The organism is Streptomyces sp. JN8, assembly GCF_055808075.1.
The window spans coordinates 5738200-5962415 of sequence record NZ_CM147852.1 but is presented as its reverse complement, the minus strand read 5'-3'; the positions used below and the strand labels follow the sequence as shown (position 1 = coordinate 5962415).

The window sequence follows — 224216 nt, the reverse complement described above, 5'->3', positions numbered from 1 at the left end:
GTTCGCGATCGCCGAGTTCTTCCTGCCGATGGCCGTGGTGATCCTCGTGCTGTCGCTGTTCGGCAACGCCAACCGGTCGCTGCAGAACATCTCGCTGCTGCTCTGGCTCGGTGTGATCATCCTGATCGTCATCGACTCCGTCGGCATCTGGATCCGGCTCAGGAAGCAGCTCAACGAGCGCTTCCCGAACGAGCCGAAGCGCGGCGCCGTCGCCTACGGTCTGATGCGTACGCTCCAGATGCGCCGACTGCGACTGCCGAAGCCGCAGGTCAAGCGCGGAGAGCGGCCCTGAGCGCCGATCGTTCGGAGACCGTCGAGCGGGCCTTCGGTGCCGCGACGTCGGAGTCGGGGGGGCCCGTCCTTCCCGTCGTCGTGCACTGGCCCGCCGGTTCCGGCGGGCTGCGCGACACCATCCGGCAGGAGATAGTCGCCCGCCAGCTCGACGAGCAGATAGCCGGCCGCTACCCCGTGGGGCAGCGGCTCCGGATCCTCGACGCCGGCATGGGCCAGGGCACCCAGGCCCTCCGGCTCGCCCGCGCCGGGCACACGGTGACCGGCCTCGAGGCCGATCCCGACCTTCTGAAGGCCGCCCGCGAGTCGCTGGCGACCGAACCCGCCGGCATCCGCGAACGGGTCCGGCTGATCGAGGGCGACGGGCGCGAGACCGGGGTGCACTTCCTCCCCGGCAGTTTCGACGTCGTCCTCTGCCACGGCGTCCTCATGTACGCGGACGAGCCCGACGCGCTGCTCGCGGGGCTCGCCCGGATGCTCGCCCCCGGGGGGCTGCTCTCGCTGGTCGTGCGGAACGCCGAGGCCCTCGCGATGCGCCCGGGACTCGCCGGTGACTGGTCCGGTGCGCTCGCCGGCTTCGACTCCGACGTCTACACCGACGACGACGGCGTGAAGGTGCGGGCCGACCGCCTCGACGCGCTGACCTCCACGCTCGCCGGGATCGCGGCGCCGCTGCACGCCTGGTACGGGGTGCGGGTCTTCACCGACGCCGTCCCCGCCGACGCGGGGCTGCCGCCCGCCGAGGAGCTCGACCGGCTGCTCTCCGCCGAGGACCGGGCGGGGCGGACCGAGCCGTACCGCCGGGTGGCGGCGCTGCTGCACCTCTGCGGGGTACGGGGCTGACTCCCGGGCCGCCCGTCCGCGGCGGGCGCGCCCGCGCGGACCCGCGCCGCAGGCCCGAACGCCGACGGGCGACGGTGCTCCGCTGATCGGATGCGCTCACCGGGCCCGGTCCCGGGGCGGCACGGATACTCCGGACATGGACGTCTCCCGTGCCCGCGCTCTCCGTCACCCGCGGTCTCCGCTCCCCCTCCGCTCCGGTCTCCCCCTTCTCCCTCGTGCCTCCCGCTCCCCCCTTCCGTCGCTGGCTGCCGTGGTCTGCGCCGTCGGGCTCCTCGGGGGCTGCTCGGCCGGCGGAGGCGCGCCCGCGCCGGAACGCTCCACGCAGGCGGCGGCGCCGCTCGCCGCGAACGACCTGGAGGACGACTACCGGGCCGTCATCAAGAACGTCCTGCCGTCGGTCGTGCAGATCGACGCGAGCGAGAGCCTCGGCTCCGGGGTCGTCTACGACGACAAGGGCCACATCGTCACCAACGCGCACGTGGTCGGCCAGGAGAAGACCTTCCGGGTCAGCGCCGCGACGGGCGGCCGGCCGGTGACCGCCCGGCTCGTCTCCTCGTACCCCGAGCAGGACCTCGCGGTGATCAAGCTGGACTCGCTGCCGCAGGGACTGAAGCCGGCCCGGTTCGGCGACTCCTCGGCCGTCGACATGGGCCAGATCGTGCTGGCGATGGGCTCCCCGCTGGGCCTGTCCGGCAGCGTCACCCAGGGCATCGTCTCCGCGACCGGGCGCACGGTCAGCGAGGGCCAGAACGGCGGGGGGACGGGCGCGACCATCGCGAACATGGTCCAGACGTCGGCGGCGATCAACCCCGGGAACAGCGGGGGCGCGCTGGTGAACCTGGACAGCGAGGTCGTGGGCATCCCGACGCTGGCGGCGGTCGACCCGGAGATCGGCGGCGGTTCGGCCGCGGGCATCGGGTTCGCGATCCCCGCCTCGACCGTGCGGACGATCGCCGACCAGATCGTCAAGGACGGCAAGGTCACCGACTCGGGCCGGGCGGCGCTGGACATCACGGGCCGCACGGTGCTGGACGACGCCTACGAGCCGACGGGCGTGGCGGTGGTCGAGGCGCCGGCGAACGGGGCGGCGGGGAAGGCGGGGCTGCGGCCGGGGGACGTGATCACGCGGCTCGGCGACACGGAGATCACGACGATCACGTCACTCGCCGAGGCGCTGGCCTCGCGCCGGCCGGGCGACGAGGTGGTGGTGACGTACGAGCGGGGGGAGGAGACGCGGACGGCGACGGTGACGCTGGGCGAGATGTAGGGGGACGGGGGCCGCTGCCGGGCGGGCTTCGCCCCGGCTGGACGGTGACCCGCGACGCCGGGCCCGGACCGCCGGGTGGGTTCCGCCCCCGGCCGGGCCGGGGGCGGTGGGTGGTCGGGCGGGGCCGGGGGTCAGGCCTCCGCGTTCAGGGGCATCGGGCCGTAGATCTTCGTCCCGTCCTCCGAGAGCGTCACCTGGTCCGCCCCGCCGCCCAGCAGGTCACGCCAGTTCTCGCCGATCCAGCTCTCCGCGTCGCCCTGGGTGGTGAACTCCTCGGGCGTCACCACCGGCTCGACCTCCGTGCCGTCGGACTTCTCGAACCGCCACGTCCATGCCATGTCCGCCTCCTGGTGCTCACCGGATGATCGGTTTCCTGCCCGCAGCGTAGCCGGGCGCGCACCGCTCGCGGTGGCGCGGGAGGATCTGAGGGTGGAACTGACTCTGCTCGGCACCGGTGCCCCGCTCGGCCTGCCCCGTCCCGACTGCTCCTGCGCCGTGTGCGCGCTCTCCCGCGGGCCGCGGGTGCGCGCCGCGACGGCGCTGCTCGTGGACGGGGCCCTGCTGCTCGATCTCACCCCGGGCGCCGCGCTGGCCGCCGCGCGGTCCGGGCATTCGCTGGTGGGGGTGCGGCAGGTGCTGCTGACCCATCCGCACGACGGGCCGGCGGTGGAGGTGCCCGCGGGGCTGCCCACCGCCGGGCGGGTGCCGGACGGACGGGAGTTGACGCTGATCTCCGGTCACCGGGTGCGGGCGGTGCCGATGGACTCCCCCGGGACCGGGTACGAGGTGACCTCGGCCGAGGGCGAGACGCTGCTGTACCTGCCGCCGGGCGGGTCGCCCGCCGGGCTGCCGGACGACCACCGGCGGCCGTACGACATGGTGGTGGCGGACGTGACGGGGCGGCCGGACGCGCTGGCCCGGCTGCGGGCGACCGGGGCCGTGGGCCCCGCGACCGACGTCGTGGCCGTGCACCTGGACCACGACGCGCCGACCGGTGCCGAGCTGGACCGGCGGCTGGCCGCGGCGGGCGCGCGGGCGGTGCCGGACGGGACGACGCTGTACGTGGGCGAGTACCACGAGGTGCCGGACGTGCCCCGGCGGACGCTGGTGACCGGCGGGGCACGGTCGGGGAAGTCGGTGGAGGCCGAGCGGCGCCTGGAGACCTTCCCCGACGTGCTGTACGTGGCGACCGGCGGGAGCCGGGACGGCGACCCGGAGTGGGCGGAGCGGGTGGGCCTGCACCGGGAGCGGCGGCCGGGTTCGTGGCGTACCGCCGAGACCTGCGAACTCGTACCGCTGCTCGACGGGGACGGGCCCGCGCTCCTCGTCGACTGCCTGTCGCTGTGGCTGACGGACGCCATGGACCGGGTGGGCGCCTGGGACGACGAGAGGTGGGCGGACGGCGGGCAGGCGGCGCTGCGCGAGCGGACCGCCGAGCTGGTGGCGGCGGTGCGGGCGACCCGTCGTACGGTCGTCGCCGTGACGAACGAGGTCGGTTCGGGCGTGGTGCCGGCGACGGCGGCGGGCCGGCGCTTCCGTGACGAGCTGGGCCGGCTGAACGCGGCCTTCGCGGACGAGTGCGAGGAGGTCCTCCTCGTGGTCGCCGGTCAGGCGCTCGTGCTGCGCGGGTAGGGTGCCAGCACCGATGGCCCTCGCTGATTGTCACAAGGCGGATACCCGTGAACCTGGACGACTTCTCCGATCTGATCGAGCGCCCCGACGGGGGGATCCGGCGCGACGCCGAGGAGCGCCGCGAGCGGCTGGCGGTGCCGCCGGGGTCGCTCGGCCGGCTCGACGAGCTCGGGGAGTGGCTGTCGGCCGCGCAGGCCTCGGTGAAGGTGCGGGCGATCGAGCAGCCGAAGGCGGTGCTCTTCGCGGGCGACCACGGGGTGGCCTCGCTCGACGTGTCGGGACGCCCGGCGGGCACCGCCCACGCGCTGGTGCGGGCGGTGCTGGACGGGGAGAGCCCGGTCGCGGTGCTGGCCCGGTCGACCGGCGTGCCGGTGCGGGTCGTGGACGCGGGACTGGACTGCGACCCGGAGCTGCTGCCGGCCGAGGTGGTGCGCCACCGGGTGCGGCGCGGCAGCGGCCGGATCGACGTCGAGGACGCGCTGACGGTCGAGGAGACCGAGGCGGCGGTCCGGCTCGGAATCTCGATCGCCGACGAGGAGGCGGACTCGGGCACCGATCTGGTGGTGCTGGGTGATCTGAGCGTGGGCGGGACGACGCCGGCCGCGACCCTGATCGCCGCCCTGTGCGGGACCGACGCCTCCGTGGTGACCGGCCGCGGCGGTGCCGGGATCGACGACCTGGCGTGGATGCGCAAGTGCGCGGCGATCCGTGACGCGCTGCGCCGGGCGCGGCCGGTCCTGGGCGACCAGCTGGAACTGCTCGCGGCGGTCGGCGGGGCGGACCTGGCGGCGATGACCGGCTTCCTGCTCCAGGCGTCGGTGCGGCGGATGCCGGTGATCCTGGACGGTGTGGTGGGCGCGGCGTGCGCGCTGGTGGCGCAGCGGGCGGCGTTCCGGGCGCCGGACTGGTGGCTGGCGGGTCAGGTGAGCGGGGAGCCGGCGCAGGCGAAGGCCCTGGACCGGATGGCGCTCAACCCTCTGCTGGACCACGGCGTCCATGTGGGTGAGGGAACCGGGGCGCTGCTCGCACTCCCCCTCGTCAAGGCCGCGGCGGCGTTCGCCGCGGAGCTGCCCGAGCGTCCGGATCCGACCACTCCGGACGACGGGGACACCGGCTCCGGGGTCTGACGCGGGGGAGCAGGGATTCGTCGGCTCCGGAGGCGGCCGCACGCGTGGCGCACGTCAGGTGCGCACGACGCGCGCGCGGCCGCCTCCGGCGTCGCCGCACGACAAACGACGCCCCATATGATCGCTTTTCATGGGAGAGGTCCGTTTGTCCGCCGAAGCAGCGCCCCGGGGCACCACGGCCCGTTCACGGCGCAGCGCCGCGTTCGCCGTCTGGTACCTGCGCGTCGTCACGTTCATCAATTTCCTGAGTGCCGTCTGGGTCTCCTTCGGGCAGGACCTGCGCCGGCACAACGAGGACAACTACTTCACTCCGTACCTGCTCACGGCCGGCTTCGCCTCGGGGGTCTTCACCCTCTTCCTGGCGATCACCATGCGGCGGCGGAAGCGGGCGGCGTGGATCCTCAACCTGGTGCTGAGCGGGCTGTTCCTGCTGCTCTTCGCGCTGGTGATGCTCTTCCCCGAGATCCGCCAGCACGCCCAGAACTGGATCTCGCTGGTCCTGACCGCCGCGTTCGTGCTCGCGCTGCTGCTCGGCCGCAAGGAGTTCTACGCGAAGGGGGACCGCTCCAACCCGTGGCTGGCGGCGGTGGTCGCGGTCGGCGGTCTGCTCGTCACCTCGCTGCTGGCGGCCGTCCTGGTCACCGTCACCAACACCTCCGGCGCCCCCTCCACCTTCCTGGAGCGCTGGCGGTACGGCGTGATGCGGTTGATCACCCTGGCCTCGGACGACTCGCGGTTCGCCGGGATCAGCACCCCCGGCTGGGTGGACGTGACCATCAACGTCCTGTCCACGCTGCTGCTGTTCGCGGTGCTCTTCGCCGCCTTCCGCTCCCGCCGGGCCACCGACCCGCTGACCGAGGAGGACGAGGAGCGGCTGCGGGCCCTGCTGGACAAGCAGGGCGACCGCGACTCGCTCGGCTACTTCGCGCTGCGCCGCGAGAAGAGCGTCGTGTGGTCGCCGAGCGAGAAGGCCGCCGTGACCTACCGGGTGGTCGGCGGGGTCTCGCTCGCCTCCGGCGACCCGATCGGCGACCCCGAGGCCTGGCCGGGCGCGATCGAGCCCTGGCTGGCCGAGGCGCGCGAGCACGGCTGGATCCCGGCGGTGATGGGGGCGAGCGAGGAGGCCGGGGTCATCTACGCCCGGCACGGTCTGGACGCCCTGGAGCTCGGCGACGAGGCGATCGTGGAGACCGACGAGTTCACCCTGGACGGCCGCGCGATGCGGACGGTCCGGCAGGCCTTCAACCGGGTCAAGAGGGCCGGGTACGAGGTCCGGATCCGGCGCCACGAGGACATCCCCGAGGAGGAGATGGCCGAGCTGCTGCGCAAGGCCGACGACTGGCGGGACGGGGCCACCGAGCGCGGCTTCTCGATGGCGCTGGGACGGCTCGGCGACCCGCGGGACGGCCGCTGCGTGATGCTGGAGTGCACCGACGAGCAGGGCGAGCTGCGGGCCGTGCTGTCGTTCGTGCCGTGGGGTCCGAAGGGGCTGTCGCTCGACCTGATGCGCCGGGACCGCGACTCCGAGAACGGCCTGATGGAGTTCATGGTCATCGAACTCCTCCAGCGGGCCAAGGAGATCGGGATCACTCAGGTCTCGCTGAACTTCGCGATGTTCCGGTCCGTCTTCGAACGTGGCTCGAAGCTCGGGGCGGGGCCCGTGCTGCGCATGTGGCGTTCCCTGCTCAGCTTCTTCTCCCGCTGGTGGCAGATCGAGTCGCTGTACCGCGCCAACGCCAAGTACCGACCGATCTGGGAGCCCCGATTCATGCTCTTCGAGAAGAGTGCGGACCTGCTGCGCATCGGCCTCGCGGCCGGTCGCGCCGAGGGGTTCCTGGAGGCCCCGGGGCTGCCGAAGTGGTTGCACCGCCGGCACCTGGAGAGCGGCCGTTGAGCCGCGCCCTCCGGGAGTTCGCCCGCCGCGAGTGGGGGCCGCTGTTCTTCACCGTGCGCGCGGCGCTCGTCACGAAGAGGTGGCGGGCGGCCCCGATGACGCTCGCCGCCGTCTGCCTCACCGCCCTCTTCCAGGTGGTGCAGAACCAGGAATGGGGCTACCAGCCGGTCCAGGACATCGGCTCGGTGCGGGCCGAGGACCCGTTCTGGCTGGCGCTGCTGCGGACCCCGCTGTCGCTGTTCGTCCCCGCGCTCGACCTGCCCGTGTGGGGGGCGCTCGCCCAGGTGCTGCTGGTCTTCGGGATCTCCGAGATCTGCCTCGGGCGGTGGCGGACGCTCGCCGTCGCCTATCTGGCCACGCTCTGCGGGACGCTGTACGCGCGCCTGGGCATCGCCCTCGGCCCGGACGGCCCGTTCGGGCTGCCCGCCACCGACGCGCAGGTCGTCGACACCGGGCCGTCGGCGGCCGTGGTCGGCCTCGCCGTCTACGTGTGCTGGCGGTACGGGGCCCGGTGGACGGGCGCGCTCGTGGTCGTGGCGATGGTGGTCGAGGTGATCGTGAAGCCGAACCTGGCGGGCAGGGAGCATCTGGCGGCCATCGCCGGGGTCCTCGTCCTGATGGGGGTCCAGGCCTGGCGCGGGCGGGGTCAGGAGGGCGTGGAGCCGCCCCGCCCGGGGACCCGCTCCTGGAAGCCGCCGATCAAGTCCTGAGCACGGCGCCGGATCCTGGTCCAGCGCTTGTCGTGGCGGTAGGTGCGGATCCTGGAGCGGGCCCGGGCCCGGTGGCGGCGCCCGTAGAACCGGCGGGCCCACCAGGAGCCGGGGCGGGCCAGCCGGACGGCGCCGACGATCGCCACGAACGGGATCAGGGTGCCGATCACCGCCATCCGGAACTTCCCCTTCACCAGGGTGATCAGGATGAGGAGGAAGTTCAGCGCGAGGGTCAGGATGAAGGTGAGCCGGTCCTGGCGTTCGTCGGCGGTCATGTCGTCGACGCCCAGGGGTGAGAAGCCGCTCAGGGTGAGTCCGACCAGGGCGGCGGTGAGCACGACCACCTCGACGCTCTTGCGGCCCTCGTCGGACCAGTACACGTCGTCGAGATGGAGGATCAGCGCGAACTCGTCCAGGACGAGCCCCGCGCCGACGCCGAAGACCACGGCGAAGAGGGCGGCGCCGAAACCGTGCCGGTCGCTGCCGACCGCGCCGAAGCCGCCGATGACGGTGAGGACCACGCCGGGCACGACGTGATGGATGTGGAGGCCGCCGGAGGAGACGTTCCCGAAGGGCCCCTTCCCCGCCCGGATGAGGCGGACGATGGTCCGCGTGACCAGGAACGTCACGATGAACGAGGTCAGCGCGAGGAGCATCGGGAGCTTGCCCGGCTCGACGATGTTGCGGGAGAACCAGTGACCCATGCCACCCCGTTCCGGAATACGCGGAATGCCCGGTATGCGCAATCTACCGTCCGGAGGCGGCGATTACCCTGCCCGGATGGACGGCCTGCGTTTCGCCTTCGGCACCCTCACGGTGTTCCCCGCCCGCATCACCCGCTGGGACCGGGACGCGGCGCGCGCCGGCATGCTCTGCGCCCCGCTGGCGGGCCTGGTCGTCGGGTTCTTCGCCGCCGGGCTGGGCGGCGCGTTCCTCGCCCTCGGCTCGGGGCCGCTGCTCGCCGCCGTGGTCTCCACCGCGGTGCCCGCCGTCCTCACCCGCGGCCTCCACCTCGACGGCCTCGCCGACACCGCCGACGGCCTCGGCAGCGCCAAGCCCGCCGAGGACGCGCTGCGCATCATGAAGCAGTCGGACGTCGGCCCCTTCGGCGTCATCGCGCTCCTCCTCGTCCTCCTCGGCCAGGTCGCCGCCCTCTTCGAGCTGTACGGGGAGGGCTGGGCGCACGGCGCGGTCGGCACCGCCCTGGCGGCCACCGTCGCCCGCCTCGCCCTCACCCACGCCTCCCGCCAGGGCGTCCCGGCGGCCCGGCCCGAGGGCCTCGGCGCGATCGTCGCCGCGACCGTCCCCGTCCGGTCCGCGACGTTCTCGACGGCGGGCGTCCTCGTCCTGCTCGCGGCGACGGGTCTGCTGTTCTCCCCGTACGACGCGGTCCGCAACGTCCTCGCGGCCGGCGCCGCCCTGGGCGCGGCGGCGGCCCTCCTGCGCCGGTGCGTGCGCCGGTTCGGCGGGGTGACGGGCGATGTGTTCGGAGCGGTGGAGGAGACGGCCGTGACGACGGCGCTGGTGGTCCTGGCCCTCGGCTGACCCCCCAGCCGCGGGCCGCCGGTTCAGCGGGCGGGCTCCGGGAGGTCCGGGAGGGTGCCCCAGGGGTGGGCCCCCGTACCGGGAACGGCGCAGTGCACCGGGGTGACCGGCCGGACGCCGGGCGGAGCCGCGTACACCAGGTGGCAGTAGTGGGGCGCGACCGGCAGGTCCAGGGTCCGGTACGCGTCCCAGGGTCCCTCGAACGTGACGAGCAGGTCGGCGAACTCCTCGTAGCCCGGGTCCGGATGGGCGCCGTGGTTGAGCACCAGGGTCGCGGCCCCCGCGGACCGGGCCGCGACCGCGAGCCGGCGGTAGTGGGCCAGGGCTCCGGGCGCGGTGGAGACCTGGTCGAGGAAGGCGCCGTCGGTGCCGTACCAGTCGCGGTGGCGGAGCAGGTCGGTGACGACCTCGGCGTGCGGGCGCCGCCCGTAGTCGGTGTCCGCGTAGCCCAGGAGCCGCACCCCGGCCGCCCGCAGCCGGTCGGCGGCCGCCGCGAACGCCGGGTCGGGGGCCTCGCCCGCGCCGCTGGCCGGGTTGACGACGACGCCGTACAGCGACGGCGCCGCGTCGACGAGGGCCGACCAGGCCTCGGGCCGGTCGGCCGGGTGCTCGTAGAACGGCACCAGGAGCAGGTGGTTCACGGGGTCCCTCGCAGGCGGTGGGCGGTCAGACCCGGTGGGCGGTCGGCCGGACCAGCAGGACGCAGGTGAGGACGGCGAGCACGGCCGCCGCTCCCCCGGCGGCCACCGGGCCCGCCGCGGGTTCCAGGGTCTGTGTCGCGGCCGCGAGCAGGCAGACGGCGGCCGCGCTGAGGACCGCGCCGAAGGCCTGGAGCAGCAGCCCCAGCCAGAGCACGGTCCCGACCAGGAGCAGCGCGACGAGCCGCGGGCCCGTCGGCCAGGGCGCCCCGGGCCAGGCCAGGGTCACGGCGAGGGTGAGCGCGACGAGGACGGCGAGGTACCCGCCCAGGCAGAGGACGAGGGTGCCGGTGACCGCGCGGCGGAACTCGCGCGCGGTGGACTGGGTCCGCAGCCGGGTCAGGCTCTCGCCCCGGAAGCGGTGCAGCAGCCACTCGGCGGGCCCCATGGAGAGGGTCAGCGCGATGACGGCGCCCGCGCCGCTCACCGGTGTGTCGCCGGCACCCGCCTGGAGCACCAGCAGTCCGCTGCCCAGACCGAAGAGGCCGTACGGCAGGGAGGCCGCGCGCGGGGGTCCGCCGCGTCCCGCCGCGCGCCGCCGCGCGCCCGGTGCGAGGACGAGCCCCGCGAAGGCGACGCTCGCGGTGAGCGCGGTGAGGAGGAGGCCGGTGCGCAGGAGGTCGGGCAGGTCCCAGCGGAAGGCGGGGACGGCTCCGGCGAGCGGCGCCAGGGCGCAGAGCAGGGCGCGTTCGCGGCCGAGGACGAGGAGCACGGTCGCGGCGGCCAGGTAGAGCGCCTGCCCGGCGGCGAACAGGGCCGCCGGGGTCTCGCCGGGCGCGGCCGCCGCGAACGCGACGGCCGCGCCGGCGAGGGCGCCGGCCGGGGCCCCGAGGAGCAGGGTGCGGGCGGCCGCGGGCCGGTCGCCCAGGCCGAGCCAGGTGTACGCGCGATGGGCGAGTGCCTGATTCCAGACCCAGCCGGTGACGGCGCCGGCGAGCAGCGGAACCGTTCCGCCCGGAAGCCCGGACCGGCCGGCCTCCCCGGCGAGCAGGGGTGCGGCGAGGACGTACGCCAGCCCGGGGAGGGCGAAGACGAGCCCGCGCAGGAGGCAGCCGGCGAGCCCGGTGTGCCAGGCGCCGCCGGGCGGCGCCTCCGGGGCGGGGTGGCGCCGCTCCACGCGCGCGTAGAGGTCCTCGGCGAGCGCGAAGGAGTCGGCACGGCCGTAGGTGAGGCGGATGTGGTCGTCCGTCATGCCGTCGGACTCCAGGACGGCGGCGATCTCGTCGGGGTGCACGGCGACCGCGACGAGCCCCCGAGCCGCGCGGCGAGCTCGTCGAGCGGATCGTCGGCGAGGACGCCGGGCGGGCTCGGGGCCCCGGCCGGGTGCGGCGGATCCCCGACCGGGTGCGGCGCGCCTCCGGCGGACCTGGGCGGATGCCCGGCCGAGGTCGCGGTTCCCGCGGAGGCCGGCGGGTGGTCGACCGACGGGGTCGGGCCTCCGGCGGGGGCCGTCCGGTCGCCGTGGCCGGCCGACGGCCCGGGGGCCTTCGGCCGACCGGAGGCGGGCGCCGCGGTCGATGCCGCCGGGGTGGCCGGGCTCCGGCCGGGGGGCGCGGGCTGCGGCCCGGGGTGGGTCGGTCGTGGGCCGACCGGGGTGTGCGCGCGTCTCGGGCGCGGGATCGCCGGCAGCGGTGACTCGGTGCGCGGGGGCTTCAGCCACAGGGAGCCGCTCATACGGAGGTGCCTCCCGCCACGAGGGCCGGGGTGGTGATCCGGCGCGGGGCCGGGAGCCGGGCGGGCCAGGGCTTCGTACGGATCCGGGAACGGGCCGCCGGGCGCACCCGGTCACCGGCCAGTTCGCGGTAGATCTGGCGGAAGCCGTCCACCGAGCGGTGCAGGGTGAACCGGTCGACGACCCGCTGCCGGGCCCGCCGGCCGAGTTCGGCGCGGCGGGCGCCGTCGCGGAGGAGGGCGGTGACGGCGGCCGCCATCACGGCGGGTTCGCGGGGCGGCACGACGATCCCGGCGTCGCCGACGGCCTCCCGCACCCCGCCGACGTCGGTGGAGACGGTGGCGCGCCCGCAGGACATGGCCTCGATGAGGGAGAAGGGGAAGCCCTCGCTGATGGAGGAGAGCATCACCACGCTGCCGGCCGCGTAGGCGCTGGGCACGTCGGAGATCCGTCCCTCGAAGGTGACGCCGTCGGTGACGCCGAGTTCCGCGGCGAGCTTCTCCAACCGGGTGAGGTAGTCCTCGTTCCCGGCGGGCACCGGACCGAACAACCGCAGCCGCAGCGCCGGGAGTTCGGCCCGGCAGATGGCGTACGCCCTGATCAGGGTCTCCAGGTCCTTGATGGGGTCGACGCGGCCGCACCAGCTGAGCGTGGGGGTCTCGGGTTCGGGTCCGGCCTCGGGGAAGAGGGCCGGGTCGACGCCGTTGTAGACGGTGCGGATGCGGTCGGCGGGGGCGCCGCCGCGCTCCTCCCAGCGCCGGTTGTACTGGTTGCAGGGGGTGATGAGGTCGGCCTTGCGGTAGCCGAGGGTGTTCAGCTCCCGGTAGAAGCCGAGCATGAGGGCCTTCACGGGCCAGCGTTGCGCCTCGGTGCGGTAACCGAGGTAGCGCTCGCGGAGGTAGATGCCGTGTTCGGTGAGCAGGAAGGGCACTCCTTCGAAGTGCTGTGCGGCGAGCGCCGGGAGGGTGGCGAGGCCGCTGGAGACGGCGTGGGCGACGCCGTCGCCGGCTATCCGGGCGGCGAGCGGCCGCAGGGCGTGTTCGAGCAGGTCGGTGGCGGTGAGGGCGTCGTGGACGGTGGGCCGGGCCGCGAGGGTCGGCAGGTGCGGCATGGTCCAGATCCACATCAGGGAGCGCAGGGCCGCCTCGGAGCGCAGGGCCTGGGTCAGCCGTCCCTGCCGGGCGAGTTCGGCGAGTTCGTACAGGCCGGCGCCGAAGTCGCAGCCCGCCTCGGGGTCGAGGAGCGCCAGCAGCAGGCGCTCGTAGGCGTCGAGGAAGCGGCGGCGCGCCGGCCCCCGCAGGGGCCGCCGCGCGGCGGCCAGGAGGCCGGGCGCGGTCGGTCCCTGCGGGATGCCCCAGAGGGGGTAGGCGGTGTGCCGGGTGACGTTGGGCGGCAACTCCCAGGTGACGGGTTCGCGGCCGCTGCCGGTGAGGGCGAGGATCTCGAAGTCGACCTCGGGCATGCCGCGGACGAGCTGGTCGCACCAGGTGCTGACGCCGCCGTGGACATGCGGGTAGGTGCCTTCGGTGAGCATGGTGACGTGACGGCCACTGCTCGACATGTGCGGTTCCCCCCAGAACGTGCCGGTCAGGCGGTCGGCAGTGTGAGTGTGACGCTGGTCTGGAGCGATTCGGGTGCGGTCCAGGCGGACCGGGTCCCGGCGTACGGCGTGCCGAAGGCGGCGGTGCCGAGGACGAGGCGCTTGCGGGTGCCCTCGGGGGCGGTGACGGGCGCGCTGACGCCGGCGGGGGCCTTGACGGTGACCGCGGTGCCGATGCGGTAGGCGGTGACCTTCCCGGCGGCGAGGGCCTGGTCCCAGGCGGCGCGGCGGGTCAGTTCGGTGCCGACGTCCCGCTGGGCCGGGTTCACCAGGGGCGCGCTGGGGGCGAACAGGCCCCGGTAGTCGGCCAGTACCCGGTCGAGGACGGGGTAGAGGAGGCGTTCCTCGGCGAGGTTCGACTGGTGCACGTAGTGCGGCCGGGGGTCGTTGCCGAGGACGTGGGAGAGGGCGGTGCGGGCCTCCTGCGGCACGATGTGGTCGGCGTAGCCGGTGGCTGTGGGGAGCGGGGCGGGCAGGCAGGTGGAGGCCGGGTTGGACTCGCAGACGCCGCTGCCGCCGTCGGCGCGGGAGGTGTAGATCCAGTTGTACTCGTCGGCCATCTCGGCGGCGGTGCCCACGTTGTAGTACACGTTCATCGGATGGCGGGGCACGGTCTTCGCGGCGCCGGAGCCGGTGCCGACCGCGCGCTGCTGGGGTTCGCGGGAGTTGTCGCTGCCGGTCCACTTGACGCCGTTGTCGGCGAGGGCGCCGGCGAGGTTCGGGTTGTCGACGGGCTGCTGGGGCAGGGTCCGGAGGCCGGAGTGCTCGCCGGTGACGAGTTCGGAGCGGTCGACGGCGATGCCCTTGCGGACGGCCCAGTTGTGGTTGTCGCGGATCTGGGCGGAGAGTTCGGCGCGGCTGACCCAGAGGGTGTTGCCGCGGGTGTCCTTGGCGCACTGCCAGGGGACGACGGTGTTGTCCTGGACGCAGCCCAGGAAGGGATGGGTGTAGGTGTGGTTGATCCACCGGTACTGGGCCCGGTCGGCGACGAGCCGGTCGGTGAGCGGGTCGGAACCGCCGTGCTCGGTCTTCCACTGCTCGCCCTGGCCGCCGTTGTAGACCATGTCGAGGGTGAAGCCGGAGGACTTCTGCCAGGCGGCCGCGTACTGGGCGTCGGCGACGGTCATCCGGATGGGGTTCGCGCCCTCGCCGTCGTCGCCGACGCAGTCGAAGTCGCCGGGCGTGCAGTCGAGTCCGGTGTCCCAGCGGGCGTCGGGGGCGAAGACGTCGTCGACGTGCACGGAGAGGTAGTTGCGGCTCTGGCCGAGGTGGACGCCCTGGGTGAGCCATTCGACGATGCCCCGGGCGAGGGCCCGGAACTGCCGCTGGTACTGGTTGTAGGCGAAGGTGACGACCAGTTCACGGCGCCCGTCGGCGGTGTACTCGCCGACGATGCTCGCCCGGCCGCCGGCCGCTCCGCCGACGGGGACGTCCACGTAGCTGGTGTAGCCGGCCCGGGGGCGGCCCGCGTAGCCGTAGCTCTCGGCGATGGCGGGGTCGTTGTCCTCGAAGGTGAGGGACCCGGCCAGGTACTGGAAGGGACCCGCCGTGCCGGCGGCCGTGATGCCGGCGGTGGTCCCGTCGAGGACGCCGGACCAGCCGCCCTGGTCGGTGTAGTCGAGGCCGACGCCGGGGTGCGACCAGGTGTAGGCGTCGACCTGCGGGATCCCGAAGGTCCGCTCGTACGTCTGGAGGGCGGTGTGCTCGGCCGAGCCGGCGCCGAGGGCGCTCTCGTGGGGCAGGACCACGCCCTGGTACTTGGCGCGGGGGCGGCCGTCCACCGTGTCGCTGAGGAAGGACGTGCTGAGGACCGGCCGGTTCGGGTCGTTCAGGTCGATCGTGCGGTACGGGACGCCGGCGCCCTTCAGCTCGGCGGCGATCGCCCCGACGGCGCTGCCGCCGTCGTCCACGACGAGGACGGTCAGGTCGATCCGGGGCGCGGGGGCCGCGAGGGCCTGCGCGGACGGGACGACGGTGGCGAGCAGCGCGGCGGCGGCGAGGGCCGCGACGCGGGCGGTGCGGGGCGCGGTGCGGGTGCCGCCGCGGGTGCGGCGGGCGCTTCCGGGCATACGGATTCGGCCGGAGTCCATCAGGTGGTGTCCCCCCTCGGCAGGTCCCCGCGCACCGGGGGCCGGGGCGGCGAACCTGTGGAGATGATGCAGATGATGCGAAGACGAGCGGGTCGTCCTTGCGTGACTGAGGTGAGTGTGGAGGAGCGCTCCGGGCCGGAACGGTAAACATGAAAGAGACACCACGGATGAGTGAACCAACGCCGCCGTGAGCGAACCGGGTGAGCGAGCGTAGGCTCGTTCTCGGCGCTCTCCGGGCCGAAATACGATGCGGCGGGCACGGTCGGCCCATCCCTCGACCGCCACAGAACTCAATGGAAGCGAGATTTCACCACCGTGACTGCTCTCACTCTCAGCACTGCCGGCGCGGCGACGCTGCGCGCCGACGCCCTGGTCGTCGGCGTCGCGAAGTCCGGGAAGACGCTCGTCGTCGCCCCGGGCGCCGAGGCCGTCGACAAGGCCTTCGACGGCCGGCTCGCCGCCGTCCTGGAGACGCTGGGTGCCTCCGGTGCCGAGGGTGAGGCGACCAAGCTGCCCGCCCCCTCCGGCCTCAAGGCCCCCGTCGTCCTGGCCGTCGGCCTGGGCTCCGCCCCCGAGGACGGCGAGGCCTACGCCGCGGAGACCCTCCGCCGGGCCGCCGGCGTCGCCGCCCGCGTCCTGACCGGCGCGAAGAAGGCCGCGTTCGCGCTGCCGGTCGAGGACGCCGAGGACGCCGGCGCCATCGCCGAGGGCGCCCTGCTCGGCGCGTACGCCTTCACGCAGTACCAGGAGGCCGGGAAGGACGCGAAGAAGCCGCTGGGCGAGGTCGCCCTGCTCGGCGCCAAGCCGCGCGACAAGGCCCACAAGGCCGCCGCGGAGCGCGCCCTGGCCGTCGCCGAGGAGATCAACCGCGCCCGCGACCTGATCAACATGCCGCCGAACGACCTGACCCCGGCCGCCTTCGCGGCCGCCGCCCAGGCCGCCGGCAAGGAGCACGGGCTCAAGGTCCAGGTCCTCGACGAGAAGGCCCTCGCCAAGGGCGGCTACGGCGGCATCCTGGGCGTCGGCAAGGGCTCCGAGAACCCGCCGCGCCTGGTCCGGGTCGCCTACACCCACGCGAAGGCGGAGAAGACCCTCGCCCTGGTCGGCAAGGGCATCACCTACGACTCGGGCGGCATCTCCCTCAAGCCGGCCGGCCACAACGAGACGATGAAGTGCGACATGAGCGGCGCCGCCGCCGTGTTCTCCACCGTCGTCGCCGCGGCCCGCCTCGGCCTCCAGGTCAACGTCACGGGCTGGCTCGCCCTCGCCGAGAACATGCCGTCCGGCTCCGCCACCCGCCCGGGTGACGTCCTGCGCATGTACAGCGGCAAGACCGTCGAGGTCCTGAACACCGACGCCGAGGGCCGGCTCGTCCTCGCCGACGCGCTGACCCGCGCCTCGGAGGAGCACCCGGACGCGATCGTCGACGTGGCGACCCTGACCGGCGCGATGGTCCTCGCGCTGGGCAACCGCACCTTCGGCATCATGGCCAACGACGACGAGTTCCGCTCCTCGATCCACGAGATCGCGGAGGAGGTCGGCGAGGCGTCCTGGCCGATGCCGCTCCCCGCGGACCTGCGCAAGGGCATGGACTCCCCCACCGCCGACATCGCCAACATGGGCGAGCGGATGGGCGGCGGCCTGGTCGCCGGTCTCTTCCTCCAGGAGTTCGTGGGCGAGGGCATCCCGTGGGCCCACCTGGACATCGCGGGCCCGGCATTCCACGAGGGCGCGCCGTACGGCTACACCCCCAAGGGCGGCACCGGCTCCTCGGTCCGCACCCTGGTGAAGCTGGCCGAGCGCACGGCGGCCGGCGAGGTCTGAGCGGCTGTGTGACGGTGACGGCCCCGGGCTGCGTGCCCGGGGCCGTCACCGTTCGCCGTTCGCCGTTCGCCTGCGACGAAATCCGCAGGTTCGTACGCTCTGGTCCGGCCGCCGTACGGACGATCGGCCGTCTCAGAGCACGGCCCCGCGTCCCGCCATCCGTCAACAAGTGCGAAGATGGGTTCTCGGCAGGACAGGGCCCCCACCACAGGGCCGAAAAATAGCGGCCGAACACCAGCCGACCGACCGGTCCTCACCCGAAAGGGGAACGCGGGGACCGGCGACGAGCGCACATGCATGGAGGACGTGACGTGGCGAACGACGCCAGCACCGTTTTCGACCTAGTGATCCTCGGCGGCGGTAGCGGCGGTTACGCCGCGGCGCTGCGCGGAGCGCAGCTGGGCCTGGACGTCGCACTGATCGAGAAGAACAAGCTCGGCGGCACCTGCCTGCACAACGGCTGCATCCCGACGAAGGCCCTGCTCCACGCCGGCGAGGTCGCCGACCAGGCCCGCGAGGCGGAGCAGTTCGGTGTCAAGGCCTCTTTCGAGGGCATCGACATCAAGGCCGTGCACAAGTACAAGGACGACGTGATCTCGGGCCTGTACAAGGGCCTGCAGGGTCTCGTCGCCTCCCGCAAGGTGACCTACATCGAGGGCACCGGCCACCTGTCCTCCCCGACCTCCGTCGACGTCGACGGACGCCGGGTCGAGGGTCGCCACGTCCTCCTGGCCACCGGTTCCGTGCCGAAGTCCCTCCCCGGCCTGGAGATCGACGGCAACCGGATCATCTCCTCGGACCACGCGCTGACCCTGGACCGCGTCCCGGAGTCCGCGATCATCCTGGGCGGCGGCGTCATCGGCGTCGAGTTCGCCTCGGCGTGGAAGTCCTTCGGCACCGACGTCACGGTGATCGAGGGCCTGAAGCACCTGGTCCCGGTCGAGGACGAGAACAGCTCGAAGCTTCTTGAGCGCGCGTTCCGCAAGCGCGGCATCAAGTTCAACCTCGGCACCTTCTTCCAGTCCGCCGAGTACACCGACAACGGCGTCAAGGTCACCCTGGCCGACGGCAAGACGTTCGAGGCCGAGGTCCTGCTGGTCGCCATCGGCCGCGGCCCGGTCTCCGCCGGTCTCGGTTACGAGGAGCAGGGCGTCGCGATGGACCGCGGCTACGTCCTGGTCGACGAGTACATGCGCACCAACGTGCCGACGATCTCGGCCGTGGGCGACCTCGTCCCGACGCTCCAGCTCGCGCACGTCGGCTTCGCCGAGGGCATCCTCGTCGCGGAGCGCCTGGCCGGCCTGAAGGCCGTCCCGATCGACTACGACGGCGTGCCCCGGGTGACGTACTGCCACCCCGAGGTCGCCTCCGTCGGCATCACCGAGGCGAAGGCCAAGGAGATCTACGGCGCGGACAAGGTCGTCGCCCTCAAGTACAACCTGGCGGGCAACGGCAAGAGCAAGATCCTCAAGACCGCGGGCGAGATCAAGCTCGTCCAGGTCAAGGACGGTGCCGTGGTCGGCGTCCACATGGTCGGTGACCGCATGGGCGAGCAGGTCGGCGAAGCACAGCTGATCTACAACTGGGAGGCGCTGCCGGCCGAGGTCGCGCAGCTCATCCACGCCCACCCGACGCAGAACGAGGCGCTCGGCGAGGCCCACCTGGCCCTGGCCGGCAAGCCTCTGCACTCCCACGACTGACGCTCACGTCATCACAGGGCGCGACGACCACTTTCCGCAATTCGTTAGGAGCAACTGAAACCATGTCGGTTTCCGTAACCCTGCCGGCGCTCGGCGAGAGCGTCACCGAGGGCACCGTCACCCGCTGGCTCAAGGCCGAGGGTGAGCGTGTCGAGGCCGACGAGCCGCTGCTCGAGGTCTCGACCGACAAGGTCGACACCGAGATCCCCGCCCCCGCCTCGGGCATCCTGGCCTCCATCAAGGTCGCCGAGGACGAGACGGTCGAGGTCGGCGCCGAGCTGGCCATCATCGACGACGGCTCGGGCGCCCCGGCGGCCGAGGCCGCTCCGGCCGCCGAGGCCGCTCCGGCTCCGGCCGCCGAGCCCGCCGCCCCCGCGGCCGAGGAGGCCCCGCAGGCCGCCCCGTCCACCGAGGCCCAGGAGCCGGCTCCGGCCCCGACGGCCGAGGCGGCCGCCGGCGGCGGTTCCGCCGAGGGCACGGACGTCGTGCTGCCCGCGCTGGGCGAGTCCGTGACCGAGGGCACCGTGACCCGCTGGCTGAAGTCGGTCGGCGAGACCGTCGAGGCCGACGAGCCGCTGCTGGAGGTCTCGACCGACAAGGTCGACACCGAGATCCCCGCCCCGGCCTCCGGCGTTCTCCTGGAGATCGTCGTCGCCGAGGACGAGACCGCCGAGGTCGGCGCCAAGCTCGCCGTCATCGGTGCCGCGGGTGCGGCTCCGGCCGCCGCCCCGGCCCCCGCGGCTCCGGCCCCCGCCGCCGCTGCCCCGGCCCCCGCCGCGCCGGCTCCGGCCGCCGAGGCTCCGGCCCCGGCCGCCCCCGCCGCCCCGGCTCCGGCCCCCGCCCCCGCCGCCCCGGCCGCTCCGGTGGCCGCCCCGGCGCCGGTCGCCGCCGCGCCGTCGATCGCGCCCGCCGTCGTCACCCCGGTTCCGGCGACCCCCGCGGCCGCCCCCGCGGAGGACGGCGCCTACGTGACCCCGCTCGTCCGCAAGCTCGCCACCGAGAACGGTGTCGACCTCGCGGCCGTCAAGGGTTCGGGCGTCGGCGGCCGGATCCGCAAGCAGGACGTCCTCGCGGCCGCCGAGGCCAAGAAGGCCGCCGCCGCCCCGGCCGCGGCTGCTCCGGCCGCCAAGGCTCCGGCCCTGGAGGCCTCCCCGCTGCGCGGGCAGACCGTCAAGATGACCCGCATGCGCAAGGTCATCGGCGACAACATGATGAAGGCGCTGCACGGCCAGGCCCAGCTGACCTCGGTCGTCGAGGTCGACATCACCAAGCTGATGAAGCTGCGCGCCCGCGCCAAGGACGCGTTCGCGTCCCGCGAGGGCGTCAAGCTGTCCCCGATGCCGTTCTTCGTGAAGGCGGCGGCCCAGGCGCTGAAGGCCCACCCGGTCATCAACGCCCGGATCAACGAGGACGAGGGCACGATCACCTACTTCGACACCGAGAACATCGGTATCGCGGTGGACTCCGAGAAGGGTCTGATGACCCCGGTCATCAAGGGTGCGGGCGACCTCAACATCGCCGGCATCTCGAAGAAGACCGCGGAGCTGGCCGGCGCCGTGCGCGCCAGCAAGATCACCCCTGACGACCTGGCCGGTGCGACCTTCACCATCTCCAACACCGGTTCGCGCGGCGCGCTGTTCGACACGATCATCGTGCCCCCGAACCAGGTCGCCATCCTGGGCATCGGCGCCACCGTGCGCCGTCCGGTCGTCATCAACCACCCGGACCTGGGTGAGACGATCGCGATCCGCGACATGACGTACGTCGCGCTGTCCTACGACCACCGTCTGGTGGACGGCGCCGACGCCGCCCGCTACCTGACCTCGGTCAAGGCGATCCTCGAGGCCGGCGAGTTCGAGGTCGACCTCGGCCTGTAGGCGGTACGCCGAAAGGCATGCACCGGGGCAACGTAACGAGCCTCACCTGCGGCGCCCCCGTCCGGAAGTGTTTCCGGACGGGGGCGCCGCCGTATTGTCTTTAGAGTCAACACTCCCCGAGGAGCCGCTTCATGACCGTCCCCGTCGTCCACTCGCTGCGCGAGCAGATCCGCGAGCACATCGTGGAGGGGATCGTGAGCGGCCGCTGGAAGCCGGGAGAGCGGATCGTGGAGCGCCGGATCGCGACCGAGCTGGAGGTCAGCCAGACGCCGGTGCGCGAGGCGCTGCGCGAGCTGGAGTCGCTGCGGCTGATCGAGTCGGCGCCGAACAAGGGCGTCCGGGTCCGCAACCTGACCGCCGCCGACCTGGAGGAGAGCTACCCCGTCCGGGCCGGTCTGGAGCAGATCGCGGCCGAGCTGGCGGCCGGACGGCTCGCGGCGGACTGCTCGGCCCTGGAGCCGCACGTGGCGGCCCTCTACGAGGCGGACGCGACCTCCGACGGCACGGCCCAGGTGCGGCACACGGTGGCCTTCCACCGGGAGCTGGTGAAGGCCGCGGGGAACGCCGTCCTGCTGCACACCTGGGAGACGCTCGGCATCGAGGTCTTCACGGCCCTGTCGATCCGCTGGCTGGGCACGGTCCAGAAGTCGTACGCGGAGGAGCACCAGGAGCTGGTGGAGGCCTTCCGGCGGGGCGATCCGAACATCGGCGCGCTGGTGAAGGCGCACGTGCTGGGCTGCGCGCCGCGCGCCTGACCCCCTCCTCGTCGCGGACGGATGAGCGGGCCCACCCTTCGGTGGGCCCGCTCATCCGTGCGAGCACCTCCTCAGAAAGCGGCCCCCACCTGCGGAAACAAGGCACCGGGTGCCCTGTTTCGCGGCACCCTGTGCCGACTTTCTCGATCTGAAGAGGTTTTCCCCTTCAACCCTTTGATCGATCATCGATCGCCGGTTTACAGTCTTCGGCGGGCCGCTACCCGGCCCTTCGCCCTGTCCTGCCAGACAAGGCACCCCATCTCCACCCCCATCTGTCCGGAAGGCGGCGATCATGACCGATCCCGTAGGCAAGACTCCGAGCGAGCTCGACCAGCTCCCGGACCGTGACACCGAGGAGACCGCCGAGTGGGCGGCCTCCCTGGACGCCGTCACCAAGGCCGCCGGCCCCCACCGGGCCGCCTACCTGATGCGCCGCACCCTGCAGCACGCCGAAGGCGCGGGCCTGGCCCTGCCGAAGCTGCTGGAGACCGATTACGTCAACACCATCCCGACCTCCGCCGAGCCGACGGGCGCCGCCTTCGACGGCGACGAGGCCATGGAGCGCCGGATCACCGCCTGGAACCGCTGGAACGCGGCCGCGATGGTCACCCGCGGCTCGAAGTACGGCGTCGGCGGTCACATCGCCACGTTCGCGTCGGCCGCCTGGCTGTACGAGACCGGCTTCAACCACTTCTTCAAGGGCAAGGAAGCCGACGGTTCCGGCGACCAGCTCTACATCCAGGGTCACGCCGCCCCCGGCATCTACGCCCGCGCGTTCCTGGACGGGCGCCTGAACGAGGCCCACCTCGACAACTTCCGGCAGGAGTCCGGCGGCAACGGCCTGCCCTCCTACCCGCACCCCCGCCGCCTCCCCTGGCTGTGGGAGTTCCCCACCGTCTCCATGGGTCTGGGCCCGCTCTCCGCGATCTACCAGGCGCGCTTCAACCGCTACCTGACCAACCGCGGCATCAAGGACGTCTCCGCCTCGCACGTGTGGGCGTTCCTCGGCGACGGCGAGATGGACGAGCCCGAGTCGACCGCGGCCCTCGCCCTGGCCGCCCGCGAGGGTCTGGACAACCTGACCTTCGTCATCAACTGCAACCTGCAGCGCCTCGACGGCCCGGTCCGCGCCAACTTCAAGATCGTGCAGGAGCTGGAGGCCCAGTTCCGCGGCGCCGGCTGGAACGTCGTGAAGTCGCTGTGGGGCAACGCCTGGGACGAGCTCTTCGCGCTCGACACCACCGGCGCCCTCGTCCGCCGCCTCCGCGAGGTGCCGGACGCGCAGGTCCAGACGTACCAGACCCGCGACGCCGCCTACATCCGCGAGGACTTCTTCGGCAAGGACCCGGCGCTCGTCGCGATGGCGAAGCTGCTGTCCGACGACAAGATCCTGGAGTGCTTCCACCTCTCGCGCGGTGGCCACGAGCCGCGCAAGGTGTACGCCGCGTACAAGGCCGCCGTCGAGTTCAAGGGCGCGCCGACGGTCATCCTCGCGCAGACCGTCAAGGGCTTCACCCTCGGTGAGGGCTTCGCGTCGAAGAACGCGAACCACCAGATGAAGAAGCTCACGAACGACGAGTTCAAGAACATGCGTGACCTTCTCGAACTGCCGATCTCCGACGCGCAGTTCGAGGACGGCCAGGTGCCGTACGGCCACCCGGGCGCCGACTCCCCCGAGGTCCGCTACCTGCAGGAGCGCCGCGCGGTGCTCGGCGGTCCGGCCCCGGCCCGCCGCACCCACGCGATCGACCCGCTGCCGGCCCCGGCCGAGAAGGCCTTCACCGCCTTCGACAAGGGCTCCGGCACGCAGTCGATGGCGACCACGATGGCCTTCGTCCGCCTGGTCAAGGACCTGATCCGGGACAAGGAGACCGGCAAGCGCTGGGTCCCGATCGTCCCCGACGAGGCCCGTACCTTCGGTATGGAGTCGCTGTTCCCGTCGCTCGGCATCTACTCGCCGAAGGGCCAGACGTACGAGCCGGTCGACCGCGACCAGCTGATGTACTACAAGGAGGCCGTCAACGGCCAGATCCTCAACGAGGGGATCACCGAGGCCGGCTCGATGGCCGACTTCATCGCCGCTTCCACCGCGTACTCCACGCACGGCGAGGCGATGATCCCGTTCTACATCTTCTACTCGATGTTCGGCTGGCAGCGGACCGCCGACCAGATGTGGCAGCTCGGCGACCAGCTCGGCCGCGGCTTCCTCGTCGGCGCCACCGCGGGCCGTACGACCCTGACCGGTGAGGGCCTGCAGCACGCAGACGGCCACTCGCCGGTGATCGCGGCGACCAACCCGGCGGCGCTGACGTACGACCCGGCGTTCGCCTACGAGGTCGCGGCCATCGTCAAGGAGGGTCTGCGCCGGATGTACGGCGAGGCCGCCGAGGGCGAGGACCAGAACGTCTTCTACTACCTGACGGTCTACAACGAGCCCATGCCGCAGCCCGCCAAGCCGGCCGGCGTCGACGAGGGCATCGTCAAGGGCCTCTACCGCTTCAACACGGCGGAGTCCGCGGGCCTCGACCTCCCGGCGAACGCCTCGCGCATCCAGCTCCTCTCCTCCGGTACGGCCATCCACTGGGCCCTGGAGGCGCAGAAGCTGCTCGCCGCCGAGTGGGGCGTGGGCGCCGACGTGTGGTCCGCGACCTCCTGGACGGAGCTGCGGCGCGACGCGCTGGAGGCCGACGCGGCGCTGCTGCGCGGCGAGGAGCAGGTGCCGTACATCCGCCGGGCCCTGGAGGGCGTCGAGTCCCCGGTCCTCGCGGTCTCCGACTACATGCGCCAGGTCCCCGACCAGATCGCGCAGTGGGTCGAGCAGGACTGGTCCTCGCTCGGTGCGGACGGCTTCGGCCTGTCGGACACCCGTGACGCGGCCCGCCGCCACTTCGGCGTCGACGCCCAGTCGATCGTCGTCGCGGCCCTCGCGCAGCTCGCCCGCCGCGGCGAGGTCCCGGCCTCGGCCGTGAAGGAGGCGCGCGAGCGCTACGGCCTGTAGGACCCCGCACGTCCCCGAGGGGCCGCGTCCGTACTTCCGGTACGGACGCGGCCCCTCGGGCGTGGCAGGGTGGACGCCATGCGCGCCGCCCGGCTGATCAAGATGGTCCTGCTGCTCCAGTCCCGTCCCTCGATGACGGCGGCCGAACTCGCCGCCGAGCTGGAGGTGTCGGAGCGGACCGTCACCCGCGACGCCCTCGCCCTCTCGGAGGCGGGGGTCCCGGTGTACGCGGACCGGGGCAGGGCCGGCGGGTACCGGCTCGTCGGCGGCTACCGGACCCGTCTGACGGGGCTCGCGCGCGGCGAGGCCGAGGCGCTGTTCCTGTCCGGGCTGCCGGGGGCGCTGCGGGACATGGGGCTGGAGGACGCGGCGTCGGCGGCCCGGCTGAAGGTGTCGGCGGCGCTGCTGCCCTCGGTGCGGGACGCCCCGGACTCGGTGGCGCAGCGCTTCCTGCTCGACGCGCCGGGCTGGTACCAGGAGCCGGAGAGCCCGGAGATGCTGCCGCCGATCGCGGAGGCGGTCTGGGACGACCGGATGGTGTCGGCGCGCTACCGGCGCGCGGACCGCGAGGTGGAGCGCGAGCTCGCCCCGTACGGCCTCGTCCTCAAGGCGGGCGTCTGGTACCTGTGCGCGCGCTCCGGGACGGCCTTCCGGACCTACCGGGTGGACCGCTTCTCGGCCGTCGCGCTCTCCGCGGAGCACTTCGTGCGGGACGAGGAGTTCGCCCTGCCGGACTTCTGGGCCGCCCGCGCGGCGGAGTTCGCCCGGTCGATCCTGCGCGCCGAGGTCGTCCTGCGGCTCACGGAGGCGGGGGCCGGCCGGCTGCCGTACGTGACGGACCGCGCGGCGGCCGAGGAGGCGCTGGCGGCGGGGACGCGGGAGGCGGACGGGCGGGTGACGGCGACGCTTCCCGTGGAGAGCGAGGACGTCGCCTTCGCCCAGCTGCTCGGGCTCGGCGCGGAGGCCGAGGTGCTGGCCCCTGCCTCGCTGCGCGCCCGGTTCGCGTCGGCGTCCCGGTCCATGGCCTCGCTGTACGGGCGGGAGGCGCAGGACGGGGAGGACGGGGAGGCGTGCGGGTCGGCCGACGGCGGGGGGCCCGGCCGGTGATCGGCGCCGACCTGCGGTCGGCCGCCCCCCTGGGCCTAGCGGTAGTCGTCGACGGACGCCGCCTCGTCCGTCTCCTTCGCGATGATGAAGCCCCACGCGTCCGGTCGTGAGCCGTCCGCGTCGCTGAAGCCGTACTCCTTCGCCATCTGTCCGCTGGAGAGGGAGCGGCCGTTCCAGCGGGCCCGGTCGGGGTCGGAGGCGAGGGCGGCGACCGCGCGGCCGACGTAGACCGGGGACTCGGCCACGGCGAAGTCCGGGAGCTTCTCGGCCGCGTCGCGCCAATTCTCCTCGGTCACGCCGAAGTGGTCCAGCATCTGCTCGGAGCGGAGCCAGCCGGGGGTGAGGGCGACCGCGGTGCCGCCGGCCTCGGCCAGCTCCTTGCCGAGGCCGAAGGCCATGCGGATCGGAGCGTTCTTGGCGAGGTCGTAGAAGACGTTCTCGCGGTAGCGGGTGGCGTTGTACTCCTGTGTGCCGTCGGTGATCTCGATCAGGAGACCGCCGGGGTGGCGGAGGAGGAGCGGGACGGCCGCCGCGCTGGTGATCAGGTGGGTCTTCACGCCCAGCTCCAGCATCCGCAGGCCGTCGGCGAGCGCCACCTCCCAGATCTTCTTGCCGAAGCCCGCGACGACCAGGTGCTCGCCGCCCCACACGTCGTTCACCAGGACGTCGAGCCGCCCCCGCTCGCGGTCGATCCGGTCGACCAGCGCCCGCACCTGCGCGACCTCCAGGTGGTCGGTGGGGACCGCGATGCCCTCGCCGCCGGCGGCCGTCACCAGTTCGGCGGTCTCCTCGATGGTCTCGGTGGACCGGCCGACCTCGCTGGTCCGCTCCCGGGTGGTCCGCCCGGTGACGTACACCGTCGCCCCGGCCGCGCCGAGCTGGACGGCGATGCCCCGTCCGGCGCCCCGGGTCGCCCCGGCGACCAGGCAGATCCGTCCGCGCAGGCTCCGGGGACCGTTCGTCTCGTTCTTCTGCGTCGTCATGCACACCAGATTCGCAGGGAAAGGCGCCATCTTCTGTCCGGTTTCATTTCGGGCTTTCCGGGTGCGTCGCACCCCCCGAACCACGATGCTGGTCCCGTGATGGACGAGACGGAGTTCTGGGAGATCATCGACGCCAGCCGCGAGGACGCCGAGGGCGACCCCGAGGAACAGGCCGACCTGCTCGTGGAGCGGCTGACCCGGCTGGACCCGGACTCCGTGCTCGACTACGCGCGCCACTTCGAGGCCCGCTACAACCGGGCGTACCTGTGGGACCTGTGGGGTGCGGCCGCGGTGCTCTTCGACGGGGCGGGCGACGAGGTCTTCGACTCGTTCCGCTGCTGGCTCATCGGCCAGGGCCGGGAGGTGTACGAGGGCGCGGTGCACGATCCCGACGCGCTGGCGGAGCTGCTCGGCGACTTCGACGTGGAGATCGACGGGGACGGCGAGGAGATCGGCTTCGCGGCGGACGAGGCGTACGAGCAGCTGACCGGCGGCGAGACCCCGGACCTGGGGATCCCGATGCCGGGCGGGGAGCCGCTGGGGGCACCGTTCGACCTGGAGGACGACCAGGTCCTCGCGGCCCGCTTCCCCCGGCTGTGGGAGCGGTTCGGGACGGCGTAGCGCGGTCCGGGGAGGGCGAGGGGCGCGGTCCCGGCCCCGCCGCCCGGCCGCGGAGGCGGGCGGGCCCGGCGCGGGCCCGGAGGGAACCCCCGGGCCCGCGGACGGCGGTGGGCGAACCCCCGGGCCCGCGGACGGCGGTGGTGCGGCCGGGGACGGTCGCGCGGGCGTCCGTCAGAAGTGCGTGCCGCCGTCGATGCGGACCTCGGTGCCGGTGATGAACCGGCCGTCCTCCGACGCCAGCATCGCGACGACCCCGGCGACGGTCTCGGGGCCGGCGAAGCCCTGCCCGAGGGCGGGGGCGAGCTTGGTGAAGAGGGACCAGTCGGCGTCCTCGGGGATGCCGGGGCCGACGCTCTGGCGGCTGGCGCCGGTGCCGTCGGTCATGCCGGAGGAGATGGAGCCGGGCTGGACGGCGGTGAAGCGTATGCCCTGCTTGGCGTACTCGGCGGCGAGCGCGTGGGTCATGGACTGGATGCCGCCCTTGCTGGCCGCGTACGCCGCCATGTAGGGGTGCGCGAACATCGCGGAGGTCGAGGAGAAGTTCACGACGGCGGAGCCGTCGCCCTCCAGGAGGGCCGGGATCGACTCGCGGATCATCAGGAACGTGCCGGTGAGGTTGATCCGCACGACCTGCTCGAAGGAGTCGAGGCTCGTCTCGTGGGTGTGCGAGGAGCGCAGGATGCCGGCGGCGTTCACGAGGACGTCCAGGCCGCCGAGCGCCTCGACGGCGGCGGCGACGCCGGCGCGCACGGAGGCCTCGTCGGCGACGTTCACGACCACGGTGGTGAGGCGGCCGGCCGCGTCGCCCGCCTTGGCGACGGTGTCCTTCAGGCCGTCCTCGCTGATGTCGGCGGCGACGACCCGGCCGCCCTCGGCGAGCATGCGCAGGACGGTGGCCTGGCCGATGCCGGAGCCGCCGCCGGTGATGAGCGCGCGGCGTCCTTCGTAACGGGTCAGCTGGTTCATGGCGGCAACCTCTCGATGTCGAGCTTCCGGGAATCCCGGTTCCGGGACGTGGAGGGTCCCGGAGAGTGCCGCCACCGTACGCCCAAGTGGCACGGTTTGCCATATCTGCACGTTGTGCACCATCGGCGGGCGCGGGCGTACGCTTCGTACGGTGAGCACCAAGCCCGAGGGGTCCACGCCCCCCACCCGGACGCTGACGGAGCGCCGCAAGGCCGCCACCCAGCTGGACATCGCGCGCGCCGCCGCCGAGCTCTTCACCGAGAGCGGCCCCGACGGCACCACGGCGGAGGACATCGCCCTGCGGGCCGGGGTCGCGCTGCGCACCTTCTACCGGTACTTCCGGTCCAAGCAGGACGCCGTCGCCCCGCTGCTCGCCGGCGGCGGCGACCGCTGGCGCGAGCTCCTCGCCGCCACGGCCGCCACGGAACCGGGCGCGGGACTGCCCGCGGCCCTGGAGCGATCGATCGCCGCCTCCCTGACCCCCGCGGACCCGGCGACCGAGGAGGGGCTGCGCTGGACCCGCGGACTGCTGCGCGCGGCCGCGGAGGACCCGGCCCTGCGGGCCGTCTGGTACCGGGTCAACCAGGAGTCCGAGGAGCGGCTGCGCGAGGTCGTGGCCGGACTCGCGGGGCCGGCGGCGGACCCCCTGGAGGTGCGGCTCGCGGCCGCGGCGGCCACGGACGCCATCCGGATCGCCCTGGAGAGCTGGGCCGAGACCGACGCGCCGGCCCGGGGCGAGGGCGCCCCCGCGGAGCTCGCGGTCCGGTGCCTGCGCGAACTGATGGGCGGGATGCGGCTGCTCGGCCCCGCCCTCAGCGGAGGGCCGGCGACCGCCCCATGAGGACGTCGTGCCTCAGCGGAGGGCCGGCGACCGCCCCATGAGAACGTCGTGCCTCAGCGGAGGGCCAGCGACCGCCCCATGAGGACGTCGTCCACGTACTCCCCGGCGAGGAACAGCTCCCCCGGCAGCACGCCCTCGACCGCGAAGCCCTCGGCGGCGTAGAGCGCGCGGGCCGGGGCGTTGTGCCCGAGCACCCGCAGCGTCATGCGGACGGCTCCGTCCGCCCGCGCCCTGTCCATCGCGGCCCGCAGCAGCGCCCGCGCCACGCCGTGGCCCCGCGCGGCCTCGGCGACCACGAGGCCCTGGATCTGCCGCACGTGGGCGGTGGCGGCGAGCGGGGTCGGCGGCACCACCCGGATGTAGCCGACGAGGACGCCCGCCCGCTCGGCGAGGAGGTAGTCCGCGGGCAGGTGCCGGTCGTCGAAGAACGGCCCGTACGGCGGGACGGGGGCGGGCAGCACCGCGTGCAGGGTCGACCAGGCGGCCCGGTCGAGCGCCCCGAGGGCGGCGTCGTCCGCGCGTTCGGCGGTACGTATCAGCGTCTCCGGCACGATCATGGCGGCCACTGTGCCACGCGCCCGCCCGGAAGGGCAGGATGGTCCCCATGCAGCCTTCCGCCACTCGCAAGCGCGTCGCCGTCACCGGCGCATCCGGGCTCATCGGCTCCGCCCTCGTCCGCTCCCTGCGCGCCGACGGCCACGACGTCCTCCGGCTCGTCCGGCGGCCCGCCCGGACCGCCGACGAGGTCGAATGGGACCCGAAGCGGCTGTACGTGGACGCCGCCGGGCTCGTCGGCGTGGACTCCGTCGTGCACCTCGCCGGCGCCGGGGTCGGCGAACGCCGCTGGAACGAGGCGTACAAGCGGGAGATCCGCGACAGCCGCGTCCTCGGCACCACGGCGATCTCCCAGGCCCTCGCCTCCCTCGCGGAGCCGCCGGAGAGCCTGGTCTGCGGCACCGCGCTCGGCTGGTACGGCGACACCGGCAGCCGCGCGGTCGACGAGAGCGCCCCCGCGGGGACGGGCTTCCTGCCCGAGGTCTGCGTGGAGTGGGAGGCCGCCGCGGCCCCCGCCGAGGAGGCCGGCATCCGCGTGGCCTTCGCCCGCACCGGTCTGGTGGTGGCCCGCGAGGGCGGGGCGTGGGGGCGGCTCTTCCCGCTCTTCCGGGCCGGCCTCGGCGGCCGGATGGGCGACGGCCGCCAGTACTGGTCGTTCATCTCCCTCCACGACGAGGTGGCGGCCCTGCGCCACCTCGTCGACACCCCGGAGCTGACGGGCCCGGTGAACCTGACCGCCCCCGAGCCGGTCACCAACCGCGAGGTGACGGCGGCGATGGGCCGGGTCCTGCACCGGCCGACCCTCCTCACGGTTCCCGCGCCCGCGCTGAAGGCGGTGCTCGGAGACTTCGCACAGGACGTGCTGGGGAGTCAGCGGGTGCTGCCTGGGCGGCTGTTGGAGACCGGATTCGACTTCGCGTTCCCGACGATCGACGACTCGATCCGGGCGGCGGCCCGCTGAACCCCGCCCCGCCCCGACGCCTCTCGCCCTCCCCCGCTCCCCCTCCGTGCTCCCCCGTGCCGCACGCACCCCGGTGCGCGCGGCTGGCGCGCGTGGGAGCGCTGCCTAGGCTCGACGAGAACGGCGAACTCGGGCATTCCGGAGGCCGGTTGGGGGCATAGGCACCCCACCGGCCGCGCCGACCTGGGGAGGGGCACGTGCTCAACAGCGCAGACAGCGCAAGGACCGCACAGCGTACGGACGTCGACGGCGCGCAGAGCGTCGACGTCGTCATCGTGGGAGCCGGGGTCGCGGGACTCGCCGCGGCCGGCCGGCTCACCGACGCCGGGCTCTCCGTGGCCGTCCTGGAGGCGGAACCCCGCGTCGGGGGCCGGATGGCGACCGAGGCCGTCGACGGCTTCCGGCTCGACCGGGTCGGACCGCTGGTCACCCTGTCGTACGAGGAGCTCCGGACCCTTCCGGGACTCGACGGCCTGGTGCTGCGGCCGTTCGCCCCGGGGGTGCTCGTGCACAGCGACGGCCGGTACGCGCGGTGGGGCGCAGCGCACCCCCGCCGGACGGCCGTCGGACCCCGGAACGCGGGGCACCGGAGCGTGGGGGGAGCGTTCAGCGTGGCGCGCGCCCTCGCGAGCGCCCCCCGGCATCCGGCCGCGTCGCTCGACCAGGCGCGGCTCGGCGCGTCCCTCGTCCGGCTCGCGGCGACCCCGACGCAGCGGATCCTGGCCCGCCCCGAGCGGACCGCGCGCGAGGCGCTGGCCTCGCGGCTGCCCGCCAGGACCGTCCAGGGCGTGCTGCGGCCGCTGCTCGCGGCGCTCCTCGGCGATCCGGACCTCGGCATGTCGAGCCGGCGCGCGGACCTGGCGCTGCGCGCCTTCGCCCGGGGCCGCCTCGCGGTGCCCGAGGGCGGGGCGGCGGCGCTCCCGGAGCGGCTCGCGGCGGCGCTGCCGCCCGGCACGGTCCGGACCGGGGTCCGGGTCACGGACGCGTCGATCTCGCGGGTGACGACGGCGGAGCACGGGGTGTTCCGGTGCCGGTCGGTTGTCCTCGCGACGGGGGCGCGGACGGCGGCCGGGCTGCTGCCGGGGCTGCGGACGCCGGACTTCCACGCGGTGACGGTGCTGCACCACACCGCCCCCGCCGCGCCGACGGCGGACCCGACCCTGCTCCTGGAGGCCGACCCGGGAGGGCCGGTGGCCCACACGGCGGTGATGAGCGCGGTCGACCCGGAACGGGCGCCGGAGGGCCGGACGCTGGTCACCTCCACGATCCTCGGCACGCCGCCGGACGACACGGAACGGCGGGTCCGCAAGCACCTGGCCACGCTGTACGGCCAGTCGACGGACGAGTGGGAGCTGCTGGACATGCGCCACACGCCGGACGCGATACCGGCGATGCCGCCCCCGCACGACGCGCGGCGTTCGGTCCGCCTGCTGGCGGGCCTGTACGTCTGCGGCGACCACCGGGCGACGAGCACCCTCCAGGGCGCCCTGGTGTCGGGGCAGCGGGCGGCCCGCGCCCTCCTGCGCGACCTGGGCCTGGGAACGGGCGACGGGGAACGGGAGGAGGAGGCGGCGTAGCCCCCTCCGGGCTCGTTGCGGGCAACGCTCCGGCGGTGGCGGGCCGGGGTGGCACGGGCCCGGCGGGTGTCGGGCGAGGGCGCGGTCCACACGGCGGGGATGCGGCCGCGGCCCCGGCGCCGGGGTCGGGCCCGGCCCCCAGGGCGGGGCACGCCGCCGTGGGGGCCCGGGGGTCAGCCGATGGCTGCCACTCGGTCTCGGTACGTGCGGGCCGCCGCCGCGTCGCGGTACGGCTCCAGGCGCCGCTCGAAGTCCCGTACGTACTCGACCGCCCTCGCCGACCGCATCTCCGAGGCCTGCTGGGCTGCCTCCGCGCCGAGGGCGCACGCCTGGTCCAGTTCCCCCAGGGCCAGTCGCGAGGTGGCCAGGACCACCCGGCAGAAGAGGCGGCTGCGGGCGAAGCCGGGCGCGCGGAGCTGGAGGGCGCGTTCGGCGTGCTGGGCCGCCGGCCGGTACTGCTGGAGGTCGCGGTGGCAGTGTCCGAGCTCGTCGGCGAGCTGGGCCTCGTCGAACGTCCGGGCCCAGTACGGCACCTCGTCGCCGGGCCGGGCCGCCTCCAGGGCCCGCTCGGCGCGCACCAGCGAGGCGCTGCACACCCGCGCCTCGCCGAGCACCGCGTGCCCCCGCGCCTCGACCGCGTGCAGCATCGCCTGCACGACGGGAGGTGCGGCGGGCCCGACGCCCTGCTGGGCGACGCGGGCGAGCTGCACGGCCTCCCGCCCGTGGCCGAGGTAGACGGCCTGGCAGCTCATGGTGAGGAGCACGTACGAGCCGTACGCCCGGTCCCCGGCCGCCTGGGCCAGTCGCAGCGCCTGGACGAAGTAGCGCTGGGCGAGGCCGTGCGCGGCGATGTCGTAGGACGTCCAGCCGGCGAGCCGGGTGAGGTCGGCGGCCGCGGCGAAGAGGCGCCTGCCGACGGACTCGCCGTAGGTGCCGCGCAGCATCGGCTCCGCCTCGTGCTCCAGGTAGCGGACGAGGGCCTGGCGGGCGTGCCCGCCGCCGTAGGCGTGGTCGAGCGTGCGGAAGAGCTCGCCGACCGAGCGCAGGGCGGCGACGTCCCCGCTGGAGACCCGCTGGCCGGGTCCCCGGTCCGTGCCCCGCTGCCGGGGCACGGAGAAGCGCCCCTGGGCCGGCACCCGGGGGTCGTGGGCGAGGCGGGTGTCGTGGGCGGCTCGCGGGTCGTGTGCGAGCCGGGCCTCCGCCGTCGCCGCCGCGGCCGCCGCGGTCACCGGCGACGACGCGGTCCGCGGGCCCTGCGGCGCGTCGCCCCGGGCCACCCGGTCGTCCGCTCGGCCGATCAGCCAGTCGCGGCTGGGCACGACGAGGCCCGCCGGGGTGAAGGCGATCTTGCGGAGCTCGGCGTGGCTGCCGGAGTCCTTCCGCCAGAGGCCGCTGACGATGTCGACGGCCTCCTCGGGGGTCGCCGCGAACTCCAGCCCGGCGTAGACCGGGGCACAGGCGTCGAGGCCGAGGTCCTGGGCCGAGAGCCGGCGGCCGAGGCGACGGGTGAAGACCTCGGCGATCAGCGCGGGCGTGGTGCCGCGCGGCTGCTGGCCGCGGAGCCAGCGGGTCACCGAGGTCTTGTCGTACCGCAGGTCGAGACCGTGTTCCAGACCGAGCTGGTCCACCCGTCTCGCCAGGCCCGCGTGCGAGAACCCTGCTTCGGCGATGAGCGCGGCGAGCTGGCGGTTCGGGATGCGCTGCGGTGGTCGTTCCGTCATCAGCTGTGCGGTCTCCTGCCTTCCGGGCCCGGACGGCAGCCCCGTCGGACCCTCATGGAACGGCGCGAATTTAGCGGTCCTCACCGCCCTAACCGCCACCTTCGCCCCACATTCATCCGATCGTGTGAGGATTGATGGCATCGCTGACGTAGGCGCTCCCGGCCACCTGGCGGAGGGCACCCCCGTCCACCTGCGGGAGAGCCGCCCCCGTCCACCTGCCCGAGGCCCTTTCCCGGCACCGCCGTACAGTGGCATGGGCGCGAATGACGCATGGTGCCGCACCGGCCCGGGATGATCCCCGGATTCCGGTCCCCGGCACCCAGGAGGAGGCATGGCCGTGAGTGAGCTGCGATTCGTCCGCCTTGGGTTCGGCGGGGAAGCCGTCGACTACCGGGTGGCCTGGGACAAGCAGCGCGAGGTGCACGCCGCGCGGTTCGCCGACGAGATCGACGACACCTGTCTGCTTCTGGAGCACCCCCCGGTGTACACGGCGGGCCGGCGCACGACGGAGAGCGAGCGCCCGCTCGACGGGACGCCGGTGGTGGACGTGGACCGCGGCGGCAAGATCACCTGGCACGGCCCCGGTCAGCTCGTGGGCTACCCGATCCTGAAGCTGCCCCGCCCGGTGGACGTCGTCGCGCACGTGCGCCGGCTGGAGGAGGCGCTGATCCTCACCGCCGCCGAGTTCGGCGTGGAGACGAGCCGGGTCGAGGGCCGCAGCGGCGTCTGGGTGCTCGGCGACCCGGTCGAGCAGCGCCCGGCGCTCGGCGGGCTCTCCCTGGACTTCGACCCGCGGCTGAACGACGAGGAGTTCGACCCGCGCCTGAACGGCCCCGAGTACGCCCCGTCCAACGCCGGCCAGCGCCGCGAGGACCGGAAGCTCGCCGCGATCGGCATCCGGGTCGCCAAGGGCGTCACGATGCACGGCTTCGCCCTGAACGTGAATCCCGACAACGCCTGGTTCGACCGGATCATCCCGTGCGGCATCCGGGACGCGGGCGTCACCTCGCTCGCCAACGAGCTGGGCCGGGACGTGACCATCGAGGAGGTGCTGCCGGTGGCCGAGAAGCACCTGCGAGCCGTCCTGGAACACGCGGACCTGAGGCCGCGCGAGATCGAGCGCCCGGTCGAGCCGGCCTCGGCCTGAGGGGCGCCCGCAGGAATGCAGGGCGCTGGCCAGAGGTTGGCCAGACGTAGTAAGGCATGGGAAGCAACGGCGTACCCTGGTGTGCGCCGAAGAATCGAAGCTACAGGAGCCGATGTGTCCGCAGTCGCACCCGACGGACGCAAGATGCTGCGCCTGGAGGTCCGGAACGCCCAGACCCCCATCGAGCGCAAGCCCGAGTGGATCAAGACGCGGGCGAAGATGGGGCCCGAGTACACGAAGATGCAGGGCCTCGTGAAGAGCGAGGGCCTGCACACGGTCTGCCAGGAGGCGGGCTGCCCCAACATCTTCGAGTGCTGGGAGGACCGCGAGGCCACCTTCCTCATCGGCGGGGACCAGTGCACCCGGCGCTGCGACTTCTGCCAGATCGACACGGGCAAGCCCGAGGCGCTGGACCGGGACGAGCCGCGCCGCGTGGGCGAGTCCGTCGTCACGATGGACCTGAACTACGCCACGATCACCGGCGTCGCCCGCGACGACCTGGAGGACGGCGGCGCCTGGCTGTACGCCGAGACCGTGCGCCAGATCCACCAGCAGACCGCGGAGCGCGCCGACGGCCGCACCAAGGTCGAGCTGCTCGCGCCCGACTTCAACGCCGTGCCGGAGCTGCTCCGGCAGGTCTTCGACGCGCGCCCCGAGGTGTTCGCGCACAACGTGGAGACGGTCCCGCGGATCTTCAAGCGGATCCGTCCGGGATTCCGTTACGAGCGCTCGCTCGACGTCATCACGCAGGCCCGTGACTACGGTCTGGTCACGAAGTCGAACCTGATCCTCGGCATGGGCGAGACCCGCGAGGAGATCAGCGAGGCGCTCCAGCAGCTGCACGACGCCGGCTGCGAGCTGATCACGATCACGCAGTACCTGCGCCCCTCCGTCCGGCACCACCCGGTGGAGCGCTGGGTGAAGCCGCAGGAGTTCGTGGAGCTCAAGGAGGAGGCCGACGAGATCGGCTTCTCCGGCGTCATGTCGGGCCCGCTGGTCCGTTCGTCGTACCGGGCGGGTCGCCTCTTCCAGCAGGCGATGGAGAAGCGCAGCCGAGCCGGAGCGTAGGTTGCGGGTCCGCCCGAGGTACGAGGGCGGGCACGCGGCCGGAGCGGTGGCGAGGCGGAGCTCGACCGGCGGCACGGAGAAGCGCAGCCGAGCCGGAGCGTAGGTTGCGGGTCCGCCCGAGGTACGAGGGCGGGCACGCGGCCGGAGCGGTGGCGAGGCGGAGCTCGACCGGCGGCACGGAGAAGCGCGGCGCGGTGGACAACGCCACGCAGGCCGTGTGAATCGGAGCACAAGTGATTACCGGCCGGTAATGGCCGAATCGGACGCGGCCCGTACGGCCCCGCAGCTCAGCGGGGAGGTACGGGCCGCGCCGCCGTTTGCGGGGCCGCCACATGGCCGCATCAACGTTTCATCAGTGTTTGACCACCGGGTCACGCCCTGGTAACACCAGTCTGTGAGCCTGGATTCACTCAGCGCCACCCACCGCTCACCGCCCCGCTCGCACCCCCCGCCTCGTCTCACCCGCAATCGAGGGAGGACCCCGACATGCCGGCCGCATCGACGCACGTCCGCGTCACCGCGATCCCGTCCGTCACCGACGCCCTGAAGGCCGTGGAGGCACTGCTCCTCGGCGCCGGGCAGCGCACCGCCCGGCGCAACGCCTGGAACTCCGTCCTGGAGGACCGGCGCAACGCCAAGGACCGGGTCGAGGCCCAGCACGTGATGGAGGTCGCGTCGGGCCGCACGTCCCGGGCCACGTAAACTTCAGGACATGGCGAGGAAGGCAAACACGGGCAGCGCTGACGCTGCGAACCAGGGGCGGCTCAAGCAGATCGCCCTCACGTACAAGATGACCCGAAAGGCCGACCCTAAGGTCGGACTTGTCGTCGCAGGCGTGGGCATCGTCGTACTCGGTGTCCTCCTCGCGATCGGCTTCCTGATCGGCCACCCGGTCTACCTGGGCATCCTGGGCTTCGTCCTGGGGCTCCTGGCGGCGGCCATCGTCTTCGGGCGGCGCGCCGAGCGCGCGGCCTTCGGGCAGATGGAGGGCCAGCCCGGCGCGGCGGCGGCGGTGCTGCAGAACGTCGGACGCGGCTGGACGACGACCCCCGCGGTCGCGATGAACCGCAGCCAGGACGTCGTGCACCGGGCGGTCGGCCGGGCCGGCATCGTGCTGGTCGCCGAGGGCAACCCGAACCGGGTGAAGCCCCTGCTCGCGGCCGAGAAGAAGCGGATGAACCGCGTCGTGGTCGACGTGCCGGTCACCGACATCATCGTCGGCGACGGCGAGGGCCAGGTGCCGCTGAAGAAGATCCGCACGACCATGCTCAAGCTCCCGCGGGTGCTCAGCGGGCCGCAGGTGACCGCGGCCAACGACCGCCTCCGGGCGATGGGCGACCTGATGAGCAACATGCCGCTGCCGAAGGGTCCGATGCCCAAGGGCATGCGGATGCCGCGCGGCGGAAAGATGCGCTGACACACCGCACCGCCGGAACACCCGACCGCCGACGCATCCGACCGGGGACGCCCGTCCCCACCGATCGGCTCCGGGAGATCCACCGGCCGGACCGGCCGCACCGCTGTATGGAGAAGGCCCCGGACCGTCACACGGTCCGGGGCCTTCTCCATGGGCTCCCAGGGCTCCCTGAGCGCTCCGGGGCCCGTGGGGGCCTCCGGGAACACCAGGGGCGTCAGATGCGGACCTGTACGGCCCCCGAGAGGCGGTCGTGGAGGCCGCGGCCGTCGCGGTCCCAGATGAGGGCGGGGATCGCCAGGCAGACGAGCAGGGAGCGGAGCGCCACCCGCGGGAGGCCGAGGCGGCCGCCGTTCACGGAGACGACCCCGAGGCCGAAGAGCCGCTTGCCGGGGGTGGAGCCGATGGTGCCGACCGTCAGCACGCTCAGGACGAGCAGGATGACGAGGGCCCAGTTGCCGGTGGCCTGGTTGTAGCCGTCGGTGATGAGGCCGTATGCGATCAGCGTGCAGAGGGCCCAGTCGACGGCGAGGGCGCCGAGGCGCCGCCCGGGGCGGGCGATCGAACCGGGGCCCTCCTCGGGCAGCCCCAGCTGCTGACCGCGGTAACCGAAGTCGACGCCTGCGTCCTCGGCCGCCGCGCGGGGGCCGGAGAGCCAAGATCCGAGTGCTTGCCTGTTGTCCACGCGACCACGGTACTGCGCCCGTTTTCGATCACTTCGGTCCGGGTAGGCGAACCGCGCCGCCATGCAGACGGGCACCCAGCCCGGTTAACTTCGACGAAACAATTGGGTCATGCTTGAGAAATCCCGTCTGCCTATGGTCGGGCCCAGCGTGTGCCACCGCACTGGCCGCACGAACCAGCTGCAAACCCCGCCCCTCCCCGGGCCGGGAGTAGGAGGAGTGGGATGTCCGAGACGCACGGGTTCCAGAACGCCGACGAGGTCAAGAAGTACATCCGGGACAACGACGTCAAGATGGTCGACGTCCGTTTCTGCGACCTTCCGGGCGTGATGCAGCACTTCACGATCCCGGCGACGGCGTTCGACCCGTCGGAGGAGCTCGCCTTCGACGGCTCGTCGATCCGCGGCTTCCAGGCGATCCACGAGTCCGACATGTCGCTCCGCGCCGACCTGTCGACGGCCCGGGTGGACCCCTTCCGCCGCGACAAGACGCTGAACATCAACTTCTTCATCCACGACCCGATCACGGGTGAGCAGTACAGCCGCGACCCGCGGAACATCGCGAAGAAGGCCGAGGCCTACCTCGCCTCCACCGGCATCGCCGACACCGCGTACTTCGGCCCCGAGGCCGAGTTCTACGTGTTCGACTCGGTGCGCTTCGAGACCTCCGCGAACCAGGGCTTCTACCACATCGACTCCGAGGCCGGCGCCTGGAACACCGGTGCGGAGGAGAACAACCGCGGCTACAAGGTCCGCTACAAGGGCGGCTACTTCCCGGCCCCGCCGGTCGACCACTTCGCCGACCTGCGCTCGGAGATCTCCCTGGAGCTGGAGAACGTCGGCCTGCAGGTCGAGCGCCAGCACCACGAGGTCGGCACCGCCGGCCAGGCCGAGATCAACTACAAGTTCAACACGCTGCTGGCCGCGGCCGACGACCTGATGCTCTTCAAGTACATCGTGAAGAACGTCGCCTGGCGCAACGGCAAGACCGCGACCTTCATGCCGAAGCCGATCTTCGGCGACAACGGCTCGGGCATGCACGTCCACCAGTCGCTGTGGTCGAACGGCGACCCGCTGTTCTACGACGAGACCGGCTACGCGGGCCTCTCGGACACCGCCCGCTACTACATCGGCGGCATCCTCAAGCACGCCCCGTCGCTGCTCGCCTTCACCAACCCGACGGTGAACTCCTACCACCGCCTGGTGCCGGGCTTCGAGGCCCCGGTCAACATGGTGTACTCGCAGCGCAACCGCTCCGCCGCCATGCGCATCCCGATCACGGGCTCGAACCCGAAGGCCAAGCGCGTCGAGTTCCGCGCGCCGGACCCGTCCTCGAACCCGTACCTCGCCTTCTCCGCCCTGCTCCTCGCGGGCCTCGACGGCATCAAGAACAAGATCGAGCCGGCGGAGCCGATCGACAAGGACCTGTACGAGCTGGCTCCCGAGGAGCACGCCAACGTCCAGCAGGTCCCGACCAACCTGGAGGCCGTCCTCAACGCCCTCGAGGCCGACAACGAGTACCTCCAGGCCGGCGGCGTCTTCACCTCCGACCTGATCGAGACCTGGATCGACTACAAGCGGACCCACGAGATCGCCCCGATCCAGCTCCGCCCGCACCCGCACGAGTTCGAGCTGTACTTCGACCTCTAAGCCGCACCGCGCGAGCGAGGCTCTTCCGAGGCCCGCCACCCCCTTTCGAGGGGGTGGCGGGCCTCGCCGCTCTCCGCCGGCCCGGGGCCGGGCGGCGTCCCTCCGGGTCAGCGCCCGTAGCGGATCATGGCGCGGACCATGCGGCAGGTGGTGTCCGAGGGCGGGTGGATGCCGAGGTGGTCGGCCGCGGTGCGTATCGTCGCGTTCGTGGCCTTCGACGGGACGTAGACGCCGGCGTCGAGGAGGGCGATCGCGAGGCGCATGGCCTTCAGCCGGCGGTTGTGCGTCACGTACCACTCGCGGGGGCGGCCCGCGGGGAGCGGCTTCTTCCGGAGCGGCTTCCAGGGTTCGAGGGACGGTGTCCGGATCACGGCGAGAGCCATGGGCTACCTCCTGGCGAACGGCGGGGTGCGGGCCCTCCCCGGGACCCTCACCTTCACCCCCCATTTTAGGGCCCCCCACTGACAATCGCCCCTGGCCAGAGGGGGTTTGGGGGGTGGTGGCGAGGGCCCTGGGGGGTACCGTGGGGGCATGGAGATCTGGATCAATCCCGCCTGTTCCAAGTGTCGCAGCGCCCTCACCCTTCTCGACGCCGAGGGCGCCGACTACACCGTGCGCCGCTACCTGGAGGACGTGCCCTCGCCCGAGGAGATCCGCCGGGTGCTCGACCGGCTCGGGCTCGAACCCTGGGACATCACGCGGACGCAGGAGGCCGCCGCCAAGGAGCTCGGCGTGAAGGACTGGGCCCGCGACGCCGGAAGCCGCGAGCGGTGGATCGAGGCCCTCTCCGCGCATCCGAAGCTCATCCAGCGGCCGATCATCACCGCCGAGGACGGCACGGCCGTCGTCGGCCGCACGGAGGAGGCCGTGCGCGACGCGCTCTCCCGCTAGGGCCTGTCGTCAGACTCCCGTCCGCCCCGCGACGTCTGCACGACGAACCCCGGGGCCTGTCGGCCGGAGGGTCCCGCGCGGCGGGCGACGCCCGGGTCGGTCCCGCGCCTCCGTCGGGCGCTACCCTCGCCCGGCAGGACGCAGAAGGCCGCTGACGGCCTCGTGAGCGACGGTGAGGAGCACCCCGTGACCGCATCCGACGGCGGCGGGCCCGGTGTCGACCTGCACCTGGAGCTGAGCGCCGCCGGCGGCCGCCGGGCCGCGCTGGTCGCCGCCCTGCGCGAGGCCGTACGCGGCGGGCGACTGGCCCCCGGGACCCGGCTGCCGCCCTACCGTTCGCTCGCCGCCGACCTCGGGGTCGCCCGCAACACCGTCGCCGACGCCTACGCCGAACTCGTCGCCGAGGGCTGGCTCACCTCCCGCCAGGGCTCCGGGACCCGCGTCGCCGAGCGGGTCGCCGCACCCGCCCCGCGGTCCGTCCGCCCCACCGCCCCTCCCCCGCTCCCCCACGACCTCGTCCAGGGCAAGCCCGACCCCGCCGCCTTCCCCCGCACCGCCTGGGCGACCGCGGCGCGGCGGGCCCTGGCGGCCGCGCCCCACGAGGCCTTCGGGATCGGCGACCCGCACGGCCGGACCGAACTGCGCCACGCGCTCACCGAGTACCTCGCCCGCGTCCGGGGCGTCCGCACCGCACCGGACCGCATCGTGGTCTGCTCGGGCGCCGCGCACGCGCTGCGCCTCCTCGCGCGCGTCCTCGGCCCGGCGGACCCGTGGGCCGTCGAGGCCTACGGCCTGCCCTTCCACCGCGGCCTCCTCGCCGAGTCCGGGATCACGACCCTGCCGGTCGCGGTCGACGGGGACGGGGCCCGGGTCGCCGACATCCCCCGCCCGGCGCGCGCGGTCCTGCTGACCCCCGCCCACCAGTTCCCCACCGGCGGCCCCCTGCACCCCGAACGCCGGGCCGGCGCGCTGGAGTGGGCCCGGGAGTCCGGCGGACTGGTGATCGAGGACGACTACGACGGGGAGTTCCGCTACGACCGGCGGCCGGTGGGCGCCGTCCAGGGCCTCGACCCCGAACGGACCGTCCTCGTCGGCTCCGTCAGCAAGAGCCTCTCCCCCGCCCTGCGGATCGGATGGATGTGCCTGCCGTCCACCCTCGTGGGGCCGGTGGTCGCCGCGAAGGGCGAGCGGGAGCCGCACTCCTCCGCGACCGACCAGCTCACCCTCGCGGACCTCCTCGCCTCCGGCGCGTACGACCGGCACGTCCGGCGGATGCGCCGGCGGTACCGCCTCCGGCGCGACCGGCTGACCGCGCTGCTCGCCGAACGGGCCCCCGCCGTACGGGTCACGGGCATCGCCGCCGGGCTGCACGCCGTCCTGGAACTGCCCCCGGGCACGGAACGGGCGGCCCTCGCCGCGACGGCCCGGCGCGGGGTCGCCGTGGAGGGCCTGGACCTCTACCGCCATCCCGACGCCCCGCACCCCGGCGGCGCCGGGGACGGGCTCGTCGTCGGCTACGCCACCCCGCCGGAACGGCTCTACGAACCCGCCCTGGAAGCGCTGTGCGCCGGCCTCGCCGAGGTGCTCGGAGCCTGAGCGCCGCCCCACGCGGGCCGACGCCCGGGACGGCTCGCCGGGGGCGACTCGCCCGGGCCGGGCCTACCCCTGCGCCCGCTCCTCCGCCGACTCCTTCACGCGGGCCTCCGCCAGCGCCTCCGCCCTCGTCAGGATCTCCGTCAGCCGCAGGCCGAACCGGGCGTCGCAGGCGGCGGGTTCGCCCGTACGGGCCGCCTCGACCAGGGCGTCCACGGCCGCACCGAACGCCCCCACCGCCCCGTCCCAGCGCGGCAGCTCCACCCGGCCCCCGGAGCCGTACAGGGTGAGCGCCGCCTCCGCCGCCTCCGGCGGGGCGCTGAGCGTCAGCGTGGCCGTGCTGCTCGCACCCGAGGTGTGCCGGAGCACCAGGTGGTGGGTGTCCGCCGGGCCGCGCGCCGCGGTGATCTCCGTGACATCGCCCAGGACCGGCAGGTAGACCGACAGGACGTGCGGGCCCACGTCCCACAGCCCGCCCTTCTCCCGGCGCCAGGGAGAGGCCGCGTACGCGCTGCTCGACCCCGCCCCGTACAGCGAGCCCAACCAGTGCGCCTCCCCCAGGAACCAGCCCCCGGCCGCCGTCTGCTCCTCGATCCAGCGCGCCGTCGGCCCGGCGAACCGGAGCGTGCAGAAGACCACCGAGGCCGCCCCCGCGGCCTCCACCGCCCCGGCCACCTCCCGCGCCCCGGCGACCGTCGTCGCGACCGGCTTGTCGAGCAGCACGTGGCAGCCGGCCTCGGCGGCCCGGACCGCCAACGGGGCCTGCACGTCCGGCGGGAGCGCGAACGCCACGGCGTCACTGGCCTCGAACAGCGCGTCCAGGTCCTCGTACGCCCGCGTGCCCGACGCGGCGGCGAGCGCGGCCGCCGCCTCCGGGCGCCGGCCCCACACCCCGCTGAACTCGATCCCCCGGTGCGCCGCCAACGCGGGCGCGTGCGTGTGCCCCGCCCAGGGGCCGGTGCCGAGGAGTCCGATACGGGGTTTCGCGCCCAGCTGCTTCGCCATGCCCCCAGTCTGCCCGGTCGCACCGACGACGGGCTCCGGAAATCCCCTCGCGGCCCTCCCCCCACCCGGTGTTAGCGTTTCCGCGCCGGCCGCGGGACTCCGGTGCGACTTCCGGAACCTGCCTCTGAAGCAACGTCTTCGCTGTTCGCGCCCTCATTCCCCGGCCGGCGCCCCCGCGCCGCGCGAAGGAGGGAGAGCCGTGTCCGAGCTCGTCGCCGCCGAGGACGTGCTCCTCTTCGTCAACGCCGCCGTGACGGCCACCGGCCAGCGCGAGTTCCGCTCCTCCGCCGCCGAACAGCGCTTCTCGCTCCGCTTCGTCCACGCCTACGTCCGGGTCAACTACCGGCCCGTGTACGCGGCCGCCCTCGCCCTCGACATCAACCACCACAACGCCGCCCTCATCGTGGAGCAGCTGCTGCGCACCGCCGACGAGGCGGGCGGGCCCGAGGCGAGGCGGGCGGAGGGGCGGCTGATCGGGGCGCGGCTCGCGCTGCTGCCCCCGCAGCGGGTCTACCGGCTGTTCCGCGCGCTGCGCGCCGCCGGGGTCAACAACCGGCGCACCCGCGCGATCGTGCGCCAGTGGCTCGCGGCCCGCCCCGACCACGCCCTGGACGCGGTGAAGTACCGCAGCGGCCTCAAGGCCGCCCTCCGGCACGTCCACGGCACGCCGCCGTCCCCCGAGACCGGGGACTTCCTCTTCGCGCCGGGCCGTCGCGTCCGGTACGAGGACCCGACGCTCGACGCGTTCCGCCGCGCCCGCTACGAGCAGGGCGCGCTGTACGAGCTGCCGTTCACCGTCGCCGAGGGGTTCGCCGCCGCCCACGGCGTCCCGCGGGCGGTGTTCCTGGAGCGGATCGCACCCCGGATGACCCGGCTCGAACAGCTCAGGACCGAGCGGGCCGCCGACCTCTCCGTGATGCCGCTGACCCGGCTCGCCCTGTACGTCCTCTCGCTGCCGTTCGACGCGCGCACGGCGCGGCGGGCCGAGCTGACGGGGGCGCTGCGGGCCGCGGCCCGGCGCGCGGCCGGTCGGGACGCGGGGACCTGGGGCCGGGTCACGGCCGTGCTCGACGACAGCTTCTCCTCCTCGGGTTCGTCGGTGAAGCGGCGCCGCCCGCTGGCGGTGGCGCTCGGCTGCCACTTCCTCCTGGAGGCCCTCGCGGCGCCGGGGGCGTACACCCCGCTGTGGACCTCGGGCGGACGCGACCCGCTGCTCGTCCGGCCGTACGGGCCCACGCCGCTGGGCCTGCGGGTCCTGGACGGCCTGGAGACCGGTCCGGAGCGGCTCGTGATCGTCTCGGACGGCTGGGACAACGCCCCGCCGGGGCTCGCGGGCGAGGTGCTGCGGGTGTGGCGCGCACGGCTGGATCCGGAGCGCCGGACGAGCGTCGTGCACCTGAACCCCGTATACGACGCGGAGGGTTTCGACGTGCGGCGGCTGGCGCCGAGCGTGCCGACCGCGGGCATCCGGGACGCCGAGGACCTGGCGGCGCTGGTGGAGATCGCGCAGTTCGCCGAGGGCCGGACCGGGTTCACGGAGCTGAGCGCCTATCTCGACCGGCGGGTGGAGCGGTTCCTGGCGGGAGCGGGACGGCCGGGACGGAGCGGGCGCGGGGCGCGGGAAGCGGAAGAGGGAGCGGGAGCGGGAGAGGCGGGAGGGGTCGGGGGATGACGGGGATCGACCTGACCGGGCTCGACGTCCGGCCGGCGCAGGTGTGGGGCGGAGTGCGGCTGGTGCCGTTGGTCCGGGCCGCGCCGGTGCCCGGGCTGCGGCTGCACCGGGAGGTGTACGGGGGCCGGGGCGCGGTGGACCTGCCCGACCGCACCACCTACACCTCGTACATCCCGCACGGGTTCGTCGCCGACTGGACGGGGGCCGGAGCGGCGGCGGGGCCGGGCCGGGAGTCCGCCGCGTACGGGACCGTGCTCGGCGGCGGCGAGCGCGGCCGGGGCGGCCGGGCCGGGCCGCCGGACTGCGTGCCCGTGCGCCGGATCCACCGGATGGCCAAGCGGCGGCGGGACACGGAGGGGCGCGCCGTGGCGCGGCTCCGCTTCCTGCCGCTGCACCTCGCCCTGGAGGGCTACCTGGCGCTGCACTTCGGCGGGCCGTCAATCGTCTGGGACGAGTGGTCCCGCGAGGCGGTCCGGCACGGCCTCTCGCCGCGGGCCGAGGCCGCGTACGCCGGGTGGAGCGTGCCCGGGCTGACCGAGGCCCTGCGGGTCTTCGAGGTCCACCCGGGCCAGTGCGGGCTGCTGCTGTACGTGGCCGACGCGCTGGCCGCGGCCTTCGTGGTGCCGCACCCGGACGACTACCGCCTGCTGCACCCGACGCTGGTCGAGGACCTCTACGGGGAGCTGGTCCACCAGTACGCGCACTACGGCGCCCCGGTCGCCGGGTTCACGGCGCGGATCCGGGACGGGGCCGGCGGCGTCCGCACCCTCGCGGACCTGCGGGCGGCGGCGCTGCGGCAGGAGCGGGACTGGGCGGCGGCGCACGACGGGCTGATGGCGCGGGACCTGCTGGAGACGTCGTACGCCTTCGAGCGGGTGCAGCGGATGGGCCCGTTCGCCCTGCACCGGTTCCTGCCGCCGTTCGAGCGGGGCGGGACGGAGCAGCACATCGGGGAGCTGATCACCGACCACAAGGGCCGGGCGGTGTACCTGAAGACGTTCCGGCTCTCGGAGAACCAGATCCGGAAGGGGTACCTGCTGCGGCGGCTGGCGGACTGCGACTGGCACCTGGGGCGGACCGCGGAGGCCCTCGGCACCTCGTACGCCGAGGTCGTACGGCGTGTCCGGGGCGCGGGTCTCGACCCGCTCCTGAACGCCCATGTCGTCGCACAGCGGCTCCGCGAAGATCGGGAAAGCTGAGTAACACGGGGTTCACATTCGGGCAACCGACGGGAAATCCCGTGTTGCGAAGCTGCGACCGGACACAGACACCGCAGCTTCTCGCAGCGCCGCGAGCCGCCGCGACACCCGCAGCAGCACGCTCAAAGGATGAGGCCCGTGACCTTCAAGGCTGAGTACATCTGGATCGACGGCACCGAGCCGACCGCGAAGCTCCGCTCGAAGACGAAGATCCTCGCGGGCGAGGGTGCCGCGCTGGAGGAGCTGCCGATCTGGGGCTTCGACGGTTCCAGCACGAACCAGGCCAAGGGCCACGCCTCGGACCGCGTCCTCAAGCCGGTCTTCGTCTGCCCGGACCCGATCCGCGGCGGCGACGACATCCTGGTCATGTGCGAGGTCCTCAACACGGACATGACGCCGCACGAGTCCAACACCCGCGCCGCGCTCGCCGAGGTCTTCGCGAAGCACGCCGCGCAGGAGCCGATCTTCGGCATCGAGCAGGAGTACACCTTCTTCGAGGGCAGCCGTCCGCTCGGCTTCCCGGAGAACGGTTTCCCCGCCCCGCAGGGCGGCTACTACTGCGGTGTCGGCGCGGACGAGATCCACGGCCGCCCGATCGTCGAGGCGCACCTGGAGAACTGCCTCAAGGCCGGTCTCGGCATCTCCGGCATCAACGCCGAGGTCATGCCCGGCCAGTGGGAGTTCCAGGTCGGCCCGCTGGCGCCGCTGGAGGTCTCGGACCAGCTGTGGATCGCCCGCTGGCTGCTCTACCGCACCGCCGAGGACTTCAACGTCTCCGCGACGCTGGACCCGAAGCCGGTGAAGGGCGACTGGAACGGCGCGGGCGCGCACACCAACTTCTCGACGAAGGCGATGCGCGAGGGCTACGACGCGATCATCACCGCCGCCGAGTCCCTCGGCGAGGGCTCGAAGCCGCTCGACCACGTCAAGAACTACGGCGCCGGCATCGACGACCGCCTGACGGGCCTGCACGAGACCGCCCCGTGGGACCAGTACTCCTACGGCGTCTCGGACCGCGGCGCCTCGGTCCGCATCCCGTGGCAGGTCGAGCAGGACCAGAAGGGCTACATCGAGGACCGCCGCCCGAACGCGAACGTGGACCCGTACGTGGTGACCCGCCTCCTGGTGGACACCTGCTGCGAGGCCCTCGCGAAGGCCGGCCAGGTCTGATCCGCACCGTCGCGCGCCGAGGGGCGCCCACCGTTCCGGTGGGCGCCCCTCGGCGTGTCCGGGGAGGTCCGGTCTCCCGGCATGTGGGAAGGACGACACGGGGTTTGGCCGGCGAAGGGGTCGTCGGGGACATTCCCTTCTGGTTCAATAGGGATATGGCCATCACTCAGAACGACACCGCGACGGGTCGTCACGACCTCGAGCCGTTCTGGCCTTCCCGGCAGCACCACGACTTCGACCGGGTGTGTTGCCGCGCGAGGAACGCGTCGGCCCTCTAAAGCCCCGATCGGCACGGTCCGATCCACGGCCTTCGGCCGACGCGCACGACGTTCGACGTACGACTCCCGTCCGTTCGTTCCTCCGCGCGAAAGAGCTGACTTCCCATGGTCCAGACCGCTCACAGCACCCCTGCCGCCGTTCGTCCGAACCGTCATCGGCTGCGTGCCGTCGATCCCAACGAGGTCGTCGACTTCGCCCAGGTCGCCGACTTCCTGCCGCCCGGTGCCACCCTGCTGCCCGCGCCGCCGCACACGCTGCCCACGCTGCCGGGCCGGCCGCCGATGGTCGGGTACCTGGTGCTCGTGCCCGCCGACCAGCAGCCCCGCCAGCCCGTCGCCGCGGCCGTGCCCGCGTCCGTCGCCGCGGTGGAGGAGCAGGGGCCCGTCGCCATCGACGGCGTCCAGCGGATCGCCGTCGTGGACGGCCGGGCGCTCGACCTGACATATCTCGAGTTCGAGTTGCTCGCCCATCTGGTGGCGCACCCCCACCGGGTCCACACCCGCGACCAGTTGGTCACGACCGTGTGGGGGTACGGCCACGTCGGTGACGGGCGCACCGTCGACGTGCACGTGGCCCGGCTGCGGCGCAAGCTGGGCGCCGAGCACCGCCACACGATCCAGACCGTGCGGCGGGTCGGCTACAAGTACACGCCCTGACCGGTCAGCCCGTGCGGGTCCGGCTCCTCGCCCTGGACACCAGTCCCAGGGCGAGGTCCACCGTCAGGAACAGCACCAGGCTGATGCCGAGCAGCGGGACGAACCACGCCACGACGGCCGTGACCGCGAGGAGCGGGAGCAGCATCGTCACCGGGACGCGCCGCCAGGCGCCGCGGGCCGCGGGGCGGCCGGGGCGGCGGAGCCACCACATGCGGTAGCCCCAGAGGATGAGCAGGACGAGGGCGAGGGCCAGGGCCGCGAGGGCGAGCTGGTTGAACAGGCCCAGGAACACGCCGGTGTGGGCGTCGATGCCGATGCGGGTGAGCTTGGCGAGGAGCGGGTAGTCGGCGAAGGCGAGCCGGTCGACGACCGTGCCGTCCGCCGGGTTCAGCGCCACGGAGTCCAGCTGGAGGGGGAACTGGGTGTCCGTCTCCTTGATCACGTAGCCCTTGCCCTCGGCGGGCAGGACCAGGGAGATCCGCGGGCTGTCGATGCCGGCGGCGCGGGCGGCGTCGAGCGCGCCGTCGACGCCGATGTCCGGTCCCTGGGTGGTGGTGCCGCCGGTGTGGCCGCCGCCGTGGCCCTCGTGTGCGGACGAGTCCCCGGCCGTGCCGTCGACGGTGGCGGTGAGGGTGGGCGTCGCGCCGCCGAGGCCGTCCTGGACGGCGCCGATGTTCTCGCCCGCGTACCGCGACCAGGTGAGGCCGGTCGCGGACAGGAGGACGAGTCCGGTCACGGCCCACAGGCCGACGCTGCCGTGCCAGGAGAGGGTGCGGCGGCGCGAGGCGGGGCCGCCCTCGGGGACGAACAGGGCGCGGCGGTTCCTGCGGCGCCGGCCGAGCCACAGCAGCAGGCCGCCGAGGGCGACGACCCAGAGCCAGCTGGCCGCGAGCTCGCTGTAGTTGCGGCCCGTGTCGCCGAGGTGCAGGTCGCGGTGGAGGCCGTCGATCCAGGTGCGCAGCGGGAGGGCGCCGGAGCTGCCGTAGCTGGGCAGCGTGCCGCGGACGTCTCCGGTGTAGGGGTCGACGAAGACGGCGAGTGAGGTGTCCTCGGGGACGTCGGGGTCGGCCATCAGGACGCGGGTGGTGGCGCCGGGTTCGGCGCCGGGCCAGACCGCGGTGACGGTGCCGTCCGGGTTGGCTGCGCGGGCGATGTCGACCTGCCGGGAGAGGGGCAGGGTCTGCTCGCCGACGGGGACTTCGAGTTCGTGCGCGTACACGAACTTCTCGGCCTGGAAGGAGAGCGCGTAGAGCAGGCCGCTGGCGGCGGCCACGAGGAGGAACGGGGCGACGAGCACGCCCGCGTAGAAGTGGAGGCGGAGGACGAGGGGGCGGAGGGCGCTCCAGGTCCCCGCCTTCCGGCGGGGCGTGGCGGGGGTGTCCGCGGGGCCGGTGGTGTCCGCCGGGGCGGGGCCGGTGGTGTCCGCCGGGGCGGGGCCGGTGGTCCGGGTGGTGTCGGTGGTCCGGGTGGTGTCGGTGGTCCGGGCGGGTGCCGACGGTGGCGCCTCGGTGGTGTCCGGGCGTGCGGGATCGTCGATCGTCATCGCTGTGACTGTCCTTGGAGTCGTTGCAGACAGGGGGAAGGACCCCCGGGTCAGCCGTGTGCTCCGAGGGTCGTGGCGCGGGGTGCGGTGGGCCGGGGCGGGCCGCGCCGGGACAGGGTGTGGGCGAGGACGACGGTGTGGGGGCGGTGCGCGCTCCGCCGGTGGCGCCGGGCGGGGCGGCGCGTGGTGTCGGGGGCCTGCGGACGCGTGAGGAGCAGGCGCAGGGGGGTGAAGGCGTGGGCGAGGGCGGCGCGGGCGAGGGTGAGGAAGGCGGCTTCGCCGTGGGCCAGCCAGAGGCCGCAGAGGAGGGCGGCGAGGAGGTGGGCGGCGAGCATGCCGGAGGTCATGTCCATGGACATGGCCGTGTGCGGGGCGGGGATCGTGCCGTGCGCGCCGGTGTCCGTCATGGCATGCATGGCGTGCATGCCGGCCGTGGCGTCCATCCCGGTCATGTCGTGCGGGGTCGCCGGGTGTCCGGTGTCGCCCGCGTGGGCGCCCGCCAGGGAGAACAGCAGGTGCAGGGCGCCCTGGAGGACGAACAGCGCGCCGGCGATCGACGCGGCGCCCCGGCGCCGGCCCGCGGCGGCCCACGCGGCGGCGGCCGTCAGGGCGAAGGCGCCGAGGAGGGCGAGCGGGGGCAGCTGATGGGCGGACATGGAGGAGTGCCCCACCGCGGCCAGGGTCACGCACACCACCGCGAAGAGGGCGGCTCTCAGGGCGCGCAGGGGCGACCGGGCATCCGTCATCGCCCGTCATGGTGCCACCCCGCTCCCCGGCGGACGAGACCCCCCTCCCGAACCGGTGACGTTCCTCCCGGGCGGATGACCTTCCTCCCGTGGCGGAATCCTCCGGCAGCGAAAAGCCCTGGTCCCGGGCGGCGTCACCGGGCACGCTCCGATCATGAGACTGCTGATGCTCGGAGGTACGGAATTCGTCGGCCGCGCGGTCGTCGAGGCGGCGCTCGGCCGGGGCTGGGAGGTGACCGTCTTCCACCGCGGCCGGCACGCGGCGCCCACGGGGGCCGCCTCGCTGATCGGGGACCGGACGACCGGACCCCAGGGTCTCGCGGCGCTCGCCACCGGGTCCTGGGACGCCGTGGTGGACACCTGGTCGGCGGCGCCGTCCGCGGTGCGGGACGTGGCGCGGCTGCTCGCCGGACGGGTCGGGCGGTACGCGTACGTGTCGAGCCGATCGGTGTACGCGTGGCCGCCGGCGGCGGGGCTCGGCGAGGACGGTCCGCTGGTGGAGGGTTCGGCCGACGACGGGGACGTGCCGTACGCCGAGGCGAAGCGGGGCGGGGAGCTCGCGGCGACGGCCGCGTTCGGGGCGGACCGGACGCTGCTCGTCCGGGCGGGCCTCATCCTCGGGCCGTACGAGAACGTGGGCCGGCTCCCGTGGTGGCTGGGCCGCATCGCGAAGGGCGGTCCGGTGCTCGCTCCCGGGCCGGCGGACCAGTCGGTGCAGTACGTCGACGTGCGGGACCTCGCCGAGTGGACGCTGGACGCGGTGGCCGCGGGGCTGTCGGGGCCGTACAACCTCGTGTCGCCGCCGGGTCACGTGACGATGGGCGATCTGCTCGACGCGTGCGTGCGGGTCACCGGTTCGGACGCCGAACTGCGCTGGACCGCCCCGGAGGCGCTGGTGGAGGCGGGGGCCGAGCCGTGGTCGGAGCTGCCCGTGTGGCTGCCGCCGGGCGAGATGTACGACGCGATGCACACCGCCGACGTGTCCCGGGCGCTGGGGACGGGGCTGCGGTGCCGGTCGGCGGCGGAGACGGTCGCGGACACCTGGGCGTGGCTGGAGTCGGTCGGGGGGACGGCTCCCCAGCGGCCCGACCGGCCGCGGGTCGGCCTGTCCCCGGAGCGGGAGGCGGAGGTGCTGGCGGCGCTCGCGAAGGGCTGAGCCGGGGAGTGGGCGGAGCGCGGCACGGTGCGGTGGCGGGCGCGCCGGGTCCCGTGACGGGGCGCGGCGGGCGGGCCGCACTGCTCGGAGGGGGATGTTCCCTTACGGTCGACACGAGAGCGCTCGTACCGGAGGAGTCGACGTCATGCCCGCCATCCCCGCCGCCTCCGTCGCCAACCTCCGCGACCTGGGGGGTCTGCCGCTCGCCGCGGGTCGTTCGGTCCGTCCCGGGCTGGCGCTGCGCTCCGCCCATCTCGACCGGCTCGACCCGGCGGACCCCGCCGTGGCCGCGCTGGGCATCCGTACGGTCGTCGACCTCCGTACGGGGACGGAGCGCGCGGAGCGGCCGGACCGGCTGCCGCCCGGTGCGCGGGGCCTGGTCGCGGACGTGCTCGCCGACCATCTGGCGACCAGCGGGCTGCCTCCCGCGGCCCGGCTGAAGGAGCTGCTGTCCGATCCGGCGCTCGCCGAGGAGCACCTGGGCGCGGGCCAGGTCCGGGAGGCCTTCGCGCGGACGTACCGGACGTTCGTCTCCGGGGAGTCGGCCCGCGCCGCCTACCGCGTCCTGCTGACCGAGCTGGGTGCTCCGGACGCCGGGCCGCTGCTCTTCCACTGCACGGCGGGCAAGGACCGGACGGGGTGGGCGGCGACGGTGGTGCTGTCGCTGCTCGGTGCGGACGAGGGGACGGTGCGGGAGGAGTTCCTGTCGGTCAACACGGCGGTGCGGCAGGCGTTCGCGCCGATGATCGAGGGGTTCACGGCGCAGGGCGGCGACCCCGATCTGGCGCTCGACCTGATCGGGGTCCTGCCGCGGTACCTGGACGCGGCGTTCGACGAGGTGGCGGTGCGGCACGGGTCGATGGAGCGGTACGTGCGGGAGGGGCTCGGGGTCCCGGACGGGGTGACGGAGCGGATCCGCGAGCGGCTGACGGCGCCGGCGGGCTGAGGCGGCCGCGGCGGCCGAACCCGCGGTGTGGGGTGCGGGGTGCGGGGTGCGGGGTGCGGGGTCAGCGGCCACGGGGCCCGTGCGCCGCCGGGCCGCCGGGCCGCCGGGGTGACCATCGGAAGAATCGCTCGTTCTGCTGAACGTGAGCACCCAGGATCTCGTTCCCTCGCCCGTGGGCCCCGTCGACGTCGAGCAGGCCGAGGCCGCGCTCGTCGAGCGCTATCCGCGGCTCGTCCGCATCGCCTACCTCGTGCTTCCGCCGTCGCTGGGCCGCAACCGCCGGGTGCTGACCGCGCACGCCCTCGTCCAGCGCTCGCTGCCGCGCCGCCGGGTGACGGGCCCCGCGGTGCCGGGGCCCCGGCCGGCCGAGGACGCGGTCGATCCCGGGTACGCGTACGTACGGGGCGAGGTGCTGCGGCAGGCGCTCGTGGCGGGGCTGCCGCTCCGCCGCCTCGCGCTGCCGCGCCGGGCGCAGTTGCCGCCGCTGCTGCCGCACGTGTGGGGGCTGCGGTTGTTCCCCCGGGTCGGGGGCGCGGACGAACTCGCCCTGGACCAGCGGCTGTCCCGGCTCTCCGGTCCGGGCCGCGCCGCGTACGTCCTGCGGGGGCTGGAGCGCCAGGGCGACGCGGAGGTCCTCCGGGTGCTCGCGGCGGCGGGGGTGGCGGATCCGGGTGCGGCGCTGGCGGAGGCGGACGCGCTGGACGACCGGGAGGACGGGACGGCCGGTGCCGCCCCGGAGGGTCCGGACGACGGAGGGGACCGGTCGGGCGGCCCGGCCGGGGGCGAGGCCGGGAGTGGGGACGGGCCCGCGGGGACGGGCGGCGGGGAGCCGGGCAGCGGGTCCGGGGCCGGTCGCGCCGCCGGCCGCCGCAGCGGGGTCGCGCTCCTGGAGTCCGACGAGTTCGACCCGTGTGCGCTGCAGGCGCGGCCCACCGATCTCCTGCGGCGGCGGCAGCACGCCCGGGCCGGGGTCGTCGCCGTCGCGGCGCTGCTGGTGTGCGGGGCGCTGCTCGGGCTGCCCGGGGACGGGTGGGGCAGGAACGGCGCCGGGGCGCCCTCGTACGCCCGCAACCCCGCCGCGGAGGCCGCCCTCGACCCGGCGAGGCTCAAGCGCGTCGATCCGGCCGTCTGGCCCGGTTCGACCCGTCAGGACTTCTCCGTGTGGCCCGCGCGCGGGGCGCTCGTCGGGGACCGCGCGCTGCTGCGGCGGGCGCTGGCGGTGTGGGCGCGGCCGGGTGCGTCGGTGCGGTCCTCCGCCACGCCGGGGACGCCGGTCGGGCCGCCCATGGGGCCGCCCCAGCTGCTCTTCGCCGGGGTGGTCGACGGGGCCCGGGTGGTGCTCCTCCACGACGGGCTGCGGGCCGTGCGGTACGCGGAGCCCGTCGCGGGCACGGCCGGGGCGGCGCTCGACTTCGCGCGGACCGACGGGGCCGACGGCGTCGGCTCGGCCGCGCTCGTGCTGTCCCGCGCGGCCGGCAACGTCCGGTACCTGACGGCGCCCTGGGTGGCGGAGACCTCCGCGCGGAACCTGCTCGCGCCGGGCGAGGAGGCGCGGCCGCTGGGGCGGGACGCCGGCGGGGTGACCGAGCCGATGACCAGTCCCGCGTCGGCGCGCGACTGCACCCGCTGGAACACCCTTCAGGTGCGGGACGGTTCGGGGCTCCGGCTGCTCGCCGACCTGGGGGAGCTCGCGCCCGCCCGGCTCCTCTGGGGCCCGCCGGAGGCTCCGGCCGACGCCACGGGACCGGAGGCGCGGGCGGCCTGGGCGCGGACCGCGTGCCAGCTGACGGCGGTGCGGGCGCACGGCGTGCGGTCGGTGAACGCCTGGCGGTTCGCCCGGCAGCCGCTGCCCGAGGGGGCCGGGCTCGGCACCTGGCTGTGCACGCGGGCGGAGACCTGGCGGGGCACCGGGAGCCGGGTCCTGGCCCAGTTCCTCGTCCCGTCGCCCGCCGTGCCCGCCGCGCTCGCGGCCCGGTCCGAGGGGTCGCCCGCCTGCGGTGTGCGCGATCCCCGGGTGCTGGCGGGGGTGCTCTGGCAGGCCCCGGCCGGCGGCTGGTACGTCCTGGCCGCCGGGAGCCCGGACTTCGCCGCCCTGGAGACCTCGGGCGGGGTGAAGGGGCGGTCCGACGGCCCCCTGTTGGCCGTGAAGGCGGCGGCCGGGGCCCGTGCCGACCTCGGCGGCACCCTGCGGGACGGAACCCGGGCGCGCGCCCTGCGGTGACGGCGGATCCGCCCCGGGCCGGGGGTGGGCGTGGCGGGCAGAAAGAGCGTGCAGACCTCTGTTGTCATGCCGCTACCCCTCAGTACATTGACGCCATGTCTAATACGCAGCCTGCGCCGGTGGCGTCGGAGCACGTCGATCTCAAGGCCCGCAAGGTCTCCTTCGACTGGGAGGCGACCCCGCTCCACTGGGTGCCCGGCGATCCCTTCACCACGCACACCATCAACGTGCTGCACCTGCTGCTCCCGGCGGGCGAGCGCTGGTTCGTGCACGTCTACCAGCAGGCCCTGCCGTACATCACCGACGACCGGCTGCGTGCGGACGTCATCGGCTTCATCGGCCAGGAGGCCATCCACTCCCAGGCCCACGACGACGTGCTCCCCCACCTGCGGGAGCAGGGCCTCGACCCGACCCCCTACACCGCGCAGGTCGACTGGTTCTTCGAGAAGCTCCTCGGGGACCGGACCCTGCCGCCGGGGCGGCCGCGCCGCTGGTGGCTGATGGAACGGGTCGCGATGATCGCCGCGATCGAGCACTACACCGCCTTCCTGGGCAACTGGGTGCTCAACGCCGACCAGCTCGACCGGGTCGGCGCCGACCCCACCATGCTCGACCTGCTGCGCTGGCACGGGGCCGAGGAGGTCGAGCACCGCTCGGTCGCCTTCGAGCTGTTCATGCACCTCGACGGCGGCTACCGGCGCCGCGCCCGGACCTGGGCGCTCGCGTTCTCCGCCCTCGTCTTCCTCTGGCAGCGGGGCGTCCGCTTCTTCATGGAGAACGACCCCACCCTGCTCGACGGCAAGGCCTCCCTCGGCCAGTTCGTCCGCAAGGGCCGGCAGGGCGTCCTGCCCTCCACCCCCGACATGCTCCGCTCGATCCCCCGCTACCTGAGCCGCGCCTACCACCCCTCCCAGGAGGGGGACACCGCGCAGGCCCTGGCCTATCTGGCCGCCTCGCCCGGCGCCAACGGAGGCCGCTGATGCCCCGGTTCACCACCGTCGCCCTGGTCGCCGGGGCCGCGCTGCTCGTCCGCCGCGCCGTCCGCAGCCGGATGACCACCGCCCCGCTGTGGCCGATGCCCGCCCTCGACGAACCCGTGTCGGGATACGGCCGGGGCAGCACCGTCCCCCGCAAGGTCCGGGTGGCCGCCCGCACCACGCCGGCCGCGGGGGTCGTCGAACTGCGCCTGGAAGGACGCGGCCTGCCCGGCTGGCGGCCCGGCGCGCACATCGACCTCGTCCTGCCCTCCGGCCTGGTCCGGCAGTACTCGCTCTGCGGCGACCCGGCCGACCCCGCCGCGTACACGGTGGCGACCCGGCTCATCGAGGCCGGTCGGGGCGGCCGGGGCGGCTCGCACGAGGTCCACGAACAGCTCCGCGAAGGGGTGGAGATCGAGGTCCGCGGCCCGCGCAACCGCTTCCCGCTCGTCGACTCCCCCGCGTACGTCTTCGTCGCCGGCGGCATCGGCATCACCCCGGTCCTGCCGATGCTGCGCGCCGCGGAGGCCGCCGGGGCGGACTGGCGGCTCCTGTACTGCGGGCGCAGCCGCGCGAGCATGCCGTACCTGGCGGAGATCGAGGCGCTCGGCGCCGCAGGCGACCGGGTCACCGTCGTCGCGGAGGACGAGTCCGGCCACCCCGACCTCGGCTTCCTCGCCGACGTGCCCGCCGGGACCCCGGTCTACTGCTGCGGCCCCGACGGCCTCATGGCGGCCGTGGCGGCGGCGCTTCCCGCAGGCGTCACACCGCGTCTCGAACGCTTCTCGGCCGCCGCGACGACCGGCGGCACGGCCTTCGACGTCGAGCTGCGCCGCTCCGGCCGCACCGTGCGGGTGGCGGCCGACCGGTCCGTCCTGGCGGCGGTCCGCGAGGAGGTCCCCGGACTCATGTACTCCTGCGGTCAGGGCTTCTGCGGGACCTGCCGGCAGCGGGTCCTGGAGGGCGAGGTCGACCACCGGGACGAGCTGCTCACCGACGCCGAGCGGGGCGACTCGATGCTGATCTGCGTCTCGCGCTGCGCGGGAGAGCGGCTCGTCCTCGACCTCTAGAAGACGCCGCGAGGGGACGTCACGGCAGGACGAGCCAGTCGAGGGCGAGGGCGCCGAGGAGGCCGACCACCAGGAGCCAGGTGCCGAGCCGCGTACGGCCGTTGCGGGAGAGCTCGATCACGATGCCGCAGAGGATCATCGCCAGTCCGTACACACCGACGACCAGGACGGAGGTCCGGCTCGCGAGCCGGATCACCAGGACGACGGCCATCGCGACGAGCAGCACGGAGGCGGCGGCGACGCGCAGCCGCCGCGCCTGCTTGGGCGTGAGGCCCTCGCCGTCCGCGGGGTCGTCGCCCGCCTCGCCGTCGACGTCCTCGTCGTCCCCGTACTCGTCGTCCCCGTCCTCGTCGACGTCCTCGTCGTCCTCGCCCTCTTCCTCGGCGTGGTCGTCGGGATCGGCGGCTTCCGAAGGGTCGTCCCGCCCGGCACCGGGTCCGTCCGCGTCCCCGGACGCGGCCTTCCGGCGTACGGCGTCGGCCTCTTCGGCCTCGGGGGCCTCCGCGGGCTCGGGGGCCTTGACGGCCGGGGTGTCCTGGTCGGCAGCGCTCATGGGGCAGGAGCGTATCGGACGACGTTAGGCTGTTCGTATGACGACCGGGGTACGCCGCAGGATGGGCGTCGAGGAGCGCAAGCAGCAGCTGATCGGGGTGGCCCTCGAACTCTTCAGCCACCGCTCTCCCGACGAGGTGTCCATCGACGAGATCGCCGCCGCCGCGGGGATCTCGCGGCCGCTGGTCTACCACTACTTCCCCGGCAAGCAGAGCCTCTACGAGGCCGCTCTCCGGCGCGCGGCCGACGAGTTGGCGGCCAGGTTCGTGGAGCCCCCGCAGGGCCCCCTGGGGGCGCGGCTGCTGCGGGTCATGGGCCGGTTCTTCGACTTCGTCGACGACCACGGGCCGGGTTTCGCCGCACTGATGCGGGGCGGTCCGGCGGTCGGCTCCTCCACCACGAACGCGATGATCGACGAGGTGCGGAACGCCGCGTACGTGCAGATCCTCGCCCATCTCGGGGTCGAGAAGCCCTCGGCCAGGCTTGAGTTGGTCGTGCGTTCCTGGGTGTCGCTCGCCGAGTCGACGGCGCTGATCTGGCTGGACGGGCGCCGGATCCCCCGCGCCGAGCTGGAGTTGCAGCTGGTGCACGACTTCGCGGCGCTCGCCGCGGTGAGCGCCGCGTACGACCCGGACATGGCGGGGATCCTGGTCGGCATCCTCGCGGACGAGCCGGCGGACGGACCCTTCGGGGAGCTGGTGGGCCGACTCGTCGCGCTGGTCCCCGCGGCGTCGGCCGACGCGCCCTCCGTGCCCGACCAGCGCGCGCGGTAGGACGGTTCGGGGCCCGCGCGCCCCGGGGCCGGCCGGCCCCTGACCGGCGTCCCGGGGAGTCCCGGCGGCCGACCCGGCCGTACGGTGCTCACCATGACGGCACAGGTGAGCTTCCGGCCGGCGGACGGCGGCGACGCGGTCCTCCTCGCGGAGATGTACGACGGCGCGGCCCGGTGGATGCTGCGGAACGGGATCGACCAGTGGAAGCCCGGCGGGAAGCCCGTCGGGCACTTCCGCGAGCGGGTGGCGGCCGGCGAGGTGTGGCTGGCGTCCCACGGCGGGCGGGCCGTCGGGGCGTACGAGCTGTGGTGGGAGGACGAGCAGGCCTGGGGTCCGCAGCCGCCGGTGGCCGGATATGTGCACCGGCTGATGACGGACCGGGGGTCCGCGCCCACCGGGACCGGGCGGGTGCTGCTCGCGCACGCGGAGGGCCGCGTCGCGGCCGGCGGCCGGTCGGTCGCCCGGCTGGACTGCCTGTCGGACAACCCGCGGCTCCGCGCGTACTACGAGGCCGCGGGCTACCGTGCCGTCGGCGAGGAGCCGGGAAAGCTCGCCGCCGACGGCACGCGTTACGGGGTGACCCTGATGGAGCGGTCCCTGTCCGCCGCCCGGGTGGGCGGGGGCGTCACTTCGCCGTGAAGACCGCCACCGTCCGCGCCGGGACCGTGAAGGTGCCCGAATCCGCCTCGTAGGAGGCGGACTTCACGACCGCGTCGGCACCGGCCGCCTGGACCGGGTGCAGGGCGTACGGGGTCCCGGCCAGGCCGGCGACCCGCTGCGTCTGCTGCCGCGGGCTCGCGTTGAGGACCACGACCAGGTCGCCCAGGCGCATCGTGATCACGCCCGGTGTCTCCTCGGGGCCCGAGAGCGGGAAGGACAGGGCGTCCTGCACGCGCTTCGCGGTCGCGAGGGAGAAGGCCGGCTCGGTGGTGCGGATCTTCTGGAGGTCGCGGTAGGCGGCGGAGGCGCCGTCGATCTGCGCGCACCCGACGGTCAGGGCCGGGTTCACCAGGAGCGGCTTTCCGTAGCCCCACTTGGCCTTGTTGTCCGCGGCCGGCGGGAGGCCGCGGCCGAAGCCGTTGCCGTCGCGGCAGTCCCAGTGGATCGCGTTGAACCAGTCGCCGCTGTCGTACGAGTTGCGGTCGAGGGACTTGGAGCGCAGCAGGTCCGATCCGGCCTGGGAGAGCGCCGGGCCCTGCGAGAGGGTCGCGGTGGCCATCGCGAGGACCTGCATGCGGGCCCGGTCCGCCGCCGAGGTGCCCGCCGGGAGCTTGAAGGCGAGCGCGTCGTACAGGGTCTCGTTGTCGTGGGCGTCGGCGTAGGCGAGGGCCTCGCCGGGGGCGGCGGCGTATCCGGCCGGGGAGCCGTTGTAGTCGACCTGGCTGCCCTTGACCGTGCGGCCGGCGGTGTCGGTGAAGGAGTAGTCGGCGAGGTTGCCGGTCAGGCCGACCTTGATGAGGTCCTGGTAGTGGAGGAGCCGGGCTCGCTGCTGCTCGGGGGTGCCGTTGGCGGTGGAGGTGTTGGGGTCGGTGAAGAGGCCGGAGGCGAAGCCCTGGACGCCGGGGTCCTCGTCGAAGGGGCCGCCGCCGCGGACGGCGTCGCGGGCCCGGTCGGAGAAGGTCGCGACGCCGGTGCCGGCCATGTTCTTCTGGGTGGCCTGGACGAAGCGGGCGTCGTCGGCGATCTCGCCGAAGTTCCAGCCCTCGCCGTAGAGGATGATCGCCTTGCCGTCGACGCCGTCCTCGGCGACGGTCAGCCCGTCGAGGGCCTTGCGGACGGCGAGGATGTTGGCCTTCGGGTGGTGGCCCATGAGGTCGAAGCGGAAGCCGTCGACCTTGTACTCCCTGGCCCAGGTGACGAGGGAGTCGACGACGAGCTTGCCCATCATCGCGTTCTCGGGCGCGGTGTTGGCGCAGCAGGTGGAGGTGGCGACGGTGCCGTCGGCCTGGAGGCGCTGGTAGTAGCCGGGGACGATCCGGTCGAGGACGGACTTGTCGGACTGGCCGGCGGCGACGGTGTGGTTGTAGACGACGTCCATGACGGTGCGCAGGCCGTCGCGGTTGAGGGCCTGGACCATCTGCCGGAACTCGACCGTGCGGCGGGTGCCTTCGGGGTCGGTGCTGTAGGAGCCCTCGGGGACGGTGTAGTGCAGCGGGTCGTAGCCCCAGTTGTAGGCGTCCTCGGCCGCGGCGGCGGCCACGCAGGCCTGCTGCTCCTCGGAGTCGGGGGCGTAGACCTTGAGGTCGCAGGCGGGTTCGGTCCGGTCGGACTTCTTCTCGGGGATGGTGCCGATGTCGAAGGCCGGGAGGAGGTGGACGTAGGAGGTGCCGGAGGCGGCGAGCGCCTTCAGGTGCCGGGAGCCCTTGCTGTCCGCGTCGGTGAAGGCGAGGTAGGTGCCCCGGTGGTCCTTCTCGGCCGTGGTGTCCGCGACGGAGAAGTCACGGATGTGGAGTTCCTGGATCTGGGCGTCCCGCAGCGGGACGGCGGCGGGCTTCCTCAGGGAGTCCCAGCCCTTGGGGGCGAGCTTCGGGTCGGTGAGGTCGACGGCGAGGCTGCGGACGGAGTCGGTGCTGAGGGCGGTGGAGTAGGGGTCGGTGACCTTGTTGGTGACGACCTTCTGGACGGTGGGGGCCCAGACCTTCACCACGTAGCGGTACGGCTTGCCGGTCCAGGACTTCGGGCCGGTGGCGGTCCAGACGCCGGAGGCGTCGTCGCGGCGCATGGGCACGGTCCGGCCGTCGAGTTCGAGGGCGACGGACTGCGCGGTGGGGGCCCAGACGGACAGGTCGACGCGGCCGCCGCGGAAGACGGGGCCGAGGGCGGCGCCGGTGGCCTTCCGGGCGTACAGGTCGTCGAGGACGCCGGCGGTCTGGACGCCGGTGGCGGCGAGCAGGGCGCCGTTGGCGGCGCGCTGGGTGGCGATCAGCTGCCCGCGCAGGGAGTCGCGGACGCGGTCGGTGTCGCGGGGGTCGACGGTGAAGGCCGGGTACTCCGCGAGGTGCGGGTACTTCGCCTTCTGGGCGTCGGTGAGGGCGGTCCGGTCGAGCCGGAGCCACTGGCCCTCGGTGTTCAGGGCGCCGTCGGTGACGGTGATCCCGCCGTCCTCGGCGTACACGAGCTGCTGGCTGGTGGCCTCGGTGGCCTTGACCTTCCAGACGACGGTGTTCCGGTCGATCCACTGGGCCTCGGCCTTGCCGAGGTCGAGGTTCGGGGCGCCGCCGACGGTGGGGAGGAGGTACTTGGGCTGTCCGGCGAGGGCCCAGACCTCGTGGCCGAGGCTCGCCAGGTCGAGGGACTGGTCGGTGGGGAGGTCCTTCTCGTCGCCCTTGTGGAGGATGTACGAGAGGGAGGTGGCGCCCTCGGTGAGCGGGACCTCGTAGACGGCGCCGTAGGCGTCGACGCGGGTCGGCATGAGGGGCTTGGACCAGTCGGTGGGCTGGGCGGCGCCGGTCCAGGTGTGGAGGCCCCAGCCCTCGTAGTTCCCGTCGGGCCGCTGGTAGTGGATGACGGCCTTGGTCTTGTCCTGCGGGGCCGGGGACGGGTTCGTGTCGGACTGGCCGTCCTGGCCCCGGGTGATCCAGACCTCGCCGGTGCGGCCGAGGTCGACGGTGCGCTGCGGGCCGTCGGCGGTGCCGTTCTTCTCGACGGTGTACGCGACGGTGGACGCGCCTTCGGGGACCTTGACCCAGGCGAAGGCGCCGTGGGCGTCGCGGCCGGTGAACGCGGCCTCCTGGCCGGCGCCCTTGAGGGTCCAGCCGTCGTAGTCGCCGTCTTCGCGCTGGTAGTGGACGACGGCGTAGGCGCGTTCGACCGCGACCGGCTTCTCGGGAGCGGGGGCCTGTCCGGCGGTGCTCGCGGCGGTGGCGCTCGCGGTGCGGCCGGTGCTGTCGACGACGACGGCCTTGTAGCGCAGGGGGGTGCCGGCGGGAGCGGTGACGTGCTGGGTCACCTTGTAGGGGGCGTGGTCGGCGGTGCCGAGGGTCTGCCAGCGGCCGTTGCCGGCCTGGGCGGCGAAGACGACGCGGTTGAGTCCGCCGCCGCTGACGTCGGCGGTGAGCTCGACGGTGCCGGTGGCTCCGGCGGCGGGGGCCCGGAGGCTGACGGACGGCTTCACGGCGGGGGCCGGGAGGGGCTTGTCGGCCTTGAGGACCAGGGAGGAGAGGGCGGGGACGGTGACGGTGACCTTGCCGCTCGCGGCGGCCACGGCGCCCTGGCCTCCGTACAGGGCGCGGAAGTCCGCCGAACCGACGGGGACGGTGACCGTCTTCGCGGTGGTGGCGCTGTTGGTGGCGACGAGGTACTCGGTGCGGGTCTTCGGGTCCGTGCGGGAGAAGGCGTACACGGAGCCCTCGGCGTACCGTTCCTGCTGGACGCCGTCGCGGAGGGCCGGGTGCTCGCGGGTCAGCTTCGACAGGGCGGCGACGGACCGGTACACCGGGTGGGCGGGGTCGTAGGCGTCGGTGGCGTGGGTGCGGTCGGTGCCGAGCTGATCGTCGTCGAGGTAGTCGGCGGTCTTCGAGGCGAAGAGGGTCTGGCGGGCGTCCTTGTCGCCGCCGGGGCCGGTGAAGCCCTGCTCGTCGCCGTAGTAGACGACGGGGTTGCCGCGGGACAGGAACATCAGCTCGTTGGCCAGGGTGGCCCGGCGGACGAGTTCGGTGTCGGAGGCGTTCGGGTTGTCCTGCTTGAGGAAGGTCCCGATGCGGCCCATGTCGTGGTTGCCGAGGAAGGTGACCTGCTCGTAGGCGTTGGCCTTGTCGGTGGTGTACCGGTAGTCCTCGGCGAACACCTTGGCGAGCCGGTCGGCGCCGGCGCCCTGGGAGGCGAAGGCGCGGGCGGCGTCCTGGAAGGGGAAGTCGAGGGTGGCGTCGAGCCGGCCGCGGGTGACGTACGGGGAGGTCACGGCGGTGTCGGCGGAGTAGACCTCGCCGAACATGAAGAAGTCCTCGCGGCCCTGCTTCTTCGCGTAGGCGTCGAGGGCGGTGGCCCACTGGGTCCAGAAGTCGAGGTCGACGTGCTTGACGGTGTCGATGCGGAAGCCGTCGATCTTGAAGTCGCGGACCCACTTCTCGTAGATCCTCCGCATGCCGTCGACGACCTCGGGGCGCTCGGTCCACAGGTCGTCGAGGCCGACGAAGTCGCCGTACTCGGCGGACTCGCCGGCCCAGGTGGAGTCGCCCCGGTTGTGGTACATCGTGGGGTCGTTGAGCCAGGCGGGGACCTTGGTGTCCGCCTTCTCGGCGGAGGCCACGGGGGTGTACGGGAAGGAGTCCCGGTCGACCTTGCCGACGGCCTCGCGGTCGTCGAAGGGGCGGCCGTCCCTGTCGAGGTACGGGTAGGCGCCCTTGGGGCGGTAGCCGTACTTCTGCTCGGCGTAGTCGACGGTGTCGGCGGTGTGGTTGGTGATGACGTCGAAGAAGACCTTCATGCCCTTGCGGTGGGCGGCCGCGATCAGCCTCTCCAGGTCCGCGTTGGTCCCGAAGTGCGGGTCGACCTGGGTGAAGTCGGTGATCCAGTAGCCGTGGTAGCCGGCGGAGGCGTCCTTGCCCTCGCCCTGCACGGGCCGGTTCTTGAAGATCGGCGCCATCCAGATGGCGGTGGTGCCGAGGCCCTTGATGTAGTCGAGGCGCTCCGTGAGGCCCTTGAGGTCGCCGCCCTGATAGAAGCCCTTGTCGGTGGGGTCGAAGCCGGTCTGCGTCCGGCTGCCGGTGAGGCCGCCCTTGTCGTTGGAGGTGTCGCCGTTGGCGAAGCGGTCGGGAAGGACGAAGTAGAACTGCTCGCGGGTGAGGTCCTGGCGGGACGGTTCGGCGGCGAGCTGCCGGTCGGAGGGCGGGGCCGGGGGCCTGGGCGCGGCGGCCGCGGGGACGGCGGGCACGAGGGCCGCGCACAGGGCGGCGGCCAGTGCGACCGCCGTTCGCTTGCGTGTCACGGGGGTGCTCCCTGGAGGAGGGACGGGTGTACGGGTGCGTGCGGGTACGGGTGGGAGGGCCGCCCCGGGTGGGGCGGCCCTGGAGGGGGGGGAGGTCAGCTGCGGAAGGTGTCGTTCACGGCGACCTGGCCGGAGGCGGGGACGGTCGCGGTGCGGTTGGCGCCGGACTCCCAGGTGACGTTCCCGGCGGCGTCCTTGCGGAGGTACTTGTACTCGAAGGCCGTTCCGGCGGGCAGCGCGACCGTGCGCTTCCAGACGGGGTACGTCGCCGGGTCGAGCTTCAGGGCGGCGGCCGGGGACCAGTTGCCGAGTTCGGCGCGGTTGCCGGTGACGTAGATGTCCTGGCCGGGCACGGTGGTGGCGGTGGCGTTGAAGGCCGCGCCCGAGGTGGCGGGCGGGGTCGTCGGCGGCGTGGTCGTGCCGGAGCCGCAGTTCGTCGCGTTCACGTGCAGGGCCAGGGCGGTGTTGGCGCCGAGGGTGGCGGTGAACTGGCCGGACCCGTTCACCGTCACGGGGGTGTTCGACTGGACGTCGCAGTAGGTGCCGGCGGGCAGCGAGGTCTGGAAGGTACGGGTGAGCGCCGAGGACTCGTGGTTGATGGCCACGTACGCCTTGGTGCCGCGGCCGAACGCGATCGCGTTGCCGCCGTTGTCCCACCAGCCGGTGACGGACTGGCCGCGCGCGGTGTTGCGGAAGGCGACCATGGAGGAGATCTCGCGCCAGGCGTGCTGGCACTTCCAGCCGTCGCTGTAGCAGGCGTTCACCTGGCCGCCGTTGGGCGGTCCGGCGTCCTTGTCGGTCCACTCGTAGCCGGAGTGGACGTCCGGGGCGCCGTAGGGCCAGGCGAGCATGAAGACGGAGGCGAGGGTGTAGTTCGCGCCGTCCTTGTAGGAGAGGGTGTCGCCGCCGCGCTCGGTGTCGTGGTTGTCGACGAAGACGCCGGACTGGCCGGAGGCCATGTAGCCCCAGGCCTCGCCGAAGTTCTTGAGATAGGCGAGCTTCTCGTTGTTCAGGACGCGCTTGAGGTCGCGGGCGTAGCGGAACTCCTGGACGTCTCCGCTGCCGAGGTACTCGCTCGGGGAGACGGCCTCGCCGGCACCGTGGATGGCCTCCAGCTTCCAGTACACGCCGGGGTTGGTGAGCCGCGACTTGATGTCGGCGAGGTCGGCGGCCGGCATGTGCTTGGCGGCGTCGACGCGGAAGCCGTCGACGCCGAGGGAGAGCAGGTCGTTGAGGTAGCCGGCTATCTTCCCGCGGACGTACTCCTCGCCGGTGTCGAGGTCGGGGAGCTGGACCAGTTCGCAGTTCTGGACGTTGCCCCGGTCCTGGTAGTTGGAGATCGTCGCGCGGCAGTCGTCCATGTCGGAGCCGGAGTACAGGCCCGGGTAGTCGTACTTGGAGAACGGGGTCCCGCCCGTTCCCGTACCGGAGCCGTTCGCCATGTGGTTGATGACGGAGTCGGCGACGACCTTGACGCCGGCCGCGTGGCAGGTGTCGATCATGTTCTTGAAGGCGGTGCGGTCGCCGAGACGTCCGGCGATCTTGTAGCTGACGGGCTGGTACGAGGTCCACCACTGGCCGCCCTGGAGGTGTTCCTGGGGCGGGGAGACCTGGACGTATCCGTATCCGGCGGGGCCGAGGCGGTCGGTGCACTCCCGGGCGACCGAGGCGAAGTTCCACTCGAACATCACCGCGGTGACGTCCTTCTCGCCGGGCGGGGCGGCCTGCACGGGGGTGTTTCCCGTGACGGCCACAGCGGCTCCCGCCACGAGGGCGAGTGCAGCGGCCACGGTTCTGCTGGCCATGATTCCTCCTGCTGACTTCACTGTCGCAAGAAGTTGCCGAAAGGTTCAGCAACTGTTTTCAGCCGTGACCGTACGAGTGCCCCGACGCCCGGTCAACCCTCCGGACACCCCAACGCAAGTTGTTACGAAAGGACTTGCGGAACCCCGGCGGGGACCGGCGGCTGGGCCGTGGAGCCGCGGACCACCAGCTCCGGCTGGAAGACGAACTCGGTGCGCTGCACCGGATTCCCCTCGATCTCCTCCAGGAGCGCGCCGACGGCCGCCGTCGCCATGGCCTGGACGGGCTGGCGCACGGTGGACAGCGGGGGGCTGGTGAAGGCGATCAGCGGCGAGTCGTCGAAGCCGACGACGGAGACGTCCCCGGGCACGTCGAGGCCGCGGGCGCGGACGGCGCGGATCACGCCGAGCGCCATCAGGTCGGAGCCGCAGACGATGCCGGTGCAGCCCTCGCGGAGCAGGATGTCGGCGGCCGCGTGCCCGCCCTCGACGCCGAAGAGCGTGGGTCTGATGAACCGCTCCGCGTCCGCGCGTTCGACACCGAGGAGCTCGTACAGCTCGGCGGTGAACCCCTCCGCCTTGCGGCGCGAGGGCACGTAGCGGGTGGGGCCGATGGCGAGGCCGATGCGCTCGTGTCCGAGCTCGACCAGGTGCCGGACGGCCATCCGGGCCGCGGCCCGGTCGTCCGGGGACACGAAGTTGGCGTCGATGTGCTCGTTGTAGCCGTTGATGAGGACGTACGGCACACCGCGGGCGGACAGCCGGGCGTAGCGGGCCGGGTCGGCGGAGGCGTCCGCGTGCAGCCCGGAGAGGAAGACGATGCCGGCCACCCCGCGCTCCACGAGCTGCTCGACGAGCTCGTCCTCGGTGGCGCCGCCCGGCATCTGGGTGCAGAGCACCGGGGTGTAGCCGTGCCCGGCCAGAACCTGCTCGACGACCTGCGCGAACGCCGGGAAGATCGGGTTGGTCAGCTCGGGCACGACGAGTCCGACGAGGCCCGCGCTGCGGCGTTTGAGCCGGACGGGACGCTCGTAGCCGAGCACGTCGAGGGCCGCGAGCACCTTGTGCCGGGTCGCGCCGGCCACCCCCGCCTTGCCGTTGAGGACGCGGCTGACGGTGGCCTCGCTGACCCCGGACTGGGCCGCGATGTCCGCGAGCCGCGGGGCGCCGTTCCCGGCGCCCCGCGGCAGGGGGATCGTCACACCGCCCACCAGGCGGTCGTGTCGGCGGGCAGGACGACGGTGTCCTGCCCGCCGGCGGCGACGATCTCGATCTCCTCGTTCGCGAGAAGGAACCGGCCGGGCAGCGGGACGGAGATGGCCCGGCCGGTGGTGTTGGCGATGCAGGCGAAGCCGTCGCGGCGGAAGGAGAGCACACCCTCGGGTGCCTCCAGCCACTCGACGGCCTCGCCCGCACCGAGTCCGGGCTGCGCCCGCCGGACGGCGAGGGCGCTGCGGTACAGCTCCAGGGTGGAGCCGGGGTCGCCGGTCTGCGCCTCGACGCTCAGACCGCCCCAGCCGGCGGGCTGCGGGAGCCAGGAGCCGCCGGCGCCGAAGCCGTACGAGCCGCCCCCGACGGTCCACGGGATGGGCACCCGGCAGCCGTCGCGGAAGCCGTCCTGGCCGGAGGCCCGCCAGAACGAGGGGTCCTGGCGGACCTCGTCGGGCAGGTCGGTGACGTCGGGCAGGCCGAGCTCCTCGCCCTGGTAGACGTACGCCGATCCGGGCAGCGCCAGCATCAGCAGGGTCGCGGCGCGGGCCCGGCGCAGGCCGAGCTCCCGGTCGCCGGGCTCGCGGAGCTGGGTGCCGAGGCCGGCCGGGTTGGCGAAGCGGGTGGCGTGCCGGGTGACGTCGTGGTTGGAGAGCACCCAGGTGGTGGGCGCGCCGACCGGGCGCATCGCCTGGAGGGAGTCGTCGATGACTCGGCGGAGCTCGACGGCGTCCCAGTGGGTGCCCAGGTACTGGAAGTTGAAGGCCTGGTGCATCTCGTCGGGGCGCACGTAGTTCGCGGTGCGGTCGACGGTCGGGGTCCAGGCCTCGGCGACGAGGACGCGCTCCCCGTCATACTCGGAGAGCACCTTCCGCCAGGAGCGGTAGATCTCGTGGACGCCGTCCTGGTCGAAGAAGGGCATGACGTCGTTGCCGAGCAGCTTCAGCTGGTCGTGGGCGCCGAGGTCGGGCAGGCCCTCGGCCTTGACGAGGCCGTGGGCGACGTCGACGCGGAAGCCGTCGACGCCCATGTCGAGCCAGAAGCGCAGGATCGAGCGGAACTCGTCGCGGACGGCCGGGTGCTCCCAGTTGAAGTCGGGCTGCTCCGGGGCGAAGAGGTGGAGGTACCAGTCGCCGGGGGTGCCGTCCGGGTTCTCCGAGCGGGTCCAGGCGGGCCCGCCGAAGATGGACTCCCAGTCGTTGGGCGGGAGTTCGCCGTTCTCGCCCTTGCCGGGGCGGAAGTGGTAGCGCTCGCGCAGGACCGAGCCGGGGCCCTCGCGCAGGGCGCGCTGGAACCACTCGTGCTGGTCGGAGGAGTGGTTGGGGACCAGGTCGACGATGATGCGCAGGCCCAGCGCGTGGGCGTCGCGGATCACGGCGTCGGCGTCGAGGAGCGAGCCGAACATGGGGTCGATGGCCCGGTAGTCGGCGACGTCGTAGCCGGCGTCGGCCTGCGGCGAGGCATAGAACGGGGAGAGCCAGACGGCGTCGACGCCGAGCTCCTTGAGGTACGGCAGCCGGCTGCGGACGCCCTCCAGGTCGCCCATGCCGTCGCCGTTTCCGTCGGCGAAGCTGCGCGGGTAGACCTGGTAGATCACCGCGTCTCTCCACCAGCCCGTGTGCGTGCCGGTGGTCGGGGCGTCGGCCGGGGTGGCGAGATGCTGGGTCATGTCTTCCCTGGGAGGTAAGGAGGTGCGTTCAGAGGTGCGTACGGAGCGCGGGCTCAGGGCCGTCAGCCCTTGACGGCACCGGCGGACATGCCGGTGACGAGGTGCCGCTGGGCGAAGAGGAACACCAGGGCCGCGGGGATGGCGATGAGGACGGAGGCCGCCGCCATCGGGCCCCACTGGGCGCCGTACTGGTTGACGAACTTCTGCAGTCCGCCGGCGAGCGTGAGGTTCTCGTCGCCGACCATGAAGGCCGAGGCGTAGGCGACCTCGCCCCAGGCGGTGATGAACGAGTAGAACGCGGTGACCGCGATGCCCGGCTTGGCGAGCGGCAGGATGAGCCGCCAGAAGGTGCCGAAGGGGGTGAGCCCGTCGACGTAGCCGGACTCGTCGATCTCGCGCGGGATGGTGTCGAAGAAGCCCTTCATCATCCACGCGCAGAACGGGACGGCGATGGTCAGGTAGGTGATGACCAGGCCGACGGGCTGGTTGAGCAGGCCCATCGACGCCATGATGTTGTAGATCGGCACGATCAGGACGGCGACCGGGAACATCTGGGTGATGAGCAGCGTCCACATCAGGCCGCGCTTGCCGGGGAACCGGAAGCGGCTGACGGCGTAGCCCGTGGTGGCGGAGATGAAGACGCCGATGACCGTGGTGAGGCCGGCGACGAGCAGCGAGTTGCCGAACCAGGTGAGGAACGGGGTGTCGTTCAGCAGGTTCGTGTAGTTCTCGAGCGTCGTCTCCTTGAAGAAGTCCGTGGTGATCGCGTACTTCGCCGGCTTGAGCGAGGTCAGCAGGACCCACAGCACGGGGAAGACGGCGATCACGGACGCCGTGATCAGGGTGACGTGCAGGGCGACCGAGGCCAGCGGGGAACGGCGGCCGCGGATCGGCTCGTTGACGGCGGCCCGGGGGGTGGGGGTCGTGGTCGTCACCAGACTTCTCCCTGCTTGCGGAGGACTCGCCGGTAGACCGCGGCGAAGAGCATCAGGAGGACGAGGATGAGCACGCCCCAGGTGGAGGACTGGGCGAAGTCGCGCGGGCTGACCTCGAAGGAGAACTTGTAGGCCTGGGTGACGAGGATCTGGGTGGCCTCGCCGGGTCCGCCCCGGGTGAGCAGGAAGATCACCGGGAACATGTTGAAGGTCCAGATGGTGGAGAGCAGGACCACCGTCGTCGAGACCGAGCTCAGGCCGGGCATGGTGATGTGCCGGAAGCGCTGCCAGGCGTTGGCGCCGTCCATCTCGGCCGCCTCGTACAGCTCGCCGGGGATGGACTGGAGCCCGCCGAGGAGGGCGACCATCATGAACGGCACGCCGAGCCAGACGTTGACGAGGATGACGGAGAACTTGGCCCAGGTGGGGTCGTTCAGCCACGGGACGGCGTCGATGCCGCCGCCCGCGAGGATCTTGTTGAGGAGGCCGTTGTCCTGGTTGTAGAGGAAGCGCCAGGCGAAGACGGAGACGAAGCCGGGCACGGCCCAGGGCAGGATCAGCAGCAGCCGGTAGAAGGAGCGGCCGGCGATCCTGCGGTTGAGGACGTTGGCGAGGGTGAGGCCGAGCGCGAAGGTGACGGAGACGCAGGCGACCGTCCACAGCAGCGTCCAGCCCAGGGTGGAGAGGAACTGGCCGCCGGTGAGCGCGTCGGCGTAGTTGTCCAGGCCGACGAACTCGTAGGTGGCCGGGATCTCGTTGACGCCGATCGACCGTGCGACGTTCCGCTCGTTGGCGTCGGTCAGCGACAGGTAGATGCCGCGGACCAGCGGATAGCCGATGATCACCGCGATCACGATCGTCACCGGGGCGATCATCGCCCAGGCGTACCAGTGGGTGGCGAGGGAGCGCTTGCCGCCGCTCCCGCGCTTGCCAGTTCCGCGGCTCCGGCCGCGGGCGACGCTGTCGCCCGCGGCCTTCACCACCGACTGGCTGGGGGTGTCCACAGCCATCAGCCGGCCTGCCTTCCTGTTACTTCCAGTCCTTCAGGAGCTTGCGGTAGGCGTCGCCCGTCGCCTTGGCTCCCGCGTCCGGGGTGGTCTGGCCGGTGAGGACCTTGGTGTACTCGGTGACGAGGGGCGCGAAGAGGCTGCCGGTCTCCGGGATCCAGGGGCGCTCGACGGCCTTGTCGACGACCGGCTTGAAGAAGCCGATCATCTCGTTGGTGGCGACGTCCGGCTTGATGTAGACGGACTGGCGGGTCGGGAGCAGGCTGAGCTCCTTGGCGACCGTGGCCTGGGTCTCGACCGAGGTCATGTACTCGGCGAAGGCGTAGGAGGCGTCGAGGTTCTTGGAGCCCGCGTAGACGGCGAGGTTGTGGCCGCCCTGCGGGGCGCCCTGGCCGGCCGAGCCGGCGGGGACCGGGGCGATGCCCAGGTTCGCCTTGTCGGTGAACTCCTTGCCGGCGTAGGTGTCGGCGACGGCCCACGGGCCGTTGATCATCATGGCGACCTTGCCTTCCTTGAAGGCGGTCTGCATGTTGTTCCAGCCGTCGGTGGCGTCGGTCTTGGCGGCACCGGAGTCCACGAGGTCCTTGACGACCTTGAAGCCCTTCACACCGGCGGCGTTGTCGACGGTGATCTGCTTCTTCTCGGCGTCGACGAGGTCGCCGCCCTCGCCGTACAGGAAGGAGAGGAACCAGTAGGCGTCGTCGCCGCGCAGGTAGAGGCCGGGGTTGCCGGTCTTCTTCTTGATCTTGGCGGAGACGGTCTTGAGCTCGTCGATGGTCTTGGGGACCTCGACGCCGGCCTCCTTGAAGATCTTCTTGTTGTAGAAGATGCCCATGGAGTCGATGACCTGGGGAACGGCGTAGGTCTTGCCGTTGTACTTCGTGGAGGCCGCGGCCTGCTCCAGGAAGTCGTCCTGGTCCTTGAGGGCGGCCGTGCCGTCCAGCGGGGCCAGGTAGCCGAGGTCGGCGAACTCGGGGGTCCAGGCGACCTCGGAGCGGATGACGTCGGGGGCGCCGGAGCCGGACTGCGCGGCGTTCTTGAACTTGTTCTGCGCCTCACCGAACGGCACGTTCACGTACTTGACGGTGACCTTCGGGTGCTTCTTCTTGAAGTCCTCGGCGACCTTCTTGAAGACCTTGTCCTCGGAGCCGACCGTCGAGGTGTCCCACCAGGTGACGGTGCCGGAGAGCTCGCCCGAGCCCTTCGCGCCGCTGTCGCCCGAACCGCTGTCACTCCCGCACGCCGCCAGGGTCACGCCCAGGGCCGCGACCAGCGCGGTGGCCGCTATGCCACGCCGCATGTGAACTCCTTCAACTGATCCCGGGGGGACGAGGGGCTGGAACCTTCCTCATTGCGACCGCTCCCTCGCGGCGCTCCGGGTTGCCAGGAACGTAACAGGGATGAAAACGAGCCGAAAGAGCTTGCGGGAACTTTCTGCAAGGACCGGGGATCGTTACATCCGCGTGTCCCGAAGGTTGCCGTCGAATCGCTTGACAGCTGTCCTCGCACGCCTCTTGCACGCCCTGCGGGGCGGCGCGCACGCCCCGGGCGCACTCCTCGCGCCCTGCAAGAGCTGCAAGACCTTGCGGAGTGGCTTGCATCACGCGCATCCCAGCCGTGCGGTGGGCAATACGCCCCGTGACCGGTACAGTCCATCCTCATGACCGCGCGGCTCTCCGACATCGCAGCCCAGGCGGGGGTCAGTGAGGCCACAGTCAGCCGCGTGCTCAACGGCAAGCCCGGTGTGGCCGGGGCCACCCGCGAGTCCGTCCTTGCCGCGCTCGACGTGCTCGGCTACGAGCGGCCCGTACGGCTGCGGCAGCGCAGCGCGGGCCTCGTCGGCCTCATCACCCCCGAGCTGGACAACCCGATCTTCCCCGCGCTCGCGCAGGTCATCGGGCAGGCCCTGACCCGGCAGGGGTACACCCCGGTGCTCGCCACCCAGACCCCCGGCGGGTCCACCGAGGACGAGCTCACCGACATGCTCGTGGAGCGGGGCGTGGCCGGCATCATCTTCGTCTCCGGGCTGCACGCGGACACGACCGCCGACATGACGCGCTACGACCAGCTGCGCGGCAAGGGCGTCCCCTACGTCCTGCTCAACGGCTTCTCCCCCAAGGTGCAGGCGCCCTTCGTCTCCCCCGACGACCGGGCCGCGATGCGGCTCGCGGTGACGCACCTGGCGGCGCTGGGCCACACCCGTATCGGGCTCGCCGTCGGCCCGAAGCGGTTCGTGCCGGTGCTCCGCAAGATAGAGGGCTTCCAGCAGGGCATGGCCGAGCGGCTCGGCCTGGGCCCCGAGGAGTCGGAGGCCCTGATCCAGCACTCGCTGTACACGCTGGAGGGGGGCCAGGCCGCGGCCGGGGCCCTGATCTCCCGCGGCTGCACGGCGGTGGTCTGCGCGAGCGACATGATGGCGCTCGGCGCGATCCGGGCCGCGCGGCAGCAGGGTCTCGATGTCCCGCGGGACGTCTCCGTCGTCGGCTTCGACGACTCTCCCCTCATAGCGTTCACCGATCCGCCGCTGACCACCATCCGGCAGCCCGTGCAGGCGATGGGACAGGCGGCGGTCCGCGCGCTCCTGGAGGAGGTCGGGGGCACCCCCGCGCCGCACTCCGAGTTCGTCTTCATGCCCGAGCTGGTCGTCCGCGGGTCGACGGCCTCCGCCCCGCCCGCCGTCCGCGCCTGACCGCGCGCGACCCCGACGGCACCCGTACCGGCCCCGCCCGCCCCTGCCATCCGCCCTGCCCCGTACCCGTTCCCGACCCCTGAGGCACCCTCCCCGCGGCCTCGTTCCTGAGGGGGACCGGGTGCGCCCCGAACCCGTCGGAGGGATGATCGGTCGGGGGGAAGGGATCTGGCAGACTCTCTCCCTATGGGTGAAACGACCGTGAAGAGTTTGGACAACCGGACGACCCCGTCGTCACCCACCGTGGCAGACGGCAGGTTCGCGCGCCTCCGTGCGCGCGCGCCCCGGCGCCCCACGATCTGGTTCGAGATCCTGCTCATCGCGGTGAGCTACTGGACGTACTCGCTCATCCGCAACGCGGTGCCCGAGCAGAAGGCCCAGGCGCTCAAGAACGCCGACTGGATCTGGCAGGCGGAGGAGTCCCTCGGCCTGGCCTTCGAGCACGCCGTCAACCACGCCGTGAACTCGGTGACATGGCTGATCGTGTCGATGAACTACTACTACGCGACGCTGCACTTCGTCGTGACCATCGGTGTGCTCGTGTGGCTGTACCGATGGCACCCGGGCCGTTACGCGGCGTTCCGCACGGTCCTGTTCGCGACCACCGGTGTGGCCCTGGTCGGTTACTACCTGTACCCGCTCGCTCCGCCCCGGCTGATGAACGGCCAGGACTTCGTCGACACGGTCCTCGTCCACCACACCTGGGGCTCCATGGCCTCGGGCAACCTCAAGCACGTGTCCAACCAGTACGCGGCGATGCCGTCGATGCACATCGGCTGGTCCCTCTGGTGCGGGCTGACGATCTTCCTCCTGGCCAAGGCCCCGTGGGCGCGGATCCTGGGCCTGCTCTACCCGATGGCGACCCTGGTGGTCATCGTCGCCACCGCCAACCACTTCTGGCTGGACGCGGTCGGCGGCATGATCTGCCTCGCCTTCGGCTTCGCCGTCTCCTACTTCTGGTACGGGTCCCGTCCGCACCGCCTGCCCAAGCTGGTCGAGCCGATGTCCGGCGCGGTGGCGCGCGGCGGCCCGCCCCCGGAGGGGGAGGCCGGCCGCGCGGGTGCGCCCGACCCGGCCGGGAAGGCCGGGACGGAGCGCACGCTCAGCTCCGGCAGGTGACCGGCGCGGAGCGCGCGCCCGGATCCGGCGGCTGACGCCGGGCCGGGTGTCCGCTCAGCCGCGGTGGGTGATCCGGCCGCCGGCGACGGTGAGGCGGACCGGGGCGTCCGCGAGCTCGTCCGCCGCGGCCTCCACCGGATCCACCGCGAAGGCCGTGAGGTCGGCCCGGCAGCCCGGGGCGATCCGGCCCGCGATCCGCTCCTCCCCCGCCGCGAACGCCGCGTGGGTGGTCATGCCCTCCAGGGCCATCAGGCCTGTCAGCCCGTGCCGGGCCGAGGCCGCGCCGCGCGGGGCGCGGGCGGTGGCGAGGACCTGCCGGGCGTCGTGGTGCGCGATCGGCCAGTCGGAGCCGAGGGCGAGGTGCGCTCCGGTTTCCCGCAGGTCACGGCAGCGCCAGGCGCGGGCCGCCCGTTCCCCGCCGAGCCGCCTGGACCACTCGTCGGTGTGGTCGGCGCGGGTGTAGGCGGTGTGCGGGGGCTGCATCGAGGCGACGACGCCGAGCGCGGCGAACCGTCCCAGCTGGTCGTCGGGGACCGTCTCGATGTGCTCGATCCGGTGCCGGGGCCCTCCGGCGCCCAGGGCTTCCACGGTGTCGAGGACGTGACGGACGGCCGCGTCGCCGATGGCGTGGGTGGCGGTGCCGACCCCGGCCCGGTGGAGGTGGCGTACGGCGGCTGAGTACGCGGCGGGGTCCGGCCAGAAGGCGTCGGTGCCCCGGCCGTGGCAGTCGGCGTGCTCCAGCCAGGCGGTGCCGCCCTCGACGGTGCCGTCCATGAAGAACTTCACGCCGCCGACCGCCCAGAGGCGTCCGGCCCGCTCCTGGAGCCGTACGAGCCCGTCCAGCTCCTCCGCCGTGACGCCCGGCATGCACCAGGGGGCGAGCCGGAGGCGCAGGGGGAGGTCGCCGTCCTCCTCCAGGGCGGTGAGCAGCCCGGGCACGTCGGTTCCGCCGAGGTCCATGACGTGGGCGGCGGCGAGTCCGGTGGCGGCCATCTCGCGGAGCAGTCCGACGAGCCGGTCGCGGCGCTCGGCGTACGGGCGGGCGGGCAGGACCGGTGCCATCAGGTCCATGGCGGCGTGCTCGACCAGGTGCCCGGTGGGGCGGCCGTCGGCGTCGCAGACGATCTCGGAGAGCTGGGCGAAGGCGCGGGGGCCGTCGATGCCGGCGGCCCTGAGGGCGTTGCCGTCGGCGAGCGCCGAGTGCCCGTCGTAGAGGCGGAGGAACGCGGGGGCGCCGTCGAGGACGTCCTCGACGAGGTCCCGGTGGACGGGGCGGCCGCCGAAGGCGTTGTGGTCGAGGCCGAAGCCGATGACCCAGCCGTCGCGGCGTTCGGCGGCGCGGAGCGCGGCCCGCAGCCCGTCGAGGTCGGTGACGCCGGAGAGGTCGGTGCCGTCGGCCATCTCCAGACCCCAGACGGGGTGGCTGTGGGCGTCGGTGAGGCCCGGGGTGAGGGTGGCGCCCGCGAGGTCGACGACCTCGGTGCCGGGTCCGCGCCAGGCGCGGGCGTCGGCGTCGTCGCCGAGGGCGGTGATCAGTCCGTCGCGGACGGCGACGGTCGTGTGGCCGCTCGGCTCGGGGGTACGGACGCGGGCGTCGACGAGGAGGAGGTCGGGGGCTGCGGACACGAGGGGTCGGCTCCTTCGGCGTGCGGGTGCGGGGCGGGGGACGGCTGCGCGGGGTGGGGTGCGGCGGGGGGTTCCGCGGCGAAGCGGGCGTAGACCTCGGGGCGGGTGCGGCGCAGCCGGTGGGCGAGGAGGAGGCCGAGGCCGAGGACGGCGGGGACGACGGCGACGAGGACCGTGTTGACCGTCGGGGAGGCGCCGGTGAAGAGCGCGACCTTGGAGGCGACCAGCCAGATCGCCACGGCGAGGAGGACGGCGGCGGTGACGGGGGCGACGAGGGTGCGCAGGGCGCCCTCCTGGTGCGGGACGCGCCGGAAGTAGCGGACGACGGCGAGGGCGGCGAGCAGCATCAGGGCCATCAGCCCGAGCATGCCCGGGGTGTTCACCCAGAGCAGCAGCTGGGTGTACGGGTCGGCGCCGGCGGTCGCGAAGCCGAGGACGACGACCGCGCCGAGCGCGGTCTGGGCGAGGCCCGCGACGTACGGGGAGCGGTGGCGGGGGTGGATCCGGCCGAGGGCGGCGGGCAGGACGCCCTCCTCGGCGAGGGCGAGGGCGTAGCGGTTGATGGCGTTGTGGAAGGCGAGCAGCGAGGCGAGGATGCTGGTCACGATGAACACGTGCATCAGGTCGGCGGCCCAGGGGCCGACGTAGGTGGTGATGGCGGCGAAGAAGAGTCCGCCGGTGTCGCCGGCGGCGGCCGCGACGACCCGGTCGTCGCCGAAGGCCTGGATCACGGTCCAGACGACGAAGGCGTAGAAGAGCCCGAGGAAGCCGACCGCGATGTAGGTGGCGCGGGGGATGGTGCGGGCGGGGTCGCGGGCCTCGCGGCGGTAGATGACGGTGGACTCGAAGCCGGTGAACGCCGAGAAGGCGAAGGCCAGGACGGCCGCGGTGCCGGGGACGAGGACGTTGCCGGGGGCGAAGGAGGCGAGGGAGAGACCGTCGGCGCCGCCCTCGAGGAGCACGCCGCCGGCGAGGAGGAGGAGGATGCCGGTCTCGGCGACGAGGAGGACGCCGAGGACCTTGGCGCCGAAGTCGATCGAGCGGTAGCCGCCGTACCAGATGACCGCCAGGCCGGCGAGGGCGACGGGGAGCCAGGGCAGGTCCGCGCCCCCCAGGGCGCCGGCGGTGTCGGAGGTGGCGGAGCCGAGGAGTCCGTAGACGCCGATCTCCATGCCGTTGTAGCCGACCATGGCGACGAGGGCGGCGGCGATGCCGAGGGGGGTGCCGAGGCCCTGGGCGATGTACGCGTAGAAGGCGCCGCCGCTGCGGACGTGGCGGCTCATGGTGGTGAACCCGACGGCGAAGATCGCCAGGGTGATGCCGGCGAGGAGGTAGCCGGCCGGGGCTCCGATGCCGCCGAGGACGAGGGCGATGGGGGCGACGCCGGCCATCACGGTGAGCGGGGCGGCGGCGGAGACGACGAAGAAGGAGATGTCGGCGGTGCCGAGGGTGCCGGGACGCAGGCCGGGTGCCTTGTCGGAGGTGCCGGAGGAGGTGCTGGGGGAGGTGCTGGGGGAGGTGCCGGGTGACTCGCCGGCGGGCAGGCGGGAGGACATGCGGGAGAAGCCCTTCTCGTAAACCTAAAGGCTTTCGGTTGGCGCAATGTAGCCTCGTCCCCGACGATTCGGGAAGACCTGAACAGCTGGAGTACGTCCATGGGCCGGCCGCACAAGCCCCTGCTCGACCGGGTGCGCATCACCACCACCGCACTCGAACTCGTCGACGAACAGGGCGACTTCAGCGTCCCGCAGATCGCCCGGCGACTCGGCGTGCAGACGGCCTCGGTGTACCACCATGTGGACGGCCGGGACGGCATCGTGGAGCTGCTGCGCGAGCGGGTCTGCGAGGCCATCGACGGCGGAACGCTCGACGGACGCCCCTGGGACGCGGCCGTCGCCGCCTGGGCGCGGTCCTACCGGGCCGCCTTCGCCGCGCACCCCAAGGCGATCCCGCTGCTCACCACCTCGCCGGTGCGGGCCCCGCGGGTCCTGGAGCAGTACGAGAAGGCGGTCGCCCTCCTCCTCGACGCGGGCTTCGCCCTCCCGGACGTGATGCCGGTGATCATCGCCCTGGAGAACCTGGTCCTGGGCTCCGCCCTCGACATGGCGGCCCCGGAGGCGATGTGGGAGCTGGCCGACGACACGGCGACACCGCGCCTCGCGCGGGCGCTCGCCGCCTTCCCCGAGGGCGGCCGCACCGACACCGCCTTCGAACTCGCCCTGGCCGGCTACCTGGCGCACCTCCGCGGCATGCCGGACCGCGCGTAGCTACGCCCCGTAGAACAGCTCCTCGACGACCGCCCTGGCCCGGCGGGTGATCCGCCGGTAGTCGTCGACCATCTCGCCGACGTGACCGGCCTCGTACCCCAGGTACCGCCCCACCGCGGCGAGTTCGCGCGGGTCCGAGGGAAAGGTGTCGCCGGGCCGGCCGCGGACCAGCATCACCGCGTTGCGGACCCGGGTGGCGAGGACCCACGCCTCGTCCAGGGTCTGCGCCTCCTCCGTCGGGATGAGCCCGGCCGCGTGCGCCGCCCGCAGCGCCTCGCGGGTCCGGGTCGTCCGCAGCCCCGGCTCGGCCCAGCCGTGCCGCATCTGGAGCAGCTGGACCGTCCACTCGACGTCGCTGAGGCCGCCGCGCCCCAGCTTGGCGTGGAGCGTCGGATCCGCCCCGCGCGGCAGCCGCTCGGACTCCATGCGGGCCTTGAGCCGGCGGATCTCGCGGACGGCGTCCTCGCCGAGCCCCTCGGCCGGATAGCGCAGCGGATCGACGAGCTCGACGAACCGCTCCCCCAGCTCGCGATCGCCCGCGATGGGTTCGGCGCGCAGCAGCGCCTGGCTCTCCCAGACGAGCGACCAGCGGTGGTAGTAGGCGGCGTACGACTTCAGGGTGCGGACCAGGGGCCCGCTCTTGCCCTCCGGCCTGAGGTCGGCGTCGATGAGCAGCGGCGGGTCGGCGGTGGGCAGCTGGAGCAGTCTCCGCATCTCGGCCACCACCCGGTTCGCGGCCCGCGCCGCCTCCTGCTCGTCGACGCCCTCGCGCGGCTCGTGCACGAAGAGGACGTCGGCGTCGGAGCCGTACCCCAGCTCGTGGCCGCCGAAGCGGCCCATGCCGATGACGGCGAAGCGGGTGGGCAGTTCGTCGCCCCACTCGGCGCGGACGGCGGCCCGCAGGGCGCCCGCGATCGTCGCCGCGTTCAGGTCGGTGACGGCCTCCCCCACCCGGTCGACCAGCGCGCCGGGGTCGGGCTCGCGGGGGCTGTCCTCGGTGCCGTACGAGCCGATCAGGTCGGCCGCCGCGGTCCGGAACAGCTCCCTGCGGCGCACCCCGCGGGCCGCCGCGACGGCCTGCTCGGCGTCGGACGCCCGGCCCACCGCCGCCAGGACCTCCTGTTCCAGGTGGTCCCGGCCGCGCGGCCGGAGGCCCTCCGGGTCGCCGAGCAGCGCGACCGCCTCGGGGGCGCGCAGCAGCAGGTCGGGCGCGAGGCGTCCGGCGGAGAGGACCCGGGCGAGGTTCTCGGCGGCGGCGCCCTCGTCGCGGAGCAGCCGCAGGTACCAGGGCGTCTTGCCGAGGGCGTCGGACACCTTGCGGAAGCCGAGCAGACCGGCGTCCGGGTCGGCGGAGTCCGCGAACCAGCCGAGCAGGACCGGGAGCAGCGTCCGCTGGATCGCGGCCTTGCGGCTCACCCCGGCGGCCAGCGCCTCCAGGTGGCGCAGGGCGGCGGCGGGGTCCTCGTACCCCAGTGCTTCGAGGCGCTGTCCCGCGGCCTTCGTGCTGAGCCGGATCTCGCCCGGGGCGAGCTGGGCGAAGGCGTCGAGCAGCGGCCGGTAGAAGAGCTTCTCGTGCAGTCGGCGGACGACGGCGGCGTGCCGCTTCCACTCCTTGTTCAGATCGGCGACCGGGTCGGTGCGCAGGCCGAGGGAGCGGCCGAGGCGGCGCAGGTCGGCCTCGTCCTCGGGGACCAGGTGGGTGCGGCGCAGCCGGTACAGCTGGATGCGGTGCTCCATGGCCCGCAGGAAGCGGTAGGCCTCGTCGAGCTGCGCGGCGTCGGCCCGGCCGACGTAGCCGCCGGCGGCGAGGGCGGCGAGCGCGTCGAGGGTGGTGCCGCTGTGCAGTCCGGCGTCGCTGCGGCCGTGCACCAGCTGGAGGAGCTGGACGGCGAACTCGACGTCGCGGAGGCCGCCGGGGCCGAGCTTCAGCTCGCGGTCGATCTGGGCGGCGGGGATGTTGTCGACGACCCGGCGGCGCATCTTCTGCACGTCGGGGACGAAGTTCTCCCGCTCGGCGGCCTGCCAGACGAGGGGGGAGACGGCGTCGATGTACTGGGCGCCGAGCTCCGGGTCGCCGGCCACCGCGCGGGCCTTGAGCAGGGCCTGGAACTCCCAGGTCTTGGCCCAGCGCTGGTAGTACGCCAGGTGGGAGGAGAGCGTGCGGACGAGGGGCCCGTTGCGGCCCTCGGGCCGCAGGTTGGCGTCGACCGGCCAGATCGTGCCCTCGACGGTGGTCTCCGAGCAGATCCGCATGAGGTGCGAGGCGAGCCGGGTGGCGGCCTGCATCGCCTGGGGCTCGTCGGCACCTTCCGCGGGCTCCGCCACGAAGATCACGTCCACGTCCGAGACGTAGTTGAGCTCGTGGCCGCCGCACTTGCCCATCGCGATCACGGCGAGCCGGCAGAGGGCCGCGTCGGCCGGCGCGGCCGTCCGGGCGATGGCGAGGGCCGCGCGCAGCGTCGCCGTCGCCAGGTCGGCGAGTTCGGCGGCGGCGCCGGCGACGTCGATGGTGCCGCACACGTCACGGGCCGCGATGGCCAGCAGGCACCGGCGGTAGGCGACGCGCAGCGAGACCGCGTCCACGGCGTCGGCGAGGCCCCGCTCGAACTCGGCCACCCCCGGGTGCAGGTCGGCGGCCTCGTACGTGACGAGGGACTCCCAGTCCCTCGGGTGCCGGGCCAGGTGGTCGGCGAGCGCCTCGGAGGCGCCGAGCACCCCGAGGAGCCGGTCCCGGAACGGCTTGGCGGCGAGCAGGGTGGTCGTGAAGGTCTGCCGCTCGGCCTCGGGCTGCGCCTCGGCCAGGCGGACGAGCCCGGCCAGCGCGAGGTCGGGATCGGCGGTCGCGCCGAGGGCGTCGAGGAGGACGGAGTCGCCGCGCAGCGCCGACAGCTCGGGCGCGTCCAGGAGCCGCTCGGCCCCGGACGGGTCGGTGAATCCGTGCCGCAGCAGACGTGAGAACGTGCTGCTCCTGCGTCCCGGCACCGTCATTCCGCCGCTCCCTCCGAGCCGGTCCGCCCCGGGTCGGCCCCGGGGCTCACCCCCGGGTCGGAACCCGGGCGGATCGAGCCTATCCGGAGCGGGGGACGGGGGCGTTCAGGCCTGCGGTTCGCGGCGGATCACACGTGATGTCCCGCACATCGATGGCTTTTCGAGGGCGATGAACCGTATTCCTTGAAAGTCCGTCTTGCTGGGGGCGGACCACCCCCGCCTGCCCGAACCCGCCGAAGCGACCCTGACGCGGCTCCCGAGGCATGTGCGGGACGACCCCGCCTGCCCGAGCCCGATCAGGCGACCCCTGACCCCGCCCCGTACCCCCAGCGCGGGACCGCCCCGCCTGCCCGACCCGTTGAAAGCGCGCCGCCGACCATGTCCGAACGCCTCCGCCGCCGTCTCCCCCTGTCCCGCCGCAGGGCCGTCTCCACCGCGGTCACGACCGTCCTGGTGGGCGGCACCTTCGCCGGACTCCTGTCGGTGACCGGCACGCCGAAGCCGGCCGCGGCCCAGACGGCGACGCCGGGCGCGGCCGTGCCCGCGCCCCGGTCCCCGGCCACGCCCCGGGCCGTCGCCCCCTCCCCGGTGCCGATGGCCACCGGCCCGGACATGCGGGCCCACGCCCCGTCCGACCGGTCCCCCGCGGCACGGCCCGCGTCCGCGCCCTCCGTCCTGCAGATCGTGGCCCACCCGGACGACGACCTGTTCTTCATGAACCCGGACATATCCCAGACCATCCGCTCCGGCACCCCGCTGGCCGCGGTCTATCTGACGGCCGGCGAGTCGAACGGCGTCAACGCGCGCCCCCGCGACGCCGCCGCGGTCAGGGCCGACAAGGCGGGCTACGCAGAAGCCCGGCAGAACGGCATCCGCGCCGCGTACTCCGAGATGGCGACGGGCAGCCGGACCAGCCCCTGGGACCGGGTGGCGATCCCCACGGCCGGCGGCGGGCTGGCCGAGCTGGACACCCTGCGCGCCGACCCGAAGGTCAGGCTGGTGTGGCTGCAGATACGCGAGGCCGGTTCGACCGACCAGTACCGCCCGCACAGCCTGAACGGCCTCTGGCACGGACTGGTCGACACGCTGGAGTCGCAGCGCTCCTCGGGCACCCCGGTGGCCGCCGACTTCCGGTACACGAAGGACGAGGTCGTGGCGACGATCGCCGGACTGCTCGACCGCTTCCGCCCGACCTTCGTCCGCATGCAGGACCCGAGCCCCGGCACCGACCCGAAGACCGGGAGGATCCGCGACCACCAGGACCACCTGTACGGCGCGCGGTTCGCGCAGGCCGCGCTCGCCCGGTACGCGGAGCTGCCCGGGCATCCGCGGGTCGGCGTGCAGAACTACCTCGGCTACCCGACCAGCGTCCTGCCGCACACGCTCGACCCCGAGGCGGCGGGCGACAAGCTGAGGACCCTCAAGACCTACGCCTGGATGGACGGCGTCAACGACTGCGGGACGCCCGCCGGCTGCGGCGACCTGAAGGTGGCCGCGCGGCCCACCGGCCGCGGCTGGACCGCGACCGTGCGCTACGCCCGGGGCACCTCCACCTCCTGGGTGCAGCGGGACCGGGACGGCGGGCTGCACGCCTTCTCCGTCCTCGACGGGCAGCTCGCGGCCTGGCGGAAGCCCGCCGGCGGCGGCGCGTGGCAGGGCCCGACGCTGCTGCCCGGCGGCGGCATGGACAGCGGGGTCACCTCGGTCTCGCTGCCGGACGGCCGGATCGCCGTCTACGGCACCCGGACGCTCCTGGCGGGCGGCCCGGCCGGCTACCGCCGCGAGGTCGTGACCACGGAGCAGACGGCCCCCGGCGGGGCCTTCGGCCCGTGGCGCTCGCTGGGGACCCCCGAACGGAGCGACGCGGCCGGCACCTCCGACATCAGCGCACCCGCCGTGGCCGTGGGCGCCGACGGCCGCGCGACCCTGGTCCTGCGCGACAGCCTGCGGCGCCTGACGGCCCGCGAGCAGGGCGCGGACGGCGGCTGGGGCCCCTGGCGGGTGCTCGGCGGCACCGACGTCGTCGGCGACCCGGTCGCCGCGACGGACGGCAGGGGCCGGGAGTACGTCTTCGCGAGCACCGTGACGAGCGTGCTCGTCTGGGCCCGGCACGTGCCCGGCGGACCGCTCACGGGACCCGCGCCGACCGCGCTCCCGCCGACGACCGTGGCGCTCAGCGCGACTCCGGCCCCGAACGGCGACGGCGTACGGCTCTGGTTCCGCAAGCCGGCCTCCGGCGATCTGCGCAGCGCCGACTTCTCGGGCGCCGCGCCGGTCTCCCCGGTGACCGAGCTGCCCGGCGGCGTGGCGGGCTTCGGCCCGGTGAGCGGCGGCGAGGGGCTCCTCGCGGTCCGCTCCCGGACCGGCTTCCTGGCGACGGCGGCGCACGGCAGGACGGGGGCCGGACCGGCGTGGAAGCTGGAGCGGTTCCTCTTCGCGGGGGCGCCGGACGCGGGGGCGGACGGCGTGGCGGCGATCGGCCTGGACGGCCGCCTGCACTGGACCCCGGCGGTGCCGGCCGGGCGGGCGGTCGCGGCGGCCGAATGAGCCGCGGCGGACCGATGAGTTCGGCGGGCCGGACCGGTCGTCACCGGTGAGTGCGCGCGTGCCTGTGCGCACAGGTGACGACGGAGGGAACGCCGATGAACCCGCAGAACCCGCGGACGGACCTCGACCCCCGGTACAGCGACGCCACGGCGGACCCGGCCCCCTGGGCGGAGGCCGAGGCGCTGCTCGCGGCGGCCGAGGTCTTCTGGCTGACGACCGTGCGGCCCGACGGGCGCCCGCACGTGACGCCCCTGATCGCCGTCTGGTCGGAGGGCGCGCTGCACTTCTGCACGGGACCGGACGAGCGCAAGGCCCGCAACCTGGAGGGCAACGGCTCGGTGGTCCTCACGACCGGCACGCCCTCGCTGGGCGGAGGGCTCGACCTCGTGGTCGAGGGCGAGGCGGTCCGGGTGACGGACGACGACCGGCTCGCGGCCCTCGCCGGGGCCTGGGTCGAGAAGTACGGGGAGGAATGGCGTTTCGAGGTGCGCGACGGGGCGTTCCTCGGGGACGGTGGGACGGCCCTGGTGTTCGCGGTCGCGCCCCGCACGGCGTTCGGCTTCGCCAAGGGCGACCCCTTCGGACAGACCCGCTGGCGTTTCTGAGGAGATCCCCGTGAACTGGACACTGGAAGTCGTGCCGGTCCCCGTCACCGACATGGACCGGGCGAAGGAGTTCTACGCCGCCCGGTGCGGCTTCGCCGTCGACCTGGACACCGAGCCCGCGCCGGGGGTGCGGATCGTCCAGCTCACCCCGCCGGGCTCGCGCTGCTCCCTCGCGCTGCTGAGCGGAATGCCCCCGATGCCGGACACGAAGGCGATGGCCCCGGGCAGCCTCCAGGGCCTCCAGTTCTGCGTGACGGACATCGAGGCGGCCCACGCGGAGCTCGCCGGGCGCGGGGTCGACGTCTCGGAGGTCCGGCACCTGGGCGACCAGGGCTGGGCGGCCGGCCGGGGCGGCACCTGGAACTCCTTCATGACCTTCACGGACCCGGACGGCAACGGCTGGACGGTCCAGGAGGCGCCGTCGGACCTCTCGGAACGCTGACACCTGGGCCGGGGCCGGAACCTAGAAGCCCAGATAGAAGTGCCGGAGCTTCTCGTCCTCGGCCACGCGGCGCATCCCGGCGGCCTCCATCACCCGGTGGGAGGGCGGGTTGTCCAGGTCGGCGTCGCCCTTCACCCCGGAGGCGCCGGCCCGGCGGGCGGCCTCGACGAGCGCCCGGAGCGCCTCGGAGGCGTAGCCCTTGCCACGATGGGAGGGCACGAGTCCGTACCCGACGGTCACCACCCCGATCTCGTCGGGCGGTCCGTGGAACCCGATCCCGCCGATGGCGAGGTCCGGGCCCGGCAGCCGTATCTCGTAGGCCCCGAACACCCCCGGGTCCCCGTCCTCCGCCCAGCGCCGCACGGCCCGTCCCGCGACGGCGACGTCCGCGACCCCCGGATACCCCTCGGCCCAGGAGCAGCCGGGCCCGGGCTCCCCGGCGACGATGGCCCCGGCCACCTCGACGGTCAGCGGATGCAGCACGAGCCGCGCGGTGGCGACGGGTTCGATCTTCACGGCGCGAGTCTGGCCCACCCGCCGGACCCCGGGCAACGGAATACCGGGGGACGGTCCGCGGGCGGCCCGGCAGGGGGGAACGGCTCGGGGCCGGCGGTGCGCCACCGCCGGCCCCGAGGCCGTGTTCCGGGTGCTCCCGCTCCGGCCTGCCCCTACAGCACCGGCAGGTTCTTCCGGAGCTCGAAGGCGGTGACCTCGGAGCGGTATTCCTCCCACTCCTGCTTCTTGTTGCGGAGGAAGAAGTCGAAGACGTGCTCGCCGAGCGTCTCCGCCACCAGTTCGCTCTTCTCCATCAGGGCGATCGCCTCGCCCAGGTTCTGCGGGAGCGGCTCGATGCCCATCGCGCGGCGCTCCGCGTCGGAGAGGGCCCACACGTCGTCGTCGGCGCCCGCCGGGAGTTCGTAGCCCTCCTCGATGCCCTTGAGGCCGGCGGCGAGGAGCACCGCGTACGTCAGGTAGGGGTTGGCGCCCGAGTCGATGGAGCGGACCTCGACGCGCGAGGAACCCGTCTTGCCCGGCTTGTACATGGGGACGCGGATCAGGGCCGAACGGTTGTTGTGGCCCCAGCAGATGTACGAGGGGGCCTCGCCGCCCGAGCCCGCCGTGCGGGACGAGCCGCCCCAGATGCGCTTGTACGAGTTGACCCACTGGTTCGTCACGGCGGAGATCTCGCCCGCGTGCCGGAGCAGGCCCGCGATGAACGAGCGGCCGACCTTGGACAGCTGGTACTCGGCGCCCGACTCGTAGAAGGCGTTCCGGTCGCCCTCGAACAGCGACAGGTGGGTGTGCATGCCCGAGCCCGGGTACTCCGAGAACGGCTTCGGCATGAACGTGGCCTGCACGCCCTGCTCCAGCGCCACCTGCTTCATCACCAGACGGAACGTCATGATGTTGTCGGCCGTCGAGAGGGCGTCCGCGTACCGGAGGTCGATCTCCTGCTGGCCCGGCGCGCCCTCGTGGTGGCTGAACTCCACCGAGATGCCCATGGATTCGAGCATCGTGATCGCCTGGCGGCGGAAGTCCATGCCCACGTTCTGCGGGGTGTGGTCGAAGTAGCCCGAGTTGTCCGCCGGGGTGGGGCGGGTGCCGTCGAGCGGCTTGTCCTTGAGGAGGAAGAACTCGATCTCGGGGTGCGTGTAGAAGGTGAAGCCGAGGTCCGAGGTCTTGGCCAGGGCCCGCTTCAGGACGTACCGCGGGTCGGCGAAGGACGGCGAGCCGTCCGGCATCAGGATGTCGCAGAACATCCGCGCGGTCCCCGGCGCCTCGGCCCGCCACGGCAGGATCTGGAACGTCCCCGGATCCGGCTTGGCGATCATGTCCGACTCGTATACACGGGCGAATCCCTCGATCGCCGAGCCGTCGAAGCCGATGCCCTCGTCGAAGGCCTGCTCCAGCTCGGCGGGCGCCACGGCCACCGACTTCAGGAAGCCCAGCACGTCGGTGAACCACAGACGTACGAAGCGGATGTCGCGCTCCTCGAGCGTACGGAGCACGAATTCCTGCTGCTTGTCCATTTCCACACCCATCCTCGCTGGTCAGGCCGCCTGCTCCCACCGCCTCGAGCACATCGGGGGGCACCTGAGCATCCCACCACATGGTTTCGCGCACGTTGCACACCCATACTGCCTGCTCGGGTGTGACTCAGGTAACGGGGGAAGGGCGGCGTCCGGGTGTCGGTCCGGCCCCGCGCCGCCCGCCCGCCGGTACCGAGTGGTACCCCGTTCGGCCCACGGAGCCCCCGCGCCCACTACGATCTGCGCCCATGGGGGCCACACGGCTCGTACGCCCGTCCCGGCACGCGCGTCCCATGGCACTGGCGAGTGCCGTGGCGACGCTCCTCGCCGCGCTCTTCTTCTGTCTGGGCGCCGGTCCCGGGCCGGGCGACCACCACGCGGACGCCGTTCCGCGGGCGACCGCGGGCACCGGTGCGACCGGCACCCCGGCCGCCGCCACCCGCGCGGCCGGCGGGACGGCCGTCGAGTACGTCTGCCCGTACGACCGCGGCGGCTGCTCCCTGTTCCCCTCGCTCTCCCCCGCGGTGCTCAGCGCTCCCCCGCTCGATCCGCCGCTGCACGCGGCGGACGGGCCGCCGCGCTCCGAGCCGGCGTCCGGCGACGGTGCCGCGCGCCGCTCCGGCGTCCGGCCGCGCGCGCCGGATCTGCACGTCCTTCAAGTTCTCCGGACGTAGCGGCGGCGGGCTCCCGCCCTCCGCACGTCCAGCCCCGAACTCCACCCCCCTCCCTGAAGAAGGACGACACCACCATGGCCGCCAAGAGCTCCGCCAACGCCGACCGCCGCGCCCGAATAGAGGAGATGCGCCGCGCCGAGCAGGCCCGTGAGCGCCGCAACCGCCTCGTCACGATCGGCGTCTCGGGCGTCGTCGTCCTCGGCCTCGTCGGCTTCGGCACCTTCGTGCTGATGAAGAAGTCGGACGAGCAGGACCAGAAGGACGCGGCCGCGAAGGCCCCCATCACCGCCGAGAAGAGCTGGGACGCCGCGAAGCTCGGCCGCAACCACGTCGAGACGGCCGTGAAGTACGACATGAAGCCGCCGGTCGGCGGCGACCACCACCCGGTGTGGATGAACTGCGACGGCGTCGTCTACAAGAAGCCCATCGCCGAGGTGAACGCCGTGCACTCCCTCGAACACGGCGCCGTCTGGGTGACGTACAGCAAGAAGGCCTCCCCCGACGACGTGAAGAAGCTGGAGGAGAAGGTCGGCAAGACCAAGTACACGCTGATGAGCCCGGTCGACGACCAGTCCGGCGCCCTCATGCTGTCCGCGTGGGGCAAGCAGGTCACCGTGGACGACGCGAGCGACCCCCGCATCGACGCCTTCTTCACCAAGTACGTCCAGGGCCCGCAGACCCCCGAGCCGGGCGCCGCCTGCACCGGCGGGATCGGCCAGTGAGCCGGACCGGCGGGGACGACGGCGACCTCGCGCCGGCGTCCCCGCCCCGGCGCCGCGACCGGACGCAGTGGGCGGCGGTCACGGCCGTCGCCCTCGCCCTGCTGTTCGCCGGGGGCGCCGTCACCGTCGCCTCCGCCGAGCGGGAGGAGGCGCCCGCGACACCCGGCACGCTCTCCGCGGACGCCGGCTTCGCCCGGGACATGGCGGTCCACCACCAGCAGGCCGTCGAGATGTCGTTCATCGTCCGGGACCGCACCCGGAACGAGGAGGTGCGCCGGCTCGCGTACGACATCGCCAACACCCAGGCCAACCAGCGGGGCATGATGCTGGGCTGGCTCGACCTGTGGGGACTGCCCAAGATCGAGTCCGGCGTCGAGCCGATGACCTGGATGGGCATGGGCGGCTCCGGCGACACCGGTCCGCTCGACGGCGCCCTCATGCCGGGCATGGCGACCAACGCCCAGCTGGACCGGCTGCGGAGGGCGAGCGGCCGTGAGGCCGAGGTCCTGTACCTGAAGCTCATGACCGAGCACCACAGGGGCGGGGTCCACATGGCCGAGGGCTGCGTCCAGAAGTGCTCGGTGGACATCGAGCGCAACCTCGCCCAGGGCATGGTCGACGCCCAGAAGTCCGAGATGCTGCTGATGGCGGACATGCTCGCGAAGCGCGGCGCCTGACGGCCCGGACCGGCCCCCCGGTCCCCCCGGCCCCCGTGACCCCTGCGGTCGCGGGGGCCGTGGCGTACGCCGACAATGGAGGGGGCTCGGGGACGCACGTGTGACCACGTCCGAGGAAAGGTACCCACCCCATGACCACGGCGAAGGACATCATGCACCCCGGGGCCCAGTGGATCCCGGCACACGAGACGCTCGACCGCGCCGCGCAGATGATGCGCAACCTGAACGTGGGCGCGCTGCCCGTCGCCGACGAGAACGAACGGCTCTGCGGGATCGTCACGGACCGCGACATCGTGGTCGGCTGCGTGGCCATGGGTCACGACCCCTCGAAGATCACCTGCGGCGAGATGTCGAAGGGCACCCCCCGCTGGGTCGACTCGGACGCGGACGTCGGCGCCGTCCTGGAGGAGATGCAGGGCCACCAGATCCGGCGGCTCCCCGTCATCGAGGAGAAGCGGCTGATCGGCATGATCAGCGAGGCCGACCTGGCCCAGCACCTCTCGGACGAGCAGCTCAAGGGCTTCTGCGAGAGCGTCTACGCGCCTTCCTGACCGGAGCGCGACGGGCTCAGGACCGCCCGCGCGACCGCCTCCGGGCGGTCCTTCATGACCAGATGGCCCGACGGCACGGCCGCCTCGTAGTGGGCGCCGAGCCGCCGGGCCAGCTCGCGCTGGCGCCGTTCCCAGCGGGCCGAGCCCCCGGGGGCGGCGAGGACGGTGACGGGCAGGTCCGGCGGGAGGGGGTGCGCGGTGCGCAGGGCGAGGAGCCCGGCGGCGACGGCTCCGTAGTGGGCGTTCTCCAGGAGGACGCCGCGCAGGACGCGTGAGGTGCGGTAGACCCGGCGCACCAGGTCGGCGGGAGCCGGGTCGTGGGGCACGGCGGCACGGCGGGCCGCGGGGCCGAGCGCGGCGGGGAGTCCGGCGGCGCACAGGACCTCGCCGAGGACGCGGGAGACGGCCGCCGGGAACGCGCCCGCCCGGGGGTGCTCCTCCACCGACGCGTCCAGGAGCACGAGGGCGGCGGTCCGGTCCGGGTGGAGCCGGGCGAAGGCCTCGGCGTGGAACCCGGCGATCGAGTGGCCGACGACGGTGGCGGGGCCGGGGAGTCCCAGCGCGTCGAGCAGGGCGGCGATCCGGTGGGCCTCGCCGGCGGCGGTGGGCGGGGTCGCGGCGGGCTGGGAGAGGCCGTGCCCGGGACGGTCGAAGCGGACGACCGTGCGGTGCGGTGCGAGGAGCGGGACGACGGGGTCCCAGTCGAACCAGCTCATCGCGAGGCCCGCGCTCAGGACGCAGACGGGGCCCGAGCCCTCGACGACGACGTGGTGGGCGACGCCGTCGATCCGGACGAGGACCGGCCTGTCGGTCACCGCTCCTCCCCCGGCTCGGGGGCGGGCGGCGAGGTCGCGAGGGAGTACGCCAGGACCGCGAGCCAGACCGCGACCAGGAGCACCTGGAGCCGCTGTCCGGCGCCGAGCGCCCAGGTGCCGCGGCCCGCCTCGAAGGCGGCGACGGCGGCGAGGGTCCAGACGGTGGCGGCGAGCTCCAGGGCGACGACGACCAGGCCGGTGCGGGCGAGCGGCCGCCGGGGGCCGTACCGGCGGGTCGCCGCGGTCAGGGCCACGAGGGCGACGAGCGCGCCGGTCATGGCGAGACCGGAACTCACCGCGTGGGCCGTGTGGGTGGCGGGCACCAGCCCGGCGGCCTCGCGCGCGGCGCACGCGGGATCGACGGTGGCGGCGCAGCTGAGCGGGAGGCGGGAGTCGGCGACGGTGGCCGCCCCGAAGAGGGCGAGGGCGCCCCAGCCGAGGAGGGCCCAGGGCTCGCGGACCCGGCGTGCCCGGCCGGCCTCCGGGGTCGGCGTGCCACCGGTCCGGGGCGGCCGGGGGTGCCCCGGCGCGGGGGTGGCGGCGGGGCGGCGGGTCCGGGTCCCGGCCCGTCCCAGGACGGCGCCGACCAGGACCAGGGCGCCCGCCAGCAGGTCGGTGGCGCGGAAGAAGGTGCCGAAGGGCTGGTCGGAGGCCGCCAGTTCGGAGACGTACGTGCGGACCGGGTCGAGGCCGGTCCGCAGGAACGCTTCGAGGGCCCAGGCGGTGTACGCGAGCGCGCCGAGGGCCAGCAGGGCGGCCGAGGCGCGCGTCACGTTTCCGGGCATGGTGGGTCTGACGCTACGGCGTGCCGGAGGGTTGCCGTCGGCCGGGGTGGGCCGGGCCCTTCTGCCGGTCCGTCAGGGATCGCCATGCGGGCCATGATCGACCGGGCGGGGCCGGGGCGGGCGGCGGACGCGCCGAGCGGACGGACCCGGTGCGCACACCTGGCCGCGTACAGGCGGAGCGTGTCGGGGGCGGGCAGGTATCCGGGGCGCGGCCGACGCTTCCCGGAGCCGTTTCCCAGGACATCGCGTCGGTCTGACGATTACACTGGCCGGGTGCCTCAACTACGCCTCGCCCTGAATCAGATCGACTCGACCGTCGGAGACATCGCCGGGAACGCCGAGGCGATCGTGCACTGGACCCGGCACGCCGCCGGACAGGGCGCGCATCTCGTCGCGTTCCCCGAGATGGCGCTGACCGGATACCCCGTCGAGGACCTCGCGCTGCGCTCCTCGTTCGTCGAGGCGTCGCGGGCGGCCCTGCGCGGTCTCGCCCGCCGCCTCGCGGACGAGGGCTTCGGCGAGGTGGCGGTGGTCGTCGGCTACCTGGACCGCTCCGAGCGTGCGGAGCCGAAGCTCGGCCGGCCGGCCGGTTCGCCGGAGAACGCCGCCGCCGTGCTGCACCGGGGCGAGGTGGTGCTGCGCTTCGCCAAGCACCACCTGCCGAACTACGGCGTCTTCGACGAGTACCGCTACTTCGTCCAGGGCGACACGCTGCCGGTGGTCCGGGTGCACGGGATCGACGTGGCCCTGGCGATCTGCGAGGACCTGTGGCAGGACGGCGGCCGGGTGCCGGCGGCCCGGCACGCGGGGGCGGGGCTGCTGCTGTCGGTCAACGCCTCGCCGTACGAGCGGGACAAGGACGACACGCGCCTGGAACTGGTCGGCCGGCGGGCGCGGGAGGCCGGGTGCGTGACCGCGTACCTGGCGAGCACGGGCGGCCAGGACGAGCTGGTCTTCGACGGCGACTCGATCGTGGTGGACGCGGACGGCGAAGTGATCGCGCGGGCCCCGCAGTTCGTCGAGGGCAGCGTGCTCCTCGACCTGGAGCTGCCGGCCGCCGATCCCGACGCGCCGGAGGGGCTGGTGAACGACGGGCTGACGATCGACCGCGTGGTCCTCTCGGCGGAGCCGCTGCCGGCGTACGAGCCGGAGCTGACGGGCGGTTACGCGCACCGGCTGGACGACGACGAGGAGGTGTACTCGGCGCTGGTGATCGGCGTCCGGGCGTACGCCGCGAAGAACGGTTTCCGCTCGGTGCTCGTGGGCCTCTCCGGGGGCATCGACTCGGCGCTCGTCGCCGCCATCGCCTGCGACGCGCTCGGCGCGGAGAACGTCCACGGGGTGTCGATGCCCTCGAAGTACTCCTCCGACCACTCGCGGGGCGACGCCGCGGAGCTGGCCCGGCGCACCGGGCTGCACTTCCGGACCGTGTCGATCGAGCCGATGTTCGACGCGTACATGGGGGCGCTCGGGCTCACCGGCCTCGCCGAGGAGAACCTCCAGTCGCGGCTGCGGGGCACGACGCTGATGGCGCTCTCCAACCAGGAGGGCCACATCGTCCTGGCGCCGGGGAACAAGTCCGAGCTGGCGGTCGGCTACTCCACGCTGTACGGCGACTCCGTCGGCGCGTTCGGGCCCATCAAGGACGTCTACAAGTCGACCGTGTTCCGGCTGGCGCGCTGGCGCAACCGGGCCGCCGAGGAGCGCGGCCAGACCCCGCCGATCCCGGAGAGCTCGATCTCCAAGCCGCCGAGCGCGGAGCTGCGCCCGGGGCAGGTCGACACGGACTCGCTGCCGGACTACGACACCCTGGACGCGATCCTCTCCCTGTACGTGGACCAGGACCGGGGCCGGGACGAGATCGTGGCGGCCGGGTTCGACGGGGAACTGGTCACGAAGACGCTGCGGATGGTGGACACGGCGGAGTACAAGCGGCGCCAGTACCCGCCGGGCACCAAGATCTCGGCGAAGGGCTTCGGGAAGGACCGGCGGCTGCCGATCACGAACCGCTGGAGGGAGACGACGGGCTGATCCGCCGGTCCGCGGTGGCGAGGGGGCTCTGCGCGACGACGCGCGAGGTCCCCTCCCCCGTGCCCCGGTCGCGGTCGAGCAGGCCGGCGACCGCGGCGATCGCCAGGCCCACCACCGTGAGGCCGGCGCCGACGAGCGTCGGCGAGGTCCAGCCCCAGCCCGCGGCGACGGCGGTGCCGCCCGCCCAGGCGCCGCCGGCGTTGGCGAGGTTGAACGCGGAGTGGTTGGAGGCCGAGGCGAGCGTGGGGGCGTCCTTGGCCTTGTTCATGACCAGCATCTGGAGCGGGGTGGTGGTCATGAAGCCGACGGCGCCGAGCACTACGACCGTGACCAGGGCCAGCCAGGGCACGTGGACGGTGAAGCGGAAGGCGACCAGCGCGAGGACGAGGGTGGCGAGGGAGCCGTACAGGGTCGGCCGGAGCGCCCGGTCGGTCAGCGGGCCCGCGGCGAGCGCCCCGCCGGTCATGCCGAGGCCGAAGAGGGCGAGGACGACGGTGACGGTGGAGTCCCCGAAGCCCATCACCTCGGTGGTCATCGAGGCCAGGTACGAGTAGACGGCGAAGACGCCCGCGAAGCCGAAGACGGCGGTGAGCAGTCCGAGCAGCACCTGCGGGCGGCGGAGCGCGCGCACCTCGCGGCCGAGGCTCTGCCGCTCGTCCACCGGGACGTGGGGCACGAGGCGGGCGAGGGCGGCGACGGCGACCAGGCCGACGGCGGACACCACGAGGAAGGTGGCCCGCCAGCCGAGGTGCTGGCCGAGCAGGGTCGCGGCCGGTACGCCGAGGATGTTGGCGACGGTCAGGCCGAGGAACATGGTGGCCACCGCGCGGGCCTGCCGCCCCTCGCGCACCAGGCGGGCGGCGACCACGGCGCCGAGTCCGAAGAACGCGCCGTGCGGCAGGCCGGCGAGGACGCGGCCGGCGACCAGCCAGCCGAAGCCGGGGGCGAGCGCGGAGGCGAGGTTGCCGACCGTGAAGAGGGCCATGAGCAGGAGCAGCATCCGCTTGCGCGGGATGCGGGAGCCCAGGGCGGTGAGCAGCGGGGCGCCGACGACGACCCCGATGGCGTACGCCGAGACGAGGTGGCCCGCGGTGGGGACGGAGGTGCCGAGATCGTCGGCGACCTGCGGGAGCAGGCCCATCATCACGAACTCGGTGGTGCCGATGCCGAAGGCGGAGACGGCGAGCGCGAGCAGCGCCAGGGGCATGGGGAGGGCCTTTCCTGAAGATAGTTCTTCTACGGAACAAAGGCTCTCAGATGTTTTCTTCCCGGCGGCCTCCGGGGCGTGAAGGGAAGGTTTCGCCCCGGGATCCGGCCGTCCCCGCCCGTGGGCCCCGGGGGTCCGCGCCGGCTACAGCTTCACGCGGGCGGCGAGCGGGAGGTGGTCGCTCTGCGTCTTCGGGAGGGCCCAGGACGACATCGGCTCGACGCCCCTGACCAGGATCTGGTCGATGCGGGCCATCGGGAACGAGGCCGGCCAGCTGAAGCCGAAGCCGTCGCCCGCCGCGCCCTGGGTGGAGCGGAGCTGCGAGGAGATGCCGTTGAGCGCGCGGTCGTTCATGGTGCCGTTGAGGTCGCCGAGGAGGATGATCCGCTCGTGCCGGTCGTCGGAGATGGCCTCGCCGAGGGCGTTCGCGCTGACGTCGCGCTGGTTGGCGGTGAAGCCGGCGTTCAGCTTGACCCGGACGGACGGCAGGTGGGCGACGTAGACGGCGACCTCGCCCGCGGGGGTGACGACGTCGGCGCGCATGGCGCGGGTCCAGCCCATCCGGATGTCGACCGGCTGCGCGTCGCGCAGCGGCAGCTTGCTCCAGAGTCCGACGGTGCCCTCCACCGCGTGGTACGGGTAGGCGTCCGCCAGGTTCTTCTCGTATGCCGGGACCATGTCGCCCTTGAGTTCCTCCAGGGCGATGACGTCGGCGCCGGAGGCGGCGAGCTCGCGGGCGGTGCCCGCGGCGTCCGGGTTGTCGGCGTTCACGTTGTGGGTCGCGACGGTCAGGTCGCCGCCCGGCTCGGACTTGTCGGCGACGAGGCCGCCGAAGAGGTTCAGCCACACCACGGCGGGGAGCAGCAGGGCGATCAGCGCGGTGGCGGAGCGGCGCAGCAGGGCGAGGACGAGGAGGAGGGGGACGAAGAGGCCGAGCCAGGGCAGGAAGGTCTCGGTGAGGCTGCCGAGGTTGCCGATCCGGTTGGGGATGTCGGAGTGCAGGACCATCAGCAGGGTGAGGGCCACCGCGAAGAGCGCCAGCAGGATGCCGCGGCGCCAGATCCCGGGGTCGCGGCGGAGTCCGCCGAGGGCGGTCCGGAAGCGGGAGGAGGCCGGGTGCCCGTCCCCCGCGCCGCCCTGCTCGGTCTCCGTCATGTCCACCCGCGCCATCGCCCGTCCTCACTGCCTTGCTGCCGTGCCGTCTTGCTTCCGTGCTCCGTGGCCCACGTCGACACTAGGGGATGACGGGGCCCTCGTACGCCGGGTGGGACGACGGGCGGGGCGTGGCGGGTTCCTGCAGGTGGCGTCCCCGGGCGGGCTGTGACAGAACGCGCACATTCGGCCGGGTACGGTCCTGTGGTGCGGGCGATGGTCAGTCCCGGGGTCGCAGGCCGTCCATCACGGTATCGACGACCCGCTCCGCGAGGCCGGGCTCCAGGGAGGAGCCGGGGCGGATGACGGTGCGCAGCAGCAGCGGGCCCGTGAGGAGGTCGTTGACGAACTCGACGTCGAGGTCGTCGCGGATCTCGCCCAGTTCCATCCCGCGCCGGACGGTGTCCAGGCTGAGGCGGCGGCGCGGTTCGATGACGGTGTGGTGGTAGACCTCCCACAGCCGGGGGTAGAGCTGCATCTGCGCGAACGCGTTGTGGAGCAGGCTGGAGGTCCGCTTGGCGACGCCGCGTTCGCGCATCGACTCCAGGAGGACCACCAGGTCGCCCCGGACCGAGGTGCCGGACAGCACCGGGTCCGGCGGTTCCATGGTGCGGAGCAGGTCGACGAGGAGCTCTTCCTTGCCGGTCCAGCGGCGGTAGATGGTGGCCTTGCCCACGCCGGCGGTACGGGCGATCCGCTCGATGGACAGTTCGGCGAGCGGGACGCCGTCGTCGAGGAGCCCGACGACCGCGTCGAAGACGGCCTTCTCGACGCCCTCGCTGCGGGGCCGCCCGCGCCGGGCCCCGGCCGGGGCCCCCGCCGAACCGCCGGGCGATCCGCCGGTCGCGGCACCGTCGCTCTGGGTCTCCGGGATTCCGGGGGTCCCGCCGTCCTGCCGCGACACGTGCGCTCCACCTCTCGTTCGGGCCCTCGGGCACCACCGGCGCCTTCCGGCACAGCCACCGCCCTCGGGGACCACCGCCGCCCTCGGGGACCACCGGCGCCTCAGGCCTCGTGCCCTACCGTCGGGCCGATTCTCCCTCTTCGGAGGACGGGCCCGGCACCGAGCCCCGCCGGGCGTCGCCCGCCGGGCCGGTTCCGGGTGCCGCCTCGCCCGGTGCCGCCTCGCCCGGACCCGTTCCGTCCGGTCCCGGCCCGCCGGGTCCCGCGGCACCCGGTCCGGGTGCGCCCGCGGTGCCCGCCGGCGTACGGCCGGGGAGGAACATCGCGACCACCGCCGCGCCGACCAGGCCGATCAGCGCCGAGGCGAGCGCCGTGACGTGCATGGCGTCCAGGAAGGCGCCGTACGCCGGGGCCACCAGGTCCCGGCCCGCCGGGCCGAGCTTCTCGGCGACCGCGAGCGTGGCCTCGACGGACTCGCCCGCGGCGCCCCGCAGGGCCTCCGGGACGGTGCCGAGGTGCCCCTCGATCTCGCCCCGGTAGGTGGAGGAGAGCAGCGAGCCGAGGACGGCGACGCCCAGCGCCCCGCCGACCTGGCGGAAGGTGTTGTTGATCGCCGAGCCGGAGCCCGCCTTCTCCCGGGGCAGCGCCTGCATGATCGAGACCGTGACGGGAGGCATGATGTGCGCCATTCCCGCGCCCTGGACGAAGAAGACGACCTCCAGGACCCAGACCGGGGTCGAGGCGTCGAAGAGGGCGAAGGCACCGAGGCCCAGGGCGACGAGCAGCATGCCGGCCGTGCAGACGGCCTTGGCGCCGAAGCGTTCGACGACGAGCCGCGCGCGGGGCGCGAAGACCATCTGCGCGACGGCCAGCGGCAGGATGAGCAGCCCGGACTGCAGGGCGCTGTAGCCGCGGACGCTCTGCAGGTAGAACGCGGAGAAGAAGGTGACGCCCATGAGCGCGAAGAACACGAGCGCGATCGCGGCGACGGCCGCGGAGAACGCGGGCCGCTTGAAGTAGCTCATGTCGATGGCCGGGTGGTCGCTGCGCCGCTCGTGGAGGACGAAGAGGACCAGGACGGCGAGGCCTCCGAGGACCGGGGCGAGGACGCTGAGCGCGGTGAAGTCGGCCAGTTCGCCGCCGCGGATGATCCCGTAGACGAGGAGGACGAGTCCGACGACGGAGAGCAGCACGCCGGGGAGGTCGATCCGGCCGGGCCGGGGGTCGCGGGAGTCGGGAACCAGCCAGATCATCAGGGCGAGGGCGAGGAGCACGACGGGCACGTTGACGAGGAAGATCGATCCCCACCAGAAGTGTTCGAGCAGGATCCCGCCGGTGATCGGGCCGATCGCGATGGCGAGGCCGACGCCGCCGGCCCATATGCCGATGGCCTTGGGCTGCTCGTCGCGCTCGAAGACGTTCATGAGGACGGCGAGCGTCGCGGGCATGACGAAGGCGGCGCCGAGGCCCATGACGGCGCGGAAGGCGATGAGCTCGCCGGGGGAGCCCGAGAACGCGGCGAGAGCGGAGCCCAGGCCGAAGACGGTGATGCCGAAGAGCAGCACCTTCTTGCGGCCGAGGCGGTCGCCGAGCAGGCCGGAGGTGAAGAGGAGACCGGCGAAGACGAGCGTGTAGGAGTTGATCGCCCACTCCAGCTCGCTCTGCGTGGCGCCGATGCCGGTGGGCGCCGGGGAGGCGATCGTCTTGACGGCGACGTTCAGGATCGAGTTGTCGAGGACGACGATCAGCAGGCTGAGCATGAGGACGCCGAGGACGGCCCAGCGGCGCCTGTGGACGGCCTCGGGGACCCGGGGACCGGCGGGTCCCGGGGGTGCGGCGGGTGCGGGGGATGCGGAGGACGGCTGTGGCATGCCCACCACCCTAGAGCCATTTCGATACGAGACCGTCTCGTATCGAAACTTCTGACCGAGGCTTTACGTTGCGGGCCCGTGAACCGGGTTCACGGCCCGTGGCGCCCGTGTCGCGGCCCCGTGAACCCGTGTGGCGCCCCGTGAACCCCCTGTCACGGCCCCGTGAACGCCGCCCCGGCACGCCGGTGTGAAGAGCGCCACTCCGGCCCACTTCCCCGCCCGCCCGGCGAAGTGCCACCATGGATGTGGTCCGGGGACGCCGTCAGGGCGCCTCGAGATGACACAAGGAGCCGTGCACCATGACGCTTCAGGCTGCCCAGAAACCGCCCGCCGACAGCAGCAAGGCGCTGTACGGCGGCAAGGGAACGCGCCGCATCACCGTCCACGACATCGCCGCCGCCAAGACCCGCGGCGAGAAGTGGCCCATGCTCACCGCCTACGACGCGATGACCGCGTCCGTCTTCGACGAGGCCGGCATCCCGGTCATCCTCGTCGGGGACTCCATGGGCAACTGCCACCTCGGCTACGACACCACCGTGCCCGTCACGATGGACGAGATGACCCTGCTCTCCGCCGCCGTCGTGCGGGGCACGCGACGCGCCCTCGTCGTCGGCGACCTCCCCTTCGGCTCGTACCAGGAAGGGCCCGTCCAGGCCCTGCGCAACGCGACCCGGCTGGTCAAGGACGCGGGCGTCGGCGCGATCAAGCTGGAGGGCGGCGAGCGCTCCCTGCCGCAGACCGAGCTGCTCGTCCAGGCCGGCATCCCCGTCATGTCCCACCTGGGCCTGACCCCGCAGTCCGTGAACACCATGGGCTACCGGGTGCAGGGCCGCTCCGACGAGGCCGCGCACAAGCTGCTGCGCGACGCGAAGGCCGCGCAGGACGCGGGCGCGTTCGCGGTGGTCCTGGAGCTCGTACCGGCCGAGCTGGCCGCCGAGGTCACCCGCTCGCTGCACATCCCGACCATCGGGATCGGCGCGGGCGCCGGCACCGACGCCCAGGTGCTCGTCTGGACCGACATGGCCGGCCTCACCGGCGGCAAGGTCCCCCGCTTCACCAAGCAGTACGCCAACCTCCGCGAGACGCTCGGCGACGCCGCCCGCGCCTTCGCCGAGGACGTCCAGGGCGGGGCGTTCCCCGCCGAGGAGCACAGCTTCCACTAGTCCCGTCCGGGCCTGCTCGCGGCAGGCCCCCACCGGCCACCGCGGCACCACCCGACAGCCCGCCGACATCCCCCATCGGCGGGCTGTCGGTCGTCTGTCGGTGGCTTGTCGGTGGCTGCTGGTCTAGTAGGGGCCATGACGCGATCACACACCAACGCCGTCGAGGTCCGGGGCCTCGTGAAGCACTTCGGCGCCACCAGGGCCCTCGACGGGGTCGACCTGGACGTGCGGGAGGGCACCGTCCTCGGCGTGCTCGGCCCGAACGGCGCCGGGAAGACCACCCTCGTCCGCTGCCTCTCCACCCTGCTCGTCCCGGACGCCGGGACCGCCACCGTCGCCGGGTACGACGTGGTGAAGCACCCCCGCCAGCTGCGCCGCACCATAGGGCTCACCGGCCAGTACGCCTCGGTCGACGAGAAGCTGTCCGGCTGGGAGAACCTGTACATGATCGGGCGGCTGCTCGACCTCTCCCGCGCCGACGCCCGCCGCCGCGCCGACGAGATGCTGGAGCGCTTCTCGCTCACCGACGCCGCCAAGCGGCCCGCCATGAACTACTCGGGCGGCATGCGGCGGCGGCTCGACCTCGCCGCCTCGATGATCGGCCGGCCCGCCGTCCTCTACCTGGACGAGCCGACCACCGGCCTCGACCCCCGCACCCGCAACGAGGTGTGGGACGAGGTCCAGCGGATGGTCTCCGAGGGCGTCACCGTCCTCCTCACCACCCAGTACATGGAGGAGGCGGAGCAGCTCGCGAGCGAGCTGACCGTCATCGACCGGGGCAAGGTCATCGCCAGGGGCGGTGTCGACGAGCTCAAGGCCAAGGTCGGCGGCCGGACCCTGAAGATCCGCCCGGTCGACCCGGACCAGCTGCCCGCGATGGCGGCCGCGCTCCGCGAGACCGGTCTGGACGGCGTCGCCGGCGCGACCGTCGTGCCCGACGAGGGCGCCCTGTACGTGCCGATCCTCACCGACCAGCAGTTGACCGCGGTCGTGGCGCTGCTCGGCGCCCGCGGCTTCGGCATCGCGCACATCGGCACCCACCTGCCCAGCCTGGACGAGGTGTTCCTCGCCATCACCGGTCAGAAGACCACCGTTTCCGACGAGATCCCCGAGGAGGTCGCGGCATGAGCACGACCACGGTCACCAAGTCCCCCGTCGGAGCCCCGGGTCCGGCGGCCGTGCGACGGCCGCCCGTCGCCGAGGGCCGGATCGGCCTCCGCGCCAACCTGCGGCACATCGGCGCCCTCGCCCGTCGCAACGCGCTCCAGATCAAGCAGGACCCGGAGTCGATGTTCGACGCCGTCCTGATGCCGATCATCTTCATCCTGCTGTTCGTGTACGTCTTCGGCGGCGCGATCGCCGGCAAGGGCAACAACGACGTCTACGTGAACTACGTGACGCCCGGCCTGATGGCGATGATGGGCATGAACATCGCGATGGCCGTCGGCGTCGGCATCAACGACGACTTCAAGAAGGGGGTCATGGACCGGTTCCGGACGATGCCGATCGCCCGGTCCTCCGTCCTGATCGCGAAGATCGTCGTCGAGGTCGGCCGCATGCTGATCGCCACCGCGATCCTGCTCGGCATGGGCTTCCTGCTCGGCCTGGAGATCCACACCTCGGTGCTGCACCTCTTCGCCGCCATCGGCCTCTCGATGGTCTTCGGAGCGTCCCTCATGTGGATCTTCATCCTGCTCGGCCTCACCCTGAAGACCGCCCAGGCCGTCCAGGGCATGGCGATGCTGGTCCTGATGCCGCTGCAGTTCGGCTCGTCGATCTTCGCCCCGACGACCTCGATGCCGGGCTGGCTGGAGGCCTTCACCGACTACAACCCGCTGTCGAACCTCGCGGACGCCGCCCGGAACCTGATCAACGGCGGTCCGGTCGCCCACTCCGTGTGGATGACCCTCGGCTGGGCCCTCGTGATCACGGTCGTCACGGCGCCCCTGGCGGTGACCAAGTTCCGCAAGAAGACCTGAGTCCGTCCGGGCCCGTCCGGCCGGAACCGGACGGACGGGCGCCACGGGGGTTCAGGACTCGGCGCGCTCACTGATCGCGTCGGCGGCGCGACCGAGCAGGGCGGCGGCCTCTTCCATCGAGAGGCCGCCGCCTTCGGCGTGGGCCGCCGCGAACTCCGCGGCCCCCAGCGCGGCCCGGCACAGGTCCGAGGCCCGCGCCAGGTTCTCCCGCTCCATCGGCGGGGCCAGGTGCCCCGGCGGGACCAGGGCGTCCCTGGCCCCGAGCAGCACCGCCCCGGTACGCGCCCCCGGTCCGCCGAGCCCGGCCAGCGCCCAGGCCGCGACGACCAGATGGACCCCGGGCATCTGGGGGGCGACCATCATCGACAGCGCGCCGAGGGACCTCCGGTACGCCTCCGAGGCGAAGGCGAGAGCGGAGTCGTACCGTCCGTCGAGGTCGTCGAGCCAGCCCAGGCTGCCGAGCGTGAAGCCCTCGAAGATGGAGAGCGTCTCGGATCCGAACTCCCCCCGCAGCGCGTGCAGGTGCTCGCGGGCCTCGGCGGTACGACCGCTGCGGCCGAGCGCGAGGGAGAGGAAGATGCGGGCGCCGAGCAGGGGTTCATGACCCCAGAGGTGGCCGGCGTCCACGATCTCGCGCAGGATGGCCTCGCCCTCGTCGAGCCGCCCGGTCTCGACGAGCGTGCCGGCGTACCGGGCGCGCAGGAGCGCCGTCTGCGCCTGGGCGCCGATCCGTTCCGCGTGGCCGATGGCGGCCTCGAAGTCCGCCGCCGCGCCCTCGAACGAGAGCCGCCGCTCCTGGGCCTCCGCGCGGGAGGAGAGCGCCTCGGCGGCGCCCCAGGAGTCACCGAGGCGCTCGAAGACGGCCAGGCTCTCGTCGGCGTCGGCGATCGCCTCGACGGCCCGGTCGCCCCGGTTGGCGAGCATGTTGGCCCGCAGCTGGAGCGCGTTGGCGAGCTCCCAGTCGTAGCCGTAGAGGCGGCAGGCGTCGACGGTCGCGTCGAGCAGCTCGCGCAGCCGGCCCGCTTCGCCGATCATGAGGACCGCGAAGACGCCGAAGGAACCGGGCAGCCGGCAGGTCTGGGGCAGGCCGGGCGAGTAGACGCCGGTCATCTCGCGCAGCCGGCGGACGCCCTCGGGGGTGGTCCACCGCCCGGTGTCGTGGTCCATGTTGAGGAGCTCGACGAGCCGCACGCCGCGCCGGGCCTCCCAGCGCTGCTCCTCGGAGAGCGGCGGCGGGGCGGCCGTGCACGGCTCGTGCAGGGGGACGACGGGGGCGGCGGGCGGGGTGAACGGGTCGGGGCCGAGGGCCGCGACCGCCCGGGCCCAGGACAGGGCGTCGGTCCGCAGGTCGCGCATCTGCCAGTACCAGAGCAGGGAGTGGACGAGGACGAGGGCCTCGTCCTCGGCGCGGGCGTCGACGGCCCGGCGCAGGGCGGTGCGGAGGTTGCCGTACTCGCGCCCGAAGCGGGCGACGGCCTCGACCTGGGCGGAGCCGCGGAGCTCGGGATCGGTACGGCGGGCGAGCTCCCGGTAGTACGTCAGATGGCGCCGTTCGACCGCCGCCCGCTCCCCGGCCTCGTCGAGCCGCTCCCCCGCGTACTCCGCCACGGTCTCCAGGAGGTGGAAGCGCATCCCCTCGTCCCCCGGGGCCGCCACCACGAGCGACTTGTCGACGAGCGTCCCCAGCAGGTCCAGGACGTCGAGCGCCCCGTCCGTCCCGTCGTCCGTGCAGACCGCCTCGGCCGCCGCCAGATCACAGCCGCCCGTGAAGACCGCGAGCCGTCGCAGCACCGCGCGCTCGACCCCGTCGAGCAGGTCCCACGACCAGTCGACCACCGCCCGCAGCGTCTGCTGCCGCGGCAGCACCGTCCGCGCGCCCGACGTCAGCAGCCGGAACCGGTCGTCGAGCCGGTCCGCGATCTGCCGTGGCGTCAGCATCCGCAGCCGGGCCGCGGCCAGCTCGATCGCCAGCGGCAGGCCGTCGAGACGGCGGCAGATCTCCTCCGCCGCCCCGGGGTCCTCGCCCACGGTGAACCCCGGCCGCGCCGCCGCGCCCCGCTCGTCGAGCAGGCGCAGCGCCATGCCCGCGGGCAGCGGGCCCAGGGGCCGTACCAGCTCCCCCGGCACTCCCAGCGGCTCGCGGCTGGTCGCGAGGACCCGGAGTCCCGGGCAGCGGGCGAGCAGGGTCTCGGCCAGCGCGGCGGCGGCGGCCACCACGTGCTCGCAGTTGTCGAGGAGGATCAGGAGGCGGCGCCCCGAGCAGTGCTCGACGAGCCGGGAGAGCGGGTCGTCGCCGGCTCGGAGCTCCTCGGCTCCCGCGCCCCGCAGGACGGTCTCGCGGGCGCCGACGGCCGCGAGGACCGCCTCGGGGACGGCCTCGGGGTCCGTGACGGGCGCGAGTTCGGCGACCCAGACCCCGTCCGGCCACGCCTCGGCGGCGCGCTCGGCGGCCTCCTGCGAGAGCCGGGTCTTCCCGGCGCCGCCGGGCCCCAGCAGGGTGACGAGGCGGGCGGTGCGCAGGTCGTCGCGGAGGGCGGCGATCTCCTCGTCGCGGCCGACGAAGCTGGTGAGCCGGGCACGCAGGTTGCCCCGGGCGGAGGGCTCCTCGCGCCGCGCCGGGCGCTGCTCCTTCCGGGGCTCCGGGGCGGGTTCCGGCCTCCGCGGCCCCGCGAGCAGCTCCGCGTGGAGGGCGCGCAGCGCGGGCGACGGGTCGGTGCCGAGGCGGGTGGCGAGCGCGCGGCGGACCGTCTCGTACGCGGCGAGGGCCTCGGCCGCGCGTCCGGTGTCGCGCAGGGCCCGGATCCGCAGGGCCTGGAGGGTCTCGTCCAGGGGGTGGGCCGTGCAGAGGGCGGTGAGTTCGGGGAGGGCCGCGGCCGCCTCGCCCAGTCCGAGGGCGGCGTCGAGCGCGGCGCGGCGGGCGTCGAGGCGGCGGGCCTCCCAGCGGGGGGCCTCCGTCTCCCGGTCGGGCAGGTCGGCGAGGGCGGGCCCGCGCCAGAGCCCGAGGGCCTCGTCGAGGAGGCCGGCGGCCCGCGCCGGGTCCCCCGCGCCGAGTGCGGCCACGCCCTCGGCGGCCAGCCGCTCGAAGCGGCGGGCGTCCACGTCCTCGGGGCGGGCGTCGAGCCGGTAGCCGCCTTCGGCGGAGACGATCCGGTCGCGGCCGAGGGCCTTGCGGAGCCGTCCGACGAGGGCCTGGAGCGCGGCGACGGCGTCGGCGGGCGGCTGGTCGCCGTGCCACACCTCGTCGACGAGGTCCGGTACGGGCACCGTCCGGCCGGCCCGCAGGGCGAGGACGGTGAGCAGCGCACGGACCCGCGGGCCGCCGACGGCCACGTCGGTGCCGTCGGGGGTGCGGGCGAGGGTCGGGCCGAGGACGCAGTAGTGCACGGGCCCATTCTCCGCGAGTGGGGCCCCGTCTCCGGAACTCGGCCCGTCACCCGGTACGTTTCCCGCACGTCGGGCACCGAAGGGTGCCACCTCCGTCCCCTGGGAGCTCCCGCGATGACCACGGCCACCGACCGGCGCCACGAGCGGCGGATCAGCCCCGTCTTCCTGGCGATCCTCGCCGTCATGGCCGTGACCGGCTGGGCGGTGTGGACGGACTTCGCCGCCCTGCCCGGCCTGGCGGTCTTCCTCTTCGTGACCTCGGCGTGGGTGGTGTCGCTCTGCCTGCACGAGTACGCGCACGCCCGTACGGCGCTGCACGGCGGTGACATCACGGTCGGGGCGAAGGGCTATCTGACCCTGAACCCGCTGGCGTACACGCACGCCGTCCTCAGCATCGTCCTGCCGGTGCTGTTCGTGATCATGGGCGGGATCGGTCTGCCCGGCGGCGCCGTCTTCATCGAGCAGGGCCGGATCAACGGGCGCTGGAAGCACAGCCTGATCTCGGCGGCGGGCCCGCTGGCGAACGTGCTGTTCGCGCTGGTCTGCACGGCCCCGTTCTGGCTGGGGGCGCTCGACGGCGTCCCGACGGCCTTCCAGTACGCGCTGGCCTTCCTGGCGTTCCTCCAGGTGACCGCGGCGCTGCTGAACCTGCTGCCGGTGCCGGGCCTCGACGGGTACGGGATCGTGGAGCCCTGGCTGTCGTACAAGGTGAAGCGGCAGATCGCGCCGTACGCGCCGTACGGCTTCTTCATCGTGATCGCGCTGCTGTTCGTGCCGGCGGTCAACGACGGCTTCTTCGACGCGATCGACGCGCTGATGCGGTCGCTCGGTGTGCCGGAGCTGTCCCGCTACTGCGGTTCGCAGCTGTTCCGGTTCTGGCAGGAGACGCCGGAGTTCTGCCAGGTCTGACGCCGGGCCGCCGCGGCGGGGCCGGTCCGCGGGACCGGTCCCGGGGGGCCGGTCCGCGCGATCGACTACGCCTCGGCGGCGGCCTTCTCGACCTTGGCGCGGCGGACGTAGTACCAGGCCATGTTGGAGGAGAGGCCCGCGATGAGGACCCAGACGACGCCGAGGAAGCTGCCCTCGACGAAGGAGACGACGGCCGCGGCGACGGCCAGGGCGCAGACCACGAGGGCGTAGAGGGCGAGGCGGGGCATGGGGGTCGGCTCCTGTCCGGGTACGGCTGCTGTGCCCGTCCAGTGTCCCCCATGCCCGCCGTCCGGCCGGGACCGGCTCGGAGGTCGTGCCGGGAGACGGCTCACACGTCGGTGACGCGGAGCCCGGCGTGCGCCTTGTAGCGGCGGTTGACGGAGATCAGGTTGGCGACGAGCGACTCGACCTGGTGGGCGTTGCGCAGGCGGCCGGCGAAGACACCGCGCATGCCGGGGATGCGGCCGGCGAGGGCCTGGACGATCTCGACGTCGGCGCGCTCCTCGCCGAGGACCATCACGTCGGTGTCGATCTCGTCCAGGGAGGCGTCCTGGAGGAGGACCGCGGAGAGGTGGTGGAAGGCGGCGGCGACGCGGGAGTCCGGGAGGAGCGCGGCGGCCTGCTCGGCGGCGGAGCCCTCCTCGGGCTTGAGCGCGAAGGCGCCCTTCTTGTCGAAGCCGAGCGGGTTGACGCAGTCGACGACGAGCTTGCCCGCGAGCTCCTCGCGCAGCGACTCCAGGGTCTTGGCGTGTCCGTCCCACGGCACGGCGACGATCACGATGTCGCTGCGGCGGGCGCAGTCGGCGTTGTCGGCGCCCTCGACGCCGTGGCCGATCTCCTCGGCGGCCTGCCGGGCGCGGTCGGCGGCGCGGGAGCCGATGATCACCTGCTGTCCGGCCTTGGCGAGCCGGTACGCGAGGCCGCGGCCCTGGTCACCGGTGCCGCCGAGGACGCCGACGACGAGGCCGGAGACGTCGGGGAGGTCCCACGGGTCCTTGGGGGCGGCCTTGGCCGCGGGGGTGCTGGGGGTCGAGGAAGTCATGGGCCCGACCCTACCGAGCGGTCGGCGCCGCCGGGGCGGCTCCCGTACGGGTGAATCGGGCGCGACCGGCCCCGCGCGCGCCCCCGTCGGGTCCAGGATGCGGGGCATGGATGCCGTACGGGTCGCGTTGCTGCGGGAGGTCCTCGCCGGGACGGAGTGGCCGCGGGCGGCCCGGCGGTTCGCGGGCGCGCTCCGGTCCTCGGTCGTCCCGCACCGGGGCGGGCTGCTGCTGGTCGGCACGGAGGAGTACGAGCCCTGGCACCTGGCGGCCCATCTGGTCGACGAGTCGACCTGGTCGGGGATCCCGGAGCTGGCGCCGACGCTGGTCCGGCACCGGGTGCGGCCGGGGGATCCGGCGCACCTGGCCGTGGGGCTCGGCCGCCTGGAGGGCGCGGGGCGGGGGGCGACGCTGCTGATGGTGGCGCCGGACCGGCCGGACGCGGGGCTGCTCCAGCGGGTGCACGACGCCCGCCGGGCGGGGGCGACGGTGCTCTCGCTGGACGGGGGCGACGAGGAGGTGCGCGGGCTGGCCCACGAGACGCTCACGGTGGCGGCGGGGTCGGAGGTCGACCTGGACACGGTGCAGCACCTGGTGAGCGCGGCGGCCGGGGAGAACAGCCTGCCGTCGGCGCGTGGGAACCGCCGGTTCCGCGACCGGCTGTCGGGGCTCGCGGACCGGCTGACGGCGCCGCCGCCGGCCCGCTGGTAGGCGCCGGGGCGGGATTCGGGGCGCGGACGCCCGTCGGGGGGCCGCCCCCGGCGGGACCACCGTCGGGGGGCCGCCCCCGGCGGTGGGGGGCGTGCCAGGGCTGTCGGGGCGCCGTGGCGCCGGGGCGCCGGGGCGCCGGGGCGCCGGGGCGCCGGGGCGCCGGGGCGCCGGGGCGCCGGGGCGCCGGGGCGCCGGGGCGCCGGGGCGCCGGGGCGCCGGGGCGGGCAAATGAAGTTGCCTTCGGCACCCTATGGCCGGAGCATGACCCTTCGTGTCCTCTGTGCGTTCTGTGTTCTCCAAGGTCTCCAAGATCTCAGCCCTGCTGCCCGACACCGCCCCCTGGCGCGAGTCCCGCGACTTCCGCCTCCTCTGGGTCCAGGGGCTCGTGACCTTCTTCAGCAGTGCGATGGCGATGATCGCCCTGCCGCTGCAGATCAAGGAGCTGACGGGTTCGCCGCTCGCGGTCGGCGCGATGGGCGCGGTGGAACTGGCGCCGCTCATCGTGTTCGGCCTCTACGGCGGGGCGCTCGCCGACGCGGTCGACCGGCGGCGGGTCATCCTGTGGACCGAGGCGGGCCTCGGGCTGCTCGCGGGACTCCTGCTGGTCAACGCGCTGCTGCCGGAGCCGATGCTCTGGCCGCTGTACGTGGTCGCGGCCGGCGTCTCGGCGCTGGCGGGGCTCCAGCGTCCCGCGCTCGACTCGCTGTTCGCCCGGATCGTGCCGCACCGGCACCAGACCGCGGCCGCCGCGCTGAACTCCCTGCGGTGGCAGATCGGCGCGATCGCGGGCCCGTCGATCGCGGGCCTGGTCGTGGCGTACGCCGGTCACGCGCCCGCGTACGGGGTCACGATCGCCGGTTTCGCGGTCTCGGTCCTGATGTGCCGCCGGCTCTCCCCCGCCCCGCCGGCCCACGACGCGGAGAAGCCCTCGCTGCGGGGCATCGCGGAGGGCGCGCGGTACGCCTGGTCGCGGCCGGTGCTGCTCGGCACGTACGCGGTCGACCTCGCGGCGATGTTCTTCGCCTTCCCGAACACGATCTTCCCGTTCCTCGCGGACGAGCTGGACGCGGACTGGTCGCTGGGCCTGATGTACGCGGCGGGCTCGGTCGGCTCGCTGGTCCTCGGTCTGACCAGCGGCTGGACCGCGAAGGTGCGGCGGCACGGACTGCTCGTGGCGGGAGGTGCCGCGGGCTGGGGCCTGGCCATCGCGGCGGCCGGCTGGTTCGGGAACATCTGGCTGGTGCTGCTCTGCCTGGCCTTCGCCGGGGCCGGGGACATGCTGAGCGGGCTCGGGCGCTCGACCATCTGGAACCAGACGATCCCCGAGGAGCTGCGCGGCCGGCTGGCGGGCATCGAGGTGCTCTCGTACAGCGTCGGGCCGCAGCTCGGTCAGGTCAGGGCGGGCGCGATGGCGGGCTGGACCGGCACCCGGTCGGCGGTCTGGACGGGCGGCGTGGCCTGCGTCGCCTCGGTGGGCCTGCTCTGCCTCGCCCTGCCGAAGCTGCTCACGTACGACTCCGACACGGACGAGGACTCGCTGCGGCGCAAGGCGCAGCAGGAGGCCGCCCAGCGCGCGGCGGAGCGGCCGGAGGCGGCCGGGACCGTCTGAGCCGGTCCCGGCGCCCCCGCGCGGGGGTCTGCGCCCGGCGTCAGTCCTTCCCGCCCTCGGGCGTCCCGTCCTTCCCGGCGCCGTCGTGCCAGCGCGGGTCGGTCTCCCACTCCAGGTTCCGCTCACGGGCGGTCTCCATGGCGTGGGAGGCCTCCTCACGCGTGGCGTACGGGCCGAAGCGGTTCTTCGCCGGGCAATCGGGGCCCTCCTCGACCTTCTTGTGCTCCAGGCAGTAGTACCACTCGCCCGGTTTGCCCGCGGTGCGCTTCTTGAACAGGGCCATCGTCGTCGGCTCCTTCCCTTGGGACCATGCTGCCCCAAGACCCGGTCGTTAGACTCGCTGGCATGTCTGGCCAGTCGCTTCTCGTCCCGGGGGAGCTCTCCCCCCATCGTTCCGTTCCGGGCTCCATCCGCCGCCCCGAGTACGTCGGGAAGCCCGCCCCGGCCCCGTACACCGGGCCGGAGGTCCAGGACTCCGACACCATCGAGCGGATGCGGATCGCCGGCCGCATCGCCGCGCAGGCGATGGGGGAGGCCGCCAAGCACATCGCCCCGGGTGTCACCACCGACGAACTCGACCGGGTCGCGCACGCGTACATGTGCGACCACGGCGCCTACCCGTCCACGCTCGGCTACCGCGGCTTCCCCAAGTCGCTGTGCGCCTCGATCAACGAGGTCATCTGCCACGGCATCCCGGACTCCACCGTCCTGCGGGACGGCGACATCGTGAACCTCGACGTCACGGCGTACATCAACGGCGTCCACGGCGACAACAACGCCACCTACCTCTGCGGCGACGTCGACGAGGAGTCGCGCCTGCTCGTGGAGCGGACCCGGGAGGCCCTGAACCGGGCCGTCAAGGCCGTCAGGCCGGGCCGGCAGATCAACGTCATCGGGCGGGTCATCGAGTCCTACGCGAAGCGCTTCGGCTACGGCGTCGTGCGCGACTTCACCGGGCACGGCATCAACTCGTCGTTCCACTCCGGCCTGATCGTCCCGCACTACGACTCGCCCCACCACACCACCGAGATCAAGACGGGCATGACCTTCACCATCGAGCCGATGCTGACGCTCGGCACCCACGACTACGACATGTGGGACGACGGCTGGACGGTCGTGACCAAGGACCGCAAGCGGACCGCGCAGTTCGAGCACACGCTCGTCGTGACGGAGACCGGGGCGGAGATCCTCACCCTGCCCTGAACCGGCACAGACCCCCTCGAATCGGCGCGGACCCCGGACGGGTTCGCGCCGATTCGCGTGCGCTCCCCCTCCGGACGTTGCCCCCGACCCGCGATTGGGTACCGTTTTTACCGACAGGACGTCGGGAACCAGTTGACTTAGGTAAGCCTAACTCGGCAGGATCGTCACTGGTTCCCGTCCCATCGGTCCCGGAGGCACGCCTTGGACACGCCCTTCTCCACGCTCATCCGTACGGCCTCGCACGAGCAGCACACGGAGGCGGAGACGTCGTCCTTCATGGGCGACCTCCTGGGCGGCCGACTCGGCGTCGACGCCTACGCGCGCTACACCGAGCAGCTCTGGTTCGTGTACCGCGCCCTGGAGGACGGCGCGGAGGCCCTGCGCACGGACCCGGTCGCCGGACCGTTCATACAGCCCGAGCTGTTCCGCACGGCCGCCCTGGAGCAGGACCTCGCCCACCTGCGCGGCCCCGAGTGGCGCGCCGGGGTCTCCCCGCTGCCCGCCACCGTCGCGTACGCCGAGCGGGTCGCCGAGTGCGCCCGCGACTGGCCCGCGGGGTACGTGGCCCACCACTACACGCGCTACCTCGGCGACCTGTCGGGCGGGCAGATCATCCGCGACAAGGCCGAGCGGACGTGGGGCTTCGCGCGCAAGGGCGACGGCGTCCGCTTCTACGTGTTCGACACGATCGGCAACCCGGCCGCCTTCAAGCGGGCCTACCGGGAGCTGCTCGACGGGGTGAACGCCGACGACCTGGAGAAGCAGCGGATCGTCGACGAGTGCAAGCGCGCGTTCGCCTTCAACAGCGCGGTCTTCCAGCAGCTGGGCGGGGAGTTCTCGCTCAGCGCCTGAGCCGGCGGGGGCCCTCGGGCCCCGCACGGGACCGCGTCGGCGCGTCAGCGCGTCAGCGTGCCCTCCAGGCGGACCCGTCCGCCGAGTTCCACGATGCCGTCAGGGCCGGGGGCGGTGAGCAGCTGCGAACCCCGGCCCTGCGTGATGTTCAGGGCCCGTCCCAGCTCCGCCGTGAGCAGCAGCGCCGCCGCGCCGGTCGCCTCGTCCTCGTCGATGCCGTCGCCCCGGCCCGGGAACGCGCGCGCCCTGATCCGGCCCGCGGCCTCCTCCTCCCAGGCCCAGGCGTAGATCCCTCCCCAAGGACTCCGTCCAGGGGATGCCCCAGCGCCCGGCTCGGGCACGTCGAGTGCGTCCACCTCGGCGGCGGAGCCGTACCGGCGGAGGGTCCGCGGCGGCGCCCACTCGGCGCGCGCCTCGATCCAGGTGAACTCCCCGTCGCCGCGCACCCACACCTCGCCCGCGGGCGGCACGACGACCTCCAGGTCGAGCAGCCAGGCGGCGCCGACCAGCGGGTGTCCGGCGAAGGGCAGTCGCAGGCCGGGCGTGTAGATGTCGACGATCCCGCGCTCCGGATCGTCGACGAACACGGTCTCGCTGAAGCCGAGTTCCTTGGCGAGCGCCTGCCGGGAGGCCTCGTCGGGGTGGCTACGGGCGTCCCGCACGACCCCGAGGGCGTTGCCGTGCCGGCCGTCGGCCGCGCAGAAGACCCGCAGGACGTCGATGTCGGTGGCGGCGGTGGGCACGGTGTTCATGGCGGAAATTGAACCACCCGGGGGAAGGCGGCAGGGCCGCACCCGGAGATTCGGGGGCGGCCCTGCCTGGTGGGGGTGGTGGATCAGGAACCCGTCGCGCGCCGGCGCACCGCGACGACGACGCCCGCGCCGGCCGCCACGCGGACCGGCGTCCCGCTCGTCGTGCCCAAGCGGAGTCACCGGACGGGCGAAAGCGATGATCCACCCTCCTTGACCGGCCCTTGACCACTCCATGAGCAGCTCATGGAGCCCCTGTGATCCCTCCGTGTCCGGGGTGTCGGATCTGAGAGCCGAATCACTGGACGGCCGGGTATGGCTGAGGTAAGCCTCGGTTAAGTTAGGTCCGCCTCAGCCCCGTCCCCCGCGTTTCTGGAGTCCCCATGCGAGCCGTCCGCCTGTCCGTCGTCACCGCCGCCGCGACCGCGGCGGCCCTGGCCGCCGTCACCGGCTGCACCGAGAAGAGCGACGCGAAGGCGGACGACGGCACGATCACCGTGGTCGCCAAGGACGACTCCTGCGAGGTCTCGAAGAAGGAGTTCCCGGCCGGCCACCTGAAGCTCGCCGTCGAGAACCGCGGCTCCAAGGTCACCGAGGTCTACGTCCTCTACCCGGACGACCGGATCGTCACCGAGCGCGAGAACATCGGCCCCGGCACCAAGGCCACCATCACCGCCGAGATCAAGTCCGGCGACTACGCCATCGCCTGCAAGCCCGGCATGGTCGGCGACGGCATACGCCGGCAGGTCAAGGCCACCGGCGGCGCCGCGGGCGCCACCCGCTCCCCCGAGATGGACGCCGCCGTCGCCGCCTACCGCCAGTACGTCCAGGCACAGGCCGACGCCACCCTCCCCAAGGTCAAGGTCTTCACCGACGCCGTCCGCGCCGGCGACGTCGAGGCCGCCAAGAAGGCCTACGCCGCCTCCCGCATCGGCTGGGAGCGCACCGAGCCGGTCGCCGAGTCCTTCGGCGACATCGACCCCAAGGTCGACGTCCGCGAGGACGGCCTGGAGGAGGGCCAGGACCCGGCCACCGACTGGACCGGCTGGCACCGCCTGGAGAAGGCCCTCTGGCAGGACAAGAAGATCGGCGAGCGCGAGAAGCAGCTCGCCGGCCTCCTCGACAAGGACCTCGCGGACTGGGTCAAGCGCGTCGGCAAGGCCGAGATCACCCCCACCTCCATGGCCAACGGCGCCAAGGAGCTCCTCGACGAGGTCGCCAGCGGCAAGGTCACCGGTGAGGAGGAGCGCTACTCCCACACCGACCTCGTCGACTTCAAGGCGAACGTCGAGGGCGCCCAGAAGTCCTTCGACCTGCTCAAGCCGGTCGCCGCCAAGAACGACCCGAAGCTCGTCACCGACCTGGAGAAGCGGTTCGCCGCGCTGAACACGCTGCTCGACGAGTACCGCGCGGACAAGACCGGCTACGACTTCACCTCGTACGACAAGGTCGGCAAGCCCGAGCGCAAGGAGCTCTCCGACGGCGTCAACGCGCTCGCCGAGCCGCTCTCCAAGCTCGCCGCCGCCGTCGTCAAGTAGTCGTCGGACCGACAGGGACGGGGAGAGGGACATGTCCGAGGAGAGCCGGGAGCAGCAGGCGGCCGGGGCCGCCGCGCCCTCCCGCCGTACGGTCATCGGCTGGGGCGGTGCCGGGCTCGCGCTCGGCGCCGCCGCCGCGGGCGGTGCCGCCGCCCTGCTGACCGGGGACGGGGACTCCCCCGTCCCGGTCGCCGACAGCGGGGCGGCCGTGCCCTTCCACGGCACGCACCAGGCCGGCATCGCGACCGCCGTGCAGGACCGGCTGCACTTCGCGGCCTTCGACGTGACGACCACCGACCGCGCCGAACTGGTCCAGCTCCTCCAGGACTGGACGCGGGCGGCCGAGCGGATGACGGCCGGCGCCGAGGTCGGCGAGGGCGCCTACGGGGGCCTCCCGGAGGCGCCGCCGGACGACACCGGCGAGGCGCTCGGCCTCAAGCCCTCCCGCCTCACCCTCACGATCGGCTTCGGGCCCTCCCTCTTCGACGGGCGCTTCGGACTGAAGGACCGCCGGCCCGGGGCCCTGGTGGAGCTGCCCAGGTTCCCCGGCGACAACCTGGACCCGGCCCGCAGCGGCGGCGACCTCTGCGTCCAGGCCTGCGCCGACGACCCGCAGGTCGCGGTGCACGCCATCCGGAACCTGGCTCGGATCGCCTTCGGGAAGGCCGCGGTCCGCTGGTCGCAGCTGGGCTTCGGCAAGACGTCCTCGACGACCCCGGACGCCCAGACGCCCCGCAACCTCTTCGGTTTCAAGGACGGCACCCGCAACATCGCGGGCACCGAGACCGAGCGGCTGGCGCGGCACGTGTGGGTCTCCGGCAAGGACGCGGAGGGTCCCGCGGCGTGGATGGACGGCGGCTCGTACCTGGTCGCCCGCCGCATCCGGATGAACGTCGAGACCTGGGACCGCACACCGCTCGCCGAGCAGGAGGACATCTTCGGCCGCGACAAGCGCGAGGGCGCGCCCGTGGGCAAGGCCAAGGAGCACGACGAGCCGTTCCTGAAGGCGATGAAGCCGGACTCCCACGTCCGGCTCGCCCATCCCGACACCAACGCCGGGGCGACGATCCTGCGGCGCGGCTACTCCTTCACCGACGGCACGGACGGCCTCGGCCGCCTGGAGGCCGGGCTGTTCTTCCTCGCCTACCAGAAGGACGTGCGGACCGGCTTCGTCCCGGTGCAGACCTCCCTGTCGCGGGCCGACGCCCTCAACGAGTACATCCAGCACGTGGGTTCGGCGCTCTTCGCGATCCCGCCGGGCGTCCGGGACAAGGACGACTGGTGGGGCCGGGCGCTCTTCTCGTGACACACCACGCAACCCCGGGAGGGAACCGGCGTGTTCGGTAACTATCTGATCGGCCTGCGCGAGGGTCTCGAAGCCAGCCTCGTCGTCTGCATCCTCATCGCCTACCTGGTGAAGACCGGCCGGCGCGACGCGCTGAAGCCGGTCTGGGCCGGCATCGGCGTGGCCGTCGCCGTGGCCCTGGCCTTCGGCGCCGGCCTGGAGTTCGGCTCCCAGGAGCTGACCTTCGAGGCGCAGGAGCTGCTGGGCGGCTCGCTCTCGATCGTCGCGGTCGTCCTGGTGACCTGGATGGTCTTCTGGATGCGGCGCACGGCCCGGCACCTCAAGGCCGAGCTGCACGGCAGGCTCGACGCGGCCCTGCGGATGGGGACGGGCGCGCTGGTCGCCACCGCCTTCCTCGCGGTGGGCCGGGAGGGCCTGGAGACCGCGCTGTTCGTGTGGGCGTCGGTCCGGGCCTCCTCGGACGGCACCTTCGCGCCGCTGGCCGGGGTCCTCCTCGGGCTGCTCACGGCGGTGCTCCTCGGCTGGCTGTTCTACCGGGGCGCGCTGCGGATCAACCTGGCGAAGTTCTTCACGTGGACCGGCGGCATGCTGGTGGTCGTGGCGGCGGGCGTCCTCGCGTACGGCGTGCACGACCTCCAGGAGGCCCGCTTCCTGTCCGGCCTCGCCGACAAGGCCTTCGACATCTCGGCGACGATCCCGCCGGACAGCTGGTACGGCACCCTCCTCAAGGGCGTCTTCAACTTCCAGCCGAACCCGACGGTCCTTCAGGTCACGGTGTGGGCGCTGTATCTGGTCCCGACGCTCGCGCTGTTCCTCGCCCCGATAGGGTCGGGTCCGTCCACGCGGGTGAAGAAGCAGAAGGCGACCGATGAGAAGGCTGACGCTGAGGCGAGCGCCGGGACGACCGCTTGAGCGGTCGTCGGCAGGACGGTCCACCACACCCGCCGGGGCCCGGCGCCCCGCGCGGCCCGTACGCCTCCTCTCCGCGACGGCGGCCGCGACCGTCCTCGCGCTGACCGCGAGCGGCTGCGTCACCGTGCACGGCGAGCTGGCCCTGCTGCCGCCGGCCACCCGGGCCGAGGCGGCGCAGGCCCTCGCCGACTTCACGGCCGCCTACAACGCGGCCGACAAGGCCCACGATCCGGCGCTGGACGCGGGACGGGTCACCGGCCCGCTGGGCGAGATCAACCAGGCGGGTCTGCGCGCCCGGGCGGTCACCTCGCCCGGGACCAATCCGAACCACCGCCCCCTCGAACTCTCGGACGCGCGCTTCGTGCTGCCCCGGAAGGCGGGCTGGCCGCGCTGGTTCCTCGCGGACACCGACCCCAGTCTGGACACCGACGGGGGCTCGGGCGACCAGCGGTGGCTCCTCGTCTTCGTGCGCAACGGCCCCGAGCAGCTGTGGGAGGTCGCCCACCTGGTGATCCTCGGCCCGTCCCAGGTGCCCGAGTTCGCCGAGGAGGACGGGTACGCGGTGCCGGTCGCCCGGGACGGCGACGGCCTCGCGGTCGCTCCCGGGGACCTCGGCAAGGCGTACGTCGCCTTCCTGGAGAGCGGGCGGCGGGGGCCGTTCGCGGCGGGACCGCACACGACGCTGCTGCGGGAGCAGCGGGAGAAGGGCGCGAAGCGCCCGGGGCTCGCCACCCAGTACCTCGACCGGGTCGCGGACGGCGGCGACTTCGCCCCGCTGGGGCTGCGGACCAAGGAGGGCGGCGCGTTCGTGTTCTTCGCGACGCGGTTCTTCGAGCGGCAGACGGCGGCCGCGGGCTACCGTCCCAAGGTCGACCCCGACATCAAGGCGCTGCTGACCGGCGAGGTGCGGAACACGGTCACCAAAGAGTGGGTCTCCAACCAGGCGGTCCTGGTCAAGCCGGCCGGCGCCGAACGCGACGCGGTGACGTTCAAGGCCCGGCTCCAGGGCGTGGTGGGCGCGCAGGGCTCGTAGCGGCCCGCCGGCCGCGCACGGGTCCGCCCGCTCCGCCCACCGGGGGCGGCGGCCCGCGACGGACGCGGGTCAGCGGGGACGCGGGTCAGCGGGTCAGCGGCCAGGCGATCTCGTGGGCCGTGTGCTCCCCGTCGCCCTCCGCCTCGCGCGCGGCCGCGTGGCGGGCGCAGGCGTCCTGGAGGGTCTCCAGGAGGTTCAGCGGATCGGGCAGCGGATGCTCGGGGCCGCGCAGCCAGGCCACGACCGGATGGGCGCTCTCGTCACCGGGAAGCCGGGCCGGCGGGACGAGGACGTAGCTGCCGCGGCAGTGCCAGCGCAGCCCCGGGTGCTCGTCCATCGTCTCGGGGTGGCAGTCGAGCTCGCACGGCCACCACTCGTCCTCGTCCTCGGGGGTGCCGCGGGTGGCGGTGAAGAAGAGCATCCGGCCGCCGGCCGGGTCGGCGTCGGACGACTCGGCGACCGGCCCGACCTCGACACCCTCCGCCAGGAGGCGCTCCAGGGCGGCGCGGCCGGCGGCGAGCGGTACGTCGAGGACGTCGTGGACCATGCCGGTGGCGGTGATGAAGTTCGCCTCGGGCTCGTTGCGGGCCCAGCGCTCGATCTGGCCGCGGTCGGTGGTCGACTGCGTCTGCCAGGCGAAGGAGACGGGGTGCCGGGCGGGGGTGGGACAGCCGATCCGCTCACAGGAACAGCTGTAGCCGACGGGGTACGCGGCGGGGGCGAGGGGCAGCCCGGCGGCGGCGACGGCCAGGAGCAGCGTCTCGCGGTCGTTCTCGTCGTCGGCCGCGGTGCGTTTGGGACGCCTGCGCAGCCACTGCGCGAGTTTGCTCTCCGTGCCGCGGTAGCGGCCGATCCCGTCGCCCATCTATCCCCTCACACCTCATGCTCGCCCGTTCGGCTCTGCCCATGGTCCCACCATCCTGCGCCCTGGGTGACCGGAGTGCGGAACCGGGGGGTGGAACCGGTGTGCGACGGATGTCTCAGTCCCTCGGCGCGAGGCCGCGCAGGGCGAGGTCGACGAGGGTGTCGGCGTAGGCGTGGGTGAGCGGCAGGGTGCGGTGGAGCCAGCGGTGGTGGAGCGGTCCGACGAGGAGTTCGAGGGCGATGCGGGGGTCGACGCCGGGGTCGACGTCGCCGGCCGCCTGGGCCGCCGTGATCCGGCGGGCGTAGTACTGGAGCTGCGGTTCGAGGAGGGCCTCGGTGAAGCGGGCGCCGAGCTCCGGGTCGACGATGCTCTCGGCGGCGAGGGCGCGGCTGGGCGCGTCGAAGGCGGGGTCGTTCATCTCGTCGACGGTGGCGCGCAGGACGTACCGGAGGTCGGCGGCGAGGTCGCCGGTGTCGGGGATCCCGGCCTCCCCCTCCCCGCCGTGGGCGTCCTCATGCCGAACGGCCTCGTTGGCGCGGGCGGCGAGGTCGAGGAAGGCGTCGAGGAGGACGGCGGCCTTGGAGGGCCACCAGCGGTAGATGGTCTGCTTGCCCACTCCGGCGCGGGCGGCGATGCCCTCGATGGTGGTCTTCGCGTAGCCGGTCTCGGAGACGAGGGCGAGGGCGGCGTCGAAGATGGCGCGGCGCGAGCGCTCGCTGCGGCGGGAGGCGTCGGGGGCCTTGGCGTCGGACATGGGTCCAATCTAGCAGCCCACGAGACGCCACGTCTCGCGAGTCGGTGGCCGGAACCGAACCACCCGAACGGTCCACTGCGCACCGGGCCCGGAAGGCGGACCATGGGGTTCACCGATCCGGCGGAGACGCCCGCCGGGGACCACCCGTCCGTGAGGAGCCCTCATTGCGCACCACTCCGCGCACGTCCTCGCCCCGCCGTTATCTGATGTGCCCACCCGCGCACTTCACGGTGACGTACTCCATCAACCCCTGGATGGACCCCACGAAACCGGTCGACCTGCCGCTCGCCCTCACCCAGTGGGAGGACCTGCGCGACCGCTACCGCGCGCTCGGCCACACGGTCGAGCTCCTCACCCCCGACCCGGCGCTGCCGGACATGGTCTTCGCGGCGAACGGCGCCACCGTCGTCGACGGCCGGGTCCTCGGGGCGATGTTCGCCCACGCGGAGCGCACGGCCGAGGCCGCGGCGCACCTGGCCTGGTTCCGAGGAAACGGTTGGGCAGCCGAGGACGTACGGGCTCCGGAGCACATCAACGAGGGCGAGGGGGACTTCGCCGTCACCGCCTCCTGGATCCTGGCCGGGCGCGGCTTCCGCTCCAGCCCGCTCTCGCACGACGAGGCGCAGGAGTTCTTCGGCCGCCCGGTGATCGGCCTCGAACTGGTGGATCCGCGGTACTACCACCTGGACACCGCGCTCTGCGTCCTGGACGACGCGGCCGACGAGGTCATGTACTACCCGGACGCCTTCTCCCCCGGCAGCCGCGCGGTGCTCGCCCGGCTCTTCCCCGACGCCCTGATCGCGACGGCGGAGGACGCGGCGGCGCTCGGTCTGAACGCGGTCAGCGACGGCCGGAACGTCCTCCTGCCCCAGGCGGCGGTCGGCCTCTTCGACCCGCTGCGCCGCCGGGGCTTCGAACCGATCGGCATGGACCTGGGCGAGCTGCTCAAGGGCGGCGGCAGCGTGAAGTGCTGCACCCAGGAGCTGCGGCCCTAGGGGGTGTCTTGTGGATCAGGCCGGATCAGGGAGCGGGGTCTGGTGCGTGCGATCGCAAGGCGGAGGAGGGAGGCATGGCGGAGCCATGCCGACCGACGACAACGCGGCGAGCGTGCGTGCCAGACCCCGCGAGCCCGGCATGATCGGCAAGACACCCCCTAGGGCGCGGGACCGGTCGCGCGCCGTGTCCGCCGGCGGTCCGGCGGGCACGGCGCGGGGCCGCGGGCCGGGTGCGGGCCCTCAGCCCTCGTCCTCCGGCGGCCAGGCGTCGCCCCACTCCGCGTCGCGGGCCTGCCGGTACAGCGGGCCGTGCCGCTTGGTGACCGTGTCGCGGCCCAGCCCGTCCGGGCCGCACAGGTCGAGCAGCACCATGCCCTTGCGGATCTGCGGCCTGCGCGTGATGCGGGAGGCGGCCGGCGAGGGCGGGAGCCGGGTCGCCGCCACGTAGGCGTACTTCTCGTCCTCGTAGGGCAGCGAGCCGCCCTTGACCTGCCGGTGCAGCGAGGAGCGGCTGACCCGGGCCGCGAAGTGGCACCAGTCCGTGCCCGGCTCGATCGGGCAGGCCCCGCTGTGCGGGCAGGGCGCGGCGACCGTGAACCCGGCCTCGATCAGCAGGGTGCGGGCGGCGATGATCCGCTCGTAGCCGTCGGGGGTGCCGGGCTCGACGATCACGACCGTCTGCGCGGCCCGCGCGGTCTCGGTCACGAGCGCGGCCCGGTCGGCCGGGGTCAGCTCCTTGAGCACGTACGACACGGTGACCAGGTCCGTGTCCTCGAGCTTCAGCGCGCCGCCGATCCTGGCCGTGCGCCACTCGGCGTCCAAGGCACCGGCGGCCAGTTCGCGGCCCAGCGCGAGGGCCGGCTCGGCCCAGTCCAGGACCGTGCTGCGGGGCGGCCGCTCCTCCCAGGCCTCGGCGACGGCCCAGCTCGCCGCGCCCGTGCCGCCGCCGACGTCGGTGTGGGTGCGCGGCTCCCAGTCGGGCGCCGCCCCGCGCAGGGCGGCGAGGGCGCCCCGTACCGCCTCGAAGGTCGCCGGCATCCGGTACGCGGCGTACGCGGCGACGTCGGAGCGGTCGCGGAGCACGGGGGCGTCCGTCGGGGTGGTCCCCCGGTAGTTGGCGATCAGCCGGTCGACGGCCTGGGCGGCCTGCTTGGGCGGCAGCCCGCCGAGGAGCCCGGCGAGGGCGGCGCGCAGCGAGTCGGCGGAGGGAGCGGAGGCGTTCACCGACCCAGTCTAGGCGGCGGGCCCGGTGGTCCCGGGGGCCCGGACCGGCCGGCCCGCCTCGGCCGACCGCCACGGGCGGCACAGGCCCAGGAAGCAGGCCAGGGCCAGGACGGCGCAGCTCAGCTGGACGACCGCCATCGGCACGGCGGTGTGCTCGCCGGCGATGCCGACGAGCGGGGAGGCGACGGCGCCGACGAGGAACGACGTGGTGCCGAGGAGCGCGGAGGCGGAGCCGGCGGCGTGCGGGGTGCGCATCAGGGCCTGGGCGTTGGTGTTCGGCATCGCGAGGCCCATCGCGGACATCAGGACGAAGAGCCCGGCCGCGACCGGCGCGAGTCCGACCTTCCCGAAGACGCCGGCGGTCATGAGGAGCAGCGCGAGCGAGGCGACGAGGATCGTCCCGAGGCCCCAGCCCAGCGCCTTGTCGAGGCTGACGCGGCCGACGAGCAGCTTGCCGTTGATCTGGCCGACGGCGACCAGGCCGATCGAGTTGAGGCCGAAGAGCAGGCTGAAGGTCTGCGGCGAGGCCCCGTAGATCTCCTGGACGACGAACGGCGAGGCCGAGATGTACGCGAAGAGGGCGGCGAAGGCGAGGCCGCCGGTCAGCATGTACCCGGCGAAGACGCGGTCGCCGATCAGTCCCCTCATCGTGCGCAGGGCCTGCCCGACCCCGCCCTCGTGGCGGCGCTCGGGCGGCAGCGTCTCGGCGAGGAAGCGCCAGACGACCAGGGTGAGGAGGACGCCGATGACGGTGAGCACGTGGAAGACGCCCCGCCAGTCGGTGATCCGGAGGATCTGGCCGCCGATGAGGGGCGCGATGATCGGGGCGACGCCGGAGATCAGCATGAGGGTGGAGAAGAACCGGGCCATCTCCACGCCGTCGTACAGGTCGCGGACGACCGCGCGGGCGATGACGATGCCGGCGGCGCCGGCGAGTCCCTGGAGCAGCCGGAAGGCGATGAGCAGTTCGGCGGAGGGGGCGAGCGCGCAGACGGCGGTGGCCAGGACGTACACGATCATGCCGACGAGCAGGGGGCGGCGCCGGCCCCACTTGTCGCTCATGGGGCCGACGACGAGCTGGCCGAGGGCCATGCCGGCGAGGCAGGCGGTGAGGGTGAGCTGGACGGTGGCGGCGGGGGCGTTCAGCGCGCCGGTGACCTCGGGCAGGGCCGGGAGGTACATGTCCATGGAGAGCGGGGGCAGTGCGGTGAGCCCGCCGAGGACGAGGGTGACGAGCAGCCCGGTGCGCCGGGCGGCGGTGACGGACTCCGCCGGAGCGACCGGAGTGCTCTCGGTTATGTGTCCTTGTGTTGTTCTCTGACCGCTCTCCGGCATCGACTGCTCCATATCGTTGAATCCTTGCCTATGCTCTCAGCTCGATCGGCATGGTCGAGACCTCTGTGGGACGGGTGGGGTACATGAGTGACACGGTGCGCTGGGGAATCCTGGCGACGGGCGGCATGGCGGAGCGGTTCACCACGGACCTGCTCACCCTCGACGGCGCCGAGGTCGTCGCGGTGGCGTCCCGCACGGAGGCCTCCGCCCGGGCCTTCGCGGACCGGTTCGGCATCCCGCGGGCGTACGGCGGGTGGGACGGGCTCTTCGCCGACGAGGACGTCGACGTGGTCTACGTGGCGACCCCGCACCACGCCCACCGGGAGGCGGCCGGCCGCGCCCTGGAGGCGGGCAGGGCGGTGCTCTGCGAGAAGGCTCTCACGCTCAACGCCCGCGAGGCGGAGGAACTCGTCATCCTGTCGCGGGACCGCGGCCTCTTCCTCATGGAGGCCATGTGGATGTACTGCAACCCGCTGATTCGGCGGCTCGCGGAGCTGGTGCGCGACGGGGCGATCGGCGAGATCAGGACCGTGCAGGCCGACTTCGGGCTCGCGGGCCCGTTCCCGGCGGACCACCGGCTGCGGGACCCCGCGGTGGGCGGCGGAGCGCTGCTCGACCTGGGCGTGTACCCGGTGTCGCTGGCCCAGCTGCTCCTCGGCGAGCCGGACAGCGTCCACGCGCACGCGCTGCTCTCGCCGGAGGGCGTCGACCTGAACACCGGCATGCTGCTCGGCTGGTCGGACTCCGGGGCCTCGGCCCTGCTGTCCTGCTCGCTCGACGCGGACACCCCGCTGACGGCCTCGGTCACCGGCTCGCTGGGCCGGATCGACCTCCCCCGCGGCTTCTTCTTCCCGGAGCGCCTCACCCTCCACCGCGCCGGCCGGGAGCCCGAGGTGATCACCGCGCCGGAGGACCCGCACTCCCTGCGGCACGAGGCCGCCGAGGTCGTGCGCTGCCTGCGGTCCGGACTGACGGAGTCCCCGCTCGTCCCCCTCGACGGCTCGCTCGCGGTGATGCGGACGCTCGACGCGGTACGGGAACGCATCGGCGTCCGCTACCCCCAGGAGGCCGTGCCCGGGCCGCGCGGGGCCTCCGGCGGTCCGGGGCTCGCGCGGGCCTGAGCCGGCCGGGGCTCACGCGGGCCTGAGGCCCGGGTTCCCGGCCTCCGTGACGAAGGAGCCGGCCGTGGCGACGGGAGCGCCCGGGGCCGTGACGTACGGCACCGTCCGGAAGTCGGCCCGGGCGGCCTCCTCCCCGAGCGCGACCGTCACGTAGCCGCGCCGCCCGTTGAAGAACCTCAGGTGGGGGTTGGCCTGCAGGAGCCTGTCGTAGTTCGACGGGCGGTCGGCGCCGTCCTTGCCGCTGCTGATCGAGGTGGCGACGATCTCGGTGCCGACGGTCCGCGAGGACGGGTCGAGGAAGTCGGCCTTGAGGTCCAGGCCGTAGCCGACGTGGACGTCCCCGGTGAGCACCATCAGGTTCTCCACCCCCGCGGCCCCGGCACCGGCGAGAAGGCGCCGCCGGGAGGCCGGGTAGCCGTCCCAGGAGTCCATCGACAGCTTGAAGTCGGCGGTGGCGCGGTCGCGGCGTTCGGCCAGGACGACCTGCTGCGGCAGGACGTTCCAGCGGGACCGGGAGCCGCGCCAGCCGTCGAGCAGCCACCTCTCCTGCGCGGCACCGGTCATCGTCCGCGCCGGGTCCTCCGACTCCGGGCCCGGGACCTGCCAGCCGTCGCCGTACGCCTGGTCGGAGCGGTACTGGCGGGTGTCGAGGATGTCGAACTGGGCGAGCCGCCCGAAGCGCAGCCGCCGGTAGAGCCGCATGTCGGGGCCCTGGGGCCGCTGGGGCGCGCGGAGCGGCTGGTGCTCCCAGTAGGCGCGGTAGGCGGCGGCGCGGCGGAGCAGGAACTCCTCCGGCGGGACGTCGTTCTCGGGGGTGCCGCCCGCGTAGTTGTTCTCGGTCTCGTGGTCGTCCCAGGTGACGACGAAGGGATGGGCGGCGTGCGCGGCGCGCAGGTCGGGGTCCGACTTGTAGAGGCCGTACCGGAGCCGGTAGTCGTCCAGGGTGAGCGTCTCGCGGGCGAAGACCGCCGGGAGGGTCCGGTCGGTGTAGGCACGGGCGCCGCCGGTGGCGTTCACGGCGTACTCGTAGAGGTAGTCGCCCAGGTGGAAGACGACGTCCACGTCCTCCTGCGCGAGGTGGCGGTAGGCCGTGAAGTAGCCGTCGTGGTAGGCCTGGCAGGAGACGGCGGCGAGCTTCAGGGCGGTGGTGCGGGCCCAGGGGGCGGGTGCGGTGCGGGTGCGGCCGACGGGGCTGGTCCAGTCGCCGACGCGGAAGCGGTAGAAGAAGTCCCGGCCGGCGTCCAGGTGCTCGACCTCGACGTGCACCGTGTGCGAGAACTCCGGGTGCGCGGTGGCCAGGCCGCGGCGCACGGTCCGGGTGAAGCGCTCGTCGCGGGCGAGCTCCCAGCGGACCGGGACCCGGGCGGCGGGCAGCCCTCCGCCGGGCTCGAAGGGGCGGGGCGCGAGCCTGGTCCAGAGCAGGACGGAGCCGGGCAGGGGGTCGCCGGACGCCACGCCGAGGGTGAACGGGTCCTCGGTCAGCCGGCGCCCGTCGAGCTCGGCGGCGGCGGCCGAGCCCGCGAGCGGAAGCTGCGTGGCGAAGGCGAGCGCGGCGGCGGCGCCGGTGGCGGTGAGGAACCGACGGCGCGCCACGTGGCGTGCGGCGGCGCGGAGTTCGTCGGAGTGCTCGTGGACGTCGTGTACCCGGTTCATGTGCCCCTCCCCAGACGGATGCGGTCCGTCCGTCATTCGAGGGGGGCGGGACGACCTCGCGTTGTCGGGTACAGGACATCCACGTGTCGGGACGGTGAGTTCATGGGGCATGCGTCTCGCGTACGCTGCGCGCCCATGAGCATCGCAGTGGTGACGGGAGCGGGATCGGGCATCGGCCGGAGTGTGGCCCTCGCCCTGGCGGCGGCGGGCTGGTCGGTGGCCCTGGCGGGCCGCCGGGCGGGCGCCCTGGAGGAGACGGCGGCGGCGGCGCCCGGCGGGGACTTCCTGACCGTCCCCACGGACGTCACCTCGGCGGACGAGGTGGCCGCCCTCTTCGCGGCGGTCCGGGACCGCTACGGACGCGTCGACCTGCTCTTCAACAACGCGGGTACGTTCGCGGGCGGCGGCGTCCCCGTCGAGGACCTGGACCCGGACACCTGGCGCGCGGTCGTCGACGTCAACCTGACCGGCGCGTTCCTGTGCGCCCAGGCGGCGTTCCGGACCATGCGGGAACAGGACCCGCAGGGCGGCCGCATCATCAACAACGGCTCGATCTCGGCCCATGTGCCGCGCCCGCACTCGATCGCGTACACGGCGACGAAGCACGCGATGACGGGCCTGACGAAGTCGCTGTCGCTCGACGGGCGCCCGTACCGGATCGCCTGCGGCCAGCTCGACATCGGCAACGCGGCGACGGACATGACGGCCCGCATGCAGTCCGGCATCCTCCAGGCCAACGGCGAGACGGCCGTGGAGCCGGTCATGGACGCGGCGGACGTCGCGGCGACGGTGGTGCACATGGCGGCCCTGCCGCTGGAGGCCAACGTGCAGTTCGCCACCGTGATGGCGACGGCGATGCCGTACATCGGGCGGGGCTGACCCGCCCGGCACCCGGCCCGGTGCCGGGCGCGGACAGACCCTGAGCCCGTCCGCCGCGGGCGGACGGGCTCAGGAGGCGGACGAGGGGGCCGCGGGGGCCGTCAGGCCTGGCCGGTCTCGAAGCGCGCGACCTTGCCGCCCTCGACGACGAAGCGCCAACGGGTCTTCATCTCTCCCCAGGTGTCGTTCCGGAACCGGGCGACGAGGTCGAGGCCGCCGCCCTTCTCCGACTCGACCTCCATGTGCCCGCGCGAGGAGAAGATCTCCCGGTCGGTCCACTCCGAGAGGTCCCGGTCGGACCCGTCGTCGGACATGGTCGCACCGGGGGTCAGAGCCTCCCGGAAAGCCGTCTGGTCATGGGCGTTGATGGCCGCGACGAAGGCGCGCACGGCGGGGTCGGTGAGCCGCTCCACGGGAATGGTCATGCCCTAGCCGTACACCGCGCGGACCGGCCCGACCGGCGACCACGCCGTGCGCCTGCGGCGTGTCGGCGGACGCGCTGGGCCACCTGGGCGAGCGGCCCGCCGGGCGGGATCCCGCGGGCCCGCCCGGCCCGGGCCCCGCCGAACGGCGCACGCGGCCTGCCCCTCCCCGGCGACTTCCCGGCTCCACACGGCCCAGGACCCGCGTGTGCACCGGCACGGGGCCGCGCGGTGGGGCACCGTCCTGCGTAGCGCCGCACCCAGGCGGCCGATACGGACAACCGACCCGCGGAACGCAGGAGGAGCGATGGCGAACGCCGGCAAGGTCGTGAAGCTGTACGCGAAGGGGGCCCCGGTCGGGGTCGAGGAGGGAGCCGTCGTCGGCTTCCTCGCCGAGCCGGCCGGGGCCGGGGAGTGGTTGGTCACCCGGGAGCGCGAGGGCTTCCGCTTCACCGCGAAGGGGACGGAGGAGACGATCACCGCGGAGGGCACGGAGCGGGCGCCGGTCGTGGTCCGCCCCGACGACTCCCCGGCCTCCGTCTGGCGCCTCCAGCGCGTCGACGGCGGGGAGGGAGCGGGCGGGGCCGTCGCGCTCACCACGATCACCGCGCTCGCCGACCTCCGGGACGGCACGTACGTGATCGACCAGAACGGCCTGGCGCTGGGCCGCGACCTGTTCGAGGACCGCTCCCTGCTCCCCAAGCGGATCTTCGTCCGCACGGACGACCGGGACCCGCAGTGGCGGATCGAGGTCCTCGCCTAGGACGGCCGGGCGGCGGGCGGTACGGAGGGCCGGGGCGGAGGCGGTACGGACGGCAGGGACGGAGGGGTCGGGCGGAAGGCCGGCGACCAGGGGTCTGGCGGGGCGGGCGCGGCCGCCCGTACGGGCCCCCGCGTCCTGGCGGTGCGGGGCGGGCGCGGCCGCCCGTACGGGCCCCCGCGTCCTGGCGGTGCGGGGCGGGCGCGGCCACCCGTACGGGCCCCCGCGTCCTGCCGCCGTCCCCGGCCCAGGCCCGCGGCCACGGGCCGGGGCACGGCCACGGGCCCGGCCTGCCCGCCGTCCCTCAGTCCAGGCAGAACTCGTTGCCCTCCGGATCCGCCATCACGATCCACCCGTTGCTCATCGGCGGCTCCGGCTCGAAGCGGCGCAGCCGGGTTCCCCCCAGGGCCACCAGCCGCTCGCACTCGGCCTCCAGGGCCGCCATCCGCTCGTCTCCCTCCAGACCCGGCGCCACCCGCACGTCGAGGTGGACCCGGTTCTTCGCCTCCTTGCCCTCCGGCACCTGCTGGAAGAACACCCGGGGCCCCTCACCCTCCGGGTCCTCCACGGCCGATCGCGTGTTGCGCTGCTCCTCCGGCACCCCGAGGCCCGCGAGGAAGTCGTCCCACGCGGCCAGCGGGTCGGCCCCCTCCGGGAGCTCGACCCCGGGCGGGCCCGGGTGGACGTACCCGAGGACGTCCCGCCAGAAGGTGGACAGCGCTGCCGGGTCGTGCGCGTCGAACGTGACCTGGAATCGGCGGCTCATCGTGCTGCTCCGTTCGTCTCGTCGTACGGGCGGCGGGAGCGGCGGCGGTCCGCGTGTCGGCGCGGACCCGCACCCGTGGCCTCTGCGCCCACCCTGGCACCCGAGGCGGACAGGATCTGTCCGCCACCTCTGGCAGGCTGACCCGCATGGACGAACCGGGTACGACCGAGCGGGTGCTCACCCTCCTCGGCCTGTTGCAGCGGCGCCGCGCCTGGTCCGGCCCCGAGCTGGCCGAGCGGCTCGGCGTCACCCCCCGCACGGTGCGCCGCGACGTCGAGCGGCTCCGCACGCTCGGCTACCCCGTGCACGCCGGCCAGGGGGTCGGCGGCGGCTACCGGCTGGGCCGCGGGCAGGACCTGCCGCCGCTCCTCCTCGACGACGAGGAGGCCACCGCGACCGCGGTCTCCCTGCTGGCCGGGGCCACCGCCGGGACCGGCGATGCCGCGCTCCGGGCGCTGACCAAGCTGGACCAGGTGCTGCCGACCCGGCTGCGGCACGAGGTGCGCGCCCTGTCGGGCTCGGTCGAGTTCTTCGGCGCGGGCCGTGCCCCCGTCGAACCCGAGGTGCTCCTGACCCTGGCCGGCGCCTGCCGCGACGAGGTCGAGGCGGCCTTCGACTACCCCTCCGGCGGCACGCCGCGGCCCCGCCGGGTCGAACCCCACCGGCTGGTCGCCTCCGACCGGCGCTGGTACCTCCTGGCGTACGACCTCGACCGCGACGACTGGCGCACCTTCCGCGTCGACCGGATGACGGCGGTGACCGCGCGGACGTGGCGCTTCCGGCCCCGGCCCGCGCCGGACGCGGCGGAGTACGTGCAGGAGGGGGTGGCGAGCCGCGTCTACGCCCACCGGGCGCGCTTCCTCGTCCACGCGCCGGCGGAGACGGTCCGGGCGCAGGTCCCGTCCTCGGCGGCCGTCGTACGGGAGCGGGACGGGGACCGCTGCGAGGTGCTGAGCGGGGCCGCCGACCTCGACCGGGTCCTGCTGCACGTCCTTCTCCTCGGGCACGAGTTCGACGTCCTGGACCCTCCGGAACTCGGCGACCGCTGCCGGGCCCTGGCGGAGCGGCTGCTGTCGGCCGCCACGCCGCCGGCCGGCGACGAAGCGGCGGAGGCGTAGACCCCGGGCGTAGGGTCGCGGGCATGGCATGCCGCATCAGCGAACTGGTCGTCGACTGCGCCGATCCCGAGGCGCTGGCCGCGTTCTGGAGCGAGGTCCTGGGGTACGTCGAGCTCGGGCGGGAGGACGACGGAAGCATCGAGATCGGTCCGCCCGGGGTCGGCTTCGGCGGTCCGCAGCCCACGCTCGTCCTGAGTCCCAGCAGCGATCCGCGGCGGGGGAAGCTCCCGCTGCACATCGACGTCAATCCCACCGACCGCGACCAGGAGGCCGAGTGGGAGCGGCTGCTCGCGCTCGGCGCCCGGCCGGCGGACGTCGGGCAGAACGGCACCGAGAACTGGAAGGTGCTGGCCGACCCGGAGGGCAACGAGTTCTGCCTCCTGCACCGCAGGCTCCCGCCGCTCGCTTCCTAGCGATGTCGAGCGGGCCGGGACCGTCGCGTCCGAATCGCGCCAGCGGTGCGGGCGGCGAAGCGTGACGCTGGTGGCATGAGCAACGAGACCACCGCCACGACCGCCTACACCCCCCGCGCCCTGACCCCCTCCGCCCACGCCGAGCTGCGGGTCGCGGACGACGCCGGCCGTGCCTGCGTCCCGTACCCCGCCGTCGAGGGCGGCGATCCGCTCCGCTGCTGTCTGCGCCCGTCCCTGCCGGGCGAGCGGATCGCCCTCGTCTCGTACGCGCCGCTGCGGCGCTGGGCGGCCGGGATGGGCGCCGATCCCGGGGCCTACGACGAGCAGGGGCCGGTCTTCGTCCACGCCGAGGAGTGCGGCGGCCCGGCGCCGTCGACGGCGTATCCCTTCGCCCGCGCCGGGGCGCTCCGGACCCTCCGCCGGTACGACGCGGCGGGCCGGATCGTCGGGGGCCGGCTGCTGGAGATCCCGGAGGCGGCGTCGGAGGGCTTCGACCGGGCGTTCGCCGAGGCCTTCGCCGATCCGGCCGTGGCGCTGGTGCACGTCCGGGCGGTCGAGTACGGCTGCTTCCACTTCGAGGTCCGCCGGCCCTGAGCGGCGGGCCCCGGGGCCGTACGGCCGGCCCCGGGGCCCGTTGCTAGATGCGCGAGTTGCGCAGCGACTGCCACACGGCGCCGGCCAGGCCCCGGGTCGCCCGCGGCACGGACAGGCCCTCGTGGCGGCGGTACAGCTCCCAGTTGTACTGGACCAGGGACAGCTTGTTGGACGACAGGGAGCCGGCCTGGTGGGCGCGGTAGACCGCGAGCGGCTCGGCCAGACCGCGCGCGTCGGCGCCGTCGCGCATGATCGACAGCCAGAGGGCGTAGTCCTGGCGCTTCCGCATCTCCGGCATCAGCCGCGTGCCGAGGACGGAGCGGTCGTACATGGCGGTCAGCGCGCCGATGTAGTCACGGACCAGCATCGCGCGGTAGTCCACGTGCGCGCGGGCGCGGACCACGCGCCCGTTGGGCTCGAAGTCGGTGCTCTCGCCCGCGTAGTCGGCGTCCATCTTGTAGTACGAGGTGAACGTCAGGGGCGCGGAGCCCGCCGCGGCGAAGGCGACCTGCCGCTCGGTCTTCTCCGGGAGCCACATGTCGTCGCTGTCGAGGAAGGCGACGTAGTCCCCGCGGGCCCGCTCGATGGCGAGGTTCCGGGCCCGGCCGGCGCCGCCCTGCTCCGGCGCGGACGCCGGCTTGACGCGCTCGTCGCGCCGGGCGAACTCCATGAGCAGGTCCATCGAGTCGTCGGTGGACTTGTCGTCGGTGACCAGGAGCTCCAGGTCGGTGTGGGTCTGCGACAGCACCGACCGGACCGCCGCGCCGAGCGTCGCCGCGGAATTGTAGACGGGCATCACGACGGACACCAGGGGCACGGCGGTTCTCCTTGCTCGGGCGGGGACGACCGTCCCATTCAAACACTGGAATCGTAGGGGTCCGGCCGGGCCCCGGAGGACCCTCGCCGCGGCGGCCGGGGCGGTCGGCCCGTCCCTCGGGTGCCGCGCCCGGGGGTGCTCCCGCGGGCGGCGCCCGTACGGCAAGAGGCCCCCGACCAGGTGGAACACCCGGGCGGGGGCCCTTGCGGAACGGCCGGCAGACGAGTCGGGCTGTACGCCGGGTTCTGTCCCCCGGGACCTCGCGGTCGTCGGGGCGACGGCCATCCATCTAGGACCGGCGTTGCCGCCGGCCTCCTGCGGTCTACCCGCGGACTCGGGCGAGCAGCCCTCGAACATCCGCGCAGGGACACCGGGGTGTCCCCTCTTGACCTTGCTCCGAGTGGGGTTTACCTAGCCGCCTGAGTCGCCTCAGGCGCTGGTGGTCTCTTACACCACCGTTTCACCCTTACCGAGGACCGAGGTCCTTGGCGGTCTGTTTTCTGTGGCACTGTCCCGCGGGTCACCCCGGGTGGCCGTTAGCCACCACCCTGCTCTGTGGAGCCCGGACGTTCCTCGGGGAGATCCGGGGATCTCCACGCGGCCGCCCGCCCGGCTCGTCTGCCGTGCCGACCATGCTACCCGGCGATCAGGAGGTCGGCGGACTCCCCGGGAGGGACGCCGCCCCGGCCCGTCCGGCTGATCCGCTTCCACGCCGACGGCGCCCGCGCCCTGCACCGCGCGCTCGCCCCGGCCGTCACGCGGGCGCGAACAGCACCTTCGCCGTCCCCGGGTCCGCTTCCGCGAGCCTGACCCGCAGCCACTCCCCCAGCGGCAGGCGGGACGTGCCGCCCGCGATGCGGGCGACGACCGCCGGGTCGTCCAGGTGGACGGTGCCGACCGCCGGTTCGCGCTCCTTCACGTCGATCACGTAGGCGTCGAAGATCTCGCCGACCCGTTCCCGCAGCAGCGCCGCCTCGACGACGTCGACGCTCTCGCGTTCCACGGTGTTGGCGCGGCGCGAGCCGTCGCCCATCTCGTCGGGCAGGGCGGGCAGGGCGGCCCGTACCCACTCGGGCGGTTCGTCGCCCGCGACCGCCGCGACGCACAGTTCGCCCGCGTACCGGTCGACGAGGCGGCGGAGGGGCGCGGTGCAGTGGGTGTACTCGTCGGCGACGGCGGCGTGCACGGCCGGGGTGGGGACGCGGCCGTCGGTGAAGACGGTGTATCCGGCGCCCCTGAGCAGGGTGGTGCACTCCTGGAGGAAGGCGGCCTGGCGCGGGTCGGCGGGGTCCGCGGCACGGACGACGTCGGCGTACGAGACGTGGTGCGGCCAGTCGACGCCGAGGGCCTGCGCGGAGCGGCGCAGCCGGGCGACGGCGCCGTCGGGGGCGGTGGGGAGGGTGCGCAGGATGCCGGTGCCGGCGGCGGTCATGAGGTCGGCGGCGGCCATGCCGGTGAGGAGGGAGATCTGGGCGTTCCAGCCGTCGGCGGGGAGCGGCGCGCGGTAGGCCAGGGAGTAGGTGTGGTCCTGCTCGACGATCTCCTGCTCGGGCACGTCGAGGGAGATCCCGCCGCGCTCGGCCTCCAGGGCCTCGCGGAGGCGTCCGACGTCCCGCAGGAGGGCCACCGGCTCCTCGGCGGTCCCGGTGTCGATCTGCCGCTGGACGCCCGCGTAGTCGAGTTTGGCGCGGCTGCGGACGAGGGCGCGGCGGACGTCGGTGGCGACGCGGCGGCCCTCGGCGTCGAGGTCGATGCGCCAGAGGAGGGCGGGGCGGGGCTCGCCGGGGAGGAGGCTGGCGGCGCCCTCGGAGAGGACGGTGGGGTGGAGGGGGACCTTGCCGTCGGGGAAGTAGAGGGTGAGGACCCGCCGGTGGGCCTCGGCGTCGAGGGCGGATCCGGGGGCGACGAAGGCGGCGACGTCGGCGATGGCGTAGTGGACGCGGTAGCCGCCGTCGGCCCTGCGGGCCAGGTGCATGGCCTGGTCGAGGTCGGTGGAGGTCGGCGGGTCGACGGTGAAGAGGGGCAGGTCGGTGGCGTCGAGCGCCGGCAGCCGGGGGGCCTTCGCGGCGGCCTCGGCCTCGGCGAGGACGGCGGGCGGGAAGTCCTCGGGGACCGCGAGCTCGGTACGGAGTGCGCGCAGGGCGGCCCGCAGCGGAGCCTCGGCTGCGCCGGTCACGTGGATGTGGCGGCGGGGCATGGACCGAGCGTAGGGGGACGGGAGGGGCGCGGCACCTCGTACGGCGGGCGCGTCGCCCCGCGGGCGGGGTCGGATCCTCCCGCGCCGCCGCCGGGGGTGCCGCCTCGTCCGTGCGGGGCGGGGCTCGGCACCTCGTACGCTGGGTTCCCGGGGCCGCACCCCCATCCCCGTACGGACGAAGGAGAACCACCGTGCTCGTGCTGTTGCCGCCCTCCGAGGGCAAGGCCTCCTCGGGGCGCGGGGCGCCGCTCAAGCCGGAGTCGCTGTCCCTGCCGGGGCTCGCGGAGGCGCGGGCCGCGGTCCTGGACGAGCTGGTCGAGCTGTGCGCGGCCGACGAGGAGAAGGCGCGCGAGGTGCTGGGCCTGAGCGAGGGCCTGCGCGGCGAGGTCGCGAAGAACGTGGAGCTGCGGACGGCGGGCGCGCGGCCGGCCGGGGAGATCTACACGGGTGTGCTGTACGACGCGCTGGGTCTGGCGACCCTGGACGCGGCGGCCCGGCGGCGGGCGGGCCGCTCCCTGCTCGTCTTCTCCGGGCTGTGGGGCGCGGTGCGGGTGACCGACCGGATCCCGTCGTACCGCTGCTCGATGGGGGTCAAGCTGCCGGGGCTCGGCGCGCTGGGCGTGCACTGGCGGGGCGCGATGGCCTCCGTGCTGCCCGAGGAGGCGGGGGACGGGCTGGTCCTGGACCTGCGGTCCGCGGCGTACGCGTCGGCGTGGAAGCCCAAGGGCGAGGTGGCGGCGCGGACGGCGACGGTGCGGGTGCTGCACGCGCCGACGCGGAAGGTCGTCAGCCACTTCAACAAGGCGACGAAGGGCCGGATCGTCCGGAGCCTGCTGGAGGCGGGGGCCGCGCCGCGCTCGCCGACGGAGCTGGTGGTGGCGCTGCGGGACCTGAAGTACGTGGTGGAGGAGGGCGGGAAGCCGGGGGCGCTCGACGTCCTGGTCGACGAGATCCACTGAGGGGCCGCCGGGAGCACCGGTTCTCTCCGCGTCTCCCGGCACCCCGTACGCGTTGCACTATGCGCAACGCTCGTTGCGCGTAACGCTCGCCGTGGGCAGGATGGCGCCCATGACGAGCGTGTTCGACCTTGCCCCGGAAGTCCCCTCCGTCCCGGTCGTGCCGGTGGTCGTGATCGAGGACGCCTCCGACGCCGTGCCGCTGGCCAGGGCCCTCGTGGCCGGCGGGCTGCCGCTCGTCGAGGTCACCCTGCGCACGCCGGCCGCGCTCGACGCCGTGCGCGCCATCGCCGGCGAGGTGCCGGGGGCGGTCGTCGGCGCGGGGACGGTCGTCACGGCGGAGGGCGTCGCGGACGCGGTCGGCGCCGGGGCGCGGTTCCTGGTCAGCCCCGGGTGGACGCAGCGGCTGCTCGGCGCGATGCGCGACTCCGGGCTGCCCTTCCTGCCCGGTGTGTCGACCACCTCGGAGGTCGTGGCGCTGCTCGAACAGGGCGTGCAGGACATGAAGTTCTTCCCCGCCGAGGCCGCGGGCGGCGCCCCGTACCTGAAGTCGCTCGCGGGACCGCTCCCCCGGGCCCGGTTCTGCCCCACGGGCGGCGTCTCGCTCGCCTCCGCCCCCGCCTACCTGTCCCTGCCGAACGTGGGCTGCGTCGGCGGTACGTGGATGCTGCCGCCCGACGCCCTCGCCGCCCGCGACTGGGCGCGGGTGGAGACGCTGGCGCGCGAGGCGGCCGCGCTGCGGGGGCCGGTCAGCCCGCGGTCCCGCTGAACTCCACCCCCAGGTGGTCCGTCACCGGGCGGTAGCCGAGGCGCTGGTAGAGGGCGTTGCTGGTGGGGTTGGACAGGTCCGTGAAGAGCAGGATCCGGGTGGCGTCCCGTGCGGCCGCGACCCGGCCGACGGCGTCGGTGGCCCCCGCCGCGTAACCGTTGCCGCGTTCGGCGGGCGGGGTGTAGACGAGGTGGACGCGGGCCTGCCCCTCGATCGTCCGGGAGACGGCGGCCATCGAGACCGGGCGGCCGTCGGGCGCCTCCCAGAGGACGAGGCGGCCCTCCGAGATCCGCTCGGCGGCGAAGCCGGTGTAGTCCTCGGCGGGCTCCTCGCCGATGGCCACGGCGAACTCCCGCGTCCAGGCCGCGACGAGCGGGACGTCCCGCGCGGCGGCCGTGCGGTGCCGGCCGGCCGGGGCCGGGGCCGGCGGGACCGGCTCGCCGAGCCGGAAGAGCCGCATACGGACGACGGGCCGCCACGGGCGCCCGGAGGCCCGGGCGTACGCCTCCACCGCGGCCGTCTCGCCGCGGACCGAGACCGGCTCCTCCCCCGGCCGGGAGGCGAGCGCCCGGGCCGCCTCCTCCGTCGTGGCGCCCAGGTGCAGGGCCCCGGACCGGGACACCGCGAGGACCCCCGTGGTGCGGCCGTCGGACCCGGCCCACCAGCCGAGCCGGTCCGCCCCGTCCATGAGGGTCAGCACGGCGGTGTTCCGCGTGGCCTCGGCGGCGAGGTGCGCTCCTGCCGCGGCCCGGAAGGCGGCGGTGTCCTCGGTGAAGTGCCAGGTCATGACGGGATGGTGGTACGGGGCACGGTCATCGCGCCACTCCCTTTTCCGGCCTCCCGCGGCCGGCGCGGCCCTACCGGAGGTGGGAGGTGTCGTTGAGGAGCCGTACGGACGCGTTGCCGTCGGCGTAGTAGGCGACCGCCGAGATCGACGCGGCCGACAGCTCCATCCGGAACAGCGACTCCGGTGGGGCGCCGAGCGCCAGCCGGACCAGCGTCTTGATGGGCGTCACATGGGTGACGAGGAGGACCGTGCGTCCCGCGTGGGTGGCGGCGAGCCGGTCGCGGGTCGCCGCCACGCGCCGGGCGACGGTCGCGAAGCTCTCGCCTCCGCCGGTGGGCGCGGCCTTCGGCGAGGCCAGCCAGGCGTCGAGGTCCTCGGGGTGCCGTTCGCGCACCTCGCCGAACGTCAGTCCCTCCCAGGCTCCGAAGTCGGTCTCGCGCAGCCCCTGTTCGACGCGGACGTCAAGCCCGAGGCGGGCGGCGACGGCGGCGGCGGTCTGGCGGCAGCGGGTGAGCGGCGAGCTGACGACGTCCTGGATGGTGCCGCGCGCGGCGAGCGCCTCCGCGACGGCCTCGGCCTGCCGGAGTCCGGCCGCCGAGAGCTCGGGATCGGTCCCCCCGCTGCCGGAGAACCGCTTCTCGGGGGTGAGGGCGGTCTCGCCGTGCCGGAGGAGGACGAACGTGGCGGGGGCGCCCATGTCGGGAGCGGCGGACCAGCCCTGCCCGGGAGCGGCGGAGGCCGACGGAGCGGCCGGGGCGGGCGCGGAGGCCGACGAAACGGCCCGGGCGGGCGCGGAGGCCGACCGAGCGGCTGGAGCGGGCGCGGGGGCGGCGCCCGCCTCCGCCTCGAAGTCTCCCGAGGCCGGGGTCGTGAGGGTCTCCTCGGCGGCGAACAGGCCGTCGTCCCCGGCCGTGGGGCGGGCGGCGGTGCCGGGCCAGGCGCCCGTGCCCGTACGGCCGGGGCCGGCGGACGGGCCCGTGCCCGGCGCCGGCTCCTCGCCCGTGCCCGTCGCCAGGGCCGCGCGGGCCCGGGCGGCGCCCGCCGCCGCGTCGCCCGGCGGGCCCGAGGGCTCCGGGGGAAGGGACGCGGCGTTGCGGGCGGCCGCGGTGTCCAGCGCGGCCGTCGAGTCGGACGGCCGCCACGGGACGCCGCGCTTGCCCGCGTCCATCGCCTCGTTCGCGAGCCGGTCCGCGTGCTTGTTGCGCTCGCGCGGGATCCACTCGTAGCGGACCCGGCCCGCCGGGAAGACCCGGCCGGCCTCGGCCGCGAGCGGCTTCATGTCCGGGTGCTTGATCTTCCAGCGGCCGGACATCTGCTCGACGACCAGCTTGGAGTCCATCCGGACGTGGACGGTGGCGTCGGGGAACAGCGACCGCGCCGCCTTCAGACCCGCCACCAGGCCCTTGTACTCGGCGACGTTGTTCGTCGCCACGCCGATGTACTCGGCCGCCTCCGCGAGGGTCTCGCCCGTCACCGGGTCCAGGACCACGGCGCCGTACCCGGCGGGCCCCGGGTTGCCCCGGGAACCGCCGTCCGCCTCGACGATCACCTCACGCGAAGACGACGTCATTACAGGCCGGACTCCGAGGTGCGGACGAGGATCCGGCGGCAGTTCTCGCAGCGGACGACGGCGTCCTTGGCGGCGGCGCGGACCTCGTTCAGCTCGGTGATGTTGAGCTCGATGTGGCAGCCCTCGCACTTGCGCTGGTACAGCCGGGCCGCGCCGACGCCGCCCTGCTGCTCGCGGAGCTTCTCGTACAGCTTCATGAGGTCGGCCGGGACGGTGCCCGCGACGAGCTCGCGCTCCTTCGTGACGGACGCGGCCTCGGTGTCGAGCTCGCCCTGGGCGGCGTCGCGGCGGGCGCTCGCGTCGTCCGTCTTGGCCTGCACGGCGGCGACCCGCTCGGTCAGCTCGCCGAGGCGCTCCTGCACCGACTCGCGGCGCTCCATGACCTCCAGGACGATCTCCTCCAGGTCGCCCTGGCGCTTGGCGAGGGAGACGATCTCGCGCTGGAGGTTCTCCAGGTCCTTCGGGGAGGACACCGCGCCCGAGTCGAGGCGCTGCTGGTCGCGCGCGGCCCGCTGGCGGACCTGGTCGACGTCCTGCTCGGCCTTGGTCTGCTCGCGGCCGCAGTCGCTCTCCTCGGTCTGCGCGGCGACGAGCAGGTCGCGCAGCTGGGTGAGGTCCTTGGTCAGGGACTCGATCTCGGCGTGCTCGGGCAGCGAGCGGCGCTTGTGCGCGAGCTGCTGGAGACGGACGTCGAGGGCCTGGACGTCGAGGAGGCGGATCTGGTCGGCGGGCGCGGCGTTCAGTTGGGGGCTCCAGGAGAGGTGTGGTCGGAAGGGGCGCGCGAAGCGCTCTCTGGAAGGGCGGCGGCGGGGACGAGGTGGGCGGACCAGGGGTCGGTGACCGTCTTCGAGACGTGGACGCGGAGGTCCCAGCCGTGGCGGTCGGAGATCTCGTCGAGCTGGGCGGCCGCCTGCTCGCACCAGGGCCACTCGGTGGCCCAGTGGGCGGCGTCGACCAGGCCCAGCGGCGACTGCTGGGTCGCCTCGGAGACGGGGTGGTGGCGCAGGTCCGCGGTGAGGAAGGCGTCCACGCCGGCGGCGCGTACGGCGTCGAACAGGCTGTCGCCGGAGCCGCCGCTGACGGCGACGCGGCGCACGGTCATGCCGGGGTCGCCCGCGACGCGGACGCCCTGCGCGGTGGCGGGCAGCCGCTTCGCCGCGCGGGCGGCGAACTCGGCGAGCGTCTCGGGGTGGTCGAGCTCGCAGATCCGGCCGAGGTTGTTCTCGGGCACGAGGGGGCCGGTGACCCGGAGGTCGAGGGCGCCCGCGAGGGCGTCGGAGACGCCGGGGTCGGCGGTGTCGGCGTTGGTGTGCGCGACGTGGAGGGCGATGTCGTGCTTGATGAGGCCGTGCACGACGCGGCCCTTGAAGTGGCCGGCCGCGACCGTCGTCGTCCCGCGGAGGTAGAGCGGGTGGTGGGTGACGATCAGGTCGGCGCCGAGGGCGATCGCCTCGTCGGCGATCTCCTGGACCGGGTCGACGGCGAAGAGCACGCGGGTGATCTCGGCGTCGGGGTCACCGCAGACGGTGCCGACGGCGTCCCACGACTCGGCCCGCTCGGGTGGCCAGAGGGCGTCGAGCGCGGCGATGACTTCAGACAGACGGGGCACGGGGAAAGGCTACCTGGCTCGCCTTCGGGGCCGGTACCGCAGGCGCGGGGGCGCGGGAGCACTCCGTCCGGGCGGGCGGAGCCGCGCGTCCCGCGGGAAGGCGTTCGAGGTGCCCGCGACCTCCGGGCGCTCCGGGGCGAACCCGGGCGGAGCGGCACGTTCCGCACGAGGCGCCCGGGGGGCGCTCGGGGGACTCCGGGGCGGACCCTCGCCCTCCGTTTAGGGTCGCCTTACCTCTCCGATCACGGGCAACTCCAGCACACCGGCCCCCCGGCCCTCAGCCGAACCGCCGCACAGCCACCCTTCCGTGTGAAGTGACCCTGCTCGTGTTGTTCGGCTGGAAGTGCGAAAACTAGCTTCGTGGCCGGAGGTGACGAGTCGATGACAGCGTGTGCCATCGAGACCACGGCCGAGGACGACGACCGCGACGGGGAGCACCCGGCCCGCGGCGTACGGCCGGCGGCGTGCACGACGGGTCTCACGATCACGGCGAACGGCGCGTACGCGGCCAGGCTCGCGGGCGTCGGGGACGCCCTGTACGCGGAGCGGTGGACGCTCGACGGCCCGGAGCCGTACGCCGTCCCGCTCCCCCTCGACCAGCCGGAGGAGCCCGGCACCCAGCTGCTCCCGCTGGCCGACGGCCGGGTCCTGGTCGCCCGCCGGGTGGACGGGCGGCGGAACACGTTCTCGCTGCTCTACCCCACCGGCCCCGCCACCGGGGAGCTCCGGCTCGGCGCCGTGGAGGCCCCGGGCTCCGAGCACCTGGTGCTGCTGCCGCCGTCGCCCGACGGCATCTGCGCGTACGCCCTGTGCGTCGGACCCGAGACGAGCACGCTGTGGCTGGTCGCGGGCGGGGCCTTCGGCCCCGAGCAGGTCGCGGAGGTGCCGGGGCGGTGCTCGGGCGGGGTGTGGCTCGACCGCACGGGCCGGATGCTCGCGCTGGACCGGCGGCAGGCCGGCGGGCCGGTGAAGGCGGTCGCCGTCGACCTGGAGCGGGGCGGAGAGGTGACGCCGCTGCTCCAGATCACCGAGGACAGCGACGACCGGCTGCTCCTCGCCGACCCGGACAGCGGACTGCTCCTGATCCGCTCCGACGCGCCGTCACCGGGGCACGACCGGCTGGGCTGGGGCGTGCTCGGCAGCCTGCTGCCGGTGCGGTTCCCGGAGTGCCTGCGGCTCGACGACGCGGCCGTGACGCCCTTCGCCGTGCAGCCGGGACGGGTGCTCATGCCCGAGACCTGTGCGGTGGCGCTGCGGATCGACGCGGCGGGCGGCAGCTGGGTGGGGACGTGGCAGCCGGCGGCCCGCCGGATGGGCCAACTGGCGGCACCCGCGGGGTGGCTGGCGGGGGCGGGCCTCTGGACGCCGGAGGGGGTGCTCAGGCTGCCGTACGCGACGGCCGGGGCGCCCTGCGGTCTCGCGGACGTCGAGGCGCCTCCGGAGCCCTCCCCGGAGCCCGCCGCGGTGGCCGCCGCCGCGGCCTCGGCCGGGTCGGCCGCGGGCCCGGGCGGGGCCACCGGGGCGCCCCGGGTGTGCCGTCCGGTGCCGTTGCAGCAGGCTCCCCTGACGGACGGGAAACCCGCTGGCTAGACTCTCGGGCTGCACAGCACGACCGATGTCAACGGGGTGAGTTCGACCATGTCGGAAAACAGCACGGACGGGCAGGAGCCGAACGGCTCCGGCAAGCACCGCGGTGACGCCGCGCCGTCGGAGGACTCCGCGTCCTCCCCGCACGGCCGCCACCGTCGCGAGCCCGTCTCGAAGTAACGGGCGGTACCGGAACGGGCGAAGGGCCCCGGGGTTCTCCCCGGGGCCCTTCGTCCTCCCCACCGTCCCCCTCCCGGCCGGGCCGCACCCCGGCCGGCGGTTCCCGTCGGCCTCAGCCCTTCTTCAGGCCGAGGACCTCCGAGGCCGCGAAGGTCTCCCCCGCCGGGCGCGCCGCGTAGTGCGGGGTGAGGAGGCCGTCGAGCTCCTCGTACGTGAACGCCTCCTTGGCCGTGTCGAACGCGGCCGCCACCCGCGGGCGGTCCATGATCGCGACCATCCCGCCGTGGACGACGAGCAGTTGGCCGTTGACCCCGGCGGCGGCCGGCGACGCGAGGTAGCCGACGAGCGGTGCCACGTGCTCCGGCGACAGCGGGTCGAGTCCGCCTCCGTCCGCCGGTTCGGCTCCCCCCGTGGTCGCCGGGACGGCCGCGAAGACGTCCTCGGTCATCCGGGTGCGCGCCCGGGGGCAGATGGCGTTCGTCGTCACTCCGTAGCGGGCGAGCGCGAGCGCCGTCGAGGTCGTGAGGCCGACGATCCCGCCCTTGGCGGCCGCGTAGTTGGGCTGGCCGGCCGAGCCGGCGAGGAAGGCCTCCGACGAGGTGTTGACGATCCGGCCGTACACGCCGGACTCCCCCGCCTTGGCCCGGGTCCTCCAGTGCGCCGCCGCGAAGTGCGTGGTGTTGAAGTGGCCCTTGAGGTGGACCCGGATGACCGAGTCCCACTCCTCCTCGCTCATCGAGAAGACCATCCGGTCGCGCAGGATGCCCGCGTTGTTGACCAGGACGTCCAGCTTGCCGAACTCGGTCACGGCCAGGTCCACCAGGGCCCGGGCCGTCTCGAAGTCGGCGATGTCGCCGAGGTGCGCGACCGCGCTGCCGCCCGCCGCGCGGATCTCCGCGGCGACCTCCTCGGCGGGTGCGGCGGAGGCCGCGCCCGAGCCGTCGCGCCCCGGCTGGCCGTAGTCGTTGACGACGACGGCCGCGCCGAGCCGGGCCAGTTCCAGGGCCTCGGCGCGGCCGAGTCCCCGGCCGGCGCCGGTGACGATCGCGCTCAGCCCCTCAAGCGGGAGTGCCATGTGTCGCGGTCCTCTCAGATCTCGGTGCGGGTGACGGCCGGCTCCCCGTGGCGGGTGCGGGCCTGCTCCCTGTCGCGGGTGCGGGTCAGATCTCGATGCAGGTGCGGAGGGCGACCCCCGTCCGCATCTGCTCCAGGGCCTCGTTGACGCCCGCGAGCGGGACGCGGTGGGTGATGAGGGACTCCAGGTCGATGCGGCCGGCCCGCCAGAGGGCGATGGCCCGCTCGTAGGAGCGGAGCACGTCCCCGCCGCCGTACATCGAGGGCAGGATCCGCTTCTCGTCGAAGAACAGCTCGAACATGTTGAGCTGGAGGTTGTCGTCCATCGCGCCGGCGCCGACCACGCACAGGGTGCCGCCGCGCCGGGTGGTCTCGTAGGCGGTGCGGGCGGTGGCGGACTTGCCGACGACCTCGAAGACGTAGTCGAAGCCCTCGCCCGCGGTGATCCGCTGCCGGGCGTCGGCGAGCGCGTCCGGGGCGACCGCCTCGGTGGCGCCGAAGCGCAGGGCGGCCTCGCGGCGGGACTCCACGGGGTCGACGGCGACGATCTGGGCGGCGCCCTGGAGCTTGGCGCCCTGGATCGCGGAGATGCCGACGCCGCCGCAGCCGATCACGGCGACCGACGAACCGGCCTCCACCTTGGCCGTGTTGATCGCGGCCCCGAGGCCGGTGGTGACACCGCAGCCGATGAGGGCGGCGATGTCGAAGGGCACGTCGTCGGGGATCGGGACGGCACAGCCCGCGTCGACGACGACCTCCTCGGTGAAGGTGCCGGTACCGGCGAAGCCGAAGACGTCGCCGCCGGGGCGCTTGAAGTTGGGGATGCCGGCGTTCATGAACCCGGCCAGGCAGAGCTGGGTCTGGCCGCGCCTGCAGGCGGGACAGCTGCCGCAGGCGGGCAGCCAGCAGAGCAGGACCCGCTGGCCCTGGGCGAGTCCGGTGACGCCGTCGCCGACGTCGATGATCTCGCCCGCGCCCTCGTGGCCGGGGATGAAGGGCGCGGGCTGCGGGAGGACGCCGCTCATCGCGGAGACGTCGGAGTGGCAGAGGCCGGTGGCCCGGACCCGGATCCTCACCTTGCCGGGGCCGAAGCCCACCGCCTCGACGTCGTCGACGACTTCGAGCTTGTCCTGGCCGATCTCGTGCAGTACGGCTGCGCGCATGGTGCGGCTCCCTCGGGGATGGGTCTGCGAGTGCCGGGATGGGTCTGCGAGTGCCCGTCCGGACCTGCGAGTGCCGGTCCGGCCTAGGCGTGTTCGACGAGGGTGTCGGCGAGTACGGGTGCGTCGTCCCGCTCGACCGCCGTCACGGTCACCTGGACGCGGCCCTCGTCGGCCCACATCCGGATGCGCAGGGTCTCGCCGGGGAAGACGATCCCGGCGAAACGGGTGCGGTACGAGCGGACCCGGGTGACGTCGCCGCCGAGCACCGCGTCCACCACCGCCTTGAGGGTCATGCCGTACGTGCACAGGCCGTGCAGGATCGGCCGCTCGAAGCCGGCGAGCTTGGCGAACTCCGGGTCGGCGTGGAGCGGGTTCCAGTCGCCGGACAGCCGGTAGAGGAGGGCCTGCTCCTCGCGGACGGGCCGCTCGACGGTCCGGTCGGGCTCGCGCCCGGGGACGGCGAGGCGCTCGGAGGGGCCGCGGTCGCCGCCCCAGCCGCCCTCCCCGCGGACGAAGATCTGGGCGTCGCTGGTCCAGAGCGGCCCGTCGGCGTCGGAGGCCTCGGAGCGCAGGACGAGGACGGCGGCCTTGCCCTTGTCGTACACGGCGGCGACGCGGGAGGTGGAGACCGCGCGGCCGGCGGCGGGGACGGGGCGGTGGAGGGTCACCGTCTGGCCGCCGTGGAGGACGGCGGCCAGGTCGATGTCGATGCCGGGGGCGGAGAGCCCGCCGACGACGCCCATGCCGGCGCCCGCGACGGTCGCGAAGCTGGGCAGGACGTGGAGCCGGGATTCGAGGGTGTAGCGGAGCTCGTCGGGGTCGGTCGCCGGGATTCCTGCGCCCAGTCCCAGGTGGTAGAGCTGGACGTCCTTGTGGTCCCAGGAGATGTCGGCGCTGCGGGGTTCGGCGGCGACGGCCTTGGCGGGGTCGATGGGCATCGGGCTGCTGCTCCTCGTGGCGGTGAAGACCTCGGTGCGACCGTCCGCACCGTCGGCCGCACCGAGGCCGTGCGGGAACCGTCCCGTACGCGGCCGTTCTAGAACGCGTTCTAGGTCGGTGGTCCCCATGTATAGCCCAGCCGAGAGGAGTTGGGAACCCTTCCGGGCGTCCACACCTGACGGTACGTCAGGCGTACGGCTCGGCACGTGTCGGCGCCGACCCGGCGGAGGGCCCGGCGGGCGGACCGGCGGTCGCCGTACGGGCCGCCTGCGCGCGCGGGTCGCGGCGGCAGGCGGCACTCTTGACTCGGGACCGCTCCGCAGGAGCGGTCCCGGGTCGCCGAGGAGCTCCCCGCGGCGACCGCCGGTCCGCACGAGCGCGAGGGAGAGCCCACGCCATGATCCGTCTGCTGCTCGCGGAGGACGAGGGGATGCCGCGCGGGGCGCTGGCCGTGCTGCTCGGGATGGAGCCCGACATGGAGGTCGTCGCACAGGTCGGGCGGGGTGACGAGATCGTGGACGCGGCACTCCTCGCGCGGCCCGACGTGGCGCTGCTCGACATCGGACTGCCGGGCCGTTCGGGTCTGGACGCGGCGGCGGACCTGCGCACGCAGGCCCCGGACTGCCGGGTCCTGATCCTCACGGCCTTCGGCCGCCCCGGGTGTCTGCGCCGGGCCATGGAGGCCGGCGCGGCGGGCTTCCTGGTGAAGGACGGCCCGGTGGAGGAGCTGGCCGAGTCGATCCGCCGGGTCCTGCGGGGCGAGACGGTGATCGACCCGGCGTTCGAGGCCGCGGCACGCGGTGCGGGGCCCGACCCGGGCGACGGCGCGGGACCGCACCCCACGCCCGACCCGGGCGACGGCGCGGGACCGCACCCGACCGGGGGCCCGTGACCGGGGCCCCTGACGGCCGCGGTGGGCCCGGGGCCCGCCGCCCGGGGCGGCTCGCAGGGCCCCGGCCCCTCCCCGGACCCGCCGGTCGGGTCAGGACCTACAGCCCCGCGATCGCCGCCGCCCGCTGGGCCTCGAAGTTCTGGACGTACGCGTCGAAGACCGTCGCGTCCTCGTACTTGAGCAGCGCCTCGTCGTTGTACCGGAGTGCCGTCGTCGTGTAGGTGTGGCTGCCGGTGAAGACGATCTTCTTGTTGGGGCCGCCGTTGTACGTGCCCTCGATCAGCAGGTACTTGGTGTGGGAGTCGGAGCCGCCGCGCTTGTCGTTGTCGAGCTGGTGCAGGGTGATCCGGCCCTTGCCGGTGACCGGCCTGGTCAGCCAGTTGGCGACCTGGCCCATCGGCTTGTCGTCGGCGGTCCAGTTGTCGAGCGACCGGTAGACGATCTCGATGTCGCAGCCCGCGTTGGCGAGTTCCCACAGCTTCTTCGCCACGTCGGGACGGGTGGTGTGGCCCTGGGCGATGCGGATCCTCGTACGGCCGTCCGCCGTGCCGAAGCCCGCGGAGTTGCCCCCGCAGGAGTCCGGGGTGCCGACGGGCGCCACCGTCCCGAGGATGTTGACGACCGTGTCGGTGCCGGACCGGGGGAAGAAGTAGACCTTCGCCTTGCCCGCCTGGGTGTCGTGCGCGTACTCCGCGACCTGCGGGATCTGCCCGGCGGCGGCCGCGGCGAGGTCGTCGAAGTAGCCCCGGTACGCGGTGAACAGCTCCGCGTTGCCGACGACGGTCAGGGCGTCGTTCCACCAGTCGTCGGTGTCCTGGCTCGTGAGGTTCCCGGAGCCCTGCACGACCACGTCGTCGACGAACACGTCGCCCTTGCCCCTGGTGCGGGAGAAGAGGAAGAACTTGTTGTGGTTGACGTTGTCGTACGTGCCGTTCGGGTCCGCCGCCGTGGTGCCCGGGTCGAGCGCCAGGCAGGCCTCCTCCGGCTTGCAGGTCCGCACCCAGGAGCCGGCGGCGCCAGCCGGGTCCGCCAGCCGGGTCTTGAGGGTCTCCAGCCCGGTGGAGCGGCTGTCGGCGTCGACGACGACCTGGACGGTCACGCCCCGCTTGTGCGCGTCGCCCAGCTTGTTCGCCAGGTACACCGAGTGGAAGAGGTAGAGGGAGATCCGGATGGACGACCCGGCCTCCGCGCCGTCGACGAGCCCCGCGAGGTGGGAGAGGATCCGCCCCCGGGCAGAGGCGTCGGTGCTGTTGGGGTCGTTGAACACGGCGCCCGTGGTCACGGCCAGCACCGGTTCCGCCGACGCCGAGGGGGCGGCCAGCAGGGACGCGCCGACGGCCAGCGCGGTCACGGCCGTTCTGAACTTGTTCTTGATCGATATCACCCGGGCATTGTCACCCGCGGCGGGCCGCGGCCCGGGCCGGCCTCGGGAGCCACAGGAGCATCAGCGCGGCCGCCGCGACCAGGACGCCCGCCGCCACGCGGAAGGCCATCGCGTATCCCGGGACCAGGGACGACGGGTCCGGCGTGCCGGAGGTGACGGCGGGGGCGGCCGCCGCCGCGACCGTGGAGAGGATCGCGAGGCCCAGCGCGCCGCCCATCGTGCGGGAGGTGTTGACGAGGCCGGAGACGAGGCCCGCGTCGGACGGGGAGGCGCTGGACGTGGCGAGGGCGGCCAGCGGGGTGGTGGCCAGGCCTATCCCGGCCATCATCAGGATGCCCGGGCCGAGGATCGTCCCGAGGAACGTGCCGTCGGCCGTCAGGGTCGACTGCCAGGCGAAGCCCGCCGCCCCGACGAGGGCGCCCGCCACGGCCAGGTTCCGCGCTCCGGTGTACGGCATCAGGTACGGGGCCAGCTTGGAGCCGAGGACCACGCTGAGGGAGCTGGGGACCAGAGCGAGGCCCGCCTGGAGCGGGGTGTAGGCGAGGACGCTCTGCGCGTAGGTGGTCATGAAGAACCACATCCCGAAGGAGGCCGAACCGCACAGCAGGATCGCCGCGTTGGCCGCCGACACCGCGCGGTTGCGGAAGATCCCCAGCCGCATCAGCGGTTCCGCCGTACGGGCCTCCACCGCCACGAACACCCCGAGGAGCGCCAGGCCGCCGAGGAGGGTGAGCAGGGTCGCGGGCGCCGTCCAGCCCGCCTCCTCGGTCTCCACGATGCCGTACGCGAGAGTGGCGAGCCCCGCGGTGACGAGGACGGCTCCGGGCAGGTCGAGGCGCCGGCCGGCGCCGGTGCGGGACTCCCGGAGCCAGAGCAGCGCGCCCGCCAGCACGAGGACGCCCACGGGGACGTTGATGAGCAGGACCCAGCGCCAGGACAGCAGGTCGACGAGGAGGCCGCCGACGAAGCCGCCCGCCGCGCCGCCGGCCGCGCCGACCGCCGTCCAGGTGCCGATGGCCCGGGTGCGGGCGGCTCCGGCGGGGACGGCGGCGGTGACCAGGGTCAGCGTGGCGGGTGAGAGGACGGCCGCGCCGAGGCCCTGCACGGCGCGGGCGGCGACGAGCTGCCAGCCCTCCTGGGCGAGGCCGCCCGCGACCGACGCGCCGGTGAAGAGGCCGAGGCCGAGCAGGAACATCGCCTTCCGCCCGTAGAGGTCGGAGGCGCGCCCGCCGAGCAGCATGAAGCCGGCGAAGGCGATGGCGTAGGCGTTGAGGACCCATTGCAGACCGAGCGCCGAGAGACCGAGGTCGGTCCGCATCGACGGCAGCGCGACGTTCACGACGGACACGTCGAGGACGACGAGGAACTGGCCCGCGCAGGCGGTCAGGACGACCGCCCAGGCGCGGGGTGCGGGCGGGGCGGGGGTGGCGGGGGTCGTCCGTGCGGAGTCGGTCTGCGGCATGGATGTGATGGTCGCAGACCGCCTCCGCCCCGTACATGGGGAGAAGGTCCTACTCCTTGCGGAGCAGGGTGACCACGGCCGCGCCGCCCAGGCCGATGTTGTGCGCCAGTCCGACCCGCGCTCCGGCCACCTGGCGGGGACCCGCCTCGCCCCGCAGCTGCCAGACGATCTCGGCGGCCTGCGCCAGGCCCGTGGCGCCCAGCGGGTGCCCCTTGGAGATGAGGCCGCCCGAGGGGTTCACCACCCAGCGGCCGCCGTACGTCGTCGCACCGGACTCGACGAGTTTTCCGGAGGCGCCCTCCTCGCACAGGCCGAGCGCCTCGTACGTGAGGAGTTCGTTGACGGAGAAGCAGTCGTGCAGCTCGATCACGTCGACGTCCTCGATGCCGAGCCCGGACCGCTCGTACGCCTGCCGGGCGGCGGCCCGGGACATCGGGCGGCCGACGGCGTCGATGCAGGAGCCCGAGGCGAAGGACTCCCCGGTGTCGGTGGTCATCGCCTGTCCGGCGATCTCCACCGCCCGGTCCCGCAGCCCGTGCTCGTCGACGAAGCGCTCGGAGACGACGACGGCCGCGGCGGCGCCGTCCGAGGTGGGCGAGCACTGGAGCCTGGTGAGCGGCCGGTGGACGGTCTTGGCGGCGAGGACCTCCTCGACGGTGTAGACGTCCTGGAACTGGGCGTGGGGGTTGTCCGCCGAGTGCCGGTGGTTCTTGGCGCCGACGGCCGCGAGCTGCGCCTCGGTCGTCCCGTACCGCTCCATGTGCTCGCGGGCGGCGTTGCCGAAGAGCTGCGCGGTGGGCGGGCTCGCCTCGAAGCCGTGGGCGGCGGCCATGATCCCGTAGTGCCGGGCGACGGGCGAGGTCGTGAAGTCGCCTGCGCCCGATCCGCCGCCGAGCGCGCCGCGGGTCATCTTCTCGAAGCCGACGGCGAGGACGCAGTCGGCGATGCCGCCCTCGACGAACTGGCGGGCGGTCATGAGGGCGGTGGAGCCGGTCGCGCAGTTGTTGTTGAGGTTGTAGACGGGGATGCCGGAGAGCCCGAGTTCGTACACGGCGCGCTGTCCGGCGGTGGAGGCCTGGAAGCAGTAGCCGACGGCGGCCTGCTCCACGCGCGCGTAGGGGACTCCCGCGTCGGCGAGCGCGGCGGTTCCGGCCTCCTCGACCATGTCCCAGTACTGCCAGTCCCGGGTCTCGGGCTTCTCGAACCGGGTCATCCCGACGCCGACCACGTACACCTTGCCCATCTGCGGTTCCCCCTCAGTCTCTCGGCAGGCCGAGCAGCCGCTCGGCGACGACATTGAGCTGTACCTGTGTGGTGCCGCCCGCGATGGTGAGGCAGCGGGACATGAGCAGGCCGTGCACGGCCCGTTCGCCGGGGCCCTCGCGTACGGCGCCCCCGGGGCCGAGGAGTTCGAGGGTGAGTTCGGCGAGTCTCTGCTGGTGGAGGGTCTGGACGAGCTTGCGGACGCTGGCGCCCGCGCCCGGTTCGAGGCCGGACACCTGGAGCAGGGTGGTGCGCAGGCCGATGCACGCGAGCGCGTGCGCCTCGGCGAGCAGCGCGCCGATCCGCACCCGCACGGAGTCGTCGGTCCCGTCCGCCCTCGCGATGACGGCCTCCAGGCCGGTGTCGAAGGCGACCTGGTCGGCCATGTGGACGCGTTCGTTGCCGAGGGTGTTGCGGGCGACCCGCCAGCCGTCGTCGACCTCGCCGACGACGGCGTCGGCGGGGAGGATCGCGTCGTCGAACCAGACCTCGTTGAAGAGGGACTCCCCGGTGATCTCCTTGAGCGGGCGTACGTCGATCCCGGGGGTGTTCCGCATGTCGACGAGGAAGTAGGTGAGGCCCTTGTGCTTGGGGGCGGCCGGGTCGGTACGGGCGAGCAGAATGCCGTGGTGGGCCCACTGGGCGGCGCTCGTCCACACCTTCTGCCCGTTGATCCGCCAGCGTCCGTCCTCGGTGCGCTCGGCGCGGGTGCGGAGGGAGGCGAGGTCGGAGCCGGCGCCGGGCTCGGAGAAGAGCTGGCACCAGAGGCGCTCGCCGCGCAGGGTCGGACCGAGGTGCTCCGTCTGCTGGGCCGGCGTGCCGTGGGCGAGGAGCGAGGGGACCACCCAGGTGGCGATGCCGAGCCCGGAGACGGCGATCCCGGCCTCGTCGAGCTCGCGCTGGACGGCGAGCTGCTGGAGGGGGCCGGCGCCGAGTCCGTACGGCTCCGGGAGGTGCGGGGCGGCGTAGCCGGTGGGGGCGAGGGCGCGGCGGGCGGCGGCCGGGTCGAGCCCGGCGGCGGGGGTGACGGCCTCGCGGGCGGCCTCGCGGTACGGGTCGGCCTCGGGCGGCAGGTCGAGGCGGAGGCCGCGGCGGACGCCGGTGGCGGCGTGCCGGACGGCGTCGAGCCGGTGCCGGTCGCCGGTGCCGAGGATCTGGCGGGCGACGAGGGCGCGGCGGAGCAGCAGGTGGGCGTCGTGCTCCCAGGTGAAGCCGGTGCCGCCGAGGATCTGGATGCAGTCCTTGGCGCAGGTGAACGCGGTGTCGAGGGCTGTGGCGGCGGCGAGGGCGGCGGTGAGGGAGCGCGCCTCGTCGTCGCGGGCGCGGGCGGCGTCCCAGCTGAGGGCGCGGGCCTGTTCGAGCCGGACGAGCATGTCGGCGCAGAGGTGTTTGACGCCCTGGAACTGCCCGATGGGCCGCCCGAACTGCTCGCGGGTGCGGGCGTGGGCGGCGGCGGTCTCGACGGCGCGGGCGGCGGTGCCGCAGGCGTCGGCCGCGAAGAGGACGGCGGCGAGGTCGTGGACGAGGGCGGTGTCGAGGGGGAGGGCGCGGGCGGTGGGGACGTGGAGGGCACGGGCGGTGATCTCGGCGGTGGGCCGGGTGGGGTCGGCGCTCTCGTGGGGCCGGACGGCGAGCTCGTCGGTGTCGACGGCGAGCCAGACGGAGCCGTCGGCGGTGGCGGCGCGCAGCAGGACGAGGTCGGCCTGGGCGCCGCCGAGGACCGGGGGCGCGGTGCCGTCGAGGAGGTGGCCGCCGGTGGTGCGGACGGCGGTGAGGGTGCCGGTGCCGCCGAGGGCCACGGCCCCGATCCGCTCCCCGCGCGCGAGTGCGGCGGCGAGCCCGTTCGCGCCGGCCCCGAGGAGCAGTTCGGCGGCGAGTACGGAGGGCAGGTAGGGCCCGGGCAGGAGCGCCCTGGCCGCCTCCTCCACGACGACGGCGAGGTCGCCGAGGTCGCCGCCCCCGCCGCCGTGCTCCTCGGGGAGGTGGACTCCGAGGAGCCCCTGCTCGGCGGCGGCGTCCCAGTACGCGGGGCGGCCGGTGGCGGTGCCGGGGACGTCCAGGTGCTTGCGGACCTCCTCGGGCGGTACGGCGCGGGCGAGCCAGCCCCGGACGGCTCGGGCGAGCTCCCGCTGTTCGTGCGTGATGGCGATGCCCATGCGCGGCAGACTAGAACACGTTCCATTCTGACGGAAGGTCAGATGCGGAGGGGATGTGCGACGGCCTCGCGGACGACGGGCGGGTGCGGGCGGCGGGCGGCGGGGCGGGACGGCGGGCGCGGCCGGCGGGTGGGGCGCCGGGCGCGGACAGATGAGACGGACGGCGGGTGGGGACGGCAGGCGCGGACTCCGGGCACGGACGCGGGCAGGTGGCGCCGACGGCGGGCGCGGACGACGGGTGGGTGCGGGCGGCGGGTGCGGCCGTCGGGACGGGGGCCGGTATCGTGGGGATCTTCGGCCGGCGGGAGCCGTCCGGAGTCCCGATGAGGCCGCCGTGACACCGATGACCACCGCCGACACCCACGCCACCCCCGCGGGTCGCCGACTGGCCCGCGCCCTGGACGGCCTGGCCGTCACCTTCCGCGGCATGATCGCCCGGCAGGACGAAGTCCAGTGCGACTGCCACTGGGGCAGCGAGGAGGAGCTCGCCCTCCTGAAGGTCCCGGACGTGCCGCTCGACCCGGACCTGTTGCACCGCACCTGGACCGCCCCCGACTGGGCCGACCACGGCGCGGTGCTGCGGCGCATCCTGCCCGCCTTCGCCGCCGAGCTGGTCGAGGGCCGCACGACCACCCTGTTCGGCCTGCACGAGGTGGGCCTCTCCCTCGCCCGCGGCCGGTGGCGGCGGTGGCCCGCGCCCCAGGCCGAGGCGGTGCGGGAGTTCCTGCACGCCTGGTGGGCCCACGCCCTGGCCGACCCGGCCCCCGTCCACCCCGTCCACGAGCTGCTGGCCCTGTGCTCGGAGGCGTCCGACACCCTCGGCCCGTGGCTCGCGGTCTGGGAGGCACTCGACGACCCCGTCGCCGACCGGCACCTGGCCGAGGCCGCCGCACACTGGGACTACGACCTGCTCGGCGACGAACTCCCCTGGCCCGCCTGGGAGGAGGAGAACGCCGAGGCGTTCCGCCTCGAACTCGGCGCGTGGCTGGTCCGGCACGCGCCCGCCCGACTCGCCCCGCGGGACGGCCACGAGGACCTGCTCCACCGGATCCGCCTCATCGGCCTGACGGGCCCCGCCCGCTGGGAGGACCCGCACTGGCCGGGCTACCGCTACTGAGCGGGCCGCCCGCAGATCCCCATGACCAACCACCTCCACGCACTGGAGCGCGGTGAGGACGTCGCCGCGTCCCTGGAGAACCTGGAGGCGGCCAGGCAGGCTTATCGGGACAGCTACGCGGAGTCCCAGATGATCGTCCCGGACGTGGTGTCGCGCTCCACCAGCGCGGCGAAGAAGCGCTTGAACGGCGCCTACGGGAAGCTCCGGGCGTACGCGGCGGACCCCGTGACGTACGCGGTGGAACTGGCGACGATGGAGGCGGACCTCCACCAGGACGTCTGGCCCTACGTGGGGGCGATGAAGAAGGCCATGCGCGAGGATCTGGGCGTCGAGGCCTGAGCGGGCCGCCGCACCGACCGGGGTCCGGCCCCAGGAGCCGGGCTCCGGAGGGGCGTTGTCAGTGGTGCCTGCCACTCTGTCGGTACAGCGGAACGACCGCGCACGGAGAGAGCGAGCACGCCATGGGCACCTGGGACATCGGCCCCTTCGACAACGACACCGCCGCCGACTTCTCGTACCGGGTGGACGAGGCCCCGGCGGAGAAGAAGGCGGACGTCCTGCGCACGGCCTTCCGCGAGGTGATCGGGACCGGTGACGCCTACCTGGACGCGGACCTGGCGGACGAGGCGATCGCCTCGGCGGCCCTGCTGGCGGCCCAGTGCCCGGGCGGCGACCCCGTCACCACCTCGTACGCCCCGAAGGACCCCCTGCCGCCCCTCCCGGCCGAGCTCCGCCCGGAGGCCGTGACGGCCCTGGACCGCATCCTCACCGAACCCTCCGAACTCCTGGAGCTCTGGGAGGAGTCGGACGGGGAGGAGTGGAAGGCGGGCGTGCGGAAGCTGCGGGCGGTGCTGGCGGGGGCGTGACGCCGTGCGGGCGTGGCCCCATGGGGGACGAAGAAGCCCCGCCGGGCGGGCCGGCGGGGCTTCGGATTCAGCGCGGTGTCAGCGGGGTCTCAGCGGGGTGTCACTCCGAACGGTCCTCGTCCAGGGCGGTACGCAGAAAGGTGATCAGCCGATCGCCCGGAACCTCCGTCCACTCCGCACCGGGAACCCCGACGCGTACGACGGAGTAGCGCCCCTCGTCCGGCTCCTGCACCAGGACCTGACGGCTCGTGTAGTCCATCGGGTCCACCTGGAGACGGACGGCCCGGTGCGTCATGGTCGGGAAGGCGTTCCGCAGCACCTCGTCCGCGTGGAGGCGGCGCAGCAGGTTCCGCTGCGGCCGGTAGTACGCGGACGACAGGAGGCCCGTCCACTGCGAGGCGGTGGGCTCTCCGGACGCGAGCGCCCCGGTGAACGCGTCGAGGTCCAGGAAGTCGAACCTCGCCTTCAGCGCGTCCAGCGGTACGCCCTCCCGCCACGCGGCGATCGCGTCCACCAGCGTGCCCAGATCGCTCGTACCGCCGATGTCCCAGCCGAAGTCGGGGATGGACGTGCGGAGCCGGAACCGCCGCTCCCCGTCGGCCGTGTCGACCGACAGGTAGCCCCGTCGGGTCTCCATGCCGACGGCCTCGGTGGCGTGGGCCGGCAGGCCGATGTCACGGCCGCGCGCCTCCGCCTCCTGCCGCAGGGCCGCGACGAGGCCGCCCGCCGCGGTCACGTCCGGATACGGGTCCCGCTCGTGGGCTTCCATGTCCACCTCCTCGTCAGGTACGTCAGGTCCCCCGGGTTCGTCAGGATTTGCAATGGCAGTATCCGATGATCGACCCCTTCACCGGAGGCATCTCCCCCTTCAGCACCGACAGGTCCGGCATAGCCGTCGGGGGGACCAGCTCCATCGCCCCGTTCGGCCCCGTCGGCGTGTAGAACTTGATCGAGCTCCACGGCCGCTGGCCGTTGACGAGGGCTCTCGCGATCATGGACATCTCGTAGTCCGTGGCCCTGCCGAACTCGCCGGCGATCAGACCGCGCTGAGCGGCCTCCACGAACGTTCCGTGCTGGCTCAGCCCCGTCATGTTGATGTGCAGGACGACCTTCGGATCGGCGACGGCCTTCTCCACGATCTGGGCGAAGTCACTCGCCTTCGCGACGGAGAAGGTGGCGAACTTGTTCGCCCTGGCCCACTCGTCGAGCGCGCCGCCCCGCTGCCAGCCCAGGGCCACGTTGCAGTTGTGGACGAGGACCGGCGTGGCGCCCGCCAGCACGAAGAACGTGTGCAGGTCGTCGACGGTGAGGTCGTAGACCGTGCGCGGTGCCAGGCCGGAGCGGTCGCGCAGGGCGGTCACCGCGCGGACGGAACCGTCCGGGGTGCGCAGCCGGTCGCCGACGCGCAGGTCGGAGACCAGCGTCCAGCCGCGCTGCACCACGTAGAACTTGTGGCCCGCCGTGCTGGCCAGCCTCCCGCCGTCGGCCACCGTGATGTCCACGAGTCGCCGGGTGTCGTGCACGAAGGTGTCGGTGACCCGCCGGGCCTCCACCCGGCCTGAGTCCGGGTCGGTCGCCTTGACGAGGTCTCCCTCGCCGACCTCGCTGATGGGCCGCCGCGTGCCGTCGGCCATCAGCACCCGGGTGGTTCCGGGGAAGCTGTTCACCTTGCAGGCGGTGTAGAGGGCTTCCTCGGCGTTGACGAGGGCGTTGAGCTTGGCGATGGTCCCGGGGTCGAGGTCGAGGACCTGGAGGGCCTTGAAGGCGTCCCGGATGCCGACGCCAGTCTTCATCGCCGCGTCGAGCGCGCGGATTCCCTCGAAGACCTTGCCGAAGGCCTTGCCGGGGATGAAGTTGCTCGCCGCCCAGGCGCAGCCGCTGATGCTGCCGTGCCAGCAGTCGACGAAGTCCTGGACGAGGACGGCCTTGATGAGCTTGTAGGTGAGCGTCTCCTGGATGAGCTCCAGCTTGCTGAAGTACCGGGTGACGTCCTTCTTCAGACCCGGGATCCGCTTGCTCTCGATCAGCAGGGTGTCCGCCCGCGGGCAGCTGCCCGCTCCGGTGGTCATCTGGGGGTCGGTGCAGAGGAAGAAGTCGACCACCGCGCTGAAGGTGACCGTGAAGGTGGTCGTGCAGCCCTCGAAGCCGATGGTGATCACGCACGGCTCGTGCTGCTTGGCGTCGGTGATCTCGACGCTGTCCTCGTCGACGACGTACCACGTGCCGCCGACCCCGGTGCCCGCACCGGTCGAGACCTGCTGGTTCGCGGAGTTGCGCAGGGCCTCGTCGACGGCCTTCTGAGCTTCCTCGGCGAACTTGAGCGCGTCCTTGGCGGCCTCCTCGGCCTCGGTGGCGGCGGTGGCGGCGCGGTCGGCGGCGGCGCGGGCGTCCTTGGCGGATTCCTCGGCCGCCGCGGCTGCCTGGCGGGCGGCCTGGGCGTCGAGGGCCGCCTGGTCGGCGGAGTCCCGGGCCTGCGCGGCGTAGCCCTCGGCGCGTCCGGCGGCCTTGTCGGCGGCGGCGGCGTCCTCGGCGGCCTTGCGGTCGTACTCGACGGTGCGGGCCAGCGACTGGGTGGCCTTCGCGGCGGCCGCCGCGGCGTCTGCCGCGTAGCCGAGGGCCTCCTTGGAGTAGCCGCGGGCGGTCGCCGCGTGTCCGGCGGCGGTGGCCGCGTGCTGGTGGGCGATCTTCGCGTCGCCGACGGCCTGGTCGGCGATGCTCTTGGCGGCCACCGCCTCCGCCTGGGCGTTCTTGGCGTGGGCGTCCGCGACGGCCTTCTGCTGGTCGGCGATCGTCTTGGAGCCCTGGCCCGTCAGGACGACGAGCCCGGCGGCCGAGTCGGTGGCGGCGTAGGGCGAGCCGAGCTGGATCGCGTCGTTGGCCGGCTTGGCGACCTGGAGGGCGGCGTTGCCCGCGTCCACGGCGGCCTGGGCCGTGACGTACGCGAAGCCGGCGGCCTTCGCGGAGGCGGCGAGGGCTTTCGCGGCCTCCTTGCTCGCCGCGTCCGCCTCGGCCTTGGCGGCCTTGGCCGACTTCTCAGCCTCCTCCGCCAGCCTGACGGCCGTCGCCGCCTCCGCGGCCGCGTGCTCGGAGGCGTCGATGGCGTCGGCCGCCGCGCTGGTCGCGGTCTTCACCGCGGCGTCGGCCCTCAGCTTGGCGGCCTGCGCGGCGTCCGCGTGGGCACGGGACCGCTTGGCGGCCGCCTCGGCGCGGCTGGCCGCGGCGTCCGCCTCGGCCGCCGCCTCGCTCGCGGCGTTCGCGGCGGTACGGGCCCGGCCCGCGGCGGCCTCGGCGTTGTCCGCGTAGGTGTCGGCCGCGTCCGCCGCCGCCCTGGACTCCTGGGCGTTCTCGTCGGCGTCGTGGGCCTCGGCGAACGCCTTCTTGGCGTCCGCCTTGGCGCGGGCCGCGTCCGCCTTCTGCGCGGCGTCCCACGCGTCGGCGTTGAGGTCGCGGGCGTTGTCGCGGGCCTTGACCGCGTCGTTCTTGCGGGCGACCGCGGTGGCCTCGGCGGCTTCGGCGTTCTCCTTGGCCGTCTGGGCGTTGGCCGCTTCGTTCTGGGCGGTCTGCTTGTGCTGGGCCGCTTCGTTCTGCTTCGCGGCGGCCGTGTCCTTCTCCGCCTTCGCCGTGGCCTCCTCGGCCTCGGCCGCGAGCCGCTTGGCGTGTGCGTCGGCGGCGGCCGCCTTCGCGTCGCCCTCGGCCTTCAGCGCGAGGGCCAGCTTGGCCTCGGCGGTCTCCTTGTCCTTCTTCGCGTTGTCGCGGTGCAGCTTGGCGCCGTCGGACGCGGCCTTCGCCTGCTCCGAGGCGATGCGCGCGGCCTCCTTGCGGAACTCGGCGTTGACCTGCGCGGTCTGCGCGAGCGCGCGCTGCGTGATCGTCGCGCTGTCGCCCGCGGCGGCCCGGGTGGCGGCCTCGGCGGTCTCGCCGGCCTTCGCCATCGCCGTCAGCGCCGCGACGGCGCCCTTGGTGACCTGGGCCTTCTGCTGGCCGACCAGGAGACCGCGGCCGCGCGGGGCGCCGGCGGCGTCCGCGATGCCGTACGCGGCCTGCACGGCCGTGTCGGAGGCGGTCGCCGAGGTCTTGGCCTTCTCCAGCTGGGCCTTGACCGTCGCGAGGTGGGTCTTCGCCGCCGCGCGGGCGTCGGCGAGGCCCTTGGTCGCGGCGTCGAACTGCGCCTTGGCCGGGTACGGGGTGCTGCCCGCGCCCTTCTTCCCGTTGGGCTTGATCAGGTACTTCTGCGCGCTGGTGTCCTTGCAGTCGAACAGCCGGGCGTCGGTGCCGACGGTGAAGGCGCTCAGGTCCAGGCACTTGCCGGTGCTGACGCTGCGCAGGGTGGAGGGGGCGCGGACGTCCGCCTTCCACGACTGGCCCTTGGTGCTGTAGCAGTCCGTGATCTGGATCTTCGTACCGTTGGCCGAGGCGTTCCCCGCCACGTCGAGGCACTTGAACGAGCCGGTGTTGCGGAGGTGGAGGTCCTCCTCACCGCCTTCGAGCGACCACTCCTGCGAGGCGCTGCCGTTGCAGGTGTAGATCTGGACCGGTGTGCCGTTGGTCTTGCCGCCGCCCTGGACGTCCAGGCAGGTGCCCTTCGCCCCGGGGACCTCGATCACCGTGTAGCCGTTGCCGATCCAGCCGACGCCGCCGGGCGTCCAGTGGTCCTGCCAGCGGGTGTAGTAGTCGGCGAGCCAGGACTGGCCGACGAGCAGGCTGAGGGCGTACGCGCCGTCCTGCAGCGCCTTCGCGGCGTCCTTGCCGGCCGTCAGGATCTGCTGCCGCTGGGTGGTCTGACCGGCTATCTCCTGCTGCCACTCGGACGCGGCCTGGGCGACCTGCTTGCCGAGGACCCGGTTCGGGTCGATCGGATCGTGCCAGCCGCAGGCCCCGAAGCGGGCCTTGAGGTCCTCGACCGCGATGCGGAACTCCGGGGTGCCCGGCTCGGCGGCGGTACGGGGGAAGCCGCCGGAGCCGAGGAAGATCCGGGCGTCGTCGGCGAACACCCGGGGCACGAAGAGCTGGTTGGGCTCGACCTTCCCCGAGTTCTTCTTCCACAGCGCCCACGCCTCCCGCTCCTTCGGCGTCCCGCCGGAGGTGTAGAGCGGGTCGCCGATCGCCAGCGCGGCGGCCTTCGTCTTGTCGTCGGCCGTCGGGGAGGAGTCGTAGAAGGGGTTGAACAGGTTGAGCGGGTTGGAGAATCCCTGGTACAGCCAGGGGAGCAGCCCGGTCTGGTCGAAGATCTTGCCCGGGTCCTTCGGGGCGTTGGGGTACGAGTCGAGGCTGGCGGCGCTGTTCCAGGCATACCCCTGCTTCTGGACCTTGTCGAGCCACTGGTCGGTGAGCGCCTGGTCGGCGTTCCAGGCCGCGTGCAGCGGGGTCTTGTCGTCGTACATGTTCCGGACGAGCTTCGTGTGAAGCTGGTCGGGCGGCAGCGTGAGCGCGTTCTGCGCGAGGGCGTACAGGTTGGGTCCGCCCATGCGCAGGGCCTCGGTGCCCATGCACTGGTCCTCGCGCAGCCGCTCGGCCGCCTTGACGTCGTAGCCGTCGTAGGAGTCGGCGGTCGCGGCGGCGGTCTGCGCGTTCTGCAGGGCCGGTTCGGGCCGGACGGCCGTTCCCCCGAGAACGGCCAGGGCGACGGCGGACGTGACCGCCGTCGTGAGAGAGGTGGACAAGCGTGATCGAGAGGTGAACAACCCCGGTCTGAACCGCAAGGAAGGCGTCCTTCACAGCGAACGAGGGCAGGCAGGGGGTAGGCCCCGGGCGTTGTGCGACGACGAGTCGGCGTCGCGGCGATGGCGATGCCGCGTCTTCCCCCGTGGCGGTGGTGTCCCCCCGACCGCCGATGACGTGCGCGTGCCACGCCGGGATGGTCGGTCCCGGACACGCGCGGCGCTACTTAACCCCGGGTAAACAACGCTCGGCAAGCGCCGACCCGGGGCTCCGGAAGGCGGAGAGGGAAATCCGCTTGCCGGTTCTCCTCAGTCTCCACGCGAGCGATCGACGAGGTCAGGTGCGGTGCGGCCGGTGTGAGAGACCTGTGAAGAACGGGGCGAAAGGGCAGCTATTTACAGCCATTGAATGGCCGACTATCACTGCTCCCCTGACTCGCTGACGACGGGGACCCTCTCCGCGCCGATCTCCCGGATCCGCTCGCCGCCCCACTTCCCCAGCGGCGCCAGCGCGGCGTTGAGGGAGACGCCTCGTTCCGTCAGGGAGTACTCGACCTTCGGCGGCACCTCCGCGTACACCTCGCGGCGGACGAGGCCGTCCTCCTCCATCTGCCGCAGATGCTGGACCAGCATCTTCTCGCTGACGCCCGGCAGCCCCCGCCGGAGCTGGGCGAACCGCCGCACCCCGTGGTGGTGCAGCTCCCACAGGATCAGCACCTTCCACTTCCCGGACACCACGTCCATCGCCGCGTCGATGCCGCAGAAGTACGGGCCGCTCCGTGCCGATGCCGCCATCCGCCCCTCCTCGAACCGCGCACCGCCGAGGGGTGCTCACCCCCGGGTGCGTACCCCACTGTTTAGTCCGTACTGGTCAACCTCCGCGGCGGCGAAGAGCATTCCCTCACAGGTCACGAACACGAGGGAGAGCCCGAGAGATGACGACCGACGACAGCGTCCAGGTGAGCGTGCTGGGCCTGGGAGCGATGGGGAGCGCGCTGGCCGCCGCCCTGGTGAAGGCAGGACACCCGACCACCGTCTGGAACCGGACCCCGGGCCGGGCCGACGGCCTCCTCGCCCTCGGCGCCACCCCGGCCGGCACCGCCGCCGACGCCGTCCGCGCGAGCGGACTGGTGATCGCCTGCCTCCTCGACCACGCGTCCGTCCACGACGTGCTCGACCCGCTCGCCGGCGACCTCGCCGGACGCACCCTGATCAACCTCACCACCACCTCCCCCGCCCAGTCACGGGAGTCGGCCGCCTGGGCCGCCCGCGCCGGCGTCACGTACCTGGACGGCGGCATCATGGCCGTGCCGCACATGATCGGCCGGCCCGGGGCTTCGGTCCTCTACAGCGGGTCGGCCGAGGCCTTCGACCGGCACAAGCCGCTGCTGGACCTGTGGGGAACCAGCACCTACCACGGCGACGACGCCGGTCTCGCACCCCTGTACGACCTCGCGCTGCTCGCCGGCATGTACGTCATGTTCGCCGGCTTCGTCCACGGCGCCGCCATGGTCGCCCCGGCCGGCATCACCGCCCGCGAGTTCGCGGCCTCGGCGGCCCCGTGGCTGTCCGCCATGACCGGCGGCCTCGCGGGCTTCGCCGAGGTGATCGACGGCGGGGACTACACCGTCGCGGGCCAGCAGAGCCTCGAGTTCTCCCATCTCGGCGACCTCCAGGCCGCCAGTGCCGAGCAGGGCGTCAGCACCGAGGTGCTCGACGTGGTGCAGGGGCTCATCCAGCGTCAGATCGACGCGGGCCACGGAGCGGAGGGCTTCGCCCGCATCTTCGAGAGCCTCAGGCGCCCCGCCTGACGGCCGCCGCCCGCCGCGATCCCCGTACGGCGAGGACGACGCTCGCCACGGTCGCGGCGACGGCGGTGACCGCCAGGACGAGGAGCCCGGGATTCACCCACCACGGGACGACCTCGATGCCGTGGCACACCAGGCTCACGGGCAGCGCGCTGCTGGAGTCCGGGGAGTCCATGATCCCCACGCCGAACCAGCACGCGTCCTCCGGCTGGAGGAACGGCATGTACGAGAGGCCGTACAGGTGCACCGCGCCCCCCGCGAGGTAGGCGAGCCCCGCGACCCAGGCGGCCTTCCTCGCGGGCGTGCGCCGGGGCCGGGGCGGCCGGAGCGGCGGCGGTCCGTCACCACGGCGGGCCCGGACGAGCCCGACGTACGTGATCCCCGCCCAGGCGGGCAGCGCGACGGCGAGGATCACGATTCCTACGAGGGTCACCACGGCCGGCGCCCGCTCCCACGTCCCACGACGTCCCTCCCTCGCAGCCCGGTTGGACTCCGCCGCATCCTCCACGGAGTCGGAGGGCACCCGCAAGCGGGTCCGAGGTGCGACGTGCGGCGGGCGCGTAGGGCACGATGGGCGCCGTCAGTCGCGTACCCGCCAGTAGGAGTCACCATGTCCGAGCCCGCGCCCGAGATCCTTGCCGCCTTCGAGGCCGCGAAGGGCTTCATGCCCGTCGGGGAGGGGCTCGCCCTGTACGCGGCGGCCGCCGAGGCCGCGAAGCTCGGGCTGCCGCTGCTGGAGGTCGGCACGTACTGCGGGCGCTCCACGATCCTGCTGGCCGACGTGGCGCGGCGGGCGGGGACCGTCGCGGTGACCGTGGACCACCACCGGGGCAGCGAGGAGCAGCAGCCGGGGTGGGAGTACCACGACGAGACGGTGGTCGACCCCGAGGTGGGGCTCATGGACACCCTGCCGACGTTCCGGCGGACGCTGCGCAAGGCGGGTCTCGAGGAGCATGTGATCGCCGTCGTCGGGCGGTCGCCGCAGGTCGCGAAGGTGTGGGGCGGAGAGCTCGGGTTCGTGTTCGTCGACGGCGGGCACACCGACGAGCACGCCGTGAACGACTACGAGGGCTGGGCCCCGAAGGTCGTGCCCGGGGGTCTGCTCGTCATCCACGACGTCTTCCCGAACCCGGAGGACGGGGGCCAGGCCCCGTACCGGATCTACCTCCGGGCGCTGGAGTCGGGGGACTTCGAGGAGGTCTCGGTCACGGACTCGCTGCGGGTCCTGCGCCGCCGGGGCTGAGGACGGTCCGGCGGCCGTCCCCTGGGAGGGGACGGCCGCCGGTCGTGCCTCGCCGCGGTCCGGGCGCCGGGTCAGAAACCCGACGTCACGTACAGGCAGTTGGTGTAGCTGTAGCCCGGTTCGATCTTCGCCTTGCTCGACTTGGTGTCGCCGGCCGTGGACGTCCCGGTGGAGGCCCGCTTCTGGAGGAAGTGGTAGTCGCCGGCCGGCAGCAGCAGGGTCGCCTTCGGGTACTTCGAGGACGGTCCGGTGCAGGCCTTGATCTTCTTGGCCCCCGCGAAGATCGGGTTGGGGTACTTGGTGCAGGTGCCGCACGCCGTGAGGGTGATCCTGCCGGTCATCGGGCCGGTGTAGAGGAGCTCGACCTCGCCCGGACCGTCGTTGCTGACCACCATCACCATCCGCGCGCCGCCGGGCACGTCGCCCGAGGGCAGCCTGGCGCCCGCCGCGGGCTCCTCGTCGGCGATCTCGGCGGCGATGGCGACGGCGCGGGCCTGCGCGGCCTGCGGGCTGCTCGGGTACTCCTTCGCGTAGGCGGTCATCGTGTCGCGCGCGGCGTCGAAGTCCTTGTCCTTGAACTGGTCGGTGCCGCAGGCGAAGTCGCCCTTCTGGAGCGCCGCTCCGGCCTGGTCCGCGACGCCTTCGAGCGACGGGTCCGACATGCCGTCGAGGGAGGCGTCGATGACGCGCAGCTCCGCCGTGGTGTCACAGGGGTCGCCGCCCGCGAGGGCGTCCGTCCGGGTCTTGATCGAGGCCTCGAAGGCCGGCGCGACCTTGGGGGCGTACGCCGACTTCGGGAAGGTGTTGAGCAGTTCGTTGAAGCTCTCCCGGGGGTCCGGCTCGTAGGTCGCGTCGCCGATGCCCGCCGCCCCGCACTCGTAGAGGGAGTGGGCCAGCGGTTCGTCGGTCTTGGCGGGCCGGGTGCCCAGCAGGTCCTTGTCGACGGAGCCCTGGAGCCCCCGCAGATAGCCGAGGCGCGGGACGGCGTCGCAGTAGGACTTGGCGGCGTACGGGGCGGAGACCGTCGCGTAGAAGGTGTCGAGGCGCGCGGGGACGAGCTTCCCGGCCCGCGATCCGGCGTGCCGCGTGCCGAGGTCCTCGTACGTGTCGAGCGCCTTGCCGAGGGTGGGCTCGGCCTTGTCGAAGGCGAGGCCGTCGGCCGACTTCACGAGCGCGTCGGCGGCGGCGAGGCGGTCGAGGAGGGCCTGCTGCCTCGCCTCGTCGCGGGCCGCGCCGTAGGCGAGCGAGCCGCCCGCGGGCACGGCGAGCAGCACCAGGGCCAGCGGCAGGGCGAGCCGGCGGAAGGACGGGCCGACCCGGAGGGTCGCGCGCAGGCCGCGGCGGGCTCCGTCGGCGGCGGCCAGGAGGAGGAAGACGCCGTAGCCGACGAGGAGGCCGACGGGCACGCCGTCGACGTCGGCCGGGAGGGCGAGGAAGAGCAGGACCGCGGTGGCGATCCAGCAGACCGCGGCACCGATCCAGTGGCGCAGGAGGACGTAGCCGAGGCCCAGGCAGGAGAGGTTGAGCAGGCCGATCAGGGCGGCCTGGGCGCCGTTGGCCTCGCCGGGCGGCTGCGCGGGCGGCGGCGGACCGTACCCGGGCGGGCCGTACCCGGGCGGCGGCCCGTACCCGGGCGGGGCGGCGGGCGGCGGCGGGGGCGTCCCGGCACCGGCCCAGCCGGGGGCGGTGGCGGGACCGGCGGCGGGCGCGGGGCCTGATCCGGGCCCGGTACCGGAGGCCTCGGGGCCGGGGACCTGGCCGGGGCCGGCGGCCTCGGGGCCGGGCCGGGCCGCCGCGCTCGCGGGCGGCTCGGTCGGCGGCCCGAAGCCCGCGGGCCGCGCCTCCCACGGCGCGGGGGCCACGGGCGCGGGCCCGCCCGGCGCGGGGGCCGCAGGCGGTGCGGGCGGTGCGCCCGGGGCCGGGACAGGCCGGTCCGGGATGGTTCGGTCCGGGGCGGGCCGGTCCGCGGCCGCGGACCGCAGCATCCGCGTCGACGAGTCGAGCGTGCCGTCCTGCCCGGCGCCGCCCGGCGGACCGGCCGTCCCGGGCGGGTTCGCCCGGTCGGCGTGGTCCGCCCGGTTCGGTGCGCCCGGTGTGACGTCCCGCACAGGACGGTCGGACGGCTCGGGACGCGCGTCGTTCGGTTCTTCCCCCACCACGGTTCCCCTCGTGGTCCATGCGCGGTGACACCCCACCGCCGCCTCTTGCACTTACCCTTCACGGTCCGCTCACACGCGTCCACCGTTCCGTGAAGCGGTGACCAAGCTGCGACGTACCGCTGCGGGTTTCCGCCCCGCGCAGGGCCTAGAGTCGCCGGGTGCCGTACGACCACCGGAAGACCCCCCGCCGCATCCGCACCCTGCTGCGCGGCCCCGCGCTCGCCCTCGCGGCCGCGGGCTGCTGCGCCGCGCTCGCGGGCTGCGGGGCCTCGCAGGCCTCCCCCTCGGACGGGAGGTCCACGCGGGGCGCGGAGGCCGCCCCCACCACCGCCGCGCCGTCCGGCCGGCCGGACGGCGCGGGCGCCCCCTCGGCCTCCCCCGGCGCCGCCGGATCCTCCCTCGCCGGGCGGACCGTCGTCCTCGACCCGGGCCACAACCCGGGCAATTTCCAGCATTCCCAGGAGATCAACCAGAAGGTGAACATCGGGACGAACCGCAAGGAGTGCGACACCACCGGCACCTCCACGAACGCGGGATACACCGAGGCCGCCTTCACCCTCGACGTCACCCACCGGCTGCGGGACCTCCTCACGGCGCGCGGCGCCGAGGTGGTCCTCACCCATGACGCGGACCGCCCCTGGGGCCCGTGCGTCGACGAGCGGGCGCGGATCGGCAACGCGGCCCGCGCCGACGCCGTGGTCTCCGTCCACGCGGACGGCTCCGCCGTCGGCCACCGCGGCTTCCACGTCATCCTGCCCGCACGCGTACGCGAGGGGGCGGCCGACACCGCGAAGATCGTCGGCCCGTCCCGCGAGCTCGGCGAGCGGATCGCCGACCGCTTCGCCCGCGCCACCGGAACGGCCCCCGCCAACTACCTGGGTTCCGGTACGGGGTTGGACGTCCGCGACGATCTCGGCGGACTCAATCTCTCAACCGTCCCCAAGGTCTTCGTCGAATGCGGCAATATGCGTGATCCGAAGGACGCGGCGCTGCTCACGTCGGCGGCCTGGCGGCAGAAGGCCGCCCAGGGCATGGCCGACGGCATCGCCACCTACCTCCGGGGGTAGAACCCGCGGGCGATAGATTCGCTCCGTACGATGGGGCAGCTCCGTGCCATCCCCCGTGCCATGACCTGAGCGCCACCCCGACGCGACGACCCGACGAAGGACTTCTCACGTGAATATCCGCTCCCTCACCCGAGGCGATGGCGTGCTGATCGGTGCAGCGGTGGTGCTGTTCATCGCCTCGTTCCTCGACTACTTCTCCTACAAGGGCCTCACGATCGACGCCCCGAACGCCTGGGACTCCCTGGGCAACGCCATCGGCGTCTACATGGTGGGCGTCATCGGTGCGGCCCTGATCGTCCTGAACCGCGCGCTGCCCCAGCCCCGCAAGATCGCCGGACTGGACCTCGGCCAGTTCGGCGTCGCCGCGACGGTCGTCACCGCGTGGTCCCTCCTCTGGACCGTGCTCGACCTCGGTGAGGTCGAGGCGGGCGCGGGCCTGATCCTCGGCCTGATCGCCGCCCTGGTCCTGGCCGCCGCCGCCGTGGCCGCGCCCCTGGTCCCCGCCCTCAAGGCCCCGCTGATGAGCGCGCCGAGCCCGCAGACCCCGCAGCCGTACGGCATGCAGCCCGGCCAGCCCGGCCCGCAGGGCGTCCCCGGCGGCTACGGCTACCCGGGTGCGCAGCAGCCGCAGTACGGCGGTCCGCAGGACCCGTCGCAGGGTGCCGGACACCCGTTCGGCGCGCAGGCCGCCGCCCCGCAGCCGCAGGCCGCGCAGCAGCCGGAGCCGCAGGCCCCGCAGGCGCCGGCCGGGGGCTTCGACCCGTTCTGGTTCGCCGTCCCGGTCGCCCGTCCGCTGTACGCGGAGGACGGCTCGCAGGCCCCGATCGCGGAGCTGGCACCCGGCACCTGGTACCTGGCGGTCGAGCAGCGTGGCGCGGCCCTGGTGGCCCAGACGCAGGACGGCCGCCGCGGCGTCCTGCAGGACACCACGGGCATCCAGCGCGGCTGACCCGCGCAAGCACCACCACCGGCGGCCCCCCGCCCGGAATCCCTTCCGGGCGGGGGGCCGTTGGCGTACAGTCCCGACATCCAGCTGAACTGACACACCGTCAGAAAGGGTGTGGGGCATGCGACTCGGACTCGCCCTCGGCTACTGGGGCCGCGGCCCCTCCCCCGACCGCCTCGGCCTCGCGCGCGAGGCCGAGCGGCTGGGCTACGACTCGGTGTGGACGGCGGAGGCCTGGGGGTCCGACGCCTTCACCGCGCTGACCTGGATCGCCGCCCACACCAGCCGGATCAGGCTGGGCACCGCCGTCGCGCAGATGGCCGCCCGCGCCCCCACGACCACCGCGATGCACGCGCTCACCCTGGACCACCTCTCCGGCGGGCGGGTCATGCTCGGCCTCGGCCTGTCCGGACCGCAGGTCGTCGAGGGCTGGTACGGGCGCCCCTTCCCCCGCTCCCCGCTGACCGCGACCCGCGAGTACGTGGACGTGGTCCGCCAGGTCCTGCGCCGCGAGGCCCCGGTCCGGCTCGACGGGCGCCACCACTCCCACCCGTACACCGGCCCCGACGGCACCGGCCTCGGCAAGGCCCTCAAGCCGATCACCCACCCGCTCCGGCCCGACCTCCCGATCCTGCTGGGGGCCGAGGGCCCGAGGAACATCGCGCAGACGCTGACCATCGCCGACGGCTGGCTGCCCCTGTACTGGTCCCCCGAGCGCTGGGCCGAGGTGTACGCCCTGCCCGAGCGGCTCCCGGAAGGCTTCCTGGTCGCCCCCCTGGTCCGCGCCGCGCTCTGCGACGACGTGGCGGCCGGACTGCTTCCGGTCAAGGCGATGCTCGGCTTCTACATCGGCGGCATGGGACACGCGGCCCGCAACTTCCACGCCGACCTGATGGGGCGGATGGGGTACGAGAAGGAGGCGCGGCGCGTGCAGGAGCTGTTCGCCGCCGGGCGGCGCGAGGAGGCGGTCCTGGCCGTCCCGGACGCCTTCGCCGACGAGATCTCCCTGGTCGGGCCGCGGAAGCGGATCGCCGGGCGCCTGGAGGCATGGCGGCGGGGCCCGGTGACGGACCTCCTGGTCACCTCACCGGACCCCGCGACCCTGCGGCTCCTGGCCGAGCTCAACGCCTGAGCGGTGCGGCCGTCAGCCGCCGCTGAGCTGCGAGGCGCTGGGGACCTTGTCGACGACCTCGGCCCCGGCGCTCTTGCCCGCGTCCTTGACGCTGTTGATGATGTTCTCGAAGGCGCCGACGTCCGCGTCGCCCACCTCGCCCTTGCGGAGCTTCGTACCGAGCTCCTTGAGCGACTCGATGCCGGCCGTGAGCGGCGCGACCGCCTTGGACAGGAGCGGGTCGCCCTTGGCGTTGTTCGTCGCCGCCTTCAGCCGGTTGTACGTGAAGGCGCCCGCGAGGCCGGCCTTCACCAGGGCCAGGGTCCGGCCGTCCGCGCCCTTCTTGAACTTGCCCGCGCGGTACGGCTTCACGATCCACTGGTAGGTCGCTCCCGCGGCCAGACCCGCGTTGGCCACGAACCGCGTCTTGGCGAGCCTCTGCTGCTCGAAACCGGCCGAGGCCGTCGGGGTCGCCGCCCCGTTCGCGCTCGCGTCGTCGTCGCCGCAGGCGGCGGTCGTCAGGAGCAGGGTGCAGGACAGCATCAGGGCCACGACACCGCGGGACACGGACCGGGGTAGGGATCTGGGCACGGCAGGACCTCCCTGGGGGTTGTGGCGCCAGCCTCACCCGGGGACCCGGGTGCCGCCACACGGGCGGCTCCGAACGGGTCCGGACCGCCGCCCGCACCTCCCTGGCTCAGGGAGGTCCCGCGGGTCCCGGGCGGCGGCTCAGCAGCAGTCCGGTTCCAGGCCGGCCGGGAGGCGTTCGCCGCCGAAGACGGCCACGGTGGCCTCCTCGCCGCCGAGGGCGGCCACCGCCAGCAGCAGGGAGCCGGCGGTCCAGGCGGTCTGCTCCTCGGGCCAGACGGCCTTGTCGTCCTCCGTGTCGCCCTCGAAGACGTATCCCGTCCAGTACATGCCGTTCTCCGCGCGCAGGTGCCGGATGTCCTGGAGGACGGTCAGGGCGCGGTCCGACTCGCCCATCGCCCAGAGGGCGAGGGCGAGTTCGCAGCTCTCGCCGCCGGTCACCCAGGGGTTGGGGGTCACGCAGCGCACGCCGAGACCGGGCACGACGAAGGTGTCCCAGCCGGCGTCGATGCGGGCCTTGGCCTGGGGTCCGGTGAGCGCGCCGCCGAGGACCGGGTAGTACCAGTCCATCGAGTAGCGGGACTTGTCGAGGAAGCGCTCGGGGTGGCGGCGGATCGCGTGGCCGAGCGCACCGGCGGCCAGTTCCCAGTCGGGCTGGGGCTCCTCCCGGGTCTCCGCGATGGCGAGGGCGCACCGGAGCGCCTGATGGATCGACGAACTCCCGGTGAGGAGGGCGTCGTTCACCGGGGTGCCGTCCGCCTCGCGCTTCCAGCCGATCTGGCCGCCGGGCTGCTGGAGTCCGAGGACGAACTCGACGGCCGCGTAGACGGCGGGCCACATCCGGTCGAGGAAGGCGTCGTCGCCGGTGGAGAGGTAGTGGTGCCAGACGCCGACGGCTATGTAGGCGACGAAGTTGGACTCCCGGCTGCGGTCGGTGACCCGGCCGGGCTCGCCGTCGTGGTAGGCCGCGTACCAGGAGCCGTCGGCGTTCTGGTGCCGGGCGAGCCACGCGTAGGCGCGGCCGGCGGCGGCGTGCTCGCCGGCCGCGTCCAGGGCCATGGCGGCCTCGGTGTGGTCCCACGGGTCGAGGTGGTGGCCCCGGAACCAGGGCAGGGCGCCGTCCTCGCGCTGCACGGCGAGTATCCCGGCGACGGTCTGGGCGGCCTGCTCGGCGGTCAGCACCCCGGGCAGGACGAGGTGCTCCGCGATCCGCTCGGGGGAGGTCACTGGGAGTCGACCTCGGGCTGGTGGGGCTTGGTCGCGTAGGCCACGAAGCTCTTGCCGACCACCGGGTTGAGCAGCTGCTCGGCGACCCGGGTCAGGGCGGGCTTCTTCATGATGTCCCAGACCAGGAGCTTGTGGTACGCGCGGACCGGCAGCGCCTTGTCGTTGTCGACGCCGAAGGCGCACTTCAGCCACCAGTACGGCGAGTGCAGGGCGTGCGCGTGGTGGGTGCCGTACGGCCGGAGTCCGGCCTGGCGGATCTTGCCGAGGAGCTCGTCGGCCTTGTAGATGCGGATGTGGCCGCCCTCGACCTCGTGGTACGCGTCGGAGAGCGTCCAGCAGACCTTCTCGGGGCCGTAGCGCGGGACGGTGACGGCGATCCGGCCGCCGGGCTTGAGGACGCGGACCATCTCGGCGAGGACGCCCTTGTCGTCGGGGATGTGCTCCATGACCTCGGAGATGATGACGACGTCGAAGGACTCGTCGGGGAACGGCAGGTTGAGCGCGTCCCCCTCCATCGCGGTGGCCGTGGCGCCCGCGGGGGCCTCGCCGGCCTCCTTCATGGCCGCGAACCACTTGGCGACCTCGCGGATCTCCTCGGCGTTCTGGTCGAGGGCCACCACCCGGGCGCCGCGCCGGTAGCACTCGAAGGCGTGCCGGCCGGCCCCGCAGCCCAGATCGAGCACACGGTCGCCGGGGGCGAGCGGGAAGCGGGTGAAGTCGACGGTCAGCACGAGGGCCTGCTTTCGCGGTGGAGGGAAGGTTGTGGGCAGGCGTTCCGCGGGGCGGAACGGGTGGGCACAACCGCCCCACCGGGCCGCGTCCGGCGAACGGCACGAGGTGTCACCGGGCGCCCCCGGGCGCCCCGGCGCCGCGGCGGGCGATCGCCTCGCGGTACAGCTCCGCGGTGCCCTGCGCCGCGCGGGACCAGGTGAAGCGGTCGAGGACCCGGGAGCGTCCGGCGGCGCCGAGCCGGGCGCGCAGCTCCGGATCGCCGAGGACCCGGCCGAGTGCCGCGGCCAGGGCGCCCGCGTCACCCGGGGGCACCGCGAGGCAGGTCTCCCCGTCGGCTCCGGCGACCTCGGGGATGGCTCCGCCGGTGGTGGCGACGAGCGGGGTGCCGGTGGCCATGCCCTCGGCGGCGGGCAGCGAGAAGCCCTCGTAGAGGGAGGGGACGCAGGCGACCTGGGCGGAGCGGTAGAGGTCGACGAGCTCGGCGTCGCTGATGCCCTTGACGAACTCGACGGCCCCGGCGAGACCGTACCGCTCGATGGCGGCGGCGACCGGGCCGTCCTCGGCGCGCTTGCCGACGACGACGAGGTGGGCGTCCGGGTTCTCGGTGCGGAGCTTGGCGAGCGCCTCGACCAGGTGGACGAGGCCCTTGAGCGGGACGTCGGCGCTGGAGGTGGTGACGATCCGGCCGGGGACCTCGGCGACGGCCGGGTCGGGCGACCAGAGGTCGGTGTCGGCGCCGATGTGGACGACCCGGATGCGGTCCTCGCGCACCCCGAGGTGCTCGACGATCTCCTGCCGGGAGGTGCCGGAGACGGTGAGGACGGACGGCAGGCGGCGGGCGACGCGCTTCTGCATGCGGGTGAAGGCGTACCAGCGGCGGACGGAGGCGCGGCGCTTCCAGTCGGCGGCGGCGTCGAGTTCGAGCCGCCGGTCGACGGTGATGGGGTGGTGGATCGTGGTGACGAGCGGGGCGCCGATCGCACGCGGTCCGCCGAGGAGTCCGTATCCGAGGGTCTGGTTGTCGTGGACGACGTCGAAGTCGCCGCGGCGGGCGGCGAGCATGCGCCGGGCCCGGAGGGAGAAGGTCAGCGGCTCGGGGAAGCCGCCGGTCCACATGGTGGCGACCTCGAGGCCGTCGATCCAGTCGCGGTACTCGTCCCGCTTCGGGGTGCGGAACGGGTCCGGCGAGCGGTAGAGGTCGAGGCTGGCGAGCTCGGTGAGGGTGGGCCCGGCGGGGTCCGTGCCGTCGGCGACCGTGTCGAGGACGGGGTACGGCTGGGAGCCGATGACCTCGACGCGGTGGCCGAGGCGGGCGAGTTCGCGGGAGAGGTGGCGGACGTAGACGCCCTGGCCGCCGCAGAAGGGATTGCCCTTGTACGTGAGGAGAGCGATTCGCAACGGTCCGTCACCGGCTGCCGTGACGCCCTGCCGGGGGCTTGCCTCTATGGCCTCAGCGGTCATGCGCGACCCCCTTCGAGCGTGGTTTCGCCGGAGCGTAACCGCTCGCGCTAATCTAGAACAAGTTACAGACTTGATCGTTCTTGATCTTCTGGCCTGATCTTCTTGATCCTTCAAGGAGGACAGAATCTACCGGCAGGTAGCTCTGTGGTGAGAGCCGGAACAGGTGATTCGCGCCACGGCCCGCGCACCGCCATACTGTCGCTCCCCACCGCACGGAACGGGACCTCATGACCGCAGACATCAGAGCGGACCACAGACCCGCGGCGCCGCCCCTCACGGAGCGCCAGGAGGCACGCCGCCGCCGCATCCTGAACGCCAGCGCCCAGCTCGCGGCGCGGGGCGGCTTCGACGCCGTGCAGATGCGGGAGGTCGCGGAGGCGGCCGGGGTGGCGCTGGGGACGCTGTACCGCTACTTCCCCTCCAAGATCCACCTGCTGGTCGCCACGATGCAGGACCAGCTCCAGCACCTGCACACGACCCTGCGCAAGCGGCCCCCCGCGGCCTCCGATCCGGCGGAGCGGGTGGCGGAGACGCTGATGCGGGCCTTCCGCGCGCTCCAGCGCGAGCCGCAGCTCGCCGACGCCATGGTGCGGGCGCTGACCTTCGCGGACCGCGGGGTGAGCCCGGAGGTCGACACCGTCTCGCGGCTGACGACGGCGATCATCCTGGACGCGATGGGCACGGAGCACCCGACCCCGGAGCAGCTCTCGGTGGTCCGGGTGATCGAGCACACCTGGCACTCGGCGCTCATCACCTGGCTGTCGGGGCGCGCCTCGATCGCACAGGTGAAGATCGACATCGAGACGGTCTGCCGGCTGATCGACCTGACGGCCCCGGAGGCGGCGGCCCGCCGCTGACGGTCCCGCCCGCGCCCTGGCGACCGAGGTGCCGGGGCGCGGGCGGGACCGGTGGATCAGGACGAGGGCGTGGCCTTGTTGGCTCCCGCGATCGCCGCCGCGCACTGCGGGCTGCCGTCGACGGCCACGAACATCACCAGCTTGAGCGGGCCGGCGGAGTGGTTGCTGGCCTGGAGCTGCCAGCTGCTCTTCTTGAGGGACTTGATGACGGAGCCGCTCTGCTCGGTCTTCCGCTCCTCGTTCCAGCCGCCCTCGGCCAGCGCCGCGACCGTGTCCGCGTAGGACTTCGCCGGGTCCTTGGCCTTCTCGGCGTCGGCCGTCCAGCTGACCATGCAGTCCTTGGCCTCGGCCGGGATCTGCTCGCCCGAGGCGTCCTGGGTGAAGCCGGCCGCGGTCGCCGCGTCCGTGAGCTCCTTGGTGACGGCGTCGCCGGTGAGCCGCTCGCCGCCCGCACCGCCGGAGCCGCCCGACGAGGACGAGCCGGCCGACGAGCCGGCCGAGGCCGAACCGCCCTTGTCCGCACCGCCCTCACTTCCGCAGCCGGCGACCAGCAGCACCACACCGGTGGCCGCGGCCACCCACGTCAGCTTGCGCACAACACTCCCGAAATCCGCACGTACGACGGCCTCTTGCCCCCGTTTTTTCAGGCACAGTTTTGCACGTGGGAATGGAATGCGTACGCAAGAACGCCGCTCTTCAGCCCTGTTCGGCGTCCTCTTCCAAGGTCGAGGTCCGGCGGGCGCGGCCGGTCCCGCCGGGACGGGCCCGGCCCCGCCGGCCCGCTACTCCTCCGGGGGGAAGACCGGCTCCCCGCCGTCCGCCAGAGTGATCGTGATCGCCTCCACCGGGCACCCCTCGGCCGCCGCCAGCAGCCGTTCGCCCGCGTCCGCCTCCGGGTCGCGCGGGTGCGACTGGCGGGCGGTGTCGAGGCGGAAGCCGTCCGGGGCGTGGTTCACACACATGCCGGAGCCGATGCAGACGCTCCGGTCGACCTCGACGTGCCAGCGGTCCCCCATCACGCGCCGCCCTCGTACCCGGCCGGGAGGTGGATCATCTTGTGCTCCAGGTACTCCCCGAAGCCCTCGGGCCCGAACTCCCTCCCCAGTCCGGAGTTCTTGTATCCGCCGAACGGGCCGAGCATGTCGAGGCTGAAGGTGTTGACGTTGAAGGTGCCGGTGCGGACGCCGCGGGCGAAGTCGACGCCGCGCTCCACGTCCCCGGTCCAGACGCTGCCGCTGAGCCCGAAGTCGGAGTCGTTGGCGAGGCGCAGGGCCTCGGCCTCGTCCCCGTACGGCAGCAGGCAGATGACCGGGCCGAAGATCTCCTCGCGGGCGATCCGCATGGAGTTGTCGACACCGCCGAAGAGGGTCGGCTCGACGTACCAGCCCCGGTCGAGGCCGGCCGGGCGGCCGCCGCCCGCGAGGACCTTCGCGCCCTCCTCCTGGCCGATCCGGATGTAGTCGAGGGAGCGCTGCTGCTGCCGCCGGGCGACCAGCGGACCGACCTGGGTGGCCGGGTCGAGCGGGTCGCCGACGACCAGGGCGCCGGCCGCGGCGGCGAAGGCCTCGGCGGTCTCCTCGTACCGGGAGCGGGGAACGAGGATGCGGGTCTGGGCGACGCAGGCCTGGCCGTTGTTCATCCAGGCGGCCGGGACGATCCCGGCGACGGCGGTCGCGAGGTCGGCGTCGGGCAGGACCACGGCGGCGGACTTCCCGCCGAGTTCGAGGGTGACGCGGGTGAGGTTGCGGGAGGCCACCTCCATGACCCGCCGGCCGGCCGCGACCGAGCCGGTGAAGGAGACCTTGTCGACGCCGGGGTGGCCCACCAGGTACTCGCCGACCTCCCGGTCGGCCGGCAGGATGCTGAGCACGCCCTCGGGCAGCCCGGCCTCGGCGGCGATGTCGGCGAGGATGTACGAGTCGAGGGGCGACTCCGGCGAGGGCTTGAGGACCACCGCGCAGCCGGCCAGCAGCGCGGGCCCGAGCTTGGCCGCCGCGGTGAACTGCGGCACGTTCCAGGGGATCACGGCCGCGACCACGCCCACCGGCTCGCGGCGGACGAGCAGCGGGCCGAGGACGCCGCCGCGCCGCTCCTCGTACGTGAAGTCCCGGGCGACGGTGATCGCCGCGTCCCAGACCATCATCGCGCCGAGGGCCTGGGCGAGCACCGACCAGGAGTACGGGGAGCCGTTCTGGGCGCTGATGGAGCGGGCGATCTCCTCGTGGCGCACCGCGATCGCGTCCTTGATGCGGCTGACGACGGCGATCCGCTCCTCCAGCGTCGCCCGGGGCCAGGGTCCTTCGTCGAAGGCCTTGCGGGCGGCCGCCACGGCCCGGTCGACGTCGGCGGTGGAGGCGTGCGGGACGCGGCCGATGACCTCCTCGGTGTGCGGGGAGACGACCTCGATGACGTCCTCGCCGAGCGGGTCGGTCAACTCCCCGCCGATGAACAGCTTTCCGTGCTCCACAAGCTCGGTCATGACCGCCGCCTCCATGAGGGGATGGATTCCCTGACGTGCCTGACGTTCCCTGGCGTTCCCCGACGCACCTGACGATGCCTCAGATCAGAACTGATACCAGTTCTAGTTATCGGGAGCAATGCTCCGGACCGAGCCCGCCCCGCGCACTCCCCCGGCCCGCACCGACCCGGCCGCGTCCCCGCCCGTTCGGCCATGGCCGAAGCCCTGTCCCCGCGGAGGCCGGCTGACGTATCGTCAGTTTGCGTCCGGCCGAACTTCCGCCCCGCACCGCGGTGGAGAGACGAGGATCCATGCCCGCTCGACAGGGACCCGCCCCGCAGGCGACCGCGCACGGCGGAGGCGTCTGGTCGCTCCGGGTGCCCATCCCGGACAACCCGCTCGGCCACACCCTGGTCCACGTCCTCGACACCGACCGCGGCCCGGTGCTCGTCGACACCGGCTGGGACGACCCGGCCTCCTGGACCGAGCTCACCGCGGGACTCGCCGCGCTGCACATCGACGTCGCCGACATCCACGGCGTCGTCATCACCCACCACCACCCCGACCACCACGGCCTCTCCGGCAGGGTCCGCGAGGCCTCCGGCGCCTGGATCGCGATGCACGCCGCCGACACCGACGTCGTACGGCGCACCCGCGACGCCGAACCGGGCACCTGGCTCGACTACCTCGCCCGCAAGCTCGCCGCCGTCGGCGCCCCCGAGGACCACCTCGCCCCGCTGCGGGCCGCCCGCGCCTCCGGCCGGATGCGCACCCTGCCCGGCCTGGGCTCCGCCCTCCCCGACCGGGAGATCGTCCCCGGCGAGCTCCTCGACCTCGCCGGGCGGCGGCTGCGGGCCATCTGGACCCCCGGCCACACCCCCGGCCACGTCTGCCTCCACCTGGAGGAGGAGCACCCCTCCCGGCTCCCCGGCCACGGCCGGCTCTTCTCCGGCGACCACCTGCTGCCGGGGATCACCCCCCACATCGGGCTCTACGAGGACCCCGACGACGACGCCGCCACCGCCACCGACCCCCTGGGCGACTACCTCGCCTCCCTCGAACGCATCGGCCGCCTCGGCGTCGCCGAGGTCCTCCCCGCCCACCAGCACCCCTTCACCGACGCCGCCGGCCGGGTCCGCGAGCTCCTCGACCACCACGAGGAACGGCTCACCGGGCTCCTCGGCCTGCTCGCCACCCCGCTCACCCCGTGGCAGCTCGCCGAGCGGATGGAGTGGAACCGCCCCTGGGACCAGATCCCCTACGGCTCCCGCAACATCGCCGTCAGCGAGGCCGAGGCGCATCTGCGCCGCCTGGTGAAACTGGGGCGCGCCGAAGCGGTGCCGGGCTCGGAGCCGGTGCGCTACGTCGCGGTGTGAGGCGCCTCGCACCCGCCGGGCCGCGGGCCTACGGGCCGGTAGAGTGGCCCGGTCGTCATCATGCCCGTACGGGGGGAAGCCGGTGCGAATCCGGCGCTGACCCGCAACCGTGAACGGCCTCCCCAGGGTGGTCGTGAGTCGGAATGCCCCGTCCGGGACGTGACCGCCGGCACCGTCGAGGAATACGGAGCCGGAGCCTGGTGCCCCTGAGGCGTGCCGGTGCCCGGCCGCAGGAGAGGGCCCCATGAACACCGTCCGCCGCGGCGCCACCGCGCTCGCCGCCGCCACCGTCCTGCTCTGCACCGGAGCGGCCGGGGTGGCAGGAGCAGCCACCGCCGCACCCTCCCCCACCCCCTCTCCCGCCGCGGTCCCCGACGGTCTGTACGGCACGAAGGACCCGACGTACGACGGGGTGTGGCGGCAGTCGCTCGCCTTCCTCGCCCAGCGCGCCACCGGCTTCCAGCCCTCCGACGAGGCCGTGCAGTGGCTGCTCGGCCAGCAGTGCGCCGACGGCTCGTTCAGCTCCTTCCGCGCGGACGCCGCCGCGCCCTGCGACGCGAAGACCGTGCGGGACAGCAACGCGACCGCCCTCGCCGTGCAGGGCCTGCGCGCGGTCCGCAAGCAGTCCGGCTCCCCCGAGACCGTCGACGAGGCCGTCAAGGCGGGCTCCGACTGGCTGCGCACCGTGCAGAACAAGGACGGCGGCTGGGGCTACAGCCCCGGCGGCCCCAGTGACGCCAACTCCACCTCGGTCGTCGTCGGCGCGCTCGCCGCCACGGGCGTGCGGCCGGGCTCCTTCACCTCCGCCGAGGGCCGCACGCCCTACGACGCGCTGCTCACCTTCGCGCTGCCCTGCTCGGACAAGGAGGGCCCGGGCGCCTTCGCGTACCAGCCCGACAAGGCCGGGAAGCTGCTCGCGAACGCCGACGCCACCGCCGCGGCCACCCTCGCGGGGCTCGGCAAGAGCGTCGTCGCCACCAAGGCCTCGCCCGAGCAGCCGCCCGTCTGCAACGACCTGTCGAAGCCGACGGTCGAGCGCGCCGCGCTCAACGGCGCCTCCTACCTGGCCGGGGCCCTCCGGAAGACCGGCCACCTGAACCTGCCGCCGATGCCGGGCGCCGCCGACACCTCCGAGCAGCCGGACGTCGGCAACACCGCGGACGCCGTCGTCGCGCTCGCCGCCTCGGGCGCCTCGCAGGAGGCGAAGCCCGCCCTGGAGTGGCTGGAGAAGAACTCCGCCGCCTGGGCGAAGGAGGGCGGCCCCGCCGCGTACGCGCAGCTGATCCTGGCCGCGCGGGCCATGGAGACGGACCCGCGCGAGTTCGGTTCTGCGGACCTGGTGGAGCAGCTGAACGCCACCGGCCCGGCGCCGAAGACCCCCGACACCTCGGCCTCCTCCACCAGCGACGACGAGGGCGGCTTTGACATCTGGTGGATCATCGGCATCGGCACGGTCGTCGGCGTCGGCATCGGCTTCCTCGTGAGCGGCCGCAAGAAGTGACCGCGCAGCGAGGGGACGGCGCGCGAGGGTCCGCCGCGCGAGGCCGCGGAGGACGTGCGGCGGGAGCCGCCGCCGGGGCCCTGCTGACGCTCACCGCGGTCGTCGCCGCGGCGGCCCCTGCCCAGGCGGCCGGCTACCGCTACTGGTCGTTCTGGGAGAGCGGCGGCGGGACGTCCTGGTCGTACGCCACGCAGGGTCCGGCGACCGCCCGCCCCGCCGACGGCGACGCCGTCGGCTTCCGCTTCGCGATCAGCAGCGGCACCGACGACACCTCGCGGCCGTCCGCCGCCCCCGACTTCGCGAAGATCTGCGGGGACGTGGCGGAGAAGGACGGCACCAAGCGGGTCGCGGTGGTCGTCGACTTCGGCGGCCCGGCGGACGCCCCGCCCGGCGAGGCCCCGCCGGCGCAGCCGGTCGAGACCGGCTGCGCGCAGGTCCGGGCGGACGCGACGGCCGCGGAGGCGCTCGCCGTGGTGGCGAAGCCGCTGCGGTACGACGGAGCGGCCATGCTGTGCGGGATCGCCGGCTACCCGGCGCGGGGCTGCGGCGAACCGGTCGCGGAGAGCGGCGGCACCGACGGGACCGCGAAGACCCCGGCACCGGCCGCGCCGAGCGCCCCGGCGGCGGCCGACGGCGAGGGCGGCGGTCCGTCCTTCGGCGTGCTCGCCGGCGGGGCTGCCGTGCTGGTCCTGGGCGGCGCCGCGGTCTGGAAGGCCCGCCGGCGCGGATGAGCCGCGCCGCGAGCCCGGCCTGACCGCCGTGACGTCCCCCGCTCCCCGGACGAAGACGAGCCCCCGTATGAAGGTGAGTACCGCCCTCCGCGCCCCGGAGGCGACCCGGTCCAACGCCCTGCACGCCGGTGCGTGGTGGGTGTGGGCGCTCGGCCTGGCCGTCGCCGCCTCCCGCACGACGAACCCGCTGCTGCTCGGCATGCTCGTGGGCGTCGCGGGCTATGTGGTGGCGGCCCGGCGCACGGACGCGCCCTGGGCCCGCTCGTACGGCGCGTTCGTCAAGCTCGGCCTGTTCGTGGTGTTCCTGCGGGTCGTGTTCTCGCTGCTGCTCGGCTCCCCGATCCCGGGCACCCACCCGCTGTTCACCCTGCCCGAGGTGCCGCTGCCCGACTGGGCGCAGGGGGTGCGGATCGGGGGGCGGGTCACGGCCGAGCAGCTGGTGTTCGCGCTGTACGACGGCGCCAAGCTGGCGACCCTGCTGATCTGCGTCGGCGCGGCGAACTCGCTGGCCAACCCGGCGCGGCTGCTGAAGTCGCTGCCGGGCGCGCTGTACGAGGCCGGGGTCGCCGTGGTCGTGGCGATGACGTTCGCGCCGAACATGGTCGCGGACGTGGTCCGGCTGCGGACCGCCCGGCGGCTGCGCGGCCGTCCCACGGGCGGGGTGCGGGCGGTCCTGCAGATCGGCCTGCCGGTGCTGGAGGGGGCCCTGGAGCGGTCGATCGCGGTCGCGGCGTCGATGGACGCCCGCGGGTACGGGCGCACGGCCCGCGTCCCCGCCTCGGTGCGCCGGACCACGAACGCCCTGACGCTGGGCGGGCTGCTCGGGATCTGCGCCGGGTCGTACGGACTCCTCGCGGCGGAGGGCGCCGGGTACGGGCTGCCGCTGCTGGGGGTGGGGCTGCTCGCGGCCATGGCGGGGCTGCGGCTCGGCGGCCTGCGGACGGTCCGCACCCGGTACCGCCCGGACCGCTGGGGCGTACGGGCCTGGCTGGTCGCGGGCTCCGGGGTGGCGGTCGCAGTCCTGATGATCTGGGCGAACGCGTACGCGCCGGAGGCGCTGCACCCCGGAGTGGTGCCGCTGGAGGCGCCGGAGCTGCCGCTCTGGCCGGCGCTGTCGGTCCTGGTGGGTCTGCTGCCGGCGTTCACGGCCCCCGTACCCGCTCCCCTCCGGGGGCCCGCGGCCGATCCCGGTCCCGGGACGGCGTCCGCTGCGAAGGAGATGGCGTGATCCGCTTCGAGAACGTCTCGGTGACCTACGAGGGCGCCGAGCCGACCCTGCGGGATCTGAGCCTGACCGTCCCCGAGGGGGAGCTGGTCCTGCTCGTCGGCCCCTCGGGCGTCGGCAAGTCGACCCTCCTCGGCGCGGTCTCCGGCCTCGTCCCGCACTTCACGGGCGGCACGCTGACCGGCCGCGTCACGGTCGACGGCCGCGACACCCGGACCCACCCGCCGCGCGAGCTGGCGGACGTGGTGGGGACGGTCGGCCAGGACCCGTCGGCGCACTTCGTCACCGACACGGTCGAGGACGAGCTGGCCTACGGCATGGAGTCCCTGGGCCTCGCCCCCGGCGTCATGCGCCGCCGGGTCGAGGAGACCCTGGACCTGCTGGGCCTCGCGGAGCTCCGCGACCGCCCGATCGCCACGCTCTCCGGCGGGCAGCGCCAGCGGGTCGCGATCGGCTCGGTCCTGACCCCGCACCCGAAGGTGCTGGTCCTGGACGAGCCGACCTCGGCCCTCGACCCCTCGGCGGCCGAGGACGTCCTGGCGGTGCTCCAGCGGCTGGTGCACGACCTGGGCACCACCGTGCTGCTCGCGGAGCACCGGCTGGAGCGGGTGGTGCAGTACGCGGACCGGGTGCTGATGCTCCCGGAGGGCGTGCTGGGCTCCCCCGCCGAGATCATGGCCCTCTCGCCGGTGCACCCGCCGGTGGTGGGGCTGGGCCGGCTGGCCGGGTGGGAGCCGCTGCCGCTCTCGGTGCGGGACGCGCGACGGCGGGCCGGAGGCCTGAAGGAGCGGCTGGAGGGGCGGGTCCCCCAGGAGGTTCCCGCGGGGGGCGCGCCGCCGCCGGCTCTGGCGGGGGGCACGCCCGGCGCCGCCCGTGCCGCCTCCCCCGCCGTCGACGGCGGACTCCGCGCGGGGCCGTCCGGTCGCGGAAAGGAGCGGGGCGGCGGCCTGTCGTTCCTGCGGCGCCGCACCCGGCCCGCGACCCCCGCCACGGGCCCGGACGCGGCCCCGGCCGCGTCTCCCCTCGTACTGACCGAGCGGCTCGGCGTGCGGCGGGGCCGCGTGGAGGCCCTGCGCGCCGTGGACCTGCGGGTCCGGGCCGGCGAGACCATCGCCCTGATGGGGCGGAACGGCGCCGGGAAGTCCACGCTCCTGTCCACCCTCGTCGGCATGATCGCCCCGACCTCCGGCTCCGTCCTGGTCGGGGGCCGCACCCCGCACGGCACCAGCCCGCGCGAGCTGATCCGGCAGGTCGGTCTGGTGCCGCAGGAGCCGCGCGACCTGCTGTACGCGGACACGGTCGGCGCGGAGTGCGTGGCGGCCGACGGGGACGCGGGCGCTGCTCCCGGGACCTGCCGGGCCCTGGTGTCCGAGCTGCTGCCGGGCGTCGCGGACGGCACCCATCCGCGGGACCTGTCGGAGGGACAGCGGCTGGCCCTGGCGCTCGCCGTGGTCCTGACCGGCCGGCCCCCCCTGCTCCTCCTGGACGAGCCGACCCGCGGCCTGGACTACGCGGCCAAGGCCCGGCTGGTGACCCACCTCCGGGCGCTCGCCGCCGACGGTCACGCGATCGTCCTGGCGACGCACGACGTGGAGCTGGCGGCCGAGCTGGCGCACCGGGTGGTGATCATCGCCGACGGCGAGGTGGTGGCGGACGGGCCGACGGCCGAGGTGGTCGTCTCCTCCCCCGCGTTCTCCCCGCAGGTGGCGAAGATCCTGGCGCCGCAGCCGTGGCTCACGGTCGAGCAGGTGGAGGGGGCGCTGCTGTGAGCACCCGTGCCGACCGCCCGACCCGGCCCGCCCGCCCGGTCCGGCTGGGGCCCCGCTCCGTCACGGCGCTGGCCCTCGTCTCGCTCGTCGGGCTGTTCGCCTTCTGCTGGCCCCTCTTCGCGGACGCCGGTTCCGCCGTGACCTCGCACGCCGGGGACGCCCCGTGGCTGTTCGCGGCCCTGCTGCCGCTCCTGGTCGCGGTGGTCGTGGCGACGATCGCGGACTGCGGCATGGACGCGAAGGCGGTGGCGATGCTGGGCGTGCTGGCCGCCGTCGGCGCCGCCCTGCGGCCGCTGGGCGCGGGCACGGCCGGTCTGGAGCCGATGTTCTTCCTGATGGTGCTGAGCGGCCGGGTCCTCGGGCCGGGCTTCGGGTTCGTCCTCGGGGCGGTGACGATGTTCGCGTCGGCCCTGCTCACCGGGGGTGTGGGGCCGTGGATGCCGTTCCAGATGCTGTCGATGGGCTGGTTCACCATGGGCGCCGGGCTGCTCCCGGGGCCGTGGCTGCGGGGCCGGGGCGAGCTGCTGATGCTGTCCGCGTACGGGTTCGCTGCGGCCTTCGCGTACGGCACGATCATGAATCTGCAGGGCTGGGTGCTGCTCCAGGGCCTGAGCAGCGGGATCTCCTTCCAGCCGGGCGCGCCGCTGCACGAGAACATGGTCCGCTTCCTGGCCTACGTCACCGCGACCTCCCTGGGCTGGGACCTGGGGCGGGCCGTCCTCACCGTGGTCCTCACCCTCACCGTCGGCGGCACGCTCCTGAAGGCGCTCCGCCGGGCCACGCGGCGGGCGAACTTCGAGGCCCAGGTCACATTCGAGGTCCCCGGGAGGTCCTCCCCGGGTGAGCCGCCCCACAGGACCTACGTCACGTACGACGCGGAATAGTAGTCGGGCGGTATCGGAGCAAACCGCCCACTCCCGGGCATGACCTGCGGAAACATCCCGTACTCCCCCCTCGGGACCTCCTGCCCGGGTCCGAACCTTCCTCGTACAGGGGGTCGTTGCGTCGGCGTTCCGGCCCTGCTTGTCTGGTGGACGTCGCCAGGCAGCCGGTGCTCACCGCAGCGCCTCGGACGGCCGGTTCCCCCCAGTCCCCGGGTTCCCCGGGCTCTGGTTCCGGCTTGCCGAAATCGCCTGACGCCGTCCTGGTCCCCGAAGTTAGGTAGAGATCTTGATCCGCTCGATCACCACCCGTGTCGCCGCCCGCAAGAAGACCCTCGCCGCCTCCGCGGCCGTGCTGCTGAGCGCGTCGGGTGCGGTTCTCGGCACGACGGGCGCGGCCTCCGCCGCCAGCCCGCAGGACATCGCCCGGCAGATCGTCCCCGCCTCGCAGTACGCCTCCTTCAGCAAGATCGTCTCGCACGAGTCCGGCTGGAACCACAAGGCCACCAACTCCGCCAGCGGCGCCTACGGCCTCGTCCAGGCCCTCCCGGCCTCGAAGATGTCCTCGGCCGGCTCCGACTGGAAGACGAACCCCGCCACCCAGATCAAGTGGGGTCTCAACTACATGAACGAGCGCTACGGCTCCCCGAACGCCGCCTGGTCGTTCTGGCAGACCCACGGCTGGTACTGACCGTCACCCGCCGCACCGCGCCCACCGCAAGGCCCCGCCTCCCGTCAGGGAGGGCGGGGCCTGCGGCGTTTCCGGACGCTTCCGCGCTCTTCCGGGACGTCAGAGCCGCTGGATGATCGTCCCGGTCGCCACGGCACCGCCCGCGCACATCGTGACCAGGGCGAACTCCTTGTCGGTGCGTTCCAGCTCGTGCAGGGCCGTGGTGATCAGCCGGGCGCCGGTGGCCCCGACGGGGTGGCCGAGGGCGATGGCGCCGCCGTTGACGTTCACCTTCTCCAGATCCTGGTCGAAGACCTGGGCCCAGCTCAGGACGACCGACGCGAAGGCCTCGTTGATCTCGACGAGGTCGATGTCCCGGAGCGACATCCCGGCCTTCCCCAGGACGGCGCGGGTGGCGTCGACCGGTCCGTCGAGGTGGAAGTGCGGGTCCGCGCCGACCAGGGCCTGGGCGACGATCCGGGCGCGGGGCTTGAGCTTGAGGGCGCGGGCCATGCGCTTGGAGGCCCACAGGATCGCGGCGGCGCCGTCGGAGATCTGGGAGGAGTTCCCGGCGGTGTGGACGGCCGTCGGCATGACGGGCTTGAGGCGGGCGAGGCCCTCCATGGTGGTGTCCCGCAGGCCCTCGTCCCGGTCGACGAGCCGCCACATGCCCTGCCCGGCGGCCTGCTCCTCCTCCGTGGTGGGGACCTGGACGGCGAAGGTCTCGCGCTTGAAGCGCTCCTCGGACCAGGCCCGCGCGGCGCGCTCCTGGGAGAGCAGGCCGAGGGAGTCGACGCGCTCGCGGCCGAGGCCGCGGTGGCGGGCGATGCGCTCGGCGGCCTCGAACTGGTTGGGGAGGTCGACGTTCCACTCGTCGGGGAAGGGCTTGCCGGGTCCGTGCTTGGATCCGGAGCCGAGCGGAACGCGGGACATGGCCTCGACGCCGCAGCTGATCCCGATGTCGATGACGCCGGCCGCGACCATGTTGGCGACCATGTGGCTCGCCTGCTGCGAGGAGCCGCACTGGCAGTCGACCGTGGTCGCCGCCGTCTCGTAGGGGAGGCCCATGGTGAGCCAGGCCGTGCGGGCGGGGTTCATGGACTGCTCACCGGCGTGCGTGACGGTGCCGCCGACGATCTGCTCGACGCAGTCGGCGTGGATGCCGGTGCGCCCGAGGAGTTCCCGGTAGGTCTCGCCCAGGAGGTAGGCGGGATGGAGGTTGGCGAGCGCGCCTCCGCGCTTGCCGATGGGGGTGCGTACGGCTTCGACGATGACGGGTTCCGCGGCCATGAGCTCGTCCTCTCCTCGACCGGACGGGGCGTCCCGGCATCCCGTCGGTCGGCGTCACGGGGGAACTAGTACGCGTTCTAGTTCTGAGTGCAGTCTTATGACTGCTACCGCGGGTACGCAAGGGTCCGGGAGGCAACACTTCCCGTTCCAGGCCTTGCTACTTGTAGAACTCGTTACTAACTTTCCCGGCAACTTCTGATGGTCCATCAGATATGGAGAGTGTTGCCGATGGCCGCCTGCCCCCACCTCCCCGACGGGCGTCTTCCCGAGGGGTTCGACGCCACCGACCCCGACCTGCTCCGCGACCGCGTCCCGTTCCCGGAGTTCGCCCGGCTGCGGCGGACGGCGCCCGTCTGGTGGTGCGCCCAGCAGCCCGGCGTCACGGGCTTCGCGGACGGCGGGTACTGGGCCGTCACGCGCCACGCCGACGTCAAGTACGTCTCCACGCACCCCGAGCTGTTCTCCTCGAACGAGAACACGGCCGTCATCCGCTTCAACGAGCACATCTCCCGCGACCAGATCGAGGTCCAGAAGCTGATCATGCTCAACATGGACCCGCCCGAGCACACCCGGGTCCGCCAGATCGTCCAGCGCGGCTTCACGCCCCGGGCCGTCCGGAGCCTGGAGACCGCGCTGCGCGACCGGGCGCACGCCATCGTCGCCGAGGCCCGCAACGGCGCGGACCCCGACGGCACCTTCGACTTCGTCACCCGGGTCGCCGTCGAACTCCCCCTCCAGGCCATCGCCGAACTCATCGGCGTCCCCCAGGAGGACCGTTCCCGCATCTTCGACTGGTCGAACAAGATGGTCGCGTACGACGACCCGGAATACGCCATCACCGAGGAGATCGGCGCCGAGGCGGCGATGGAGCTCATCGGCTACGCCATGAACATGGCCGCCGCGCGCAAGAAGTGCCCGGCCGCCGACATCGTCAGCCGACTCGTCGCGGCCGAGGGCGAGGGCAACCTCTCCTCCGACGAGTTCGGCTTCTTCGTCCTGCTGCTCGCCGTCGCCGGCAACGAGACCACGCGCAACGCCATCAGCCACGGCATGCACGCCTTCCTCACCCACCCGGACCAGTGGGAACTCTTCAAACGGGAGCGGCCGGCCACCGCCGCCGAGGAGATCGTGCGCTGGGCGACCCCCGTCGTCTCCTTCCAGCGGACCGCGACCCAGGACACCGAACTCGGCGGCCAGAAGATCGCCAAGGGCGACCGCGTCGGCCTCTTCTACTCCTCCGCCAACAACGACCCCGAGGTGTTCACCGCACCCGAGCGCTTCGACATCACCCGCGACCCGAACCCCCACCTCGGCTTCGGCGGCGGCGGACCCCACTTCTGCCTGGGCAAGTCCCTCGCCATCAAGGAGATCGAGCTGATCTTCCACGCGATCGCGGACGCCCTGCCCGACCTGACCCTCGTCGGCGAACCGCGCCGGCTGCGGGCCGCCTGGCTGAACGGCGTGAAGGAACTCAGGGTCCGCGCCGGGGCCTGAACGAGCCGAGGGACGGGCCGGCCGCCGGGGAACCGGAACCTCCGCCGGCACGTCCCACCCCGCATGCGGGGGACACACAGAATCCTGACCACCATCGTCGCGCTGCTCGCGCTCCAGCTCGGCTCGCTCGTCGCACCGGCGTACGCCTGCGGCTGCGGCGCCATGATCCCCACCGCGGACCAGCGCATCGGCGTCGACCGCGAGGAGTCGGCGGTCCACTGGGACGGCCGCACCGAGACCGTCGTCATGCGCTTCAACGTCCACGGCAACGCCTCCCAGGCCGCCTGGATCATGCCCGTACCGCGGCGCGCCGACGTCACCCTCGGCGAACCGGAGCTCTTCGACGCGCTCGACCGGCTCGCCGCCCCCGAGCAGCGCGACCGCACGTACTTCTGGCCGCGCACCGGCGACTGGCCGTTCGACACCGGCCACGGCGACGGCTCCGCAGCCGGCGCCCCGCCCCCCGGCGCGAGCGGGGTCGGCGTCGTCGGACGCGAACGCCTCGGCCCCTTCGACGTCGCCCGGCTGACGGCGACCGACCCGAAGGCCCTCGGCACCTGGCTGCGCACCCACGGCTTCGCGCTCCCCGAGCGCCTGACCGACGCACTCCAGCCCTACGTGGAGCGGAGGTGGGAGTACGTCGCCGTCCGCCTCGCCCCCGAGGAGGAGAACACCGTCCTCCGGGGCGAGCTGACCCCGCTCCGCATCACCTTCGGCTCCGGCGAACTCGTCTACCCCATGCGGCTCTCGCGCCTCGCCAGGAACTCCCAGAGCCTCGGCCTCTCCATCCTCTCCGAGCACCGGATGGAACCCCGCTCCGCCATCGGCGGGGACGCCCCCGAGGTGACGTTCGCCGGCCGGATCGACCGACCCGACGGCGCCGTCGCCCGGCTGGCCGGGGACCGGCCGGTCCACCTCACCGTCCTGGAGCAGGACTTCCCGCACCCGGAGCGGATCGACGACGACCACCACCTGCGCGCCGTCGCCGACACCCCGTACCGGCGGGTCGAGTACACCGACCGGCTGCTCACCGTGCCCGGCGGAATCCCCGTGTGGCTGCTCACCGTCGGCGGCGGCCTGTTCCTCGCGGCGCTCCTGGCCGTACGGGTCGCACGGCGCCGCCAGGCACCCGGGACCGGTGTACGTTCGGCGGCATGACGAACCCTCAGTGGAACGCAGTCGACGCCTACTTCACCGAGACCATCGCCCCCGCCGACGAGGCGCTGACCGCCGCGCTCGACGCCTCCACGGCGGCCGGACTCCCCGAGATCGCCGTCGCCCCCAACCAGGGCAAGCTGCTCCAGCTGCTCGCCCGGATGCAGGGCGCCCGGAACATCCTGGAGATCGGCACCCTCGGCGGCTACAGCACGATCTGGCTGGCCCGCGCCCTGCCCGCCGACGGCCGGCTCGTCACCCTGGAGTACGACCCGGCGCACGCGGACGTCGCCCGCGCCAACATCGCCCACGCCGGCCTGGACAAGCTCGTCGAGGTCCGGACCGGCGCCGCCCTGGACAGCCTGCCGGCCCTGGAGGCGGAGGGCGCGGGCCCGTTCGACCTGGTCTTCATCGACGCCGACAAGGTCAACAACCCGCGCTACGTGGAGTGGGCCCTGCGGCTCTCCCGCCCGGGCACGGTGATCGTCGTCGACAACGTGGTGCGCGGCGGCAGGATCACGACGCCGGACCCGGACGACCCGGCGATCACCGGCACCCGCGCCCTCTTCGAACTCGTCGCCGCCGAACCCCGCCTGGACGCGACGGCCGTCCAGACCGTCGGCGCCAAGGGACACGACGGCCTGCTGCTCGCCCGCGTCGTGAGCTGACCGCCCCGCACGCCCGGACGTCTCCCCTCCCCAGGAGCGGGCGAGGGGAGGCGCCGGACGTCGTCAGACGAGGTCCGCCAGCAGCTCCGCGAAGAGCGCGGGACGGCTGAAGTAGCCGACGTGCGAGGCGTCCAGGGTCCGCACGTCGAAGGGGTGGTCCGGGGTCAGCCGGTCCGCCGTGCGGATCATGTGGTCCTGCACCGCGGGGGTGAGGGCCGCGTCACGCGAGAGCCGGACGTAGGTGTGCGGGACACGGCCCCAGCGCTCCGCCGTGACCACCGCCCCCGGCTCCAGCACCCCGTGGTTCTCGTCCGGGTCGAGGGTGTCGAGCAGGGCCCCGAACGCCCGGTCCGTGGAGTCCGCCATCATCGCGGCCTTCAGCTCGGCGAACACGGCCGGATCGGCGTGGGCGGCCCGCCAGTTCAGCCGGACCACCCCAGGATCAACGCCCGCGCCCGTGAGCGGGACGGCGATCCGCGCCACCGCCGCCTCCAGGAGGTTCGCGTCGGCCACGTCCCAGGCCTCGGTGAGCATCGCCGGATCGGCGAGGCAGAGCGCGGAGAGGTAGACCGTCCGGTCCACCAGGTCGGGCACGGCCTCGGTGACGGCGCCGACCGTCAGTCCGCCGAGGCTGTGGCCGACCAGCACGACCGGCCCCAGCGGGGCCAGCCGCCGCAGGACCTCCGTCACGTGCAGCACGTTGTCCCGGAGCGTGACGCCGCTCATCGGGGACGGGGCGGCCGCCAGCGCGACCGGGTCCTGCGGCTGCCGGTGGTAGGCGGCGGGCCCGTCGGCCCGGCTCGCCGTGCCCGGGCAGGTCGACGGCGTACGAACGGTGTCCGAGCAGCGCCAGCTCGTTCCGCAGCGGGCCCCAGGCCCGTGCGTTGCTGGAGCCGCCGTGGACGCATACGAAAGTGGGGCGCGAGGATGCGCGCATAGGAGGTTCCTCGTCATCGTCGTGCGCGGCACGAAGGGGCGCGGCACGAAAGGTCACAGGGCGAGAGAGCACGTGGCGCGAGGGCACGTGGCGGACGCGGGTCCGGGCGCCGGGCTCACCCCGGCACCGCGGTCAGCGGTCCGAACGGGTGCGGAGCGCCTGCCGGTTGTGGATGACGGAACACATGCGGACGACCCTAACAGGACGCGCCGTCTCGCGAGTGCGCGATCACCCAGGCGTCCGGGCGCCGTACCCCACCGCCCCCGCTGCGACCCCCGGGCCGGGAGTGCGGCGCGGCCGCTGCCCCGTCCTCACGTCGCCTTGACCGGCGGATGTACGAGACTGCACGTATGCGATCAAGGCTCGGCACAGCGCCCGGCCCGTGCTTCCCGAGAGGTGTCAAGTGCCCAGTGTGGTGAAGATCAACGTCCTGACCGTGCCGGCCGAGCAGCGTGAGGTCCTGGAGAAGCGGTTCGCCTCGCGGGCCGGGGCCGTCGAGGGGTCCGACGGATTCGAGTGGTTCGAGCTGCTGCGTCCGGTGGAGGGCACCGACCAGTACCTCGTGTACACGCGCTGGCGCAGCGAGGAGGACTTCCAGGCCTGGATGAACGGCTCCATGAAGGCCGCGCACGAGGGCGGCGCGGGCGGCTCCGAGGGCGGCGAGCGGCCGAGGCCCGCCGCCTCCGGCTCCACCCTCTGGTCCTTCGAGGTCGTCCAGCAGGCGTCCCCGCGGGGCTGACCCCCACCGCCCGGAAAACCGGGCGCGCCCCGGGCCGTGCGCGCCGCACAATGGCGCGCATGACCTGGACCTTCTCCCCCGAGCACGTCGACACCCCGGACGCCGCCGCGCTGCGCCGCGACTACCTGGACGACGTCGCGAGCCGCTACTGGAAGCGCCCCGTGACGCGGGAGGAGCTCGACGAGGGCCTCACCGGCGACGGCGCCGAGCTGCTGACCCCGCCGACCGGCCGGTTCCTGGTCGCGCGGTACGAGGGCGAGCCGGCCGGCTGCGGCGGCGTGCTCCTCCTCGACGGGGACCGCGCCGAACTGACCCGGGTCTTCCTGCGGCACGCCTTCCGCGGCCGGGGCGGCGCGGGCGCGCTCCTGGACCGCCTGGAGGACGAGGCGCGCGGGCTCGGCGCCCGCCGGATGGTGCTGAACACGCGCCTCGACCTGGTCGAGGCGCGCGCCCTGTACACCCGGCACGGGTACGGCGAGATCCCGGCGTACTGCACGGGCCCGTACATGGACATCTGGTACGGCAAGGACCTCTGAGGGCTCCCGTCCCGCGGGGCGCCCGGGGGTCAGGAGCGGGAACCGCCGGGCGGGTCCGGGTCGTGGGGGCGTTCGGCGTCCGATCCGCTGAGTTCCGCGGTCAGTTCCTCGACGAGTTTCACCAGGTCGGTGGGGCGGTCCGGTCCCCACCAGTCGCCGAGCAGCTCGGCGAGGGACTCCTCGCGGGCCGCGGCCAGCCGGGTCGCCGCCCCCACGCCCTCCTCGGTGAGGATCAGCTGGGTGCCCTCCCGGAGGACCAGGCTCCGCTCCTCCACCTGGCGGGAGGCCCGGCTGATCACCTCCAGGGGCACCGGCACGTGCTCGGCGAGCCGGGCGGGTTCGACGGTGCCGTGGCGGCGGATCCGGAGCAGCAGCCAGCTCGCCGCGGGCAGCAGGTCGAGCCCGGCGCGGGCGGTGATCTTCTCGTAGACCGCCTTGCGGCCCTCGCGGGAGCCGAGGACCGACAGGGCGCGGGCGCACTCCTCGTACGAGGAGCGCTCGACGGGGTTGGACGCGAGCGTCTGGCTGGTGTCGGGAGCGGTGACCGAGCCCCGCAGCTTGTCCTCCTTGAGGAACCAGGCCACGACGAAGGCGACCAGGACGACGGGCGCCGCGTACAGGAAGACGTCGGTGATGGACGTGGCGTACGCGTGGAGGACGGAGGGGCGCAGGTCGGCCGGGAGCCGGGCGACCGTGCGCGGGTCGGCGGCGACCTGCTCGGGGCCGATGCCGGGCGGCAGGGCCTGCCCCGCCGCGGTGGCGGCGGTGAACACCTCGTCGAGCTTGCCGGTGAGCCGGCTGGTGAAGATCGTGCCGAAGACGGCGACGCCGAACGACGCCCCGATGGAGCGGAAGAACGTGGCTCCGGAGGTGGCGACGCCGAGGTCCTCGTACGGGACGGAGTTCTGCACGACCAGGACGAGGACCTGCATCACCAGGCCGAGGCCGGCGCCGAAGACGAAGAAGCAGACGCTCATCTCCCAGGTGGAGCTGTTCTCCGTCAGCCCGTGGAGCAGGAGCAGCCCGACGCAGGTGACGGCGGTGCCGGCGATCGGGAAGACCTTCCAGCGGCCCGTGCGGGAGACGATCTGCCCGGAGCCCGTCGACATGATCAGCATGCCGGCCACCATCGGCAGCATGTGCACGCCCGACATGGTGGGCGTGACGCCCTGCACGACCTGGAGGAAGGTCGGCAGGTAGGTCATGGCTCCGAACATCGCGAAGCCGACGACGAAGCTGATCACCGCGACCAGGCTGAACGTCCGGATCCCGAAGAGCCTGAGCGGGATGACGGGCTCGACCGCCCGTCGCTCGACCCGCACGAAGCCGACGAGCAGGACCGCTCCGAGCACGGCGAGTCCGATGATCTGCGGCGAGTCCCAGGCCCAGGTGGTGCCGCCGAGCGAGGCCACGAGGACCAGGCAGGTGGCGACGGAGGCGATGAGGAAGGTGCCGAGGTAGTCGATGGTGTGCCGGGTGGAGCGGACCGGGATGTGGAGGACGGCGGCGATCACGAAGAGGGCGACGATGCCGATGGGCAGGTTGATGTAGAAGACCCAGCGCCAGGAGAGCTGCTCGGTGAAGACCCCGCCGAGCAGCGGACCGAGGACGCTGGTGGTGCCGAAGACGGCGCCGAAGAGGCCCTGGTACTTGCCGCGCTCCCGGGGCGACACCAGGTCGCCGACGATCGCCATCGACAGGACCATGAGGCCGCCGCCGCCGAGGCCCTGGATCGCGCGGAAGGCGATGAGCTGCGGCATGTTCTGGGCGATGCCGCACAGCGCCGAGCCGATGAGGAAGAGGACGATCGCCGCCTGGAACAGCTTCTTGCGCCCGTACTGGTCGCCGAGCTTGCCCCACAGCGGGGTGGCCGCCGTGGACGCGAGCATGTACGCGGTGACCACCCAGGACAGGTGCTCCATGCCGCCGAGCTCGCTGACGATGGTCGGCAGCGCGGTGGAGACGATGGTCTGGTCGAGGGCCGCCAGCAGCATGCCGAGGAGCAGCGCGCCGATCGCCACGAGGACGGTGCGGTGGCCCTGCCCCTGCCCGGGGCCCGGAGCGCCGCCGCCGACCTCGGAGGGGCTGACGTGCTGGGCCATGGGCGCCTCCTCGGGGCGTCGCGTCGGGCGTCCCGCCGGACGCGCCATGGGACGGCGTCTCCATCCTGGTCCGAATGTCCGGATACGGCCTGGCGGAGGGGGCAGCCGGGTGCAGTGCGCCGCCGGCCCGCCCGGCCCGCGGCGGCCCGTCGGCGACCGCCCGCCGACCGGTCGCCCGCCCTCTCACCGGCGTGTTCGTGCGCCGGTCCGCCGGGCTGTTCGGCCGCCTGTCCGTCGCCCCGCGGGAGACGGGCTGCATAATCGCCAGCAGTTGTCTCGGGGAGGGGACCCATCATGACCGGACTCATCTGTCCTGAATGCGGTGTACAGAGACCTGGCTGCGCCTGCGCCCAGGCGGAACTGGCTGCGGCCGAGGACTTCGATCCGCTCCGGATCAGGCCGTACGTGACGCTGGACGCGCCGGACGGCGGCACGGGGGCTGAGGACCCGCCGACGGCACGGCTCGCGGCGATCCGGCCGGACGGGGACGGGCCGGCCGGGGCGGGGACGGGGGCTCAGGACGGTGCCGGTGCCGGTACCGGGTCTGGTGCCGGTACCGGGTCTGGTGCCTGGGCCGGGGCCGGGGCGGGGGTCGGCGCTGAGGCCGGGACCGGGGCGGGAGCCGGCGGCTCGTACGGTGCCGGGCCGGGTGGCTCGTACGGTGGCGGTCCGGGTGCCCCCGGCCCGTACGGCGCAGGGGGCCTTCCGGCGGAGGGGGCGCACCCCGGGGGCGATCCCTCCGAGACCATGCCGCTCATGCTGCGCGGGGTCGGCGACGTACCCCCGCCGCCCGGCAGCGGGTACGGGTACGGGCAGGAGGACGACCGCGGCCGGGGGCGGGGACGTCGGCGCGGCGCCCTGGTCGCGGTGGTGGCCGCCGTCGCCGTGGCGGGCACCGCCGCCCTCGCGGCGGCCGTGCTCGGCGGCGGGGAGGACTCGGACGACCGCGCGGCCGTCCCCGACGTGACCACGAGCGCGTCCCTGAACCTCGGCGTGTCCGAGGCCCCCTCCCCCTCCGCGTCCTCGCGGACGGCGGAGCCGACGTCCTCGTCGCCCACCCCGCGGGAGACCACCGCGTCGGCGTCCCCGTCGCCCACGGCCCCTTCGGCGACCCCGACGACCGCGGCGCCGAGCGGTTCCGCGTCCGCGAGCGGCGCGCCGGCCCCCTCCGCCTCCTCGTCCGCCCCGACCACGGCGCCGACGACGGCCCCGCCGACCGCGACGCCGTCGGCCGGGTCGCCGGAGGAGGGCGGGGAGGACGTCACGACCCTCAGCCTGGGCTCCTCGGGCCACGAGGTGCGGGAGCTCCAGCGACGGCTGGCCGCGGTGTGGGTCTACTTCGGCCGCGTCAACGGGCGGTACGACGAGGAGGTCCGCGACGCGGTGGCCCGCTACCAGTCGTGGCGGTACATCCTGGGCGACCCGGAGGGCGTCTACGGCCCCGAGACGCGCCGGATGCTGGAGGAGAACACCCCCGACATCTGACCCGGCGGCGGTACGCGGCCGGGACCGCGGCGGTCTCCGAGGTCCCGGCATCCGGACCGGTTGGCCAAGTCGGCCCCCGGTTTTGTATCGTGGAAAAACAAAGTGGCCCCGCCCGCACTCCCTGACCGGTGGGCGGGACCGCTTCGTTCTCCGTACCACCCCCTCTGGAGACCCGATGCCTGCCACCACCCCGGCAACGCTGACCGCCCGCGCCCTCCTCCTCGACATGGACGGCACCCTCGTCAACTCGGACGCCGTCGTCGAACGCTGCTGGCGACGCTGGGCGGAGCGGCAGGGCCTCGACGGGGACGCCGTGCTCAAGGTGGTCCACGGGCGCCAGGGGTACGCGACCATGGCCGTCCTCCTCCCGGACCGCCCGATGGCCGAGAACCACGCCGACAACCGGATCATGCTCGCCGAGGAGACCGCCGACCTGGACGGGGTCGTACCCGTCCCCGGCGCCCCCGCCTTCATGGCCGCGCTCGCCGGGCTGCCGCACGCCCTGGTGACCTCGGCGGACGAAGCCCTCGCGCAGGCCCGGATGGGCGCCGCGGCGCTTCCGATGCCGACGACCCGGGTCACCGCCGAGCTCGTCGGGGCCAGCAAGCCGGACCCCGAGGGCTTCCTGAAGGGCGCGGCGGAGCTGGGCTTCGACCCGGCGGACTGCATCGTGTTCGAGGACTCGGAGGCCGGCATCCAGGCGGGCCGCGCGGCCGGCATGCGGATCGTGGGCGTCGGCCCGCGCGCGGGGGCCTTCGCACCGGACGTGCACGTCGCCGACCTCACCCGGCTGCGGGTCGAGCCCGCGGCCGACGGTTCGATCACGCTGACCGTGCTGCCGTAACCACCGGAACGGAACGAGACCCCGGGCCCGACGGGCCCGGGGTCTCGTCGTACCCGGCGCGCCCACCCGCCGCACCCGCCGCACCCGCCGCACCCGCCACACCCGCCACACCCGTCACACCCGCCACACCCGCGCATAACTGCTGAACCCGGGCGCGAGTGCCGTACCACCCCATACGTACGCGAGCGCGCCAAGACAGTCCAACCCCGCACCGCCGGGCGGAACCTGGCGCTCCATCAGACACGTCGCACCCCTTGATGTGACGTGCCCATGTCGCCACGCTGTTACCTGGCGCACCCCCCGACGAAACCTCGCGCCGCCACGATGACCGGGCCGCCGCCCGGCACACACGGGGACGGCACCCGCCAAGGTCCCCCCACATCAAGGGAGTTCCCATGCCCGTCGGCAATGTCTACGCGCGTCGACTCGCCGTGCTCGCCACCTCCGCCGCGCTCACCGTCACCGGTCTGCTCGCCACGGCCCCGGCCGCCCAGGCCGCCATGCCGACGCCGGTCAGCGCGTCCACCGCCCGCACCTACCTGGCGGCCCTCACGGTCAAGGCGGAAGGTTCCTCCTCCGGCTACAGCAGGGATCTCTTCCCGCACTGGATCACCCAGTCCGGCGCCTGCAACACCCGCGAGACCGTCCTCAAGCGCGACGGCGTGAACGTCGTGACGGACTCCAGCTGTGCCGCCACCAGCGGCAGTTGGTACTCGGAGTACGACGGCGCCACCTGGACCGCCGCCGCCGACCTGGACATCGACCACATGGTCCCGCTCGCCGAGGCGTGGCGCTCGGGCGCCAACGCGTGGACGACCTCGCAGCGCCAGTCCTTCGCGAACGACCTGACCCGTCCGCAGCTGATAGCCGTGACGGACAACGTCAACCAGTCCAAGGGCGACCAGGACCCCGCCGAGTGGATGCCCTCGCGGACCGCGTACCGCTGCACGTACGCCCGCGCATGGGTGCACGTGAAGTACCACTGGAACCTCAGCGTCGACTCCGCCGAGAAGAGCGCCCTCCAGTCCGTCCTCAACGGCTGCTGAGGACACTCTCGCTGACTCCACGTCGACAAGGGCCACCGGGAAGTGAACCTCACCACACACGTCCCGGTGGCCTGATGTTGAACTTGCAAGCACTAGTGAGGGGTGCCTAACCTGACGGCCTCATCGGTTTCCGTCCCCACTCCCCGTCCACCCCACGGACGGGGTCAGGCCGAAGGAGTCCCCCCATGAACACCCCGAACACCCCCGACGCCCCGCACGATCCGCGTCGCGCGACCGACACCGGCGACGCGAAGGGCACCGGCGCCCCGAGCGGCGCGGCCGGCCGGTACGCGAAGGCCACCGGCGGTACGAGCGGCCTCGCGGGCCGCCTCGACCAGTCCCAGCCGTACGCGCTGGGCCTCTTCCGCGTCGTCGTCGGCCTCCTCTTCGCCTGCCACGGCGCCGCCTCGCTCTTCGGCGTCCTCGGCGGCGCGATGGGCGGCGGCACGGTCCCGGCCGGCACCTGGCCCGGCTGGTACGCGGCCGTCATCCAGCTCGGCGCGGGCGGCCTGGTCCTCCTCGGCCTGGGCACCCGCAGTGCCGCGTTCCTCGCCTCGGGCTCGATGGCGTACGCGTACTTCAAGGTCCACCAGCCGGAGTCCCTCTTCCCGCTCCAGAACGGCGGCGAGACCGCGGCCCTGTTCGCCTGGGCGTTCGTGCTGCTGGTGTTCACCGGACCGGGTGCGCTGGCCCTCGACGGCCTGTTCCGCCGCCGGGTGGGCGCGGGCGCCACGGCGAGCCGGGCGGACGAGGAGCGCGAGGAGCAGGCGACCCCGGTCACGGCCTGACGTCGCGGCCGCCCCGGGGGCATCCGGTACCCGGGCCCCGGCCCGCGTTGCTCCCGGCGAGGCACGACTCCGCCCGTCACCCGGTGCGACCCGTCACCCCCGGTGCGAGCGGAGCCGTGCCTCGCGGGTGCGGACCGAGCCACGCCTCCCGGGGCGGGGCGAAGCCGGGCGGCCAGGAGCGAGCGGAGCCGTGGCCGCCCAGGTACGGACGAAGCCGGACCGCCTGCCCCACTGCGGGCGGAGCCGTGGCCGCCCAGGTACGGACGAAGCCGGCCCGACCGGCGGCGGCCGGAGCCGGGCCACCGAGTACGGGCGGAGCCGGACCGCCCGCTCGCGCCCGACTGCGGGCGGAGCCGGACCGCGTACCTCAAAGGTCTGGACCACGCAACGCGCGTTCCGGCCCTTCTCACCGCGTCCCTCACCCGGGACCGGCACACGGCTCCGGGCACGTTCCCGCAAAGTCGCACACGTTCGCGCGGGCCCGGCCACGCCCGGCACCCACCGGCCGGGCGGGCCCCGGCCCCGCGTAGGCTCTGCCCCTGTGAATCTGCTCGACAGCCTGGGCTCGCTGCGGTCGCTCACCGCCGGTCCGTGGATCTACCCGGTGGTGGCGACGTCGATCCTGCTCGACGTCTTCCTGCCCGTGCTGCCGAGCGGCTTCCTGGTGATCACCGCGGCCACGGCCGCGGCGTCGGCCACCGCCGCCGACCCCGACGTCCCCTCCGTCCTCCTGCTGCTCGTCTGCGCGGCCACGGCCTCGGTGCTCGGAGACTTCCTCGCCTACCGGCTGGCACTGCGGGGCGGGGCCCGGCTCGACCGGACGATCGCCCGGTCCCGGCGCCTGTCGATGGCGCAGGAACGTCTCGGCACCGCACTGGCCCGGGGCGGCGGACTGCTCGTGGTCCTCGCCCGCTTCGCTCCGGCCGGCCGCTCGGTGGTCTCCCTGGGCGCGGGCGCGGCGAAGCGGCGCGTGGAGGAGTTCCTGCCGTGGTCGGCCCTGGCGGGCGTGACCTGGGCCTCGTACAGCGTGGGGCTCGGCTGGCTGGGCGGCCAGTGGCTGGGCGCGACGTGGTTCAGCGCGGGAGTGTCGACCCTCGCGCTCTTCCTCGCGGGCGGGCTCGCCGCCTACCTCATACGGCGTCCGGCTGAGGCTCCCGCGCCTGCCTCCTGACGCCGGAGTGCCCACCGCGGACCTCCAGGTCGTCGAGGAGTCTCGCGGTCGCCTCGGCGATCTCGTCCACGGCCCGGTCGAAGACCTCGCGGTTGTGGGCGGCCGGGTGGTGGAAGCCCGAGACCTTCCGGACGTACTGCAGGGCGGCTGCGCGGATGTCGTCCTCGGTGGCCTCCTCGGGCAGCGCGGGAGGTCGGAGCGTCTTGATGCTGCGGCACATGCCTCCAGTGTGGCGCGCCCCACTGACAACCGCCCCGCACGAGGCGGCCGCGACCGGCCGCCGGGACACGGCCCGGCCTCAGGACAGTCCGCGCCGGCTCCGTGCGTTGATCTCGGCGGCACGGGCGCGCAGCTCGCGCAGCGGGGTGGCCGGCTGGACGTCGACGGGGTCGGCCTCCCACTCGGCGCCGCCGTGGACGGCCCGGATCAGCCAGCGCCCGGAGGCGCTCCCGGCATAGAAACCGACCCGCCCGGTGGCGGTGTCACGGACGAGGTCACCGACCTCGGGCAGTGGTTGCACGCAACCCCTCCGTCCCGATTCCTGAAGCTGGGGAGAACCAGAGAAGCCCTCCGCCCCCTCCCTGTCAACGTATCTCTAGAGATGTCCCCCGATGGATGGATCGACCGGGCGGGGCGGCGCACACGTGTGCACCCTGCCCTCGGGGTGCGCCGTAGGGTGTCCGCAGATGAAGGGAGTGGTCCACCCGTGACTGACCAGGACAGCGCTCGTCGGCCCAAGTACCAGCGCATCGCCGACGAGTTGAGAACCGCGATCCAGTCGGGCGACTTCGCGCCGGGTGACCGGCTCCCCGGTGAGAACGACCTCATGACGACGTACGCCGTGGCCCGGATGACGGCACGCCAGGCACTCTCCGTCCTGCGGACCGAGGGCCTGACCGAGGCCCGCAAGGGCGCGGGGGTCTTCGTCCGCGCCTTCCGCCCGCTGCGCCGGCGGGGCATCCCGCGGCTGGCCGGCGAGCAGTGGGGCAGCGGGCGTTCGGTCTGGTCGGCGGACGTGGAGGACCGGGACCTGGTGGTCGACCAGATCGAGGTGGGCGAGACGGAGGCGGGGGCGCGGGTGGCAGGGGCGCTGAACCTGGCGCCGGGTTCCCCGGTGTGCGTGCGCAGCCGCCGGTTCGTCCTCGACTCCCGACCGGTGCTGCTGTCGGTCTCGTACCTGTCGGCGGAGCTGGTGCGCGGGACGCCGATCGCGGAACCGGACACGGGTCCGGGTGGAACCTACGCCCGGCTGACGGAGCTGGGCCACCGGCCGGTGCGGTTCCGCGAGGAGATCCGCTGCCGGATGCCGACGGCGGACGAGTCGGACCGACTGGCACTGGACTTCGGCACGCCGGTGGTCCTGATCGGACGTACGGCGTTCACCGGGCCGGGGGTGGCGGTGGAGCTGAACGAGATGACGCTGGACTCGTCGTCGTACGTGCTGGAGTACGACTTCGAGGCGTGAGGGGCGGGGGGTACGGTCCGGACGAGGTGAGGCGTGGTGTCCGGCACGGGATCAGGCACGACGGCCCGTACGAGGTGAGGCGCGGCGGTCCGTACGAGGTCGGGCGGATCGGGTCGGACGGGACGGCTACGGCCGGGCAAGGCCGCCCCGGCCGCCTCACCGACTCACCGACTCACCAACTCACCAACTCACCAACTCACCAACTCACCAACTCACCAAAGCATCGCCCCACCGCCTCACCGCCTCACCGCCTCACCGCCCCACCGCCCCACCGCCTCACGGCCCCACCGCCTCACCGCACGTCCGACCACCCGCCGGGACAGGTCTCCGCCCGGAAGCCGGAATCGGCGCCCGACCCGGGCTCGGCCGGGGCGCCCGTCCGGGAACCCGGCAGGGAGTCGAAGAGGACGTCGGGCGCGGTGCCGGGGAGGGCGTCCGCCCACACGCCGGGCAGGACGTCGAAGCGCAGCCCCGGATCGGCGTGGGTGATGTCGCCCGCGAAGGTGAGCGCGGCCTCGGCGACGGCCCGGTCGACGGAGCGCACCACGGCAGCCCTCTCCCCCACCCGACCACCGCCCCCTCCGGGCGACGGCGGAGTCGCGGTCGGATTCGGCTTCGGATTCGGACTGGACCCGACATGGGTCAGGAGGAGCCGCCCGACCCCGGCCTCGGCCGCGACGCGACCGGCCTGGGCGGCGGAGTGGTGGCCGGGGCCCTCGCCGTCGGCCTCGCACAGGAACAGGTCGCAGTCGCGGGCGAGTTCGACGAGCGAGGGGCAGGGCTCGCAGTCGCCGGAGTAGACGAGCGAGGCCCCGTCCTGGTCCTCCACGCGCAACGCGAAGGCGGGAGGCCCGTGTTCGACGGCGCGGGAGGTCAGGGTCAGTCCTCCGATGCGGGCGACGTGCCCGTCACACAACTCCTCGATGCGGAAGGCCCTTTCGACGGGGCTGCGCTCGGGGCCGTGGGTGAGGAAGCCGGCGAGCCGGTCGGCGATCCCGGCGGGCCCGAGGAGGGGCACGGGCAGGTCCGGCGCGAGGCCCGCGTAGAGCAGGGCGTAGAAGTAGGTGAGCAGGTCGGCGGAGTGGTCGGCGTGGAGGTGGGAGATCCACACGGCGTCGATGTCGTTGACGGGCGCGTGCCGTTGGAGTTCGGCGAGGGTGCCGGTGCCGGCGTCGACCCAGACGCGTACGCCGCCGCCTTCGACGAGGTATCCCGAACAGGCGTTGCCGGGACGGGGATAGGGGGTGGCGGACCCCAGAACGGTGAGCCGAAGGGACCTGTCGCTCATGAGCCAAGATTAAAGGCCCGCGCGCCAACTGGCGGGAACTTGTGCGGAAGAGGTGAAGAACGTGCGTATCGTGTGTGATCGTCGGGGCCCATCGGCGGGCTCCCGGCAGAAACCGAGGGACATTCATGCTTCGCGCACGCACGTTCGCGGCCGTCACCGCGGCCGCCGCTTCCGGCGTCCTGCTGCTGCCCACGCAGGCACAGGCCGCCGGTTCGGTCCACCTGTACAAGATCTACTACGACAGCCCGGGCACGGACCGTCGCTCGAACACGAGCCTCAACGCCGAGTACGTGCAGATACGCAACACGACCAGCGCGGCGGTCAACCTGCGCGGCTGGACGCTGACGGACGCGGCGAACCACAAGTACACGTTCGGCAACTTCGTCCTGGGCAAGGGCAAGATCGTGACGGTCCGCACGGGCCGCGGCACGAACTCGGCCGCGAACGTCTACCAGAACCGCGGCGCGTACGTCTGGAACAACGACCGCGACACGGCGACGCTGAAGAAGTCGAACGGCGCGCGGGTCGACACCTGCTCGTACAACTCGACGCGGGTCGACTACACGTGGTGCTGACCCGCCACGCGGGCTGACGCCACGGTGGTGACCGTCCGGATCACCGGGTGACCACCGAGGGGTACGCTCCGCGCAGGACGAGGAACGGCGGCCCCGGGGCACGGACCCCGGGGCCGCACGCGTACGCGGCCGCCCTACTTCGCCCCCGCCTCGGGCTCCCGCGCGGCGGGGACCGCGCGCGGCTGGACGTCGGCGGTGACCTGCCCGCCGAGGGTCATGACGTTGAGGGTCGCGGAGTTCTCGCTGGCGATGGCCTTCTCGACCCGGGCGACGAGCGTCGAGAAGGCGTCCCGCTTCGGCAGGTTGTGGTACGGCCCGACCTTGGTCTCGAAGTAGACCCGCTCGTGGCCGAGGAGTTGCTCGGTGGACCGGTAGTTCTTCCACTGCTCGCGGTACCGGTAGACGCTCTCCAGCGACACGGCGGCGACGACCACGACGCTCAGCACGGTGGCGGTCACGCGGGCGAAGGCCAGATCGAGGTTCACGAACACGGGCACGAGCGCACCGCCGACGACGGACACGGTCCGCATCCGCAGATGCATCGCCTTCATCCGGGTCGCCTTGGCGTCGTACCAGTCCTGGTACTGCGAGAGCCGCGTCTCGATGTACCGCTGTGGCGTCATCTCGCCACCCTGCACCCCGGGTTCGGGTGCGTCCCCCACCTCAGCCATACGCCGAGTACACCGGCCCCACCAGGTCCCCGTCAATTCCCGCCGCACCCACGGCACGTGGTCCGAATGGGGGGCAGGGAGCGGATCGAGTGGAGGAACGGGTACCCGGACCCGGAGCATGCTGCCAGGACCGTGCGGCACGAGACAGGGCCTACCCTGCCGAGGTCGAGATCGCGCGGGTGCCGACGCCCAGGACTGCGAAGGACGAGACCGATGCCCCACCCCGACCCCGCACGCGAGACCGCGCGACGTCCCGCCGGCAAACGACGCCCGGCACCCCGCACAACGCCGAACCCTTCAAGGGTGCGACCGGCCCGCCCCACGACCGCGAGGACGCGACCGTGAGCGGGTGGACCTGGCTGGCGATCTGGCTGGCGACCCCGTTCGTCCTGGCGGCCCTGTGGATCACGACGATCGAAATCACCCGAGCGATCACGCGCCACCGCAACGGAAGACGCGGGTGACGACGCGATTCTTGGGAGAGTCCTCAGGGCACGGCCGACGGACGCCCCGGATCAGCCACCGCGCGTCGACCTCGCTCAGCACCCGCACGTACCGCACAGGGACCTCGGTCGCACCGCTCCGGCGCGACAGGCCGACCCACGCAGGGCAGGTGGCCCCGACCGACGGCGCTGCGGGCTTCGACCGGACGGCATCGGCGGGCTCCACCACCGTCCGTTCCCACCGGCACGCCGCCGGGGCTCGCAGCACTCGATCACGAGCACGTCGATCTCACGTACGGCTCGGAACGACAGGGCCTAGTCTTCACTCTCATGAGAGCTATCCGAGGGGAGCGGACAGCGCCCAGCGATCGAGAGCTGCGACTGTGGAAGGTCGGCCGAGCCCTGACGGTCACCTTCGCTGCGGCAGTCCTGGCAGCCGGCAGCGTCTTGTACAGCCTGGTGTATCTGCTGGACTTCCAGGAGATCGACACTGGTGCGAAGCTCGACGCGAAGACGCTCTTCGAGGTGGTGAAGCTCTCCTTCGGAGTGGTCGCCGGCGCTGGTGCCCTTGTCGCGCTGGTCGTCGCCTACCGCCGGCAACGCGTAGACGAGGCCGGCGCCTACCGTGAAGCCACTCGACTCCACACTGAACGGTTCTCCCAGGCCGTCGACAAACTGGGCTCTGATTCCCCGGCCGTCCGCCTTGGAGGCGTCCACGCCCTGGCGGGCCTTGCCGACGACGCTCCGACGCGGGGACTGCGCCAGACCTGTATCGATGTCTTGTGCGCCTACCTCCGCCTCCCTTACATCGCCGAGTCCGACCTGCTCCATGGGGACACCGGCGCCTGGCACGAGTACGTTGCCCTGCGGGAGATCCGGCACACGATCATTCGCCTCGTCCGCGACCGCCTCCGGCTCCCTGCGGACGCCCCACACTCCTGGCAGGGTCACGACTTCGACTTCACAGGTGTGGCCTTCGACGGCGGCGACCTGACCGGCGCTGTGTTCTCCAGCGGGAAGGTGTCCTTCTACGGCGCTGCGTTCCACGGAAGGGTCTTCCTCAACGGGACGCGTTTCTGCGGCGCGGTGGTCTCCTTCACCGACGCGGGGTTCCACGGTGGTGAGATCTCCTTCGCCGACGCGCAATTCATCGACGGCGAGGTGTCCTTTGCCGGGGCGGGCTGGCACGGCGGCAAGGTCTCGTTCGCTGCGGCGCGCTTCTCCGGGGGCATGGTCCCCTTCACCGGCGCGGGGTTCCACGACACAGAGGTGAACTTCACTGACGCGCAGTTCATCGACGGGGAGGTGTCCTTCGTCGGGTCGGGCTGGCACGGCGGCAAGGTCTCGTTCGCTGCCGCCCGGCTCTCCGGGGGCATGGTCTCCTTCACCGACGCGGGGTTCCACGACACAGAGATCGTCAGCGGAGGCGTCTCCCTCGACGGCGCGGAGTTCTTCGACGGAAGGGACGGGACGCGCCCGATCTAGGAGGCAGCTCCTGGCCGTCATCAACGGATGACATCACGGCTTTGGCGCTCATCATTGCCGATGACGTCAGATGTGGACGTCAAAGGCCCCCAGTCAAGATCGACTGAGGGCCTTTGCGCTGGTGGGCGCGGACGGTTTCGAACCGCCGACATCTGCTTTGTAAGCCTGGTAGCGACGTCCCAACCGTCGTCGCAGCTCAGCCGACCTGCGTGCTACGCCGGCTGTCGAGGGGCGTAACCACCACGGTAGCCCTCCAGTGACCGTGACTGACCACTCGATCTGGCACGCATCTGGCACACACGGTCAGAACTCGATGCGCTGTCTCATGACGTCGTCAACATCTCCGTACCGCAGAACGACGGCCGCCGAAGGCCAGTTCCTTGTGCAAGTACTGGGTGTCCAGGTGTCCGACGGTTGCTCACCAGAGTTGGTCTGGGCCGTCCTCAGGCTCCGGGTGGTATCGCAGAGTCAGGCCAGTAGCGCCCCAGGACGCTGAAGGTCAGCCGCCAGAAGCTTCGAGCATCAGCTACCGATGCAGCAGGCCCTCAGCGCGTTTAGCCCTGACGAGGGGCCAACCGTGGCAACGGCATGGGCCTGACTGACCATCGAGGACTGCCACCAGGGAAGCTGGGCTGCCGTAGCTGAGACCTTCGCTGGAGGAACTAACCACCCGTAGCCCTTCGTCGCTGAGCCCTGCAACACTAGACTGCTCTGCATGTCTGAGTCTCCCACTCTTGAGAATCTCGAAGAGCAGTTGCGCGGAGAGCGTGGACGGGTCGATGTGGCTGTACACAACTTCTCCGTACGCGAATTGGTGCGAATGATCTTCGATGAGGAGCTAAACGCATCTCCGAGCTACCAGCGAAAGTTTCGCTGGACAGAGGACGATGAGTCCCTCTTCATCGAATCAGTTTTCCTGGGGCTCCCGATCCCGCCGATCTTCGTCGCCACAAACGTCGGATTTCAATGGGAAGTAGTCGACGGGCTTCAGCGACTTTCGACGCTCGCACATTTCCTGGCACGCGACTCCGATGAATCCCGACTCACCGAACGGGACGAGCCCCTGCGCCTACGGGGACTGGAAAAGCTCACCGAGCTCAACAAGTGCACCTTCTCCGATCTCCCCAAAAACTTGCAAGTCTATTTCGGCAGGCAACCTCTGCAGGTCATCTCCCTAACAGACAAGAGTGACCTCCAGGCGCGTTTCGACGTCTTTGAGAGGCTGAACCGTGGAGGAATTCAACTCACAGCCCAAGAGGTTCGAGCATGCGTCTATCGAGGGCGCTTCAATGAGTTCATCGAAGAACTCTCGAAGGATTATCGCCTCAACGATATCCTGAAGCTGCAAAAAACGCGTCAAGATGACGGGACACGAACGGAGCAAGTCCTTAAATTCTTTGCCTACAAGAATTACAAGGATGAGTTCGATGGGAAGGTAGAAACCTTCCTCAATAAATACATGCAGAAAGCGAACAAAGAGTTCGACTACGCCGTCGAGCGCAACATCTTCGACCAAGCGCTGGCAGCCCTGCACAGGGCATGCGATGGCGAGGCGTTTCTCCGCAAGCAGACCCCTGTCACCCCCCTCGTCCAGTTCGAAGCGTGCTTCGTCGCCGCAGGAGAGATGGTGCAGGAAGGCATCGCCTTTTCCGAGGTTGCTCCGGATTGGCTAGAGGATCCCGAGTTGCGGGCTTCGACGGGAGCAGGTACGAATACCCGCTCGATGCTACGCCGGCGCCTGAAGCGAGCCAAGGAACTGCTCAGTGGCGCCGCATGAAACGCTCGTAGCAGAGATACATGATCGGGCCGATAGGTTCTTGCGGAGAGTTGACGACCTAAAAAACTTCCTGGCATTAGTTACAGGAAGGTCCGCAGCAGAGAATCTTCAATGGGCAAGCGAGAGCCGCGATGCGAGAGCACTCGCCATTGTTTGCTCAATGGCGGAGCTCGAGTCGTTCACAAAGTACTTGATCCAGGAGACCCATTCCGCTCTAAATGCATCCAGCATTCAGGTAGGAGACTTGCGAGCTACGCTGCGGCAGCTCGCCGCCCACACCACCTTCGAAAGCCTTCGCGAGCTCAACGACCACGGGAAACTATGGGAACGCCGAAGATACGCAACAACCTTGGACGCATGCGCCGAACCGGCAGAATTCCCCATCAATAGAAAGCAAGCTCAGCCTCCTCTCGACGGAAAAACACTGAAACCCGAGCATTTCAATCGACTCTGGGAGATATACGGCTTGCCTGGCGTTTCATTCCCCGTCGCATCTTGGGGGGCATCACTGCAAAAGATGGCGATGCTCAGAAACGACGTCGCCCACGGGAACATTGCCTACACTGAGATTTTTCAACAGGCAGGTGTCTCCATCCCTGATGTTGAGAGGTACGTCGACGATATCGTCGAATTCCTGATCCATCTAGTTGACTCCTGGAGTCAATACCTCAACGCGAGGGGATATCTGAAGTCGCCATAGGGTCAACGGTGGGGAGACGGACAACAAAGCGCGGCGATCAGCCCAGGCGACCTCACTGTCATCCTGTCTGCCGTCGACCCACCGCCCACCGGAACTGCCTCTGTGCACCGACGTTGACATCATCAGCGTATGTCAGATCACGGGTTCGGAATCTGCTCGTCAGCCGCCCTGCGTGGCCGTGTAATGACTTCCGCGGCACGTCTGTCAGCTGCATGCTTTTGTTCGATGGAGGCCCGCAGCTCCTCAGGGGTCGGCCATGGCGCACGCCGGTGGATCATGCGGTGACAGTTGGCACATATGAGGGCGAGATCGCTGAGCTTGGTCCGACCCTCGCCCGCTTCGTGCAACGGCACGACGTGATGGCACTCGATGTACCCAGCACCGCGGTCGCCGTAGACCTGCTCGAAGTCGAACCCACACGCTTCACACGCCAGCCGCCCACCGCGCTGAGTTACAGAAGCGATCTTCTTCTTCCGCAGGCTCTTGTTCCGCTCGCGGGCCTGGTGCCGACGCATGAGGAGCCGTCCCTCGGGAGCGCTGTAGTCGTCGAACTCCTCGTCCTCGGTCGGCGCAAGGCTCTGCAGCTCGCCGGTCACGATGCCCTGCCGAATGAGTCGAGCGGCCTCGGTCATCTCGTCGGGCCGGGCAAGGAAATCCATCAGCACCGCAACGTCGAGGGCGCCGCCGTTGGTGGGCTTGCCCTGGTACTCCGGGTGTCGCGTGGCGATGTCGAACGTCTTGCGCGCCACTCCGTTCGGGTTGCGGAACTTCTCGTTGCGCTCCGCCTCGGCGTGGATGGGAAGCAGTTGGAGCAGGCCTGACAGCTCGACCACCCTGGCGTCCTGAGCGTCCAGCCCCTTCCAGCCGTTCTCCATCACAAGCTGACAGGCAAGAATGATCTCGTCCCGGGCCCAGTCAGGATTCTTGACGGATTTGACCTGGAAGCCTGCCCGTTTCAGCCACGCCGCGGCGTGCTCCTTGCCTCCGCTGAACTCATCAGGTCTGAGAGCTCGCCCCTGATCCCACTGGTGCGCCACGCCGGCTATGGCTTTGGAGTCGTACTCCCGCCCCTCGTGCACCACAACGTACGAGCGAGCCTCGCCGAAGCCGTACTTCGCCAGGAACGCAGCCTGTCCCAACTCGTCGTACTCCGCGATGGCCTTGAGCACGGATCCCTGTGTGATCGCTCCTCTGTGCATGGCGGCAGCGTACGGCCCACCACTGACGGCCACCTGCCACCCGACGCAACCGATGCCGGACACCGTGCGCCTCGTCATGCGCCGTATGCCCTCTTGCGCGGCTCGCACCCAGCCTGCACGGTTTCGTTGAATGCTGCTCGGCACTCAGGTGCCACAAGGGGGAAGGGCGGTAGGCCATGGCAACCGTGACAGGGTGGGCCGAGAAGTCCTTCGGCGACGCCGCAGGACCCTTGGCCGACCTAATCCCCGCCAGCTTGGTTCGAGCCCATGCCCGAGCCCGTAACGGCCACGAGGGAGTACAGACCCAGACCCTGGAGGCATACGGACACGGCTTGTACGCCGCACAGTACGAGGAACTGGAAGTGGGCCTCGCCTCACTCCCCGCGGCCACGCCCGTGCGCTTACAGGGACGAACGCTCGTGATCCTTGGCGACCATGTGATCTATCCGCTCCGCTACGCGAAGAAAGACGTCCCCGTCACGGCGGCACGACTGCGACGCGCCACGGGCTTCCGAGCCGACCTGATACGCCGGCACGGCCCCGAGCCCATGCAACAAGCCTTCGACTTGGGCCTCGACGGGTTGGACGAGCAAGAGCCCCATCCCGACCTCACCCTGCTGTCAGAAGACGTCAAGCTCGTGCTCGTCGCCTACGCCTGCTCCATGACTCAGGGCGTCATGCGCATCGAGTGGGGCTCCGCCGAACTGCGCCGCGAGGACCGTTACCTCATCTGGCACCACCACGAGCCACTTCACCTACCGCCGTGACAAGAAACACCCCCTCTTGCCTGATCCCCCCGGAGGGGTGCTACGCCCTTGGCCAGCGCCTCAACTCGATGAACTATGTACCCCTCAAGCCTTAACCGACGCCACCATCAAGCCCAGACAGATATTGAAACAAAGCTTCGACTTCCGCGGTTTCCAGCACCCCCATTTCGATATACTCGCTGAAAATTGAAATCGTGAGATCGATAGGCTGCCCTTCTTCGTCCAGAAAGGCATGCTGATCCTGGATTCCGCAGACCTTAAACTCCTCTGCGCCCTGCGCGTTGAAGTTGCAAAGGGGGCAGTAGAAGAACTTATCGAAACTACCCGAGGGTGATCCCGCGCCAATGAAAGGCAGGTTACTTATCAAGTGCCCGGTGCATCTGCATGCCGGACACTCTGTAGGCGAGTGGAAGCTGTACTGGCCGCATTGCCAATGGATTCCATACCCACCGAGCCCTTCTTTTGCGGTCGCTGCATCACTGTAGATGATCGAGACCGCTTCTTCGGGGACATCTCGTAGCCTTTCCCTGAGCCGAAAACGGGCCCGTTCGATCCTCCTAGCCACTTCCCTTTCGGAAACTCCCAAGGCGCTACTTTCGGTGATCTCTACAATCCCGACCCATTCACCCCAGTACTCCTCCCGCTCCTTGCCGAGGTAAGACAATAGCGCATTGGTCGCTCTAGTCATGACAGCCAGGCCATCAAAAGAGCTGTCCACGCTGGCATCAAGGTGGGCTATTCCGTTGCGCAATTCTATAAGCTCATCCAGGTCGGGATCTTGCTGCGGTATAGCACCCATTGATCGGAGTCTAGCCAATGCTTGCGCGGCTCCAACCGTTCTAACTTTCGGAGTTTCTCGAACTCCGGCTAGGTGCAATAGAGTGTCATCCTTCCCCTTCATTTCCATGAGAAGGAATGGAGTCTTCTTGGAAAGAGTAGACTTGGCGAGCCTTTCGATGCTCACTCCGGCATGAAGGAGGAAGACATCTTGGTTATCGTTTGAATGGGCCTCCATGGCAGAATGGGCGAATTTGCGAGCACCCCAGTACAGGCTTTGGTGAGAAAGAAAGTCGCTCATGGGAGGGAATTTATCCTAGACTGCTCCTCCTGTGGAGCTATTTGCGCACCTCGAGCGGGGCGCGGCCTACGAAAACGCAACCACCCGCAACTCCCATCCCGTCTGCCGTCGACCCACACACCGTGGAGCAGGCGCGGTGCCGGGCGTCCAGGTGGAGCGCCCAACTGGACGAACGACCTGGACGCCCGGTGCCGTGTCTGCTCGGCTCTGCCTGGGTCGACGGCAGACGGGATGGGAGCCCCCACCGCCACAACCCACCGGCCGGCACCCGCCCACGGGCCCCTCCCATCCCGGAGCCCGAGCGCCCCCGCCGGAGGCATCGTCTTGACCCGCACCCGCGTACCGCCCCGGCCGCGTCGTGGGTTCGCCACCCATCAACCCAAGCTGTCAGGCGTGCGGACGGCGGCCGGGCTGGAGCGGGGCGCAGACAGGAGCGCAGGCCCGGGCGCCGGGCCGCGCGCGCCGCGCCGTGCGCGGCGGGTGCCTTGATGAAGTAGGGAAACTCTTACCGCGCTGGCCTCAGAGGGCGATCGGCCTGTAGGTCATGGCTCGGTCGACGACTTTCTCCGGGGTCGGGTGGGGGTCGGAGCTCCAGAAGACGTAGTCGCTGATGTGGGGGCAGGCCAGGCCCTGTTGCAGCGCGGTCAGGATCTCGGAGGACTGCTCCTCGGGTGTCTCCGGGTCCATCAGGCGCTCGACCAGGAGGATCGCTTCTTCGCGGGGCATCCGCCGCAGTGGCTGTGTGGTCACTGCGGCGTGATCAGGTGGCGGCCGTCGTGGCTGCGGACGTGGGGGCCCTTGTCGTCCAGGGCGTCGAGGAGGCGGATCGCGTAGACCTCGGTCATGCGGGCGGTGATCTCTTCCGGGGTGAGCCACTCGACCGCGGTCGACTCGGCGGAGGTTCGTTCCTCGCCGCCGGCGGGCTTGCAGCGGAAGACCAGGGCGACGACGCCTCGGGTGGTGTTCTTGTAGACGCCGGTCAGCTCTTCCACCTCTACCCGAATGCCTGTCTCCTCCCAGACCTCGCGGGTCACGCCGGCTTCGGGGGACTCCGTGAGTTCGAGGATGCCGCCCGGGAGTTCCCAGGTGCCGTTGTCGGCTCGGCGGATCGCCAGGAGGCGGCCGTCCTCGCGTACGACTGCGCCCGCGACGGACACGGAGTGCAGTGGCGTTGACGTCGTCTTCTGGGCGCTGTTACTCATGTACAGGAGCATAGGAGAGTGAAGAGGACTATGGGTACGACTGCAGGGGGTGGCAGGGCGGTACCCCGGTACGTCCAGATCGCCGACGAGATCGTGGAGCAGATCCGGGCCGGCGTTCTCAAGCCTGGGGACCTGGTGCCGAGCGAGTCCGAGCTTGTCGAGCGGTACGGCGTCGCCGGCGGGACCATTCGCAAGGCCATGGTCGAGGTGCGGGCCAGTGGGCTCGTGGAGACGCGGCACGGGAAGGGCTCGATCGTGAAGGACCGGCCGCCTGTGCGGCTGCGGTCGTCGGATCGGTTCCGGGCGTCCCATCGGCGGGGTGGGAAGGCTGCTTACCTGGCCGAGTCGGCTCAGTCCGGGGCCACGGCCAAGGTGAGCGTGCTGTTCATCGGGCCCATGGAGGCTTCCGAGGAGATCGCCGGGCGGCTCGGGGTCGAGCCCGGGGCTCAGGTGCTGGCCCGGCGGCGGTTGTACTTCCGGAACGGGACGCCCGTCGAGACCGCCTCGTCGTACCTGCCGTGGGATGTTGTTAAGGACATCCCTGAGCTGTTCTCCGAGAACCCTGGTCCCGGGGGGATCTACGCCCGGCTTGAGGGCGACGGGCACGTCTTCGAGGAGTTCGTGGAGACGCTCCAGGCCCGGCCGGCGTCGAAGGCCGAAGCGTCCGAGCTGGCGTTGAGTCCTGGTGCTCCTGTCGTTCACCTGTTGCGGAACGCCGTCACCAAGGCTGGGCGGGTGGTCGAGGTCTGCGACACCCTCATGGCCGCTGACCAGTTCGTCTTCGAGTACCGGATCCCCGCCGCGGACTGACGCGCGGTCAACTCCTCTCAACCCGCTCGGACTTCTTCGTCCAGGCGGGTTGACTCATGTATAGGAGTGATGCACTCTTCTTCATGTCACTCATATACATGAGTGGAGGAGTTCAGGACGTCTAGAGGAGTGATCTTCGTGCGTCAGATTCCCGTCGACACCTCCGCCGCCACCGTGATGGTGGCCCAGCCCCCGCAGCCCAAGGTGAAGGACCGCCGTACCGGCGAGCGCGCCATGGACGCCGAGACCGGGGCCGCGCTGTCGACCGTGGACGTCATGTTCGCGGCCAACGGCGAGGTGGAGATCCTGAGCGTGACCGTCCCGGAGACGGGCGTCTCGGCCGACCTGGTCATGGGGACCCCCGTGGCGATCACGGGGCTCATCGCCCGGCCGTGGGAGAGCGAGTTCAACGGGCAGCGGCGGCACGGCATCGCCTTCCGGGCCGTGGCCGTCACCTCGCTCGCCGCCGGCGCCTCGATGCCGAAGGCCGCCTGATCATGCGGTGGCTGATCGCCGCTGTGGTGCTGGTCGCCGTCCTCGCGGGTCTCCTGCGGTGGCGGCGGCCCGCCTGGTACTGGCTCTCCTTCGGCGTCACGTTCGCCACCTGCCGGGTCCTCGGCCGGTACCGGGCGGTCATGGATGCCTGCGGGCTCACCGTTCCGCCGCCCCGCTGGCGTCTCGCCATCGCCCGGATGGCGAACCGGCCCGTCACCGAACCGCGGGCGCCGCGCATCCTGCGGCTTCGGCCCACCCGTACCGGGCTCGTCTTACGGCTGGGGCTCCGGCCCGGACAGGACGCCTTCGACGTGGCGGCCTCGTGCGACCGGCTCCGGCACTCGTTCGGCATGTTCGGGGTCACCTCGCGGGAGATCCGCTCCGGCCTCGTCGAACTGCGGATGACCGGATACGACGTGCTCCGGCGGGTTCAGATGCCGGCGCGGGCCGAACGCTCGACCATGCGGGTACCGGTCGCCCTCCGAGAGGACGGGGACGTCCACTACCGCGACTACCGGACCACCCCGCACGCCCTCACCATCGGCGCCACCAAGTCGGGGAAGTCGGTGTACCAGCGGAATCTGGTGGCCGAACTCGCCTCTCAGGAAGTCGCCTTGGTGGGGATCGACTGCAAGCAGGGGGTGGAGCTGTTCCCTCTAGCCCGGCGGTTCTCCGCGCTGGCCGACAACCCCGACACCGCCGCCGACCTGCTCGATGCCCTCATCTCCCACATGGAGGACGTCTACCAACTCATCCGCGCCGAACAGCGCATCACCGCCGACACCCCGGACGCCGACATCGCCGCCGACATCTGGGACCTCCCCGACCACCTCCGCCCCGTTCCCATCGTCCTCCTCGTGGACGAGGTCGCCGAACTCGCGCTCTTCGCCACGAAGGACGAGGAGAAGCGGCGCGACCGGATCATCACCGCCCTCGCCCGGCTCGCCCAGCTCGGCCGCGCCGCCGGCATCTACCTGGAGATCTGCGGGCAGCGCTTCGGCTCCGAACTCGGCAAGGGCATCACCATGCTCCGCGCCCAGCTCAGCGTCCGTACCGCTCACCGCGTCAACGACGAGACCAGCGCCAACATGGCCTTCGGCGACATCGCGCCGGACGCCGTCCTCGCCACCGTCCAGATTCCTGTCTCCGCTCCCGGCCTCGCCATCACCGGCGACGCGTCGGGCGGCTGGTCCCGCATCCGGACGCCCCACACCTCGCTCCGCGCCGCGGTGGACGCCTGCAACAAGCACGCCCACCTGACCCCGGACCTGCCCGCGCTCGACGCGTTCCGGCCGGTCCTCGCCTCGCCCGCCGTGCCCGTGGCCATCCCGGCCCCGGCGGCCCCGGCTACTTCCTGAGGCTTCCCGCTCTCCTGGCCGGCGCGGCCTCCTCGCGCCACGTCCCTACCCCCGCCATGCCCGAAACGCCCACCAAGGAGGTGCCGTCATGACCAGCAAGCTCCGCGTCGACGCCGTGCTGGTCCAAGCCCTGATCGCAGGGGCGCTGTCCTTCGCCCACCTGCACGACCTGGCCGCCGCTGCCGGGCAGACCGGATGGAAGGCGTGGGCCTACCCCGTCTCCGTCGACCTCCTCCTGGTCGCCGCCTGGCGCCGGCTCCGCGCGGACGGCTCGTCCCGCCTCGCCTGGTGCTGGTTCCTGGTCTCGCTCTTCGCCTCGCTCGGCGCCAACGTCGCCACCGCCGGCTTCCTCGACCTCGCCGACCCGCCCGCCTGGCTGCGCTTCGGCGTCGCCGGATGGCCCGCGGTCGCCTTCCTCGGGGGAACGCTCCTCGCCCACTCCGCGCCTGCTCCGACCCCTGTCCCGGCCGTCAAGCCGGAGCCTACGGAGCCGGAGTACGTACCCGAGCCGGAGGACAGCGGGGACGCCGGGCCCATGGCTCAGCCGGACATCGAGCCGGTAGACGTGTCCGCCCTTCCCGCCCCGGCGCCCGAGCCTGCTCCCGCCGTCCCGGCCGCGCTCGTCGAGCACGCCCGCAAGGTCGCCGCCGACCACCACGCCCGTACCGGCGCCCCCATCGACACCGACACCCTCCGCGCCCGCCTCGGCGTTCCCGGACCCATGGCCAGCGCCATCGCCGCCCAACTCGCCTGAACCGGAAGGAGAACGGCATGTCCGCCCGCGACCACTTCCACTCCCTGATGCGCATCGGTCCCGTGCAGATCGGCACCCACCGCGACCGCCATGGACGCACCAAGTACGCGGCCGTCTGCACCGCCGACCGCTGCGGCTGGTCCGCCGACTACTCCAGCTCCTCGGCCGCCCAGCTCGCCGCCCGCACCCACCGCTGCCGCCCCACCGACTGATCGGAGATCGTCCGTGGACGTCCCGCTCTGGTTCACCCTCCTCGTCGTCGGCGCCCTCGGCATCAAGCTGATCCGCCCGCCCTGGTGGCTCGTCGCCGTGCTCCTCCTCGGCGGCTTCCTCCTCGCCGACAGCCTCTTGGCCCCCGTCATCGACGCCGCCGTCTCCGAGTGACCCGACCTGTACGGATCCGACCTGCCCGGAAAGGAGAACCACCCATGCTCCGCCCCAAGATCCCCACCATGCCGACCCCGGTCGGCGTCACTGCGCCGCCCGCCGTCGTCCAGCTGACCGCCGTGGAGCCCGCGCCGCAGCCCATGGCCCCGGCCGCAGCCCCGGTCGTCCCGACCACCCGGCCCACCTTCCAGTTCACCCCCGGCAGCGTCCTCGCCGTCGTCGGCGCCGGCACCGCCGTGGTCCTGGTCGTCGGCACGGTCCTGGTCTCGATGCTGCTCGCGACCGCCGTCACCGCGGCCTCGGTCGCCGTCTGCGCGGTCGTCGTCCGCTCGCTGCTCAACGGCCAGCGCCGACAGCGCTAGTCGTCGAGCTCGAAGCCCGATGCCTCGGCGCGGGCGATGATGTCGCGGACTGCCTCAGGGCTCGTGATGACGGATTCAAGGGTCGTCTTGAGTCGTGCGAGGGCGCTCGGACTTCCGACCGCGCAGAACATGCCAGCCTCGCTGTCGAAGTCGAGGTCCTCGGCGATGTCCGGCCAGGCGAACTGCACGAGACCTTCCCAGAAGTACCCGTTCGGCTCGTGTCCGGCGGCAGCTACGGCGTCATCGGCAGCCAAGCCGCCAGCGTTCAAGGTCAGCGAGTGCTCGCCGTCGAAGTCGTGCAGGTTGATCGTCACGGCGTGATCCTCGCACCGCCCTCTGACAGGGCTGCCGATCTCGCGGGCCACCTCATCCAGTCCCGCTCCATGCCGGTCCGGTGAGCATCTCCGGACCCCGCACCTGTCAGCTTCCGGGCGGCTCAACCGCCAAAGTCTCCGCCGCCCGGAAGCCCTGCCCCTACCCAGCTCGCAGAACCAGAAGGAAGCACTCCATGATGACCGTCCCAGCTGCCTCGTCAGCGGGATTCGACACCGCCACCCTGCACGACGTCCTCCGCGTGGCCGCGAACCCCGACTTCGACCGCTGGAAGGACCAGGTGCACCGCACCGGCGGCTGCTCCGACCCCGTCCACCTCACCGGCTGGTCCCTCGCCAAGGACCGGACGTCCGGCGAGACCCTCCGCCGGTACTCGACGGAGACCGAGCCCGGCGGACGCCTCCGCGTCGCCTGCGGCAACCGCCGGTCCTCCCGCTGCCCCTCCTGCGCCCACACCTACGCTGGGGACACGTACCACCTGATCCGCGCCGGCCTCGCCGGTGACGAGACCAAGGCCATCCCCACGACCGTCCGCGACCACCCCCGCGTGTTCGCGACGCTCACCGCCCCGTCCTTCGGCCCTGTCCACAACCGACCCGACCGGGGTACCTGCCGCTGCGGCATCCAGCACCGGGACGACGACCCCGCCCTGGGCACGGCCCTTGACCCCGACTCGTACGACTACGCCGGCACCGTCCTCTTCAACAACCACGCCGGACAGCTCTGGCAGCGCTTCACCAATCGCCTCCGCCGCGAACTGGCCGCCCGCGCCGGGCTCACGCAGCGCGCAATGAAGGACGTCCTGCGGGTCTCGTACGGGAAGGTAGCCGAGTTCCAGAAGCGCGGTGCCATCCACTTCCACGCCGTCATCCGGCTCGACGGACCGGACGGGCCCGGCAGCGCCCCGCCCTCCTGGGCCACCGTGCGGCTGCTGGACGACGCGATCCGGGCCGCCGCCGCGCACCCGTACACCACCGTCACCGTCCCGGCCGCCGGGGACCAGCCGCGCCGGCGGTTCCAGTGGGGACACCAGCTCGACATCCGCCCGGTCAAGGCGTTCGGGGACGGCTCCGACATCACCGAACAGGCCGTGGCCGCGTACGTCGCCAAGTACGCCACCAAGGCCGCCGAGACGACTGGCAGCCTCGACCGCCGGATCGGCAACCGGGAGGTGCTCGACCTCCTCGGCGTCCCCGATCACCCCCGCCGCCTCATCGAAGCCTGCCTGGACCTGGCACCGCTCTACCCGGACCGGAAGCTCACCGCCTGGGCCCACATGCTCGGCTTCCGCGGCCACTTCTCCACCAAGTCCCGCCACTACTCGACCACCCTCGGCGCCCTTCGCCAGATCCGCGCCGACTACCGCGCCGCCCAGGAAGATCACGCCGACGCGGACACCGTGCTCGTCCTCGCCTCCTGGCAGTACGCGGGCCACGGCCACTCCCCCGGCGAGGCCGCCCTCGCCGCCACGATCGCCCGGGACATCCACCTCAATCGCGACACCGCCCGCGCCGCCCTACGCGACCAACTCGCCCTGGAAGGAGCAACCGCATGACCGACCGACTGCTGACCGTGGGCCAGGCCGCCGAACTCCTTGGCACCACCGAGAGGTTTCCGCGTCGGCTCATCGCCGAGCGCCGGATCGTCTTCGTCAAGGTGGGGCGGCATGTCCGCATTCCTGAGCGGGCCCTGGAGGAATTCGTCGTCGCCCACACCGTCCAGCCGATCACCACTCGTCGCCGATTCGCGGCGGTGGACTGATGGCAAACAGCAAAGGCAAGCGTCGCCGCTTCGGTGCGGTACGCAAGCTGCCCTCGGGGCGGTTCCAGGCTCGCTATCAAGGGCCTGACGGGATAACTCGATCGGCCCCCGAGACGTTCGCCTCGCAGACCGATGCCGATCGGTGGCTCGTCCGCAAGGAAGCGGAGATCATCGACGGCAAATGGAAGAACCCTGACGACAAGGTTCTGTTCGGGGTCTACGCCGACGCCTGGTTCAAAGAGCGCGACTACGCGGCGACCACCCGCGAACGCAACGGCAGCGCGTTGCGCCTCCACGTCCTGCCGACCTTCGCGGACGTGGTCCTGAGCGAGATCACCACACCCCAGATCCGTCGCTGGCGTGCTGGCCTCCTGGAGTCCGGTGTCGGTGAGCCGACGGTCGCCAAGGCGTACCAGATCCTCCGCGCCATCATGAACACCGCGGTCGACGACGAGCTGATCCAGCGCAACCCCTGCCGCATCAAGGGCGCCGGAGCAGCCAAGGCGGCCGAGCGGCCGTTCCTCGACGTCACCGAGGTCTTCCAGCTCGCCGACGCCGTGTCGGCGCGCTTCCGGGTGCTCATCCTGCTGGCGGCCTTCACCGGTCTCCGCTTCGGAGAGCTCGCCGCGCTTCAGCGCCATGACGTCGACCTCGACCGGCGGACCGTCGCCGTACGGCGTTCGCTGGCCGAGACCCGTACCGACGGCATCCTGGTCAAGACGCCCAAGAGCGCGGCCGGTGTGCGCACCGTCGCCTTCCCGGCCTCGCTGGCGGAGAGCCTGGCCACTCATCTCGCCGTCTATGCCCAGCCGGGTCGGACCGGGCTGGTCTTCACCGGAGCCCGCGGCGGGCAGCTGCGCCGGAACAACTTCCGCCGGCTGTGGCTGCGGGCTCTGAAAGACACCGGCCTCGGAGACGTCCACTTCCACGATCTGCGCCACACCGGGAACACCCTCGCCGCGACCGGCGGCGCCACGACGCGTGAGCTGATGCAGCGGATGGGGCACTCGTCGGTGCGGGCCGCGCTGATCTATCAGCACCTGGTGAACGGGCGTGACCACGCCATCGCCGCCCACGTCGACGAGCAGATCAGGAAGGTCCGGCCGGCCCAGTCCGGCGACGACCCATCTGGCACGTAACTGGCACGACGCCTCTCCCCCGCCCCCGCGGCCGGGGAACGAACAAGGCCCAGATCCCCGGTTCAGTACCGGTGACCTGGGCCTTTGTCGTGCTACCTGCTGGTGGGCGCGGACGGTTTCGAACCGCCGACATCTGCTTTGTAAGAGCAGCGCTCTACCCCTGAGCTACGCACCCGTGGAAGAGGCAACAGCCTACATGGCGGACCGGTGGGTGCTGCAAACCGATACCCGGGCTGGGGGTAGCCCCACCCCCCGGGCGGTGGGTCGCCGGATCGTGGGCGGGGGTGGCGGCGTTCTACGGTCGTCGGACTGTCCTTCCTCGTCTCCGGTTGCTGTGGGGGTCTCGGCGTCATGGGTGCTGTTCGTCGTCCGTTGCGGGTCCTGGTCGCCTCCGGCGGGGCGCTCGTCGCCGTCCTCGCCCTCGCCGGGTGCGGCTCGGCCGATGTCGGGGACGCGCCCGTGGAGCGGAAGTCCTTCGCCTTCGGCGGCGGCGCGCTCACCGTCGACTCCGACGACTCCGAGCTCGTGATCACCCCCGCCGACATCGACGACGTGCGCGTCGAGCGGCAGGTCGACGGGTGGGTGTTCATGGGGTCGGGGCCCGACCCCGAGTGGAAGCTCGTCGACGGGAGGCTGACCCTGCGCCTCGGCTGCCACGGCGTCAGCTCCGACTGCGACGCCGTCCACCGCATCCGGGTCCCCCGCGACGTCGCCGTCACCGTCGAGAACGACAACGGCCGCGTCACCGCCGACGGCTTCGCCACCCCCCTGAAGGTGCGCTCCGACAACGGGGACGTCCGCGTCCGCGAGGCCCGCGGCGCGCTCGACCTCGGCACCGACAACGGGGACGTCTCCGTCGACACCGGTACCACCGCGCCCCAGGTCCTCGCCCGGTCCGACAACGGCGACGTCCGCATCACCCTGGGCACCGCCCCCCGCCGCGTCGACGTCGTCACCGACAACGGCGACGTCCACCTCTCCGTCCCCACCGCCGAGTACGCGGTGACCGGCGCCAGCGACAACGGCGACGTCCGCATCGACGTCCCCCGCCGCGACACCAGCGAGCGCTCCCTCGCCGTCCGCAGCGACAACGGCGACGTCTCCGTCCTCACGGCGAACTGACCGGCCCGTGTGTTCGTCCTTACCGGGTGGGAGAATGAACCGGACCGGGCACGGCGGACACAGCACGGGAGAGGTACGTGGCGAGCGACGCGAGGGGGGCGAGCGACGTCCGACGTCGTGACGCGCCGAACCGGGGGCAGATCCGATCCGCGACCGGCCCCGGGCCGGGAGTCTCCGGGCTCCGGCTCGCGCTCGCCCTCCCGGTGCTCCTCGGCGCCCTGCTGCCGCACGCCTTCGCCGGCGGCGGCACCCGCCGCTGGTTCGGCGGACGCGGCGAGAGCCAGCGCGCCGAGGCCCAGGCCGCCAAGGACGCCGCCGCGGCCGCCTTCTACGAGCTCGACACCGCCCAGCGCGGGCTCCGCATCTCCATCGAGACCATCACCGCCGTCGACAGCTCCCCCGAGACCCGCCGCGCCGTCGAGGGCTTCGAGGCCCTCGGTCGCCGCATCGACGAGGTCAGCCACGGCTACATCAGCGCCGTCGACGCCCACGACCTCGACCGCGACGAGCTCGACGCCGCGACCGCCACCCGGGCCCGCGCCGAGCTGACGCGCGCCAAGGGGGAGCTCGACCGCGTCAAGGGCGAGCTCGACCGGTTCGAGGCCGCCCTCGAACCGCTCCTCGGGCGGGCCGAGGTCCAGCTCGCCCGCCTCGCCCCCGCCGTCGAGCGGGCCCGGCAGGCCCTGCGCGGCGCGAGCGACGCCCTCGACTCCGTACGGGCGAGCGGACTGCGCGCCGACGACCTCGCCGCCCGGCTCGCCGCCCTCGGCCCCGACCTCACCCGGCTCAACGAGGGCGCCGGACGGCACGGCGTCCCCGAGACCCTCCAGCGCGCCGACACGGTGCTGCGCGACGCCGAGGCCGTACGGGCCGAGGCCGAGCGGCTGCCCGAGCGGGCCGCCGAGATCGACCGGCGCCTCGTCTCCCTCCGCACCCGCACCGAGGCGCTCACCACCCGCACGGGTGGCGTCGAGCCCGTCCTCTCGGAGCTGCGCCGGCGCTTCACCGCGCCTTGCTGGCAGGACCTCCAACACGTGCCCGAGCAGGCCGCCGACACGCTCCGGCAGGCCGGGGAGCGGCTCGCGGAGGCCGGGAAGGCGCGGACGGAGCAGCGCTGGCCGGACGCCACCTCCCTGCTCTCCACCGTCCGCGCGCTCCTCGACTCCACCGACGAGGCCGTCTCGGCCGCCGGCGACCGGCTGCGGCGTCTGGAGGCCGTCGCCAAGGACCCCGGGGCCGAGATCGACCGCGCCCGCTTCGCGGTCCGAGACGCCCAGCGCCTCGCCATGGCCGGGCGCAGCACCCCCGACCCCCGTCACGCCCGCCCCCTCGACGAGGCCGTCTCCCGCATCGACCGGGCGGTCGCCGGTCTGGAGGGCCGGCACCCCGACTACTGGCACTTCCTGACCGAGCTGGAGGGCGTCCGGAACACGGCCGCCCACGTCGTCGGGCAGATCCGCGAGGACCGGGGCGCCGGCGGTCACTGAGCCCGCCCCGGCAGTCCGCCGCCCCGGCGACGACCCGCGGCCCGGTCCGGTCCGCCGCCCCGGCGATGACCCGCGGCCCGGTCCGGTCCTCTGCCCCCCGGCGATGACCCGCGGCCCGGGTCCGGTCCTCTGCCCCCGGCGACGACCCGCGGCCCCGGTCCAGCCCCCTGCCCCAGCTCGATGACCCGTGGCCCGGTCCGGTCCCCTGCCCCCGGCTCCTCGCAGGCTCTAGCCTGTCCCCATGCCTCGTTACGAATTCCGCTGCCGGACCTGCGGCGACACCTTTGAGCTCAGCCGGCCCATGGCCGAGTCCTCCGACCCGGCGTCCTGCCCCGCCGGGCACGACGACACCGTGAAGCTGCTCTCGGCCGTGGCCGTCGGCGGCTCGGCCTCCGCCTCCCCCGCGCCGAGCGGTGGCGGGGGCGGCGGCTGCTGCGGCGGCGGTTGCTGCGGCTGATCCCGCGCCCCCGCCCGGGCCGGTCGAGGACGCGGTCGCCGTCAGACGGCGGCGGCCGCCCGGAAGCGGCGCAGGATCTCCTCCCCCGCCGCGACCCCGCGTTCCGCGAGGACATCGAGGTGGGGGGCCGTCCAGTCGCTGTCGGCCAGTTCGCCGTGGCCCGGGCGCCACGCCCGGTCCGCGGCGAGCAGCAGGTCCGCGTCGAGCAGCGAGTCCCCGGCGGCCAGGGTGAGCGACGCGCCGGTGCGGCGCGCGACCTCGCGGACCGCCGCGCTCTTGGTCAGCGGCTTCGGCACCGCGTACACCTTGCGGCCCTGGAGCGAGACCGTCCAGCCCCGCTCCCCCGCCCAGGCGCCGAAGCGCTCCAGCCAGTCCTCGGGCAGCCGCTCCCGCTCCACGACGAGGTAGGCGAACAGGTCCTCCGCGACGCGGTGCTTGCGCACCCAGGACAGGTCCGTGGTCGCGGTGAGGTAGGCCCGGACCTCGGAGAGCGGCGCGCACTCCTCGGCGAGCCTGCGCAGCACGGAGGCATGCCAGTCGGCGTCGGTGACGCCGTCGACGAGGATGTGCCCGCCGTTGGCGCAGATCGCGTACTTCGGTTCCCTGCCCGGGAGTTGGATGCGCTGGTACTGCTTGCGCGTCCGTGTGGTGGTGGGCACGAAGACGGCCTCGGCGGTGAGCCGCTCCAGCAGTCCGGCCGCCTCCTCGGTCATGTACGAGAGCGGCTTGGACTCGTGGACCTCGACGCAGAGCAGCCGCGGCGCCTGGGCGTCGGGCATGCCGAGCGCGAGCGCCGCGGAGGAGTAGATCAGGGTGCGGTCGAGGTCGCTCGCGACCAGGACCGGGGCGACCGCGGCCGGGGCCTGCGCCGCGGCCGCCGTCTGCGCCGGGAGCGGCACCGGGGCCGGAGCCGGGACGGAGGCGTGGACGGGGGCCGGGATCGTCACCGTCTCCGTGGCCGTCGCACCCGCCGTGACCGGCCGGGCCGCCGTCGCCGCCCGCTTCGCCGCGTCCGCGTTCTTCGCCGTGTTCTTCGTGCTCACTGGGACACCACCGCCTTGCCGTCGGCGCCCGTCGCGCCCCTCGTGTACTGAGGGTGTATCAGACCGACACAGCTGTACGGCAGTTCGTCGACCTCCTCGACGGGTACGCCGCGCTGCTCGGCGAGCAGGCGGACGTGCGCGAGGTCGGCCTCCGCGCCCCGCTTGGCCAGGATCTTCCAGGGAACGCGGCGGAGCAGCACGCGGGTGGTCTCGCCGACGCCGGGCTTCACCAGGTTGACGTCGTGGATGCCGTACTCCTCGCTGATCCGCTCCACGGCGGCCCAGCCCTCCCAGGTCGGGGTGCGGTCGGCGGCCAGGAGTTCCTTGACGTCCGTGTCGACGGCCGCGGCGACCTCGTCGAAGCGGGCGGCGACGGCGTCGAGGAAGACGCCGGAGACGTCCGCGCCGGCCAGCTCGCGGTAGAACTTCCCGCCGTGGAAGTCGTTCGGTCCGACCAGGTCGGCACGGAGCACCGTGCGGGAGATCAGGCCGGAGACCGTCGAGTTGAGGCAGGCGGAGGGGATGAGGAAGTCCTCGCGCGTCCCGTACGTGCGGACGCAGGAGCCGGGGTCGGCGAGCACCGCGATCTCCGGGTCGAAGCCCGTGATCCCCTCGGTCGCCTCGAACTCCTTTATCGCGTCGGCGAGTTCGCGGGTGATGGCGCCCTTGCCGGTCCAGCCGTCGACGAACACGACGTCCGCCGGGTCGTGGTGGGCGGCGAGCCAGCGCAGCGCGTTCGCGTCGATGCCGCGGCCGCGGACGATCGAGACGGCGTAGTGGGGCAGGTCCAGCTCGTGGCGGGCCTGCGCCCAGCGGCGCATGAGGACGCCGACGGGCGTGCCGGCGCGCGCGAGCGAGACGAGCACCGGGCGGCGGCCCGGCCGCTCGGCGAGGACGGTCTCGGTGACGGTGCCGACGGCACGGGCGATCCGGGCCGCCGAGGCCTCCAGGGCCGCGTGGAACAGCTCCTGGTAGCGGTCGCTCGGCTGGTACTCGACGGGGAGCGACTCGGCGTAGTGCGCGCCGCCGCTCTGGATGGCTTCCTCGCGTTCCTCGGTGGGTGCCTCGAGCTCGACGTCCGAGAGGTCCTGGAGCAGCCAGCCGACCTCCTCGGGTGCGTACGAGGAGAAGGCGGGGCCGCGGAGGGGCTCGGGCAGCATGGAGCTCCTTTCGGGAGCTTCGGTGGCGTCGGTGACCTCGGGCGTGGCGTCGTGCGGAACGTACGGCGAGGCGGTGGGCGTGTACGAGGGGACGACGGCGAGCACGACGCGCGGGATGTGCGCGGCGAGCTGGGCGAGCAGGCCGTCCGGGGCGTGCAGGGCCGGGGTGTCGGCGGCGGAGTCGACGACGAGGACGACGGCGTCGAAGCCCGCGCCGGCCACGTTGTAGGCGTAGCGCTCGCCGGGGCCGTCGGCGGGGTCGTCGTGCGCCGGGAAGACGAGCCGGGTGCGGATCGCGTAGCCGGGGTCGTCGACGGCCAGGACGGGCGAGCGGGTGGTGGTGGAGAAGCGGACGTCGTGCCCGGCCTCCTCCAGTGCGGTGCCGAGGCGCAGCGGCGCGTACATCAGCTCCTCGAAGCCGAGGACGAGCACGCGGGGGCCTGCGGCCGGCCGGGCCGGGCTGGGGACGGGGACGGGGACGGGAGGGGTGGTCCGGGCCGCGTCGGTGGGCGCGGACGGCGCCGGGGCGGACGCCGCCTCCTCGGCCGGGGCCGCCTGCTGAACCGCCTCGGCCGGGATCACCTGCTGGGCCACCTCAGCCGGAACCACCTGCTGCGCCACCTCGGCCGGGACCACCGGCTGCGCCGCCTCGGCCGGGACCACCTGCTGGGCCTCGTCGGCGGCGGGTCGCGCCTCGCCGGCCGGTGCGGGCCGCGCCCCCTCGGCCGCAGCCGCCGCCCGTACCTCGTCGCCCGGGATCCGCGACGCCCCTCCGGCCGGGCTCTGCCGCGCCCCGCCGGCCGAGGCCTTCGGTGCCCCGTCGGCCGCGCCCGGGAGCGCCTCCGCGATCCTGGCCGCCATCCCGGGCAGCGCCGCCTCCAGGCGGTCCCGCTGGTCGGGCGTGAAGCCGTGCCGGCCGCCGTCGGGCAGCCCCTCGGGCCAGTCGAGCGCCACCCGCACGTGCGCGCGTCCGTGCCCGGCAGTGGCGTCCCCCCGCCCGGACACGGCATCCCCGCCTGCGTCCCCGCTCCCGGACGCGGCATCCCCGCCCGCGTCCCCCCGCCCGGACACGGCATCCCCGCCCGCGTCCCCGCGCCCGGTCGTGGCATCGCCGTCCGCCTGCCTCCGGCCGGTCACGGCGTCCCTCCGGCCGGTCACGGCGTCCGCCCGCCCGGTCGCCGCGTCCCCGCCCGCGTCCCGGCCAACGGTCCCGCTCACCGGCTCACCCACCGGTCCGCGCGCCGGCTCGTACGCCCGCTCGTGCTCCGCCACCAGCGCCTGGCCCTTCTCCAGGACCCCGTCCGGGAGGCGGACGGTGCCGGCGGCGCCGGATATCAGGTCCACCCGGGCGCCGATCTCCGCCGCGAAGGCGTCCAGACGGCCCAGGTCGGCCGCCGAGCGCATGTCGACGAGGGCGACGACGACGTACCGGTCGCGCGGGTAGCGCTCGTGCAGGGCCCGCACGGTGTTGAGGACGGTGTTGCCGGTGGAGAACTCGTCGTCGACGAGGACCAGCGGGCCGTCGCCGGCGAGCAGCTTCGGGTCCTCGGGCAGCAGCAGGTGCGAGGTGGCGTGCGAGTGGGACTCCTCGAAGCCGCCCGCGCGGGCGACCCCGGCCACCGGCCGCCGGGTGGAGTGGAGGTACGGGGCGAGGCCGAGGCCGTCGGCGACGGCGTGCCCCAGGGCGGTGGCCGTCTCGGCGTACCCGAGGACGACGGCGCGCGCCGCCTCCTCGTCGCCGAGGAGCGCGCGGACGCGCCGGCCCAGGTCGAGGCCGGAGCCGTGGACCACGGACGGCCGCTGGGGCACGTGCTTGCCGAGCACGCTGGAGACGAGCAGGTGCGCGCGCTTGGGGTTGCGACGCAGCGCGAGGCCCAACAGGGTCGGTAGCGCCTCGTCGCCGATCAGTTCGACGCCCAGTCGCTCCGCGACCCACGTTCCGGTCCACACCACGTCGTCGACGTCCCTTCGTCAGCCGGCCAGTCCGGCGGTGAGCAGATCCACGAAGCCGACGTCCTCCTTGGCGACGCCGAAGACCTCGGCGCGCAGGAGGGTGCGCTCGGCCCACGCGCGATGCGGCTTCACTTCGTTCATCTTGTTCGTGTAGGCGGAGCGGAGCACCCCGCCACCGCCCTGTTCCGGCCGCAGGATGTCCTGGGCGTCGCTCCACTCCTCGTGGCTGACCACGGAGAGCGCGTGCACCGGCACCACGTGGGTGGGGTGGATGCAGGTCTTCCCGAGCAGGCCGTTGGCGCGGTCGAGCTCGATCTCGCGCAGCAGGCCGTCGAGGTCGTGCTCGATGAGGGCCGTGCGCAGGTCCTCGGCGCGGCCTTCGAGGAAGGGGCTGCGGCGCAGCTGGGGCTTGAACATGCGCTCGCCGGGGCGGAAGTACTCCCAGACGGGGCCGGTGACGGTGAAGCCGGTGCCGTCGGAGCGGCCGAGGACGTTGACGACGTCGGCGATGACGTGCGCGACGATCTTGACGTCGTAGGCGGTCATGTCCGGCGAGCGTCGGAGTCCGTAGGCGGAGCAGAAGTCGGTGACGCCGAGCCGCAGGGCGAGGACG

Annotated in this window: 201 protein-coding genes, 1 tRNA gene, 1 other RNA gene, 2 pseudogenes and 1 riboswitch (2 of these 206 only partly in view); of the genes and pseudogenes, 116 read left to right on the top strand and 89 right to left on the bottom strand. The window is 73.4% G+C overall.

Annotation, left to right across the window (positions count from 1 at the left end; translation table 11 throughout):
- From ACY0MR_RS26260 to ACY0MR_RS26250, 3 genes are all read left to right on the top strand, one after another.
- On the top strand, positions 1–292 hold the end of the coding sequence (locus ACY0MR_RS26260; protein ID WP_361853821.1) for a DUF3043 domain-containing protein. The gene continues 311 nt to the left of window position 1, outside the view; only the last 292 of its 603 coding nucleotides appear in the window; the start codon falls outside the window, past its left edge; the stop codon is at positions 290–292.
- A gap of 80 nt (positions 293–372) precedes the next feature.
- A complete protein-coding gene (locus tag ACY0MR_RS26255) occupies positions 373–1134 on the top strand; it encodes a class I SAM-dependent methyltransferase (protein WP_361853824.1) in 762 nt (253 codons plus the stop codon).
- A gap of 136 nt (positions 1135–1270) precedes the next feature.
- Entirely contained in the window at positions 1271–2401 is a 1131-nt protein-coding gene (locus tag ACY0MR_RS26250; protein ID WP_473555728.1) for a S1C family serine protease, read from the top strand.
- A 131-nt stretch (positions 2402–2532) separates the two neighbouring features.
- Here ACY0MR_RS26250 and ACY0MR_RS26245 read toward each other — a convergent pair whose 3' ends face one another.
- A complete protein-coding gene (locus ACY0MR_RS26245) occupies positions 2533–2739 on the bottom strand; it encodes a hypothetical protein (protein ID WP_361407450.1) in 207 nt (68 codons plus the stop codon).
- Between the two features lie 91 nt (positions 2740–2830).
- Between ACY0MR_RS26245 and ACY0MR_RS26240 the strand changes: the two genes are divergently transcribed.
- The 4 genes from ACY0MR_RS26240 to ACY0MR_RS26225 all read left to right on the top strand — a co-directional run bounded on the left by ACY0MR_RS26240 (position 2831) and on the right by ACY0MR_RS26225 (position 7764).
- The gene (locus ACY0MR_RS26240; RefSeq protein WP_473555725.1) at positions 2831–4033 is read left to right on the top strand and encodes a bifunctional adenosylcobinamide kinase/adenosylcobinamide-phosphate guanylyltransferase; all 1203 of its coding nucleotides are present in this window, start codon (positions 2831–2833) and stop codon (positions 4031–4033) included.
- 47 nt (positions 4034–4080) lie between these two features.
- A complete protein-coding gene (cobT, locus tag ACY0MR_RS26235) occupies positions 4081–5160 on the top strand; it encodes a nicotinate-nucleotide--dimethylbenzimidazole phosphoribosyltransferase (RefSeq protein ID WP_403316194.1) in 1080 nt (359 codons plus the stop codon).
- A 130-nt stretch (positions 5161–5290) separates the two neighbouring features.
- Complete coding sequence (locus ACY0MR_RS26230; RefSeq protein WP_473555723.1) at positions 5291–7054, top strand: phosphatidylglycerol lysyltransferase domain-containing protein; 1764 nt, start codon at positions 5291–5293, stop codon at positions 7052–7054.
- Positions 7051–7764, top strand: a complete 714-nt coding sequence (locus ACY0MR_RS26225; protein WP_388799633.1) for a hypothetical protein — start codon at positions 7051–7053, stop codon at positions 7762–7764. Before ACY0MR_RS26230 ends, ACY0MR_RS26225 begins: the two co-directional genes overlap by 4 nt.
- Here ACY0MR_RS26225 and ACY0MR_RS26220 read toward each other — a convergent pair.
- A complete protein-coding gene (locus ACY0MR_RS26220) occupies positions 7701–8468 on the bottom strand; it encodes a hypothetical protein (protein WP_388799630.1) in 768 nt (255 codons plus the stop codon). The genes ACY0MR_RS26225 and ACY0MR_RS26220 overlap by 64 nt on opposite strands.
- 76 nt (positions 8469–8544) lie before the next feature.
- On the opposite strand from ACY0MR_RS26220, the gene ACY0MR_RS26215 reads away from it, so the two are divergent.
- The gene (locus ACY0MR_RS26215; RefSeq protein WP_388799627.1) at positions 8545–9309 is read left to right on the top strand and encodes an adenosylcobinamide-GDP ribazoletransferase; all 765 of its coding nucleotides are present in this window, start codon (positions 8545–8547) and stop codon (positions 9307–9309) included.
- 23 nt (positions 9310–9332) lie between these two features.
- Here the strand turns inward: ACY0MR_RS26215 and ACY0MR_RS26210 are convergent, their stop codons facing one another.
- The 4 genes from ACY0MR_RS26210 to ACY0MR_RS26195 form a co-directional block, all read right to left on the bottom strand.
- Positions 9333–9950 (bottom strand): spherulation-specific family 4 protein, encoded by a 618-nt coding sequence (locus tag ACY0MR_RS26210; protein ID WP_404080030.1) that lies wholly within the window; start codon positions 9948–9950, stop codon positions 9333–9335.
- A 25-nt stretch (positions 9951–9975) separates the two neighbouring features.
- A complete protein-coding gene (locus tag ACY0MR_RS26205; protein WP_473555720.1) occupies positions 9976–11241 on the bottom strand; it encodes a hypothetical protein in 1266 nt (421 codons plus the stop codon).
- Positions 11242–11677: 436 nt separating this feature from the next.
- Complete coding sequence (gene pelF / locus ACY0MR_RS26200; protein ID WP_473555718.1) at positions 11678–13240, bottom strand: GT4 family glycosyltransferase PelF; 1563 nt, start codon at positions 13238–13240, stop codon at positions 11678–11680.
- Positions 13241–13266: 26 nt separating this feature from the next.
- Positions 13267–15369 (bottom strand): hypothetical protein, encoded by a 2103-nt coding sequence (locus ACY0MR_RS26195; protein ID WP_388799618.1) that lies wholly within the window; start codon positions 15367–15369, stop codon positions 13267–13269.
- A gap of 315 nt (positions 15370–15684) precedes the next feature.
- Between ACY0MR_RS26195 and ACY0MR_RS26190 the strand changes: the two genes are divergently transcribed.
- The 6 genes from ACY0MR_RS26190 (at position 15685) to ACY0MR_RS26165 (ending at position 25630) form a co-directional block, all read left to right on the top strand.
- Complete coding sequence (locus ACY0MR_RS26190) at positions 15685–17193, top strand: leucyl aminopeptidase (RefSeq protein WP_361862710.1); 1509 nt, start codon at positions 15685–15687, stop codon at positions 17191–17193.
- 311 nt (positions 17194–17504) lie between these two features.
- The gene (lpdA, locus tag ACY0MR_RS26185) at positions 17505–18893 is read left to right on the top strand and encodes a dihydrolipoyl dehydrogenase (RefSeq protein ID WP_361862707.1); all 1389 of its coding nucleotides are present in this window, start codon (positions 17505–17507) and stop codon (positions 18891–18893) included.
- A 62-nt stretch (positions 18894–18955) separates the two neighbouring features.
- Positions 18956–20770, top strand: coding sequence for a 2-oxoglutarate dehydrogenase, E2 component, dihydrolipoamide succinyltransferase (gene sucB, locus ACY0MR_RS26180; protein ID WP_473555715.1), 1815 nt, complete (start codon positions 18956–18958; stop codon positions 20768–20770).
- A 131-nt stretch (positions 20771–20901) separates the two neighbouring features.
- Complete coding sequence (locus ACY0MR_RS26175) at positions 20902–21525, top strand: GntR family transcriptional regulator (RefSeq protein ID WP_030314321.1); 624 nt, start codon at positions 20902–20904, stop codon at positions 21523–21525.
- A 292-nt stretch (positions 21526–21817) separates the two neighbouring features.
- Positions 21818–24523 carry a pyruvate dehydrogenase (acetyl-transferring), homodimeric type gene (aceE, locus tag ACY0MR_RS26170; protein ID WP_473555714.1) on the top strand — a complete coding sequence of 902 codons (2706 nt, stop codon included), beginning with the start codon at positions 21818–21820 and terminating at the stop codon, positions 24521–24523.
- Between the two features lie 78 nt (positions 24524–24601).
- On the top strand, positions 24602–25630 hold the full coding sequence (locus ACY0MR_RS26165) for a helix-turn-helix transcriptional regulator (RefSeq protein ID WP_403316171.1): 1029 nt from the start codon (positions 24602–24604) through the stop codon (positions 25628–25630).
- A gap of 35 nt (positions 25631–25665) precedes the next feature.
- Here the strand turns inward: ACY0MR_RS26165 and ACY0MR_RS26160 are convergent, their stop codons facing one another.
- Complete coding sequence (locus tag ACY0MR_RS26160) at positions 25666–26613, bottom strand: SDR family oxidoreductase (protein WP_473555711.1); 948 nt, start codon at positions 26611–26613, stop codon at positions 25666–25668.
- A 99-nt stretch (positions 26614–26712) separates the two neighbouring features.
- On the opposite strand from ACY0MR_RS26160, the gene ACY0MR_RS26155 reads away from it, so the two are divergent.
- Positions 26713–27234, top strand: a complete 522-nt coding sequence (locus ACY0MR_RS26155) for a DUF4240 domain-containing protein (RefSeq protein ID WP_361858725.1) — start codon at positions 26713–26715, stop codon at positions 27232–27234.
- 171 nt (positions 27235–27405) lie between these two features.
- Here the strand turns inward: ACY0MR_RS26155 and ACY0MR_RS26150 are convergent, their stop codons facing one another.
- Entirely contained in the window at positions 27406–28200 is a 795-nt protein-coding gene (locus ACY0MR_RS26150; protein WP_388799602.1) for an SDR family NAD(P)-dependent oxidoreductase, read from the bottom strand.
- A gap of 151 nt (positions 28201–28351) precedes the next feature.
- Here ACY0MR_RS26150 and ACY0MR_RS26145 point away from each other — a divergent pair, with 151 nt between their 5' ends.
- Positions 28352–29041 (top strand): TetR/AcrR family transcriptional regulator, encoded by a 690-nt coding sequence (locus tag ACY0MR_RS26145; RefSeq protein ID WP_473555709.1) that lies wholly within the window; start codon positions 28352–28354, stop codon positions 29039–29041.
- Between the two features lie 53 nt (positions 29042–29094).
- On the opposite strand, the gene ACY0MR_RS26140 is transcribed toward ACY0MR_RS26145, so the two are convergent.
- The gene (locus ACY0MR_RS26140) at positions 29095–29598 is read right to left on the bottom strand and encodes a GNAT family N-acetyltransferase (protein ID WP_388799598.1); all 504 of its coding nucleotides are present in this window, start codon (positions 29596–29598) and stop codon (positions 29095–29097) included.
- 38 nt (positions 29599–29636) lie between these two features.
- Between ACY0MR_RS26140 and ACY0MR_RS26135 the strand changes: the two genes are divergently transcribed.
- Positions 29637–30557, top strand: a complete 921-nt coding sequence (locus ACY0MR_RS26135) for a TIGR01777 family oxidoreductase (RefSeq protein WP_473555706.1) — start codon at positions 29637–29639, stop codon at positions 30555–30557.
- A gap of 197 nt (positions 30558–30754) precedes the next feature.
- Positions 30755–32134: an NAD(P)/FAD-dependent oxidoreductase gene (locus ACY0MR_RS26130; protein WP_473555704.1), complete on the top strand. Its 1380-nt coding sequence runs from the start codon at positions 30755–30757 to the stop codon at positions 32132–32134.
- A gap of 173 nt (positions 32135–32307) precedes the next feature.
- Here ACY0MR_RS26130 and ACY0MR_RS26125 read toward each other — a convergent pair whose 3' ends face one another.
- Complete coding sequence (locus ACY0MR_RS26125; protein ID WP_388799594.1) at positions 32308–33855, bottom strand: regulator; 1548 nt, start codon at positions 33853–33855, stop codon at positions 32308–32310.
- Positions 33856–34192: 337 nt separating this feature from the next.
- On the opposite strand from ACY0MR_RS26125, the gene lipB reads away from it, so the two are divergent.
- From lipB to ACY0MR_RS26105, 4 genes are all read left to right on the top strand, one after another.
- The gene (gene lipB / locus ACY0MR_RS26120; protein WP_361855940.1) at positions 34193–35002 is read left to right on the top strand and encodes a lipoyl(octanoyl) transferase LipB; all 810 of its coding nucleotides are present in this window, start codon (positions 34193–34195) and stop codon (positions 35000–35002) included.
- A 114-nt stretch (positions 35003–35116) separates the two neighbouring features.
- Positions 35117–36070 (top strand): lipoyl synthase, encoded by a 954-nt coding sequence (lipA, locus tag ACY0MR_RS26115; protein WP_388799592.1) that lies wholly within the window; start codon positions 35117–35119, stop codon positions 36068–36070.
- Between the two features lie 486 nt (positions 36071–36556).
- Positions 36557–36772, top strand: a complete 216-nt coding sequence (locus ACY0MR_RS26110) for an SCO2195 family GlnR-regulated protein (protein WP_073917406.1) — start codon at positions 36557–36559, stop codon at positions 36770–36772.
- A gap of 10 nt (positions 36773–36782) precedes the next feature.
- Positions 36783–37487: a DUF4191 domain-containing protein gene (locus tag ACY0MR_RS26105; protein WP_361855933.1), complete on the top strand. Its 705-nt coding sequence runs from the start codon at positions 36783–36785 to the stop codon at positions 37485–37487.
- Positions 37488–37701: 214 nt separating this feature from the next.
- Here ACY0MR_RS26105 and ACY0MR_RS26100 read toward each other — a convergent pair whose 3' ends face one another.
- Positions 37702–38169, bottom strand: coding sequence for an RDD family protein (locus tag ACY0MR_RS26100; RefSeq protein ID WP_266965265.1), 468 nt, complete (start codon positions 38167–38169; stop codon positions 37702–37704).
- 222 nt (positions 38170–38391) lie between these two features.
- Between ACY0MR_RS26100 and glnA the strand changes: the two genes are divergently transcribed.
- A complete protein-coding gene (gene glnA, locus ACY0MR_RS26095) occupies positions 38392–39816 on the top strand; it encodes a type I glutamate--ammonia ligase (protein WP_361855927.1) in 1425 nt (474 codons plus the stop codon).
- Positions 39817–39923: 107 nt separating this feature from the next.
- Here the strand turns inward: glnA and ACY0MR_RS26090 are convergent, their stop codons facing one another.
- Positions 39924–40199, bottom strand: coding sequence for a hypothetical protein (locus tag ACY0MR_RS26090; protein ID WP_392042488.1), 276 nt, complete (start codon positions 40197–40199; stop codon positions 39924–39926).
- Between the two features lie 148 nt (positions 40200–40347).
- Between ACY0MR_RS26090 and ACY0MR_RS26085 the strand changes: the two genes are divergently transcribed.
- Positions 40348–40707 carry an arsenate reductase family protein gene (locus ACY0MR_RS26085; protein ID WP_388799587.1) on the top strand — a complete coding sequence of 120 codons (360 nt, stop codon included), beginning with the start codon at positions 40348–40350 and terminating at the stop codon, positions 40705–40707.
- Positions 40708–40893: 186 nt separating this feature from the next.
- The gene (pdxR, locus tag ACY0MR_RS26080) at positions 40894–42303 is read left to right on the top strand and encodes a MocR-like pyridoxine biosynthesis transcription factor PdxR (RefSeq protein WP_473555699.1); all 1410 of its coding nucleotides are present in this window, start codon (positions 40894–40896) and stop codon (positions 42301–42303) included.
- A gap of 63 nt (positions 42304–42366) precedes the next feature.
- Here the strand turns inward: pdxR and ACY0MR_RS26075 are convergent, their stop codons facing one another.
- Positions 42367–43305, bottom strand: a complete 939-nt coding sequence (locus tag ACY0MR_RS26075) for a Gfo/Idh/MocA family protein (RefSeq protein ID WP_473555696.1) — start codon at positions 43303–43305, stop codon at positions 42367–42369.
- Here ACY0MR_RS26075 and ACY0MR_RS26070 point away from each other — a divergent pair.
- From ACY0MR_RS26070 to ACY0MR_RS26055, 4 genes are all read left to right on the top strand, one after another.
- Positions 43304–44977, top strand: coding sequence for a hypothetical protein (locus tag ACY0MR_RS26070; protein ID WP_388799581.1), 1674 nt, complete (start codon positions 43304–43306; stop codon positions 44975–44977). The two genes, ACY0MR_RS26075 and ACY0MR_RS26070, sit on opposite strands and share 2 nt — an antisense overlap.
- Positions 44974–46176: an ARPP-2 domain-containing protein gene (locus ACY0MR_RS26065; RefSeq protein WP_473555694.1), complete on the top strand. Its 1203-nt coding sequence runs from the start codon at positions 44974–44976 to the stop codon at positions 46174–46176. The genes ACY0MR_RS26070 and ACY0MR_RS26065 overlap by 4 nt, the downstream gene beginning before the upstream one ends.
- A 138-nt stretch (positions 46177–46314) precedes the next feature.
- Positions 46315–47346: a glutamine synthetase gene (gene glnII / locus ACY0MR_RS26060; protein ID WP_361855912.1), complete on the top strand. Its 1032-nt coding sequence runs from the start codon at positions 46315–46317 to the stop codon at positions 47344–47346.
- Positions 47347–47729: 383 nt separating this feature from the next.
- Positions 47730–48281, top strand: coding sequence for a winged helix-turn-helix domain-containing protein (locus ACY0MR_RS26055; protein ID WP_388799577.1), 552 nt, complete (start codon positions 47730–47732; stop codon positions 48279–48281).
- Between the two features lie 4 nt (positions 48282–48285).
- Here the strand turns inward: ACY0MR_RS26055 and ACY0MR_RS26050 are convergent, their stop codons facing one another.
- Positions 48286–49824, bottom strand: a complete 1539-nt coding sequence (locus ACY0MR_RS26050; RefSeq protein ID WP_473555690.1) for a PepSY-associated TM helix domain-containing protein — start codon at positions 49822–49824, stop codon at positions 48286–48288.
- A gap of 50 nt (positions 49825–49874) precedes the next feature.
- The gene (locus tag ACY0MR_RS26045) at positions 49875–50570 is read right to left on the bottom strand and encodes a hypothetical protein (RefSeq protein WP_473555687.1); all 696 of its coding nucleotides are present in this window, start codon (positions 50568–50570) and stop codon (positions 49875–49877) included.
- A 154-nt stretch (positions 50571–50724) separates the two neighbouring features.
- On the opposite strand from ACY0MR_RS26045, the gene ACY0MR_RS26040 reads away from it, so the two are divergent.
- From ACY0MR_RS26040 to ACY0MR_RS26020, 5 genes are all read left to right on the top strand, one after another.
- Positions 50725–51726: an NAD-dependent epimerase/dehydratase family protein gene (locus ACY0MR_RS26040; protein WP_473555684.1), complete on the top strand. Its 1002-nt coding sequence runs from the start codon at positions 50725–50727 to the stop codon at positions 51724–51726.
- Positions 51727–51871: 145 nt separating this feature from the next.
- Entirely contained in the window at positions 51872–52672 is an 801-nt protein-coding gene (locus ACY0MR_RS26035) for a tyrosine-protein phosphatase (protein ID WP_473555682.1), read from the top strand.
- 142 nt (positions 52673–52814) lie between these two features.
- Positions 52815–54893 carry a hypothetical protein gene (locus tag ACY0MR_RS26030; protein ID WP_473555679.1) on the top strand — a complete coding sequence of 693 codons (2079 nt, stop codon included), beginning with the start codon at positions 52815–52817 and terminating at the stop codon, positions 54891–54893.
- A 95-nt stretch (positions 54894–54988) separates the two neighbouring features.
- Complete coding sequence (locus tag ACY0MR_RS26025) at positions 54989–55873, top strand: metal-dependent hydrolase (protein ID WP_361855866.1); 885 nt, start codon at positions 54989–54991, stop codon at positions 55871–55873.
- Positions 55873–56940 (top strand): PDR/VanB family oxidoreductase, encoded by a 1068-nt coding sequence (locus ACY0MR_RS26020; protein WP_388799559.1) that lies wholly within the window; start codon positions 55873–55875, stop codon positions 56938–56940. Before ACY0MR_RS26025 ends, ACY0MR_RS26020 begins: the two co-directional genes overlap by 1 nt.
- Before the next feature lie 19 nt (positions 56941–56959).
- Here ACY0MR_RS26020 and ACY0MR_RS26015 read toward each other — a convergent pair whose 3' ends face one another.
- On the bottom strand, positions 56960–57493 hold the full coding sequence (locus ACY0MR_RS26015) for a hypothetical protein (protein WP_473555677.1): 534 nt from the start codon (positions 57491–57493) through the stop codon (positions 56960–56962).
- 37 nt (positions 57494–57530) lie between these two features.
- On the opposite strand from ACY0MR_RS26015, the gene ACY0MR_RS26010 reads away from it, so the two are divergent.
- Both ACY0MR_RS26010 and ACY0MR_RS26005 read left to right on the top strand, forming a co-directional pair.
- Positions 57531–58265 carry a TetR/AcrR family transcriptional regulator gene (locus tag ACY0MR_RS26010; RefSeq protein WP_404080091.1) on the top strand — a complete coding sequence of 245 codons (735 nt, stop codon included), beginning with the start codon at positions 57531–57533 and terminating at the stop codon, positions 58263–58265.
- Positions 58266–58358: 93 nt separating this feature from the next.
- Positions 58359–58904 (top strand): GNAT family N-acetyltransferase, encoded by a 546-nt coding sequence (locus ACY0MR_RS26005; RefSeq protein ID WP_473555675.1) that lies wholly within the window; start codon positions 58359–58361, stop codon positions 58902–58904.
- Here ACY0MR_RS26005 and pulA read toward each other — a convergent pair.
- The 7 genes from pulA to ACY0MR_RS25970 all read right to left on the bottom strand — a co-directional run bounded on the left by pulA (position 58891) and on the right by ACY0MR_RS25970 (position 72113).
- Positions 58891–64191 (bottom strand): pullulanase-type alpha-1,6-glucosidase, encoded by a 5301-nt coding sequence (gene pulA / locus ACY0MR_RS26000; protein ID WP_473555672.1) that lies wholly within the window; start codon positions 64189–64191, stop codon positions 58891–58893. The genes ACY0MR_RS26005 and pulA overlap by 14 nt on opposite strands.
- A 95-nt stretch (positions 64192–64286) precedes the next feature.
- Positions 64287–65996 (bottom strand): carbohydrate-binding module family 20 domain-containing protein, encoded by a 1710-nt coding sequence (locus tag ACY0MR_RS25995; protein ID WP_473555670.1) that lies wholly within the window; start codon positions 65994–65996, stop codon positions 64287–64289.
- A gap of 122 nt (positions 65997–66118) precedes the next feature.
- Positions 66119–67204: a LacI family DNA-binding transcriptional regulator gene (locus tag ACY0MR_RS25990; RefSeq protein ID WP_392042519.1), complete on the bottom strand. Its 1086-nt coding sequence runs from the start codon at positions 67202–67204 to the stop codon at positions 66119–66121.
- On the bottom strand, positions 67192–68871 hold the full coding sequence (locus tag ACY0MR_RS25985) for a glycoside hydrolase family 13 protein (RefSeq protein ID WP_473555667.1): 1680 nt from the start codon (positions 68869–68871) through the stop codon (positions 67192–67194). Before ACY0MR_RS25985 ends, ACY0MR_RS25990 begins: the two co-directional genes overlap by 13 nt.
- Before the next feature lie 62 nt (positions 68872–68933).
- Positions 68934–69809, bottom strand: coding sequence for a sugar ABC transporter permease (locus tag ACY0MR_RS25980; RefSeq protein WP_388799724.1), 876 nt, complete (start codon positions 69807–69809; stop codon positions 68934–68936).
- Positions 69803–70816 carry a carbohydrate ABC transporter permease gene (locus ACY0MR_RS25975; protein WP_383439012.1) on the bottom strand — a complete coding sequence of 338 codons (1014 nt, stop codon included), beginning with the start codon at positions 70814–70816 and terminating at the stop codon, positions 69803–69805. Before ACY0MR_RS25975 ends, ACY0MR_RS25980 begins: the two co-directional genes overlap by 7 nt.
- A 19-nt stretch (positions 70817–70835) precedes the next feature.
- Positions 70836–72113: an extracellular solute-binding protein gene (locus ACY0MR_RS25970; RefSeq protein WP_403312980.1), complete on the bottom strand. Its 1278-nt coding sequence runs from the start codon at positions 72111–72113 to the stop codon at positions 70836–70838.
- Positions 72114–72473: 360 nt separating this feature from the next.
- On the opposite strand from ACY0MR_RS25970, the gene ACY0MR_RS25965 reads away from it, so the two are divergent.
- Together ACY0MR_RS25965 and ACY0MR_RS25960 are read left to right on the top strand one after the other, a co-directional pair.
- Complete coding sequence (locus ACY0MR_RS25965; RefSeq protein ID WP_361848755.1) at positions 72474–73502, top strand: LacI family DNA-binding transcriptional regulator; 1029 nt, start codon at positions 72474–72476, stop codon at positions 73500–73502.
- Positions 73503–73688: 186 nt separating this feature from the next.
- Positions 73689–74621, top strand: a complete 933-nt coding sequence (locus ACY0MR_RS25960; RefSeq protein ID WP_388799531.1) for a phosphatase PAP2 family protein — start codon at positions 73689–73691, stop codon at positions 74619–74621.
- A gap of 54 nt (positions 74622–74675) precedes the next feature.
- On the opposite strand, the gene ACY0MR_RS25955 is transcribed toward ACY0MR_RS25960, so the two are convergent.
- The gene (locus tag ACY0MR_RS25955) at positions 74676–76247 is read right to left on the bottom strand and encodes an amidohydrolase (protein WP_473555665.1); all 1572 of its coding nucleotides are present in this window, start codon (positions 76245–76247) and stop codon (positions 74676–74678) included.
- Complete coding sequence (locus ACY0MR_RS25950) at positions 76154–77803, bottom strand: APC family permease (protein WP_473555662.1); 1650 nt, start codon at positions 77801–77803, stop codon at positions 76154–76156. Before ACY0MR_RS25950 ends, ACY0MR_RS25955 begins: the two co-directional genes overlap by 94 nt.
- Before the next feature lie 99 nt (positions 77804–77902).
- Between ACY0MR_RS25950 and ACY0MR_RS25945 the strand changes: the two genes are divergently transcribed.
- Positions 77903–78514, top strand: a complete 612-nt coding sequence (locus tag ACY0MR_RS25945; RefSeq protein WP_361848743.1) for a TetR/AcrR family transcriptional regulator — start codon at positions 77903–77905, stop codon at positions 78512–78514.
- Here ACY0MR_RS25945 and ACY0MR_RS25940 read toward each other — a convergent pair whose 3' ends face one another.
- Positions 78515–81502, bottom strand: a complete 2988-nt coding sequence (locus ACY0MR_RS25940; protein WP_388799522.1) for a bifunctional [glutamine synthetase] adenylyltransferase/[glutamine synthetase]-adenylyl-L-tyrosine phosphorylase — start codon at positions 81500–81502, stop codon at positions 78515–78517.
- Positions 81503–81880: 378 nt separating this feature from the next.
- Here ACY0MR_RS25940 and ACY0MR_RS25935 point away from each other — a divergent pair, with 378 nt between their 5' ends.
- The 3 genes from ACY0MR_RS25935 (at position 81881) to ACY0MR_RS25925 (ending at position 85096) form a co-directional block, all read left to right on the top strand.
- Positions 81881–84049 (top strand): PIG-L family deacetylase, encoded by a 2169-nt coding sequence (locus tag ACY0MR_RS25935; RefSeq protein WP_473555660.1) that lies wholly within the window; start codon positions 81881–81883, stop codon positions 84047–84049.
- Positions 84050–84144: 95 nt separating this feature from the next.
- A complete protein-coding gene (locus tag ACY0MR_RS25930) occupies positions 84145–84654 on the top strand; it encodes a pyridoxamine 5'-phosphate oxidase family protein (protein WP_361848734.1) in 510 nt (169 codons plus the stop codon).
- A gap of 10 nt (positions 84655–84664) precedes the next feature.
- The gene (locus ACY0MR_RS25925; RefSeq protein WP_404080118.1) at positions 84665–85096 is read left to right on the top strand and encodes a VOC family protein; all 432 of its coding nucleotides are present in this window, start codon (positions 84665–84667) and stop codon (positions 85094–85096) included.
- A 21-nt stretch (positions 85097–85117) separates the two neighbouring features.
- Here the strand turns inward: ACY0MR_RS25925 and ACY0MR_RS25920 are convergent, their stop codons facing one another.
- The gene (locus ACY0MR_RS25920) at positions 85118–85612 is read right to left on the bottom strand and encodes a GNAT family N-acetyltransferase (RefSeq protein ID WP_361848728.1); all 495 of its coding nucleotides are present in this window, start codon (positions 85610–85612) and stop codon (positions 85118–85120) included.
- A 152-nt stretch (positions 85613–85764) separates the two neighbouring features.
- Complete coding sequence (locus ACY0MR_RS25915) at positions 85765–87126, bottom strand: glutamine synthetase family protein (RefSeq protein WP_361848725.1); 1362 nt, start codon at positions 87124–87126, stop codon at positions 85765–85767.
- Between the two features lie 293 nt (positions 87127–87419).
- Here ACY0MR_RS25915 and ACY0MR_RS25910 point away from each other — a divergent pair, with 293 nt between their 5' ends.
- The 4 genes from ACY0MR_RS25910 (at position 87420) to ACY0MR_RS25895 (ending at position 89750) form a co-directional block, all read left to right on the top strand.
- Positions 87420–87800, top strand: a complete 381-nt coding sequence (locus tag ACY0MR_RS25910) for a hypothetical protein (RefSeq protein ID WP_404080125.1) — start codon at positions 87420–87422, stop codon at positions 87798–87800.
- Positions 87801–87874: 74 nt separating this feature from the next.
- Entirely contained in the window at positions 87875–88522 is a 648-nt protein-coding gene (locus ACY0MR_RS25905; RefSeq protein WP_388799507.1) for a DUF3105 domain-containing protein, read from the top strand.
- The gene (locus tag ACY0MR_RS25900) at positions 88519–89199 is read left to right on the top strand and encodes a DUF305 domain-containing protein (protein WP_392863189.1); all 681 of its coding nucleotides are present in this window, start codon (positions 88519–88521) and stop codon (positions 89197–89199) included. The genes ACY0MR_RS25905 and ACY0MR_RS25900 overlap by 4 nt, the downstream gene beginning before the upstream one ends.
- A gap of 131 nt (positions 89200–89330) precedes the next feature.
- Entirely contained in the window at positions 89331–89750 is a 420-nt protein-coding gene (locus tag ACY0MR_RS25895; protein WP_361850209.1) for a CBS domain-containing protein, read from the top strand.
- Here ACY0MR_RS25895 and ACY0MR_RS25890 read toward each other — a convergent pair.
- Positions 89735–90565 (bottom strand): alpha/beta fold hydrolase, encoded by an 831-nt coding sequence (locus ACY0MR_RS25890; RefSeq protein WP_404080129.1) that lies wholly within the window; start codon positions 90563–90565, stop codon positions 89735–89737. The genes ACY0MR_RS25895 and ACY0MR_RS25890 overlap by 16 nt on opposite strands.
- Complete coding sequence (locus ACY0MR_RS25885) at positions 90562–91350, bottom strand: DUF998 domain-containing protein (RefSeq protein WP_473555655.1); 789 nt, start codon at positions 91348–91350, stop codon at positions 90562–90564. Before ACY0MR_RS25885 ends, ACY0MR_RS25890 begins: the two co-directional genes overlap by 4 nt.
- Positions 91351–91623: 273 nt before the next feature.
- Between ACY0MR_RS25885 and ACY0MR_RS25880 the strand changes: the two genes are divergently transcribed.
- Positions 91624–93381 carry an NAD+ synthase gene (locus ACY0MR_RS25880; protein ID WP_473555652.1) on the top strand — a complete coding sequence of 586 codons (1758 nt, stop codon included), beginning with the start codon at positions 91624–91626 and terminating at the stop codon, positions 93379–93381.
- Here ACY0MR_RS25880 and ACY0MR_RS25875 read toward each other — a convergent pair.
- From ACY0MR_RS25875 to ACY0MR_RS25860, 4 genes are all read right to left on the bottom strand, one after another.
- The gene (locus ACY0MR_RS25875; RefSeq protein WP_473555650.1) at positions 93350–94588 is read right to left on the bottom strand and encodes an MFS transporter; all 1239 of its coding nucleotides are present in this window, start codon (positions 94586–94588) and stop codon (positions 93350–93352) included. The two genes, ACY0MR_RS25880 and ACY0MR_RS25875, sit on opposite strands and share 32 nt — an antisense overlap.
- Positions 94589–94732: 144 nt before the next feature.
- Positions 94733–95758: an endonuclease/exonuclease/phosphatase family protein gene (locus ACY0MR_RS25870; protein WP_361850200.1), complete on the bottom strand. Its 1026-nt coding sequence runs from the start codon at positions 95756–95758 to the stop codon at positions 94733–94735.
- 202 nt (positions 95759–95960) lie between these two features.
- Positions 95961–96644, bottom strand: coding sequence for a TetR/AcrR family transcriptional regulator (locus ACY0MR_RS25865; RefSeq protein WP_388799483.1), 684 nt, complete (start codon positions 96642–96644; stop codon positions 95961–95963).
- Positions 96645–96759: 115 nt separating this feature from the next.
- Complete coding sequence (locus ACY0MR_RS25860; protein WP_473555648.1) at positions 96760–98514, bottom strand: MFS transporter; 1755 nt, start codon at positions 98512–98514, stop codon at positions 96760–96762.
- Between the two features lie 299 nt (positions 98515–98813).
- Here ACY0MR_RS25860 and panB point away from each other — a divergent pair, with 299 nt between their 5' ends.
- From panB to ACY0MR_RS25845, 3 genes are all read left to right on the top strand, one after another.
- Positions 98814–99677, top strand: a complete 864-nt coding sequence (panB, locus tag ACY0MR_RS25855) for a 3-methyl-2-oxobutanoate hydroxymethyltransferase (protein ID WP_361850194.1) — start codon at positions 98814–98816, stop codon at positions 99675–99677.
- 135 nt (positions 99678–99812) lie between these two features.
- A complete protein-coding gene (locus ACY0MR_RS25850) occupies positions 99813–100805 on the top strand; it encodes an ATP-binding cassette domain-containing protein (RefSeq protein ID WP_361850192.1) in 993 nt (330 codons plus the stop codon).
- A complete protein-coding gene (locus tag ACY0MR_RS25845) occupies positions 100802–101656 on the top strand; it encodes an ABC transporter permease (protein WP_361850190.1) in 855 nt (284 codons plus the stop codon). Before ACY0MR_RS25850 ends, ACY0MR_RS25845 begins: the two co-directional genes overlap by 4 nt.
- Before the next feature lie 51 nt (positions 101657–101707).
- Here the strand turns inward: ACY0MR_RS25845 and ACY0MR_RS25840 are convergent, their stop codons facing one another.
- On the bottom strand, positions 101708–105040 hold the full coding sequence (locus tag ACY0MR_RS25840) for an AfsR/SARP family transcriptional regulator (RefSeq protein ID WP_473555645.1): 3333 nt from the start codon (positions 105038–105040) through the stop codon (positions 101708–101710).
- 114 nt (positions 105041–105154) lie between these two features.
- On the opposite strand from ACY0MR_RS25840, the gene ACY0MR_RS25835 reads away from it, so the two are divergent.
- Positions 105155–105949: a site-2 protease family protein gene (locus ACY0MR_RS25835; protein WP_404080144.1), complete on the top strand. Its 795-nt coding sequence runs from the start codon at positions 105155–105157 to the stop codon at positions 105947–105949.
- Between the two features lie 65 nt (positions 105950–106014).
- Here ACY0MR_RS25835 and ACY0MR_RS25830 read toward each other — a convergent pair whose 3' ends face one another.
- Both ACY0MR_RS25830 and npdG read right to left on the bottom strand, forming a co-directional pair.
- A complete protein-coding gene (locus ACY0MR_RS25830; RefSeq protein ID WP_148004375.1) occupies positions 106015–106197 on the bottom strand; it encodes a hypothetical protein in 183 nt (60 codons plus the stop codon).
- Positions 106198–106298: 101 nt separating this feature from the next.
- Entirely contained in the window at positions 106299–107012 is a 714-nt protein-coding gene (npdG, locus tag ACY0MR_RS25825; RefSeq protein ID WP_361850184.1) for an NADPH-dependent F420 reductase, read from the bottom strand.
- A 106-nt stretch (positions 107013–107118) separates the two neighbouring features.
- Between npdG and ACY0MR_RS25820 the strand changes: the two genes are divergently transcribed.
- Both ACY0MR_RS25820 and ACY0MR_RS25815 read left to right on the top strand, forming a co-directional pair.
- A complete protein-coding gene (locus tag ACY0MR_RS25820) occupies positions 107119–107721 on the top strand; it encodes a hypothetical protein (RefSeq protein WP_361850182.1) in 603 nt (200 codons plus the stop codon).
- Positions 107722–108001: 280 nt separating this feature from the next.
- Positions 108002–109330, top strand: coding sequence for an MFS transporter (locus tag ACY0MR_RS25815; RefSeq protein ID WP_473555642.1), 1329 nt, complete (start codon positions 108002–108004; stop codon positions 109328–109330).
- A 40-nt stretch (positions 109331–109370) separates the two neighbouring features.
- Here ACY0MR_RS25815 and ACY0MR_RS25810 read toward each other — a convergent pair whose 3' ends face one another.
- Entirely contained in the window at positions 109371–109613 is a 243-nt protein-coding gene (locus ACY0MR_RS25810; protein WP_073917492.1) for a hypothetical protein, read from the bottom strand.
- Between the two features lie 62 nt (positions 109614–109675).
- Here ACY0MR_RS25810 and map point away from each other — a divergent pair, with 62 nt between their 5' ends.
- Positions 109676–110533, top strand: a complete 858-nt coding sequence (gene map / locus ACY0MR_RS25805; protein ID WP_473555639.1) for a type I methionyl aminopeptidase — start codon at positions 109676–109678, stop codon at positions 110531–110533.
- Between the two features lie 201 nt (positions 110534–110734).
- Positions 110735–111385 (top strand): biliverdin-producing heme oxygenase, encoded by a 651-nt coding sequence (locus tag ACY0MR_RS25800; protein ID WP_388799456.1) that lies wholly within the window; start codon positions 110735–110737, stop codon positions 111383–111385.
- A 44-nt stretch (positions 111386–111429) separates the two neighbouring features.
- Here ACY0MR_RS25800 and ACY0MR_RS25795 read toward each other — a convergent pair whose 3' ends face one another.
- The gene (locus ACY0MR_RS25795) at positions 111430–112137 is read right to left on the bottom strand and encodes a PhzF family phenazine biosynthesis protein (RefSeq protein ID WP_473555636.1); all 708 of its coding nucleotides are present in this window, start codon (positions 112135–112137) and stop codon (positions 111430–111432) included.
- A 380-nt stretch (positions 112138–112517) separates the two neighbouring features.
- Between ACY0MR_RS25795 and efeO the strand changes: the two genes are divergently transcribed.
- The 4 genes from efeO to ACY0MR_RS25775 are packed head-to-tail and all read left to right on the top strand — an operon-like array spanning position 112518 to position 116923.
- Positions 112518–113672 (top strand): iron uptake system protein EfeO, encoded by a 1155-nt coding sequence (efeO, locus tag ACY0MR_RS25790; protein ID WP_392863209.1) that lies wholly within the window; start codon positions 112518–112520, stop codon positions 113670–113672.
- A 31-nt stretch (positions 113673–113703) separates the two neighbouring features.
- Entirely contained in the window at positions 113704–114978 is a 1275-nt protein-coding gene (efeB, locus tag ACY0MR_RS25785) for an iron uptake transporter deferrochelatase/peroxidase subunit (RefSeq protein ID WP_388799438.1), read from the top strand.
- Positions 114979–115008: 30 nt separating this feature from the next.
- Positions 115009–115890 (top strand): iron uptake transporter permease EfeU, encoded by an 882-nt coding sequence (gene efeU / locus ACY0MR_RS25780; protein ID WP_361850170.1) that lies wholly within the window; start codon positions 115009–115011, stop codon positions 115888–115890.
- On the top strand, positions 115847–116923 hold the full coding sequence (locus ACY0MR_RS25775; RefSeq protein ID WP_473555633.1) for an SCO2278 family lipoprotein: 1077 nt from the start codon (positions 115847–115849) through the stop codon (positions 116921–116923). Before efeU ends, ACY0MR_RS25775 begins: the two co-directional genes overlap by 44 nt.
- A gap of 85 nt (positions 116924–117008) precedes the next feature.
- Here ACY0MR_RS25775 and ACY0MR_RS25770 read toward each other — a convergent pair whose 3' ends face one another.
- Positions 117009–117788, bottom strand: a complete 780-nt coding sequence (locus tag ACY0MR_RS25770) for a bifunctional DNA primase/polymerase (RefSeq protein ID WP_361850166.1) — start codon at positions 117786–117788, stop codon at positions 117009–117011.
- A gap of 115 nt (positions 117789–117903) precedes the next feature.
- On the bottom strand, positions 117904–118542 hold the full coding sequence (locus ACY0MR_RS25765; RefSeq protein WP_473555630.1) for a TetR/AcrR family transcriptional regulator: 639 nt from the start codon (positions 118540–118542) through the stop codon (positions 117904–117906).
- 164 nt (positions 118543–118706) lie between these two features.
- On the opposite strand from ACY0MR_RS25765, the gene ddaH reads away from it, so the two are divergent.
- Entirely contained in the window at positions 118707–119537 is an 831-nt protein-coding gene (gene ddaH, locus ACY0MR_RS25760; protein ID WP_388799431.1) for a dimethylargininase, read from the top strand.
- A 240-nt stretch (positions 119538–119777) separates the two neighbouring features.
- Here ddaH and ACY0MR_RS25755 read toward each other — a convergent pair whose 3' ends face one another.
- Together ACY0MR_RS25755 and ACY0MR_RS25750 are read right to left on the bottom strand one after the other, a co-directional pair.
- Positions 119778–120761 carry a small ribosomal subunit Rsm22 family protein gene (locus ACY0MR_RS25755; protein WP_473555628.1) on the bottom strand — a complete coding sequence of 328 codons (984 nt, stop codon included), beginning with the start codon at positions 120759–120761 and terminating at the stop codon, positions 119778–119780.
- 9 nt (positions 120762–120770) lie between these two features.
- On the bottom strand, positions 120771–122096 hold the full coding sequence (locus ACY0MR_RS25750; protein WP_388799718.1) for a Bcr/CflA family multidrug efflux MFS transporter: 1326 nt from the start codon (positions 122094–122096) through the stop codon (positions 120771–120773).
- Positions 122097–122179: 83 nt separating this feature from the next.
- Between ACY0MR_RS25750 and ACY0MR_RS25745 the strand changes: the two genes are divergently transcribed.
- Positions 122180–123217, top strand: a complete 1038-nt coding sequence (locus ACY0MR_RS25745) for a Gfo/Idh/MocA family protein (protein WP_473555625.1) — start codon at positions 122180–122182, stop codon at positions 123215–123217.
- A gap of 12 nt (positions 123218–123229) precedes the next feature.
- On the opposite strand, the gene ACY0MR_RS25740 is transcribed toward ACY0MR_RS25745, so the two are convergent.
- Positions 123230–124870: an alkaline phosphatase D family protein gene (locus ACY0MR_RS25740; RefSeq protein ID WP_473555623.1), complete on the bottom strand. Its 1641-nt coding sequence runs from the start codon at positions 124868–124870 to the stop codon at positions 123230–123232.
- A gap of 102 nt (positions 124871–124972) precedes the next feature.
- Between ACY0MR_RS25740 and ACY0MR_RS25735 the strand changes: the two genes are divergently transcribed.
- Positions 124973–125749 carry an SDR family oxidoreductase gene (locus ACY0MR_RS25735; protein WP_392863217.1) on the top strand — a complete coding sequence of 259 codons (777 nt, stop codon included), beginning with the start codon at positions 124973–124975 and terminating at the stop codon, positions 125747–125749.
- A gap of 101 nt (positions 125750–125850) precedes the next feature.
- On the opposite strand, the gene ACY0MR_RS25730 is transcribed toward ACY0MR_RS25735, so the two are convergent.
- Positions 125851–126174, bottom strand: a complete 324-nt coding sequence (locus ACY0MR_RS25730; RefSeq protein WP_361861504.1) for a nuclear transport factor 2 family protein — start codon at positions 126172–126174, stop codon at positions 125851–125853.
- A gap of 304 nt (positions 126175–126478) precedes the next feature.
- On the opposite strand from ACY0MR_RS25730, the gene ACY0MR_RS25725 reads away from it, so the two are divergent.
- Positions 126479–126934 carry a hypothetical protein gene (locus tag ACY0MR_RS25725; protein WP_388799416.1) on the top strand — a complete coding sequence of 152 codons (456 nt, stop codon included), beginning with the start codon at positions 126479–126481 and terminating at the stop codon, positions 126932–126934.
- 301 nt (positions 126935–127235) lie between these two features.
- Here ACY0MR_RS25725 and ACY0MR_RS25720 read toward each other — a convergent pair whose 3' ends face one another.
- On the bottom strand, positions 127236–127697 hold the full coding sequence (locus ACY0MR_RS25720; protein WP_388799413.1) for a VOC family protein: 462 nt from the start codon (positions 127695–127697) through the stop codon (positions 127236–127238).
- A gap of 146 nt (positions 127698–127843) precedes the next feature.
- Here ACY0MR_RS25720 and ACY0MR_RS25715 point away from each other — a divergent pair, with 146 nt between their 5' ends.
- The 3 genes from ACY0MR_RS25715 (at position 127844) to ACY0MR_RS25705 (ending at position 129822) form a co-directional block, all read left to right on the top strand.
- On the top strand, positions 127844–128815 hold the full coding sequence (locus ACY0MR_RS25715) for a helix-turn-helix transcriptional regulator (protein ID WP_392863219.1): 972 nt from the start codon (positions 127844–127846) through the stop codon (positions 128813–128815).
- 23 nt (positions 128816–128838) lie between these two features.
- On the top strand, positions 128839–129228 hold the full coding sequence (locus ACY0MR_RS25710; RefSeq protein ID WP_361861494.1) for a VOC family protein: 390 nt from the start codon (positions 128839–128841) through the stop codon (positions 129226–129228).
- 75 nt (positions 129229–129303) lie between these two features.
- Positions 129304–129822 (top strand): DUF1203 domain-containing protein, encoded by a 519-nt coding sequence (locus ACY0MR_RS25705; protein ID WP_473555618.1) that lies wholly within the window; start codon positions 129304–129306, stop codon positions 129820–129822.
- Positions 129823–129865: 43 nt separating this feature from the next.
- Here ACY0MR_RS25705 and ACY0MR_RS25700 read toward each other — a convergent pair whose 3' ends face one another.
- The 3 genes from ACY0MR_RS25700 to ACY0MR_RS25690 form a co-directional block, all read right to left on the bottom strand.
- On the bottom strand, positions 129866–130639 hold the full coding sequence (locus ACY0MR_RS25700) for a glycosyltransferase family 2 protein (RefSeq protein WP_473555615.1): 774 nt from the start codon (positions 130637–130639) through the stop codon (positions 129866–129868).
- A 218-nt stretch (positions 130640–130857) separates the two neighbouring features.
- An RNA gene (rnpB, locus tag ACY0MR_RS25695) (RNase P RNA component class A) lies at positions 130858–131256 on the bottom strand.
- 137 nt (positions 131257–131393) lie between these two features.
- On the bottom strand, positions 131394–132836 hold the full coding sequence (locus tag ACY0MR_RS25690; protein ID WP_473555613.1) for an RNB domain-containing ribonuclease: 1443 nt from the start codon (positions 132834–132836) through the stop codon (positions 131394–131396).
- 191 nt (positions 132837–133027) lie between these two features.
- Here ACY0MR_RS25690 and yaaA point away from each other — a divergent pair, with 191 nt between their 5' ends.
- Complete coding sequence (gene yaaA, locus ACY0MR_RS25685; protein WP_473555611.1) at positions 133028–133795, top strand: peroxide stress protein YaaA; 768 nt, start codon at positions 133028–133030, stop codon at positions 133793–133795.
- A gap of 109 nt (positions 133796–133904) precedes the next feature.
- On the top strand, positions 133905–134561 hold the full coding sequence (gene eda / locus ACY0MR_RS25680) for a bifunctional 4-hydroxy-2-oxoglutarate aldolase/2-dehydro-3-deoxy-phosphogluconate aldolase (RefSeq protein WP_388799398.1): 657 nt from the start codon (positions 133905–133907) through the stop codon (positions 134559–134561).
- Here eda and ACY0MR_RS25675 read toward each other — a convergent pair.
- From ACY0MR_RS25675 to ACY0MR_RS25660, 4 genes are all read right to left on the bottom strand, one after another.
- Entirely contained in the window at positions 134542–135348 is an 807-nt protein-coding gene (locus tag ACY0MR_RS25675; protein ID WP_473555608.1) for a GNAT family N-acetyltransferase, read from the bottom strand. The two genes, eda and ACY0MR_RS25675, sit on opposite strands and share 20 nt — an antisense overlap.
- A 70-nt stretch (positions 135349–135418) precedes the next feature.
- Positions 135419–136918: a bifunctional RNase H/acid phosphatase gene (locus tag ACY0MR_RS25670; RefSeq protein ID WP_473555605.1), complete on the bottom strand. Its 1500-nt coding sequence runs from the start codon at positions 136916–136918 to the stop codon at positions 135419–135421.
- Positions 136918–137661, bottom strand: coding sequence for a zinc ribbon domain-containing protein (locus ACY0MR_RS25665; protein WP_361862921.1), 744 nt, complete (start codon positions 137659–137661; stop codon positions 136918–136920). Before ACY0MR_RS25665 ends, ACY0MR_RS25670 begins: the two co-directional genes overlap by 1 nt.
- Positions 137658–138527 carry a Nif3-like dinuclear metal center hexameric protein gene (locus ACY0MR_RS25660; RefSeq protein ID WP_388799389.1) on the bottom strand — a complete coding sequence of 290 codons (870 nt, stop codon included), beginning with the start codon at positions 138525–138527 and terminating at the stop codon, positions 137658–137660. Before ACY0MR_RS25660 ends, ACY0MR_RS25665 begins: the two co-directional genes overlap by 4 nt.
- Positions 138528–138908: 381 nt before the next feature.
- Here ACY0MR_RS25660 and ACY0MR_RS25655 point away from each other — a divergent pair, with 381 nt between their 5' ends.
- A complete protein-coding gene (locus tag ACY0MR_RS25655) occupies positions 138909–140117 on the top strand; it encodes a hypothetical protein (protein WP_473555603.1) in 1209 nt (402 codons plus the stop codon).
- Between the two features lie 48 nt (positions 140118–140165).
- A complete protein-coding gene (locus tag ACY0MR_RS25650) occupies positions 140166–140294 on the top strand; it encodes a hypothetical protein (RefSeq protein WP_361856233.1) in 129 nt (42 codons plus the stop codon).
- Between the two features lie 112 nt (positions 140295–140406).
- Here the strand turns inward: ACY0MR_RS25650 and ACY0MR_RS25645 are convergent, their stop codons facing one another.
- From ACY0MR_RS25645 to ACY0MR_RS25635, 3 genes are all read right to left on the bottom strand, one after another.
- The gene (locus ACY0MR_RS25645; RefSeq protein WP_473555600.1) at positions 140407–141369 is read right to left on the bottom strand and encodes a 3-oxoacyl-ACP reductase; all 963 of its coding nucleotides are present in this window, start codon (positions 141367–141369) and stop codon (positions 140407–140409) included.
- A gap of 85 nt (positions 141370–141454) precedes the next feature.
- Positions 141455–142531: a Zn-dependent alcohol dehydrogenase gene (locus ACY0MR_RS25640; RefSeq protein WP_341623152.1), complete on the bottom strand. Its 1077-nt coding sequence runs from the start codon at positions 142529–142531 to the stop codon at positions 141455–141457.
- Between the two features lie 83 nt (positions 142532–142614).
- A complete protein-coding gene (locus tag ACY0MR_RS25635) occupies positions 142615–143469 on the bottom strand; it encodes a MaoC/PaaZ C-terminal domain-containing protein (RefSeq protein ID WP_388799376.1) in 855 nt (284 codons plus the stop codon).
- A 398-nt stretch (positions 143470–143867) separates the two neighbouring features.
- On the opposite strand from ACY0MR_RS25635, the pseudogene ACY0MR_RS25630 reads away from it, so the two are divergent.
- A pseudogene (locus tag ACY0MR_RS25630) lies at positions 143868–144287 on the top strand (response regulator); the annotation flags it as partial.
- A gap of 172 nt (positions 144288–144459) precedes the next feature.
- Here ACY0MR_RS25630 and ACY0MR_RS25625 read toward each other — a convergent pair.
- The 4 genes from ACY0MR_RS25625 to ACY0MR_RS25610 are packed head-to-tail and all read right to left on the bottom strand — an operon-like array spanning position 144460 to position 150627.
- On the bottom strand, positions 144460–145746 hold the full coding sequence (locus tag ACY0MR_RS25625) for a phospholipase D-like domain-containing protein (RefSeq protein WP_473555597.1): 1287 nt from the start codon (positions 145744–145746) through the stop codon (positions 144460–144462).
- A 10-nt stretch (positions 145747–145756) separates the two neighbouring features.
- Positions 145757–147208, bottom strand: coding sequence for an MFS transporter (locus ACY0MR_RS25620; RefSeq protein WP_403313056.1), 1452 nt, complete (start codon positions 147206–147208; stop codon positions 145757–145759).
- A gap of 49 nt (positions 147209–147257) precedes the next feature.
- Positions 147258–148451, bottom strand: a complete 1194-nt coding sequence (locus ACY0MR_RS25615; protein WP_404080217.1) for a lipid-transfer protein — start codon at positions 148449–148451, stop codon at positions 147258–147260.
- A gap of 13 nt (positions 148452–148464) precedes the next feature.
- Positions 148465–150627 (bottom strand): acyl-CoA dehydrogenase, encoded by a 2163-nt coding sequence (locus ACY0MR_RS25610; RefSeq protein ID WP_473555593.1) that lies wholly within the window; start codon positions 150625–150627, stop codon positions 148465–148467.
- A gap of 343 nt (positions 150628–150970) precedes the next feature.
- On the opposite strand from ACY0MR_RS25610, the gene ACY0MR_RS25605 reads away from it, so the two are divergent.
- The 3 genes from ACY0MR_RS25605 to ACY0MR_RS25595 all read left to right on the top strand — a co-directional run bounded on the left by ACY0MR_RS25605 (position 150971) and on the right by ACY0MR_RS25595 (position 152610).
- A complete protein-coding gene (locus ACY0MR_RS25605) occupies positions 150971–151744 on the top strand; it encodes a hypothetical protein (protein ID WP_473561889.1) in 774 nt (257 codons plus the stop codon).
- 21 nt (positions 151745–151765) lie between these two features.
- Positions 151766–152083 carry a hypothetical protein gene (locus tag ACY0MR_RS25600; protein WP_473555592.1) on the top strand — a complete coding sequence of 106 codons (318 nt, stop codon included), beginning with the start codon at positions 151766–151768 and terminating at the stop codon, positions 152081–152083.
- Positions 152084–152205: 122 nt separating this feature from the next.
- Entirely contained in the window at positions 152206–152610 is a 405-nt protein-coding gene (locus ACY0MR_RS25595; protein WP_403313061.1) for a DUF4259 domain-containing protein, read from the top strand.
- Positions 152611–152710: 100 nt separating this feature from the next.
- On the opposite strand, the gene ACY0MR_RS25590 is transcribed toward ACY0MR_RS25595, so the two are convergent.
- The 3 genes from ACY0MR_RS25590 to ACY0MR_RS25580 form a co-directional block, all read right to left on the bottom strand.
- On the bottom strand, positions 152711–153379 hold the full coding sequence (locus ACY0MR_RS25590) for a hypothetical protein (protein ID WP_473555589.1): 669 nt from the start codon (positions 153377–153379) through the stop codon (positions 152711–152713).
- A gap of 40 nt (positions 153380–153419) precedes the next feature.
- Positions 153420–158096: an RICIN domain-containing protein gene (locus tag ACY0MR_RS25585; RefSeq protein WP_473561887.1), complete on the bottom strand. Its 4677-nt coding sequence runs from the start codon at positions 158094–158096 to the stop codon at positions 153420–153422.
- Between the two features lie 591 nt (positions 158097–158687).
- Positions 158688–159062 (bottom strand): winged helix-turn-helix transcriptional regulator, encoded by a 375-nt coding sequence (locus ACY0MR_RS25580; protein WP_473555588.1) that lies wholly within the window; start codon positions 159060–159062, stop codon positions 158688–158690.
- A gap of 140 nt (positions 159063–159202) precedes the next feature.
- On the opposite strand from ACY0MR_RS25580, the gene ACY0MR_RS25575 reads away from it, so the two are divergent.
- Positions 159203–160078 (top strand): NAD(P)-dependent oxidoreductase, encoded by an 876-nt coding sequence (locus tag ACY0MR_RS25575; protein ID WP_473555586.1) that lies wholly within the window; start codon positions 159203–159205, stop codon positions 160076–160078.
- Here ACY0MR_RS25575 and ACY0MR_RS25570 read toward each other — a convergent pair.
- On the bottom strand, positions 160062–160511 hold the full coding sequence (locus ACY0MR_RS25570; RefSeq protein WP_404080244.1) for a hypothetical protein: 450 nt from the start codon (positions 160509–160511) through the stop codon (positions 160062–160064). The two genes, ACY0MR_RS25575 and ACY0MR_RS25570, sit on opposite strands and share 17 nt — an antisense overlap.
- 174 nt (positions 160512–160685) lie before the next feature.
- Between ACY0MR_RS25570 and ACY0MR_RS25565 the strand changes: the two genes are divergently transcribed.
- A complete protein-coding gene (locus ACY0MR_RS25565) occupies positions 160686–161318 on the top strand; it encodes a class I SAM-dependent methyltransferase (RefSeq protein WP_404080247.1) in 633 nt (210 codons plus the stop codon).
- 71 nt (positions 161319–161389) lie between these two features.
- Here ACY0MR_RS25565 and ACY0MR_RS25560 read toward each other — a convergent pair whose 3' ends face one another.
- Positions 161390–163180, bottom strand: a complete 1791-nt coding sequence (locus ACY0MR_RS25560) for a hypothetical protein (RefSeq protein WP_473555583.1) — start codon at positions 163178–163180, stop codon at positions 161390–161392.
- A gap of 455 nt (positions 163181–163635) precedes the next feature.
- On the opposite strand from ACY0MR_RS25560, the gene ACY0MR_RS25555 reads away from it, so the two are divergent.
- From ACY0MR_RS25555 to ACY0MR_RS25545, 3 genes are all read left to right on the top strand, one after another.
- Complete coding sequence (locus ACY0MR_RS25555) at positions 163636–164544, top strand: N-acetylmuramoyl-L-alanine amidase (protein WP_473555581.1); 909 nt, start codon at positions 163636–163638, stop codon at positions 164542–164544.
- Between the two features lie 142 nt (positions 164545–164686).
- On the top strand, positions 164687–165493 hold the full coding sequence (locus tag ACY0MR_RS25550) for a DUF5336 domain-containing protein (RefSeq protein WP_404080254.1): 807 nt from the start codon (positions 164687–164689) through the stop codon (positions 165491–165493).
- Positions 165494–165611: 118 nt separating this feature from the next.
- The gene (locus ACY0MR_RS25545) at positions 165612–166622 is read left to right on the top strand and encodes an LLM class F420-dependent oxidoreductase (RefSeq protein WP_473555578.1); all 1011 of its coding nucleotides are present in this window, start codon (positions 165612–165614) and stop codon (positions 166620–166622) included.
- Between the two features lie 12 nt (positions 166623–166634).
- Here the strand turns inward: ACY0MR_RS25545 and ACY0MR_RS25540 are convergent, their stop codons facing one another.
- The 4 genes from ACY0MR_RS25540 to ACY0MR_RS25525 all read right to left on the bottom strand — a co-directional run bounded on the left by ACY0MR_RS25540 (position 166635) and on the right by ACY0MR_RS25525 (position 170609).
- Positions 166635–167192, bottom strand: a complete 558-nt coding sequence (locus ACY0MR_RS25540; RefSeq protein ID WP_404080259.1) for a hypothetical protein — start codon at positions 167190–167192, stop codon at positions 166635–166637.
- A gap of 138 nt (positions 167193–167330) precedes the next feature.
- Positions 167331–168416 carry a prenyltransferase/squalene oxidase repeat-containing protein gene (locus ACY0MR_RS25535; RefSeq protein ID WP_473555576.1) on the bottom strand — a complete coding sequence of 362 codons (1086 nt, stop codon included), beginning with the start codon at positions 168414–168416 and terminating at the stop codon, positions 167331–167333.
- Positions 168413–169147 carry a class I SAM-dependent methyltransferase gene (locus tag ACY0MR_RS25530; RefSeq protein ID WP_148004325.1) on the bottom strand — a complete coding sequence of 245 codons (735 nt, stop codon included), beginning with the start codon at positions 169145–169147 and terminating at the stop codon, positions 168413–168415. The genes ACY0MR_RS25535 and ACY0MR_RS25530 overlap by 4 nt, the downstream gene beginning before the upstream one ends.
- A 109-nt stretch (positions 169148–169256) precedes the next feature.
- Positions 169257–170609, bottom strand: a complete 1353-nt coding sequence (locus tag ACY0MR_RS25525; RefSeq protein WP_388799316.1) for a glycosyltransferase family 4 protein — start codon at positions 170607–170609, stop codon at positions 169257–169259.
- Positions 170610–170836: 227 nt separating this feature from the next.
- Between ACY0MR_RS25525 and ACY0MR_RS25520 the strand changes: the two genes are divergently transcribed.
- Positions 170837–171466 (top strand): TetR family transcriptional regulator, encoded by a 630-nt coding sequence (locus ACY0MR_RS25520; RefSeq protein ID WP_148004323.1) that lies wholly within the window; start codon positions 170837–170839, stop codon positions 171464–171466.
- A gap of 56 nt (positions 171467–171522) precedes the next feature.
- Here ACY0MR_RS25520 and ACY0MR_RS25515 read toward each other — a convergent pair whose 3' ends face one another.
- The 3 genes from ACY0MR_RS25515 to ACY0MR_RS25505 form a co-directional block, all read right to left on the bottom strand.
- A complete protein-coding gene (locus ACY0MR_RS25515; protein WP_388799313.1) occupies positions 171523–172062 on the bottom strand; it encodes a hypothetical protein in 540 nt (179 codons plus the stop codon).
- A 186-nt stretch (positions 172063–172248) separates the two neighbouring features.
- Entirely contained in the window at positions 172249–172482 is a 234-nt protein-coding gene (locus tag ACY0MR_RS25510; RefSeq protein WP_361857271.1) for a ferredoxin, read from the bottom strand.
- Positions 172482–173945, bottom strand: a complete 1464-nt coding sequence (locus ACY0MR_RS25505; protein ID WP_388799310.1) for an aldehyde dehydrogenase — start codon at positions 173943–173945, stop codon at positions 172482–172484. The genes ACY0MR_RS25510 and ACY0MR_RS25505 overlap by 1 nt, the downstream gene beginning before the upstream one ends.
- 290 nt (positions 173946–174235) lie before the next feature.
- Here ACY0MR_RS25505 and ACY0MR_RS25500 point away from each other — a divergent pair, with 290 nt between their 5' ends.
- The 7 genes from ACY0MR_RS25500 (at position 174236) to ACY0MR_RS25470 (ending at position 182098) form a co-directional block, all read left to right on the top strand.
- Entirely contained in the window at positions 174236–175300 is a 1065-nt protein-coding gene (locus ACY0MR_RS25500) for an MBL fold metallo-hydrolase (protein ID WP_473555572.1), read from the top strand.
- A gap of 72 nt (positions 175301–175372) precedes the next feature.
- A riboswitch (cobalamin riboswitch) is annotated at positions 175373–175449 on the top strand.
- A 95-nt stretch (positions 175450–175544) separates the two neighbouring features.
- Complete coding sequence (locus tag ACY0MR_RS25495) at positions 175545–176801, top strand: prenyltransferase/squalene oxidase repeat-containing protein (RefSeq protein WP_473555570.1); 1257 nt, start codon at positions 175545–175547, stop codon at positions 176799–176801.
- Positions 176798–177532 carry an SCO2322 family protein gene (locus ACY0MR_RS25490; RefSeq protein WP_473555567.1) on the top strand — a complete coding sequence of 245 codons (735 nt, stop codon included), beginning with the start codon at positions 176798–176800 and terminating at the stop codon, positions 177530–177532. Before ACY0MR_RS25495 ends, ACY0MR_RS25490 begins: the two co-directional genes overlap by 4 nt.
- 67 nt (positions 177533–177599) lie before the next feature.
- Positions 177600–178760, top strand: coding sequence for an energy-coupling factor transporter transmembrane component T (locus ACY0MR_RS25485; RefSeq protein ID WP_361863450.1), 1161 nt, complete (start codon positions 177600–177602; stop codon positions 178758–178760).
- On the top strand, positions 178757–180526 hold the full coding sequence (locus tag ACY0MR_RS25480; RefSeq protein WP_473555565.1) for an ABC transporter ATP-binding protein: 1770 nt from the start codon (positions 178757–178759) through the stop codon (positions 180524–180526). The genes ACY0MR_RS25485 and ACY0MR_RS25480 overlap by 4 nt, the downstream gene beginning before the upstream one ends.
- Positions 180523–181410, top strand: a complete 888-nt coding sequence (locus ACY0MR_RS25475) for an ECF transporter S component (protein ID WP_473555562.1) — start codon at positions 180523–180525, stop codon at positions 181408–181410. Before ACY0MR_RS25480 ends, ACY0MR_RS25475 begins: the two co-directional genes overlap by 4 nt.
- A gap of 286 nt (positions 181411–181696) precedes the next feature.
- Positions 181697–182098, top strand: a complete 402-nt coding sequence (locus ACY0MR_RS25470) for an aggregation-promoting factor C-terminal-like domain-containing protein (protein WP_361850501.1) — start codon at positions 181697–181699, stop codon at positions 182096–182098.
- A gap of 99 nt (positions 182099–182197) precedes the next feature.
- Here the strand turns inward: ACY0MR_RS25470 and ACY0MR_RS25465 are convergent, their stop codons facing one another.
- Positions 182198–183367, bottom strand: coding sequence for a steroid 3-ketoacyl-CoA thiolase (locus tag ACY0MR_RS25465; RefSeq protein ID WP_388799292.1), 1170 nt, complete (start codon positions 183365–183367; stop codon positions 182198–182200).
- 228 nt (positions 183368–183595) lie between these two features.
- Here ACY0MR_RS25465 and ACY0MR_RS25460 point away from each other — a divergent pair, with 228 nt between their 5' ends.
- From ACY0MR_RS25460 to ACY0MR_RS25450, 3 genes are all read left to right on the top strand, one after another.
- Positions 183596–184861 (top strand): cytochrome P450, encoded by a 1266-nt coding sequence (locus tag ACY0MR_RS25460; RefSeq protein WP_404080286.1) that lies wholly within the window; start codon positions 183596–183598, stop codon positions 184859–184861.
- A gap of 63 nt (positions 184862–184924) precedes the next feature.
- Positions 184925–186019 (top strand): DUF2330 domain-containing protein, encoded by a 1095-nt coding sequence (locus ACY0MR_RS25455; protein WP_473555558.1) that lies wholly within the window; start codon positions 184925–184927, stop codon positions 186017–186019.
- Positions 186016–186684 (top strand): O-methyltransferase, encoded by a 669-nt coding sequence (locus ACY0MR_RS25450; protein WP_361850509.1) that lies wholly within the window; start codon positions 186016–186018, stop codon positions 186682–186684. The genes ACY0MR_RS25455 and ACY0MR_RS25450 overlap by 4 nt, the downstream gene beginning before the upstream one ends.
- A gap of 63 nt (positions 186685–186747) precedes the next feature.
- Here the strand turns inward: ACY0MR_RS25450 and ACY0MR_RS25445 are convergent, their stop codons facing one another.
- Together ACY0MR_RS25445 and ACY0MR_RS25440 are read right to left on the bottom strand one after the other, a co-directional pair.
- Positions 186748–187383 (bottom strand): alpha/beta fold hydrolase, encoded by a 636-nt coding sequence (locus ACY0MR_RS25445; protein ID WP_473555555.1) that lies wholly within the window; start codon positions 187381–187383, stop codon positions 186748–186750.
- Positions 187384–187528: 145 nt separating this feature from the next.
- A pseudogene (locus ACY0MR_RS25440) lies at positions 187529–187621 on the bottom strand (alpha/beta hydrolase); the annotation flags it as partial.
- A 403-nt stretch (positions 187622–188024) separates the two neighbouring features.
- Here ACY0MR_RS25440 and ACY0MR_RS25435 point away from each other — a divergent pair.
- Complete coding sequence (locus tag ACY0MR_RS25435) at positions 188025–188360, top strand: antibiotic biosynthesis monooxygenase family protein (RefSeq protein ID WP_361850511.1); 336 nt, start codon at positions 188025–188027, stop codon at positions 188358–188360.
- Between the two features lie 50 nt (positions 188361–188410).
- Positions 188411–188896, top strand: a complete 486-nt coding sequence (locus tag ACY0MR_RS25430) for a GNAT family N-acetyltransferase (protein WP_388799280.1) — start codon at positions 188411–188413, stop codon at positions 188894–188896.
- Positions 188897–188925: 29 nt separating this feature from the next.
- Here the strand turns inward: ACY0MR_RS25430 and ACY0MR_RS25425 are convergent, their stop codons facing one another.
- Positions 188926–190998: an MDR family MFS transporter gene (locus ACY0MR_RS25425; RefSeq protein WP_473555553.1), complete on the bottom strand. Its 2073-nt coding sequence runs from the start codon at positions 190996–190998 to the stop codon at positions 188926–188928.
- 756 nt (positions 190999–191754) lie between these two features.
- Between ACY0MR_RS25425 and ACY0MR_RS25420 the strand changes: the two genes are divergently transcribed.
- The 5 genes from ACY0MR_RS25420 to ACY0MR_RS25400 all read left to right on the top strand — a co-directional run bounded on the left by ACY0MR_RS25420 (position 191755) and on the right by ACY0MR_RS25400 (position 196332).
- Positions 191755–192483 (top strand): peptidoglycan-binding domain-containing protein, encoded by a 729-nt coding sequence (locus ACY0MR_RS25420; protein WP_473555551.1) that lies wholly within the window; start codon positions 191755–191757, stop codon positions 192481–192483.
- A gap of 175 nt (positions 192484–192658) precedes the next feature.
- Positions 192659–193327 (top strand): HAD-IA family hydrolase, encoded by a 669-nt coding sequence (locus tag ACY0MR_RS25415; protein WP_361850519.1) that lies wholly within the window; start codon positions 192659–192661, stop codon positions 193325–193327.
- Positions 193328–193722: 395 nt separating this feature from the next.
- Complete coding sequence (locus tag ACY0MR_RS25410; RefSeq protein WP_388799272.1) at positions 193723–194373, top strand: HNH endonuclease family protein; 651 nt, start codon at positions 193723–193725, stop codon at positions 194371–194373.
- A 353-nt stretch (positions 194374–194726) separates the two neighbouring features.
- The gene (locus ACY0MR_RS25405; RefSeq protein WP_473561885.1) at positions 194727–195161 is read left to right on the top strand and encodes a DoxX family protein; all 435 of its coding nucleotides are present in this window, start codon (positions 194727–194729) and stop codon (positions 195159–195161) included.
- A 541-nt stretch (positions 195162–195702) separates the two neighbouring features.
- On the top strand, positions 195703–196332 hold the full coding sequence (locus ACY0MR_RS25400; protein WP_392042707.1) for a DedA family protein: 630 nt from the start codon (positions 195703–195705) through the stop codon (positions 196330–196332).
- Here ACY0MR_RS25400 and ACY0MR_RS25395 read toward each other — a convergent pair.
- Complete coding sequence (locus ACY0MR_RS25395; RefSeq protein ID WP_361850523.1) at positions 196292–196552, bottom strand: DUF2277 domain-containing protein; 261 nt, start codon at positions 196550–196552, stop codon at positions 196292–196294. The two genes, ACY0MR_RS25400 and ACY0MR_RS25395, sit on opposite strands and share 41 nt — an antisense overlap.
- Positions 196553–196630: 78 nt before the next feature.
- A complete protein-coding gene (locus ACY0MR_RS25390; RefSeq protein ID WP_361850525.1) occupies positions 196631–196852 on the bottom strand; it encodes a hypothetical protein in 222 nt (73 codons plus the stop codon).
- Positions 196853–197038: 186 nt separating this feature from the next.
- Between ACY0MR_RS25390 and ACY0MR_RS25385 the strand changes: the two genes are divergently transcribed.
- A complete protein-coding gene (locus tag ACY0MR_RS25385; protein ID WP_388799265.1) occupies positions 197039–197797 on the top strand; it encodes a GntR family transcriptional regulator in 759 nt (252 codons plus the stop codon).
- A 292-nt stretch (positions 197798–198089) separates the two neighbouring features.
- On the opposite strand, the gene ACY0MR_RS25380 is transcribed toward ACY0MR_RS25385, so the two are convergent.
- Positions 198090–199085 carry an MBL fold metallo-hydrolase gene (locus ACY0MR_RS25380; RefSeq protein ID WP_473555547.1) on the bottom strand — a complete coding sequence of 332 codons (996 nt, stop codon included), beginning with the start codon at positions 199083–199085 and terminating at the stop codon, positions 198090–198092.
- A 125-nt stretch (positions 199086–199210) separates the two neighbouring features.
- Here ACY0MR_RS25380 and ACY0MR_RS25375 point away from each other — a divergent pair, with 125 nt between their 5' ends.
- Positions 199211–199660 (top strand): lamin tail domain-containing protein, encoded by a 450-nt coding sequence (locus ACY0MR_RS25375; protein ID WP_361850531.1) that lies wholly within the window; start codon positions 199211–199213, stop codon positions 199658–199660.
- A gap of 134 nt (positions 199661–199794) precedes the next feature.
- Here ACY0MR_RS25375 and ACY0MR_RS25370 read toward each other — a convergent pair whose 3' ends face one another.
- Positions 199795–200283 (bottom strand): DUF4231 domain-containing protein, encoded by a 489-nt coding sequence (locus ACY0MR_RS25370; RefSeq protein WP_388799259.1) that lies wholly within the window; start codon positions 200281–200283, stop codon positions 199795–199797.
- Positions 200284–201104: 821 nt separating this feature from the next.
- On the opposite strand from ACY0MR_RS25370, the gene ACY0MR_RS25365 reads away from it, so the two are divergent.
- From ACY0MR_RS25365 to ACY0MR_RS25355, 3 genes are all read left to right on the top strand, one after another.
- On the top strand, positions 201105–202259 hold the full coding sequence (locus ACY0MR_RS25365; RefSeq protein ID WP_473555544.1) for a pentapeptide repeat-containing protein: 1155 nt from the start codon (positions 201105–201107) through the stop codon (positions 202257–202259).
- A 715-nt stretch (positions 202260–202974) separates the two neighbouring features.
- Positions 202975–204036 (top strand): GmrSD restriction endonuclease domain-containing protein, encoded by a 1062-nt coding sequence (locus ACY0MR_RS25360; protein WP_473555542.1) that lies wholly within the window; start codon positions 202975–202977, stop codon positions 204034–204036.
- Positions 204023–204736: a HEPN domain-containing protein gene (locus ACY0MR_RS25355; protein WP_473555539.1), complete on the top strand. Its 714-nt coding sequence runs from the start codon at positions 204023–204025 to the stop codon at positions 204734–204736. The genes ACY0MR_RS25360 and ACY0MR_RS25355 overlap by 14 nt, the downstream gene beginning before the upstream one ends.
- A gap of 137 nt (positions 204737–204873) precedes the next feature.
- On the opposite strand, the gene ACY0MR_RS25350 is transcribed toward ACY0MR_RS25355, so the two are convergent.
- A complete protein-coding gene (locus tag ACY0MR_RS25350; RefSeq protein WP_473555537.1) occupies positions 204874–205935 on the bottom strand; it encodes an HNH endonuclease in 1062 nt (353 codons plus the stop codon).
- Between the two features lie 332 nt (positions 205936–206267).
- On the opposite strand from ACY0MR_RS25350, the gene ACY0MR_RS25345 reads away from it, so the two are divergent.
- On the top strand, positions 206268–206702 hold the full coding sequence (locus tag ACY0MR_RS25345) for a hypothetical protein (protein WP_473555534.1): 435 nt from the start codon (positions 206268–206270) through the stop codon (positions 206700–206702).
- A gap of 91 nt (positions 206703–206793) precedes the next feature.
- On the opposite strand, the gene ACY0MR_RS25340 is transcribed toward ACY0MR_RS25345, so the two are convergent.
- From ACY0MR_RS25340 to ACY0MR_RS25330, 3 genes are all read right to left on the bottom strand, one after another.
- Positions 206794–207780 carry a hypothetical protein gene (locus ACY0MR_RS25340; RefSeq protein WP_473555532.1) on the bottom strand — a complete coding sequence of 329 codons (987 nt, stop codon included), beginning with the start codon at positions 207778–207780 and terminating at the stop codon, positions 206794–206796.
- Positions 207781–208299: 519 nt separating this feature from the next.
- Complete coding sequence (locus ACY0MR_RS25335) at positions 208300–208506, bottom strand: e9imm peptide (RefSeq protein WP_473555529.1); 207 nt, start codon at positions 208504–208506, stop codon at positions 208300–208302.
- 20 nt (positions 208507–208526) lie between these two features.
- Complete coding sequence (locus ACY0MR_RS25330) at positions 208527–208994, bottom strand: NUDIX hydrolase (protein ID WP_473555527.1); 468 nt, start codon at positions 208992–208994, stop codon at positions 208527–208529.
- A gap of 18 nt (positions 208995–209012) precedes the next feature.
- Here ACY0MR_RS25330 and ACY0MR_RS25325 point away from each other — a divergent pair, with 18 nt between their 5' ends.
- From ACY0MR_RS25325 to ACY0MR_RS25295, 7 genes are all read left to right on the top strand, one after another.
- The gene (locus tag ACY0MR_RS25325; RefSeq protein WP_365073503.1) at positions 209013–209792 is read left to right on the top strand and encodes a GntR family transcriptional regulator; all 780 of its coding nucleotides are present in this window, start codon (positions 209013–209015) and stop codon (positions 209790–209792) included.
- A 138-nt stretch (positions 209793–209930) separates the two neighbouring features.
- Complete coding sequence (locus tag ACY0MR_RS25320; protein WP_403313155.1) at positions 209931–210287, top strand: SCO3933 family regulatory protein; 357 nt, start codon at positions 209931–209933, stop codon at positions 210285–210287.
- Positions 210288–210289: 2 nt separating this feature from the next.
- Positions 210290–211645, top strand: a complete 1356-nt coding sequence (locus ACY0MR_RS25315; protein WP_473555524.1) for an FtsK/SpoIIIE domain-containing protein — start codon at positions 210290–210292, stop codon at positions 211643–211645.
- Positions 211646–211733: 88 nt separating this feature from the next.
- Entirely contained in the window at positions 211734–212399 is a 666-nt protein-coding gene (locus ACY0MR_RS25310; RefSeq protein ID WP_473555522.1) for a DUF2637 domain-containing protein, read from the top strand.
- A gap of 17 nt (positions 212400–212416) precedes the next feature.
- Positions 212417–212611: a mobile element transfer protein gene (locus ACY0MR_RS25305; protein WP_043231506.1), complete on the top strand. Its 195-nt coding sequence runs from the start codon at positions 212417–212419 to the stop codon at positions 212609–212611.
- A gap of 13 nt (positions 212612–212624) precedes the next feature.
- Entirely contained in the window at positions 212625–212783 is a 159-nt protein-coding gene (locus ACY0MR_RS25300) for a hypothetical protein (protein WP_107063396.1), read from the top strand.
- 44 nt (positions 212784–212827) lie between these two features.
- The gene (locus ACY0MR_RS25295; RefSeq protein ID WP_473555519.1) at positions 212828–213148 is read left to right on the top strand and encodes a SpdD-like protein; all 321 of its coding nucleotides are present in this window, start codon (positions 212828–212830) and stop codon (positions 213146–213148) included.
- Here the strand turns inward: ACY0MR_RS25295 and ACY0MR_RS25290 are convergent.
- Positions 213145–213462, bottom strand: a complete 318-nt coding sequence (locus tag ACY0MR_RS25290) for an Imm51 family immunity protein (protein ID WP_473555517.1) — start codon at positions 213460–213462, stop codon at positions 213145–213147. The two genes, ACY0MR_RS25295 and ACY0MR_RS25290, sit on opposite strands and share 4 nt — an antisense overlap.
- A 194-nt stretch (positions 213463–213656) precedes the next feature.
- Between ACY0MR_RS25290 and repSA the strand changes: the two genes are divergently transcribed.
- From repSA to ACY0MR_RS25275, 3 genes are read left to right on the top strand one after another with little or no spacing between them, the layout of a single operon-like run.
- On the top strand, positions 213657–215036 hold the full coding sequence (gene repSA / locus ACY0MR_RS25285; protein WP_473555515.1) for a replication initiator protein RepSA: 1380 nt from the start codon (positions 213657–213659) through the stop codon (positions 215034–215036).
- A complete protein-coding gene (locus tag ACY0MR_RS25280) occupies positions 215033–215242 on the top strand; it encodes an excisionase family DNA-binding protein (protein ID WP_473555512.1) in 210 nt (69 codons plus the stop codon). The genes repSA and ACY0MR_RS25280 overlap by 4 nt, the downstream gene beginning before the upstream one ends.
- A complete protein-coding gene (locus ACY0MR_RS25275; RefSeq protein ID WP_473555510.1) occupies positions 215242–216381 on the top strand; it encodes a tyrosine-type recombinase/integrase in 1140 nt (379 codons plus the stop codon). Before ACY0MR_RS25280 ends, ACY0MR_RS25275 begins: the two co-directional genes overlap by 1 nt.
- A 100-nt stretch (positions 216382–216481) precedes the next feature.
- Here the strand turns inward: ACY0MR_RS25275 and ACY0MR_RS25270 are convergent.
- Positions 216482–216556: transfer RNA gene (locus ACY0MR_RS25270), tRNA-Val, on the bottom strand.
- A gap of 176 nt (positions 216557–216732) precedes the next feature.
- Between ACY0MR_RS25270 and ACY0MR_RS25265 the strand changes: the two genes are divergently transcribed.
- The 3 genes from ACY0MR_RS25265 to ACY0MR_RS25255 all read left to right on the top strand — a co-directional run bounded on the left by ACY0MR_RS25265 (position 216733) and on the right by ACY0MR_RS25255 (position 219447).
- Positions 216733–217503 (top strand): DUF4097 family beta strand repeat-containing protein, encoded by a 771-nt coding sequence (locus tag ACY0MR_RS25265; RefSeq protein ID WP_473555507.1) that lies wholly within the window; start codon positions 216733–216735, stop codon positions 217501–217503.
- 140 nt (positions 217504–217643) lie between these two features.
- Positions 217644–218990 (top strand): hypothetical protein, encoded by a 1347-nt coding sequence (locus ACY0MR_RS25260; protein WP_473561883.1) that lies wholly within the window; start codon positions 217644–217646, stop codon positions 218988–218990.
- A gap of 241 nt (positions 218991–219231) precedes the next feature.
- Positions 219232–219447: an FmdB family zinc ribbon protein gene (locus ACY0MR_RS25255; protein ID WP_148004269.1), complete on the top strand. Its 216-nt coding sequence runs from the start codon at positions 219232–219234 to the stop codon at positions 219445–219447.
- A 41-nt stretch (positions 219448–219488) separates the two neighbouring features.
- Here the strand turns inward: ACY0MR_RS25255 and ACY0MR_RS25250 are convergent, their stop codons facing one another.
- From ACY0MR_RS25250 to ACY0MR_RS25240, 3 genes are all read right to left on the bottom strand, one after another.
- Positions 219489–220346 (bottom strand): HAD family hydrolase, encoded by an 858-nt coding sequence (locus tag ACY0MR_RS25250; RefSeq protein ID WP_388799705.1) that lies wholly within the window; start codon positions 220344–220346, stop codon positions 219489–219491.
- 140 nt (positions 220347–220486) lie between these two features.
- A complete protein-coding gene (locus tag ACY0MR_RS25245) occupies positions 220487–223603 on the bottom strand; it encodes a phosphoribosyltransferase (RefSeq protein ID WP_473555504.1) in 3117 nt (1038 codons plus the stop codon).
- A gap of 18 nt (positions 223604–223621) precedes the next feature.
- Positions 223622–224216, bottom strand: the 3' portion of a protein-coding gene (locus ACY0MR_RS25240) for an HpcH/HpaI aldolase/citrate lyase family protein (protein WP_361854409.1). Its footprint extends 602 nt past the window's final position; only the last 595 of its 1197 coding nucleotides appear in the window; the start codon falls outside the window, past its right edge; it ends in the stop codon at positions 223622–223624.

What these genes read in the sequence shown, in the direction of transcription:
- ACY0MR_RS26065 (WP_473555694.1), top strand. Translation starts at nt 44,974, where the DNA reads ATGACGGGGATCGACCTGACCGGGCTCGACGTCCGGCCGGCGCAGGTG.
- ACY0MR_RS26150 (WP_388799602.1), bottom strand. Translation starts at nt 28,200, where the DNA reads ATGAACCAGCTGACCCGTTACGAAGGACGCCGCGCGCTCATCACCGGC.
- ACY0MR_RS25960 (WP_388799531.1), top strand. Translation starts at nt 73,689, where the DNA reads ATGGGTGAAACGACCGTGAAGAGTTTGGACAACCGGACGACCCCGTCG.
- ACY0MR_RS25510 (WP_361857271.1), bottom strand. Translation starts at nt 172,482, where the DNA reads ATGGGGGACCGCTGGCACGTCGAGGTCGACCGGAGCGTCTGCATCGGC.
- ACY0MR_RS25505 (WP_388799310.1), bottom strand. Translation starts at nt 173,945, where the DNA reads ATGACCGAGCTTGTGGAGCACGGAAAGCTGTTCATCGGCGGGGAGTTG.
- ACY0MR_RS25830 (WP_148004375.1), bottom strand. Translation starts at nt 106,197, where the DNA reads ATGCCCCGCCTCGCCCTCTACGCCCTCGTGGTCTGCGCCCTGGCCGTC.
- ACY0MR_RS25315 (WP_473555524.1), top strand. Translation starts at nt 210,290, where the DNA reads ATGCGGTGGCTGATCGCCGCTGTGGTGCTGGTCGCCGTCCTCGCGGGT.
- ACY0MR_RS25810 (WP_073917492.1), bottom strand. Translation starts at nt 109,613, where the DNA reads ATGGCCCTGTTCAAGAAGCGCACCGCGGGCAAACCGGGCGAGTGGTAC.
- ACY0MR_RS25640 (WP_341623152.1), bottom strand. Translation starts at nt 142,531, where the DNA reads ATGCGCGCAGCCGTACTGCACGAGATCGGCCAGGACAAGCTCGAAGTC.
- ACY0MR_RS25370 (WP_388799259.1), bottom strand. Translation starts at nt 200,283, where the DNA reads ATGACGCCACAGCGGTACATCGAGACGCGGCTCTCGCAGTACCAGGAC.
- ACY0MR_RS26140 (WP_388799598.1), bottom strand. Translation starts at nt 29,598, where the DNA reads ATGATCGTGCCGGAGACGCTGATACGTACCGCCGAACGCGCGGACGAC.
- ACY0MR_RS25340 (WP_473555532.1), bottom strand. Translation starts at nt 207,780, where the DNA reads ATGAGCGACTTTCTTTCTCACCAAAGCCTGTACTGGGGTGCTCGCAAA.
- ACY0MR_RS26045 (WP_473555687.1), bottom strand. Translation starts at nt 50,570, where the DNA reads ATGACGGATGCCCGGTCGCCCCTGCGCGCCCTGAGAGCCGCCCTCTTC.
- ACY0MR_RS25655 (WP_473555603.1), top strand. Translation starts at nt 138,909, where the DNA reads ATGACAGCGTGTGCCATCGAGACCACGGCCGAGGACGACGACCGCGAC.
- ACY0MR_RS26085 (WP_388799587.1), top strand. Translation starts at nt 40,348, where the DNA reads ATGGAGATCTGGATCAATCCCGCCTGTTCCAAGTGTCGCAGCGCCCTC.
- ACY0MR_RS25650 (WP_361856233.1), top strand. Translation starts at nt 140,166, where the DNA reads ATGTCGGAAAACAGCACGGACGGGCAGGAGCCGAACGGCTCCGGCAAG.
- ACY0MR_RS25395 (WP_361850523.1), bottom strand. Translation starts at nt 196,552, where the DNA reads ATGTGCCGCAGCATCAAGACGCTCCGACCTCCCGCGCTGCCCGAGGAG.
- ACY0MR_RS25310 (WP_473555522.1), top strand. Translation starts at nt 211,734, where the DNA reads ATGACCAGCAAGCTCCGCGTCGACGCCGTGCTGGTCCAAGCCCTGATC.
- ACY0MR_RS25690 (WP_473555613.1), bottom strand. Translation starts at nt 132,836, where the DNA reads ATGCCCCGCCGCCACATCCACGTGACCGGCGCAGCCGAGGCTCCGCTG.
- ACY0MR_RS26125 (WP_388799594.1), bottom strand. Translation starts at nt 33,855, where the DNA reads ATGACGGAACGACCACCGCAGCGCATCCCGAACCGCCAGCTCGCCGCG.
- ACY0MR_RS25930 (WP_361848734.1), top strand. Translation starts at nt 84,145, where the DNA reads ATGAACCCGCAGAACCCGCGGACGGACCTCGACCCCCGGTACAGCGAC.
- ACY0MR_RS25600 (WP_473555592.1), top strand. Translation starts at nt 151,766, where the DNA reads ATGACCAACCACCTCCACGCACTGGAGCGCGGTGAGGACGTCGCCGCG.
- ACY0MR_RS26035 (WP_473555682.1), top strand. Translation starts at nt 51,872, where the DNA reads ATGCCCGCCATCCCCGCCGCCTCCGTCGCCAACCTCCGCGACCTGGGG.
- efeO (WP_392863209.1), top strand. Translation starts at nt 112,518, where the DNA reads ATGCGAGCCGTCCGCCTGTCCGTCGTCACCGCCGCCGCGACCGCGGCG.
- ACY0MR_RS25850 (WP_361850192.1), top strand. Translation starts at nt 99,813, where the DNA reads ATGACGCGATCACACACCAACGCCGTCGAGGTCCGGGGCCTCGTGAAG.
- ACY0MR_RS25520 (WP_148004323.1), top strand. Translation starts at nt 170,837, where the DNA reads ATGACCGCAGACATCAGAGCGGACCACAGACCCGCGGCGCCGCCCCTC.
- ACY0MR_RS26055 (WP_388799577.1), top strand. Translation starts at nt 47,730, where the DNA reads ATGGTCCAGACCGCTCACAGCACCCCTGCCGCCGTTCGTCCGAACCGT.
- ACY0MR_RS26010 (WP_404080091.1), top strand. Translation starts at nt 57,531, where the DNA reads ATGACGACCGGGGTACGCCGCAGGATGGGCGTCGAGGAGCGCAAGCAG.
- ACY0MR_RS25415 (WP_361850519.1), top strand. Translation starts at nt 192,659, where the DNA reads ATGCCTGCCACCACCCCGGCAACGCTGACCGCCCGCGCCCTCCTCCTC.
- ACY0MR_RS25575 (WP_473555586.1), top strand. Translation starts at nt 159,203, where the DNA reads ATGACGACCGACGACAGCGTCCAGGTGAGCGTGCTGGGCCTGGGAGCG.
- ACY0MR_RS25615 (WP_404080217.1), bottom strand. Translation starts at nt 148,451, where the DNA reads ATGGGCAAGGTGTACGTGGTCGGCGTCGGGATGACCCGGTTCGAGAAG.
- ACY0MR_RS25985 (WP_473555667.1), bottom strand. Translation starts at nt 68,871, where the DNA reads ATGACCCAGCATCTCGCCACCCCGGCCGACGCCCCGACCACCGGCACG.
- ACY0MR_RS25255 (WP_148004269.1), top strand. Translation starts at nt 219,232, where the DNA reads ATGCCTCGTTACGAATTCCGCTGCCGGACCTGCGGCGACACCTTTGAG.
- ACY0MR_RS26250 (WP_473555728.1), top strand. Translation starts at nt 1,271, where the DNA reads ATGGACGTCTCCCGTGCCCGCGCTCTCCGTCACCCGCGGTCTCCGCTC.
- ACY0MR_RS25735 (WP_392863217.1), top strand. Translation starts at nt 124,973, where the DNA reads ATGGGGCATGCGTCTCGCGTACGCTGCGCGCCCATGAGCATCGCAGTG.
- map (WP_473555639.1), top strand. Translation starts at nt 109,676, where the DNA reads ATGTCTGGCCAGTCGCTTCTCGTCCCGGGGGAGCTCTCCCCCCATCGT.
- ACY0MR_RS25585 (WP_473561887.1), bottom strand. Translation starts at nt 158,096, where the DNA reads ATGGGCACCGAGGCCCTGCGCATGGGCGGACCCAACCTGTACGCCCTC.
- ACY0MR_RS26105 (WP_361855933.1), top strand. Translation starts at nt 36,783, where the DNA reads ATGGCGAGGAAGGCAAACACGGGCAGCGCTGACGCTGCGAACCAGGGG.
- glnA (WP_361855927.1), top strand. Translation starts at nt 38,392, where the DNA reads ATGTCCGAGACGCACGGGTTCCAGAACGCCGACGAGGTCAAGAAGTAC.
- ACY0MR_RS26165 (WP_403316171.1), top strand. Translation starts at nt 24,602, where the DNA reads ATGCGCGCCGCCCGGCTGATCAAGATGGTCCTGCTGCTCCAGTCCCGT.
- ACY0MR_RS25430 (WP_388799280.1), top strand. Translation starts at nt 188,411, where the DNA reads ATGGCGCGCATGACCTGGACCTTCTCCCCCGAGCACGTCGACACCCCG.
- ACY0MR_RS25675 (WP_473555608.1), bottom strand. Translation starts at nt 135,348, where the DNA reads ATGACCTGGCACTTCACCGAGGACACCGCCGCCTTCCGGGCCGCGGCA.
- ACY0MR_RS26230 (WP_473555723.1), top strand. Translation starts at nt 5,291, where the DNA reads ATGGGAGAGGTCCGTTTGTCCGCCGAAGCAGCGCCCCGGGGCACCACG.
- ACY0MR_RS25795 (WP_473555636.1), bottom strand. Translation starts at nt 112,137, where the DNA reads ATGAACACCGTGCCCACCGCCGCCACCGACATCGACGTCCTGCGGGTC.
- pelF (WP_473555718.1), bottom strand. Translation starts at nt 13,240, where the DNA reads ATGTCGAGCAGTGGCCGTCACGTCACCATGCTCACCGAAGGCACCTAC.
- ACY0MR_RS25835 (WP_404080144.1), top strand. Translation starts at nt 105,155, where the DNA reads ATGACCACGGCCACCGACCGGCGCCACGAGCGGCGGATCAGCCCCGTC.
- ACY0MR_RS25605 (WP_473561889.1), top strand. Translation starts at nt 150,971, where the DNA reads ATGACCACCGCCGACACCCACGCCACCCCCGCGGGTCGCCGACTGGCC.
- ACY0MR_RS25525 (WP_388799316.1), bottom strand. Translation starts at nt 170,609, where the DNA reads ATGACCGCTGAGGCCATAGAGGCAAGCCCCCGGCAGGGCGTCACGGCA.
- ACY0MR_RS25360 (WP_473555542.1), top strand. Translation starts at nt 202,975, where the DNA reads ATGTCTGAGTCTCCCACTCTTGAGAATCTCGAAGAGCAGTTGCGCGGA.
- ACY0MR_RS25670 (WP_473555605.1), bottom strand. Translation starts at nt 136,918, where the DNA reads ATGACGTCGTCTTCGCGTGAGGTGATCGTCGAGGCGGACGGCGGTTCC.
- ACY0MR_RS25710 (WP_361861494.1), top strand. Translation starts at nt 128,839, where the DNA reads ATGGCATGCCGCATCAGCGAACTGGTCGTCGACTGCGCCGATCCCGAG.
- ACY0MR_RS25580 (WP_473555588.1), bottom strand. Translation starts at nt 159,062, where the DNA reads ATGGCGGCATCGGCACGGAGCGGCCCGTACTTCTGCGGCATCGACGCG.
- ACY0MR_RS26160 (WP_473555711.1), bottom strand. Translation starts at nt 26,613, where the DNA reads ATGACGACGCAGAAGAACGAGACGAACGGTCCCCGGAGCCTGCGCGGA.
- ACY0MR_RS26155 (WP_361858725.1), top strand. Translation starts at nt 26,713, where the DNA reads ATGGACGAGACGGAGTTCTGGGAGATCATCGACGCCAGCCGCGAGGAC.
- ACY0MR_RS25970 (WP_403312980.1), bottom strand. Translation starts at nt 72,113, where the DNA reads ATGCGGCGTGGCATAGCGGCCACCGCGCTGGTCGCGGCCCTGGGCGTG.
- ACY0MR_RS25725 (WP_388799416.1), top strand. Translation starts at nt 126,479, where the DNA reads ATGGCGAACGCCGGCAAGGTCGTGAAGCTGTACGCGAAGGGGGCCCCG.
- ACY0MR_RS25950 (WP_473555662.1), bottom strand. Translation starts at nt 77,803, where the DNA reads ATGTCCTCCCGCCTGCCCGCCGGCGAGTCACCCGGCACCTCCCCCAGC.
- ACY0MR_RS25940 (WP_388799522.1), bottom strand. Translation starts at nt 81,502, where the DNA reads ATGACGGTGCCGGGACGCAGGAGCAGCACGTTCTCACGTCTGCTGCGG.
- ACY0MR_RS25455 (WP_473555558.1), top strand. Translation starts at nt 184,925, where the DNA reads ATGCGGGGGACACACAGAATCCTGACCACCATCGTCGCGCTGCTCGCG.
- ACY0MR_RS25335 (WP_473555529.1), bottom strand. Translation starts at nt 208,506, where the DNA reads ATGCCCCGCGAAGAAGCGATCCTCCTGGTCGAGCGCCTGATGGACCCG.
- ACY0MR_RS26110 (WP_073917406.1), top strand. Translation starts at nt 36,557, where the DNA reads ATGCCGGCCGCATCGACGCACGTCCGCGTCACCGCGATCCCGTCCGTC.
- ACY0MR_RS25750 (WP_388799718.1), bottom strand. Translation starts at nt 122,096, where the DNA reads ATGCCGGAGAGCGGTCAGAGAACAACACAAGGACACATAACCGAGAGC.
- ACY0MR_RS25860 (WP_473555648.1), bottom strand. Translation starts at nt 98,514, where the DNA reads ATGCCACAGCCGTCCTCCGCATCCCCCGCACCCGCCGCACCCCCGGGA.
- ACY0MR_RS25450 (WP_361850509.1), top strand. Translation starts at nt 186,016, where the DNA reads ATGACGAACCCTCAGTGGAACGCAGTCGACGCCTACTTCACCGAGACC.
- ACY0MR_RS26050 (WP_473555690.1), bottom strand. Translation starts at nt 49,824, where the DNA reads ATGACGATCGACGATCCCGCACGCCCGGACACCACCGAGGCGCCACCG.
- ACY0MR_RS25775 (WP_473555633.1), top strand. Translation starts at nt 115,847, where the DNA reads ATGAGAAGGCTGACGCTGAGGCGAGCGCCGGGACGACCGCTTGAGCGG.
- ACY0MR_RS26015 (WP_473555677.1), bottom strand. Translation starts at nt 57,493, where the DNA reads ATGAGCGCTGCCGACCAGGACACCCCGGCCGTCAAGGCCCCCGAGCCC.
- ACY0MR_RS25330 (WP_473555527.1), bottom strand. Translation starts at nt 208,994, where the DNA reads ATGCTCCTGTACATGAGTAACAGCGCCCAGAAGACGACGTCAACGCCA.
- ACY0MR_RS25620 (WP_403313056.1), bottom strand. Translation starts at nt 147,208, where the DNA reads ATGCCGCAGACCGACTCCGCACGGACGACCCCCGCCACCCCCGCCCCG.
- ACY0MR_RS25705 (WP_473555618.1), top strand. Translation starts at nt 129,304, where the DNA reads ATGAGCAACGAGACCACCGCCACGACCGCCTACACCCCCCGCGCCCTG.
- ACY0MR_RS26135 (WP_473555706.1), top strand. Translation starts at nt 29,637, where the DNA reads ATGGTCCCCATGCAGCCTTCCGCCACTCGCAAGCGCGTCGCCGTCACC.
- ACY0MR_RS26025 (WP_361855866.1), top strand. Translation starts at nt 54,989, where the DNA reads ATGTCTAATACGCAGCCTGCGCCGGTGGCGTCGGAGCACGTCGATCTC.
- repSA (WP_473555515.1), top strand. Translation starts at nt 213,657, where the DNA reads ATGATGACCGTCCCAGCTGCCTCGTCAGCGGGATTCGACACCGCCACC.
- ACY0MR_RS26220 (WP_388799630.1), bottom strand. Translation starts at nt 8,468, where the DNA reads ATGGGTCACTGGTTCTCCCGCAACATCGTCGAGCCGGGCAAGCTCCCG.
- ACY0MR_RS25325 (WP_365073503.1), top strand. Translation starts at nt 209,013, where the DNA reads ATGGGTACGACTGCAGGGGGTGGCAGGGCGGTACCCCGGTACGTCCAG.
- ACY0MR_RS25380 (WP_473555547.1), bottom strand. Translation starts at nt 199,085, where the DNA reads ATGAGCGACAGGTCCCTTCGGCTCACCGTTCTGGGGTCCGCCACCCCC.
- ACY0MR_RS26020 (WP_388799559.1), top strand. Translation starts at nt 55,873, where the DNA reads ATGCCCCGGTTCACCACCGTCGCCCTGGTCGCCGGGGCCGCGCTGCTC.
- ACY0MR_RS25500 (WP_473555572.1), top strand. Translation starts at nt 174,236, where the DNA reads ATGCCCGCTCGACAGGGACCCGCCCCGCAGGCGACCGCGCACGGCGGA.
- ACY0MR_RS25730 (WP_361861504.1), bottom strand. Translation starts at nt 126,174, where the DNA reads ATGACCATTCCCGTGGAGCGGCTCACCGACCCCGCCGTGCGCGCCTTC.
- ACY0MR_RS25365 (WP_473555544.1), top strand. Translation starts at nt 201,105, where the DNA reads ATGAGAGCTATCCGAGGGGAGCGGACAGCGCCCAGCGATCGAGAGCTG.
- ACY0MR_RS25410 (WP_388799272.1), top strand. Translation starts at nt 193,723, where the DNA reads ATGCCCGTCGGCAATGTCTACGCGCGTCGACTCGCCGTGCTCGCCACC.
- ACY0MR_RS26195 (WP_388799618.1), bottom strand. Translation starts at nt 15,369, where the DNA reads ATGGACTCCGGCCGAATCCGTATGCCCGGAAGCGCCCGCCGCACCCGC.
- ACY0MR_RS25375 (WP_361850531.1), top strand. Translation starts at nt 199,211, where the DNA reads ATGCTTCGCGCACGCACGTTCGCGGCCGTCACCGCGGCCGCCGCTTCC.
- ACY0MR_RS25420 (WP_473555551.1), top strand. Translation starts at nt 191,755, where the DNA reads ATGCTGCGCGGGGTCGGCGACGTACCCCCGCCGCCCGGCAGCGGGTAC.
- ACY0MR_RS25275 (WP_473555510.1), top strand. Translation starts at nt 215,242, where the DNA reads ATGGCAAACAGCAAAGGCAAGCGTCGCCGCTTCGGTGCGGTACGCAAG.
- ACY0MR_RS25915 (WP_361848725.1), bottom strand. Translation starts at nt 87,126, where the DNA reads ATGGACAAGCAGCAGGAATTCGTGCTCCGTACGCTCGAGGAGCGCGAC.
- ACY0MR_RS25350 (WP_473555537.1), bottom strand. Translation starts at nt 205,935, where the DNA reads ATGCACAGAGGAGCGATCACACAGGGATCCGTGCTCAAGGCCATCGCG.
- ACY0MR_RS25995 (WP_473555670.1), bottom strand. Translation starts at nt 65,996, where the DNA reads ATGGCCAGCAGAACCGTGGCCGCTGCACTCGCCCTCGTGGCGGGAGCC.
- eda (WP_388799398.1), top strand. Translation starts at nt 133,905, where the DNA reads ATGACGAGCGTGTTCGACCTTGCCCCGGAAGTCCCCTCCGTCCCGGTC.
- ACY0MR_RS25895 (WP_361850209.1), top strand. Translation starts at nt 89,331, where the DNA reads ATGACCACGGCGAAGGACATCATGCACCCCGGGGCCCAGTGGATCCCG.
- ACY0MR_RS25875 (WP_473555650.1), bottom strand. Translation starts at nt 94,588, where the DNA reads ATGCCCCTGGCGCTGCTCGCGCTCGCCGTCTCCGCCTTCGGCATCGGC.
- ACY0MR_RS25820 (WP_361850182.1), top strand. Translation starts at nt 107,119, where the DNA reads ATGGATGCCGTACGGGTCGCGTTGCTGCGGGAGGTCCTCGCCGGGACG.
- ACY0MR_RS25905 (WP_388799507.1), top strand. Translation starts at nt 87,875, where the DNA reads ATGGCCGCCAAGAGCTCCGCCAACGCCGACCGCCGCGCCCGAATAGAG.
- ACY0MR_RS26090 (WP_392042488.1), bottom strand. Translation starts at nt 40,199, where the DNA reads ATGGCTCTCGCCGTGATCCGGACACCGTCCCTCGAACCCTGGAAGCCG.
- ACY0MR_RS25645 (WP_473555600.1), bottom strand. Translation starts at nt 141,369, where the DNA reads ATGGCACTCCCGCTTGAGGGGCTGAGCGCGATCGTCACCGGCGCCGGC.
- ACY0MR_RS25460 (WP_404080286.1), top strand. Translation starts at nt 183,596, where the DNA reads ATGGCCGCCTGCCCCCACCTCCCCGACGGGCGTCTTCCCGAGGGGTTC.
- ACY0MR_RS25305 (WP_043231506.1), top strand. Translation starts at nt 212,417, where the DNA reads ATGTCCGCCCGCGACCACTTCCACTCCCTGATGCGCATCGGTCCCGTG.
- ACY0MR_RS25265 (WP_473555507.1), top strand. Translation starts at nt 216,733, where the DNA reads ATGGGTGCTGTTCGTCGTCCGTTGCGGGTCCTGGTCGCCTCCGGCGGG.
- ACY0MR_RS25715 (WP_392863219.1), top strand. Translation starts at nt 127,844, where the DNA reads ATGGACGAACCGGGTACGACCGAGCGGGTGCTCACCCTCCTCGGCCTG.
- ACY0MR_RS25910 (WP_404080125.1), top strand. Translation starts at nt 87,420, where the DNA reads ATGGCACTGGCGAGTGCCGTGGCGACGCTCCTCGCCGCGCTCTTCTTC.
- ACY0MR_RS25770 (WP_361850166.1), bottom strand. Translation starts at nt 117,788, where the DNA reads ATGGGCGACGGGATCGGCCGCTACCGCGGCACGGAGAGCAAACTCGCG.
- ACY0MR_RS25495 (WP_473555570.1), top strand. Translation starts at nt 175,545, where the DNA reads ATGAACACCGTCCGCCGCGGCGCCACCGCGCTCGCCGCCGCCACCGTC.
- ACY0MR_RS25885 (WP_473555655.1), bottom strand. Translation starts at nt 91,350, where the DNA reads ATGCCCGGAAACGTGACGCGCGCCTCGGCCGCCCTGCTGGCCCTCGGC.
- ACY0MR_RS25740 (WP_473555623.1), bottom strand. Translation starts at nt 124,870, where the DNA reads ATGAACCGGGTACACGACGTCCACGAGCACTCCGACGAACTCCGCGCC.
- ACY0MR_RS26075 (WP_473555696.1), bottom strand. Translation starts at nt 43,305, where the DNA reads ATGGCGAAGCAGCTGGGCGCGAAACCCCGTATCGGACTCCTCGGCACC.
- ACY0MR_RS26005 (WP_473555675.1), top strand. Translation starts at nt 58,359, where the DNA reads ATGACGGCACAGGTGAGCTTCCGGCCGGCGGACGGCGGCGACGCGGTC.
- panB (WP_361850194.1), top strand. Translation starts at nt 98,814, where the DNA reads ATGACGCTTCAGGCTGCCCAGAAACCGCCCGCCGACAGCAGCAAGGCG.
- ACY0MR_RS25765 (WP_473555630.1), bottom strand. Translation starts at nt 118,542, where the DNA reads ATGTCCGACGCCAAGGCCCCCGACGCCTCCCGCCGCAGCGAGCGCTCG.
- ACY0MR_RS26215 (WP_388799627.1), top strand. Translation starts at nt 8,545, where the DNA reads ATGGACGGCCTGCGTTTCGCCTTCGGCACCCTCACGGTGTTCCCCGCC.
- ACY0MR_RS25945 (WP_361848743.1), top strand. Translation starts at nt 77,903, where the DNA reads ATGGGCCGGCCGCACAAGCCCCTGCTCGACCGGGTGCGCATCACCACC.
- ACY0MR_RS25280 (WP_473555512.1), top strand. Translation starts at nt 215,033, where the DNA reads ATGACCGACCGACTGCTGACCGTGGGCCAGGCCGCCGAACTCCTTGGC.
- ACY0MR_RS25590 (WP_473555589.1), bottom strand. Translation starts at nt 153,379, where the DNA reads ATGGAAGCCCACGAGCGGGACCCGTATCCGGACGTGACCGCGGCGGGC.
- efeB (WP_388799438.1), top strand. Translation starts at nt 113,704, where the DNA reads ATGTCCGAGGAGAGCCGGGAGCAGCAGGCGGCCGGGGCCGCCGCGCCC.
- ACY0MR_RS25465 (WP_388799292.1), bottom strand. Translation starts at nt 183,367, where the DNA reads ATGGCCGCGGAACCCGTCATCGTCGAAGCCGTACGCACCCCCATCGGC.
- ACY0MR_RS25610 (WP_473555593.1), bottom strand. Translation starts at nt 150,627, where the DNA reads ATGGGCATCGCCATCACGCACGAACAGCGGGAGCTCGCCCGAGCCGTC.
- sucB (WP_473555715.1), top strand. Translation starts at nt 18,956, where the DNA reads ATGTCGGTTTCCGTAACCCTGCCGGCGCTCGGCGAGAGCGTCACCGAG.
- ACY0MR_RS25720 (WP_388799413.1), bottom strand. Translation starts at nt 127,697, where the DNA reads ATGAGCCGCCGATTCCAGGTCACGTTCGACGCGCACGACCCGGCAGCG.
- ACY0MR_RS25935 (WP_473555660.1), top strand. Translation starts at nt 81,881, where the DNA reads ATGTCCGAACGCCTCCGCCGCCGTCTCCCCCTGTCCCGCCGCAGGGCC.
- ACY0MR_RS25565 (WP_404080247.1), top strand. Translation starts at nt 160,686, where the DNA reads ATGTCCGAGCCCGCGCCCGAGATCCTTGCCGCCTTCGAGGCCGCGAAG.
- ACY0MR_RS25870 (WP_361850200.1), bottom strand. Translation starts at nt 95,758, where the DNA reads ATGGCGCGGGTGGACATGACGGAGACCGAGCAGGGCGGCGCGGGGGAC.
- ACY0MR_RS25635 (WP_388799376.1), bottom strand. Translation starts at nt 143,469, where the DNA reads ATGCCCATCGACCCCGCCAAGGCCGTCGCCGCCGAACCCCGCAGCGCC.
- ACY0MR_RS25425 (WP_473555553.1), bottom strand. Translation starts at nt 190,998, where the DNA reads ATGGCCCAGCACGTCAGCCCCTCCGAGGTCGGCGGCGGCGCTCCGGGC.
- ACY0MR_RS26175 (WP_030314321.1), top strand. Translation starts at nt 20,902, where the DNA reads ATGACCGTCCCCGTCGTCCACTCGCTGCGCGAGCAGATCCGCGAGCAC.
- ACY0MR_RS26040 (WP_473555684.1), top strand. Translation starts at nt 50,725, where the DNA reads ATGAGACTGCTGATGCTCGGAGGTACGGAATTCGTCGGCCGCGCGGTC.
- ACY0MR_RS25595 (WP_403313061.1), top strand. Translation starts at nt 152,206, where the DNA reads ATGGGCACCTGGGACATCGGCCCCTTCGACAACGACACCGCCGCCGAC.
- ACY0MR_RS25745 (WP_473555625.1), top strand. Translation starts at nt 122,180, where the DNA reads ATGAGTGACACGGTGCGCTGGGGAATCCTGGCGACGGGCGGCATGGCG.
- ACY0MR_RS25485 (WP_361863450.1), top strand. Translation starts at nt 177,600, where the DNA reads ATGAAGGTGAGTACCGCCCTCCGCGCCCCGGAGGCGACCCGGTCCAAC.
- ACY0MR_RS26070 (WP_388799581.1), top strand. Translation starts at nt 43,304, where the DNA reads ATGCCCCCAGTCTGCCCGGTCGCACCGACGACGGGCTCCGGAAATCCC.
- ACY0MR_RS25295 (WP_473555519.1), top strand. Translation starts at nt 212,828, where the DNA reads ATGCTCCGCCCCAAGATCCCCACCATGCCGACCCCGGTCGGCGTCACT.
- ACY0MR_RS25975 (WP_383439012.1), bottom strand. Translation starts at nt 70,816, where the DNA reads ATGGCTGTGGACACCCCCAGCCAGTCGGTGGTGAAGGCCGCGGGCGAC.
- aceE (WP_473555714.1), top strand. Translation starts at nt 21,818, where the DNA reads ATGACCGATCCCGTAGGCAAGACTCCGAGCGAGCTCGACCAGCTCCCG.
- ACY0MR_RS25845 (WP_361850190.1), top strand. Translation starts at nt 100,802, where the DNA reads ATGAGCACGACCACGGTCACCAAGTCCCCCGTCGGAGCCCCGGGTCCG.
- ACY0MR_RS26245 (WP_361407450.1), bottom strand. Translation starts at nt 2,739, where the DNA reads ATGGCATGGACGTGGCGGTTCGAGAAGTCCGACGGCACGGAGGTCGAG.
- ACY0MR_RS25965 (WP_361848755.1), top strand. Translation starts at nt 72,474, where the DNA reads ATGACCGCGCGGCTCTCCGACATCGCAGCCCAGGCGGGGGTCAGTGAG.
- ACY0MR_RS25545 (WP_473555578.1), top strand. Translation starts at nt 165,612, where the DNA reads ATGCGACTCGGACTCGCCCTCGGCTACTGGGGCCGCGGCCCCTCCCCC.
- npdG (WP_361850184.1), bottom strand. Translation starts at nt 107,012, where the DNA reads ATGACTTCCTCGACCCCCAGCACCCCCGCGGCCAAGGCCGCCCCCAAG.